210 protein-coding genes and 1 tRNA gene (2 of these 211 cut by a window edge) are annotated in these 230,686 nt (G+C 70.5%); 80 read left to right on the plus strand and 131 right to left on the minus strand.

From position 1 onward, the window contains the following. The 3 genes from C8E96_RS01610 to C8E96_RS01620 form a co-directional block, all read left to right on the plus strand. Positions 1-967 carry the 3' portion of a VWA domain-containing protein gene (locus C8E96_RS01610; RefSeq protein ID WP_091370524.1) on the plus strand. Its footprint begins 143 nt before the window's first position, so the window shows 967 of its 1,110 coding nt (coding positions 144-1,110); its start codon lies off the left edge, out of view; the stop codon is at positions 965-967. Then, positions 964-2,814 (plus strand): hypothetical protein, encoded by a 1,851-nt coding sequence (locus C8E96_RS01615; protein ID WP_091370522.1) that lies wholly within the window; start codon positions 964-966, stop codon positions 2,812-2,814. The genes C8E96_RS01610 and C8E96_RS01615 overlap by 4 nt, the downstream gene beginning before the upstream one ends. 71 nt (positions 2,815-2,885) lie before the next feature. Further along, a complete protein-coding gene (locus C8E96_RS01620) occupies positions 2,886-3,983 on the plus strand; it encodes a sulfite oxidase (protein WP_091370520.1) in 1,098 nt (365 codons plus the stop codon). A 6-nt stretch (positions 3,984-3,989) separates the two neighbouring features. Here the strand turns inward: C8E96_RS01620 and murA are convergent, their stop codons facing one another. Beyond that, positions 3,990-5,264 (minus strand): UDP-N-acetylglucosamine 1-carboxyvinyltransferase, encoded by a 1,275-nt coding sequence (murA, locus tag C8E96_RS01625; protein ID WP_091370519.1) that lies wholly within the window; start codon positions 5,262-5,264, stop codon positions 3,990-3,992. A 70-nt stretch (positions 5,265-5,334) separates the two neighbouring features. On the opposite strand from murA, the gene C8E96_RS01630 reads away from it, so the two are divergent. Both C8E96_RS01630 and C8E96_RS33035 read left to right on the plus strand, forming a co-directional pair. After that, entirely contained in the window at positions 5,335-5,907 is a 573-nt protein-coding gene (locus tag C8E96_RS01630) for a cob(I)yrinic acid a,c-diamide adenosyltransferase (protein WP_091370517.1), read from the plus strand. A gap of 304 nt (positions 5,908-6,211) precedes the next feature. Further along, positions 6,212-6,382, plus strand: a complete 171-nt coding sequence (locus tag C8E96_RS33035; RefSeq protein ID WP_166657841.1) for an SRPBCC family protein — start codon at positions 6,212-6,214, stop codon at positions 6,380-6,382. Between the two features lie 10 nt (positions 6,383-6,392). Here the strand turns inward: C8E96_RS33035 and C8E96_RS01635 are convergent, their stop codons facing one another. The 5 genes from C8E96_RS01635 to C8E96_RS01655 are packed head-to-tail and all read right to left on the minus strand — an operon-like array spanning position 6,393 to position 9,178. Beyond that, on the minus strand, positions 6,393-6,689 hold the full coding sequence (locus C8E96_RS01635) for a hypothetical protein (protein ID WP_091370515.1): 297 nt from the start codon (positions 6,687-6,689) through the stop codon (positions 6,393-6,395). Positions 6,690-6,734: 45 nt separating this feature from the next. Next, positions 6,735-7,400: a hypothetical protein gene (locus tag C8E96_RS01640; RefSeq protein ID WP_091370513.1), complete on the minus strand. Its 666-nt coding sequence runs from the start codon at positions 7,398-7,400 to the stop codon at positions 6,735-6,737. A gap of 46 nt (positions 7,401-7,446) precedes the next feature. Next, positions 7,447-8,340 carry a ribonuclease Z gene (locus tag C8E96_RS01645; RefSeq protein WP_228769677.1) on the minus strand — a complete coding sequence of 298 codons (894 nt, stop codon included), beginning with the start codon at positions 8,338-8,340 and terminating at the stop codon, positions 7,447-7,449. 1 nt (position 8,341) lies between these two features. Further along, positions 8,342-8,785, minus strand: coding sequence for a DUF2550 domain-containing protein (locus C8E96_RS01650; RefSeq protein WP_091370509.1), 444 nt, complete (start codon positions 8,783-8,785; stop codon positions 8,342-8,344). 27 nt (positions 8,786-8,812) lie between these two features. Then, a complete protein-coding gene (locus tag C8E96_RS01655) occupies positions 8,813-9,178 on the minus strand; it encodes a F0F1 ATP synthase subunit epsilon (protein WP_091370507.1) in 366 nt (121 codons plus the stop codon). A gap of 107 nt (positions 9,179-9,285) precedes the next feature. On the opposite strand from C8E96_RS01655, the gene C8E96_RS01660 reads away from it, so the two are divergent. Together C8E96_RS01660 and C8E96_RS01665 are read left to right on the plus strand one after the other, a co-directional pair. After that, the gene (locus C8E96_RS01660) at positions 9,286-9,789 is read left to right on the plus strand and encodes a SigE family RNA polymerase sigma factor (protein ID WP_091370505.1); all 504 of its coding nucleotides are present in this window, start codon (positions 9,286-9,288) and stop codon (positions 9,787-9,789) included. A gap of 2 nt (positions 9,790-9,791) precedes the next feature. Further along, positions 9,792-11,159, plus strand: coding sequence for a hypothetical protein (locus C8E96_RS01665; RefSeq protein ID WP_091370503.1), 1,368 nt, complete (start codon positions 9,792-9,794; stop codon positions 11,157-11,159). Between the two features lie 61 nt (positions 11,160-11,220). Here C8E96_RS01665 and atpD read toward each other — a convergent pair whose 3' ends face one another. The 11 genes from atpD to C8E96_RS01720 form a co-directional block, all read right to left on the minus strand. Further along, positions 11,221-12,657 carry a F0F1 ATP synthase subunit beta gene (gene atpD, locus C8E96_RS01670; RefSeq protein ID WP_091370500.1) on the minus strand — a complete coding sequence of 479 codons (1,437 nt, stop codon included), beginning with the start codon at positions 12,655-12,657 and terminating at the stop codon, positions 11,221-11,223. After that, positions 12,657-13,607 carry a F0F1 ATP synthase subunit gamma gene (locus C8E96_RS01675; protein ID WP_091370498.1) on the minus strand — a complete coding sequence of 317 codons (951 nt, stop codon included), beginning with the start codon at positions 13,605-13,607 and terminating at the stop codon, positions 12,657-12,659. Before C8E96_RS01675 ends, atpD begins: the two co-directional genes overlap by 1 nt. Positions 13,608-13,618: 11 nt before the next feature. Next, the gene (atpA, locus tag C8E96_RS01680; RefSeq protein ID WP_091370496.1) at positions 13,619-15,265 is read right to left on the minus strand and encodes a F0F1 ATP synthase subunit alpha; all 1,647 of its coding nucleotides are present in this window, start codon (positions 15,263-15,265) and stop codon (positions 13,619-13,621) included. Between the two features lie 46 nt (positions 15,266-15,311). Continuing rightward, entirely contained in the window at positions 15,312-16,136 is an 825-nt protein-coding gene (locus C8E96_RS01685; RefSeq protein WP_091370494.1) for a F0F1 ATP synthase subunit delta, read from the minus strand. Between the two features lie 12 nt (positions 16,137-16,148). After that, positions 16,149-16,682, minus strand: a complete 534-nt coding sequence (locus C8E96_RS01690; protein ID WP_091370492.1) for a F0F1 ATP synthase subunit B — start codon at positions 16,680-16,682, stop codon at positions 16,149-16,151. Between the two features lie 43 nt (positions 16,683-16,725). Further along, positions 16,726-16,971 (minus strand): ATP synthase subunit c family protein, encoded by a 246-nt coding sequence (locus C8E96_RS01695; protein ID WP_091370490.1) that lies wholly within the window; start codon positions 16,969-16,971, stop codon positions 16,726-16,728. 60 nt (positions 16,972-17,031) lie between these two features. After that, positions 17,032-17,811 (minus strand): F0F1 ATP synthase subunit A, encoded by a 780-nt coding sequence (gene atpB, locus C8E96_RS01700; RefSeq protein ID WP_091370488.1) that lies wholly within the window; start codon positions 17,809-17,811, stop codon positions 17,032-17,034. Between the two features lie 221 nt (positions 17,812-18,032). Continuing rightward, positions 18,033-18,491: a hypothetical protein gene (locus tag C8E96_RS01705; protein WP_091370486.1), complete on the minus strand. Its 459-nt coding sequence runs from the start codon at positions 18,489-18,491 to the stop codon at positions 18,033-18,035. Then, positions 18,488-19,636: a glycosyltransferase family 4 protein gene (locus tag C8E96_RS01710; protein ID WP_176926728.1), complete on the minus strand. Its 1,149-nt coding sequence runs from the start codon at positions 19,634-19,636 to the stop codon at positions 18,488-18,490. The genes C8E96_RS01705 and C8E96_RS01710 overlap by 4 nt, the downstream gene beginning before the upstream one ends. Before the next feature lie 161 nt (positions 19,637-19,797). Next, positions 19,798-20,448 (minus strand): L-threonylcarbamoyladenylate synthase, encoded by a 651-nt coding sequence (locus tag C8E96_RS01715; protein ID WP_091370481.1) that lies wholly within the window; start codon positions 20,446-20,448, stop codon positions 19,798-19,800. Positions 20,449-20,477: 29 nt separating this feature from the next. Next, a complete protein-coding gene (locus tag C8E96_RS01720) occupies positions 20,478-21,296 on the minus strand; it encodes a tetratricopeptide repeat protein (protein WP_166657843.1) in 819 nt (272 codons plus the stop codon). 220 nt (positions 21,297-21,516) lie between these two features. On the opposite strand from C8E96_RS01720, the gene C8E96_RS01725 reads away from it, so the two are divergent. The 3 genes from C8E96_RS01725 (at position 21,517) to C8E96_RS01735 (ending at position 24,362) form a co-directional block, all read left to right on the plus strand. Further along, positions 21,517-22,140, plus strand: a complete 624-nt coding sequence (locus C8E96_RS01725) for a hypothetical protein (RefSeq protein WP_091574549.1) — start codon at positions 21,517-21,519, stop codon at positions 22,138-22,140. A gap of 96 nt (positions 22,141-22,236) precedes the next feature. Then, positions 22,237-24,003, plus strand: a complete 1,767-nt coding sequence (locus C8E96_RS01730) for a hypothetical protein (protein ID WP_091370474.1) — start codon at positions 22,237-22,239, stop codon at positions 24,001-24,003. Next, positions 24,000-24,362 carry a DUF5955 family protein gene (locus C8E96_RS01735; RefSeq protein ID WP_091574552.1) on the plus strand — a complete coding sequence of 121 codons (363 nt, stop codon included), beginning with the start codon at positions 24,000-24,002 and terminating at the stop codon, positions 24,360-24,362. Before C8E96_RS01730 ends, C8E96_RS01735 begins: the two co-directional genes overlap by 4 nt. Positions 24,363-24,574: 212 nt before the next feature. Here C8E96_RS01735 and prmC read toward each other — a convergent pair whose 3' ends face one another. The 3 genes from prmC to rpmE form a co-directional block, all read right to left on the minus strand. Continuing rightward, positions 24,575-25,438 carry a peptide chain release factor N(5)-glutamine methyltransferase gene (gene prmC, locus C8E96_RS01740; RefSeq protein WP_091370470.1) on the minus strand — a complete coding sequence of 288 codons (864 nt, stop codon included), beginning with the start codon at positions 25,436-25,438 and terminating at the stop codon, positions 24,575-24,577. A 30-nt stretch (positions 25,439-25,468) separates the two neighbouring features. Next, positions 25,469-26,548 carry a peptide chain release factor 1 gene (gene prfA, locus C8E96_RS01745; RefSeq protein WP_091370468.1) on the minus strand — a complete coding sequence of 360 codons (1,080 nt, stop codon included), beginning with the start codon at positions 26,546-26,548 and terminating at the stop codon, positions 25,469-25,471. An 81-nt stretch (positions 26,549-26,629) separates the two neighbouring features. After that, positions 26,630-26,857, minus strand: a complete 228-nt coding sequence (gene rpmE, locus C8E96_RS01750) for a 50S ribosomal protein L31 (protein ID WP_091370466.1) — start codon at positions 26,855-26,857, stop codon at positions 26,630-26,632. A gap of 225 nt (positions 26,858-27,082) precedes the next feature. On the opposite strand from rpmE, the gene C8E96_RS01755 reads away from it, so the two are divergent. Next, positions 27,083-27,463, plus strand: a complete 381-nt coding sequence (locus C8E96_RS01755; RefSeq protein WP_133794109.1) for a hypothetical protein — start codon at positions 27,083-27,085, stop codon at positions 27,461-27,463. Positions 27,464-27,476: 13 nt separating this feature from the next. Here the strand turns inward: C8E96_RS01755 and C8E96_RS01760 are convergent, their stop codons facing one another. From C8E96_RS01760 to argS, 7 genes are all read right to left on the minus strand, one after another. After that, a complete protein-coding gene (locus tag C8E96_RS01760) occupies positions 27,477-29,111 on the minus strand; it encodes a hypothetical protein (protein ID WP_091574554.1) in 1,635 nt (544 codons plus the stop codon). A gap of 160 nt (positions 29,112-29,271) precedes the next feature. Further along, positions 29,272-31,365: a transcription termination factor Rho gene (gene rho, locus C8E96_RS01765; RefSeq protein ID WP_091370458.1), complete on the minus strand. Its 2,094-nt coding sequence runs from the start codon at positions 31,363-31,365 to the stop codon at positions 29,272-29,274. Between the two features lie 436 nt (positions 31,366-31,801). Next, complete coding sequence (gene thrB, locus C8E96_RS01770) at positions 31,802-32,674, minus strand: homoserine kinase (RefSeq protein WP_091370456.1); 873 nt, start codon at positions 32,672-32,674, stop codon at positions 31,802-31,804. Further along, positions 32,671-33,741 carry a threonine synthase gene (thrC, locus tag C8E96_RS01775; RefSeq protein WP_091370454.1) on the minus strand — a complete coding sequence of 357 codons (1,071 nt, stop codon included), beginning with the start codon at positions 33,739-33,741 and terminating at the stop codon, positions 32,671-32,673. Before thrC ends, thrB begins: the two co-directional genes overlap by 4 nt. Continuing rightward, a complete protein-coding gene (locus tag C8E96_RS01780; RefSeq protein WP_091370452.1) occupies positions 33,738-35,045 on the minus strand; it encodes a homoserine dehydrogenase in 1,308 nt (435 codons plus the stop codon). The genes thrC and C8E96_RS01780 overlap by 4 nt, the downstream gene beginning before the upstream one ends. Beyond that, a complete protein-coding gene (lysA, locus tag C8E96_RS01785) occupies positions 35,042-36,478 on the minus strand; it encodes a diaminopimelate decarboxylase (RefSeq protein ID WP_091370450.1) in 1,437 nt (478 codons plus the stop codon). The genes C8E96_RS01780 and lysA overlap by 4 nt, the downstream gene beginning before the upstream one ends. Positions 36,479-36,485: 7 nt before the next feature. Next, positions 36,486-38,141: an arginine--tRNA ligase gene (gene argS, locus C8E96_RS01790; RefSeq protein WP_091371344.1), complete on the minus strand. Its 1,656-nt coding sequence runs from the start codon at positions 38,139-38,141 to the stop codon at positions 36,486-36,488. A gap of 73 nt (positions 38,142-38,214) precedes the next feature. Between argS and C8E96_RS01795 the strand changes: the two genes are divergently transcribed. From C8E96_RS01795 to C8E96_RS01805, 3 genes are all read left to right on the plus strand, one after another. Continuing rightward, positions 38,215-38,922: a DUF3105 domain-containing protein gene (locus tag C8E96_RS01795; protein ID WP_228769675.1), complete on the plus strand. Its 708-nt coding sequence runs from the start codon at positions 38,215-38,217 to the stop codon at positions 38,920-38,922. A 107-nt stretch (positions 38,923-39,029) separates the two neighbouring features. After that, positions 39,030-39,860, plus strand: a complete 831-nt coding sequence (locus C8E96_RS01800; protein ID WP_091370445.1) for a DUF3105 domain-containing protein — start codon at positions 39,030-39,032, stop codon at positions 39,858-39,860. Beyond that, on the plus strand, positions 39,857-40,528 hold the full coding sequence (locus tag C8E96_RS01805) for a DUF305 domain-containing protein (protein WP_228769674.1): 672 nt from the start codon (positions 39,857-39,859) through the stop codon (positions 40,526-40,528). The genes C8E96_RS01800 and C8E96_RS01805 overlap by 4 nt, the downstream gene beginning before the upstream one ends. A gap of 1 nt (position 40,529) precedes the next feature. On the opposite strand, the gene C8E96_RS01810 is transcribed toward C8E96_RS01805, so the two are convergent. After that, positions 40,530-41,435: a cation diffusion facilitator family transporter gene (locus C8E96_RS01810; protein WP_091370443.1), complete on the minus strand. Its 906-nt coding sequence runs from the start codon at positions 41,433-41,435 to the stop codon at positions 40,530-40,532. Between the two features lie 188 nt (positions 41,436-41,623). Between C8E96_RS01810 and C8E96_RS01815 the strand changes: the two genes are divergently transcribed. The 5 genes from C8E96_RS01815 (at position 41,624) to C8E96_RS01835 (ending at position 45,647) form a co-directional block, all read left to right on the plus strand. Then, complete coding sequence (locus C8E96_RS01815; protein WP_166657844.1) at positions 41,624-42,802, plus strand: lytic transglycosylase domain-containing protein; 1,179 nt, start codon at positions 41,624-41,626, stop codon at positions 42,800-42,802. A 25-nt stretch (positions 42,803-42,827) separates the two neighbouring features. After that, positions 42,828-42,899, plus strand: a tRNA-Arg gene (locus tag C8E96_RS01820). A 960-nt stretch (positions 42,900-43,859) separates the two neighbouring features. Further along, positions 43,860-44,945, plus strand: coding sequence for a hypothetical protein (locus C8E96_RS01825; protein WP_091370441.1), 1,086 nt, complete (start codon positions 43,860-43,862; stop codon positions 44,943-44,945). Positions 44,946-44,947: 2 nt separating this feature from the next. Further along, positions 44,948-45,337 carry a hypothetical protein gene (locus tag C8E96_RS01830; protein WP_133794113.1) on the plus strand — a complete coding sequence of 130 codons (390 nt, stop codon included), beginning with the start codon at positions 44,948-44,950 and terminating at the stop codon, positions 45,335-45,337. Continuing rightward, positions 45,327-45,647 carry a hypothetical protein gene (locus C8E96_RS01835; protein ID WP_091370439.1) on the plus strand — a complete coding sequence of 107 codons (321 nt, stop codon included), beginning with the start codon at positions 45,327-45,329 and terminating at the stop codon, positions 45,645-45,647. The genes C8E96_RS01830 and C8E96_RS01835 overlap by 11 nt, the downstream gene beginning before the upstream one ends. A gap of 1,089 nt (positions 45,648-46,736) precedes the next feature. Here C8E96_RS01835 and C8E96_RS01845 read toward each other — a convergent pair. The 32 genes from C8E96_RS01845 to C8E96_RS02000 form a co-directional block, all read right to left on the minus strand. Beyond that, entirely contained in the window at positions 46,737-47,351 is a 615-nt protein-coding gene (locus C8E96_RS01845; RefSeq protein WP_091370437.1) for an HAD family hydrolase, read from the minus strand. Next, positions 47,348-48,214 (minus strand): sterol desaturase family protein, encoded by an 867-nt coding sequence (locus tag C8E96_RS01850; RefSeq protein WP_091370434.1) that lies wholly within the window; start codon positions 48,212-48,214, stop codon positions 47,348-47,350. Before C8E96_RS01850 ends, C8E96_RS01845 begins: the two co-directional genes overlap by 4 nt. Positions 48,215-48,243: 29 nt before the next feature. Further along, positions 48,244-48,510 (minus strand): acyl carrier protein, encoded by a 267-nt coding sequence (locus C8E96_RS01855; RefSeq protein ID WP_091371340.1) that lies wholly within the window; start codon positions 48,508-48,510, stop codon positions 48,244-48,246. An 8-nt stretch (positions 48,511-48,518) separates the two neighbouring features. Then, positions 48,519-49,685: an acyl-CoA dehydrogenase family protein gene (locus tag C8E96_RS01860; RefSeq protein ID WP_166657845.1), complete on the minus strand. Its 1,167-nt coding sequence runs from the start codon at positions 49,683-49,685 to the stop codon at positions 48,519-48,521. Then, complete coding sequence (locus C8E96_RS01865) at positions 49,682-51,391, minus strand: acyl-CoA dehydrogenase family protein (RefSeq protein ID WP_091370431.1); 1,710 nt, start codon at positions 51,389-51,391, stop codon at positions 49,682-49,684. Before C8E96_RS01865 ends, C8E96_RS01860 begins: the two co-directional genes overlap by 4 nt. Then, positions 51,388-52,395: an SDR family oxidoreductase gene (locus C8E96_RS01870; RefSeq protein ID WP_091370430.1), complete on the minus strand. Its 1,008-nt coding sequence runs from the start codon at positions 52,393-52,395 to the stop codon at positions 51,388-51,390. Before C8E96_RS01870 ends, C8E96_RS01865 begins: the two co-directional genes overlap by 4 nt. Further along, on the minus strand, positions 52,392-54,122 hold the full coding sequence (locus C8E96_RS01875) for a fatty acyl-AMP ligase (RefSeq protein ID WP_166657846.1): 1,731 nt from the start codon (positions 54,120-54,122) through the stop codon (positions 52,392-52,394). The genes C8E96_RS01870 and C8E96_RS01875 overlap by 4 nt, the downstream gene beginning before the upstream one ends. A 13-nt stretch (positions 54,123-54,135) precedes the next feature. After that, positions 54,136-55,392 carry a beta-ketoacyl-[acyl-carrier-protein] synthase family protein gene (locus C8E96_RS01880; protein ID WP_091370428.1) on the minus strand — a complete coding sequence of 419 codons (1,257 nt, stop codon included), beginning with the start codon at positions 55,390-55,392 and terminating at the stop codon, positions 54,136-54,138. A gap of 32 nt (positions 55,393-55,424) precedes the next feature. Beyond that, entirely contained in the window at positions 55,425-56,654 is a 1,230-nt protein-coding gene (locus tag C8E96_RS01885; protein ID WP_091370427.1) for an acyl-CoA dehydrogenase family protein, read from the minus strand. Beyond that, positions 56,651-57,913: an aspartate aminotransferase family protein gene (locus tag C8E96_RS01890; protein ID WP_091370426.1), complete on the minus strand. Its 1,263-nt coding sequence runs from the start codon at positions 57,911-57,913 to the stop codon at positions 56,651-56,653. Before C8E96_RS01890 ends, C8E96_RS01885 begins: the two co-directional genes overlap by 4 nt. Further along, positions 57,910-58,410: an NUDIX domain-containing protein gene (locus C8E96_RS01895; protein ID WP_091370424.1), complete on the minus strand. Its 501-nt coding sequence runs from the start codon at positions 58,408-58,410 to the stop codon at positions 57,910-57,912. The genes C8E96_RS01890 and C8E96_RS01895 overlap by 4 nt, the downstream gene beginning before the upstream one ends. Continuing rightward, the gene (locus C8E96_RS01900; protein WP_091370422.1) at positions 58,410-59,558 is read right to left on the minus strand and encodes a hypothetical protein; all 1,149 of its coding nucleotides are present in this window, start codon (positions 59,556-59,558) and stop codon (positions 58,410-58,412) included. The genes C8E96_RS01895 and C8E96_RS01900 overlap by 1 nt, the downstream gene beginning before the upstream one ends. Next, positions 59,555-60,472, minus strand: a complete 918-nt coding sequence (locus tag C8E96_RS01905) for a cupin-like domain-containing protein (RefSeq protein WP_166657847.1) — start codon at positions 60,470-60,472, stop codon at positions 59,555-59,557. Before C8E96_RS01905 ends, C8E96_RS01900 begins: the two co-directional genes overlap by 4 nt. A gap of 8 nt (positions 60,473-60,480) precedes the next feature. Continuing rightward, positions 60,481-61,224: a P-loop NTPase gene (locus C8E96_RS01910; RefSeq protein ID WP_091370416.1), complete on the minus strand. Its 744-nt coding sequence runs from the start codon at positions 61,222-61,224 to the stop codon at positions 60,481-60,483. Beyond that, positions 61,214-62,266: a phosphotransferase enzyme family protein gene (locus C8E96_RS01915; protein ID WP_091370414.1), complete on the minus strand. Its 1,053-nt coding sequence runs from the start codon at positions 62,264-62,266 to the stop codon at positions 61,214-61,216. Before C8E96_RS01915 ends, C8E96_RS01910 begins: the two co-directional genes overlap by 11 nt. Beyond that, positions 62,256-63,197, minus strand: coding sequence for a phosphotransferase family protein (locus C8E96_RS01920; RefSeq protein WP_091370412.1), 942 nt, complete (start codon positions 63,195-63,197; stop codon positions 62,256-62,258). Before C8E96_RS01920 ends, C8E96_RS01915 begins: the two co-directional genes overlap by 11 nt. Continuing rightward, entirely contained in the window at positions 63,194-63,646 is a 453-nt protein-coding gene (locus tag C8E96_RS01925; RefSeq protein WP_091370409.1) for a type II toxin-antitoxin system RatA family toxin, read from the minus strand. Before C8E96_RS01925 ends, C8E96_RS01920 begins: the two co-directional genes overlap by 4 nt. 12 nt (positions 63,647-63,658) lie before the next feature. Beyond that, positions 63,659-64,156 (minus strand): hypothetical protein, encoded by a 498-nt coding sequence (locus tag C8E96_RS01930; RefSeq protein ID WP_091370407.1) that lies wholly within the window; start codon positions 64,154-64,156, stop codon positions 63,659-63,661. Continuing rightward, complete coding sequence (locus C8E96_RS01935; RefSeq protein ID WP_091370405.1) at positions 64,146-65,129, minus strand: hypothetical protein; 984 nt, start codon at positions 65,127-65,129, stop codon at positions 64,146-64,148. The genes C8E96_RS01930 and C8E96_RS01935 overlap by 11 nt, the downstream gene beginning before the upstream one ends. Further along, positions 65,120-65,896, minus strand: a complete 777-nt coding sequence (locus C8E96_RS01940) for an ABC transporter permease (RefSeq protein ID WP_091370403.1) — start codon at positions 65,894-65,896, stop codon at positions 65,120-65,122. Before C8E96_RS01940 ends, C8E96_RS01935 begins: the two co-directional genes overlap by 10 nt. Beyond that, positions 65,886-66,779 carry an ABC transporter ATP-binding protein gene (locus C8E96_RS01945; protein ID WP_091574557.1) on the minus strand — a complete coding sequence of 298 codons (894 nt, stop codon included), beginning with the start codon at positions 66,777-66,779 and terminating at the stop codon, positions 65,886-65,888. The genes C8E96_RS01940 and C8E96_RS01945 overlap by 11 nt, the downstream gene beginning before the upstream one ends. Further along, positions 66,776-67,840, minus strand: coding sequence for an LD-carboxypeptidase (locus C8E96_RS01950; RefSeq protein WP_091370398.1), 1,065 nt, complete (start codon positions 67,838-67,840; stop codon positions 66,776-66,778). Before C8E96_RS01950 ends, C8E96_RS01945 begins: the two co-directional genes overlap by 4 nt. After that, positions 67,831-68,841, minus strand: a complete 1,011-nt coding sequence (locus C8E96_RS01955; protein ID WP_091370396.1) for an asparagine synthetase A — start codon at positions 68,839-68,841, stop codon at positions 67,831-67,833. The genes C8E96_RS01950 and C8E96_RS01955 overlap by 10 nt, the downstream gene beginning before the upstream one ends. A gap of 28 nt (positions 68,842-68,869) precedes the next feature. Next, positions 68,870-70,162: a diaminopimelate decarboxylase family protein gene (locus tag C8E96_RS01960; protein ID WP_166657848.1), complete on the minus strand. Its 1,293-nt coding sequence runs from the start codon at positions 70,160-70,162 to the stop codon at positions 68,870-68,872. A gap of 74 nt (positions 70,163-70,236) precedes the next feature. Continuing rightward, positions 70,237-71,241 carry a class I SAM-dependent methyltransferase gene (locus C8E96_RS01965; protein ID WP_133794116.1) on the minus strand — a complete coding sequence of 335 codons (1,005 nt, stop codon included), beginning with the start codon at positions 71,239-71,241 and terminating at the stop codon, positions 70,237-70,239. Positions 71,242-71,915: 674 nt separating this feature from the next. Beyond that, the gene (locus C8E96_RS01970; protein ID WP_091370391.1) at positions 71,916-72,938 is read right to left on the minus strand and encodes a carboxymuconolactone decarboxylase family protein; all 1,023 of its coding nucleotides are present in this window, start codon (positions 72,936-72,938) and stop codon (positions 71,916-71,918) included. 13 nt (positions 72,939-72,951) lie between these two features. Next, positions 72,952-74,157, minus strand: coding sequence for a class I SAM-dependent methyltransferase (locus tag C8E96_RS01975; protein ID WP_228769673.1), 1,206 nt, complete (start codon positions 74,155-74,157; stop codon positions 72,952-72,954). A 33-nt stretch (positions 74,158-74,190) separates the two neighbouring features. After that, entirely contained in the window at positions 74,191-75,570 is a 1,380-nt protein-coding gene (locus tag C8E96_RS01980; RefSeq protein ID WP_091370387.1) for a cytochrome P450, read from the minus strand. Further along, a complete protein-coding gene (locus C8E96_RS01985; RefSeq protein WP_091370385.1) occupies positions 75,567-76,595 on the minus strand; it encodes an enediyne biosynthesis protein in 1,029 nt (342 codons plus the stop codon). The genes C8E96_RS01980 and C8E96_RS01985 overlap by 4 nt, the downstream gene beginning before the upstream one ends. Positions 76,596-76,603: 8 nt before the next feature. Then, positions 76,604-78,574 carry a CRTAC1 family protein gene (locus C8E96_RS01990; protein WP_091370384.1) on the minus strand — a complete coding sequence of 657 codons (1,971 nt, stop codon included), beginning with the start codon at positions 78,572-78,574 and terminating at the stop codon, positions 76,604-76,606. After that, complete coding sequence (locus C8E96_RS01995; protein WP_407642664.1) at positions 78,571-79,533, minus strand: DUF1702 family protein; 963 nt, start codon at positions 79,531-79,533, stop codon at positions 78,571-78,573. The genes C8E96_RS01990 and C8E96_RS01995 overlap by 4 nt, the downstream gene beginning before the upstream one ends. Before the next feature lie 100 nt (positions 79,534-79,633). Continuing rightward, positions 79,634-80,683 carry a DUF1702 family protein gene (locus tag C8E96_RS02000; protein ID WP_091370380.1) on the minus strand — a complete coding sequence of 350 codons (1,050 nt, stop codon included), beginning with the start codon at positions 80,681-80,683 and terminating at the stop codon, positions 79,634-79,636. A 289-nt stretch (positions 80,684-80,972) separates the two neighbouring features. Between C8E96_RS02000 and C8E96_RS02005 the strand changes: the two genes are divergently transcribed. Next, entirely contained in the window at positions 80,973-86,804 is a 5,832-nt protein-coding gene (locus C8E96_RS02005) for a type I polyketide synthase (RefSeq protein ID WP_091370379.1), read from the plus strand. A 9-nt stretch (positions 86,805-86,813) separates the two neighbouring features. Next, positions 86,814-87,272: an acyl-CoA thioesterase gene (locus C8E96_RS02010; protein WP_091370377.1), complete on the plus strand. Its 459-nt coding sequence runs from the start codon at positions 86,814-86,816 to the stop codon at positions 87,270-87,272. A gap of 281 nt (positions 87,273-87,553) precedes the next feature. On the opposite strand, the gene C8E96_RS02015 is transcribed toward C8E96_RS02010, so the two are convergent. Both C8E96_RS02015 and C8E96_RS02020 read right to left on the minus strand, forming a co-directional pair. Next, entirely contained in the window at positions 87,554-87,838 is a 285-nt protein-coding gene (locus tag C8E96_RS02015; RefSeq protein WP_091370375.1) for a hypothetical protein, read from the minus strand. Between the two features lie 19 nt (positions 87,839-87,857). Next, on the minus strand, positions 87,858-88,658 hold the full coding sequence (locus tag C8E96_RS02020) for a winged helix-turn-helix transcriptional regulator (protein ID WP_091370373.1): 801 nt from the start codon (positions 88,656-88,658) through the stop codon (positions 87,858-87,860). Between the two features lie 246 nt (positions 88,659-88,904). Here C8E96_RS02020 and C8E96_RS02025 point away from each other — a divergent pair, with 246 nt between their 5' ends. Continuing rightward, the gene (locus C8E96_RS02025) at positions 88,905-89,594 is read left to right on the plus strand and encodes an Rcat domain-containing protein (RefSeq protein ID WP_091370372.1); all 690 of its coding nucleotides are present in this window, start codon (positions 88,905-88,907) and stop codon (positions 89,592-89,594) included. A 144-nt stretch (positions 89,595-89,738) separates the two neighbouring features. Here C8E96_RS02025 and C8E96_RS02030 read toward each other — a convergent pair whose 3' ends face one another. From C8E96_RS02030 to C8E96_RS02065, 8 genes are all read right to left on the minus strand, one after another. Continuing rightward, positions 89,739-91,370, minus strand: a complete 1,632-nt coding sequence (locus tag C8E96_RS02030; RefSeq protein ID WP_091370370.1) for an FAD-dependent oxidoreductase — start codon at positions 91,368-91,370, stop codon at positions 89,739-89,741. Further along, positions 91,367-91,897 (minus strand): DUF5987 family protein, encoded by a 531-nt coding sequence (locus C8E96_RS02035; protein WP_228769671.1) that lies wholly within the window; start codon positions 91,895-91,897, stop codon positions 91,367-91,369. The genes C8E96_RS02030 and C8E96_RS02035 overlap by 4 nt, the downstream gene beginning before the upstream one ends. A gap of 179 nt (positions 91,898-92,076) precedes the next feature. Beyond that, on the minus strand, positions 92,077-93,108 hold the full coding sequence (locus C8E96_RS02040) for an NAD-dependent epimerase/dehydratase family protein (RefSeq protein WP_091370368.1): 1,032 nt from the start codon (positions 93,106-93,108) through the stop codon (positions 92,077-92,079). A 36-nt stretch (positions 93,109-93,144) separates the two neighbouring features. Next, positions 93,145-93,612: a flavin reductase family protein gene (locus C8E96_RS02045; RefSeq protein WP_091371337.1), complete on the minus strand. Its 468-nt coding sequence runs from the start codon at positions 93,610-93,612 to the stop codon at positions 93,145-93,147. A 92-nt stretch (positions 93,613-93,704) separates the two neighbouring features. Continuing rightward, positions 93,705-94,175, minus strand: coding sequence for an acyl-CoA thioesterase (locus tag C8E96_RS02050; protein WP_091370366.1), 471 nt, complete (start codon positions 94,173-94,175; stop codon positions 93,705-93,707). A gap of 114 nt (positions 94,176-94,289) precedes the next feature. After that, positions 94,290-94,712 carry an SgcJ/EcaC family oxidoreductase gene (locus C8E96_RS02055; RefSeq protein WP_091370364.1) on the minus strand — a complete coding sequence of 141 codons (423 nt, stop codon included), beginning with the start codon at positions 94,710-94,712 and terminating at the stop codon, positions 94,290-94,292. Positions 94,713-94,743: 31 nt separating this feature from the next. After that, complete coding sequence (locus C8E96_RS02060) at positions 94,744-95,922, minus strand: acyl-CoA dehydrogenase family protein (RefSeq protein ID WP_407642594.1); 1,179 nt, start codon at positions 95,920-95,922, stop codon at positions 94,744-94,746. A gap of 229 nt (positions 95,923-96,151) precedes the next feature. Beyond that, on the minus strand, positions 96,152-97,630 hold the full coding sequence (locus C8E96_RS02065; RefSeq protein WP_091370362.1) for a multicopper oxidase family protein: 1,479 nt from the start codon (positions 97,628-97,630) through the stop codon (positions 96,152-96,154). A 172-nt stretch (positions 97,631-97,802) separates the two neighbouring features. Between C8E96_RS02065 and C8E96_RS02070 the strand changes: the two genes are divergently transcribed. The 4 genes from C8E96_RS02070 (at position 97,803) to C8E96_RS02085 (ending at position 102,856) form a co-directional block, all read left to right on the plus strand. Then, complete coding sequence (locus tag C8E96_RS02070) at positions 97,803-99,158, plus strand: condensation domain-containing protein (RefSeq protein ID WP_091370360.1); 1,356 nt, start codon at positions 97,803-97,805, stop codon at positions 99,156-99,158. A gap of 88 nt (positions 99,159-99,246) precedes the next feature. Then, positions 99,247-100,482 carry an acyl-CoA dehydrogenase family protein gene (locus tag C8E96_RS02075; protein WP_091370358.1) on the plus strand — a complete coding sequence of 412 codons (1,236 nt, stop codon included), beginning with the start codon at positions 99,247-99,249 and terminating at the stop codon, positions 100,480-100,482. 64 nt (positions 100,483-100,546) lie between these two features. Next, positions 100,547-102,124 (plus strand): 4-hydroxyphenylacetate 3-hydroxylase family protein, encoded by a 1,578-nt coding sequence (locus tag C8E96_RS02080; RefSeq protein ID WP_091370357.1) that lies wholly within the window; start codon positions 100,547-100,549, stop codon positions 102,122-102,124. Between the two features lie 183 nt (positions 102,125-102,307). Continuing rightward, positions 102,308-102,856 carry a dihydrofolate reductase family protein gene (locus tag C8E96_RS02085; protein ID WP_091370355.1) on the plus strand — a complete coding sequence of 183 codons (549 nt, stop codon included), beginning with the start codon at positions 102,308-102,310 and terminating at the stop codon, positions 102,854-102,856. Positions 102,857-102,957: 101 nt separating this feature from the next. Here the strand turns inward: C8E96_RS02085 and hppD are convergent, their stop codons facing one another. The 4 genes from hppD to C8E96_RS02105 form a co-directional block, all read right to left on the minus strand. Next, positions 102,958-104,040, minus strand: coding sequence for a 4-hydroxyphenylpyruvate dioxygenase (hppD, locus tag C8E96_RS02090; protein ID WP_091370353.1), 1,083 nt, complete (start codon positions 104,038-104,040; stop codon positions 102,958-102,960). Positions 104,041-104,120: 80 nt separating this feature from the next. Continuing rightward, entirely contained in the window at positions 104,121-104,330 is a 210-nt protein-coding gene (locus C8E96_RS02095) for an MbtH family protein (protein ID WP_091370352.1), read from the minus strand. A 16-nt stretch (positions 104,331-104,346) separates the two neighbouring features. Next, entirely contained in the window at positions 104,347-106,101 is a 1,755-nt protein-coding gene (locus C8E96_RS02100) for a non-ribosomal peptide synthetase (protein WP_091370350.1), read from the minus strand. Positions 106,102-106,254: 153 nt separating this feature from the next. Beyond that, positions 106,255-107,610, minus strand: coding sequence for an FAD-binding oxidoreductase (locus C8E96_RS02105; RefSeq protein ID WP_091370347.1), 1,356 nt, complete (start codon positions 107,608-107,610; stop codon positions 106,255-106,257). Between the two features lie 149 nt (positions 107,611-107,759). Between C8E96_RS02105 and C8E96_RS02110 the strand changes: the two genes are divergently transcribed. The 8 genes from C8E96_RS02110 (at position 107,760) to C8E96_RS02145 (ending at position 116,979) form a co-directional block, all read left to right on the plus strand. Beyond that, positions 107,760-109,190 carry an extracellular solute-binding protein gene (locus C8E96_RS02110; RefSeq protein ID WP_091370346.1) on the plus strand — a complete coding sequence of 477 codons (1,431 nt, stop codon included), beginning with the start codon at positions 107,760-107,762 and terminating at the stop codon, positions 109,188-109,190. A gap of 233 nt (positions 109,191-109,423) precedes the next feature. Next, positions 109,424-111,025, plus strand: coding sequence for an MFS transporter (locus tag C8E96_RS02115; RefSeq protein ID WP_091370344.1), 1,602 nt, complete (start codon positions 109,424-109,426; stop codon positions 111,023-111,025). Between the two features lie 208 nt (positions 111,026-111,233). Continuing rightward, on the plus strand, positions 111,234-111,689 hold the full coding sequence (locus C8E96_RS02120) for an SRPBCC domain-containing protein (RefSeq protein ID WP_091370341.1): 456 nt from the start codon (positions 111,234-111,236) through the stop codon (positions 111,687-111,689). Positions 111,690-111,952: 263 nt separating this feature from the next. Beyond that, positions 111,953-113,197 (plus strand): cytochrome P450 family protein, encoded by a 1,245-nt coding sequence (locus C8E96_RS02125; RefSeq protein WP_091370337.1) that lies wholly within the window; start codon positions 111,953-111,955, stop codon positions 113,195-113,197. A 457-nt stretch (positions 113,198-113,654) separates the two neighbouring features. Then, positions 113,655-115,115 (plus strand): AMP-binding protein, encoded by a 1,461-nt coding sequence (locus tag C8E96_RS02130; protein ID WP_091370335.1) that lies wholly within the window; start codon positions 113,655-113,657, stop codon positions 115,113-115,115. Next, positions 115,112-115,375, plus strand: coding sequence for a phosphopantetheine-binding protein (locus C8E96_RS02135; protein ID WP_091370333.1), 264 nt, complete (start codon positions 115,112-115,114; stop codon positions 115,373-115,375). Before C8E96_RS02130 ends, C8E96_RS02135 begins: the two co-directional genes overlap by 4 nt. Before the next feature lie 60 nt (positions 115,376-115,435). Further along, positions 115,436-115,816 carry an ectoine synthase gene (locus C8E96_RS02140; RefSeq protein WP_091370331.1) on the plus strand — a complete coding sequence of 127 codons (381 nt, stop codon included), beginning with the start codon at positions 115,436-115,438 and terminating at the stop codon, positions 115,814-115,816. Positions 115,817-115,836: 20 nt separating this feature from the next. Beyond that, positions 115,837-116,979 (plus strand): acyl-CoA dehydrogenase family protein, encoded by a 1,143-nt coding sequence (locus tag C8E96_RS02145; RefSeq protein WP_091370329.1) that lies wholly within the window; start codon positions 115,837-115,839, stop codon positions 116,977-116,979. Between the two features lie 404 nt (positions 116,980-117,383). Here C8E96_RS02145 and C8E96_RS02150 read toward each other — a convergent pair whose 3' ends face one another. The 4 genes from C8E96_RS02150 to mtnA are packed head-to-tail and all read right to left on the minus strand — an operon-like array spanning position 117,384 to position 121,809. Beyond that, positions 117,384-119,570 carry a PLP-dependent transferase gene (locus tag C8E96_RS02150; protein WP_091370326.1) on the minus strand — a complete coding sequence of 729 codons (2,187 nt, stop codon included), beginning with the start codon at positions 119,568-119,570 and terminating at the stop codon, positions 117,384-117,386. Continuing rightward, positions 119,563-120,174, minus strand: a complete 612-nt coding sequence (locus tag C8E96_RS02155; protein ID WP_091370324.1) for a 1,2-dihydroxy-3-keto-5-methylthiopentene dioxygenase — start codon at positions 120,172-120,174, stop codon at positions 119,563-119,565. The genes C8E96_RS02150 and C8E96_RS02155 overlap by 8 nt, the downstream gene beginning before the upstream one ends. Positions 120,175-120,187: 13 nt before the next feature. Beyond that, the gene (mtnB, locus tag C8E96_RS33040; protein WP_166657850.1) at positions 120,188-120,796 is read right to left on the minus strand and encodes a methylthioribulose 1-phosphate dehydratase; all 609 of its coding nucleotides are present in this window, start codon (positions 120,794-120,796) and stop codon (positions 120,188-120,190) included. Continuing rightward, positions 120,793-121,809: an S-methyl-5-thioribose-1-phosphate isomerase gene (gene mtnA, locus C8E96_RS33045; RefSeq protein ID WP_166657851.1), complete on the minus strand. Its 1,017-nt coding sequence runs from the start codon at positions 121,807-121,809 to the stop codon at positions 120,793-120,795. Before mtnA ends, mtnB begins: the two co-directional genes overlap by 4 nt. 433 nt (positions 121,810-122,242) lie before the next feature. Between mtnA and C8E96_RS02165 the strand changes: the two genes are divergently transcribed. Continuing rightward, complete coding sequence (locus tag C8E96_RS02165) at positions 122,243-123,259, plus strand: GNAT family N-acetyltransferase (protein WP_166657852.1); 1,017 nt, start codon at positions 122,243-122,245, stop codon at positions 123,257-123,259. Further along, positions 123,256-124,497, plus strand: coding sequence for an MFS transporter (locus tag C8E96_RS02170; RefSeq protein ID WP_091370319.1), 1,242 nt, complete (start codon positions 123,256-123,258; stop codon positions 124,495-124,497). The genes C8E96_RS02165 and C8E96_RS02170 overlap by 4 nt, the downstream gene beginning before the upstream one ends. A 347-nt stretch (positions 124,498-124,844) precedes the next feature. On the opposite strand, the gene C8E96_RS02175 is transcribed toward C8E96_RS02170, so the two are convergent. Together C8E96_RS02175 and C8E96_RS02180 are read right to left on the minus strand one after the other, a co-directional pair. After that, entirely contained in the window at positions 124,845-126,053 is a 1,209-nt protein-coding gene (locus tag C8E96_RS02175; protein ID WP_228769670.1) for an acyltransferase family protein, read from the minus strand. 185 nt (positions 126,054-126,238) lie between these two features. Continuing rightward, positions 126,239-126,775, minus strand: a complete 537-nt coding sequence (locus C8E96_RS02180) for a dihydrofolate reductase family protein (protein ID WP_091370316.1) — start codon at positions 126,773-126,775, stop codon at positions 126,239-126,241. 216 nt (positions 126,776-126,991) lie between these two features. Here C8E96_RS02180 and C8E96_RS02185 point away from each other — a divergent pair, with 216 nt between their 5' ends. The 8 genes from C8E96_RS02185 to C8E96_RS02220 all read left to right on the plus strand — a co-directional run bounded on the left by C8E96_RS02185 (position 126,992) and on the right by C8E96_RS02220 (position 134,719). Beyond that, complete coding sequence (locus tag C8E96_RS02185) at positions 126,992-127,747, plus strand: SDR family NAD(P)-dependent oxidoreductase (RefSeq protein ID WP_091370314.1); 756 nt, start codon at positions 126,992-126,994, stop codon at positions 127,745-127,747. 44 nt (positions 127,748-127,791) lie between these two features. After that, on the plus strand, positions 127,792-129,225 hold the full coding sequence (locus C8E96_RS02190; RefSeq protein ID WP_091371332.1) for an FAD-dependent oxidoreductase: 1,434 nt from the start codon (positions 127,792-127,794) through the stop codon (positions 129,223-129,225). A gap of 88 nt (positions 129,226-129,313) precedes the next feature. Then, a complete protein-coding gene (locus C8E96_RS02195; RefSeq protein ID WP_091371330.1) occupies positions 129,314-131,488 on the plus strand; it encodes a molybdopterin-dependent oxidoreductase in 2,175 nt (724 codons plus the stop codon). 41 nt (positions 131,489-131,529) lie between these two features. Beyond that, positions 131,530-131,757 carry a DUF6222 family protein gene (locus C8E96_RS02200; protein ID WP_091370312.1) on the plus strand — a complete coding sequence of 76 codons (228 nt, stop codon included), beginning with the start codon at positions 131,530-131,532 and terminating at the stop codon, positions 131,755-131,757. Between the two features lie 137 nt (positions 131,758-131,894). Next, entirely contained in the window at positions 131,895-132,203 is a 309-nt protein-coding gene (locus tag C8E96_RS02205) for a putative quinol monooxygenase (RefSeq protein WP_091371328.1), read from the plus strand. Next, positions 132,200-133,402 carry a helix-turn-helix domain-containing protein gene (locus tag C8E96_RS02210; protein ID WP_091370310.1) on the plus strand — a complete coding sequence of 401 codons (1,203 nt, stop codon included), beginning with the start codon at positions 132,200-132,202 and terminating at the stop codon, positions 133,400-133,402. The genes C8E96_RS02205 and C8E96_RS02210 overlap by 4 nt, the downstream gene beginning before the upstream one ends. A gap of 98 nt (positions 133,403-133,500) precedes the next feature. After that, entirely contained in the window at positions 133,501-133,779 is a 279-nt protein-coding gene (locus C8E96_RS02215) for an AMED_5909 family protein (RefSeq protein WP_091370308.1), read from the plus strand. Positions 133,780-133,927: 148 nt separating this feature from the next. Then, complete coding sequence (locus C8E96_RS02220; RefSeq protein ID WP_091370306.1) at positions 133,928-134,719, plus strand: TIGR03084 family metal-binding protein; 792 nt, start codon at positions 133,928-133,930, stop codon at positions 134,717-134,719. 8 nt (positions 134,720-134,727) lie between these two features. Here C8E96_RS02220 and C8E96_RS02225 read toward each other — a convergent pair whose 3' ends face one another. Then, the gene (locus C8E96_RS02225; protein ID WP_091370304.1) at positions 134,728-135,372 is read right to left on the minus strand and encodes a class I SAM-dependent DNA methyltransferase; all 645 of its coding nucleotides are present in this window, start codon (positions 135,370-135,372) and stop codon (positions 134,728-134,730) included. 54 nt (positions 135,373-135,426) lie between these two features. On the opposite strand from C8E96_RS02225, the gene C8E96_RS02230 reads away from it, so the two are divergent. Further along, entirely contained in the window at positions 135,427-137,682 is a 2,256-nt protein-coding gene (locus C8E96_RS02230; protein WP_091370302.1) for an ATP-binding protein, read from the plus strand. Between the two features lie 360 nt (positions 137,683-138,042). Beyond that, entirely contained in the window at positions 138,043-140,874 is a 2,832-nt protein-coding gene (locus C8E96_RS02235; protein WP_166657853.1) for an ATP-binding protein, read from the plus strand. Positions 140,875-140,927: 53 nt separating this feature from the next. Here the strand turns inward: C8E96_RS02235 and C8E96_RS02240 are convergent, their stop codons facing one another. The 3 genes from C8E96_RS02240 to C8E96_RS02250 are packed head-to-tail and all read right to left on the minus strand — an operon-like array spanning position 140,928 to position 144,381. Further along, positions 140,928-143,162, minus strand: a complete 2,235-nt coding sequence (locus C8E96_RS02240) for a heavy metal translocating P-type ATPase (RefSeq protein WP_091370299.1) — start codon at positions 143,160-143,162, stop codon at positions 140,928-140,930. Positions 143,163-143,180: 18 nt separating this feature from the next. Then, positions 143,181-144,143: a hypothetical protein gene (locus tag C8E96_RS02245; protein WP_091370298.1), complete on the minus strand. Its 963-nt coding sequence runs from the start codon at positions 144,141-144,143 to the stop codon at positions 143,181-143,183. A gap of 28 nt (positions 144,144-144,171) precedes the next feature. Then, positions 144,172-144,381: a heavy-metal-associated domain-containing protein gene (locus C8E96_RS02250; protein WP_091370296.1), complete on the minus strand. Its 210-nt coding sequence runs from the start codon at positions 144,379-144,381 to the stop codon at positions 144,172-144,174. A 162-nt stretch (positions 144,382-144,543) separates the two neighbouring features. Between C8E96_RS02250 and C8E96_RS02255 the strand changes: the two genes are divergently transcribed. After that, on the plus strand, positions 144,544-145,029 hold the full coding sequence (locus tag C8E96_RS02255; RefSeq protein ID WP_407642665.1) for a DUF4396 domain-containing protein: 486 nt from the start codon (positions 144,544-144,546) through the stop codon (positions 145,027-145,029). A 7-nt stretch (positions 145,030-145,036) separates the two neighbouring features. Here the strand turns inward: C8E96_RS02255 and C8E96_RS02260 are convergent, their stop codons facing one another. Together C8E96_RS02260 and C8E96_RS02265 are read right to left on the minus strand one after the other, a co-directional pair. Continuing rightward, positions 145,037-146,041 (minus strand): sulfite exporter TauE/SafE family protein, encoded by a 1,005-nt coding sequence (locus C8E96_RS02260; protein WP_091370291.1) that lies wholly within the window; start codon positions 146,039-146,041, stop codon positions 145,037-145,039. 70 nt (positions 146,042-146,111) lie between these two features. After that, positions 146,112-146,759, minus strand: a complete 648-nt coding sequence (locus C8E96_RS02265; protein ID WP_133794120.1) for a hypothetical protein — start codon at positions 146,757-146,759, stop codon at positions 146,112-146,114. A gap of 132 nt (positions 146,760-146,891) precedes the next feature. On the opposite strand from C8E96_RS02265, the gene C8E96_RS02270 reads away from it, so the two are divergent. Continuing rightward, entirely contained in the window at positions 146,892-147,461 is a 570-nt protein-coding gene (locus C8E96_RS02270) for a DUF305 domain-containing protein (RefSeq protein ID WP_228769669.1), read from the plus strand. Positions 147,462-148,143: 682 nt separating this feature from the next. On the opposite strand, the gene C8E96_RS02275 is transcribed toward C8E96_RS02270, so the two are convergent. Then, the gene (locus C8E96_RS02275) at positions 148,144-148,644 is read right to left on the minus strand and encodes a DUF2269 domain-containing protein (RefSeq protein ID WP_228769668.1); all 501 of its coding nucleotides are present in this window, start codon (positions 148,642-148,644) and stop codon (positions 148,144-148,146) included. After that, a complete protein-coding gene (locus tag C8E96_RS33050) occupies positions 148,641-148,811 on the minus strand; it encodes a hypothetical protein (protein WP_166657854.1) in 171 nt (56 codons plus the stop codon). Before C8E96_RS33050 ends, C8E96_RS02275 begins: the two co-directional genes overlap by 4 nt. A 75-nt stretch (positions 148,812-148,886) precedes the next feature. Between C8E96_RS33050 and C8E96_RS02280 the strand changes: the two genes are divergently transcribed. The 4 genes from C8E96_RS02280 to C8E96_RS02295 all read left to right on the plus strand — a co-directional run bounded on the left by C8E96_RS02280 (position 148,887) and on the right by C8E96_RS02295 (position 154,615). Next, complete coding sequence (locus tag C8E96_RS02280) at positions 148,887-149,477, plus strand: TetR/AcrR family transcriptional regulator (RefSeq protein ID WP_091370284.1); 591 nt, start codon at positions 148,887-148,889, stop codon at positions 149,475-149,477. 124 nt (positions 149,478-149,601) lie between these two features. Next, entirely contained in the window at positions 149,602-150,861 is a 1,260-nt protein-coding gene (locus C8E96_RS02285; protein ID WP_091370282.1) for a pyroglutamyl peptidase, read from the plus strand. A 77-nt stretch (positions 150,862-150,938) separates the two neighbouring features. Next, positions 150,939-152,054, plus strand: a complete 1,116-nt coding sequence (locus C8E96_RS02290; protein WP_091574564.1) for a hypothetical protein — start codon at positions 150,939-150,941, stop codon at positions 152,052-152,054. Positions 152,055-152,239: 185 nt separating this feature from the next. Beyond that, complete coding sequence (locus C8E96_RS02295; RefSeq protein WP_228769667.1) at positions 152,240-154,615, plus strand: immune inhibitor A domain-containing protein; 2,376 nt, start codon at positions 152,240-152,242, stop codon at positions 154,613-154,615. Positions 154,616-155,070: 455 nt separating this feature from the next. Here the strand turns inward: C8E96_RS02295 and C8E96_RS02300 are convergent, their stop codons facing one another. Then, positions 155,071-155,325, minus strand: coding sequence for a type II toxin-antitoxin system Phd/YefM family antitoxin (locus C8E96_RS02300; protein ID WP_091370275.1), 255 nt, complete (start codon positions 155,323-155,325; stop codon positions 155,071-155,073). A 32-nt stretch (positions 155,326-155,357) separates the two neighbouring features. Then, on the minus strand, positions 155,358-156,554 hold the full coding sequence (dinB, locus tag C8E96_RS02305; RefSeq protein ID WP_091370273.1) for a DNA polymerase IV: 1,197 nt from the start codon (positions 156,552-156,554) through the stop codon (positions 155,358-155,360). A gap of 73 nt (positions 156,555-156,627) precedes the next feature. Here dinB and C8E96_RS02310 point away from each other — a divergent pair, with 73 nt between their 5' ends. Further along, the gene (locus tag C8E96_RS02310; protein WP_133794123.1) at positions 156,628-157,371 is read left to right on the plus strand and encodes a hypothetical protein; all 744 of its coding nucleotides are present in this window, start codon (positions 156,628-156,630) and stop codon (positions 157,369-157,371) included. A 1-nt stretch (position 157,372) separates the two neighbouring features. Here C8E96_RS02310 and C8E96_RS02315 read toward each other — a convergent pair whose 3' ends face one another. Together C8E96_RS02315 and C8E96_RS02320 are read right to left on the minus strand one after the other, a co-directional pair. After that, positions 157,373-158,611: an RNA polymerase sigma factor gene (locus C8E96_RS02315; RefSeq protein ID WP_091370269.1), complete on the minus strand. Its 1,239-nt coding sequence runs from the start codon at positions 158,609-158,611 to the stop codon at positions 157,373-157,375. A gap of 42 nt (positions 158,612-158,653) precedes the next feature. After that, the gene (locus C8E96_RS02320; RefSeq protein ID WP_091370266.1) at positions 158,654-158,995 is read right to left on the minus strand and encodes a YciI family protein; all 342 of its coding nucleotides are present in this window, start codon (positions 158,993-158,995) and stop codon (positions 158,654-158,656) included. A gap of 279 nt (positions 158,996-159,274) precedes the next feature. Here C8E96_RS02320 and C8E96_RS02325 point away from each other — a divergent pair, with 279 nt between their 5' ends. Both C8E96_RS02325 and C8E96_RS02330 read left to right on the plus strand, forming a co-directional pair. Then, a complete protein-coding gene (locus tag C8E96_RS02325; protein ID WP_091370265.1) occupies positions 159,275-159,466 on the plus strand; it encodes a GNAT family N-acetyltransferase in 192 nt (63 codons plus the stop codon). Positions 159,467-159,492: 26 nt separating this feature from the next. Continuing rightward, positions 159,493-159,843 (plus strand): RidA family protein, encoded by a 351-nt coding sequence (locus tag C8E96_RS02330; RefSeq protein ID WP_091371324.1) that lies wholly within the window; start codon positions 159,493-159,495, stop codon positions 159,841-159,843. A gap of 22 nt (positions 159,844-159,865) precedes the next feature. Here C8E96_RS02330 and C8E96_RS02335 read toward each other — a convergent pair whose 3' ends face one another. Further along, a complete protein-coding gene (locus C8E96_RS02335; RefSeq protein WP_091371323.1) occupies positions 159,866-162,847 on the minus strand; it encodes a glycine--tRNA ligase in 2,982 nt (993 codons plus the stop codon). Between the two features lie 60 nt (positions 162,848-162,907). Here C8E96_RS02335 and C8E96_RS02340 point away from each other — a divergent pair, with 60 nt between their 5' ends. Further along, a complete protein-coding gene (locus tag C8E96_RS02340; protein WP_091370262.1) occupies positions 162,908-163,660 on the plus strand; it encodes a thioesterase II family protein in 753 nt (250 codons plus the stop codon). Positions 163,661-163,927: 267 nt separating this feature from the next. Here C8E96_RS02340 and C8E96_RS02345 read toward each other — a convergent pair whose 3' ends face one another. Next, positions 163,928-166,783 carry a helix-turn-helix transcriptional regulator gene (locus C8E96_RS02345; protein WP_133794125.1) on the minus strand — a complete coding sequence of 952 codons (2,856 nt, stop codon included), beginning with the start codon at positions 166,781-166,783 and terminating at the stop codon, positions 163,928-163,930. Between the two features lie 515 nt (positions 166,784-167,298). Between C8E96_RS02345 and C8E96_RS02350 the strand changes: the two genes are divergently transcribed. Together C8E96_RS02350 and C8E96_RS02355 are read left to right on the plus strand one after the other, a co-directional pair. Further along, entirely contained in the window at positions 167,299-169,449 is a 2,151-nt protein-coding gene (locus C8E96_RS02350) for a CHAT domain-containing protein (protein WP_166657855.1), read from the plus strand. 2 nt (positions 169,450-169,451) lie between these two features. Continuing rightward, a complete protein-coding gene (locus C8E96_RS02355) occupies positions 169,452-170,924 on the plus strand; it encodes a DUF7379 domain-containing protein (protein WP_091370256.1) in 1,473 nt (490 codons plus the stop codon). Here the strand turns inward: C8E96_RS02355 and C8E96_RS02360 are convergent. Then, a complete protein-coding gene (locus C8E96_RS02360; protein ID WP_091370254.1) occupies positions 170,921-171,661 on the minus strand; it encodes an SDR family NAD(P)-dependent oxidoreductase in 741 nt (246 codons plus the stop codon). The two genes, C8E96_RS02355 and C8E96_RS02360, sit on opposite strands and share 4 nt — an antisense overlap. A 281-nt stretch (positions 171,662-171,942) precedes the next feature. Here C8E96_RS02360 and C8E96_RS02365 point away from each other — a divergent pair, with 281 nt between their 5' ends. Genes C8E96_RS02365 through C8E96_RS02375 form a run of 3 tightly spaced genes read left to right on the plus strand, consistent with a single transcriptional unit; the run spans position 171,943 to position 175,876 of the window. Continuing rightward, entirely contained in the window at positions 171,943-173,343 is a 1,401-nt protein-coding gene (locus C8E96_RS02365) for a family 2B encapsulin nanocompartment shell protein (RefSeq protein ID WP_091370252.1), read from the plus strand. Between the two features lie 37 nt (positions 173,344-173,380). After that, complete coding sequence (locus C8E96_RS02370; protein ID WP_228769666.1) at positions 173,381-174,775, plus strand: family 2B encapsulin nanocompartment shell protein; 1,395 nt, start codon at positions 173,381-173,383, stop codon at positions 174,773-174,775. Positions 174,776-174,835: 60 nt separating this feature from the next. Beyond that, positions 174,836-175,876 carry a family 2 encapsulin nanocompartment cargo protein polyprenyl transferase gene (locus C8E96_RS02375; protein WP_091370250.1) on the plus strand — a complete coding sequence of 347 codons (1,041 nt, stop codon included), beginning with the start codon at positions 174,836-174,838 and terminating at the stop codon, positions 175,874-175,876. Between the two features lie 1,183 nt (positions 175,877-177,059). Here the strand turns inward: C8E96_RS02375 and C8E96_RS02380 are convergent. Genes C8E96_RS02380 through C8E96_RS02410 form a run of 7 tightly spaced genes read right to left on the minus strand, consistent with a single transcriptional unit; the run spans position 177,060 to position 184,438 of the window. Beyond that, positions 177,060-177,503: a carboxymuconolactone decarboxylase family protein gene (locus C8E96_RS02380; protein WP_091381983.1), complete on the minus strand. Its 444-nt coding sequence runs from the start codon at positions 177,501-177,503 to the stop codon at positions 177,060-177,062. Then, the gene (locus tag C8E96_RS02385; protein WP_091381980.1) at positions 177,500-179,080 is read right to left on the minus strand and encodes a class I adenylate-forming enzyme family protein; all 1,581 of its coding nucleotides are present in this window, start codon (positions 179,078-179,080) and stop codon (positions 177,500-177,502) included. The genes C8E96_RS02380 and C8E96_RS02385 overlap by 4 nt, the downstream gene beginning before the upstream one ends. Beyond that, positions 179,077-179,865 (minus strand): class I SAM-dependent methyltransferase, encoded by a 789-nt coding sequence (locus C8E96_RS02390; RefSeq protein WP_228770184.1) that lies wholly within the window; start codon positions 179,863-179,865, stop codon positions 179,077-179,079. The genes C8E96_RS02385 and C8E96_RS02390 overlap by 4 nt, the downstream gene beginning before the upstream one ends. Beyond that, the gene (locus tag C8E96_RS02395; RefSeq protein WP_228770183.1) at positions 179,858-181,174 is read right to left on the minus strand and encodes a protoporphyrinogen/coproporphyrinogen oxidase; all 1,317 of its coding nucleotides are present in this window, start codon (positions 181,172-181,174) and stop codon (positions 179,858-179,860) included. Before C8E96_RS02395 ends, C8E96_RS02390 begins: the two co-directional genes overlap by 8 nt. Beyond that, positions 181,171-182,109 (minus strand): UbiA family prenyltransferase, encoded by a 939-nt coding sequence (locus tag C8E96_RS02400; protein WP_091381976.1) that lies wholly within the window; start codon positions 182,107-182,109, stop codon positions 181,171-181,173. The genes C8E96_RS02395 and C8E96_RS02400 overlap by 4 nt, the downstream gene beginning before the upstream one ends. Beyond that, entirely contained in the window at positions 182,106-183,230 is a 1,125-nt protein-coding gene (locus C8E96_RS02405; protein WP_091381974.1) for a DegT/DnrJ/EryC1/StrS family aminotransferase, read from the minus strand. Before C8E96_RS02405 ends, C8E96_RS02400 begins: the two co-directional genes overlap by 4 nt. Further along, positions 183,227-184,438 carry a DegT/DnrJ/EryC1/StrS family aminotransferase gene (locus C8E96_RS02410; RefSeq protein ID WP_091381972.1) on the minus strand — a complete coding sequence of 404 codons (1,212 nt, stop codon included), beginning with the start codon at positions 184,436-184,438 and terminating at the stop codon, positions 183,227-183,229. Before C8E96_RS02410 ends, C8E96_RS02405 begins: the two co-directional genes overlap by 4 nt. Positions 184,439-184,665: 227 nt before the next feature. Between C8E96_RS02410 and C8E96_RS02415 the strand changes: the two genes are divergently transcribed. From C8E96_RS02415 to C8E96_RS02445, 7 genes are read left to right on the plus strand one after another with little or no spacing between them, the layout of a single operon-like run. Further along, positions 184,666-185,643, plus strand: coding sequence for a Gfo/Idh/MocA family oxidoreductase (locus C8E96_RS02415; protein ID WP_091381969.1), 978 nt, complete (start codon positions 184,666-184,668; stop codon positions 185,641-185,643). Then, on the plus strand, positions 185,643-186,479 hold the full coding sequence (locus C8E96_RS02420; protein WP_091381966.1) for a sugar phosphate isomerase/epimerase family protein: 837 nt from the start codon (positions 185,643-185,645) through the stop codon (positions 186,477-186,479). Before C8E96_RS02415 ends, C8E96_RS02420 begins: the two co-directional genes overlap by 1 nt. Beyond that, entirely contained in the window at positions 186,466-187,758 is a 1,293-nt protein-coding gene (locus C8E96_RS02425) for a M20/M25/M40 family metallo-hydrolase (protein ID WP_091381964.1), read from the plus strand. The genes C8E96_RS02420 and C8E96_RS02425 overlap by 14 nt, the downstream gene beginning before the upstream one ends. After that, a complete protein-coding gene (locus C8E96_RS02430; protein WP_091381961.1) occupies positions 187,745-188,857 on the plus strand; it encodes an Ldh family oxidoreductase in 1,113 nt (370 codons plus the stop codon). The genes C8E96_RS02425 and C8E96_RS02430 overlap by 14 nt, the downstream gene beginning before the upstream one ends. After that, on the plus strand, positions 188,857-189,765 hold the full coding sequence (locus tag C8E96_RS02435) for a Gfo/Idh/MocA family protein (protein ID WP_091382051.1): 909 nt from the start codon (positions 188,857-188,859) through the stop codon (positions 189,763-189,765). The genes C8E96_RS02430 and C8E96_RS02435 overlap by 1 nt, the downstream gene beginning before the upstream one ends. Beyond that, positions 189,765-190,166 (plus strand): DUF6917 domain-containing protein, encoded by a 402-nt coding sequence (locus tag C8E96_RS02440; protein WP_091381959.1) that lies wholly within the window; start codon positions 189,765-189,767, stop codon positions 190,164-190,166. Before C8E96_RS02435 ends, C8E96_RS02440 begins: the two co-directional genes overlap by 1 nt. Continuing rightward, entirely contained in the window at positions 190,163-191,503 is a 1,341-nt protein-coding gene (locus C8E96_RS02445; protein WP_176926825.1) for an NAD(P)/FAD-dependent oxidoreductase, read from the plus strand. The genes C8E96_RS02440 and C8E96_RS02445 overlap by 4 nt, the downstream gene beginning before the upstream one ends. 437 nt (positions 191,504-191,940) lie before the next feature. Here the strand turns inward: C8E96_RS02445 and C8E96_RS02455 are convergent, their stop codons facing one another. After that, positions 191,941-192,477 carry an EF-hand domain-containing protein gene (locus C8E96_RS02455; protein ID WP_091382049.1) on the minus strand — a complete coding sequence of 179 codons (537 nt, stop codon included), beginning with the start codon at positions 192,475-192,477 and terminating at the stop codon, positions 191,941-191,943. A 223-nt stretch (positions 192,478-192,700) separates the two neighbouring features. Beyond that, positions 192,701-193,507, minus strand: a complete 807-nt coding sequence (locus tag C8E96_RS02460) for a DUF3050 domain-containing protein (RefSeq protein ID WP_091381957.1) — start codon at positions 193,505-193,507, stop codon at positions 192,701-192,703. 169 nt (positions 193,508-193,676) lie between these two features. Between C8E96_RS02460 and C8E96_RS02465 the strand changes: the two genes are divergently transcribed. Together C8E96_RS02465 and C8E96_RS02470 are read left to right on the plus strand one after the other, a co-directional pair. Then, a complete protein-coding gene (locus C8E96_RS02465) occupies positions 193,677-194,015 on the plus strand; it encodes a hypothetical protein (RefSeq protein WP_091381955.1) in 339 nt (112 codons plus the stop codon). A gap of 27 nt (positions 194,016-194,042) precedes the next feature. After that, a complete protein-coding gene (locus C8E96_RS02470) occupies positions 194,043-195,299 on the plus strand; it encodes a nucleotide sugar dehydrogenase (protein ID WP_091381953.1) in 1,257 nt (418 codons plus the stop codon). 1 nt (position 195,300) lies between these two features. Here the strand turns inward: C8E96_RS02470 and C8E96_RS02475 are convergent, their stop codons facing one another. Continuing rightward, entirely contained in the window at positions 195,301-196,752 is a 1,452-nt protein-coding gene (locus tag C8E96_RS02475) for a DNA-3-methyladenine glycosylase 2 family protein (RefSeq protein WP_091382046.1), read from the minus strand. 121 nt (positions 196,753-196,873) lie between these two features. Between C8E96_RS02475 and C8E96_RS02480 the strand changes: the two genes are divergently transcribed. After that, positions 196,874-197,704 carry an isocitrate lyase/PEP mutase family protein gene (locus C8E96_RS02480; protein ID WP_091381950.1) on the plus strand — a complete coding sequence of 277 codons (831 nt, stop codon included), beginning with the start codon at positions 196,874-196,876 and terminating at the stop codon, positions 197,702-197,704. Here the strand turns inward: C8E96_RS02480 and C8E96_RS02485 are convergent. Beyond that, positions 197,685-198,407, minus strand: a complete 723-nt coding sequence (locus tag C8E96_RS02485; protein ID WP_091381948.1) for a TetR/AcrR family transcriptional regulator — start codon at positions 198,405-198,407, stop codon at positions 197,685-197,687. The genes C8E96_RS02480 and C8E96_RS02485 overlap by 20 nt on opposite strands. Positions 198,408-198,500: 93 nt before the next feature. Between C8E96_RS02485 and C8E96_RS02490 the strand changes: the two genes are divergently transcribed. Continuing rightward, entirely contained in the window at positions 198,501-198,716 is a 216-nt protein-coding gene (locus C8E96_RS02490; RefSeq protein WP_091381946.1) for an antitoxin, read from the plus strand. Positions 198,717-198,762: 46 nt separating this feature from the next. Here C8E96_RS02490 and C8E96_RS02495 read toward each other — a convergent pair whose 3' ends face one another. The 3 genes from C8E96_RS02495 to C8E96_RS02505 all read right to left on the minus strand — a co-directional run bounded on the left by C8E96_RS02495 (position 198,763) and on the right by C8E96_RS02505 (position 201,101). Continuing rightward, on the minus strand, positions 198,763-200,403 hold the full coding sequence (locus C8E96_RS02495; RefSeq protein ID WP_091381944.1) for an ABC-F family ATP-binding cassette domain-containing protein: 1,641 nt from the start codon (positions 200,401-200,403) through the stop codon (positions 198,763-198,765). 32 nt (positions 200,404-200,435) lie between these two features. Next, positions 200,436-200,666 (minus strand): hypothetical protein, encoded by a 231-nt coding sequence (locus C8E96_RS02500; protein WP_091381942.1) that lies wholly within the window; start codon positions 200,664-200,666, stop codon positions 200,436-200,438. Between the two features lie 87 nt (positions 200,667-200,753). After that, positions 200,754-201,101 (minus strand): MmcQ/YjbR family DNA-binding protein, encoded by a 348-nt coding sequence (locus C8E96_RS02505; protein ID WP_091381940.1) that lies wholly within the window; start codon positions 201,099-201,101, stop codon positions 200,754-200,756. A gap of 23 nt (positions 201,102-201,124) precedes the next feature. Between C8E96_RS02505 and C8E96_RS02510 the strand changes: the two genes are divergently transcribed. Continuing rightward, positions 201,125-201,502, plus strand: a complete 378-nt coding sequence (locus tag C8E96_RS02510; protein WP_091574570.1) for a DUF1707 SHOCT-like domain-containing protein — start codon at positions 201,125-201,127, stop codon at positions 201,500-201,502. Here the strand turns inward: C8E96_RS02510 and C8E96_RS02515 are convergent. Together C8E96_RS02515 and C8E96_RS02520 are read right to left on the minus strand one after the other, a co-directional pair. Further along, positions 201,499-203,886 (minus strand): LuxR C-terminal-related transcriptional regulator, encoded by a 2,388-nt coding sequence (locus C8E96_RS02515; protein ID WP_091381936.1) that lies wholly within the window; start codon positions 203,884-203,886, stop codon positions 201,499-201,501. The genes C8E96_RS02510 and C8E96_RS02515 overlap by 4 nt on opposite strands. Beyond that, positions 203,883-205,304, minus strand: coding sequence for an Hsp70 family protein (locus tag C8E96_RS02520; protein WP_133794127.1), 1,422 nt, complete (start codon positions 205,302-205,304; stop codon positions 203,883-203,885). Before C8E96_RS02520 ends, C8E96_RS02515 begins: the two co-directional genes overlap by 4 nt. Before the next feature lie 275 nt (positions 205,305-205,579). Here C8E96_RS02520 and C8E96_RS02525 point away from each other — a divergent pair, with 275 nt between their 5' ends. The 3 genes from C8E96_RS02525 to C8E96_RS02535 all read left to right on the plus strand — a co-directional run bounded on the left by C8E96_RS02525 (position 205,580) and on the right by C8E96_RS02535 (position 210,749). Further along, a complete protein-coding gene (locus tag C8E96_RS02525; RefSeq protein ID WP_133794129.1) occupies positions 205,580-207,676 on the plus strand; it encodes an IniB N-terminal domain-containing protein in 2,097 nt (698 codons plus the stop codon). A gap of 86 nt (positions 207,677-207,762) precedes the next feature. Further along, positions 207,763-209,577, plus strand: a complete 1,815-nt coding sequence (locus C8E96_RS02530) for a dynamin family protein (RefSeq protein ID WP_176926824.1) — start codon at positions 207,763-207,765, stop codon at positions 209,575-209,577. Beyond that, positions 209,574-210,749, plus strand: a complete 1,176-nt coding sequence (locus C8E96_RS02535; protein ID WP_091381928.1) for a hypothetical protein — start codon at positions 209,574-209,576, stop codon at positions 210,747-210,749. Before C8E96_RS02530 ends, C8E96_RS02535 begins: the two co-directional genes overlap by 4 nt. Here C8E96_RS02535 and C8E96_RS02540 read toward each other — a convergent pair. The 3 genes from C8E96_RS02540 to C8E96_RS34375 are packed head-to-tail and all read right to left on the minus strand — an operon-like array spanning position 210,730 to position 213,430. Further along, positions 210,730-211,590 (minus strand): sucrase ferredoxin, encoded by an 861-nt coding sequence (locus C8E96_RS02540; RefSeq protein WP_091381926.1) that lies wholly within the window; start codon positions 211,588-211,590, stop codon positions 210,730-210,732. The genes C8E96_RS02535 and C8E96_RS02540 overlap by 20 nt on opposite strands. Further along, the gene (locus tag C8E96_RS02545) at positions 211,587-212,843 is read right to left on the minus strand and encodes a cupin domain-containing protein (protein ID WP_228770180.1); all 1,257 of its coding nucleotides are present in this window, start codon (positions 212,841-212,843) and stop codon (positions 211,587-211,589) included. The genes C8E96_RS02540 and C8E96_RS02545 overlap by 4 nt, the downstream gene beginning before the upstream one ends. Continuing rightward, positions 212,840-213,430, minus strand: a complete 591-nt coding sequence (locus C8E96_RS34375) for a hypothetical protein (RefSeq protein ID WP_091381922.1) — start codon at positions 213,428-213,430, stop codon at positions 212,840-212,842. Before C8E96_RS34375 ends, C8E96_RS02545 begins: the two co-directional genes overlap by 4 nt. A 170-nt stretch (positions 213,431-213,600) precedes the next feature. Between C8E96_RS34375 and C8E96_RS02555 the strand changes: the two genes are divergently transcribed. Next, the gene (locus tag C8E96_RS02555) at positions 213,601-214,758 is read left to right on the plus strand and encodes a serine/threonine-protein kinase (RefSeq protein ID WP_166657857.1); all 1,158 of its coding nucleotides are present in this window, start codon (positions 213,601-213,603) and stop codon (positions 214,756-214,758) included. Here C8E96_RS02555 and C8E96_RS02560 read toward each other — a convergent pair whose 3' ends face one another. The 9 genes from C8E96_RS02560 to C8E96_RS02600 all read right to left on the minus strand — a co-directional run bounded on the left by C8E96_RS02560 (position 214,759) and on the right by C8E96_RS02600 (position 221,127). Then, positions 214,759-215,205: a hypothetical protein gene (locus C8E96_RS02560; RefSeq protein ID WP_133794131.1), complete on the minus strand. Its 447-nt coding sequence runs from the start codon at positions 215,203-215,205 to the stop codon at positions 214,759-214,761. Between the two features lie 41 nt (positions 215,206-215,246). Then, positions 215,247-215,684: an SRPBCC family protein gene (locus C8E96_RS02565; RefSeq protein ID WP_091381917.1), complete on the minus strand. Its 438-nt coding sequence runs from the start codon at positions 215,682-215,684 to the stop codon at positions 215,247-215,249. A 9-nt stretch (positions 215,685-215,693) separates the two neighbouring features. After that, on the minus strand, positions 215,694-216,377 hold the full coding sequence (locus C8E96_RS02570; protein ID WP_091381915.1) for a histidine phosphatase family protein: 684 nt from the start codon (positions 216,375-216,377) through the stop codon (positions 215,694-215,696). A gap of 36 nt (positions 216,378-216,413) precedes the next feature. Continuing rightward, entirely contained in the window at positions 216,414-216,935 is a 522-nt protein-coding gene (locus tag C8E96_RS02575) for a GNAT family N-acetyltransferase (RefSeq protein WP_091381914.1), read from the minus strand. Positions 216,936-216,945: 10 nt separating this feature from the next. Then, positions 216,946-218,031 (minus strand): MBL fold metallo-hydrolase, encoded by a 1,086-nt coding sequence (locus C8E96_RS02580; RefSeq protein WP_091381912.1) that lies wholly within the window; start codon positions 218,029-218,031, stop codon positions 216,946-216,948. A 36-nt stretch (positions 218,032-218,067) separates the two neighbouring features. Continuing rightward, on the minus strand, positions 218,068-218,538 hold the full coding sequence (locus C8E96_RS02585; RefSeq protein WP_091381910.1) for a hypothetical protein: 471 nt from the start codon (positions 218,536-218,538) through the stop codon (positions 218,068-218,070). Between the two features lie 169 nt (positions 218,539-218,707). Continuing rightward, positions 218,708-219,184 carry an Lrp/AsnC family transcriptional regulator gene (locus C8E96_RS02590; protein WP_091381908.1) on the minus strand — a complete coding sequence of 159 codons (477 nt, stop codon included), beginning with the start codon at positions 219,182-219,184 and terminating at the stop codon, positions 218,708-218,710. Positions 219,185-219,204: 20 nt separating this feature from the next. Continuing rightward, entirely contained in the window at positions 219,205-220,356 is a 1,152-nt protein-coding gene (locus C8E96_RS02595; protein WP_091381906.1) for a trans-sulfuration enzyme family protein, read from the minus strand. 153 nt (positions 220,357-220,509) lie between these two features. Then, positions 220,510-221,127, minus strand: coding sequence for a TetR/AcrR family transcriptional regulator (locus tag C8E96_RS02600; protein ID WP_166657858.1), 618 nt, complete (start codon positions 221,125-221,127; stop codon positions 220,510-220,512). Between the two features lie 43 nt (positions 221,128-221,170). Between C8E96_RS02600 and C8E96_RS02605 the strand changes: the two genes are divergently transcribed. Both C8E96_RS02605 and C8E96_RS02610 read left to right on the plus strand, forming a co-directional pair. Further along, a complete protein-coding gene (locus tag C8E96_RS02605) occupies positions 221,171-221,587 on the plus strand; it encodes an HIT family protein (RefSeq protein ID WP_091381902.1) in 417 nt (138 codons plus the stop codon). Positions 221,588-221,690: 103 nt separating this feature from the next. Beyond that, positions 221,691-222,554 (plus strand): hypothetical protein, encoded by an 864-nt coding sequence (locus tag C8E96_RS02610; RefSeq protein WP_133794133.1) that lies wholly within the window; start codon positions 221,691-221,693, stop codon positions 222,552-222,554. A 516-nt stretch (positions 222,555-223,070) separates the two neighbouring features. On the opposite strand, the gene C8E96_RS02615 is transcribed toward C8E96_RS02610, so the two are convergent. The 3 genes from C8E96_RS02615 to C8E96_RS02625 all read right to left on the minus strand — a co-directional run bounded on the left by C8E96_RS02615 (position 223,071) and on the right by C8E96_RS02625 (position 225,649). Continuing rightward, a complete protein-coding gene (locus C8E96_RS02615; protein WP_228770179.1) occupies positions 223,071-223,913 on the minus strand; it encodes a glutaminase in 843 nt (280 codons plus the stop codon). Positions 223,914-224,029: 116 nt separating this feature from the next. After that, on the minus strand, positions 224,030-225,007 hold the full coding sequence (locus C8E96_RS02620) for a LysR family transcriptional regulator (protein ID WP_166657859.1): 978 nt from the start codon (positions 225,005-225,007) through the stop codon (positions 224,030-224,032). 72 nt (positions 225,008-225,079) lie between these two features. Next, positions 225,080-225,649, minus strand: coding sequence for a carboxymuconolactone decarboxylase family protein (locus C8E96_RS02625; RefSeq protein ID WP_091381897.1), 570 nt, complete (start codon positions 225,647-225,649; stop codon positions 225,080-225,082). A gap of 40 nt (positions 225,650-225,689) precedes the next feature. Here C8E96_RS02625 and C8E96_RS02630 point away from each other — a divergent pair, with 40 nt between their 5' ends. After that, positions 225,690-226,025 (plus strand): winged helix-turn-helix transcriptional regulator, encoded by a 336-nt coding sequence (locus C8E96_RS02630; protein ID WP_228770178.1) that lies wholly within the window; start codon positions 225,690-225,692, stop codon positions 226,023-226,025. A 6-nt stretch (positions 226,026-226,031) separates the two neighbouring features. On the opposite strand, the gene C8E96_RS02635 is transcribed toward C8E96_RS02630, so the two are convergent. The 5 genes in view from C8E96_RS02635 to C8E96_RS02655 are tightly spaced (each overlapping or abutting the next) and all read right to left on the minus strand, a layout consistent with a single transcriptional unit that may run on beyond the window. Further along, positions 226,032-227,276 (minus strand): MCE family protein, encoded by a 1,245-nt coding sequence (locus C8E96_RS02635; protein ID WP_091381893.1) that lies wholly within the window; start codon positions 227,274-227,276, stop codon positions 226,032-226,034. Continuing rightward, entirely contained in the window at positions 227,276-228,424 is a 1,149-nt protein-coding gene (locus C8E96_RS02640) for an MCE family protein (RefSeq protein ID WP_228770185.1), read from the minus strand. Before C8E96_RS02640 ends, C8E96_RS02635 begins: the two co-directional genes overlap by 1 nt. Further along, positions 228,424-229,623 carry an MCE family protein gene (locus C8E96_RS02645; RefSeq protein ID WP_091381889.1) on the minus strand — a complete coding sequence of 400 codons (1,200 nt, stop codon included), beginning with the start codon at positions 229,621-229,623 and terminating at the stop codon, positions 228,424-228,426. Before C8E96_RS02645 ends, C8E96_RS02640 begins: the two co-directional genes overlap by 1 nt. Then, positions 229,620-230,639, minus strand: coding sequence for an MCE family protein (locus tag C8E96_RS02650; RefSeq protein WP_091382043.1), 1,020 nt, complete (start codon positions 230,637-230,639; stop codon positions 229,620-229,622). The genes C8E96_RS02645 and C8E96_RS02650 overlap by 4 nt, the downstream gene beginning before the upstream one ends. Further along, on the minus strand, positions 230,636-230,686 hold the 3' portion of the coding sequence (locus tag C8E96_RS02655; RefSeq protein ID WP_091381887.1) for an MCE family protein. 993 nt of this gene lie beyond the right edge of the window; 51 of the gene's 1,044 nt are visible here — the last part of the coding sequence; its start codon lies beyond the right edge, outside the window; the stop codon is at positions 230,636-230,638. Before C8E96_RS02655 ends, C8E96_RS02650 begins: the two co-directional genes overlap by 4 nt.

The following is a 230,686-nucleotide window of genomic DNA, read 5'->3' on the forward strand; positions in this document are numbered from 1 at the left end:
TGTCCGGCGCGGTGGCTCCGGCGAGTCCGAACTGACCACAGTGGACTGGTTGGACGAGGTGCACCGGCTGTTCCCGAAGGAGACGATCGAACGCCTCGAACGCGACGCGGTCGAGCGGTACCAGATCCACGAGATCGTCACCGACCCCGATGTCCTGGGCCGGGTCGAGCCGAATCCCGCGCTGTTGCGGGCCGTGCTGCGCACCAAGCACCTGATGAACCCCGACGTGCTGGCGATGGCCCGCAAGATCATCGCCTCGGTCGTACGCGAGTTGGTCGACCGGCTCGCGCTGGAGGTGCGCCGCAGCTTCTCCGGCACCCGGCAGCGCAGACGGAGCAACTTCCGGCAGGCCCGCAACTTCGACTTCCGCGCGACGATCAAGGCCAATCTCGCGCACTACCAACCGGAACAGCGCCGGGTGCGGATCACCGAACCGCGCTTCGTCTCGCGCACCCGCAGGCAGGTCGACCAGTGGCAGCTCATGCTGCTGGTCGACCAGTCCGGGTCGATGGTCGACTCGGTGATCCACTCGGCGGTCACCGCGAGCTGCCTGTGGAGCGTGCCGGGCCTGCGCACGCACCTGGTCGCGTTCGACACCGCGGTCGTGGACCTGACCTCCGATGTCACCGACCCGGTGGAACTGCTGATGAAAGTCCAACTGGGCGGCGGAACCGACATCGCGAAAGCCGTGCGCTACGGCGCCGGACTGATCGACAACCCGCGGCGGTCGATCGTGGCGGTCATCTCCGACTTCTACGAAGGCGGCGACGAGCACCAACTGGTGCGCACGGTGCGCGAACTGGTCGAGCAGGGCACCCAGGTGCTGTGCCTGGCCGCGCTGGACGGCGAGGCCAACCCGAATTATGACCGCGACCTGGGACAGCGGCTGGCCGACACCGGGGCGTCGGTCGGCGCGATGACCCCGGGCGAGCTGGCCCAGTTCGTGGCCGAGCGGTTGGGCCGATGACCCGTCCCGATCTGCTCGCCCTGAGCCACGACGACCTCGCCGCTTTGACCAACCGAGGCCTGGTCAAGCGCGCCGCCAAGGAGGTCGACGCCGCCCCGCCGTCGATCACGGTCGAGGCCGACGGCACGGTCGAGGCGACGTTCGCCGACGGCGTGCGGGCCACCCTGCCGCCCGTGGGGTTCGGGGCGTTCGGCTGCACCTGCGCGGCCCCCGGCGCCTGCAGGCACCGAGTGGGCGCCGTCCTGGCGTACCAGCGGCAGGCGGAGGACGAGCCCGTCGAGCAGGCGTCGTGGTCCCCCGGCGACGTCGACGATGGCATCCTGGCCGCGCGCTACGGCACCCGGACGATCGCCGCGGCCAAGCGGACCCTCGGGGGTGGATTCCTCGCGCGGGTGCTGCGCCCGGCGACGGTCGAGATGCCGGCCGCGACGGTGCGGTTCCTCGTGCCGGGCGAACTCGGCTACGTCGACTGCGACGCCCGCGCCGAGCGCCGCGACGAGCTGACCGTGCTCGCGGTGTGGGCGTTCCGGGAGGCCGACCGCGCGCATCCCGGTCTCCCGGACGTCACCGTCGATATCGGCCTGGCGGCCGCGACCGCGTCGGGATCGGGCATCGAGGACGCGTTCCCACTGCTCGACGACCTGCTGCGCGACGGCGTCAGCACGTCCGGCCCGGTGCTCACGGCGGCGCTGGCCCGGTGCCGGACGGTGCTCGACAGCCGCGACCTGCGCTGGCCGGTCGCCGCGCTCGACGATCTGGTCGACCAGCTCACGGCCTACCAGGAGCGCGACGCCCGCTACCAGGCCCGCGTGGTCGCCGAACTGGTCACCGAACTGCACGCGCGGCACCGCGCGTCGACCGGTGGGAGTCCGCGGACGCGGGTGCTGGGCACCGACGAACGGGCGGAGACACCGCTCAAGCGGGTGCGGCTGGTCAGTCTCGGCTGCCGCGCGCACGCGGACGGCGGCGTGCAGGTCTACCTCGCGCATCCGGCGGGCGGCGCCGTCCTCGTCCTGCGACACCGTTGGGAGACACCGGGTCCACTCGGGGCGAGACGCATCGCGGGGACGACCCTGCACGCGCTCGCCCACGCCAACATCGTCAGCGAGTCGGCCATCCGCGACGCGGGCAGGCGGGTGCGGATCGGGTCGAACCGCGTGGCGAGGACGGCCATCACCCCGGTCGGCGCCGCGTGGGACGACCTGCCCGCCCCGATCCGGCTCGACGCCGCCGCGATCCTCGCGGAGACAGCCGACCTGCCACCCCGGCTGGTCCGCCCGCGGGTGGCCGCCGAGTTCGTCCGGGTGGTGCCCATCGCCGAGGTCCGATCGGTGGCGTATGACCCTGGCGCGCAACGGCTGCACGCCGACTGCGTCGACCCGGACGGCTCGCCGGTCACCCTGTCGCTGCCCTACCGGGCGCACACCCCGGGCGCACTCGACGGGCTCGCCCGCCTGCTCGCGGACGACCCGGTGGCGGTGAGCGGCACGGTTCGCAGACACGATGGAACGGTGTGGGTCGACCCGATCGCGGTGGCGACCGCGACCGGGGTGACCGTCCTGGACTTGCTCGACGACCGGGCAGGAGCGTTGGACGCCTCGTCGGAAGCGGCGGACGACCTGATGTCCACGGCCCTGGCCGGCGCGATGGAGGTCCTGGCCGAAGCCATCCACCGCGGCCTCCGCCACCTGCCTCCCACCTACCCGGACCGCGTCACCGCGGCAGCGAGAACCCTCGACGACGTCGGCCTGCGGAAGGCGGCGAACGCGGTGCGCGCGTTCGCCGATGATCCCGGCGCCTGGCTCGACGCCCAGATCCGGCTACTCACCACAGTCGAGTTCCGCTGACGGTTCGGACCCCGCGGATTCACCCGAATGCGCACCTGTCACACCTCGCCGCGAGCGACGATGCTCAAGGCATGACTTTCTCCAGCGTCCGCGAAGGTGAGGCGTCGCGGGTCGCGGGGCCCGATGAGGGCATCTCGCTCGACGAGTTGCGGCTGGCCGCGCGCAACCACGGGATGCCGTTGGAGGCGCTGCGCTACGACCTGACGCCGCCGGGGCTGCACTACGTCCTGGTGCACTACGACATCCCCTTCGTCGACCCCGACACCTACCGGCTCACCGTGGACGGCCGGGTCGGCACCGCGCTGGAGTTCGACCTGGCGTCGCTGCGGGCGCGGCCGAAGGTGAACCTGACGGTCACCCTGGAGTGCGCGGGCAACGGGCGGGCCCGGCTGCACCCGCGGCCGGTGAGCCAGCCGTGGCTCGACGAGGCGGTCGGGACCGCGCGGTGGACCGGGACGCCGCTGGTCGACCTGCTCGCCGAGGCGGGGGTGCTGGAGGACGCGGTGGATGTCGCGTTCACCGGGCTTGATCACGGGACCGACCGGGGCGTAGAGCAGGACTACCAGCGCGGGCTGTCCCTGGCGGCCGCGGTCGGCCGGGACGTGCTGGTCGCCTACGAGATGAATGGTCAGCCGCTGCCACCGCAGCACGGCGCGCCGGTGCGGCTGATCGTGCCCGGGTGGTACGGGATGGCGAGCGTGAAGTGGCTGCGGCGGATCACCGTGCTGGACCACGAGTTCACCGGATTCCAGAACGCGACCGCGTACCGGATCAAGCACGACACCGGGGACGACGGCGAACCGGTGACGCGGATCAGGCCGCGGGCGCTGGTCGTGCCACCGGGCTTCCCGGACTTCATGACCCGGCGGCGGATCGTCGACGCCGGGCCGGTCGAGCTGTTCGGCCGGGCGTGGAGCGGGCAGGGGCCGGTGACGCGGGTCGAGGTCAGCGTCGACGGCGGGCAGACCTGGGCGAACGCGGCGCTCGGCAAGCAGGCGGGCAAGTACGCCTGGCGGCCGTGGACCTTCCGCTGGTCAGCGGTCCCGGGTGAGGTCGAGGTGCTGGTCCGGGCCGCGGACCGGCACGGGGTGCAGCCGGTCGAGCAACCGTGGAACACCCAGGGGATGGCCAACAACATGGCTCAGCGGGTGTCGGTGACCGTCCGCTGAGCCTCGCTACACCGCGCGCTCGGGTTCGATGTCGACGCGGCGCACGTCGGCGCCCAGGCGCTGCATGTTCTCCACGAACATGGGGTAGCCGCGGTCGATGTGGAAGACGTCCCACACCTCTGTGACGCCTTCCGCGCACAGGCCCGCCATGACCAGCCCCACCCCCGCGCGAATGTCCGACGCCCACACGGGCGCGCTCGACAGTCGTTCGACGCCGCGGATGACGGCGTGGTGGCCGTCGGTGCGGGCGTCCGCGCCGAGCCGGACCATTTCCTCCACGAAGCGGAAGCGGGCCTCGAAGAGGTTCTCGGTGATCATCGACGTCCCGTCCGCGACCGCGGTCAGGGCGATGGCGAAGGGCTGCAGGTCGGTGGCGAAGCCCGGGTAGGGCAGGGTCACGAAGTCGACCGCGGTGGGGCGTTCGTGCTGGACGACGCGGAAGCCGTCCTCGTAGATGGTGATTTCCGAGCCCGCGCTGCGCAGCTTCTCCAGGACCAGGTCCAGGTGGTGCGGGTTGACGCCCTTGACGGTGATGTCGCCACGGGTCATCGCGGCGGCGAAAGCCCAGGTGGCGCCCACGATCCGGTCGCCGACCACGCGGTGTTCGGTGGGCCGCAGCGACTCGACGCCGTGGACGGTCAGCGTCGACGTGCCCGCGCCCTCGACCTTGGCGCCCATCTGCTGCAGCATCAGGCACAGGTCGATGATCTCCGGCTCGCGCGCGGCGTTGTCGATGACCGTGACCCCGTCGGCCAGCACGGCGGCCATCAGGATGTTCTCGGTGGCGCCGACGCTGGGGAAGTCGAGCCAAATCTGCGCGCCGTGCAGGCCCTCGGCCTCGGCCACGACACAGCCGTGCTCGATCTCGCTGGTCGCGCCGAGCGAGCGCAGGCCGTTCTGGTGCATGTCCAGCGGCCGCGAGCCGATCGCGTCACCACCGGGCAGCGCGACGACGGCGCGCTTGCACCGGCCGACGAGCGGGCCCAGCACGCAGACCGACGCCCGCAGCTTGCCCATCGACGGCGAGTCGGCCCGGTAGTTCAGCTCCGCGGGGGTGGTGATCACCGCGCGGTCGCCCTCGAGGACCACCTCGCAGCCCAGGCTGCGCAGGACGTCGGCCATCAGGGGGACGTCGAGGATCTCCGGGCAGTTGGTCAGGGTGGTCGTGCCCTCGGCCAGCAGCGCCGCCGCCATCAGCTTGAGCACGCTGTTCTTGGCGCCGACAACCGCGACGTCGCCGACGAGCCGGGCGCCGCCGTGAACCTGGAAGTGCTCTGTCACGCGGGCAATGATGCCCCTACCGAACCCGCTCACCCCAGTCGGGTGGCCGGGCGGGTAATAGGCTGACGCCATGTCGGTTCACATCACGAGGGTCTACACCAAGGTCGGCGACAAAGGCACGACCGCGCTAGGCGACGGTTCGCGGGTGCCGAAGACGTCGGTCCGCCTCGCCGCCTACGCCGATGTGGACGAGGCCAACTCCTCCATCGGGGTGGCAATCGCCCTCGGCGGGCTGACCGACGAGGTCGCCGAGGTCCTGCGCGGCATCCAGAACGACCTGTTCGACGTCGGCGCCGACCTCTGCGCCCCGATCGTGCCGGACCCGCCGTACCCGCCGCTGCGCATCACCGAGGCGTACGTGACCCGGCTCGAAGGGTGGATCGACGACTTCAACGACCGCCTGGAGAAGCTGAACAGTTTCATTCTTCCCGGTGGAACCCCCGGCGCGGCCCTGCTGCACGTCGCCCGCACCGTCGCGCGGCGGGCGGAGCGCAACGCGTGGGCGCTCATCGAGGACGACGCCGAGCGGACGAACGTCCTGGCGGCGAAGTACCTCAACCGGCTGTCCGACCTGCTTTTCGTCCTCGCGCGCATCGCGAACCCGGACGGCGACGTGCTCTGGAAGCCCGGCGCGAACGGCTAGTCCGGTCGCGGGGGGCTGGTCCGCCTCCCCGGAATTTTAAGTGTTGGTCACCTGCCCTGTGATGGCCGGTTTGGTGCGAACCGTGGTCGGGTTTCGTCACGGTCCCCTTAGGTGCGGTCGGATGCGCGAAGGCCTGTCCCACCGACCGCATGTCCAGGAGGGTCGGCGGTTCGCGCCGCTCGAACCGGTACCTAAGGGGACCGTGACGAAACCCGACCACGGTTCGCACCAAACCGGCCCTCACAGGGCAGGTGACCAACACTTAAAATTCCGGGGAGGCGGGGCTGTCGCCGGGCCGTTCCCGATGCACGTCACCTACCGGTTCGACGAGCATCCCGAGGGGACACTCGCCAGCATCCGCATCCAGGGCGACGCGAGCGGCTACTACCGGTTCGTCGGCCCGCTCATGGCGCCGATGGTGCGCGGCAACCTCCGCAAGGACCTGCGAGACCTGGCGAGCAAGGTGTCCGGATAGCTGTCCGGGCTCAGGAGTAGCGGTGGCTCTTGGCCGCGTGCCCGCGCTCACGGGTACAGCTGCGTCCGCTGATCGCCCGATGGCCGCAGAGCGCCGCCTCCGCCACCTCGGTCACTTCGGCCGTCTCGGTCACCTTGGCCGTCTCGGCCACCTTGGCCGGTTCCACGTCGGTGGTACCTGGGGCGACCCGGGCCGGTTTGGCAGGCGGCCGCGGCGGCGTCGCGGCGACCGGCTTGGTTTCGCGGGCGGCAGTCCGCTGTGCGTAGCGCGCCTCGCGCAGGGCGCGAAGGTCGTCCGTCTTGCTCATCGTGGGCTCACCTCGCGAGCATAAGGGCCACCCACGACAAACCGGCTACAGGTGCAGGCCCGGCAGTTCGGCGAACCGGAACAAGGTGTCGACGTCGAACGTGTGATCGTCATCGGATCGGGCACCCGAGACGCCCTGGAAGCCCAGGTGGATCTCAGAGCCGTCCGGCCGCACCGCGTTCAGCTTCGCGGATCGGCTGCCGTCGGACAGCGTCACAGTGGCCTTGGTGCCATCGGGCAGGACCCGCGCCACGCAGGTCGTCTCCGGCCGCGCGCGCTCGGGCGGGGCGCAGCCGCCCACCTCCAGGCGGTCACCGGACCGCTGGAGCAACTCGTGCAGCTTCTTCCGATCCACGCGGGCCACCGAGGCCATCACGCCTGCCTGCCAGGAGCCCCCCGCGTCGATCATTGCGCCCTGCGCCGAGTACGTCTCGCCGTAGTCGACACCATGGAGCCGGTTGGGCCGCCAGCCGAACGGGCGGTCAAGCTTGATCGAGTGGGGCAGCACGGTCGACCCTTCGAGGACTCTCGTCAGGTCCCGCGAGTGCTCGGTCTCGATCGGTTCCGGGTGATCCGGGGCCGTCGTCATTCGGGGCGCGGCTGTGGACGGGCGTGGGTCGCGCACCACGCCGATCGCGAGGACGACGAGCGCGGCCGAGACCGTTGTCGCCAGGATCGCGAAGAGTAAGAGCCGTCGGCTGTATGACCGCATGTCGTCCCCCAGGGTGCGCAGTCAGATCATCGTGCCGGCTCGCGCCTTATCGGCGTCTCGGAACGCGCACTCTCGCCAGATCCGTGGCCACCACGATCTCGCCGTCGAACTCCGCCGCGGCTTCCTCGTGGAACAGGCTCAGATCGTCATAGCGCTGCGAGAAGTGGGTCAGCACCAGCGTCCGCACACCACTCTCCCGCGCGACCCGTGCGGCCTGCCGGGCCGTCAGGTGGGCGTGCTCCTCGGCCAGCGCCGCGTCCGCGTGCAGGTAGGTCGACTCGATCACCAGCAGGTCCGCGGCCTCGGCCAGGTCGTACACCGCGTCGCACAGGCGGGTGTCCATGACGAAGGCGAACCGCTGCCCGGGCTTCGGCTCGCTGACCCGCTCCAGCAGCTCCCCGCCTTCGCGTTGCAACGCGCCGACAGCGGGGCCGGTGATGCCGAACTCGGCCAGCTTCTCCGGCACCATCCGGCGGGAGTCGGGCTCACGCAGCTGGTAGCCGAAGGTCTCGATGCGATGGTCGAGCCGTCGCGCGTGCAGCTCGCCGAACGGGCCGGTCGCGATGACGCCCTCGGCCACCACGGGCTCCTCGCGGACCTGCGCGACCTCGTAGAACGAGCTGGCGCGCCGCAGGTTGGCGAAGTACTCCGCGCCCGACGCCGGGTAGTGGGCGACCACCTCGTGGGCCACGTTGTCGAGCGAGAGACGCTGCACGATGCCGGGGACGCCCAGGCAGTGGTCGCCGTGGAAGTGGGTCACGCACAGCCGGGTGATCGCGGTGACCGACACCCCGGCCAGCGCCATCTGCCGCTGCGTGCCCTCGCCGGGGTCGAACAGGAAGACGTCGTCGTCCCAGCGCAGGAAGTAGCCATTGTGGTTGCGCGCGCGGATCGGCACCTGGCTCGCGGTCCCGAGGACGACGAGTTCCCGCATGGACAAACTAGGACGCCCAGGGCAGCCGTCGGCCGGGGGGCGCGCTTTCCAGCCACGACAGGAAGCCGGTGAGCACGTCCGGCCCCATCGCGACCTCGACGCCGGGGGCCGCGCCGCCGTTGGCGTACTCGAAGCGCAGGACGCGGGAGCCGACCGGCATGTTGGGGGTCTCGCCGCGTTCGGGCTCGCGGCGGTGCACGATCTCGAGGCCGTCGCGACGCAGGACGCGGTCCGGGCCCTTGCGCAGGCTCAGCGCGCGGAACCAGGCGAACTCGTCGCCCTGGTAGCGGCCGACACCGAGGTGCCAGCCCTTGCCCGTGTCGTCGATGCGAGTGCGCAGGGCAACGTGAACGCCGCCCGCGCGAAGAAGGCGCAGGCGGCGCAGGACCAGCAGGACAAGGAAGGCGAACACGGCGGCGAGGACCAGCACGACCACATCGCTGATGTCCATCGGCCGCCCCCGCCCCCTATGCCGACATCAGGAAGACTGCTCGGCGGCGCGCACGCGGGCGGCTGCTCTCGCGCGCTCCTCGGCGTCGTCGGCGGTGAGTCCGGTGCGCGCCTTGGCCACGTCGATCTCACCCGCGAGCTCGGCGGACTCGGCCAGGATGCTCACCGAGTCACCCGTGACCGAGAGGAAGCCACCGTGCACCGCCGCCACGACCGCTTCGCCGTCGGTGGTGATGACCTTGACCACGCCACCCTCGACGAGCTGACCGAGCACGGGCTCGTGACCAGGCATGATGCCGATCTCACCCTCGGTGGTCTGCGCGCTGACGAACGAGCCGGTACCCGACCACAGGCGTCGTTCCACGGCGACCAGCTGGACGGACATCTCAGCCACGCTTATCTCCTTAGACTCACGGTTCTTGGGCAGTCTAGATGGTCGGTCGGCAACCTCCCCAGCCAGGCCGGTGTCAGTCTTTGCATGAGCCACTCCAATCACAGGCGGTGACCGACATCGAGGACACCGACTTCACCGACTTCGTGACGCACCGGTCGACGTCGCTGCTGCGCACGGCCTACCTGCTCTGCGGCGGCGACCGCGGCGCCGCGGAAGACCTGCTCCAGGACGTACTCGAACGCGTCTACGCCCGCCGCAAGCGGGTCAAGGGCAACCCGGAGCCGTACGTCCGGGCAGCGCTGGCCAACGCCTCGGCCAACCGCTGGCGACACCGGTCGCGCCGGGTGACCGAGACGACGCTGGAGCACGCCGCCGAACCGGGCGTGCGCGGCCATGAGGGCGGCGTCGCCGACCGGGACCAGATCGCCCGGGCGCTGGGGACGCTGCCGCCGCGAATGCGGGCCGTGCTGGTCTTGCGCTACTTCGACGACCTGTCCGAAGCCGACACCGCCGCCGCACTCGGGTGCGGCACCGGGACCGTCAAGAGCCAGACCTCGCGCGGCCTCGACCGCCTGCGCGCCCTGCTGGCCGAACCCGCGACGAAAGGATGAGCATGAACACCGACGACCTCACCCGCGCGTTGCGGGACGCCACCGACGACATCGAGCCCAGGAACAGCTTCACCACCGACGTGGTGCGCGGCGGCAAGCGCAGGCAGTTCCGCCGTCGAATGGCGGTCACCGGCACCCTCGCCTTCGTGATGGCCGCGGGTGTCGTGGTCTCCGTGGCGCCGTGGGCGCCGCCATCGCCCGCGATCACTGCCGCCGCCCCGAGCCCCTTGCTGACCGCGGCGACCCGCGGCGACCTGGCAGGCGACGCCGACTACCTGCGCGATGCGCGAACCGCGTTCGCCAAGGGCATGGCTGTGCTGCCGGACACCGGTCGGCCTGAAACCAGACTGATCGGCGAGCCACGCGTCTACTGGGCCGGAAACACTTCCGCGGGCAAAGTCGCCGTCGTCGTGCAGGAGCGAGAGAGGGAGCAAGGCAGCGTGATCTATCAACCCGATGGCAGCGTCATCGACGCCGGCTCGATCCAGCGGTTCACGATCGGCTTGGTCACGGGTGAATCGGCGACTTTGGTGAACAGTGCGTGGTCGTCGAGCCTCGACGACCCGGGAGCCCAAGGGTTTGCGTTCCTGTTCGGCCCGAGCGACCGGTACTCGATCGCTTTCAGCGGTGGCGCGCCGCTGCACGTGTCTCCTGAATGGAAGATCGGCGACGACGGTCGCGGCATCCGCGAGTGGACGCCGATGAAGGACCTGGACGGGATGTCGTTCAACGCGTTCCCACAGCCGGTGCGTGGCGCCGACGTCCGAGTGATTCGGGCGAAGGACCCCGCGACCGCGGGTAACGAGGAGGGCTTGAACACCCTCCCCGCCTCCCTCTACGCGGAGGGCTTCGACCGGCAGAGCAAGCCGATCCCCCGCCGCACGATGGACTGGCCGCAGAACCAGCCGCTCCGCGCGGGCGGGACCAAGGCCGCTCCGCTGACCGGCGATCTGGATGTGGGGAGCGAGCTCCAGGCGGCGGGCTACGGCGATCCATTCGCCCGGGTGGGCGTGATCGGGTTCGAGGTGATCGCCGACCTGCCAGGCGGTGGGAGCGTCGTGGGCGTGGAGTACGTGCCCAACCACACGGGCAGCAGGCTCTACCTCGGCTACCGCGACGCGACCGGCAAGGTGACGAAGTGGGCGTACGGAGGGCAGCTGCACGCGCAGGAACCACTGCCCGTCAAGGTGAAGCTGGAGAACGGCCAGGGCACGCTCGTCGCGGCACGCGGGGCGAACCTGCTCTACCGGACCACCACGGACGGCCCGTGGACCGACGCGGGCAAAGACGCCGCGCTGGTCCCCGCGAACGCCACCCAGGTCAAGGTGACCAGGGACGGCCAGGAGTCCATTTTCGAAGTCACGCTCTGAGATAGCCGAAAGGGCCGGTGTCCGCAGTGGACACCGGCCCTTTCGTCGTGCTTGACGGCAGTTACTTCTTCTTGCCGGTGAGCTCGTGGTACTTGCGCTCCAGGTCGTCCAGGCCACCGATCGAGAGGAAGGCCTGCTCCGGAACGTGGTCGTACTCGCCCTTCGCGACCTTGTCGAAGGCCTCGATGGTGTCGGCGAGCTTGACGAACGAGCCGACCTCGCCGGTGAACTTCTCCGCGACGAAGAAGTTCTGCGAGAGGAAACGCTCGATGCGACGGGCGCGGTTGACCGTCACCTTGTCCTCTTCGGACAGCTCGTCCATACCGAGGATCGCGATGATGTCCTGCAGTTCCTTGTACTTCTGCAGGATCCGCTTGACCTCCTGCGCCACCCGGTAGTGCTCGTCGCCCACGATGGACGGGTCGAGGATTCGGGAGGACGAGGTCAGCGGGTCGACCGCCGGGTAGATGCCCTTCTGGGAGATCGGACGGGAAAGCTCCGTCGTCGCGTCCAGGTGGGCGAAGGTCGTCGCCGGGGCCGGGTCGGTGTAGTCGTCGGCGGGGACGTAGATCGCCTGCAGCGAGGTGATCGAGCGACCACGCGTCGAGGTGATGCGCTCCTGCAGTTCACCCATCTCGTCGGCCAGCGTCGGCTGGTAACCCACGGCCGAAGGCATACGACCCAGCAGGGTCGAGACCTCGGAACCGGCCTGGGTGAACCGGAAGATGTTGTCGATGAACAGCAGCACGTCCTGCTTCTGCACATCGCGGAAGTACTCCGCCATGGTCAGGGCCGACAGGGCGACGCGCATACGGGTGCCCGGGGGCTCGTCCATCTGGCCGAAGACGAGCGCGGTGTCCGGGAGAACACCCATCTCTTCCATTTCCAGGAAGAGGTCGGTGCCCTCACGGGTGCGCTCACCGACACCGGCGAACACGGACGTACCACCGAAGTTGCGGGCGATACGGGTGATCATCTCCTGGATGAGCACCGTCTTGCCGACACCGGCACCACCGAACAGACCGATCTTGCCACCCTCGACGTACGGGGTGAGCAGGTCCAGGACCTTGACGCCGGTCTCCAGCATCTTGGTCTTGCCCTCGAGCTGGTCGAAGGCCGGGGGACGGCGGTGGATGCGCCAGCGCTCGGCGTCCGCGGCGTGGCCCGGCTTGTCGAGGCAGTCACCCAGGGCGTTGAACACGTGGCCCTTGACGACGTCGCCGACGGGCACCGAGATGCCCTCGCCGGTGTCGAGCACCGGGGCGCCACGCACGAGGCCGTCCTGCGGCGCCATCGAGATGCAGCGCACCAGGTTGTCGCCGAGGTGCTGGGCGACCTCGAGGGTGATGGTCTTCTTCATCGACTCGAGGGCGACCTCGACCTTGAGCGCGTTGAAGAGCTCCGGCACGGAGTCCCGGGGGAACTCCACGTCAACGACGGGGCCGATCACCCGGACGACGCGACCGGTTGCGGTCTTGGGTTCCTGAATGGCGGTCATTAGTCATCACTTCCTGCGGCAGCGGCGAGCGCTTCCACGCCACCGACGATCTCGCTGATCTCCTGGGTGATCTGCGCCTGGCGAACCTGGTTGGCCACTCGCGTGAAGCTCTTGACCAACTCGTCGGCGTTGTCTGTCGCCGCCTTCATCGCCGTGCGTCGAGCCGCGGACTCGGAGGCCGCCGACTCGAGCAGTGCCGCGTAGATCCGGGTGTTGATGTACTTCGGCAGCAGATTGCCGAGCAGCGTCTCCGCGCTCGGTTCGAAAGCGTACGCCGACTTCAGCTCGGCGCGAGCCGCGGCGGCCTCCTCCTCGGAGGAGTACTCGACCTCCAGCGGGGCGACCCGCTTGGCGACCGGACGCTGCGTGAGCATCGAGACGAACTCGGTGTAGACGACGTGCAGCTCGTCGACACCGAGGATGCCGTCGGCACCCGCGTTATCGCCCTCGTCGTCGGCGCCCGCGAGGAACGCGTCGATGAGGGTCTCGCCCGCCTCGGCCGCGTTGACGTAGCTCGGCTTCTCGGAGAAGCCGGTCCAGCTCTGCGCGACCGGGCGCTGACGGAACCGGTAGAAGTTCAGTCCCTTGCGGCCGATCACGAAGAGCACCGGGGTCTTGCCCTGCTCGCGCAGCAGCGCCTGCAGTTCCTCGGCCGCCTTGATGGCGTTGGCGTTGTAACCGCCGCACAGGCCGCGGTCGCTGGTGATCAGCAGCACGCCTGCCCGCTTCGCGGTGGACCGCTCCACGAGCAGCGGCGAGTCCAGGTTGGCCGCCGCGCCCGCGAGGGCGGTCAGCACATGCGTGATCTCGTCCGCGTACGGCTTGGACTGCGCGACCCGGGCCTGCGCCTTGCTGATGCGCGAGGTCGCGATCAGCTCCTGTGCCTTGAAGATCTTCTTGAAGGACTGGGCAGACTTGATCCGCTGTCGGATTTCCCGAAGTTGCGCCATGGCTTACCCGGTCACTTCTTCGGGGCGGTCTTGGCGACCTTGATGGTCTCCTGGCCGACCGCGGCCGCGTCCATGGCCTCGGCCTCGGCGTCCTTCACCACGACCGACGAGCCGTCGGAGGCGGTGAAGTTCTCCTTGAAGGCCTCGACCGCGTTGACCAGGCGCTCCTCGTTGTCGTCCGAGAGAACCTTGTTCACCCGGATCTCGTCGAGGATGCCCGCGTTGCGGTGGCGCAGGTTCTCCAGCAGCTCCGACTCGAAGCGGCGCACGTCGGCGACCGGCACGGAGTCGAGGTAGCCCTTGGTGCCGATGTAGATCGACACGACCTGCTCCTCGACCGGCATCGGCGAGAACTGGCCCTGCTTGAGCAGCTCCATCATCCGGGTGCCGCGGGCGAGCTGGGCCTTGGAGGTGGCGTCGAGGTCGGAGGCGAAGGCGGCGAACGCCTCCAGCTCGCGGTACTGCGCCAGCTCCAGACGCAAGGTGCCGGAGATCTTCTTCATCGCCTTGGTCTGGGCGGCGCCACCGACACGGGAGACCGAGGTACCCACGTTGATGGCCGGGCGCTGACCGGAGTTGAAGAGGTCGGACTCCAGGAAGCACTGGCCGTCGGTGATCGAGATGACGTTGGTGGGGATGTAGGCCGAGATGTCGTTGGCCTTCGTCTCGATGATCGGCAGACCGGTCATCGAGCCACCGCCGAGCTCGTCGGACAGCTTCGCGCAGCGCTCCAGCAGACGGGAGTGCAAGTAGAAGACGTCGCCCGGGTAGGCCTCACGGCCCGGCGGACGGCGCAGCAGCAGCGAGATGGCGCGGTAGGCCTCGGCCTGCTTGGTCAGGTCGTCGAAGATGATCAGGACGTGCTTGCCCTGGTACATCCAGTGCTGACCCAGCGCGGAGCCGGTGTAGGGCGCGAGCCACTTGAAGCCTGCCGAGTCGGACGCGGGAGCGGCCACGATGGTGGTGTACTCCAGCGCGCCCGCCTCCTCCAGCGCGGTCTTGACGCCCGCGATGGTGGAGCCCTTCTGGCCGATGGCGACGTAGATGCAGCGGACCTGCTGCTTCGGGTCGCCGGTCTCCCAGGCCTTCTTCTGGTTGATGATGGTGTCGACGCAGACCGTGGTCTTGCCGGTCTTGCGGTCACCGATGATCAGCTGGCGCTGGCCGCGGCCGATCGGGGTCATCGAGTCGACGGCCTTGAGGCCGGTCTGCAGCGGCTCCTCGACGGGCTGGCGCTGCACGACCGTGGCGGCCTGCAGTTCCAGTGCGCGCTGCTCCTCGGCGACGATCTCGCCGAGACCGTCGATCGGGGCGCCCAGGGGGTCGATGACGCGACCCAGGAAGGCGTCGCCGACCGGAACGGACAGCACGCGTCCGGTCCGCTTGACCTCCTGGCCTTCCTCGATCTTGTCGTACTCACCGAGGATCGCGGCACCGATCTCGCGCGCGTCCAGGTTCAGCGCGACGCCGAGTACCCCGCCCGCGAACTCCAGCAGCTCGTTGGCCATGGCCGAGGGCAGGCCCTCGACGTGGGCGATGCCGTCGCCGGTGTCGGAAACCGTTCCGACCTCTTCCCGGTTGACGTCCGGGGAGTAGCTGGAGACGTAGTTTTCGATCGCACTGCGGATCTCGTCCGACGAGATCGTCAGCTCCGCCATGTCGTTCCTGCTCTCGCTTCGTTTCTTTGTGGAAAGTTCTAGGGGTTCAGCCGGCCAGCTTGCGCCGGAGCGCTTCAAGCCGTCCAGCTGTGGAGCCGTCGATGACCTCGTCGCCGACCTTGACGACCAGTCCGCCGCCGAGCGACTCGTCGACCTCGACGTGCAGGCCGATCGGGCGGCCGTAGATCCGCTGCAGAGACGCGGTGAGGCGCTCCTGCTGCTCGGCCGACAGCGGCCCGGCGGAGATCACGTGCGCCACCGAGCGCTCGCGCCGCTTGGCCGCCTCGCTCGCGAGGTTCTCCAGACCCTCGACGACCGTGCGGCCGCGGGGCTGGCCGACCAGGTTCGCGACCAGGGTCGCGGTGGTCGGGTCGACCTTGCCGTCGATCAGCCCGTTGATCAGGCTGAGCTTGCCTTCGACAGCCGCCGTCCGGTCGGACAGCGCCTGCTCCAGCTCGGTCTGGTCGGCGATGATGCGGCCGAGGCGGAACAGCTCGTCCTCGACCGCGTCCAGGCGCCCGTCGCGCTCGGCCCGCACCAGCAGCGCGGTCGTCGCCAGCGACTCGATGCCGTCGACGAGTTCCCGCGGGCTCGACCAGCGGGCACTGACGGCCGCGACGGTCACCTGCAGGGTGTCGTCGGCGACCTTGCCGCCGAGCAGGTCCCGGACCAGCCGCTCACGGGCGGCCGGGTCGGTCGAGGAGTCGGCCAGCGTGCGACGCAGGCCGATCTCCCGGTCGAGCAACCCGGCGACCGCGAACAGCTCCTCGCCCAGGGGCCCGGCAGCGGCTGCGGCGGTTCCCTCAACGACATCGAGCAACTTCAGCTCGACGGCGGCGAGAGCTTCCCGGCTCGCGGCTTGGAATGTCATCTCAGGCGTCCCCTAGTTCTTCGCGGGCGCCGAGACGGCGTCGAGCTCGGAGAGGAAGCGGTCCACGGTGCCGCGGCGCCGCGTCTCGTCCTCAAGCGACTCGCCCACCACTCGGCTGGCCAGCTCGACGGCGTGGCGACCGAGGTCCGCACGCAGCTCGGCGACGATCTGCGCGCGCTGGGCCTCGAGCTGAGCCGTGCCCTGAGCCACGATGCGGGCGGACTCGGCCTGGGCCTGGGCGCGCAGCTCTTCCTTGATCTGCTCTGCCTCGGCACGGGCGTCGTCCCGGATCCGGGCCGACTCGGCACGGGCCTCGGCGAGCTGCGCCTTGTACTGCTGCAGCGCCTGCTCGGCCTCGGCCTGAGCCTTCTCCGCCTTCTCGATGCCGCCTTCGATCTTCGCCGTGCGCTCGGTGTAGAGCTTCTCGAACCGAGGCGCGACGAACTTCGAGATCACGAACAGCAGCAGCAGGAAAGCCACCAGACCGAGAATGACCTCGGCGATGTGCGGCATGACCGGGCTGGGCCCTTCGGCGGCCAGATACATCACAGACTTCACCACGTCGTCTCCCAAACGAAGAAAGGCTGGATCAGCCGCCGGCGATGAAGTAGACGACCAGGCCGATCAGGGCGAGCACCTCGACGAGGACGAAGGTCGTCCAGGCGATGCCCATGAGCTTGCTCTGGGCCTCCGGCTGACGGGCGGTGCCGTTGATGACGGCAGCCCAGATCAGACCGACGCCGATGCCGGGGCCGATGGCGCCAAGGCCGTAGCCGATCGCCGCGAGGCCGCTGTTGATGTTGGCGGCGTCCTGAGCGAGAACCATTGCGCTCACTTGTGTATCCCTTTCCAACTCGGTCCGCGGGTACCCGCGGATCGGGGGCTTTCGTTTCCCTTAGTGGTCTTCGGCGAGCGCGCGGCCGATGAAGCTGGCCGACAGCAGCGCGAAGATGTACGCCTGCAGAACCTGGATGAACGCCTCGAGGAAGGTCATCGCGATGGCCATCGCCCAGGAGATCAACGACACCGGCTTGAGCGGCACCGAGGCGTGCAGGAGCAGGTACTCACCACCAAGGGTGAACACCAGCAGAATGAGGTGACCGGCGAACATGGCGGCGAACACTCGGATCGCCAGCGTGATCGGGTCCATGAAGAACTTGAGGAAGAACTCGATCGGGGTGAGCAGGATGTAGACCGGCTTCGGGACACCCGCGGGAAGCAACTGGTTCTTCAGGTAGCGGCCGAGGCCGAACTTCTTGATACCCACGAAGTGGTAGACGGGAAAGACCACCAGGAGGGCGAGGGCCAGCGGGAAGCCGATCTTCGCCATCGTCGGGAACTGGATGATCGGAATGATCCCGTACAGGTTGTTCACCAGGATGAAGGTGAACAGCGTGAGAATCAGCGGGATGAACGGCTTGAACTCTTTCGAGCCGATCTGGTCCCGGGTGATGTTGTTGCGGCTGAAGTCGTAGACCGACTCGGCGGCGAACTGCCACTTGGTCGGGACGATCTTCATGTTGCGCGACGTAATGAGGAAGAAAGCGGAGACGATGACGATGGACAGAACCATCAAGACCATCGGCTTCGTGACCTCGCCGAAAATCGGCGGTAGGAAAAAGTCCTTAACACCGGGGGGCGCGAACTTGTCACCCTCGGCCAGCAGCCTGCCCAACTGTGGGCTCCTTCCGGTTCTCCCGGCCGGCGTTCACTCCGCCGGGGGAATCGTCACGATCAGGACGTAACGTACCTGACTATCTTGGCTTGTCTTCAGGCGGCTACCCGGTTCGCGCAGCGCCATGACGGCATGCGCGTAACACGGCCACCCCGCCGTCCGTGGCGAACCATATCAGGGGTGTCGGGCTCACCTGACAGGCGTACTGGGTGAGCAGTGAACTACTTCTCACCAGCGGGAATGATGGTCGGCAGCTTCGTCCGCCGGAACGCCATGGCCTCGGCTCCCGCGGCCACGAGCACCACCGCCACCATGGTCAGCGCCAACGAGATCCGATGCAGGGCCTCGACGTTGCGCAAAGCGGTCATGACCAGCAGCAATATGAACAGCTTGGCCACGAAACCGCCCAGCGAGGCGGCCATGCCGATATGCGGCCCGTGCGCGGCGGATTTGCGCATTAGGAACAACGTCAGCAGCGAAGACGCGCACGCCAGCGCGCCGCCGACAAGGGCACCAAGCGCACCCGGAGTGCCTTTGAGTATGCCGAAGATCACTACACCTACCACGACCGTGGCGATCGAAGGCCACAGCGCGTAACGGAACATCGCCTCCGCCAGCGTGCGAAGCGCCCGCGCGTGCGGATCGATTTCCGGGGTCTGCTGCTGCTCGTTGTCGCTCATCGAGACCTGAGTCTAGGGATGGCGGAGACGATCACCGCGACCAGGACGCCGATGCCCATTCCCCAGGCGACGATGAATGCGTCGAATAGGGAGACCGACACCGCGCCGAAAGCGATCACCGCGGCCCACAAATAGATGAGCAGGACCGCCCGGCGCTGGGAGTGGCCAATTTCCAGCAGGCGGTGGTGCAGGTGCATCTTGTCCGCGCTGAACGGGCTCTCCCCGCGGCGGGTGCGCCGGATGACGGCCATCAGCAGGTCGAGCAGCGGAATGAACAGCACCGCGGCGACGACCAGCAGCGGCGAGAACAGGGCGATGGAGTTCGTGGCGCCCTCGGTGGGCGTGGTCTTGCCGGACATCGTCGTGCTGGCCGTGGCCAGCATCAGACCGATGAGCATCGAACCCGAGTCGCCCATGAAGATGCGGGCGGGCTGGAAGTTGTGCGGCAGGAAGCCCAGGCAGGCGCCCGCGAGGGTGGCCGAGATCAGGATCGGCGGGTAGTTATTGACCGAGCCGCCGGACTGGTCGAGCAGGTGCAGGGAGAACGCGCAGGTGGCGACCGCGGCGATGAAGCCGATGCCGGAGGCCAGCCCGTCGAGGCCGTCGACGAAGTTCATCGCGTTGACCATGGTGACCACGAGCAGGATCGCCAGCAGGCCGCCCTGGTTCTGGTCGAGGATCAGCACGGTGCCGAAGTAGCCCCCGTCGCCGCCCCACGGCACCCACAGCACCATCCACTGGATGCCGAAGAGCACCAGGATGCCCGCGCTGGTCGTCTGCCCGGCCAGCTTGGTCAGCGAGTCGAGCTCGAACCGGTCGTCGAGGACACCGATGGCGACGATCAGGCCGCCGCCGATCAGCACGGCGATCGGGTCGAGCGCGAAGTCGAACGCGCGCCGCAGCACCGGCAGCTGGTGGGCGACCATCATGCCGCCGCAGATGCCCAGGTACATGGCCAGCCCGCCGAGGCGCGGCATGGGTACCACGTGCACATCGCGGGTGCGCGGGTAGGCGACCGCGCCGATGCGGATGGCGAAGAGCCGGACGAGTCCGGTCAGCAGGAAGGTCAGAGCCGCGGTGACCAGGGCGACCAACGCGAACTCGCGCACCGGCAGACCGGCCACGGCGTATCCCTCGGGAGGAATCACCCGTCGGCCCCTCGGTCCGGGCCCCAGAACGGAGTGGGCACGTCGGGTCGCATCTCCTAGTCAGGTCGACGTCATCGCGAGGTACATGACCATCGCGGGGCCGGGCATCGCTTCCGCGTCTTCTTCGACTTCAGTTCAGCATCTGGGATGCCGCAACGCTACCGCGCCGCGCGCACCTGGGTGCCCAAAGCCTCCGACACGGCGGCGAGGCTGACGGCGCCCTCGCGCAGCACCACGGGCTCGTCGCCGCTCAGGTCCACGATGGTCGACGGGATGGGCTCGCCGGACGGTCCGCCGTCGAGGTAGACGGCGACCGACTCGCCCAGCTGATCACGGGCGCCCTGCGCGGTCGCGGGCGCGGGGTGGCCGGTCCGGTTGGCGCTGGAGACCGCCATCGGCCCGACCTCACGCAGCAGCTCGATGGCCACCGGGTGCAGCGGCATCCGGAGCATGACCGTGCCGTGGGTCTGCCCCAGGTCCCAGGCCAGCGACGGCGCGTGCGGCAGCACGATGGACAGGTCGCCCGGCCAGAACGCCTCGATCAGCGTCCGCGCGGTCTGCGGCACGGACAGGACGAGTCCGTCGATCGTCGACCACGAGCCGACGAGGACACCGACCGGCATGTCCGGCCCGCGTCCCTTGGCCGCGAGCAGCGCCGAGACGGCGGAGCTGTTGAAGGCGTCGCACCCGATGCCGTAGACGGTGTCGGTCGGGATCACGACGACCCGCCCAGCGCGCACCGCGCCCGCCGCGGCGGCGAGGCCGTCTTCTCTGTCCTCACGGACACTGCAGTCGTAGACCGTGGTCACCCGGCGACTCTATCGGGACCGCGCGGCCGCTAATCCGCGCCCCGCTGGACGATGGATTCGGCGAGCGCGTCGGCCCGGCTCTGCCAGGTCTGCCTGCGGAACCGGACCACGATCAGGTACAGCAGCCCGCCGCCCAGCAGCACCCCGGCGATCACCAGCGAGACGTTGCCCGCGAGCCCGCCGACGGCCACCAGGATCAGCCCGAGCGACACCGCGAGCACCGCGAGGCTCACCGCGATCCCCTCCGGCTGCCACCGCCAGCGCCGCCCGGCCGTGACCTCGTCGAGCAGCAGCTCCGCACCGCGGCGCAGCTCCGCGTCCCGGACGTCGAGGTCGATGATCCGCCGGGCGGCGGCCTCGCAGACCTCCAACTGGTGTTCGCTGGTGATGACCAAAGCGTCGTCGGCCGTGCGGCTGCGCACCTGCTCCGACACCGAGCACCAGGTGCTGGCCAGGTAGTACCGCAGCACCGGGTCCGTCGACCCGCCGAAGCGGGCCTCCAGGTCCGCCGCCGCGCCCCGGGCGTCGCCGCTCGCGACGCGAGCCTGCGACATGCCGAGCACCGCGAGCACGTTGCCCGGGTCGCGCTCGGCGGCCCGGCGGTAGTGCGCCGCCGCCGCCCGCCAGCGGCCCCGGGCGAGGAACACGTCGCCGATGCCGATGTCGTCGTAGGCACTCTCCCTGGTCGCCGCGGCCCGTTCGAAATCGCCCGCCGCGTCGTCGAGCCTGCCCTTGACCAGCGCTGACAGCGCGCGATCGAAATACAGCCGAGCCTCGGTCGGCCCCTCCTGCGCCTCGGGTGGCGACAACTGCCACTTCTCGATGACGTCCTGCCATGTACGTAGCACCGGATCACCCCGGGGCCAAACGCTACCGTTCATGACGAGATCCGCGCGGAAGTTGAGATTCACCGACATACCGGGCACCATTTAGCTGTCCTCGAAGCAGATCCGGGTTCGTCGCAGCAGGGGAGTTCCCACGAGCAGCCGTCCGCAGCGTCGAGGGCACCAGCTCAGCTCACGCTGGCTGGCGTCGGCGCTTGTCGCGGGCTACACGACGGTGAGCGCGGTGGTCGGCGCCGTTCTGCTGGTCGCCCCGAAAGAGTCCGGTCCGAGCACCGCGGCTCCGTCGACGACCTACATCTTCGCGCCGCCGCCGCCCGCGTTCGGCCCGGCTGACTCCGTCACGCCCGCGCGGAGGATCGGCACCGCTGACCCCGACTCGCGGCCGCGGCCGTCCAACGTCGCACTGCCGGTGCCGGAAGGATTCCAGCGGGTCGCGGGTCCGGGCGGGCTGGTCACCACGGTCCCCAAGGGCTGGGCGATCGCCCGGTCGTCGGGTCCGGGTTCCGTGCAGGCCACCGACCCGGCCGACCCGGCCCGGCACGTGCGCTACGGCGGCGCCCCCGCGCCCGCCACCGACCTGCTCCAGTCCCATGTGGACTATGAGGCGGTGTTCGCCAAGTCGAGGTCTGGCTTCAAGCGGCTGAGCCTTGGAACCACCCAGTACCACGGGGTTCTCGCCGTCGACTGGGAGTTCGAGCACGATTCGGCCGGGGTGCGCAAGCACGTGCACTCGATGTACTGGCGAATCGACGGCATCGAGTACTTCGTCTACGCGGCCGCGAACGCCGACCGCTGGGCCGAGACCGTGCCGATCTACCACGCGTTGATCGACAATGCGTCTCCTTGATCGAAAAGGGTTGACGGTCTCGCTACGGTGAGTGTGTGATCGCTGGCGGGCAGCAATATCTCGCTGCTCCAGGCACCACACGACCGACGGGACGCCATGCCTGAGCACAGCGCAGCCGCCGAAGAGCCCACCGATGACCGGACCCCGCCGAGCGGGATTCCCGCCATTCCCCAGCCGCGGCAGCGCGCGCCGCACGGCCCGCCCGACCGCGACGACGCGACCCGCTACCTGTGCGCGGCGGCCCACCTCGACCCCGGTTACGCGACCGCGGCGATCAAGGAGTTCCTGGTCGAGCCGACCAGGGCCGTGCCCCCGTCACCCGGTGTCGACGCGGGGGCGGTGCTGACCGAGGCGCTCGCGGCCCGCACGCGGCGCAAGGTGGTCGACCTCGCGCTGCTCGTGCTGACGGTCGCGTTCCTGTTCGCCGCGCCGATGCCACTGATCCTGTTGTGGCTGGTCCTGGGCGTCACGGTGTCGATCCCCCGCTGGTCGCGGGCGGGCGAAAGCGCGTCGAATCGGCGCATGTCGACCGGAGCCGCCGTCGGGGTCGGCGTCCTGATCGTGGCGGTCGTCCTGGTCGCGCCGGAGTTCGAGCGGTTGCTGTACGAGCTGGACCTGCTCGACTCGCGGCCGTCGCGGCGCGGGTCGTCCTCGTCGGCCGACGACGAGGACGTGGTCGGTCTGGTGTTCACGATCCTGCTCCCGGTGGCGATGCTCGTCATCACGTTCGCCGACCGCTACACGGTCTGGCGGCTGGTGACCACCCGGTTCAACCGCACGGGCACGATCACGGCCACCGAACCGCGGCAGATCCTGCAGTACGCCGCCCGGCGGTTCCGGACCCTGCTCACCCGCTACGCCGCGCCGCAGTCCTACGAGGCCCGCGACGACCACCCGGAGCCAGGAGCACCCGCGGGAATCGTGGTGCACCGCGGGTACGAGCCGTTCGTCGGCGCGGGCAGGCGGCACCGGCCCTGGTCGGTGGCCGCCCCGCTGCTGCCGCACCCGAACGGCGGCGGCACCCGTCCCCTGTCGACGGCCGCGCTGTACGACGCGGTGGTCGCCGAGATCAGCGACCTGCACCGGGCCACGGCCATGACACCCGGCGGCAGGCTGAGCAGGCTGACCGTCGACGAGGAGATCGTCGTCTCCGCCAGGGAGCTGATCGACCACCTCGGCGACCACACGAAGCCGTTCCTCGAGGACACCCCGTATCCGCCGTACACCAAGCTGAGCGCCCGGCGGGTGCACGAGATCCGGGACAACCCGATCGAGTGGGCGCGGTACTACCGGTGTTTCCGGGTGGAGACCTGGGACCGGGACCTGGTCCTGTCGGTGTACCTGCACGTGGCCCTGGACGACTCGACGCTCTATGTCGAGTGGACCCCGTGCGTGCTGCTGCCGATCAGGGAGCAGTTCCAGCGAATCGATAGCGAGTCGATCTCCCCCGCGCGGCCTGCCATCCAGGCCGCGGCGGACGTGCTGGCCCTGCTGGTCGCCGCCCCGGGCAAGCTCGTCTCGACGCTGACATTCCTGCGACCGCTGCGCGCCGACCCCGGCGTGATCGACCCGGACCGGTACGGGTCGCTGCGGAGCCTGCGGGAACTGGCGGCGGACGACGGGGTGCACAACTACTTCCAGCTCGCCGACGTGGACCGGTACCTGAAGATCCTGGAAAGCAGGCTGGTGCTCGCGGTCAGCAAACTGCTCGCCGACGCGGGTTACGTCACCGCGTCGTTCGAGTCGCAGGCGGCGGCGGTCATTCAGAACAACGTGCACATCGGTGGATCTGTCACCGGGAATGTTGTTGCGGGCATCGGGAACCTGATCGGGAACGGTCCTACACCTGGGAAGCAGGCATGAGTTCTGACAATCGGATCAACGTGGGTGGCAATGTCGGCGGGCACGCGGTCGCCGGGGACGGGAACGTCGTGGGCGACGGGGTCGTCGATCCGCGGATTCCCGATCTGCTGCGTGGGCTGCGGGATCAGTTGGCGGCCAATGCATCCAAGGTGCCTGACTACGATTTGGTGGTCCATGACATCGATGCGCTGACCGCGCAGACCGAGAACGCCGAGGCGAAGCCCGAGTTCGTTAAGTCGCTTTGGGGGCGTATTCGGGGTTCGCTGGCTGGGCTTGTCGGGGCCACGGGGACGCTTGCTGCCGTGGGGACGAACGTGAACGAGATCAATGAGGCGATCACTGGGGTGTTCGGGTCTTAGCCTTCGGCTGGTGGTGCCTGCTCTTCAGCCGCTGGTGCCTGTTTGGGTGGTTCGCCTTGATTTGGGGCCCCTCCAAATGGGGCTGTGCGGGTCAAAAGGCGGGGCACGTAAAGCCCACCCGCACCGCGAGTTTAGCCCCATTTGCCCCAAATCAAGGCGAACCACCCAAACAGGCCGTTCTGTTCGGCCCCTTGCGTTTGTGGGTGCTTTATTTATCCCCGACGCGCGGTGGCGAAGCGGGGGCGACCGGCGAGGTCCTGGTGGTCTTGGACGTCCGTGAGCACTTTGCGGGTCTTCAGCAGTGCCGGTACGGAATCGCCGTGGGTGTCGTCGTGTTCTATTGCCACGCCGCCGTTGACGCGGAGGAGTCTTGCCGCTGCTGTGATGACGCTGCGGATTACGTCCAGGCCGTCTGTTCCCGAGAACACCGCGTGGGCGGGGTCGTGTTCGGCGACCTCCGGCGGGACCTGTGTCCCTGTGGGGACGTAAGGCGGGTTGCACAGGACCAGGTCGACCTGGCCGTCCAGCTCGCTGAACAGGGTCGGGTCGGTGACGTCGCCGGAGTACAGGCGTACGGGGGTGTCGCCCGCCGCTGCCCTTGCGTCCGCGTTTCGGCGGGCCCAGGCCAAGGCGGTGTGGTCGATGTCCACCGCATGCACAACCGCGTCGGGGCGGGCGTTGGCGGTGGCCAGGGCCAACACGCCTGAGCCGGTGCACAGGTCTACGACGATGGGGTTGCGCTTGCCTTCCAGGGTGGCCAGGCCCCAGGCGAACATCAGCTCGGTCTCCGGCCTCGGGACGAACACACCGGGGCCGACGCTGACGCTGATGGCGCCCATCCAGGCCGTGCCGATCAGGTGTTGCAGCGGCTCGCGGCGGGCGCGGCGGGTGACGAGTTTGCCCAACGCGTCCACGACCGGGGGGTCTACCAAGGGGACCATGGGGAGCTTTCCGCGGTCGACGCCCAAGACGTGGGCGGCCAGCAGCTCCGCGTCGTTTCGGGGGGAGGCGACGCCCGCGGCCGCGAGGATGCGCTCGGCTTCCAGGATCGCCACGCGGAGGGGTTGCCTGCTCATAAGGGTCACCCTGTCACGCCTTTCGGTGGATCACCCGGATGAGTGGGCGGCGAGTCGTTCGTTGCGGTCGGCGTCGGAGAGGGCGTCTAACACCGCGTCGAGGTCGCCGTCGAGGACCGCGTCGAGGTTGTGGGCCTTGAAGCCGACGCGGTGGTCGGAGATGCGGTTCTCCGGGAAGTTGTACGTGCGGACCCGCTCGGAGCGGTCGACGGTGCGGATCTGGCTGCGGCGCGCGTCCGAGGCGACCTTGGCGGCCTCCTCTTCGGCCGCGACGGCGAGGCGGGCGCGCAGGACCTGCATGGCGCGGGTCTTGTTCTGCAGCTGCGAGCGCTCGTTCTGGCAGGACACCACGATGCCGGTCGGCAAGTGCGTGATGCGCACGGCCGAGTCGGTCGTGTTGACGCTCTGGCCGCCCTTGCCCGAGGAGCGGTAGACGTCGATGCGGAGGTCCTTGTCCGGGATCTCCGCGACCTCGGAGGTGTCCTCGATGTCCGGGTAGACGAGCACGCCCGCGGCGGAGGTGTGGATGCGGCCCTGCGACTCGGTGGCGGGCACCCGCTGCACGCGGTGCACACCGCCCTCGAACTTCAGCCGGGCCCAGACGCCCTCGGGCTCGCTGCCCTTGCTCTTGATCGCGACGGTGGCGTCCTTGACGCCGCCCAGGTCGGACTCGGTGCTGTCGAGCACCTCGGCCTTCCAGCCGTGGCGCTCGGCGTAGCGCAGGTACATGCGCACCAGGTCGCCCGCGAACAGCGCGGACTCCTCGCCGCCCTCACCGGACTTGACCTCGAGCACGACGTCGGAGCCGTCGTGCGGGTCGCGCGGGAGCAGCAGCTCGGTCAGCTTGGTTTCCAGCTTCGGGATGCGCGCGGCGATGGCGTCGGCTTCCTCGGCGAACGTCGAGTCCTCGGTGGCCAGCTCGCGGGCGGCCTCGAGGTCGCTGCGGGCGCCCTCCAGCTCACGCAGGACCTTGACGGCCGGGGTCAGCTCGGCGTAGCGCTTGCCCAGCTTGCGGGCCCGGTCCTGGTCGGCGTGCACCGCGGGGTCGGCGAGAACCGCCTCCAACTCGGCGTGCTCACCGAGCAGTTCAGCGAGGTTCGAAGCGTCCACCGTGCACCTTCCCAAGGCCGAAAATAACCCGAACATGGCGACGGCGCCCGTCCCGCGAGCGGGAGGGCGCCGTCAGCGAAGCTACTTCGCGGCTTCGGTCTTGGTGCGCTTGCCGTAACGCGCCTCGAAGCGGGCGACTCGGCCACCGGTGTCGAGGATCTTCTGCTTGCCCGTGTAGAACGGGTGGCAAGCCGAGCAGACCTCGACGTGGATGTTGCCGGAAGACTTGGTGCTGCGGGTGGTGAACGCGTTGCCGCAACCGCAGGTCACGTTTGTGGACACGTACTCGGGGTGGATCCCGTTCTTCACAGTCGTCGCCTCTCATAGGTGGCCGCCGGGTCCCCGCCGTGTCTGGGGTGAACCGGAGCCGGACTCGACCTAACAGTGTGCCAGATGTGCTGACGGTCGGTTCAACGCGGGCCGACTCGCCGGTATTCCGCCGCTCGTCGCACGTCAGAGACCTCCGAACGCACGTATCGACCCACTCACCGAACGTAGTTTCCGCAGGCCCCGATTCCGTCGCAGACTGTCGGCGTGTTCTTCACGGTAGGCAGGCCATTGTCCGTCTCCCTGTGGTTGACGGCACCGTTGCTGTTCGCGGTCTCGGTCCTCGGACTGACCGCGATCGGCGGCATCCTGCTCGCCGCGTCCTGGCAGGTCACCCTGTCCAGCGCGCTGTGGGGAGGGGCCGCCGCCATCACGGCGGTGCTGGGCGGCGCGGTCGCCTGGCGGTCCCGGGAACAGCGGATGATGCTGGCGATCCCCTACCCGGTGACGCTGCTGCTGACCGGCTTGGCGCTCGACGACGTGACGGTGCCGACGCAGTGGGCGATCGGGCTGAGCGTGCCCGCGATGCTCACCCTGGTGTATCTGTGCGGGCGCCGACGGTCGCGACAAGCGAGCGCCACCCGATAGCCGGTGGGTTCAGTCAGAGGAGGCCGGAGAAGCCGCGGCGGAGCGTGTCCTCCAAGCCCGTGTAGCTCTTGGCGGTGGCGAGCAGCCCGTCCGCGGTGGCGGCGACCACCTCCACACCCTCCCGCAAGTCCGTCCCCACGTCGGTGACCAGGCGCGTGATCGTGGTGCTGAACTCGACGGCGGCCGGCACGTCGCCCAGCAGGTGCGGGACCAGTTGCACGCCCGCGACGATGTTGGCCGCGCCGGTGAGCGCGTCCGTCGCGTCGTCGAATGAGCCTGCCGCGGAGCGCAACGACTCCGCGTCCGTCTCGTATCCGTCGCCGCCGGCGCCGAGGTCGTCGAGGTCCGTCCTGGTCATTTCGTCCCGCGGGTCGAACAGGGCGAGGGCCGCGCCCAGGCCTGCGGCGCCGAACACGGACAGGATGGCAGGCGGAAGGTACTTGCCGGCCCCCGACTCGTACTGGGTGATGATCTGCCCGTCGACCTCGACGATCCCCTGGGACATGTTCGGCAGCTCGTAGCTGTTGACGATCTCGCCGTTCTCGCGGTTCTGGGTCAGCAGGTGGCTGTCATTCTTCCTGCCCCAGGACTGGCTGTAGATGATCTCGTCGGGACGAACGACAACGCCCTGCACCTGCCCGGGTGTCTCGACCGGGGACGGATCCGGCCGGACGATCTTGGTCCCGTTCTCGTCCACGTCGTAGGGCAGGCTGCCGCAGCTGTTGACCGGGTAGCTGTAGAGCTTGCCTGGCTCGTTCTTGTCCTCGGTGAAGTCGCCGACCCACAGCCTGCCGTCGGCGAACGTGGCATAGCTGGAGGCCTCCACCTTGAGGACCTCCCTGGCGGGCACAGATTCCCCGTTCGCGGCGGCGTCGAGGTCGCTGGCCGAGTACCGGTAGATGTAGCTGTCATCGCCAGCGGAAGAGGTCACCCAGACGTTGTCGCCATGGGTCGCGACGCCGCCGACGTGGTTGGGGGCGTCGTCGGGCGTCATTCCGCGCAGGTCGACGTACTTGTCTTCATCACCAGTGGTTTGGTTGATCATGGAGAGGCGGCTCTTCGACTCGCCTTCCTCCAGGTCATCGTCACCGTTGTAGTAGGCCGCCAGCAGCTGGTCCTTGTCCTTGCGGTAGGCCATGCCCTGCGGAATCCACGGCGAGCCCAAGCCGACGTGCGGAATCTTCGGGCCGTCAACGGTTCCGTCGCCGACCGCGCTCGCCACCCCCGTGAGCTTGGCCTCGTAGTCGGCACGCGCCCGATCCATCGACCGGTTGACGTCCGCGGCCAACTGCTGTCGGGCCGCCTCGTCGGTGGGAGCACTCGCCCGCCACCTCCGAATGGCCGCGTCCGCGGCGTCGACCAACTGCCGGTAGGCGTCGGCGGCCCCGGTCAGCGCGTCCGCGATGACACCCAGCCGCCGATGCGCCAACGTGGTGACCCCGCCGAGCCGCGTCGCCCGCGCGGCGAAGGCGTCCGCGGCCTTGCCGTGCCAGCCGGAACCAGCCACCCCCGCGCCCGTCTCGATGGTGGACGTGGACGCCTTGATCGACCGCATGGCATCGCGCAGCAGGTCACCGACCTCGGCTATCCGACCGGCGTCGCCCGAGGTGAGCCGGCCGTAGAGTGACTCGGGATCCTGAAACACCATCTGCCCCTCCAGGCCGCTGCCCCCGTTGGCGGGTTCGGGACAGGCTACGTGGCGGGCCGACGCGGGGTGGCCCATTCGCCAGATCAGTCGTTACCGCTGATTGGCTTGGCGCAAACGAAAAGGCCCCCGCCGAGGCGAGGGCCTTTCCTGCGAACCGTGACTAGTCGTCGTTGCTTGACGGGGTCGTCTTCGCTACCTGCATCAGGAACTCGATGTTGGTGCGCGACTTGCGCAGGCGGTCGAGCAGCAGCTCGATGCCTGCCTGGTTGTCGAGGGCGTGGAGCACTCGGCGGAGCTTGACCATGACCGCGTGCTCGTCCGGCGGCAGCAGGAGCTCGTCCTTACGCGTACCCGACTGGTCGATGTCGACAGCCGGGAAGGTGCGCTTGTCGGCGATCTTGCGGTCGAGCTTGAGCTCGGCGTTGCCGGTGCCCTTGAACTCCTCGAAGATCACCGTGTCGCCCGCGGAGCCGGTCTCGACCAGCGCGGTGGCGAAGATGGTGAGCGAGCCGCCACCTTCGATGTTGCGCGCGGCGCCGAGGAAGCGCTTCGGGGGGAACAGCGCCGTCGAGTCGACACCACCGGAGAGGATTCGGCCGGACGCCGGGGCCGCCAGGTTGTAGGCGCGACCCAGACGGGTGATCGAGTCCAGGAGCACGACCACGTCGTGGCCCATCTCCACCAGGCGCTTGGCGCGCTCGATGGACAGCTCCGCGACCGTGGTGTGGTCTGACGGCGGCCGGTCGAAGGTGGAGGCGATGACCTCACCCTTGACCGAGCGCTGCATGTCGGTGACCTCTTCGGGGCGCTCGTCGACGAGCACGACCATGAGGTAGACCTCGGGGTTGTTCGTGGTGATCGCGTTGGCGATCGCCTGCAGCACCGAGGTCTTACCCGCCTTCGGGGGCGAGACGATGAGCGCGCGCTGGCCCTTGCCGACGGGCATCACCAGGTCGATGACACGCGTGGTCAGGATGTGCGGCTCGGTCTCGAGGCGAAGACGCTCGTTCGGGTAGAGCGGCGTCAGCTTGGTGAACTCCGGGCGGACCTTGGCCGCGTCCGGCTCCAAGCCGTTGATCGTCTCCACCCGCACCAGCGGGTTGAACTTCTGCCGCTGCTGCTCGCCGTCACGCGGCTGGCGGACCAGGCCGGTGATGGCGTCGCCGCGCCGCAGGTTGTACTTGCGGACCAGCGAGAGCGACACGTAGACGTCGTTCGGGCCGGACAGGTAGCCGGACGTGCGGACGAACGCGTAGTTCTCCAGCACGTCGAGCACGCCCGCCACGGGCAGCAACACGTCGTCCTCGCGGACCTCCGTGTCGTTCTGGCCGCCCACGCCGTCGACTCGGCCGCCCCGGCGGCGACGGTCGCGGAAGCGACGGCCACGACGGTCGGTGCCGTCCTCGTCGTCGTCCGGACCGTTGTCGCGGTTCTGCTGGTCGCGACCCTGCTGACGGTCCTGGTCACGGCCCTGGTCGCGGCCGCGGTCGCGGCCGCCGCGCTGGCGGTCTCCGCGCTCGCCCCGGTCACCACGGTCGTTGCGGTCGCCACGGTCACCGCGCTGGCGGTCCTGGCGGTCGCCCTGCTGGCGGTCATCCCGGGCCGGACGCTCGCCCTGCTGACGCTCACCCTGCTGGCGGTCGCCCTGCTGCCGGTCCGGACGCTCGCCCTGCTGGCGGTCGTCGCGGGCCGGACGCTCGTCACGAGCCGGGCGGTCCTCACGGGCCGCGCGCTCCTCACGAGCGGGACGGTCTTCACGAGCGGGCCGGTCCTCACGGGCCGGGCGCTCGGTGACGACCGAAGCCTGCTCCCCCGCCTCGGGGCTGCCCGCGGGACGGCTGGCGCCGCGACGGCGCCGGTTCTCGCGGCCACCCTCGGCGCGCGCGGTCTCCTGCGGCGCCTCGGCGGGCTTGTCGGCACCCTCGGCTCCCGCGGTGGGCCGGACCTCGGCGGGCTGGGTGGCCTTGGGCCGCTCAGTCTTGGCCGGGGCCTGCGCGGGCGCGGCGTCGGTGCCGGTTCGGGGCGTCCGTGCGGCGGCCCCGCCCGGGCCACCACCCTGGCGCTCCTTGATGGCAGCGATCAGGTCGCCCTTGCGCATGCCCGTGGTGCCGGAGATTCCCAGCTCACCAGCGAGCGTGCGCAGCTCGGCGAGGACCATGCCGGACAGCCCGGCCCGGCGCTTGGGAGCGCCGTTCTTGTCCGCGGACGCGGTGTCGGTGGCTGTCTCGCTGCTCAAAAGTTCGGTATTGCTCACACAAGTCCTTCCTGACCGGTCCCCGCCTCCTACGTGGACCAGCGGACCGCCGTCCGTCGGAATGCGAGACGGCGTATCTCTCCGCTGCTGGGCTTTTGTCGCCAACCTGGCCACGATTCGGGCCAGCCGAGCGACTTTGTCGCCAACAGGGAGCATCTGGTCACCACGGTCGTCGGGTACCTCCGAGCCTCGGCTCGGACCTGATTAAGGACTGAGCCGACTACTCGGCAGATGATGCGACCCGGAAAGAATCCCGGGAACGACACCGGGCGCCCGTGCGCGCGGTGACTGAACGTCCCCGAGGGTAGACGGCCGTCACTGAAGGTGCAACAACCGGTCCACAGCGCGTCGCGTGGCGACGCCTCGGATCGCGAGTGATCTGAATCACGACCACCCAACTCTGGACAACAGCCTGGTCACAGTGTTTGTTCCCTGTTCAGCCAAGTGGGGTGACCTGGACACCCGTCCGGTCGACCGCCAGGGGCAGCACGGTGAACCCGCCGACGTCGACCGCGGTCGGCAGAGCACCGTCCGTGGTCAGCGCGAGCACGGTCGGCCCCGCCCCGGACACCGCCGCCGCGACACCATGGGCGCGCAGCTCGCGAACCACTCGAATGGTCGACGGCCAGGCACTTTCCCGGTAGTCCTGGTGCAGCTTGTCCGCGAGCGCGGGGAGCAGCAGGTCGGGCCGGGTGCTGACGGCGTGCACGGCCAGCGCGCTGCGACCCGCGGCGAACGCGGCGTCGGCGTGCGAGACCTTGTCCGGCAGCAGGCCGCGGGTGACGTGGGTGGCCGACGACTCGGCCGGGATGATCGCGATCGGCCGCAGGTCCGCGTGCGGCTCGACCCGCGCCGCGCCGAAGCGGTCGTCGTCGCACCAGGCCACCACGAGACCGCCCAGCAGGCTCGCGGCGACGTTGTCGGCGTGGCCCTCGAACTCGGCGGCGAGTTGCAGTGCCTCGTCATCCAGCGGACGTCCGGCCAAGCCATAGGCGCCCGCGATGCCGCCGACGATCGCCGCCGCCGAGGAGCCGAGGCCCCTGGCGTGCGGAATCACGTTGGTACAGCGCAAAGCGAGCCCGGTGGGCGCGAACCCGATCCGCTCGCAGGCGGCCCGGAACGCGCGCACCACGAGGTTGGACTCGTCGCGGGCGACGTCGTCGGCGCCCTCGCCGGTGACCGTGACCTCGAGCCCGGACCCGGTCTCCCGGAACTCCAGGACGTCGTGGAGCGCGAGCGCCATGCCGAGCGCGTCGAAGCCGGAGCCCAGGTTGGCCGTGGAAGCGGGTACCCGGACGCGGACGCTCACCTCAGGTCCAACGCGGTGGCCACCGCCGAGGCGTCGACCGGGATGGCTTCGACCTCGGGCATGGTGGACAGCGCGGTGTCGGGGTCCTTGAGGCCGTGACCGGTGACCGTGCAGACGACGACCGAGCCCGCGGGCAGCCGACCGTCGGCGTGGGTGATCAGCAGTCCGGCGACGCTCGTGGCCGACGACGGCTCGACGAAGACACCCTCGCGCACGGCCAGAAGTCGGTACGCCGCAAGGATTTGCTCATCGGTCGCGGCGTCGAACAGCCCGCCGGACTCGTCGCGCGCGGCGACCGCACCGGCCCAGGAGGCCGGGTTGCCGACGCGGATGGCGGTGGCGATGGTGTCCGGATTGGACACCGGCTCGCCGCGCACCAGCGGCGCCGAGCCGGCGGCCTGGAAGCCGAACATCTTCGGCGTGCCCTCGACGAGGCCGTCGGCGGCGTATTCGCTGTACCCGCGCCAGTAGGCGGTGATGTTGCCCGCGTTGCCGACGGGCAGGCAGTGGATGTCGGGCGCGCGGCCGAGGACGTCGCAGATCTCCCACGCGGCGCTCTTCTGGCCGATCAGCCGCACCGGGTTGACCGAGTTGACCAGGCCGACGGGGAACTCCGCGGCGGTCTTCTGGGCCAGTTCCAGGCAGTCGTCGAAGTTGCCGTCGATCTGCAGGATGCGCGCGCCGTGCACGACGGCCTGGGCCATCTTGCCGAGCGCGATCTTGCCGCGCGGCACCAGGACCGCGCAGGTCAGGCCCGCGCGGGTGGCGTACGCGGCGGCCGAGGCCGAGGTGTTGCCGGTGGACGCGCAGATCACCGCTTCGAGGCCTTGGGCCAGCGCGTGCGTCATGGCCACGGTCATGCCGCGGTCCTTGAACGAGCCGGTCGGGTTGGCGCCCTCGACCTTGAGGTAGACCGTGCAGCCGGTCAGCTCCGAGAGGTGCGGCGCGGGCAGCAACGGGGTGTTGCCCTCGCCGAGAGTGATCACCTTCGCGCCGTCGGGGACGGGGATTCTGTTGGGATAGGCCGCGATGATGCCCGGACGTCCGGGCAGCACACCGATGGTCATGATTCCTCGCCTTCGACCCGCATCACGCTGACCACCTCGTGCACGAACGGCAATCCGGCGATTTTGTCCACAGTGGACCGCAGGGCGGCGTCGGGCGCGGAGTGGGTGACGATCACCAGGCTCGCGTCCGTCGCGCGGCCTTCCTGGCGCACCGCCGAGATGCTCACTTCGTGTTCGGCGAACACGGCGGCCACGGCCGCCAGCACGCCTGCGCGGTCGGCGACGTCCAGGCTGATGTGGTACCTGGTCGACGCCTGCGCGATCGGGCGCACCGGCAGGTCGGCGTAGGCCGACTCGCGCGGTCCGCGCCCGCCGACGACCAGGTTGCGGGCCACCGCAACGAGGTCGCCCAGCACGGCGCTGGCGGTGGGTGCACCGCCGGCTCCCTGCCCGTAGAACATGAGCTGTCCGGCCGCCTCGGCCTCGACGAACACCGCGTTGAACGCGCCGTTGACGCCTGCCAGCGGGTGGGTGCGCGGGATCATCGCCGGGTGGACGCGCACCGCGACGGACTCGCCGTCGGGGGTGTCGACCCGCTCGCAGATCGCCAGCAGCTTGATCGTGCGGCCCAGGGCGCGCGCGGCCGACACATCGGCGGGCGTGACCGCGGAGATGCCCTCGCGGTAGACGTCGCCGGCGGTGACCCGGGTGTGGAAGGACAGCGACGCGAGGATCGCGGCCTTCGACGCTGCGTCGTAGCCGTCGACGTCGGCGGTCGGGTCGGCCTCGGCGTAGCCCAGCCGGGCGGCCTCTTCGAGCGTCTCGGCGTAGCCCGCGCCGGTCTCGTCCATCGCGGAGAGGATGAAGTTGGTGGTGCCGTTGACGATGCCCATCACCCGGGTGATGCGGTCGCCCGCGAGGGACTCGCGCAGCGGGCGCAGCAGCGGGATCGCGCCCGCGACCGCGGCCTCGAAGTACAGGTCGCCGCCGAAGGTGTCGGACTCGGCGAACAGGTCGCCCGCGTGCTCGGCGAGCAGCGTCTTGTTGGCGGTGACGACGGACTTCCCCGCGCGCAGGGCATCGATCAGCCACGTGCGGGTGGGTTCGATCCCGCCGATGACCTCGACGACGACGTCCACGTCGGGCCGGGTGACCAGCTCGGCGGCGTCGGTCGTCAGCAGCTCGGCGGGCACCCCCGGCCGCGCCTTGCCCAGCCTGCGCACGGCGATCCCGGCCAGCTCCACCGGCGCCCCGATCCGCGACGCGAGGTCGGGCGCCTGCTCGGTGAGCAGCCGCACGATCTCGGTGCCGACCGTGCCGCAGCCCAGTAGCGCGACCTTGATCGGCTTGGCGGGCTCACTCACGGCATCTCCAGTCTCAGCAGGTCATCGTCGGTTTCCCGGCGCAGCAGCAGCCGCGCGGCGCCGTCGAGCACGGCCACCACGGCGGGCCGCGGCAGCCGGTTGTAGTTGCTCGCCATCGAGTAGCAGTAGGCGCCGGTCGCGGCGACCGCCAGCAGGTCGCCGGGAGCAAGGTTCTCCGGTAGCCAGCAGTCTCGCACCACAACGTCACCGGACTCACAGTGTTTGCCCACTACTCGGGACAGCACGGCCTCGGTGCCCCGCTCCCCCTCGCCGCTCGAGCGCGACGCGAGGCGGGTGTCGTAGACCGCGTCGTACAGCGCGGTGCGGATGTTGTCGCTCATCCCGCCGTCGACGCTGACGTAGCGGCGGCCGGTGCCGTGGCCGAGCGAGACGTCCTTGGTGGTGCCGACCTCATAGAGGGTCACGGTGCCGGGACCGGCGATGGCGCGGCCGGGCTCGACCGCGATGCGCGGCACGGGCAGGCCCTCCTGCTCGCACTCCTTGCTCACGATGGAGCGCAGCTGGTCGGCCAGCCACATCGTCGGCGGCGGGTCGTCCTGGGCGGTGTAGGCGATGCCGAGCCCGCCGCCGAGGTCGACGACCGTCAGCGACTCCAGGGCGTCGGCCCCGTGCTCCTTGTGCAGCGCGGCCAGCAGGCCGATGACCCGGTGCGCGGCGACCTCGAAGCCGTCGGCGTCGAAGATCTGCGACCCGATGTGGCTGTGCAGGCCCAGCAGCGACAGGCCGCCGGACTTGACCACCCGGCGGGCCGCCTCGGCCGCGGCGCCGCCCGCCAGCGAGAAGCCGAACTTCTGGTCCTCGTGGGCGGTGGCGATGAACTCGTGGGTGTGCGCCTCGACGCCGACGGTGACCCGGATCAGGACCGGCGCGACCAGGTCGCGGTCGCGGGCGAGCTTGTCGAGGCGGGCGATCTCGTGGAACGAGTCGACGACGATCGCGCCGACCCCGACCTCCAGCGCGGTGGTCAGCTCGGCGATGGACTTGTTGTTGCCGTGCAACGTGATCCGCTCGGGCGGGAAGTCCGCGCGCAGCGCCACGGCCAGCTCGCCGCCGCTGGCCACGTCGAGACTCAGGCCCTCCTGGGCGACCCAGCGGGCGATCTCGACCGACAGGAAGGCCTTGGAGGCGTAGTGGACCAGCGCCGGGTCGCCGAACGCGGCGGCGTGCTCCTGGCAGCGGGCCCGGAAGTCGGCCTCGTCCACCACGAACAGCGGGGTGCCGTAGGTCTCGGCCAGCTCGCGGACGTCGACGCCCGCGATCCGGATGGCACCGTCGTCGCCGCGCTCGGCGTTGCGCGGCCACACCGACGGGTAGAGGTCGTCGAGCGCGTCGACGGTGGTGGGCCGCTCGCTCTGGGTGTTGCTCGGCGGCAGCACTTCCGCGTGCCGCGGCCCTGCCGGGTGTGCCCTCATCGCTTGCCTACATCCGTTCCGGTGCTTCGATGCCGAGGACGCCCAGCCCGTTGGCGATGACCTGGCGAGCCGCGCCGCACAGCGCCAGCCGCGCGAGGTTCACCGGGCCCGGCTCCTCGTCGCCCTGGGGGATCACCCGGCAGTTCTCGTAGAACTTGTGCAGCGCGCCCGCGAGTTCCTCGAGGTACCGCGCGACACGGTGGGGCTCCCGCAGTTCGGCGGCGGTGGCCAGCACGCGCGGGAACTCGCCGAGGGTGCGCAGCACGTCACCCTCGCGGTCGTGGGTGAGCAGACCCAGGTCCACATCGTCCAGGTCGGACAGGACCAAGCCGAGGTCGGCGGCGTTGCGCTTGATGTTGCACAGCCGCGCGTGCGCGTATTTGACGTAGTAGACCGGGTTGTCGCTGTCCTTCTTGCTCCACAGGTCCAGGTCGATGTCCAAAGTGGAGTTCGCGGACGAGCGGATCATGGCGTAGCGGGCGGCGTCCACGCCGACCGCCTCCACCAGGTCCTCCATGGTGATCACGGTTCCGGCGCGCTTGCTCATCCGCACCGGCTTGCCGCCGCTGACCAGGTTGACCATCTGTCCGATGAGGACTTCCACGGTCGCCGGGTCGTCGCCGGTCGCCGCCGCGGCGGCCTTGAGCCGTCCGATGTAGCCGTGGTGGTCGGCGCCGAGCATGTAGATGCACAGGTCGAAGCCGCGGGCGCGCTTGTCCTGGAAGTAGGCGATGTCACCGGCGATGTAGGCGGGCTGCCCGTCGCTCTTGATGACCACGCGGTCCTTGTCGTCGCCGTACTCGCTCGAGCGCAGCCACCAGGCGCCGTCCTCGAGGTAGAGCCCGCCGGACTCCTTGAGCGCGGTCACGGCCTTCTCCACGGCGCCGGACTTGTGCAGCGAGTCCTCGTGGAAGTAGACGTCGAAGTCGGTGCCGAAGTCGTGCAGGTCCTTCTTGATCTGCTCGAACATCGAACCGACGCCGATGCGGCGGAAGATCTCCGCGCTGTCGGGCTCGGTCAGCGCGCCCGGCTCCTGCTTGATGACCTCGGCGGCGATGTCGGAGATGTAGGCGCCCGCGTAGCCGTCCTCGGGGGCGGGCTCGCCCTGCGCGGCGGCGATCAGGGACCGGACGAACCGGTCGATCTGCGCGCCCGCGTCGTTGAAGTAGTACTCGCGGGTGACCTCGCCGCCCTGCGCGGACAGCACGCGGCCCAGCGCGTCGCCGACGGCGGCCCAGCGGGTGCCGCCGAGGTGGATCGGGCCGGTCGGGTTCGCCGAGACGAACTCCAGGTTGATCTTGCGGCCGGCGAGCATGGCGCCGTTGCCGTAGGCGGAGCCCGCGGTGAGCACCTCGCGGACGATCTGGCCCTGCGCGTCGGCGGCCAGGCGCAGGTTGATGAACCCGGGGCCCGCGACCTCCGCGGAAGCCACCCCGGTCGTCTCCGCGAGGGCCGCGGCCAGCGCGTCGGCCAGCTCCCGCGGCGCGAGCCCGACCCGCTTGGCGACCTGCAGCGCGAGGTTGGTCGCGTAGTCGCCGTGCTCGGGATTGCGGGGTCGCTCGACGGTCACGACGGCCGGGACGACGGAGGTGTCGAGGCCGCGCTCGCCCAAGATCGTCATGGCGGCGGAACGGACCAGGTCAGCGAGAACGTCGGGAGTCACCTGCACAAGTCTAGGTAGCGGGGTTTCACAGGGCGTCACCGCCTCGGACCGGCCGTTGCCTACACTCCCCGAGGTGAATCGGATCGCCGCGCTCGTGGCCGTCGCCTGTGTCGTCCTCACCGGCTGCACCACCGCTGAACAGGGCAAACCTGTCGCCGCCGGGACCACCACGACCAAGGCACCGACGAAAGCGCCAACAAGCAAGAAGGCGGTCTCGCGGGAGTTCGTGCCGACCGAGACGACCAAGGACCCGACGAAGAAGATCGACGGCGTGGTCGCGTTCGACTACAAGCCCGGCCTGCACATCGACCCGACCAAGCGGGTCGCCTACGACAAGGCGCCACCCTTCGGCGGAGCCCACGACCAGGCGTGGGCGGCGTGCATGGGTGTCGTCTACCCGAAGGCCGTGCGCACCGAGTCGATCGTGCACTCGCTCGAACACGGCGCGGTGTGGATCAGCTACGAGCCGGGGCTCGGCGAGGACGAGGTCAAGGCGCTGGCCAAGCGGGTCGACAACAAGCCGTACCTGCTGATGTCGCCCTACCCCGGCCAGGACACGCCGATCTCGCTGCAGTCCTGGGGCAGGCAGCTCAAGGTCGACTCCGCCGACGACGAGCGCATCGACCAGTTCATCAGCGCCACCCTCCGCAACAAATACCTGACGCCGGAGCCCGGCGCGTCGTGCGACGTGCTCGGCCCGCCGCACTTCGACCAGGACGATCCGCCACCGTTCGACCCGACGCCGCCGGGCGCCGACGCGGTGCCCGTGACCGGGGGCTGACGGGGACCGAACATCGGTTCCTTAGACTGTCCGCGCACTACCATCCCTGTGCAGGTTCGCCCCCACCCGGGTCGGACCTCCCCGTCGACGAGAAGTCCGAGGACGGCATGGCCAGCGGCACCAAGAACAAAGGCAGCAAGGGCAGCGTGAAAGCGGCCCGCGCGTCCGTCGTCGCCAAGAAGGGCGCGCCCTGGGGCACGATCGCCGCGGTGGTCGCCATCGTCCTGCTGGCGGGCGGCATCTTCGGCTACGCGTACACCCAGATCGCCGCGGCGAAGAAGTTCACCGTGTCCGAGGAGAACAAGGACCCGTCGGTCAACATCGACGGCGTCGTGCGCAAGGAGTACCCGGCGGGCCAACACGTCAAGGGCACGCAGCGGGTCGCCTACGACCAGAGCCCGCCCTTCGGCGGACCGCACGACGAGGCCTGGGCCGACTGTGAGGGTGTCGTCTACCCGACCGCCGTGCGCAGCGAGAACATGGTCCACGCGCTCGAGCACGGCTCGGTGTGGATCGCCTACAACCCGGACAAGATCCAGGGCGCGGACCTGGACAAGCTCAAGGGCCGGGTCGAGGGTCAGCCGTTCATGATGCTCTCGCCGTTCCCCGGGCTCGACAAGCCGATCTCCATGCAGTCGTGGGGCCACCAGCTCAAGCTGGACAGCGCCGACGACCCGCGGGTCGAGCAGTTCATCAAGTCGCTCAAGCGCAACAAGTACCAGAACCCGGAGCCCAACGCGGCCTGCGGTCCGCTCGGCCCCGGCGTGTTCGACCCGGCCTCGCCGCCGCCGTTCGCCGCCGAGCCGCCCGGACCGGACGCCATCCCGATGGACGGCAAGGGCACCCAGCAGACGCCGCCCGGCCAGCAGCCGGTGCCGCCGACCGGCGCCCCCACGGCGCCCGCGTCCACTCCGCAGGCCCCGCCCGCCTCGCAGTGACCGAGCACAACGAAGGCACGCCGGAGAGCACGAAGCGCAAGATCTTCGTGCTCTCCGGCGCCGCTTTGGCGGTCCTGCTGGTCGGCGCGGCGGTCGGCATGCTGATCACGCTGTCGGTGGTGCGGCAGGCGAGCACCCCGACGGCCGAGTCGGTCGATGTGGGGTTCGCGCAGGACATGCAGGTCCACCACCTGCAGGCGGTCACGATGGCCAACTGGGCGCGTGACCACACGACCGACCTGTCGGTGAAGAGCCTCGCGTTCGACATCGAGCAGACCCAGCTCGGCCAGATCGGCGCGATGAGCGGCTGGCTCGACATCTGGGGCCAGCCGGAGCAGTCGCCCGAGCCGGGGTACATGGCGTGGATGGCGGCGGGCAGCCACGGCCACACCACCGAGGCGTCCGGCGGGGTGCGGGCCATGCCCGGCATGGCCACCAGCCAGGAGATCGCGAAGCTGCGCACGCTGACCGGGCGCGAGCTGGACGTGTACTTCCTGCAGCTGATGCTGCGCCACCACGCGGGCGGCCTCGACATGGCGCGCTACGCCAGCGAGAACGCGGCGACGTCGCAGGTGCGCAACCTGTCGGAGAAGATCCTCAAGGGCCAGGCCAACGAGATCAAGGTGCTCGAGTCGATGCTCGCCGAGCGCGGCGCAAAGCCTCTCTGAGCTACCAGGACAGTTCTTGGCACCGCGCGTTCGGCGACTCCACCTGAAGCGTGGCGTGCTCTAGGCCGTAATCGGCGGTAAGCAGCTCTTGGGCCGCGCGCAGCACCACGGCCTGGTCGGCGTCGGCGGTGATCGTCAGGTGGGCGGAGGCGACCTCCATGCCCGAGGTGAGGGTCCAGACGTGCACGTCGTGCACCTCGGCCACGCCGGGGACGGCGCAGAGCCGCTTGGTCAGCTCCTCGACGTCGACCCGCTCGGGGGCGTGCTGGAACAGGATGTGCAGCGCCCGGCGGGCCAGGCCCCAGGTGCGCGGCAGCACCCACAGGCCGATGGCGACACCCACGATCGGGTCGGCGTAGCGCCACCCGAACAGGATCGTCACCAGCGCGCTGATCAGGACGCCGACGGAGCCGATGAGGTCGGCGAGGACCTCCAGGTAGGCGCCGCGGACGTTGAGGCTGTCCTTCGCGCCGTCGCGCAGCAGCAGGAACGAGACGACGTTCGCGGCCAGACCGGCCAAGGCGGCCAGCAGGACGGGCCACCCGGGGACGGCGGGCGGGTTGTCGAAGCGGTCCACGGCCTCGTAGACGACGTAGCCCGCGACGCCGAAGAGCAGCACCGCGTTGGCCAGCGCGGCGAGGACCTCGGCCCGATAAAGCCCGAAAGTCCGGTGCGACTTGGCCTTCGCCCGACGTGCGGCCATGATCGCGGCCAGCGCCAGGCCGACCCCCACGACGTCGGTCAGCATGTGCGCGGCGTCGGACACCAGGGCCAGCGACGAGGTCGCGAACCCGACGACGAACTCGAGCACCATGATCGCCGCGGCGATGCCGAAGGCGGCCCACAAGCGGCCCGCCATCCGGCCGGAAGCGCTTGCCGCGGTGCCATGTCCGTGCCCGTGCCCCATGTCCCCACCCCTTCTTCGTCGCCGTCATATTGTCACATGCGCATGAATGCACAAGCCACTCGGACGGTGCCCCTTCGCCACTCGAACGAGGGGTACCCACGCGTGGCCTGGGGATCCCCGGGTCGCGGGCTGGTAGACGGTGATGCGGGTAACACACCGACGGATCGTCACATGGAATGAGGCAGTGCGTGCGCTCTCGATCCCTTAGGCCACACCGGGTCCGTCCGACCACAGCGCTCGCCCTGATCGCCCTGTGCCTGGCGGGCGCCGCCGCCCAGGCGTCGACCCCCGCGGAGGTGGCCACCCCGCGGCGGGCGGTTCCGGAGCCGATCCCGGTCCGGGTTCCGGCCGCTGTTCCGGCGGCTGTTCCCGCTCCCGTGGCGCTGGTTCCGGCGGTAGTCCAGCCCGCGCCCGCGGTCATCCCGGCCAGCTTCACCCGGGCAGGAGTCCCGGCGAACCTCTTGGCCGCGTACCGCTCGGCGGAGGCGCTCCTGCCGTCAGGGTGCGGCCTGCGCTGGTACCACCTCGCGGGCATCGGCCACGTCGAGTCCGGCCACGCCCGCGGCGGCCAGGCGGACCCGGCGGGCGACACGTCACCGCGGATCTTCGGCCCGGTCCTCGCGGGCGGCCCCGGCATCGCGGCGATCCACGACACCGATAGGGGAACCCTCGACGGAGACGCGGTCTGGGACCGCGCGGTCGGGCCGATGCAGTTCATCCCGTCCACCTGGGCCTTCTACCGAACCGACGGAAACGGCGACGGCACCACCAGCCCCCACAACGTGTACGACGCGGCGGCGGCGGCCGGCCGCTACCTGTGCTCAGGCGGCATGAACCTGTCCAACCCCACAGACCTGAGCGCGGCGGTCTACCGCTACAACCACTCGACGGAGTACGTGTCGACGGTCCTGATGTGGATGAACCGGTACTCGGAGGGCGCCACCCCGCTACCGCCGCGCCGGTACTCGGAGGGCGCGCCCCCGCTCGCGTCCACGCCCGGCTCCGTCGTCACCGCCCACCTACCGGCCGACCCGCCCCCGCCGCCGGACATCCCCCTCCCGGAACCGATCGAACCCCCCAAACCCGCCCCGATGCCGATCCCGGCCCCTTCGCCGACCCCGGACCCCTCACCAACTCCAGAGCCCTCCCCGACTCCAGAGCCCGAGCCGACTCCCCTCCCCGAGCCAGTCCCACCCCCCGACTGCGAAACGGTCCTGGCCCCCCTCACCGTCATAGTCGACGCCCTGATCACCCCCTGCCCCGACGACGCAGCCCCCACCAACCCCCTCCCCACCCACCTGACCCGCCACCAGACTCCCGCGCCGAGTAGCCCGCCCGACTTCATCCCCCAAACCCAGATGCGCTAGGCTTCCCAAGTCGCGCGAGCGATGGGCCCCCGTAGCTCAGGGGATAGAGCACCGCCCTCCGGAGGCGGGAGCGCAGGTTCGAATCCTGCCGGGGGCACACAGCCCTGAACAGCCAAGAAAGCCCCTTGACCAGCACGTATGCGGTCGAGGGGCTTTCTCGCGTGTCCGGCTGTGTCCGGCCCAGACCGGCTGTATCCGAGTGTCTCTGCCGAATACGTGCCGAAGATCAAACCGTCTCAGCGCCGTCCCATCGCCGCAAGTCGTTCGGAGTTGGCGAGACTCGTTGCGGCAACCTCCGGTGTGAACACGGCTTCCCGCGCGCGCTGCCAGATCCTCACGATGGTCAGCTTCGGGACCTCGGCAAGGTTGCGTTCGCCATAGAAGAGGCGACCGTCGGGCGCGAACCCGAAGGTCCGAATGTGGTGGAGGATGAGTACCCCTCAACTCTGGGCAGCAGGGGACGGTCCTGGTTCCCCCTGCTCGCGTTGTTTGAGTGGCCCGGTCATCCCGGTTGTCGCCGCTGTCCGTCCACTCCCGCCCTGCATAGGGTCGCGCTTCATCAAGGTGGAGATCACCTCACCCGGATTCGCCCTCCGGGAACTCCCACTCGCCCCTCTGCTCATTCCGGCACGTATGGACTTGAGCCTCCCGGCTTGCATTCCGCCGCAAAGATGCTCCCACCGGGCCCTCGACAGCTATGCGGTTCAGGAGACCCCCCCGGCGCGGCCTGAGCTGTGTACGACGACTTGTACGACACCATCGAGGACGATGACACCCGATCGTGCGAGCAAGCGGGCGGGCGCGTGACCGCACTTACCGGTCTACCGGCAGCGAAACCGCTGGGTGGGCGGACTGCACGTGCCTTGGCCGCGGCGCGTGGTCCGTCCGATCCGATGCCACTGCCGCTCGCGACGATGGCGTGTTGCCGCCATGACTCGTCGCGCTGAGTGATAGGTCGCTGCCCGTCCGGAGTGAAGGCGACCACGCCAGGTGCTCGCTCCCGGTACTTTCTGGGCTGCACCCCGAACACGCGGGCGTGTCGCACGGGGGGTGTGGGATGACGTTCAAGGTCGATTCGTTTCAGCTGGGCATGTACGCGGGAATTGTGCGCAACCATCATGAGGATGCGGTAGCCGCGAAGGAGTTCGCCGAGAAGAACCTGCACATCGGGAGTCAGCCAGGCGTGCTTGTCTCCCTGGTCGGTAGCCACGAGGAGGCCCGGCGTGACGTCATCTCCGCACTGACGGCGCTCGTAGAGGTGTGTGGAGCCGCGGCAACCGAGTTGGATCGCACGTGGCGGATGTATGACAGTGTCGATAGGGCCGAGGCGGAGCGGTTGGACGGAACTTACCCGCAATCGGAGGGTAGGCCGGAGGTGCCTCCGCTGCCCGGTCAGTCCGGCGAGCCGATGCCAATGGCGATCACGCAGCACTACATTCCCGCCGGGCGGTTGAGCGAGCCGAAACCTCTGCATGGCTTCACCAATCCCATGCAGCCCATCAACGACATCGGCAACCTGATCAGCGTGGGATTCTGGGCGCAGAAGTTCCTTGAGGCGACTATTCGGGTCAACCCTGTGCAGGAGGCCTCCCAGTGGGTTGCCGGGGACTGGGAGCAATTCGCCAAAGCAGCGTCGACGTTGCACTCGCTGTCGTGGTTCTGCACCGATGTCGCCGAGGACCAGCGGGTCAATATCAATGCGCTGTTGGATCACTGGACTGGCAACGCAGCCAATAGCGCGTTCCAGTACTTCAACAACCTCGGTCACCGGGTCGGTGACTACAGCGCCGTCCTCGCGACGCTGCGCGACAAGTACATGGAAGCCGCGAGGGGCGCTTGGGAAGCCGCCGAGGCGCTCAGCGATATCATCCAGGGGATCTTCGACAACATCTTCTGGGCTTCTGCTGCCGCGATCGCAGGCGGCGTCCTGGCAGAGACCGTGGTTGGTCCTGCCATTCTGTGGAGTTTCGCGGCTCTGGAATGCAAGAACATGGTCGAACTCTGGCAGGACGCCACCCGGCTGATCATGGCGATCCAGAATACGATCCGAGGCATTCACGGCAGCGTTCTCGAGCTCGTCGGCACCAACGGCGCCTTCCAGACACACCCGTTGCCCGCCGGCTACGACCATCCCGGAGCTTGATGATGACCGACGACACTCCGCGCTTTTCCGAAGACCCTGTGCAGAACCGCGCCCGGACTGAACTTCTGAACCGACTGGCCGCCAACACTCGCGATCCTGCGGCGGCTGAACTCGCTCGTGAGCTACTCGCAGGCAACATCACTCCCCGCGGCGTAATCGAGTCCGGAACCTACGACGAGGTTCTCAATCGTGGCACCGGGAAGTTCGTCAACTGGTATTCCGAGCTGTCCGAAAAGGACAAGGACGAAGCCGTCGCGCGCGGCGAACAAGCCGCACGCGAGCTAGCCCAAGATCCGGAACCCTCACCGACGTCGCGTCCCGTTCGTCGTCGCGGCTCCAGCGAGGACGACGGCGAAGATTTTTCCGAACGGAGCTGGATTCGTGGTCGATAGCAAGCGAAACAACCGGCCGGACGACAGTCCGATCCCGTTGGTATGGCAGGACGGTCTCGTCAAGACTGGCAGCCTCAATGCGATGATCCTGGGGGTGTTCATCGCCGCTTTCACGGTGGTCGGACTGGTCGTCGCACCGCACTGGCTTTGGGCGGCGCCGCTCGCCTGCACCGCGGCCGCATTCGGGGTCAACCACCGAATGCGACAAGCCACTCGGTACAGCCAAGTCGCCGTCCTCGGCGCGATCACCCTCGCATTGCTGATCGGTGCAGGCACGCTTCTGGTCCTCATCGCCCAGGCGATGCGCTGACCTCCTGGCACCGACATCCCTGGCACACCGAACCCGGAGGGACGTCCGTCCGGACGATCCCTCCGGGTTCGGTGTCGTTACTGAGTGCCAGGCAATCGTGGCGGGTCAAGACGCCGTAGCTATAAGCCGATCACCGGGGCGCAAGGATCTCGTCGGTGCCGAACAAGCCCTCCGGACAGCCTCGACCAAGTAGCCTGGGCTCTGTCGTCCTCATCGGCACCCGGCCACCAGAACCCATAGCGCCACCCATGCCGGTCGCGCCCGCTCGACCGGCCCAGCGACCCGCCGAGGTCCCGCCGGCGGCCGTGCCCCAAACGGGGACGCGCCCGCGCGACCACCCGCTCCACCCGCGCCGGTTTGTCCACCGGACAGACCGGCCCCACCGCCGAGCCCTCCAGGCCCGCCCGTGCCTCCGCTGGACTGAACGCCTGATCCGCTGTTCCAGTCGGTTCCGCTGGTGTCGCGTCCATCGCCGGTTTCGCGGCGGCCGATGCCGGGGCGAACGCGGGTGCAGCCGATGCCGTCGCGGTCAGGTTTGGTCGTAGGTCCGCGCTGCCTGCCCGTCCAGGTGATCTCGCTGCTGCCGATCGCGTTGACGACCAGGTCCCCGAACCCGGCCAGCCTGTTGCCGACCTTGATCCACGCCTCACCCGCCGAGCCGACCGCACCCGGATCGACTCCGTTGTTCAGCCGAATCTGCCGGAGTCCAAAGGGGGCGTTGGGCGATGGGTGGGGAGAGACCGCCGTCTGATGTGGCGTCGGAGTACGGGATCGTGGAAACGACCTGGAACCTCCTGAGGACACGTTGACCCGGTCGGCGCCGGGCGCGCCGGGGTGCGTTACGAGGGCGTTCGCACCAGCATGGGATGCGGTGGATCAACGTCGCTGCCCGCAGCGCCAAATCACACGCCACGTCCTGGTCACCACGCAGCTCAATCGCTTGGACATCGACCCGCGACAACAACGTGACGCTGATGGACATAAAACAGCAGTTCGCGGCGGATTGGACTTCGTGTAGATGCTGTACAGCCGCGCCGGGGCACCCACAAACAGCGACAAGGCGCCGACCACCATCGGCGCCGTTGCCTCTCAGTCCACCAAGAGCGCCAGGGCATGCCTCAGGTCGGCTGGGCGTCGGTAGTGGTGGGTGGTCATGCCCAGTGACTCCGCCGCGACGACGTTTTCCAGGGTGTCGTCGATGAACAAGCAGCGGTTGACGGGTGCGCCCGCTACCTGGGCGGCGTGGCGGTAGACCTCGCGCTTGGGTTTGGCCATGCCGAGCCGCGCGCTGTTGACCAACGGGAAGCCATTGGCGAGGCCCAGTTCCGCCAAGTCCGCCTCCAGGCGGGTCGTGCCGTTGGACAGCAGGACAACCGGCACGCTCCGTCGGGCGGCGGTGAGCAGGGCATGGACGTCGGGGTCCACTCGGCCGCGCAGGGCGCTCCACTCCGCTACCAGGGCGGTGGCTCGTTCTGTGGAGCCGCACAGGTCGGTGAGGGCCTCGGCGACCGCGTTGCGCCACTGGGTGTCGGTGTGTTTGCCGAGGATGGCGGGTTCCAGTAGGGCTTGGTCGAACGCGACGGTGGCCAGCGTGTCCTCGGGTAGGCCGTAGGCGCGGGACAGGCTCGTCATTCCGTCCGCCGGCCAGTGCCGGACCACGCCGTCCACGTCGCAGATGACGGCGTCGTAAGGGGTGTCGGTCATCGGGTCGCGCCTACCTCTTCGTCTCGTGCGCGGGGTTCAGGGTGCCAGCCGGGTGGACGCACCAGGTAGGCGAACCGGTCGGACCAGCCGCGGGCGTGGCGCAGGTCGCGCGCCAGTGCCGACCACTCGTGGAATGCCACGCGGAACGGGTTGTATGTGTTGATGGGCTTCGTCAGGCCGTAGCGCGGCTTCTCCACCTCTTCGGCGAAGGAGCCGAAGAGTCGGTCCCACACCACGAAGATGCCGCCGAAGTTGCGGTCTAGGTAGCTGCCCTGCGCGGCGTGGTGGACCCGGTGGTGCGACGGAGTGATCATGAGGAACTCGATGGGGCGCGGCAGTTTCCCGATCCGCTCGGTGTGCACCCAGAACTGGTAGAGCAGGTTCACCGAGTGGCAGAACAGCACTGCGGGCGGGTGGAAGCCGAGCAGGATGAGCGGGGCATAGAAGATCCAGCCGCCGGGGCTGAACCAGGAGTGCCGCATCGCGGTCGAGAGGTTGAAGTGCTCACTGGAGTGGTGCACGACGTGCGAGGCCCAGAAGAACCGGACCACGTGGTGCGACCGGTGCTTCCAGTAATAGAAGAAGTCCTGGGCCACCAGCAGCGCCGGGAACATCCACCAGGCGAAGTCGATCTTCACCGGGGCGAGCCAGTACAACGCCGAGTACGCCAGCAGGTACTCCACGCCGAGCACGATCGCCCACACCTCGCTGCCGACGCCCATCGCCAGGCTGGTGACCGTGTCCTTGCCGGTGTAGCCGACCTTGTCCGGGTCGGGCAGCAGCCGGTAGGAGATCATCTCGATCACCATCAGCAGCAGGAACGCGGGCACCGACCAGTAGACGATGTCCGGAAACTCCTCCATGGCTCACCTCGCCTCGCGGGTTGTCGGGCTCAGACGCGCGCCAGCTCGGCGAGCAGCACCTGCGTGATGGCGTTGACCGTGCGGTGGTCCCAGGCAAGGCTTTCGTCCACCTCGAGGCCGAACTCGTCCTCGATCGTGGCCGAGAGGGTCAGCGCCCGCAGGGAGTCCATGCCGTAGGTGACCAGGTCGACGTCCGGGTCGATGTCCGCCGCGTCCCGCTCGACGTAGCGGGCGACCTGGTCGGTGATCCACTCCCGGACCGCCGTCGGGTCGGTGTTCGTCGTGCTCTCGCTCATCGTGATCCTCACCTTTGTGCCCCGAGCGGGGTTTGGTTGCTGTCGAACGAAACCCTGTCCCGGTGCGCGCTCAGCACCTCGGGCAGGACGGTGTCGGCGACGGGCTCGGGCAGCGGTGGGCGGCCCTCGTCCTCGACGCGGTCGACGCGGTCGCGCACCACGTGCGACCACGGTTGGTCGGCCAGTGCCGCCAGGTTCGCCGGGCTGTCCGCGACGGGCGCGCACCGGGTGCCGTCGCCGCACAGCACCCGCAGCACCGCCAGGTCGCGCACGGCCTTGCCGAACCAGGCGTGAGGGCCGCCGCGCAGGTAGAACCGCGCGCCCAGGACGGTCGCGAGGTCCCGCACGGCCGCACTGAGCAGCCTGGGCAGGACGAAAGCCGCGCCTGCCACCACCTGCTCGTCGGCTCGCGCGTCGACAGCGGCGGCGGCGGCGCGGGACAGCGCGTCGGCCACCCGCAGGTCGACCGCGGCACCGGCGATCAGGCCGCGCGCGTGCGGCAGGTCCAGCAGCCCGACGCCGTAGAGCCTGCGCTCCGACGCGAAGTCCAGCACCAGCCGCAGACAGGTGTCGAGCGCGCCGACCGCGGCGCCCGCGCCGACGACGGAGCTGACCAAGTAGGCCCAGTCATCCGGATCGGCACCGGATTCCTTGCTCGCACCGGGGATCGGCGTGGACGTGACGGCGACGTCCAGCGCCCGGCAGCCGGACAACGCCACAGGCCGCAGGTCGCGGCGCAGCTCGTCCAGCTCACGCCCGTCGACCAGCACGGTGCGACGCGCGCGGGTGCCGACGAGCAGCTCGGCGTCGCGGCCATGCGTCACGACGGTGCCGGTGCGGGGTGACACGTCGTCGTCGGCGAAGGCGACGAGCCGCCCGGAGAGGACCTGCGCGGCGACCTCCGCCGACGCGGCGGGCAGCAGCACGGGCCGGACCGCGCCCAGGACGAGCGACAGTCCCGCGGTCAGGTCGCGGCGGCACACCGCGCGCAGGGACCCGATCAGCTCGGCGGTGTCCTTCCAGCCGCCCCCGAGGTCGGCGGGCACGCACGCGGCGGACACGCCCAGCCCGGCGAGCACCTCGGCGCCCCAGGGAACCCGCTGCTCGTCGGCGGCGAGCACGTCCCCGACATCCGCGCCGAACGCCGCCTCCAGGTCCGCTTCACACACGCTCACAGCGACCCGCTTTCCGCCACACGGCACGACAACACCGACAGCAGCCGCCCCGAGTCCACTTGGGACAACAGCCGGTTCAGCAACAGCTCGGCGACCGCGGCATCCAACGGCGGGGGCTCCTCACCGAGTCCACTCAGGACCCGGTGCAGCACCGCCGAGGGCCAGGCCGCGCCCGCCCACGCCTCCTCGGCACCCGCGACAACGGCGCCATCGCGGGTCGCCAGCCAGGTGCCCAGCGCCGCCGCGCCCGCGAACACCAGGGCGAAGCGCTCGGCGACGGCGAAGTGCTCCACCGGCACGCGCACCCCCGCGGGCGGCAGCGCCGCCAGCTCCTCCCGCACGCGCTCGGCCGCGCAAGCCAGGCCCCGTACCAGTGGCAGCGCGTGGGCCAGGGCCGAGTCGTCGGCGGCTGCCTGCTCGAACCGGACCACCGCGTCGGCCAGCGCGCGGACCACGGAGACGCCCTTGGCGGCGATCATCCGCGACTTCCCCGGTTCGAACGGCGGGCACGGCGCACCAAGGTCGAACACCGCCCATGGGTCGGCGGGCCGCGCCCAGCTCCCGGCGAGCAGTGGGAACTGGTTGACCACCGCGTGCAGGTTCACGACGCGGTTGCCGTCGAACAGGTCCACCAAACGGTTGTCCCTGGCGACCTTCTCGAAGGTCCCGCTCGTGACCGCGGCCAAGCCGAGCGGTTCGGCCAGCGCGCGGATGAACGCGTCGGTGCGCAGCGGGACCAGATACTTGGCCACGGCGCTGACCACGCTCATCTCCCCCGGCAGGTGGTGGACGCAGCGGGCCGCGACGGTGGTCACCACCTCGTTGGCCACGTGGTCGGCGTAGGCGTCGAGCAACCGCCGACGGACCGTGGGCTCGGCGACCCGGTCGCGCAGCAACGTTGTCGCGGTGCGCAGGGCGTGCTCGCCGCCGCCGAGCGCCAGGGCCGCGCAGAGGGTCCGGGTGAGCTGCAGGCCGCGCAGGACGATCTCGGCGCCCGCGCCGGGCGCGCCGACGCGGGCGGACTCGGGGACGACCGCGTCGACGTACCGGATGCCGCTGATGTCGGCGCCCCGGATGCCCATGGTGTGTTCCTTGGGCAGGCAGGCATAGGCATCGGCGGGGAGGTACCGTTTGTCCACGAAGATCACGTCGAACCCGCGGGCCCCGCCCTCGGGCGCGGTGCGCGCCAGGACCGCGGTGATCTCGCCGCGGGTGGCGTTGTTGATGAGCCACTTCTCCCCGGTGACCCGCCAGGTGTCACCGTCGCGGACGGCGGTGACCTCGTCGGCCAGCAGATCGCTGCCGTGGGCGCGTTCGGTGAGCCCCCAGGAGATCGGGGTGCCCGCGAGCACCTCGTCGGCGACGGCGCGGGCCACCCGCGGGTCACCTCCCACCCAGGCCGACACCGCGCCGAGGAACGTCTTGCCGTGTCCTATCGCGACAGTAAGATCGCGGCGGGCGATGGCGCGCAACAGGTGCGCGGCGTGCTCGAAGGAGTGCAGCCTGCCGCCGAGGTGCTCGGGCACGTAGTGGTGGTGGACGCCCCACGCCTCCAGGTGGGCGCAGATCTCGTCCGGGAACGCCTCCGCCTCGTCCAGTTCGGCGCAGGCGGCGAAGGAGAACACCAGGTCGTCGTCACGCGGGTCGCCCAGGTGCGCTTCGAGTTCCTCCACCGCGGTGAACGGCGGGTACGCGGGCGCGGTCACGTCGCCGCCCGCCAGGGCCGCGGGGTGGTCGAGGCGGTGCGCGGGTGCCGGTCGGCCCAGTACCGGATGCTTGCCCGCAGCGTGGCCTCCACCTCGGTGACGAGGTGGTCGGGGTGCACGTGGTCGTCGAGCGCCCAGTACGGCAGATACGGGTCGAACGCGTGCAGCACCGCGCGCTGGCTGCGGCTGAGGTGCTGTTCGGCGAACGGCCGGAAGAACCGGTGCCACCGGCGCGGCTCGATGACCTTGGGCGCGTCCACCGGGTCGACGCCGTGCGCGCGGCGCCAGGCGTTCAGCTCGTCGAAGACGATGTCGAGGACTTCCTTGCCCGCGAGGGCGTCCGCGCCCGCGCCGGGAGTGATCGACCGCTTGCCGTCCGGTCGCCCGGCCAGCACCCGGTCGACGACAATCGCGGCGACGTCGTCGACGGCGACGAGTTCGACCGGGCCCCGGTCGTTGGCCACCATGACCGGCAGCGAGCCCCACAGGTAGCCCTCCAGCACCTGGTAGACGCCGTGGAAGCGGGCGATGCGGCCGTCCTCGCGGCTGCCGATGATCATCGGCGGTCGCACCGTCCAATTGGGACACACAGCGTCGATCTCGCGCTCCGCGGCGGCTTTGGACCACTCGTAGGAGTTTCGGTAGTCGTCCCGGTCCGGCGAGGAGATGTCGCCGCGCAGCCCCGTGGCGAACGCCGTCGAGACGTGCACGACGTTCGTCGCGGCGCCGATGAGGGGCAGCACGGCTCGCGCCGAGTCAACGTTCGCGGCGAGGGCCGCCTCGTCGGCGAGGTTCCAGCGGATGTCCGCCGCGGCGTGCACGATCGCGTCCCATGGTCGGTCGGTCAGCTCGTCCGGCGGCGGCTGGACACCCAGGTGCCAGGTGAGCACGCCGTCGGCCGAGCCCGACCTCGAGCAGCCGACCACGTCGGCCCCGTTCGCCCGCAGCGCGCGCAAGACCTCGGTGCCGACGATTCCGGTCGCGCCGGTGACCAGCACCCTCATGCCGGCACCTCCACCCGGCGGGCGGCCAGGCCGGACGAAAGTCGCCGCTCGATCGCCGTCAGCGCGTCGTCGAGGAACAGTTCGCGCATGCGGCGCCTGCGGACCTTGCCGCTGGTGGTGCGCTCCACCGCCCCGGCGCGCACGAGCACCACGCTCACATCCGGCAGCCTCAGCCGGTCTCCGAGCACGGCCGCGATGGCGTCGCACACCTCGGCGGGGGTGCGCTCACCCAGCTTGCCTGGCCGCACCTCCTGAATCAGCACGACCTGCTCGGTGGGACCGTCGACCGCGAACGCCGCGCCGAACCCGAGCGCGGGGTGCACCCCGGCCGCGGCCTCCTCGATGTCCTGCGGGTGCAGGTTGCGGCCGTTGAGGATGATCAGGTCCTTGAGCCTGCCGGTGACGTGCAGGGCGCCGTCGACGAGGAAGCCAAGGTCTCCGGTGCGCAGGAACGGTCCGACGCCGGTGTCGAGGTGGGCGTCGAAGGTCTCGGCCGTGGCCTCGGGGTCGTTCCAGTAGCCGCCCGCGACGCTCCCGCCGCGAACCCAGATCTCGCCGACCGCGCGCTCGGGCTGTTCCGACCGCGACCGCGGGTCGACGATCCGGACCTCCAGCGACACCGGACGCCCGCAGGAGACGAGCTCGGTGGCGTCGGTGCCCGCCGCGGGCACCACCTGGTCGCGCTCCAGCGCCACCGGGTCCACCGTCAGCACGGCCGGCTCCGGGGTGGTCGGCACCCCGGTGACGAGCAGCGTCGTCTCCGCCATCCCGTAGACCGGGCGCCAGGCCGACCGGCGGAAGCCGACCGGGCCGAAGCGGTCGGCGAACTTGTCGAGGGTGGCCACCCGGACGGGCTCGGCGCCGTTCATGGCCACCGAGAGGCTCGACAGGTCCAGCCCGGCGAGCTGCTCGTCGCGCACGTGGTCGGCGCACCACTGGTAGGCGAAGTTCGGCGCCGCCGTGTACCCGGCGCGGTGCGCGCTGATCATCTCCAGCCACAGCGCGGGCCGCTTCACGAACGCCAGCGGCGAGGTGAACACCAGGCTTCCGCCCGCGTAGAGGGGTTCGAGGAACTGACCGACCAGTCCCATGTCGTGGTAGTGCGGCAGCCAGCCCGCGCACACCCCGAACTCGGGCCCGTCGAGCATCCGGAAGATCTCGCCGGTGTTGTGCAGCAGGCTCTCGTGGGTGACGACGACACCGCGCGGCTCGCTGGTCGACCCCGAGGTGTACTGCAGGTACGCCACGTCGTCCGGTCGCAGTTCGGGCATGCGCCACCGCGCCGCGTCGGGCAGCTCCGCGGTGTCGACGGCCAGGCACCGCACACCGCCGCGCCCGCTGTCGCGCAGCCACGCCTCGAGTTCGGGCTGGTGGCGCGCGTCGGTGAGGACCAGGTCGACGCCCGCGTCCCCGATGATCCGGCCCGCCCGTTCGAGGGCCCGGTTGTCGGTGCTGGGCAGCGGCGTCGGGATGGCCACCGCCCCGGCGTAGAGGCAGCCGAGGAAGGACCAGACGAACTCCAGCCCCGCCGGGAACATCAGCAGGACCGAGCCGTCGCCGTCGCGTTCGGCGAGCGCGACGGCCAGCGCCCTGGCGCGCTCGTCGACCTCCGGGAAGGTCAGCGAGCGCTCCACGGTGTCGCGGCCCTGACGGGTGACGTAGGTGTAGGAGCAGCGGTCACCCACCTGCTCGATCTTGGCGCGCACGTGGTGCGGGAACGTGGTCACAGCAAGCTGCCTTTCAGGGGATCGCGGGGGCGGGGGTGAGCACGAGGCTCGCGTTCTGGCCGCCGAAGCCGAACGAGGTGGACACGGCGGGCCCGGGCGCGACGCGGCGGGGCGCACCGACCACGAGGTCGATGGGCTCGGCGTCGCGACCGGAGCGGAAGTTCGCCACGGGCGGGACCACGCCGTCGGCGGCGAAGACCAGCGCCATGGCGGCCTCGAACGCGCCTGCCGCGCCCACCATGTGCCCGACGACACCCTTCGGCGCGGTGACCGGTGGGCAGCGGTCGCCGAACGCCCTGGCCAGCGCGAGTGCCTCCGCCCGGTCGCCCTGGGTGGTGCTGGTGCCGTGCGCGCTGACGTGGGTGATGTCGGCGGCGGAGAGCCCGGCGTCGTGGAGCGCGGCCTGCACGCATGCGGCGGCGATGGCGCCGTCGGGCGCTGGCGCGACGATGTCGCCGGGGTCGGTGTTGGCGTGGTAGCCGGCGACCTCGCCGAAGATGTGGGCACCACGCTCGCGGGCCCGGTCGAGGCGTTCCAGCACCAGGAACACCGCGCCCTCGGCCATGACGAACCCGTCGCGGTCGTCGTCGAACGGGCGCGACGCGAGCCGCGGCGCGTCGACCCGGGTGCTGAGCGCGCGCATGGCGGCGAACGCCGAGACCACCAGCGGCGACAGCGGCGCGTCCACTCCGCCCGCCACCGCCACATCGAGGTCGCCCGACCGGATGCGGCGCGCGGCCTCGCCGATGGCGGTGGCGCCGCTGGCGCACGCGGTGGAGATGGTGGGCGATGCCCCGCGCAGCCCCAGTTTCGCGCCGATCCGCCCGGCCGGTGAGCTGTTCATCACCCGCACCACGGTCATCGCCGGGATGCGGTTGGGCCGGTGCTGGTTGCGCAGCGCGGCGTCCTCCATGGTGCTCAGCCCGCCGATGCCGGTGCCGACGAACACGCCGCCGCGGTCGGGCTCGATCGTCCACTCAGGACCCGCGTCGCGCACGGCGTCGAGCGCGGCGCACAGCGCGAGGCGCGACGGGCGGTCGAGCTGGCGGCGCTCCTTGGGCGTCAGGTGCTCGTGCTCGTCCAGCTCGGACACCGCGCAGCCGAAGGTGACGACGGCGTCGCCGTCCACCAGCTCCGGCAGCGTCGTCGCGGTCGACTCGGCGGCGAGCAGCGTGGCCGCCGCCTGCTTGACGGTGTTGCCCGCCGGGGTGCGCATGCCGATCCCGGTCACCGCCACCCGGCGCGCCGCGCCCAGGTCTTTCTCGGTCATCGAAGTCCCCCTGCCATCTGGTCCCGTTCTCGTCAGCCGTTCCGCTCAGCCGCGGTTCGCTCGATCAGCCACGGCGCCGCCTCGTCGAGGTCCAGCCGCGCGGGCACCCCGAGGGCGCGGCGGCCCAGGTACTGCCGGACCGCGGGCCCGGTGGGCGGGTGGAAGCGGATCGCCTGGGCGTCGCGCCACAGCCGCGAGAGCGCGCCGTTCGCGCCGTACGCCATGCCGCCGCACGACTCCACCAGCGCGGCGACGGCCGCGGGCACCGCGACGGCGGCGCGCTCCTTGACCGCGAGCGCGGGCTCGATCAGCGTCGCGGGATCGGCGCCCGCGTCCATCCGCGCGGCCAGCCCGGCGCAGCCCGCCTCCAGCGCGAGCAGGTCCGCACTGGCCTGGCCCACCGCGGCCTGGTAGCTGGGCAGGTCCGCGCGGCGGGCCCCCAGGTGGCTGATCCGGCCGCGGCGCAGCAGTTCCGCCGCGGCGGTGCGCGCCGCCTGGGCGACGCCGAGGTAGGCCGCGGTCACCGTGAGCGCGAACCACACCACCCCGGCGGTCAGCACGTCGTCGTCCTCCGCGCCCGCCCTGGCCTGGTAGAACACCAGCTCGTCGGGGATGGCGCAGTCCTCCAGCAGCACGGTGTCCGACGCCGATCCACGCATGCCCAGCGCGTCCCAGGTGCGCTCGACCCGCAGCCCCGGGGCCGACATCGGCAGCAGCGCCACCAGCACCCTGGGGTCGGCTTCCTCGGTCTGCGCCTGCAGGCACACCAGGTCCGCCACCCCGGCCAGCGAGCACGGCGCCTTGCGGCCCGACACCACCCAGGACGCGCCGTCGCGGCGGGCCCGCAGCGTCGAGCGGCTCACCGAACCGCCCAGGTCGGGTTCGGCGAACGCGGAGGCCAGCAGCCTGCCCTGGGTGGCGATGGCCTCCATCAGCAGCCACGACACGTCGGCGCGGCGCCGCCAGTGCTCGACCATCAGGCCGATGGAGAACAGGTGCATGTTCAGCGCGATCGCCAGGCCGGGGTCCGCGGCGGCCAGCTCGCGCTGCGTCGCGCAGCACAGCAGCAGACCCGCGCCCTGGCCGCCGAACTTCTCCGGCACCGCCAGACCCGGCCAGTTCGATTCGCGGAGCAGGGTCAGACCCCGCTCGCTGATCCGGCCCTCGCGGTCGGCGCGGGCGGCGTCGGCGGCGATGCCCGCCAACACCTCCGGCGCCAAGTAGGGCGTCGTGTCCGGCCAGAGGCCGTCGTAGTCGATCATCCGGTCACCTCCGCCGGGTTCGCGCGGCAGGCGAAGTCCGCCGCGGCCAACGCTTCCTCCACTGTGGCCAGCACGTGGTCCACCTCCTGCGCCGTGGCGACCATCGGCGGCAGCAGGCGCAACGAGGTCGGCGCGCTCAGGCACGGCGAGACGATCACCTCCCGCCTGGTCAGCTCCACCAGGACCTCACCGGCGACCGCGTCGCCGGTGAAGTCCAACGCCCACAGCAGTCCGCGGCCACGGACCTCGGCGACGACACCCGGGCGGGCCGCGGCGACGCGGCGCAGGCCGGCGCCCAGCCGCTCCCCCACCGACTCCGCGTGGTCGGCGAGCGACTCGATCGCGTCGAGGGCGGCCGGGACGGCCGCGGCGCACAGCGGCTGCCCGGAGAAGGTGGCTGTGTGCCGCGCCGGGTCCTCGATGAGCGGCCCGTACAGCTCGTCGGTGCACAGCAGCGCCGAGATCGGCATCACGCCGCCGCCCAACGGTTTGCCGACCAGCAGCGCGTCGACGGGCAGCCCCAGATCAAGCGCGACAGACCGGGGGCCGCAGCGCCGCAGTCCACATTGGATCTCGTCGGCGATCACCGTGACACCGGCCGCGCGCGCCTGGCCGCACCAGGCGCGCAGCGTGTCCTCCGGCAGCGCCCGCACACCGTTCTCCCCTTGGACCGGTTCGAAGATGAGCGCGGCCACGTCCCCCGCGGCGACCTCGCGGGCCACGGCGTCGGGGTCGTCGGCGGACAGGTGGGTCACGGCGGGCAGCACGGCGTCCAGGCCCGCGCGGAAGCGGGGGTGATGGGTCAGGGCCAGCGCGCCGAGGGACTTGCCGTGATAGGCCCCCTCCACCGCCAGCACCCTCGGTCGGCCCGTGACCAGCCGGGCCAGCTTCACCGCCGCCTCGACGACATCGGCGCCGTTGAGCCCGAAGTACAGCCGCGGCAGCAGGCCGTCGAAGTAGCCGACGAGCCGTTCGGCCGCCGCCGCGGTCACGGGGTTGACCAGCGACCGGCTGGAGACCGGCATCGCGTCCAGTTGCGCGCGGACCGCGGCGACGACCGCCGGGTGTCGGTGGCCGAGCAGCGTGACCGCGTAGGAGCCGAAGTCGAGCATCGTGCGCCCGTCGGAGAGGGTCACCGTGGCGCCGTCGGCGCTGTGCTCGACCGCGCCCTGGCCCGCGAGCTTGCCGCTGAAGGCGGTGGCGCGGGTGAAGTGGCGCGCGACGGTCTGGAAGACGGCGCGATCGGCGGCGGTGCTCATCGGTCCGCCACCACGGGTTCGGGCGTCGCGGTCAGCCAGGGGCCCTCGGGGGCCAGCGCGCGCAGCACGGCGCGGATCTCCGGCGGCTCGACCCGCTCGGGGGTCGCGAGGAGATCCGTCCAGTGCCACCACCGGCGTTCCATGAGGATCTCGCTCTCCCGCGCGGAAAGCTCCGGAGCCTGGACGCGGTCGGGATCGTCCACAAAGGCCACGAAGAACAGTTCCAAGGTCTGGTACCTCTTGCCGCACCAGAGGTAGTCACGGCGCACGGGGACCGGTGTGGGCACCAGGCGCGCGCCCACGATCCCGGTCTCCTCGGCCAGTTCCCGGCTCGCGGTGGCCGCCGGGTCCTCCCCCGGCTCCACGCGGCCGCCGGGCGGCTCCCACAGCAGGGAGCCGTCCACCGGGTCGCGCCAGTGCACCAGCAGGACACGGTGATCCGGGTCCACACACAGGACCCGCGCGGCGAGTCGGTCGGTCACGACAGGGACAGCCATCACCGCTCCCCCGTGCCGGTGCGGCCCAGCTCCGCGGCGAGCGCGGCGGTGGCTTCCGGCAGCCGACCCAGGTTCTGGTGCAGCCGCAGGAACTTGGCGGTGTCCAGCAGGTGCTCGATGGTCGCGGCCCGCACGTCCGCGGCGTCGCGCGGGTACCACTGGGCCAGGAACGGGTCGAAGTCGACCGCGCGCGGCTCGATGTGCTCGCGCAGCGCCGCCTCGGCCGCGGCGCGGTCGAGCACCTCGACCCCGACCGGCTCACCCTCGGCCACGAACCGGGGGAACACCACCGCGTGCACCCGGTGGGTGGGCACCAGCTCGGCGCCGGTGGCACGGGCCAGTTCGGCGCAGCGCACCCAGAGGCTCTCCGGGATCGCCTTGCCCTCGTCGGTGGTGCCGATGACCTCGTCGAGCTGCTTGCCCGGGTAGGAGTTGGCCGGGTGCGACACGTCGTCGAGCAGCCGCGCCAGCTCGGGCCGCGTGCCGGTCAGCGCCAGCAGGGAGTCGGTGCGGACGTTGACCGTGCGCGGGTAGCCGTAGCCGACCGTGGGCCCGTCGTCCGTCGCCGCCAGCACGAGGTCGTCGTTGGAGACGAACGCCGCGCCCGCGTGCACAAGTGAGCTGAGGATGCTGGTGGTCTTGCCCGCGCGCTTGTGCCCGAGGAACGCGATCCCGGTACCGCCCAGCGCGACCAGGCCGCCGTGCACGAACAGCTCACCGCGCGAGTACGCCTGCCAGCGGATGAGGTTGCGCGCGCAGCGCAGCGCCTGCTGGGTGCGCCAGCCCGACCGCGGCGCCACCACCGCGACCCGGCGCCGCTCGTGGTCGACCCACAGTTCGCGGTCGGGCTCGAAGTCGGAGGTGAACACCAGCCGGGTCCACGAGTCGCCATCGGGCAGGTTGTCGACCACCCACACCGACGGCGCGTCCCCGGTGGGTCGGGCGAGCGTTTCCTGGGTGAAGAACGGCGCGGTCAGCTCCGCCAGGTCCGCCACCGTCGCGGTGTCCGAGTGGACATCGACGATGCCTTGGCCGCTGCCGAACCTCATCGTGATCGGCCCAGTGGTGATCGGCCCAGTGGTGATCGGCCCAGTGGTGATCGGCCCAGTGGTGATCGGCCCAGTGCCGGTTTCGGTGTGCGCTGTCATGCCGTGTGCTCCCCATACGCGGCGGCGATCAGCCGCTCGGCCAGTTCCTCGTCGCCGGTGCTGTCGAGCCGGGCGCGCAGCCCGCCCAGCAGGGTGGCGAACGCCTTCACCGCGCGGGCGCGTCCCGCGCCGTCCGCGGCGATCCCGTGCGCGATGTCACGCCACTCGTCGGTGGTGACCAGGGCCTCCGACAGCCCCTTGGTCAGCACGGTCAGCCACATCGGGCCCTTGACGACCACGTTGAGCTGCAGGCATTCGCCGAGCGCGTGGGTCTCGTGCCACCAGTCCCGCGGCAGGAACACCAGCCCGCCGCGCTCCGCGGTGAACTCGATCGCGTCGTCGGGCATCCGCTCGGGCAGCGGCAGCGACGTGACGAAGCGGAGCTGGCCGGGATCGCGTTGCGGGCGACCGCCCCCGAACACGGTGGTGGTGATGTTGTGGGCGTGGTCGTTGGGCGCCAGCCGCCAGCGCTTCGTGCCGTGCAGCTGCATGGCGAAGTTGAGGTCGTAGTCGCTGTGCATGGCGACGCCGCTCTCGCCCCGCGAGCAGAAGACCTCGCAGATCAGGTGTTCGCGCGGCAGGGCCAGGTCGCGCGCGACGGTGTCGAGCAGGTCCGAGAGCGCGGGGAGGTGGTCCTCCAGGTTGCGCAGGTAGCAGGTGAAGCCCTGGCGCAGGAACGGAAGCGCCGCGGGTCCGTTCGGCACGGACGCGTAGAACCCGTCGCGGCCCATCAGTCCGACCTTCGCCGGATACGTGGAGAGCAGTCGTTCCGCCGAGTCGAGTTCGGGCACCGCGGCCGAGAACGCCGTGGCGCGATCGGGGTTGGTGTCCACCAGGCATGGTCGCGTGGGCCAGTACTCGCCGAGGAAGTCCTCGGGCGAATGCGGGGCGACCAGTGTCGCGAAGTCCAGCACTGATCCTCCTAGGACGCTGCTTGTGATCGGGATACGGACGTCGTCGGGCGGGCGACGTGGCGGGCGAGGTCGGCCAGCCGGGCCGCGGCGAGCGGGCTCGTCCACGGCTGCTGCCCGCCCACGACGGCGGGCACGCCGAACCGGGGGACGCCGGGGGCCAGGTCGGCCAGGGCGGTCTCGTCGACCGCGTCCGCCGCGCCGCACGACCCGCACACCGCGCCCGCCCGGTTGTGCACGACCGCCACGACCGGCAGCAGGTCGCGGAACCACCGCAGGCTGCGGCGGGTGTCGGCGACGGCCAGCGGGTCGGCGGTGGTGACCGCGACGGCCGCCCGCGGCTCGAACGCCGCCAGGACCGCCGCGTGCAGTTCCCCGCTGCCCGGCGGGGTGTCGAGGACCAGGTAGTCCAGCGACTCCCAGAGCACGTCGCGGGCGAACTGCCGGAGCACGCCCCGCAGCACCGGGCCATGCCAGCCGAACGTGGTCTCGGCGTCGCCGAAGAGCCCCGTGGACATGACGGCCACCCGCCGGTCGTCCACTTCGGCCACCGGCGGCACCATCCGCCCGTCGCGCACCTCGGGCGGACCCTGCACCCCGAGCAGGGTGGGCACGCTCGGACCGGACAGGTCGCAGTCGAGCAGCCCCACCCGGAAGCGCTCGCTCAGCGCCAGCGCCAAACCGGCGGCCACGGTCGTCTTCCCGACACCACCCTTGCCGCCGATCACCGCGATCACCTTGGTCTCATCCGGCATCGCGCACCTCCAGGGGCGGGACGGGTGGGGCGGCCTGCCACCGCGCGACGTCGGCGGCGGACTCGTCGCCGACCTCGCCGCGCAGCGCGGCCAGCGCCACGAGTTCGAGGTGGACGGCCCGCACGACGGCGGGCAGGCAGGCCCGTTCGTCGGCGGTCAGCGGGTTGCGGGTGGTCTCCAGGTAGCCGGACAGGAACGCCGCGCTGCGCCGCTCGTCCGGATCGCACCGCAGCGGGGTCGCGAAGCTGGTCGAATCGCCCCGGTAGGCCACCGCGGCGTGGGTCAGCCAGCCCTCCACCAGGTCTCGCAGCCTGGTGCCGACGTCGCAGTTGTCGTGGTCGACCACCGCCACCACGGCGTCGTCGGCGCCGAACACCAGGTTCCACGGGTTGTAGTCGCCGTGGGTGAAGGTGCGCGGCAGCCGGGACCACGCGGCGTCGGGCAGGGCCGCCAAGACCTCCGCCACCGCCGTGTCCACTGTGGACAACAGTCGCGCGGGCCCCAGCTCTCCGGTCACCTGATGGGCCAGCCGGACGTGGTCGACGACCAGGGTCCGGTAGTCCTCGGCGGGTTCGCGGTCGGTGCCGATCAAAGCATCGTGCAGGGTGGCCAGGGCCGCGCCCGCCGCGCGCACCTGCGCGGTGGAGCCGGTGAACCGGCGACCAGTGCGGTATTCGGTGACCTCGAATGCGGCCCCGTCGACGCGCACCCACCCGCTACGGTCCTGAGTGGACAATGGCCGCGGGAGGATCGCGGTGTGGGCGGACAGGTCGGCGAGCAGCGCGTGCCTGCGGGCCAGCGCGCCGTCGTCGTCGGCGTACCACGGCACCTGCTTGAGGAACCAGGTGCCGCGCTCGTCCTCGAGCAGCGCCTTGCGGCTGGTCTCCGACCGGATGTCCAACATGGACGCGTGCGTGCCGTCGAGGATGATCGGCAGCAGCGCGTCCACCCCGCGCATCCCGTAGGCGGCGGTGATCACCCCGAGGGCGTGGTCGTCGAAGCCGGACGACGGCGGCGTGCGGGGCTTCTCCTTAACGGGCATCGCCCGCCTCCTCCACCGCAGCGAGGTGACTGTCCAGCAGAGTGAGCAGCGGCGTCCGCGCTCCCCATGGCGTGGCCTCGTCCAACGGCTCGGCGGCGAAGCGCTCGACGTAGGCGAGGATCACGTAGGCGTGGAACGCCGCGTACAGGCGCAGGGCCCGCCGGGACCGCTTGGCCGTCGCGCGCTCGAACACCGCGACGCCCTCGGTGTCCGACCAGTGCAGCAGCGCTTCCCCGTAGGCCGCCAGCGGGTCGCCGCTCCAGGCAACCGGAATGTTGGTGCAGGTCAAGGAGAAACCGTCGACAACGTAGTTGCGTGAGTTGACGTCGGCGGGCATCAGCAGCGGCTCGACGTCCTCGAGCTCGGGCGTGACCGCGTCCAGCGCCGCGCGCAGCCGATCGTGGCGCAGGTCCGCGAGCGCGGGCGCCTTGCGCCGCTGCTCGTCGAGGTAGGCGCCCAGGAACGACGTCCACGAGGGGTGCTCGGCGCACAGAGTCCGCCCGTCCTCGGCGACGCGCACCTTGCCGAAACCGGTGACCGGGATGGTGCCCACGGCGTCGATCACCAGCCGCTGCCGCCGTGCCCACTCGCGGCACTGCTCGGGCGTCGCCGTCGGCAGCACGTCCGCGAGGACCTCGCCCGGCACGTATTCGCTCAGCACGAAGGACGAGCCGTCCGGCTGCTCGGCGAGCGCGCGGATGCGACGCACGGCCGCGGTCGCGGCCAGCCGCCCGAGCACGACGCTTTCCGCCTGGGGAGCGCTGGAGGTGTCGGCCAGGTGCTTGAGCGCCCACTCGCCGGACGCCGAACGCACCCGCCACACCGTGCTGTTGGACGTCGACAGCAACTCGCGCTCGGTGATGGGGCCGACCATCTCCTCGGCCCAGTCCCACACCGCCGAGCGGAGCCCGTCGGCAGCCGCCTGGGTCATGACGACGACCCCGTCGGCGACGGCGCGCGGTCACCGAGGCTGACCAGGATGCCCTTGGCGTTGTCCTCCAGTGCCCGGGCCGCCACCGGGTTGAGCATGTCGGCCATCAGCGGGATGCCGATGTCGAAGTCCACGTACAGCTCCACCAGGGTGGCGTCGCCAACGGCGCTGACCTGCCAGTAGCCGGCGAAGTAGGCCAGGTCGCCGTCGAGCTGCTGGAAGTCGATGCGCATGCGCTCGGCGTCGACCACCTCCTCCTCTTCCCACTCCAGCTCCGAGCCCTTGAGCAGGACCGACCACCGCGCCAGGCGGCGAGCGCCCTCGTCCTCGAGCAGCCGCACGTCCACCACCTCGGCCATATAGGTGGGGAACGACTCGCAGTCGAGCACCGCGGCCCAGACGTCCGCGGGCGGTCGATCAGTGGTGTGTTTCGTGTGCACGATCGGCACGGGGTCCTCCTGTCAGATGTCCCACTGGTTCCAGTCGATGGCCCCGAGACCGTGCTCGGCCCGCAGCTTCTCCAGGGACGCGGCGATGCGAACGGTGGGGAAGAAGCCGGACGAGGTGCGGATCACCGGCACGGTGACCGGCAACGCGGCGCTCAGGGCGGCCTCGTGCTCGCGCACCACCGCGCGGGCCCGCTCGGCGTCGTCTCGGGAGGCACCCGCGGGAACCGGCAGGTTCCGCAGTGCCCGCGCGGTCGCCGAGTCGTCGGTGGCGAGGTGGAGCTGGTGCTCCATGTCGCTGGGCGGGACCACATAGCCGTCGCCGACCTGCGCGCAGTAGGCGATGGCCCGCAGCGCCACCGCGCACGACTCCACGCACGCCGGGTAGTTGCCGTCGTCGAAGGCCGCATCGATGTCGGTCATCGAGGTCTGCACCGACATCGCGTACTGCCAAGCCATTCCGGCGCCGTGGGTGAGCAGCCAGGTCAGGTCGACCCCTCGGTCAACGCGCATCCGCCAACACCCTTCCCATCAGCTCGCTGTCAGCTCGCAGCACCAGTTCGCCGCGCAGCACGCCGCCCAGGACCTCGGCGGCGCCCGCGGCGTCGACCGCGTCGCCGAGCAGGCCGTCCGCCTCGACCGCCGTGCGCAGCACCCGCTGGTGCGGGGTGACGCGCAGCCGCTGCCTGCCGATGGTGATCTCCGTGCAGCGCGGGTCGGGGGCGACCCGGGTGAGCGTCAGCGGGTCCAGGCGGGCCAACCCGGTGTCGGCGGCCAGCTCGGTGATGTCCGCCGCGCACCGCGCGGTGTAGTGGGCCCGCTGGCGGTCCACGGTGATGCCGAGCCGGGTGGCCCGGTCGGGCAGCCATTTGTGTCCGGTGGTGACGTCGCCCGCCGCGCGGCAGCGCAGCTCCAGCAGCTGCCTGCCCGCGCGGGCCCACAGGTAGGCGGCGGCCTCGGCGTCGACCCGGTCGGCCACCGCCGCCGCGGCCTGGAACTGGACGAACTCGTCGAGCGCGGCCCGCACCAGCACCGGCAGGATCGCCGCGGCGTCGGCTTCGGCGAAGACGCGGTCGGTGTCGTCGAGCAGCGGCACCGCCGTCAGCCAGCGGGCCAGCCGCCTGCGCAGCGACCGGTCCGGCGGCGGGGCCAGGCTGACGCGGCCGAGCGGCACGTCCGCGGTCGGCGCCCCGTCGATCCGGCGCACGACCTTGCCGGGCAGTTCCGCCGGGTAGTGCTCGATGTCGATGGGCGTGGCGCCCGCGAACAGCAGGAACGGCGGGGTCGGCTGGTCGAGGCCGGGCACGAGCAGGTGGATGTCGACATCGCTGCCCCGGTTGCCCATGCCCGCGGCGAGGGAGCCGACCAGGAACGGGCGCCCCGCGTCGAGCACGCTGCCGCCGAGGTCGCGGACCTCGGCCACGGTGAGCCCGACGCGGGCCAGCGCCGCGCCCGCGTCGGGGGCGCGGGTTCCGGTCAGGACCACGAGACTTTCCTTTCGTTGGGTCGGAAAACCAGCACCGCCGCCACCACGAACCCGGCGGTGAACCCCAGCAGCGCCAGGGCGGGCACCGCGACCGAGCCGAGGTCCCCACCCGTGAACGCCGACTGAAGGCCGCGCACCGCCCAGTACGAGGGCACCGCGGGAGCCAGCGGCTGCAGCCACACCGGCAGCACGGACAGCGGCACCAGCGCGCCGCCGACCCCGGAGAACACCAGGGCGAGCACGTTGCCGACCGTGGTGAGCTGCATGATCGTGCGGCACAGGGTCACGCCGAGGAACGCCAAGGCCACCAGGCAAAGCAGGTAACACACGAGCACCAGCGACACCGCGAGCCAGGACCCCTCGACGCGCAGGCCGAACAGCGCCACCCCGGCGGCGAGGAGCGCCGCGGCCTGCGCGGCCAGCAGCGCGAACGGGACCAGGAGCTTGCCCAGCACCAGCGCCCACAGCGGCAGGTCCGCGCCGAGGTAGCGGTCCCAGGTGTTCCAGCCGTGGTCGCGGTAGAACACGAACCCGACGTGCGCGACCAGCATCAGCGAGAACATCACGGCTAGCCCGGAGATCGCCTGTCCCGGCCCGGTGACGCCGGGAGCGGCACCCCCGTCGAGCAGCCGCTCATAGGTGGGGGTGAGGAAAGCGGTCAGCAGCACCGGCATCAGCGTCAGCACCACGATCGGCGAGAGGTCACGCCGCTGCACCCGCAGCTCCAACGCCGCCACGGTCAGCACGGAGCGAAGGTCATCGACCATGGGCCACCTCCGACGTGGAGACGATGTGGGTGAAGGCGTCCTCCAGCGACGGGCGGCGGACCTCGACACCGACGAGCCGGTCGCCGTCGGCCCGCAGCCCGTCGAGCAGGCGTGCCAGGTCGGTGACGGCGTCGGAGGTGGGCACCACGACCGTCCGGGTCTCGCCACCGCGTTCGACCGTCATCTCGATCACCGACGTGCAGTGCCGGGAGATCAACTCGTCGGCCTGCCCGCTGGCGACCACCTTGCCCTCGCGCAGCATCACAACCACGGCGGCGCGCTTCTCCACCTCGTGGAGGTAGTGCGTCGAGTAGAGGACCGCGGTGCCCCCGTCGGCCAACTGCGTGAGGTGGTCGAGCAGGGCCGAGCGCGTCATGGGGTCCACGCCGACCGTCGGCTCGTCCAGCAGCAGCACCGGCGGCCTGGCCACCATCGCCATGGCGCAGTGCACGCGCCGCCGCTCACCGCCGGAGAGCTCCCTGACCGGGCGGTGGGCCAAGTCCTGCAGGAAAAGCAGGCGCAGCACGTCGTCGACAGCGCGCGTCCTGGCCGCTCGCGCCACCCCGGACACAGCGGCCCAGGAGGCCACGTTCTCGGTGACGGTCAGGGTCGGGAACACCGCGATCTCCTGCCCCGCGTACCCGATGCGTCGGCGGCACGCGCGGGGCGCGGTGGCGAGGTCGTCGCCGCCGACTCGCACACTCCCGCCCGCGAGCGGCACGCGACCGGTGATCGCGTCCATCAGCGTCGTCTTGCCCGCGCCGTTGGGGCCGAGCAGCGCAACGATCTGTCCCGCCGACACGTCGAGCGACACGTCGTGCAGCACCCGCCGCCCGCCGCGGTCGACCGACACGGCCTCGACGCTGAGGACCGGCGCGCTCATCCGCGCCCCCGCACGGCGGGTTCCGGCAAGCACAGGCGCACGGCGCCGTCCGCGTCGGCGTCCACCTCGGCGACGGCGCCCAACGGCAGGCACAGCATGGGGTCGGTGTGTCCGAACTCCACATCGGACACCACGGGACCGCGGCACGCGCCTGCCAGGTTCACCAGGCTTTCCCTTACCGCTGCCCGGTCCCACTCGCCGGTGACGACCTGCCGGAAGACGCCGAAGCACACGCCCGCCGCGCCGTCGAGAAGAGCCGACGCGGCGATCACAGCCAGGTGGTCCTGGAAATCGGCCCAGGACGCGGTGTCCGACTCCTCCAGGAACACCACGCGGCCCGCCCACGGGCGCGACACGAGCCCCGCCCGCAGGTCCCCGGCGAGGGTGGCCACGTTGGCCGCCACGAGCGGCCCGGTCGCGCGGCCCGGACGCAGCACCGCGCGGCCGGGGATGGGCAGGCGGGCACGGGGGACGTCGTCGGCCACGTCCCACTCGCGGAACTCGACGACCACGTGCTCGGCGGCACGCAGCACACCGGGTGCCGCGCCCGCCGACACCGCCGCCCAGAAGTGCCGCCAGGTGTACGGGTCGCACCCGTCCGGCTCACCGAACTGCGGCAGCGCGGCAGGGCCGTAGAACGTCGTCATGCCGGTCCGCTCGTGCAGCCACAGCAGCAGCGAACCGCTGTCGCTGTAACCGGAGAACACCGTGGGATGCGCGGCCAGTTCGTCCGGGTCGAGGTGGGCCACCAGGTCCCGGGCACCCGACCCGCCGATGGTGGTGATCACCGCGGCCACGTCCGGGTCGCGGAACGCGGAGGTCAACGCCGCGGCCCGGCGCGCCGCCGAGCCCGCGAACCGACCGTCGTCCTCCGTCGTGGTCTGGCACAAGCTCGGCCGCAACCCGTTGCCCGCCAACGCCGCGGCGGCCCGCCGCAGCCTGCGCGGGCACCGGGCCGCGAGTGGCCCCGACAGCGACACCAGCCGCGCACCGTCGCCCGGTCGCAGACCGGGTGGCGGGCACGCGGCGGCGCGCCGCGGGGAAGCCGAGCTCAGACCCATGTCGCGGTGCCCTTGAGCCGGGGCATCACGTGCAGGTCGCGGATGTCGTCGTGCTGGAACACCCACAGGAGGAACCGCTCCAGGCCCAGCCCGAAGCCCGCCGTGGTCATCGGCGTGTCCTCCTTCATCTGCAGGTACCACTCGTATTCCTCGGGGCGCACCCCGTGCGTGGCCAGCGCCGCCTCCGCCTGCGCCCGGGTGCCGTGCCGCTCGCCGCTGCCGACGACCTCGCCGATGCCCATGAGCAGATCCGCGCTCAGCGCGGCCCCGCTGTCGTCGACGGCCTGGTAGAACGGCACCGACAGGTGCGGCGGGTGAGTCAGCCACACCGGGCCGCCCGCGTGCGCGATCAGTTCCTGCTCGCCGGCACGGGTGATGGCGGGAGCGCCCGGGGCCTTCTCCACGACGTGGCGACCGCCCAGCACCTTGACCGCCTCGGCGAAGGTGAGCCGCGGGAACCGGGCGTCGGCGGCCATGGCCTCCAGGTGCGCCAGCGACTCGGTGACCGAGCCCAGGGCCGCGGTCGCGGGCGCCGACGCCAGCAGGGCGCCGCACAGGCCCCGCAGGTAGTCCTCCACCAGGCGCAGCACGTCCTCGTAGCCGCCGACGATCTCCGCCTCGGAGTGGAAGAACTGGTTGAGGTGCGTGGAGTCCGGGTCCTCACCGCGGAACGTGGGCATGATGTAGTACGCGCCCGGCACGTCGTGGCGGAGCATGAACTCCAGCTGGAACTGCATGGAGTCGGCCAGGAAGGTGCGCTCGCCGAAGAGCTCGATGTCCACCGGCAGGCTGTCGCTGCCAAGTCCCATCGGGCTCGACACCGAGCTGACCGTGATCGGCATCAGCACGGGGATGATGTCGCGCCCGGCGTAGAAGTCGTTGGTGGCTTTGACAAGCACGCTGTTCACCGTGGTGACGGTGCGGTACCAGGGGCTGGAGAGCGCGGAGACGAAGTGCTTCTCCGGGTTGTCCCAGACGCGTGGTGGCAGAACGGTAGTCATCCGTGATTCCTTTTCGTCTCGGCGCAGGTCACGCCGGTTCGGCGAAGGGGTCGACGCCGTGCAGCGCGGTGAACATCGCCGCCCGCTCGGCCGACCCGACGAGATGGCTGAGCTGGTTCCCGTCCCAGACCGCGATGTCCGGCAAGGGAAACGCCCAGCTTTCGGCGAACACCGTGGTGTACGCGCCGACGTTGAGCACGCCCAGGCGCAGCCCTTCCCGGCCGTCCGGCAGCCGCGCGTCGCGGCACAGGACGGTGGGCGCGCACGTGCCGTCGCCGACGTCGTAGCGCGACCACGTGCCACCGCTCGGCCAGCGCAGCGGCACGGGGTGATAGGCCAGTTCGGGCAGGGGGATCAACACGTTGGAACCGAGGTCGGTGACGCGCCACCGCCGGTCCCCGTTTTGCTTCTCGCCGGTCACCGACGTCAGCCCCACGGCGGCGTCGGCGACGAGGAAGCGGCCCGGTTCGACGACCAGTTCGAACGGGTAGCCGATGGCGGCCAGTTCCTTGGCCGCCGCGTCGGCGAAGTCCGAGATGGCGAGGCCGCGCGCGGCCAGCAGGTAGCCGGTGTCGAAACCGCCACCGATGTCCACCGTCTCGAACCTGATGCCCCGCTCGGCGAGCACGGCGCGGGCCACGTCCGCCAGCCCGCGCACGGCAGCGGTGTACCGGTCGAGATCGTGGGCGTGGGTGAGCTGGTGGGCGTGCAGGGCGACGAGGTCGCAGTGCGTCGCCCGCTTCGCCTCGTCCACCAGGGCGAGGAACCCACCGCCCGCCCAGTCGCAGCCGAGCTTGGCCGACGAGCCCACGAACCGGTCACCGCCCACGTCCGGCGTGACCCGCAGTCCCAACCGGACCCGACGCCCCACCGCGCGCGCCGCGGCATCCACCCGGCGGAGGTCGCCGACGTTGTCGACCACCACCAACGCCCCCGCCTCGACGACCCCGCGCACGTGGTCGGGCCGCATGCCCACGCCGTTGGAGACGACGGCCTCGCCCGGGCAACCCGCGCGCCGCGCGATCGCCAGTTCCAGGCCGCTCATCACCTCCAGGCCCGCGCCCGCGTCGACCAGCGCCCGCACGACGGGCCGCACATAGCAGGCTTTGAGCGCATAGGCAATGTGGACGCGGTCGAAATGGCGTCGAAAAGCCGACCGCAATTCGCCGAAGCGAGAAAGGGCGTGGGGGACGGAATAGACGATCGACGGATTGTCATCGGCGAGGTGGTCATCCAGAACGGGACCACCGATGATGCTCAGCTCACCATCGCGGTAATGCAGCCAGGGGACGAATCGGCTGATGTCGTCCGGGCTCCGCAAAGGCAAACCGCGTAAATCGTCCTCGTCCGCCCACGACCGTTCATCAGGTGAACAGATGGATGCCATGACGAAGGTCAGACGTAGAGCAGCGGCTCTGCACCCGCCGGCAACACACGGTAGGCGAAGAACGTGTAGGACAGGTATTCCATGTTCTGGTTGAACGTCAGGAAAATGTCCAGCAGGCGCTCATTCAGGGCCTCCCGCGCCGAATCGTCCCAACCCACCGCGACGTGGTCGACCATCTGCGCGCAATACCGCTCGACTTCCTCGACCGTGCGCGCGCCCGCCTCCGCGTCGTGCAGCGCCCACGGCTGCAGGCGGGGCGAGTTGTAGAGCTCGCGCCAGTGGTCGCGGGTGTAACGGGGCACCGGCACGCCGATGAGTTCGGCGACCTTGTCCAGGAGTTGCTGAGGCGGCTCGGCGTGGTACCACAGCTCCGAGTTGGCGACCAGGCCATGCGGCTTGACCAGGCGCAACCACTCCGCGACCGCCCGAGGCTGGTCGATGACGAACGCGAGCGCGCCGCCGGAGAGCACCACGTCGAAGGACGCCGCGTCGAGCCCGGTGTCGCGCATGTCCCGGTGCTCATACCGGGCCAGGTGAGCCAGTCCCTCGGACTCGGAGCGCGCGTTCGCCGCCGCGGCCATGTCCGGGGAAATGTCGATACCGAGCACCTGACAGCCGGTGCGCCGAGCCAGTTCCCGGCTCAGGAAACCCGAATTGCAGCCGGCGTGCAGCACGTTTGTGTGCGGGCCGAGCCCAAGCTCGACGGCAAAGCGCCGAACCGTGTCCAGCCCACCCGGCGGCAGATTCGACTCCCGCATCGCGGCAAGCAGCCGAACATATGGCCAACCGCGAACTTCGTCGGCCGAAGGAACAGTCATTGCTCCAGTCTCCATACCCACCCTCGCAATATCGGTGACCTCGACGTCGCACACCGGCATCAAGGCACGAATTCCCACACGAAGTCCCAAAACGGAGAGATCACCACGCAGCCGCGAACAGGCCCGATCAAGGCCATCGCAACCCTTGCGGGTCCCCCAGGTTTGTTCTCTTACGTTTAGAGACAGGTTAGCCACGCGTCCATTGACCGTGTGCCAGATTGACAAAGTGTGAGTCGCGCCACAGCTACTCGTCCGTAGGTCGAGCGGGCCGAATCTCGTCGAGCGCGGTCACCCAGATGGGCCAGGACCACTCCTGACATCACGACGTTGTCGCGTGTCCACTTCGGTCAACCTGATCAACCCGCGGATGCTCGGTGTCGGGCCTGACCTACCTGCCACGCCAGGACGGCGGCGCCAGCGACCGCATCGGCAGGTACGAGGTCCGACCGAAGCGGGCGGGCGCGGCCCGTGGACCGCCGCGGCGAGCATCGGTGTGACCGAAACATGAGGGGAGGTATTCCTCGGACGCACACGCCGTCCGATTCAGGTGGACCTACGCCACCGATGTCTCCGCGGTCCAGCCGACCGACTGCGACCGTGCCAACGCCGTGCAGACCACGGTCGGCCGGAAGCGGGTTCCGCGTATAACAACGCGAGCACGGCCAACTTCCTCGTGGACATCGTGGGTGCCCTCTACCGGTACCCGTCGAGTGCGCTCGCGAGACCGTCGGCGGAGCCCGCGGGTGAACTGGCGGCTCCGAAGGCGATGCCGGAGAACCGTTTCCACCGCGCCTGACGCACCACGCGCGAAACGCCGCACACGCATCCTTGCGTGTGCGGCGTTTCGCATTCCCGCGGGAGACGGGAGACTAGGTGGGTTTCACCGCCTGGGCGGCCAGCCGGACGCTGATCCGCCGCGCCGCGGCCATGCTCGACCACGCGGCCAGTTCGATGAGGGTGGCGTCATCCGGTGCGGTGCGGCGGAAATCGTCGACGAGGGTTTCGTCGACCTGGTAGGAAGCGTGCGCGATGAGCAAGGCAAGGCGGCCTGCTGCCCGGTCGGCTTCCGGGAGCTCGACGACCGCCTCTTCCACCCACGCCCGGCTGATACCCGGCGCCTCACCATCCCACGTGGACAGTCGACTGTGGACGAGCGCGCGCACGCTCGACGGCACCGACCGATCCCCCGCCGCCTCGACCGCCGCATAGGCGCGGGCGAACGCGTCGGCGACGGATGGGTTGGCGAGTGCCCAGGACAGGTCCTCCGGCAGCGGCGCCGGGGGCAGCAAGTCCAGCGACGCACCGGGAAGCGCGCCGCCGTCCGATGGACGCAGGACCCCGCCGAGCACGTGCCGCGCCTTCGGCTTGGCCGATTCGGGCACGTGCGACGGGAACGGCGAGTCCCGCAAGAACACGTTGACCATGCGGTTGTAGTACTGGAACGCCACGGCGACGCCGATCAGCTCCGGGCCCTGCTCCGGCGGGAACGGCGGCGCGGCCGCGGCCGCGGCGGTCGCGGACGCCTGGGCCCACGCTTCGAGCTCCGAGCGGTCCGCCGCGTCGGCCAGCGCGGCCAGCGTCATGCCGTGCACGTCAGCGCAGTACGGGCACTCGTTGGCCACCGACACCCCGGTGGCCACCGCCTCCTTGCTCGCGCGGTCGGCGACCCCTTGGGCCAGCAGGGTTTCCCGCAGGATCATCCAGGACGCGGCCAGCACCTCCGGGGCCGCGGAGTGCAGCGCCACCGGCGGTGCGAGCATGCGGAAGTCCCGCTCCACCTGCCGGTACACCTCGGCGACCACCCCGTTTGCCTTGCGCGGGGCCACAACCTTGACATGGCGGGTGTCGCGGAGTGACCGCCGCACCGCCAGCCGGACCAACATGGCGACCATGGTTGCTCCTTGATCAGTCCGTCGTGTTCGCTCGGGCCACCACGGCGCCCACCACGAAGTCCGGGTATTTCTCGGCGATCACGTCGACGTCCGGAAGCACCGTCACGTCGTCGAGGCCCGCCGCCTCGAACGTGGCGCGCCATGCCGCGGGCGTCAGGAAGCCGTGCGTGGGCCGCTTCACCGGTTCGGTGATGACATCGGTGAAGCTGTCCAGGAAGTCGAAGATGATCTCGGCGTGGATGGGCCGGGCCAGCTTCGTCGGGCGGACGCACTCGGAGACGACGACCGCCCCGCCCGGCTTGAGCGCCTTGACCGCCTCGTTGATGACGAAGTCGAGGCTGGGCGCCACATGGAAGCAGTTGACGGAGTAGACCGCGTCGAAGGTGCCGGGCTCGACACCCTGGGCCTCCCACGACGTCGTCATGTCGAGCCGCGCGGTCTCCACGACCGTCGACGGTGACGCCGCCGCCTTCGCCACCGCGTCGCCGTGGCGGGCGAAGGTCTCGGCGACCTCGGTGAACCGGTAGCGCGTGACGTCCGCGCCGAGCTGGCGCAGCGCCCGGTCGGCGGCGCTGCCGCAGCCGCCGCCGATCTCGAGGATCTCGAACGGGCCGCCATCCTTCGGCACCAGCCGGGCGAGGGCCTCCGCGCCGATCTCGTTGTTGATGGCGTAGAGCAGGTTGTCGTTGGAGAAGTACTTCAGCCACAGCGGAAGCTGCTTCGGGGCGAAGAGGATCTCGTCGCCCGTCGCCTCGCCGCTGAAGTAGCGGTCCGCCTCGTCGACCAGCGTCCGCAGGATCTCGGCGGCCACCGCGGCGCCCGGCTCCCGCTCGGCGAGTTCGGCCGCGACGGTGTCGAAGTCCTCCACCGGCACCGCCCCGGGGAAGTACCGCCCGTCCTGTCGCTCCAGGATGCCGGTGTCCGAGAGCTTCTCGTAGAGGAACTTCAGCGGAACCGTGCGGCGCCACGGGATCGAGAGTTCCTTCTTCGCCTGCTGGACCGTGATGCCCGTCGACGCGGGAAGCGCGTCGATCGAGGTGAGGATGCGGTACGCGGTCGCGTCGACGAGGCGGGCGAAGATCTCGTTCGCCTCCAGGAACCGGAACGGGAACAGCTCCCGGACCCGCTCGTCGGCGATGGCGGCGCGCAGCTCCGCCAACCTCGCCGTCCTGGCTTCAGGATCGAGGTGACCGTGCGGGTTTTCCGCGAGGTTGCTCATCGTTTTCACCCAGCTTCGTGACGTAGTGGGGATTCAGGCCGCTGAACGGCCCGCGGCCGCGGTCCACTTGTGAACAGTCAGGGGGAGTCCGCCGCCTAGGCGCAGCGACATCATCGGCTCCGGCTTGACCTCGACGCCGGGCACCTTCTCCAGCCGCAGGTCGCGCATCAGCGTGGAGATGATGAAAGCGGACTCCATCATCCCGAGGTGGTTGCCGACACAGAACCGCGGACCCGCGCCGAACGGGATGTGCGCGTACCGCGGCCGGTTCGTCTTCACGTCCGGGTCGAACCGCTCGGGGTTGAAGCGGTCCGGCTCCGGCCAATACCTCGGGTGCCGGTGCAGGGTGTAGGGGCAGATGAGCACCTCCGACCCCGCGGGCACGTGGTAGCCGCCGACCTCGTCGTCGGCGAGCGCCCGCCGCGGCAGGATCCACACCGGCGGGTACAGCCGCATGGCCTCTTCGAGCACCATGTGCGTGTACCGCAACCGGGTCAGGTCCTCATACGCCGGGCGGCGGTCGCCGTAGACCGCCACCGCCTCCTCGTGCAGCCGCTGCCGGACGTCCGGGTGTTGGCTCACCAGGTTCAGCGTCCAGCCGACCGTGCTCGCCGTCGTCTCGTGCCCGGCGAGCAGCAGCGTCACCAGCTCGTCGCGCATCCGGCGGTCGGCGACCCGCTTGTCGGGTTCCTTGGCGGTGGAGGCGATGAGCCGGGTCAGGACGTCGTCGCCCGCCTCGATCGGGTTGCCCTTGCGTTGTGCCACCAGGGTTTCCACGATCCGCTCGAGATCGGCCCTGGCCGTGCGGAGCGCCCGCTGCCCCTTGAGCGGCAGCCACTGCGGGACCATGCCGAGGGTTTCCATCTCGAACATGGCCTGGTCCTGCACGGCCTCGAAGGAGTGCCCGATCGACTCGAACGCGCCGAGGTCGGCGTCGAGCAGGGTGCTGCCGAGCACGCCGAGGGTGAGCGCGGTGACCTCGTCGAGCACGTCCACCGGGCCGGAGCCCTGGTGGACCCGCAGCCGCTCCACCAGTTCGAGCGCCTCGTCGATGATCACGTCGGCCTGCCCGGCGATCCGCTTGTGCTGGAACACCGGCTGGATGGTGCGCCGCTGTTCCTTCCACAGCGCGCCCTCGCTGGTCAGCAGCCCGTCGCCCAACGCCCGCTTGGCCTCGGTGTAGCCGATGCCCTTGTGGTAGTTGGCCGCGTTGTCCGCGAGCACGTGCTTGGCGTGGTCGGGGTGGTTGAAGATGTAGAGCGTCTTCGGGCCGATCGCCACCCGGACCGCGTCGCCGTACTCGCGGACCGCCCCGCTCATCAGGCCGAGGCGGTCCGCGCGCAGCTGGCGCAGGATCCCCGGGGCCGCCCGGCGGGGCGGCCCCGGTGGTACTCGGCGGGTCGAGGCGGTCATGCCGCGGCCGGGTGGGCGGTCTGCCCACCGTCGTCGGGCACCGCGGCGATCGGCGGCTTGGCCGACTCGGCCTCGACCTTGGCCGCCTGCTCGGCCTCGAACTGCGCCTTCGCCTTGTTCACGAAGTGCAGGCCCCACAGGAACATCCCGCGGATCAGGCAGACGATCGCGGTGGCGAAGAACAGGCCGTACGCGACGTTGGCGACCATGAAGATCCCGTAGACCATCGCGACGCCGCCGCCGAACGCGAACTGCGCCCACGGCTTGGACGGCGTCGTGCCGGGGTCGGTCACCATGTAGTTGGTGTAGAGGATGAACGCGACACCGGTCATGACCGAGAGCGCGCCGACGATCGCCGTGTCGAACAGCAGCCCGCGGACGATGGCCTGCAGCGCGAAGACGCTGAGCCAACCGAAGATCAGCCACATGCGGCCGGTCAGCTTCGCGTTCAGCATCGTGCCGGTGATGATGATGACCGCGGGCAGAATCCAGCTGCCGATGTCGTTGAGGCCCTCGGTGAAGTGGTACGGCGGCGCGATGCTGCCCCAGGGGAACAGCACGAGCACCATCAGGATCCCGAAGTTGGACGGGTTCATGTAGTGGCGCAGCTTGCCGCGCACCGGGGCCCGCAGGATCCACTTGGTGGCCACCGCGAGGGTGACCGCGAAGATCATCACCCAGATCCGGTCGTTGACGTAGATCAGCATGTTCACGGCGATGCTGGTGATGTGCGCCGGGAACAGGAACTCGATCAGACCCTTGAGGCCGCCGCCGCGGTAGCGGGGATCGCGTCCCTCGACCCGGGCGCCGATCGCCTCGAACACCAGCTCGGTGGCGTAGCCGGTGGCGATCGCCACCAACGGCCAGATCCACGGCTGCTCGAACCCGAGGAAGATGTAGCCGACGATGTTGAACACGGAGATCGAGATGGCGAACCTGCGCAGCGCCTTGATGATCTTCGGGTCGTGCCGCGGCGGGCCGCCCGCGGGCGGTTTCCCGCCGGGCTTGGCTTCCTGGATGACCATGTCCCTGCTCACCTCTCCTCAGCGGTGTCACCAAGCACGAGCGCGTGCTTGCCCTGCTCGAGCCGGAGCACCTGCTCGTGCGCCTTGCCCTGGCGGTCGCGCCACTTCAGCTGCACCTCGACCGGGCCCTTCGCGTCGCCGAGGCCGATGTGCACCTCGCTGCTGCGCTTGCCGCCGTGGCCGCTGCCGCCGTCGACTCGCTGGATGTACTTCTTGCCGTCCGCCGTGGTCACCGTGACCTGGGCACCGGTGGCGGGCGAGCCGGGCGCGGGGGCGCTGCCGGCCGACGCGGCCTGCTCGTGGGTCAGCACCAGGTTCAGGTAGCCGCCCGGAGCGCGCGCCTCGTTGTGGTAGAAGATCGGCTCGCCGTACTGGCGGGCCACCGCGAAGTCGAGCAGTCCGTCGCCGTCGGCGTCACCGGTGGCGATGCCGCGGGTCGGGATCGGCACGGCCAGGCCCAGCTCGGGGGCCACGTCGGTGTAGCGGCCGTCGGGACCCTTGACGAAGAAGCGCAGCGTCTCGCTGCCGGCGATGTCGTCGCCCGCGTTGGCGTTGGGCCAGAAGGCCGGGTTCGCCACCAGGGAGTCGTTGGCCATGGCCAGTTCCTGCAGCTGCGGCCAGCGGTTCGTCGAGCCCTTGATGAAGCCGTTGGTCTGGGCGATCTGCTGCTCACCGGTGTTGGCGAAGTCGGCGAGCTTGACGTCCCACGACCAACCCGCCCACGCGGTGCCGTCCCCGCCGCTGACATCGCGGAACGGCGCCTCTCCGTCCTGGAGCTTGGCCCGCAGGTCGGCCTGGTTCGCCGCGGTGTTGACGAAGTGGAAGTTGCTCTCCACGATGCCCCAGCCGACGGTCAGGTTGGAGACGAACGCGTCGTAGAGGCCGTCGTGGTTGGTGTCGCCGAAGTCGACGCCCATGCCCTTGAACGAGTCCTCACCGATCCGCTTCGACTTCGGGGTGCCCGGCGTGCGGGTCGTCTCCACGTTGGCGAAGCTCACCTTGTCCGGCGTGGACTTGTTGTACAGCAACCGGTCCTGGCCGAAGTCGTTGGCGATGTAGAGCTCCGGCAGCAGGTCGCCGTCGAGGTCGTTGGCGCTGACCCCCAGCGTCCAGCCGTTCCTGGCCTCCTCGGGGAGCGCGTCGGCCGGAACCGCCCCGAAGGTGGCCGTGGGGTCCTGTCCCGCGGTGGCGCCCTTGCACAGCAGGATGTGCTTCTCGCCGCCGTTCTGGGCGTGCGACAGGGAGTGGTTCATCGTCACTCCCCCGTCCTTGCTCGGGTCGATGATCGGCCCGTCGGGGAAGTAGTTGCCGATGAAGATGTCGTCGTGGCCGTCACCGTTGAGGTCGGCGACGGTCGCCGCGTTGGAGTTCCACTGTGGACCGTCGTACTCGCCGTTGGGACCGGCGTTGTCGCCGGGGACCGCCTCGGTCGGCTTGAACGCGTCGGCCGAAAGCGTGCCGTGGCTCGCCTTCTGCAGGTGGATGACCGGGGTGCGGCCCCACATGTAGATCAGCAGGTCCATCCGGCCGTCCTCGTTGAGGTCGGCGGGCACACAGCCCATCGGCGCCATCACGTCGTTGACCGGTAGCGGCGCCGCGTCGAGCTCGAAGGGCTGGTACCGCTTCTCGCCCTTGCCCGGCGTCGGGGTCACGATCACCTGGTCGGTGCGCGGGTCGACGAGGCACAGGTCGTTCGGCAGGCCGTCGCCGTCGAGGTCGTTCATCGCGACCGCCGCGCCGACCGAGGACATCCAGGCGTCGATGTGCTTGTACGCCTTGTTGACCTTCCTGATCGACTGCTGCTTGTCCGATGTGGGCAGCGCCGGTGTGTGGCCGGCGAACGCGTAGTCGCTCGCCAGGTCGCTCTTCGTCTCTGCCGAACTCTGCGGCAGGGTCACCGCGAAGAAGAAGCCGACGACGACCACGAGCGCGATGACACCGGTCAGCTGCCTGCGCAGCATGCCAAGTATCGCGGTCATGTGTTGACACCTCCAAGGGAAACGAATTCGTTGGCAAGGCGCTGTCGCCAGACCTCATAAGCGGGCGCGTCGCCGTCGACCGGCAGCGTCGGGCGCAGTGCCGTCGTCACCCGGGCCACCTCTTCCGGCGTCGCGTCCCAGAACAGCTTTGTGGCCCGCGCCGAGTGCTCGGGGACGATGCCCGCGCGCACGCGGGCGTCCGCGGCGAACGCGCTGCCCTGCGCCAGGTTGGCGCGGAACTGGCCCGCGCGGCGCAAGACGGTGCGCAGTTCCTCGTCGTCGACACCACCGGCGTAGGTGGCGGCGAGACCGACGCCCGCCCACAGGTCCGCGCGCCGCGACTCGGGGAACGCGTCGACCTTGTCGGCCACGAGGGTCGGGTCGATGCCGCCGATGAACCACAGCGCGCGTCCGATGCCCTGGTCGATGGCGTTGTTCGCGTGGGCGCCGTATTTGCCCGCGGGCCAAGGGAACTTGGGGTCCTGGTACTGGCCGTCGACGTAGCGCGCGGTCTGGAAGTAGGCCTGGTGGAAGCCGTAGCCGTCGAGCACCAGGGGCACCAGCATCGGGTCGAGGCTCGCGGGCTTCGGCCAGCGGAACCGCGGGATGCGGGCCATCGCCCAGCCGATCCCGACGTAGACCAGGTACCGGTACGCCTCGCCGCGCTCGGTCTCCAGGAACCGGTCGACGTTGTCCGAGCGGCCGAACGGGAGGCCGTCCAACACGGCCAGTCCCATGCCCGCGCCCTCGTAGGCGAACCCTCGCAACCAGTCCGGCAGCTGCTCCAGCGGCTCCACGGCGTCCGCGGGAGTACGGGCCTCCATCGCGTAGGCGTAGCCTTCGAGAAACATCTTCCCGACGGTCTCAAGTCGATCCTGAGCCTCGGGGGATTTCTTGTGGAAGCCGCGTTTGTCGAGAGTCGTCTCGACCACGTCAGGCGTCATGAGGCGACGTCGCAGCGCTCGCCATGAACCGGTCACGTCAGTCCCCTAAACGTCGTCCAAACGGCGTCTTTGTTGCACGAATTAATGGTCACACGGCATTGCGATAAGCACGTCTTCACGCTTGCTGGGCGTCGCGTCGGCGCGGCTTGCGAGCCGGTCGACCATTCCGGCCGACCGCGGAAATCGTGGCCGCGGCGAAATGCGCACGAATTCGACTGCGCCACTGCTCGTAAAGTGGCACGGTGTCCCCGGTGTCGCCGGGCTCGGACTCGGTGCGGTCGGCGATCGCCACCGCGTCCGCCACCGAGACGCCCGCCAGGTGCTCGGCGGCCAGCGCCGAGTGCTCCGGCACGTGTCCGGCGAACTCCCGCGCCTTGATCGCGAAGACCACGCCGACGCCGAGCTGCGGCCGGTGCTCGCCCGCCAGCTCGCGCAGCCGCGCCAGGCCCTCGGCCGAGCAGCCGCCCGCGAACGTCGCGGCCAGCCCGACGCCGCTCCACAGGTCCGCCCGGCGCTCCTCGGCGAACCGGTCGACGGCGGCGGCGACGGCCGCCGGGTCGGCGCCGTTGATGAACCACAGCGCCCGCCCGATGCCCTGGTCCACCGCGCGCGGGAAGTACTCGGGCGAGCCCTCCCACGGGTAGGTCGGCGGCACCCGCTGCTCGTCGACGTAGCGGCTGGTGTGGAAGTAGGCGAGGTCGAAGCCGTAGCCGTCGACGGCCAGCCAGCTCATGGTCGGGTAGTACGGCGAGCCGGTCAGGTCCGGGATGATCTTGCGCCAGAGCGGGCGCGGCAGCCGCGCCATCGCGAACCCGATGCCGATGTAGGTGAGCAGCACGTGCGGCGCGCCCGGCCCGAGCAGCAGCTCGCGGGTGCGCTTGCCGCTGCCGCCCGCCATCGCGTCGCGGATGGCGAACGCCATCGCCGCGCCCTCGTAGGCGAACCCGCGCTGCTCGGGCTCGACGAGTTCGAGCCGACGCTCGACGTCCCACAGGTCGCGGCCCGCGATCCCCCACTCGAACCCGCACACCACCGCCTGTGGGATGGCTTCGAGCCGCTCGGTCGCGGGAACGCCCGCGCCGGGGAACCCGCGCTCGGCGAACGTGACGGCGGACAGTTTGGGCGCCAGTGCGTACTGGCGCAGCGAACCGAGAAATGATGGCATCGATTCCTCCGGAGCTGGTGGCATTCTTAGAGTCGGTCCGCAAATCGCCTCAGCGCATCTCCATCGGTGCGATGTCACCGGACCCCGGCCCTATTGGAGCACTATCGGAGCGGCCCCACGGCACAGAGGGAGATGGCACGGCCCACCCCCCTGTTGCACCCTTGACTAGGAAAATAGGAACCGTTTCGAGGACTTTCGTCGAACGCGGCTTCGACGCCGCGCCGAATGGCCCATGCCTAGAGGCGCGCCGATTCGAAACGAATGGTCGTCGAGGAATGGGCGGTACAGGTTGAGCTCCGAGCGAATTGCTATCGTCGGCATCGGACTTCGTTATCCCGACGCCGCTAGCACCGAGGATCTTTGGCAGAACGTCCTATCCGGACGTCGAGCGTTCCGCAGGCTGCCCGACGGGCGGATGAACCAGGCGGACTACTACTCGCCGGATCAGAACGCGCCGGACCGGTTCTACGCCAAGAAGGCGGCCGTGCTGCGCGACTTCGAGTTCGACCGGCTGAAGTACAAGGTCGCGGGCAGCACCTTCCGGTCGACCGACATGACGCACTGGCTGGCGCTGGACGTCGCCGCGACGGCACTGGCCGACGCGGGCTTCCCCGAGGCCGCCGGTCTGCCCAAGCAGGCCACCGGTGTCGTGTTCGGCAACAGCCTCACCGGCGAGTTCGCCCGCGCCAACCTGATGCGGCTGCGCTGGCCGTACGTGCGGCGCACCCTGGCCGCCGCGTTGGAGGCCAAGGGCTGGGACGCCGACGAGACCGGCGCCTTCCTGCGCGACCTCGAACCGGTCTACAAGGCGCCATTCCCGCCGATCGATGAGGACACGCTCGCGGGCGGGCTCGCCAACACCATCGCGGGCCGCATCTGCAACTACTTCGACCTCGGCGGCGGCGGCTACACCGTCGACGGCGCCTGCTCCTCCTCGCTCATCTCCATCGCCACCGCCGCCAACGCGCTGGCCAACGGGGACCTCGACGTCTGCCTCGCGGGCGGCGTCGACCTGTCCATCGACCCGTTCGAGGTCATCGGCTTCGCCAAGACCGGCGCGCTGGCCACCGGCGAGATGAAGATCTACGACAAGGACTCCAACGGTTTCTGGCCCGGCGAGGGCTCCGGCGTCGTCGTGCTGATGCGCGAGGAAGACGCCATCGCCCGCGACTTGCGGATCTACGCGTCGATCACCGGCTGGGGCATGTCGTCGGACGGCAAGGGCGGCATCACCCGCCCGGAGGCGGCGGGCCACCGGCTCGCCATCAGCCGCGCCTACGACCGCGCCGGGTACGGCCCGGAGACCGTCGCCTACTTCGAGGGCCACGGCACCGGCACCGCGCTCGGCGACGCGACCGAGCTCGAGGCGATCGGCTCGGCCCGGCGCAACTCCGACCCAGAGGCCCGCCCGGCGGCGATCAGCTCGATCAAGGGCAACTTCGGCCACACCAAGGCCGCCGCGGGTGTCGGCGGGCTGATCAAGGCGGCGCTGGCGGTGCACCACCAGGTCATCCCGCCCGCCACCGGCCACTACGACGCGCACCCGAAGCTCACCGGCGACGACCCGGCGCTCTACGTGCCGCGCGAAGCCGAGCTGTGGCCGACCGACCAGCCGATCCGAGCCGGCGTCTCGGCCATGGGCTTCGGCGGCATGAACACGCACATCGCGCTGCAGCAGGCGCCGGGCACCACCCGGCGCGCCGAGCTGCCCAGCGACACCGCGGCGCTGACCGCGAGCAGGCAGGACGCCGAGCTGCTGCTGCTCGACGCCGCCGACCACGCCGGGCTGCGCGAGCAGCTCGCCGGCCTGGCCGAACTGGTGCCCGCGATCTCGTTCGCCGAGGTCGCCGACCTGGCCGCCACGCTGGCCGGGCAGCTCTCCGGCGGGCGGGTGCGGGCCGCGATCGTGACGACCGGCCCGGACGACGCCGCCGCCAAGATCGACCGGCTGCTCGCCGCGCTCGACGAGGACGAGCCGAAGAGCCTGTTCGGCGCCGACGGCGTGTACCTCGACCACCGGCAGAACGCGCCGAAGATCGCCTACCTGTTCCCCGGACAGGGTTCCGGGCAGGGCGCGGTCGGCGCGATCCGCCGCCGCTTCGCCGAGGCCGAAGCCGTGTTCACCGCCGCGGGCGTGCCCACCGGTGGCGACCAGGTCGCCACCGAGGTGGCGCAGCCGCGCATCGTCGCCGGGTCCGTCGCGGCCCTGCGGGTGCTGCGGTCGCTGGGCGTCGACGCCGATGTCGCGGTCGGGCACAGCCTCGGCGAGCTGAGCGCGCTGGCCTGGGCGGGCGCCATCGGCGACGACGACGTGCTGGCACTGGCCAAGGCGCGCGGCGCGGTCATGGCCAACGCCAGCCAGGGCGGCGGCGCGATGGCGAGTCTCGCCACCACGCCGAGCCGGGCCGAGCAGCTCTTCGAGGACTCCCCGGTGGTGATCGCCGGATACAACGGGCCCAAGCAGACCGTCATCGCGGGCGACGCCGCCGCGGTGGACCGAGTCGTCGAGCGGGCGCGGTCGGCGGGCATCACCGCGAACCGGATCAACGTCTCGCACGCCTTCCACTCGCCGCTGGTGCAGCCCGCCTCCGACGCGATGACCGAGAAGCTCGCCGAGTTCACCTTCACCAGGCCGACGCGCGACCTGGTGTCCACGGTGACCGGTGACCTGCTCGACCCCGACACCGACCTGCGGGTGCTGCTGCGCGACCAGGTCGTGTTCCCGGTCCGCTTCCACGAGGCGGCCGCGAAGGCCGCCGCGGGCGCCGACCTCGCGGTCGAAATCGGTCCCGGCCGGGTGCTGGCGGGGCTGCTGCGCGACATCGCGCAGGACACGCCGGTGCTGTCGGTCGACACCGACAGCCAGTCGCTGAGCTCGCTGCTGTCCATCGTCGGGGCCGCGTTCGCACTCGGCGCCGAGGTGAACACCCAGGCGCTGTTCGCCGACCGGGTCGTGCGGCCGCTGCCGCTCGACGTCGAGTTCTCCTTCCTGGAGAGCCCGTGTGAGGCCGCCCCCGACCTCTCCGCCGGGTTGGCCCAGCTCGCCGCGGCGATCACCGTCGACGCGTCCGGGTCCGCTGCCGAGTCGGCCGGGAACACCGGTTCCGGCGAGGACGGCCCGTCCACGCTCGACCTGCTCCGCACGCTCGCCGCGGAACGCGTCGAACTCCCGCTGGAGACCGTGACCGCGGGCACCCACCCGCTCGACGACCTGCACCTGAGCTCGATCACCGTGGGGCAGATCGTCAACGACGTCACCCGCCAGCTCGGGCTGCCGACGCTGGAGGCGACGACCAACTTCGCCACCGTGACGCTGGGCGAGCTCGCCGAGCTGATCGACGGGCTGGCCGACTCCGCCCAAGGCGGGGACGCCGGCGGCAGCTCCGAGGTCGGCGGTGTCGGCCAGTGGGTGCGGCCGTTCTCGGTGGACTACCAGCCCGCCCGGGAACCGAGGGTCAAGGCTGGCACCGGCCCGGTGGGCACCTGGCAGATGTTCGCGCCGTCGGGCCACCCGCTGGCCGAGCGGCTGCGGGTCGCGCTCGCCGAGGCGGGCATCGGCGACGGTGTGCTGCTGTGCCTGCCCGACAGCGGCGAGCAGCACGTCGACCTGATCCTCAAGGCGGGCCAGGCGGCGGTCGAGTCGCCCGCCGACACCCGGTTCGTCGTGGTGCAGAACAAGTTCGGGGCCTCGGGCCTGGCCAGGACCGCGTTCCTGGAGGCGAACGGCGTGCCGACCACGATCGTCTCGCTGCCCGACCTCGCGCCGTCGACCGCGGCGGACGTGGACGAGGCGGTGCGCCGCGTGATCCTCGAAGCCACCGCCACCAAGGCGTTCAGCGAGGTCCGCTACACCGCCGAGGGGCAGCGGACGGCTCCGCTGCTGCACGTGCTGCAGCCGCCGGTCGAGGCGGGCACCGGCACCCCGCTCGACGGCTCCGACGTGCTGCTGGTCACCGGCGGCGCGAAGGGCATCACCGCGGAGTGTGCGCTGGCCATGGCCAAGGACTCCGGCGCCAAGCTCGCCCTGATCGGCCGCGACGACGTGGCCCAGGACGAGGAGATCTCGACCAACATCGCCCGGATGACCGCGGCGGGCATCGACGTGCAGTACGAGCGGGCCGACGTCACCGACGCCGCCCAGATCGCCCGGGCCGTGGCCGCCTTCGAGGCCAACCTGGGCCCGGTCACCGGTGTGCTGCACGGCGCGGGCCGAAACGAGCCGTCCGCGCTGGCGGGCCTGACCGAGGAGCGGTTCCAGCAGACGATCGCGGTCAAGATCGCCGGTCTGCGCGCCGTGCTCGACGCGGTGGGCGAGAACAACATCAAGCTGCTGATGACCTTCGGCAGCATCATCGGCCGCGCCGGGCTGCGCGGCGAGGCGCACTACTCGACCGCGAACGACTGGATGTCCGAGCTGACCGCCGACTTCCAGCTGGCGCACCCGAACGCGCGGGCGCTGGCGATGGAGTGGTCGGTCTGGTCGGGCGCCGGGATGGGCGAGCGGCTCGGTGTGGTCGAGGCACTGGTGCGCGACGGCATCACCCCGATCTCCGTCGAGGACGGCCTGAAGGTGCTGCGCCAGGTGCTGGCCGACCCGTCGGCCGGTCCGCTGGTGACGATCACCGGCCGGATGGGCGGGCTGCCGACGCTGCCCCTGGACATGAGCCAGGAGCTGCCGCTGGCGCGCTTCGTCGACCGGGTGATGGTCCACTACCCGGAGGTCGAGCTGGTCACCGAGGTGGAGCTGTCCGCGGGCAGCGACCCGTACCTGTCCGACCACGAGCTGGACGGCGACCTGCTGTTCCCCGCCGTGGTGGGCATGGAGGCGATGACCCAGGTCGCCACGGCCGTGCTCGGCCGGACCGGCGCGCCGATGTTCTCCGACGTCGAGTTCCTCCGGCCGATCGTGGTCCGGCCGGGCACTGCGACGACCGTCCGGCTGGCCGCGCTGGTCCGCGACGAGGAGACGGTGTCGGTGGCCATCCGGGCCGAGGACACCGGGTTCAGCGCCGACCACTTCCGGGCGACGCTGCGGCTGCCGCAGCCGGCCCTGCCCGACGACGGCCCGTCGCGGGAGGCCATGGCGCTGCCGCCGGTGCCGGTCGACCCGATCACCGAGCTCTACGGCGGGGTCATGTTCCAGGGCAAGCGGTTCCAGCGGCTCTCCGGCTACCGCCGGGCGAGTGCGCGGCACGCGGTGGCGGAGCTGTCCACCGCCTCGCCCGCGCCGTGGTTCGCCGCTTACCTGCCGCAGGACCGGGTGCTCGCCGACCCGGGCACCCGCGACGCGGTGATGCACTCGCTGCAGTGCTGCGTGCCCGACGCGACCCTGCTGCCGCAGGGGGTCGAGAAGCTGTACCTGTCGTCTCCCGAGGACCAGGACGTCGACTTCGTCGTCATGGACGCCAGGGAGCGGTCGCAGGACGGTGACAGCTACGTCTACGACATCGACGTGCTCTCCCCGTCCGGCAAGGTGGTCGAGCGCTGGGAAGGCCTGACGCTGCGGGCGGTCCGCAAGAAGGACAGCTCCGGACCGTGGGTGCCGTCCATGCTCGGGTCCTATGTGGAGCGTTCGCTGGAGCGGGTCCTCGGTGGCAGCCGCGCGGTCGTGGTCGAGCCGGACCCGATCGGCGACGGTCCTTCCGACCGCAGGGCGCAGACCCAACTCGCCGCAAGCCGTTCCGTCGGCGGGCCGGTGACGGTGCGGTACCGGCCCGACGGCAAGCCGGAACTGGACGGCGCCGCGATCACGGCCGCGCACGGGGCGGGCCTGAGCCTCGTGGTGACCGGGTCGGGCCGACTGGGCTGCGACGTCGAGGCGGTGGTGGAGCGCACGGAGCAGGACTGGGCCGGGCTGCTCGGCGACGGCCTCAGCCGGGTCCGCGACCTGGTGATGACCGAGGCAGGCGAGGACGCCGACGTGGCGAGCACTCGGGTGTGGACGGCGCTGGAGTGCCTGCGCAAGACCGGCACGACGACGCGGGACCTCACCGTCGACCGGGTCGAGTCCGATGGCTGGATCGTGCTCGCCGCGGGCGACGCGAAGATCGCGACCTGGGTGACCACGGTCAACGACCTGCCCACCCCGGTGGCGTTCGCGGTCCTATCCGGAGAGGAGTGACGGGAAGCCATGGCTGGGTACTACGAGCTCAGGCATCGAGTCGGCTTCGAGGAGACGAACTTCGTCGGCAACGTGTACTACGTCAACTATCTTCGTTGGCAGGGACACTGCCGGGAGAACTTCCTCACCGAGGAGGCGCCCGGTGTGCTGGCCGAGATCATGGACGACGACCTGAAGTTGTTCACCCTCATGGCTGAGGCCGAGTTCTTCGCCGAGATCACCGCGTTCGACGAGCTGTCGGTGCGGATGCGGCTCGACGAGCTCACCCAGACCCAGATCCTGTTCAGCTTCGACTACGTCCACCTCAAGGACGGCAAGGAAAGCCTCGTGGCCAAGGGCAAGCAGCGGATCGCGTGCATGCGCGGCCCGAACAACGACACGGTGCCCACCCGGGTACCTGCCGAACTGCGCGAGGCCCTGGCCCCGTACGCCGTCGCCCAACCCCAACGCAAACCCACCCCCGCCTAACCCCCACCGAAAGGCGCGTTCGGGCCCCGCCCGAACGCGCCTTTCGCCATGCCCACCCCACACCGCGAGTCGCCCCTCCAGGCAAACAAGTCGCCCCTTCCAGCAAACGAGTTCCCCCTTCCTGCAAGCGAGTTCCCCCTCCAGGCAAACGAGTTCCCCCGTCACGCAAGCGAATCGCCCCTGCAACCAAGCGAGTCGCCCCGCTCGGGCTCGTGAATGTCGAATTCACTTGCCGGGCGGGGCGACTCGTTTGCCTGGAGGGGCGACTCGCGATGTGGGGGTTAGGCGGCTAGGGGGGTGGGGTGGGCTTGGGGGTGGAACAGGTGGGTGAACCAGGTGAGGAGTTCGGGTGGGCCGGTGAGGGTGAGCGGGGACTGCAGGGTGGGGCCCGCGGCGATCACGGCGTCGGCGTCGGAGGTCGGGCCCGGGTACAGGGCCAGGTCGCCGTGGTCGATGTGGGCGTGCACGACGACGCCCGCGGCGTGCACCTCGAAGCACACCTGGACGTCGAGTGCGTCGGCCTGGAAGGCCGATCGCAGCATCGCCATCACCGAGTCCTCGGTCATGAAGTCCTCCGGACCGGCATCAGATCGAGGAGCGCTGCGGCGCGTCCTGGTACGGCAGCGCGAACATCGAGGCGAACGTGTGCAGCGCGTCCGGGTCGCCGCTCAGCTTGACGGTGCCGGTGGCGATCGCGTCGTCGACGGTCATCTCCCGGGTCAGCACGTCCTTGAAGGTGGGACCGGGTTCGATCTTCGGCGCGCCGAGCAGCGGGCCGCGGCCCACCTCGAGCTGCCCGTCCTCGATGACGATGTGGATGACCACCTCGCCGAAGTGCAGCTGGAACCGGGCGGACCGGCCCGCCGCCGCCTCGGGGAGGAACGTCGTCCGCATCGACACCATCATCGAGTCCTCGGTGACGATGTCCTCGGGGCGGGGCGCGGTCAGCATCGCCGAGCCCCAGCGGCCGAACGACAGCAGGATCTCCTCCAGCCCGCGCCCGTACTCGGTCAGCTGGTACTGGTCGGCGCCTTCCCCGTCGGTGGTCTCGGACCGCTCGATGATGCCGACGAAGGCCATCTCCTTGATCCGCATGGCCAGCAGGTTCATCGGCACGCCGGGCAGTCCCTCGTGCAGTTCCGCGGTGGACTTGGGGTTCACGAGAAGGTCGCGGACCACCAGCATCCCCCACCGCTCGCCCACCGCCTCGATGGCGCGGGCCAGGCCGCAGTACTGCCCGTAAGACGCCCGGGAGACGCCCTGGAGCGCCGACACCACCGAGTCGAGCCCGCCCGGATCCGACGTGCTCGTGCTGAGCGAGAAACTGTCACCGGTGATCGTCAGACCATCCTCGTCCATGACCACTTTCCAGGCGGACTCGGTCATCGTCAGCGTCCAATCTCCTCAGCCGTACCGGGCGTTCTACCAGGCAGTGACGCCACACCAGGGCGGGGTCGCGCCTCTGGGGTCCATGGTCCGGCTGATGGGGACCGAGACGCATCTCCGGGTATGCGCAGCGGATCGCACGCCGCCGGTTCCCGACTGATCTCGCCGATCTGGGCTAAGGGGTCGACTCTCCCACTAGCCTCGGGGGGCGGACCGCCAACCGAGCACGGACTGGGAGTGATCGTCATGGTGCGACATGAGGGCCACCCGGACGACAGCGGGCACGAGGGCCAGCCGACCTGCCGCAGCAGGCGGCACGAGCCCGGCATGGCCCCCCAGCTCGCCGCTGGGCTGGGCATCTGCCCGTCCTGCCGGGATCTCACCGAGAAGACGCTGATCGAGCTCCCGGCGCTGTTCGAGCTGTGCGCCGACGCCATCGAGCCGCGGCCGAACGAGACGCCGGAGCGGGTCGGCGGGCACCGGCCGAGCGGCGTCGTGCGGGACGCGGGAGTCTCGGTGCGGTCGGACATTCTGGGCGTGCTGGCGGCCTGGAGCGGCGTGGTGACCGTCGAGCGGGGCGTGGCGGGCCCGGACGAGCTCGCGATCCGCAAGCTGGTGGGCTTCCTGGCCATCCACGTGCACTGGCTGTGCAGCCACCCGAGAGCGGCCGACTTCGCCGACGAGGTGACCGGCCTCGCCGACTCCGTGAACGAGGCGATGCGGCCCGACGCGGGGTTCCGGGTGGCCGAGGGAGCCTGCCCGCATCCCGGCTGCGACCAGACCGTCTACGCCGAGGCACAGCGGGAGGGCGCCGAGCCCTACGAGGTCAGCTGCGGGGCCGGGCACGTGTGGGCCCCCCGGCACTGGCTGGCCCTGCGCGCCGAGCAGAACGGACCCGGCGGCGGCCCGTCACCGTCCGCCGAGGGCGCCGAATAACGTTCGAGACCGACAAGGAATCGCCCACCCGGCGGTCCAACGCCGGGTGGGCGATTGAATGTCGAACTCATTCGCCTGGAGGGGCGACTCATTCGCCTGGAGGGGCGACTCGTTTGCCTGGAGGGGCGACTCGCGGGGTCTCGGTCAGGCGGCGGGGCGGGCCACGCTGGTGGAGATCGACTTGGGCAGCGGGGCGCCGTAGGTGACGTCGACGCCGCGTTCCCGCGCCGCCTTGACGATGCCCGGGATCGCCCGCTCGGCGAGCGCGGCGATGGTGAGCGCGGGGTTGACGGTGATCCCGCAGGGCACCGCCGAGCCGTCGGTCACGAAGATGCCGGGGTGCCCGCGCAGCTCGTGCCGGTCGTCCAGCGCCGAGGTGGCCGGGTCGTCACCGATGCGGCACGAGGAAAGCGGGTGCACCGTGTACGCGCCGACCACGTCGTTGGTCCACGGCATGACCTTGGCCAGCCCGTCCTTCTCCAGGATCTCCTTGACCTTGGCGTCGGCCAGTTCCCACCCGCGCCGCGTGTTGGGCGTCGGGTCGTAGCTCAGCGGTCCGCGGGCCAGCATCTGCTGGGAGATGCGGTAGGCGTTGCCGGTCGGCGGCGGCGGGCCGAACACGCCCTCGTTGTCGTCCTCGGTCATCAGGAAGATCGTGAGCCACGACTTCCACTGCTTGAGGATCTCCTTCTTCTCCTTGCCGAACCAGCTGGGGCCGGTAGCGCCCGGCGCCTGGGCCAAGATGGTGCCGAGCCCCGGCGGGAAGTAGAGCTGCTCCATCGAGAAGCGCTCGTACTCGGGCAGCGCGGAGTCGACGAAGTCCCAGCACGCCACGACCGGGCCCTTGCCGATCTGGTTGGCCTCGTACGCCTTTCCGTTGGGGCGCTGCAGACCGAGCACCTCGGCGACGCGCTCCTCGTTGATGATCGCGGTGTTGAGCCGCTCGCCGTTGCCGGAGAAGTAGCGCCCGACGGCGTGCGGCATCGCGCCGAGGGTGTCCTCGGAACGCTGCAGGATCGGCGGCGTCGCGCCCGCGCCCGCGGCCAGGATGACGATCTTGGCTTCGATCTGGCCGGAGCCGGTCGTGATCCGGTAGTCCTCTTCGTCGATGTGGTTGTAGTGCACGCGGTAGCCGCCGTCTTCGGTGCGCGAGAGCTTCTGGACCTCGTGCAGCGGACGGATCTCGGCGCCGTGCTCCATCGCGGCGGGAAGGTAGTTCATCAGCAGCGACTTCTTGGCGTCGAAGCGGCAGCCCGCCATCATCCAGTTGCAGTTGGTGCACTTCTTCGCGTCGACGCCGACCGGCACCGGGTTGGCGGTGTGTCCACTGTGGTCACACGCCGCCGCCCACAGGCCGCCCGCGTACGTGACGTCGTTCCAGTCCTGCTGGGTCACCGGCAGCACTTCCGACACCCGGTCGTACCACGGGTCGAGGGTCTTGCGGCTGATCGACGCCGGCCACATCCGGCGGCCGATCGAGCCGTGCCGCTCGAAGACGTACTTCGGCGCGCGGGGCAGGGCGGCGAAGTACACCACCGAGCCGCCGCCGACGCAGTTGCCGCCGAGCACGCTCATCCCGTCGCCCGCGACGAAGTCGAAGACCTTGGTGTAGGAGGAACCCAGGAGGTAGTCGTGGTCGAAGTCCTTGCCGGACAACCAGGGGCCGCGCTCGAGCACGGTGACCTTGGCGCCGCCCGCGGCGAGGTGGTAGGCGGCGATCGACCCGCCGAACCCGCTGCCGACGATCAGGACGTCGGTCTTCTCGATCGCGGTCATTCAGGGCTCCCGGATTCGGTCGTGTTCGGGTGACGCTTGGCCAGTTCCCGGCCGTAGCTGAAGTCGGCGAACCGCCACAGGCCGTCGGCCTCCGGTTCGGCGAACCCCATGGCGAGCAGGCCGGGGTGGCCCTCGGCGATCGCCTCCGCGGTGTGGCGGTGCGCGGCGCTGTCGTAGGCCATGTTGGAGAACATGGTGAGCAGCACCCAGCCGTCGCGCTCCGGGTTGCCCCACGCGGTCAGCTCAAGGACCAGCGCGGCGCGGTGGTCGTAGTCGAGCGCGACGAACGCGGGCAGCTCGGGGTCGAGGGTCAGCCCCACGCGCTCGGCGTAGTCGGCCGCGCGCTGGTTCAGCATCCCCGACAGCGGCACCAGGCCCGCGGTGACGCCGGTCGCGGGGTCGCCGAGCAGTTCCATCGCTCCCGCCTCGACCGCGCCCGGGTCGTCGCACACGCCCGCGATCGCGTGGTCGGTCGGGAAACGCTTGGCGCCGGGGACGATCGTGTCCGCGAATGCCTCGAGCGTCATCGTCTGAACGTCGTCCAACATGTCCGGGGTCGCCACCGAGCCTCCAAGCGCATCGCCGAAATGGGCGGTCGAACCATCGAGCCAATTGTTCACAGCTTTGCGACGGGTCGACATCTCCGCCGTTGCTTCGTTCGAAAACCCTTACCGCACAACAGTTTTACGGTTCAGAACTGTGGCGATCAAGACACCGTGGAACGCGCCGTCACGCCCGCCGCACGGTCGGAGAGGTGACCGCCGCGGTGCAGCCAGCGCACGGTGTCGGCGAACGTCTCGGCCACCGGCCGAGCCGCGATCCCGTTGGTGGCAGCATGTTCGTCGATCCGCACCGCGCAGGCGCACGTGTAGATCGCGCCGTACTCGGCCGGGATGTGCCATGGACACACGCGCTGCGCCAGGGTGGCGAGCAGGCCGACCGGCAGCATGGCGCGGGCGGGAAGATAGACCGTCGGCAGCGCCCGCCCGGTGACCGCGCGCAGCGTCCGCACGTACTCCCGAGTGCTCAGGTAGTGCCCGGGGCCGAAGTATCGGTTCGCCGCCAGGTCCGCCGGGCCGAGCAGGGCCGCGTGCAGCGCCGCGGTGTCGCGCACGTCGCCGACCGGCAGTCCGCCCAGCGGCCACATCGGCATCCGGCCACGCAAAGTGTTGCGCAGCCGGGTGGCCTGGTCCCCCAGCTTCGGGTCGTGCGGGCCGAGCAGGGCGGGCGGGTAGGTGATCACCACCGGCGCCCCCGCGGCCTGCTGCCCGCGGGCGACGACCTCGGCGGCCGCCTTGGTCGCCAGGTACGCCTCGCGGGGGCGGCCGACCGGTGAGTCCGGACCGATCACCCGTCCCCGGGCGGGCAACAGCGCGCCGAAACTCGACACGTACACGGTCCGGCCGACGCCCGCCCGACGCGCGGCGTCGAGCACCAGCTCGGTGCCCGCCACGTTGGTGGCGCGCATCGCGTCGTGCCGACGGCTGTCGAAGGAGTAGACCGAGGCCGCGTGCAGCACCACGTCGGCGCCACGCACCAGCCGGCTGACCCGCGCCCGGTCGAGCACGTCCCCCACGACGACCTCGATCCCGGCCGCGGACAGACCGAGCGGGGCCAGCCCGCGTTCCACTGTGGACTCGTCGCGGGCCAGCAGCCGGACCCGGTGGCCCGCCTCGAGGATCGCGGCGACCGTGTGGACGCCGACGAATCCGGTGCCGCCGGTGACACTCACCAACATGGGAGACCTTCGTTCGTCAGGACCACTCGGGCATGGTCAGGCGCTGCGCGACGAGGGCATCCCCTGGTGGAAACCGCCCGCAAAGAAGAGCAGCGCCTCACCTTCGCGACGGGCCGCGTCGAGCACGGTGCCGACGAAGATCGAGTGGTCGCCGCCGTGGTAGACCCCGGCCAGCTCGCATTCCAGCCAGGCAAGGGAACCGGACAGCAGCGGCGCGCCGCTGTGCCGCGCCGGGAACCAGTCGACCTGGTCGAACTGCGCCTGCCCGCGCGGCCTGCCCTTGCTGGCGAAGTACCGCGCCAGATCCTCCTGCTCCGCGCTCAGGACGCTCACCCCGAAGTGCCGGGTGCGCAGGATCGCCTCGTGCATCTGCGCGGTGCGGGCGATGCAGCACAGCACCATCGGCGGCTCCAGCGACACCGAGCTGAAGGCGTTCGCCGTCATGCCGTGCCCGTGGTCCCCCGCCGCGGTGAGCACGGTGATCCCGGTGGCGAAGCTGGACATCACCTCCCGCAGCACCTTCGGCGACGCCGTCGGCGGCAGCTCCGGTGAGGGCAGCTCCGACGACGGCAGTGGCGTCAGGTGGCGTTCAGCGGTCACATCGACCTCCCCGTCGTCTGCCTGGCGGGCTCGGCCGCGGCCGAGGTGTAGGGGGCCAGCGCCTCGAGCAGCTGGGCGGGCACCCGGGTCGGCACGGTGGCGTTGTTGGGTCCGCGCATGCACGCGATCCGCTGCTCCCCGCGCGCGACCAGGCTTTCCTGGCCGTCCTTGATCTGCACGTAGTCGAAGCTGAAGACGATCTGGGTCTGGGTCAGCTCGTCGAGCCGCATCCGCACCGACAGCTCGTCGAACGCCGTGATCTCGGCGAAGAACTCACAGCTGGCCTTGAGCGTGAACAGCTTCAGGTCGTCGTCCATGATCTCGGCCAGCACCTCCGGCGCCTCCTCGATCAGGAACCGCTCCCGGCAGTGCCCCTGCCAGCGCAGGTAGTTGACGTAGTAGACGTTCCCGACGAAGTTGGTCTCCTCGAACCCGACCTGGTGCCGCATCTCGTAGTACCCAGTCATATGTCAGTCAACTCCTCTTCCGGTGGCACGGGTGGCCCACACCACGAGACGGCCATGACCGGATGGGCCGTCGTCCGCGCGGGCGGACAACGGCCCATACCTCGACCAAGAAGGTCAGGCGGCGCGCTTGGCGGTCTCGTACACGTCGTGGCGCGGGGTGTTCTGGTACGCCGCCAGCCGCCACTCGCCCTCGCGGCGGACCACCAGCCAGGACGCGCGGATCGCACCGGCCTCGGAGACCTCGGTCTCGCCCGCCTCGAGGACCCCGCCGTGGCTCAGCAGGATCGCCGCGTCCGGGCCCAGGGGGCGGATGCTGATCGGCTTGCCGGTCACCTGGGTGCCCTTGTACTTGCCCTCGAACGCCTTCGTGAAGTAGTCGCGGACCTCCTCACGGCCGTTGCAGAACGTGCCCGCGAGGATCAGGGTGCCGTCTTCGACGAACAGGTTGGCGATGGTGTCCGCGTCCCCGTAGGCCCACCCGGCCACCATCTTCTGGGTCAGGGCGGCGATCGCGGCGGCGTCGGAATCGAAGCTCATGCTGGTCTTCCCTTCTGGTGGTCGAACCGGGTCAGATGTAGAGCGTGTTGGGCTCGAGGCCACACAGCACCCGGCCGTAGAGCTCGGTGTTGGTGTTCGGGTGCATCAGGGCGTGCTGGTTGACCGCCTGGATGTCGCGGTTGATCCGCTGAATCGGGATGCCGCTGTAGATCGACGATCCGCCGCTGGCGGTGGCGAAGATGTCCACCGCCTCCTTGGCCAGCCGGACCGTGGCGCCGACATCGGCGCGCGACTGGGCGCGCTCCTCGAGCTTCCACTCGGTGCCCTCGGCGGCCTTGGTGTCGACCAGGTTCGCCAGGCGGTGCGCGTGGAACTCGGCCTCGTCGACCTTCATCGTCGCCTCGGCCATCTGGAAGTGCGTGATCGGCGCTTCGCGCTGGCTGTCGTAGGCGGTGTAGGTGATCTTGCGGTCGGACAGCCGGTTGAGGAACGCCTGCTGCGCGCCCTTCGCCATGCCGACGATGGTCCCGACCGAGGCCGCGGACGCGATCGGCAGCAGCGGCGAGCGGTACAGCGGCGAGTTCGCGTTGCGCTGGGAGGCGATCTGGCCCTGCAGGACGGCGGGCAGCGGCAGGATCCGCTCCTGCGGGATGAACAGGTCCTTCGCCACCGTGCTGACGCTGCCGGTGCCGCGCAGACCCGAGGTGTGCCAGTCGTCGACGATCAGCAGGTCCGACATCGGCACCAGGGCCATGACCGGGTACGGCTGGCCGTCCGGCGGGACCAGGATCGCGATGACCTCCTGCCAGTGCGCGTGGTGCGCGCCGCTGATGAAGCCCCACTTGCCGTTGACGATGATGCCGCCGTCGGTCGGGGCGGCCATCGCCGACGGGCTCAGCGTCCCGCACACCCGCACGTCCGGGGTGGCGAACACCTCGTCCTGCACCTCATCCGGGAACTGGCAGGCCATCCAGGTCGGGATCCAGTACACCGACGTGACCCAGGAGGTGGATCCGCAGCCCTGGCCGAGCACGGCGCCGACGTCGGCCAGCGTCCGGCTGTCCACTTCGTATCCGCCGTAGTGCTTGGGCCGCCGGAACTTGAACACACCGGCGTCGGCGAGCGCCTCGATCGTCTCGTCGTGCAGCCTGCGGTTCTCCTCGACCCAGTTCGCGTGCTTGCGCAGCAGCGGGGTCAGTTCCGACGCCTTGCGCACGAGTTCCTCGCGCGCTGGGATCGTGGTGGCCAAGATTTCCTCCAACCAACGGAAAAACCGGACGGAACGAGCACCAAGTCGCGCGAGGCCGCCCGGATGCTCTCGTTCGAGACTGCCTGCTCGGGTGGTGCCCGCGCATCTCATGGCATGCGGGTTGCCCTGTGGCGCAGGGAATCTGGCCGAGACCGGGGCCTGGAGGTGGGCATGGCGAAGCCCCGCACCGGGATGCGGGGCTTCGCCGACGGGACACGAGCGCTGTTCGCTAAGGCACGATCTCCATCTGCGCCATCATCCCGAGCGAGGAGTGCTCCAGGAAGTGGCAGTGGAAGGCGTACTTGCCGAGGTGGCTGTCGAAGGTGGCCTTGAGCTTGATCTTGTCGCCGGAGTCGAACCAGAAGGTGTCCTTGCGGCCCTGGTAGTCGATTCCGGGCGGGGCGCCGTTGACCTCCAGCACCTGGAACTGCACCAGGTGCATGTGGAACGTGTGGAAGATGTACTGCGGGTCGGCGTTGGTGACGTTCCAGATCTCCGTGGTGCCGCGCTTCACGACGAAGTCGCTGCGCGCCGGGTCCCAAGCGCGCCCGTTGATCAGCCCGGTGGGGAACGGAACCGTGGTCAGGTCGAACGACATCGACACGTCGCGGGTGACCGTCGCCGCGGGCAGCACCGGCAGCGGGCGCAGCGTGGCGGGCACGCGGCTGTAGTCCGACGTGGTCCGCGTGACGTCGAAGCGGAGCACCGGTCCGAGCTTGGCGTCGTTGAGGACCAGCTTGGTGCCGACCGGGTAGCGGGCGAAGTCGATGACGATCTCGACCCGCTCCGCCGAAGAGACCCGCACCGACTTGCGCACCACGGGCGCGGGCAGCAGGCCGCCGTCGGTCGCGATCTGGGTCATCTCCTGGTCGGTGCCCAGGGTCAGGTTGAAGGTCCGCTCGGTGCCCGCGTTGAGCAGCCGGAAGCGGTACTTGCGCGCGTCGACCTCGAAGTACGGCGCGGGCTTTCCGTTGGCCAGCGCGACGTCGCGGTCATTCGGGTTGCCGCCGAAGAGCAGCTCGCCGTTGGCGTCGAACAGCGCGTCACGGAGCAGGATCGGCACATCGTAGGCGCCACGGGGAAGCCCGAGACGGTCCTCGCTCGGGTCATCGATGATGTAGAAGCCGTTGAGACCGCGGTAGACGTGCTCGGCCTCGGTGTGGTGGCTGTGGTCGTGGTACCAGAGCGTGCAGCCCTGCTGGGTGTTCGGGTAGTCGTACGTGCGCGACTGGCCCGGCTGGATCACGTCCATCGGGTGACCGTCCTGGCTGGCCGGGACGTGCGCGCCGTGGAGGTGCACGTTGGCCGGGCGGTCGAGCAGGTTGCGGTAGACGATCTTCGTCCGGCGGCCGACCCGCGTGCGGAACGTCGGGCCGGAGAACTTCCCGTTGTAGGTGAACGCCGGGGTGCTGACGCCGGGCAGGATCTCGACGTCGGCCGGACGGATGTCGACCTGGTAGCAGTCCGTGTCGTACGTGGACGACACCGGGCGCTGCTCGTGCAGCCGCGGCATCGGCACGGAGAACGGCTCCCCGGCGGCCAGCGGGCGCTTCACCCGGGCGCCGGGCACGGAGCCGATGTGGTGCGGCTGTTGAGCCTGCTGGTGTCCGGTCGCGTCAGCCGACAGCCCGCGGACGAGATCCGGGACCAGAATTGCCCCACCCGCGACACCGCCGCCTACCACGAGTAACTTTCGTCGGTCCAGCATGTGTTCCCCAATCAGTGCAAACGTAAGACGAGCCCGCTTCGGGGATGGTTTCACCGGGTGTCGGCCGCGGTCGCCTCCGAGAGTGCTCTCAGCACCGTGGGCGTGATCACGCGCTCCGAACTCGGCATTCTGGACGAAGCGGGATGGCGACCCGGTCATTACCGTCTCGCGTATGACTGAGCAGACGAGCCAAATCCCCTTGTCTTTCAACCAGACTTTCCTGTGTGCCTTCGACCGCGGCGCCGAGCATGGGGCCTTCGGGGACAAGCACACGCTGTCGTTCGGCTGTCGCCTCAGCGGAGAGGTCGACGTCGACGCCTTACAGGGCGCGCTGAACGACGTCGCCGAACGGCACGAGGCGCTGCGCACCGAGATCGTCCGGAGCGACCCCGAGAACCAGCACCAGCTGGTGCACGCGCCGGGTCCGGTTCCCTTGGTGGTCAGCGACTTCCCGGCCGACGACCCGCGGCCGCGCGACGAGCAGGCCGAGGCGTTCCTCAACGAGCTGGAGGCCGGTTCGTACAGCGTGGAGCAGTTCCCGCTCGTCTGGGGATTCCTCGGCAGGTTCGACGAGTCCGAATCGGTGCTCGTGGTCACCGTCCACCACACGGCCACCGACTCGTGGTCGATGGAGATCATCATGCGGGACCTGGCCGAGTTCTACACCGCGCGCCGCGGCCTGGGTGAGGCGAATCTGCCTGAGCTGCACGGGTTCCCGGAGTTCACCGCCTACCAGCTGGAGAGCGCGGGGAGCGAGCCGACCCAGCACGCGTTGGAGCACTGGAAGACCAAGCTCGCGGGGGCCCAGATCCTCGCGGTGAAGACGGACCGGCCGTTCGACGAGAACGTGACCAACGAGTACTCGGCGTACCGCTACCGGTTCGACGCGGAGCTGACCGAGACCATGCTGAAGTTCGCGACGGCCAACCGCAGCACCGCCTTCATGGTGCTGATGGCCGCGTACAACGTGTTGCTGCACAAGCGAACCGGCGCCACCGACATCGTGGTGCCGACGTTCACCTCCGGCCGCGGCGACGAGCGGTTCATGGCCACCGTCGGTCCGATCTTCAACTACCTGCTGCTGCGCACGGACCTCTCCGGCTGCGCGTCCTTCCGCGAGGTGCTGGCCAAGACCCGCACCACGTGCTTCGACGCCTACACCAACGACATCCCGTTCGCGCTGGTGGCGAACCAGTCGCCGGAGGTGCTGGCCCCGTTCCAGGACCCGACGCTGGCGGTGATCGCCTTCGAGGTGCTGCAGACCCCTGCGGACATCACCGACGACCTGATCGGCGACCTCAAGTACACCGAGATCCGGCGGCGCCTGCTGCCGCACCCGCTGAGCTCGCACATCCCCAACGGCGCGCTGTGGGCGACCGATGTGCTGCCGTCCGGGGAAATGGTCGGCAGCCTCAAGTTCGACCTCAACCGGTTCGACGAGGCCACCGTGATCGGGCTCGTCGACGGACTGCGCGAGACCCTGCGCAACGCCGTCACCAACCCGGACGCGCCGATCGCGAACCTCTAGGTCCTGTCACGCACGCCGGGAGATGTGTCCGACCGCCGCCGCGTGTGAGTCTGTACAAGCCGCCAGCCGATAATAGAAGGGCGCTGCAATGAGTGTCGTCCCAAGTGATCCTCAGAACGTCGTCCAGCTGCCTCCGGAGCCGCACCTGACTCCGCCCGAGGTGATCGCCCGCGCCAAGGCGATCGCGGCGACTCTGGTCGATCGGCAGGCCGAGACCGAGCAGCGCACGTTCTATGCCCAGGACACGCACGAGAAGTTCGCCGAGGCGGGCTTCTACCGGCTGCTGGTGCCGCAGAGCTACGGCGGCTACGAGTTCGGCCCGGACACGTTCCTGCGCGTCGCGGTCGAACTCGCCCGCGGCTGCCCGTCGACCGGCTGGATGTACCTGTTCGGTGCGGCGCACGCGCTCCCGGTCGCCTCGCTGTTCCAGGCCGAGGCCCAGGACGAGCTGTTCGCCGACGGCGACTTCATCTGTCCCGCGACGGTCGCGCCCTCGGGCAGCGCCGAGCGGGTCGACGGCGGGTGGAACATCTCCGGGGTCTGGTCCTACAGCTCCGGTTCGCCGTACTCCACGCACTTCCTGGGCCACACGCTGGTTCCGCAGGGCGAGGGCGAGCCGCCCGCGCCGCTGATGTTCATCGTCCCGCGCAGCTCCTACAAGCGGCTCAACGACTGGGGCGAGCAGCTCGGCCTGCGCGGCAGCGGCTCGCACAGCGTCCAGCTCGACAACGCCTTCGTGCCGGACCGGTTCACCATCAACGACCACCTGAGCCAGCTGTCGATCGCGGACGGGACGCCGGGACAGAAGCTGCACCGCAGCACGATGTACGGCGGCGGGCCGCTCAGCTTCATGCTGCTCGAACTCGGCGCGCTGGCCGTGGGCATCGCCCAGGGCGCGCTGGACGCCTACGAAGAGCTGATGACGAGCCGCACCACGATCTACCCGCCGATCGTGCTCCGCACCGAGGACCCGGACTACCAGCTCCACTACGGCGAGGCGACCGGGAAGATCAGCGCGGCCTCGGCGGCGTTGTTCGGCGCCGTGCAGCAGTGGAACGACCTGTGCGAGGAGGGCCCGGCCGCGTTCACCCGCGAGGAGGAGTGGCGGCTGGCCACGATCAGCCGCGAGGTGATCCGGTTGTGCTGGGACGCCGTCGAAGGCGAGCTCTTCCCGACCGCGGGCTCGTCGGCGATTCGGCACGGCGCGCGGATCGAGCGCGTGTGGCGGGACCTATCCATGCTGCACGGCCACGCGGGCTATGCGATCGCCCTCAAGACCATGGCCAACCGCGAACTCGCCAAGGCTCACTTCGGCATCGGCTGACCGGTCCACCGCGGTTCCCACGGCCAGGAGGGGGTGGGCTGAGCCCCATGGAGGGAAAAGTCCTATGACCGAGCGCCCGGACAACGCCACCAACACCGAAGCGCCCCGGAAAAGCAAGCCGCTCACCGGTGACGAGTACATCGAGAGCCTGCGCGACGATCGCGAGATCTTCATCTACGGGGACCGGGTCAAGGATCTGACCACGCACCCGGCGTTCCGCAATCCGGCACGGATGACCGCGCGGCTCTACGACTCGCTGCACGACCCGGCGCAGCGCGGCATCATCACCAAGCCGACCGACACCGGCAGCGACGGCTACACGCACAGCTTCTACACCACGCCGAAGTCGGTCGAGGATCTCGTCGACGACCAGCGCGCGATCGCCGCGTGGGCGCGGATGAGCTACGGCTGGATGGGCCGCAGCCCCGACTACAAGGCCTCCTTCCTCGGCACGCTCGGCGCGAACGCGGACTTCTACGAGCCGTTCGCGGACAACGCGCGCCGCTGGTACCGCGAGTCCCAGGAGAAGGTCCTCTACTGGAACCACGCCATCGTGCATCCCCCGGTGGACCGCAGCCGACCGCCGGACGAGGTGTCGGACGTCTTCATCCACGTGGAGAAGGAGACCGACTCCGGGCTGATCGTCAGCGGCGCCAAGGTGGTCGCCACCGGCTCCGCGCTCACCCACTACAACTTCATCGCCCACTATGGACTGCCGATCAAGAAGCGCGAGTTCGCTCTGGTCGCGACGGTGCCGATGAACGCCAAGGGCATGAAGCTGATCTGCAGGCCGTCGTACACGGCCACCGCCGCGGTGATGGGCAGTCCGTTCGACTACCCGCTGTCGTCCCGGTTGGACGAGAACGACACCATCCTGGTGCTGGACAAGGTGCTCATCCCGTGGGAGAACGTCTTCATCTACGGCGACACCCGCAAGGTCCAGCTGTTCAGCGGCCGCTCCGGGTTCGTCGAGCGGTTCACCTTCCACGGCTGCACCCGGCTCGCGGTGAAGCTGGAGTTCATCGCGGGCCTGCTGGCGAAGGCGCTGGAGACCACCGGCACCATCGACTTCCGCGGCGTGCAGAGCAGGCTGGGTGAGGTTCTGGCCTGGCGCAACCTGTTCTGGGCGTTCTCCGACGCGGCCGCGCGCAATCCGGTCGTCTGGGAGAACGGTGCGCTGCTCCCCAATCCCGCGTACGGCATGGCCTACCGCTGGTTCATGCAGATCGGCTACCCGCGGATCAGGGAAATCGTGATGCAGGACGTGGCCAGCGGGCTGATCTACATCAACTCCAGCGCCGAGGACTTCAAGAACCCGGACGTCCGCCAGTACCTGGACAAGTACCTCCGCGGCTCGGACGGCGTCACCGCCGTCGAGCGCTCCAAGGTGATGAAGCTGCTGTGGGACGCGGTCGGCACCGAGTTCGGCGGCAGGCACGAGCTCTACGAGCGCAACTACGCGGGCAGCCACGAGAACACCCGCGTGGAGCTGCTCTCCGCGCAGGTCGCGAACGGCGAGATGGACGGGTACAAGGCCTTCGTCGACCAGTGCCTGAGCGAGTACGACCTGGACGGCTGGACGGTGCCGGACCTGTCGTCCTTCGAGGACCTCAAGCATCTGCGGAACAACATCAATGGGTGAGTAAGGCAGTAACGCGGGGTCCACGAGACGTCGGCCGGTCAAGACACCGGCCGACGTCTCGTGGTCGGTGCCTGCTCACGCGACGCCGGCGGGGCTGCCAGGTGAGCACGTTCGAATACGCCACGCTCTGGGGTGGTGTTGGTACGGTGAGTCATCAACCGTCATACGCCCAGGGGAGCAGAGTTGCGGAAGATCACCTCAAGCTTGTTCGTGTCGCTGGACGGCGTCGCCGAAGCGCCGGAGAAGTGGCACCTCGAGTACTTCAATGACGAGATGGGTGCCGTGGTCGGGGCGCACTCGGCGGCCGCAGACACCATGTTGCTCGGCCGGGTCACCTACGAGGAGTTCGAGGCGTACTGGTCGGACAAGGCGGGCGACGGTGGCCTCGGCGACTACTTCCGCGATGTCCCCAAGCTGGTCGCCTCGCGCACGCTCGACTCCGTGGGCTGGGAGAACTCCACGCTGATCAAGGGCAATGTCGCCGAGGAGCTGACCCGGCTCAAGGAGACCGACGGCAAGAACATCGCCGTCACCGGGAGCATGGGGCTGATCCGCTCGCTGCTCAGCGACGGCGTGCTCGACGAGCTGGAGCTGCTGGTGCACCCGGTCGTCGTGGGCAACGGCGCGAAGAAGCTGTTCCCGGACGGCGGCGCCGACCAGTTCACGCTCAACCTGGTGAAGTCGACGACGTTCTCGACCGGCGTCGTGCACCTCGTCTACCAGCCCGCCTGACCGGGAGTCTCGCCGGTTGAGGGGCTGTCACCGCCCCGGTCACGAGGGCAGGCCGTCGGCCCCACCCTCGTGACCGGAAGCGATGATCCGGTCGGCCTGCCTCAGGCAGCGGCCGATTCGCCCGCGGCTTCGGGCCCGCCCCGCTGGCGTTCCAGCTCGACGGCCTCATACAGGGAGGCGATGTTGCCGCTGCCGAACGTGCGCGCGCCGAGCCGCTCGATCAACTCCATGAAGATGGTGTTCCGGGGATGCACGGACTTGGCGAAGATCTGGTAGAGCTGCCCGTCGTGGTCTTCGTCGACGAGCACGCTGAACTGCTTCAACTCGTCGACGGTGTAGCGGACCAGCTCGACTCGCTCGGGTAGCAGCCGGTAGTACATGTCCGGCGCCCCGAGGAACTCAACACCGTTGTTCTGCACGGCTTCGACGGCCGCGACGACGTTGTCCGTGGTGAACGCGATGTGCTGCACGCCCGCGCCGTCGTGGTCCTTCAGGAAACCGTCGATGTGCCCGGGATCGCGCGACACATCGGGCTCGATCAGCGTGAACGTCACCGATCCCGACTGGCTCTGCACGACCTTCGTGGTCATCGCCTGGGTGCCGACCTCGACCCGCTCGACGAAGATCAGCTCGAAGTCCAGCACCCGCTGGTAGAACTCGACCGTCGCGTCGAGCGTGCCCGCCTCGACGCAGACGGCGAAGTGGTCCACCTCGCCCAGGCTGTACGTGCTCGGCCCGGTGCCGACCGGAACGGGGCGCAGGCCCGGCAGCGCGTCGTCGGCGGCAGCCGCGGCACGCTGCACGAACGTGTGGTTGACGTCGCCGAAGCCCTGAACCGTGGCGGTGATCAGGTCACCGTCCCGGGTGGGCGGTGCGATCGAGGTCGCCCCGCGCGCGACCGCCTCCTCGTAGGCCGCGGTCGCGTCGGCGGTGCGCAGCGCGATGTCGAAGACGCCGTCGCCGTGCTTGGCCAGGTAGGCGTTGCCGGGGTGGTCCTCGCCCGGCTCGGTCAGCACCAGGTGGATCTGGTTGCTGCCCAGGGCCACCGTGGCATCGCCCTTCGCGTACACCGAGAAGCCGAAACTGTCGGTCCACCAACGCCCGGTCTCGGCAAGGTCGCTGACATAGAACCCGACGTGGTCGAGCACGACGTCATCGAAGGTCCTGTTTGCTGGGGTGGCCATAGAGCATCTCCGTTGGTAGGCGGCGCGCGGTGCGATACGAAGCTAATGGGGTCCAGCGGGTGCCAGGGAACTCGGCGGACTCACGAGTCCACTCGGGCCGCGACGCTGCGCGGACGCAGATCAGTCCAGTTCGCGTTGACGTACTCGACGCAGGCGTCCCGGGCGGCCGGGCCGTGCACGGCGCTCCAGCCCGCGGGCACCTCGGCGAAGTCGGGCCAGAGCGAATGCTGGCCCTCATCGTTGACCAGCACCGAATACGTGCCGTCCTGCGCGTCAAAGGGACTCGTCATCACCGATCTCCGATTCTCAGGCCGCCTGCGCCCGTTCTTCCAGATAGCCGGCCAGCCCGGCCACTGTGGGAAGGTCGAACAGCACCGCGATCGTCAGCTCCTCGCCGATCGCCGACCGGATGCGGCTGATCAGCCGCATCGCCAGCAGCGACTGGCCGCCCAGGTCGAAGAAGCTGTCGTCGACACCGACCTGGGACACCCCGAGCACGTCGGCGAACGCCTTGCAGAGCGCCTCCTGCCGGGCGCCGACCGGCGCGCGGTAGGTCGATACGTTCTCGAAGTTCGGCTCCGGCAGCGCGCGCCGGTCCACCTTTCCGTTGGGGGTCAGCGGAAGCGCGTCCAGTGCGACGAACGCGGCGGGCACCATGTACTCCGGCAGCGCCGTGCCCGCGTAGGCCTTCAGCGCGGCCTGGTCGACCTCGCCCGTCTCCGGCACGACGTAGGCCACGAGCCGCTTCTCGCCGGTGCTGCTTTCCTTGGCCACCACCGCGATGTGCGCGATTCCGGCGTGCTTGGCCAGCACCGCCTCGATCTCGCCGAGTTCGACCCGGAAGCCCATGATCTTCACCTGGTCGCCCGCCCGGCTGACGAACTCCAGCAGCCCGTCGGCGTTGCGCCGCATCAGGTCGCCGGTGCGGTACATCCGCTCACCGGGGCCACCGAAGGGGTTCGCGACGAATCGCTCCGCGGTGAGGTCGGGCCTGCCGAAGTAGCCGCGGGCCAGGCCGCGGCCGGTGATGTACAGCTCGCCGACCGCGCCGGGGGCCACGGGGGTGAGCCGCTCGTCGAGGATGTGCAGTTCCACGTTGTCCATCGGGCCGCCCAGCGGCACCACACCCGCGGCCTCGTAGCCCGCGGACATGGGGCTGTGGGTGGAGAACAGGGTCAGCTCCGTGGCCCCGTACATGGCCCGGATCACCAGGTCCGGGTTGACTTCCAGCACCCGGGCCACCGCGCCGGGCGCGATCACGTCGCCGCCGGTGAGCACCTCCTGGACCCCGGCCAGGCTCTCCGGGGCCTCCTCGGCCACCACCCGGAACAGGCCCGCGGTCAGGTGCACGCCGGTGATCTGTTCGCTGCTGATCAGCTTGCCCAGGACGGACACATCCAGGTCCCCGGGCGGCCCGACGACGATCTGGCCGCCGTGCAGCAGCGGCACCCAGAACTCGTAGGTGGAGACGTTGAACGCGTACGGCGCGATCATCAGGCTCTTGGCGTGCCTGCCACTGTCCCAGATGGAGTCGAAGACCAGGCCGATGACGTCGCGGTTGGCGACCGCCACACCCTTCGGGTGCCCGGTCGAGCCGGAGGTGTAGATCACGTACGCGAGCTGGCCGGGGTCGACCACGACAGTCGGGCTCTCCGGCGACTCGCCTGTCAGGCCATTCTCGCCGTCGACCAGCACGACCTCGGCGCCCGTCGGCAGCCCGCGGGACCGGGTGACCTCGTCGGCCAGCAGGACGGGCGCGGCGGACTGGTCCATGATCCACTGCATTCGGTCCAGCGGGTAGGAGTCGTGCAGCGGCAGGTAGAAACCGCCGGACTTCACCACGGCGAGCAGGGCCACCACCAGGTCGACCGAGCGCTCCATCAGCACCGCGACCGGCACCTCGGGGCCGACTCCCAAGCGGCGCAACCGATGCGCGAGCCGGTTGGCCCGCTCATCGAGCTCCCGGTAGGAAAGCCGCACCTCGCCGCGCGACACCGCGATCGCGTCCGGCGTCAAGCCGACCTGCTCGGCGAACCGCTCCTGGATGGTAGAGGACCCCATCACATACTCCGTTCATTGAGGACAACCACACCCGCGGTCACAGCCGGTGAATCCAGGGTCACACCGACGCGCACGCCAAGCGCCTCCCGAATTGCCCTACCGGCGGATCGCGCTCGACTGCGGCCGGCAGGCACCGTCCTGTAAGGACAGTGCCTAGTACAGCCCGCTGGCGTTGGGGGCGATGTCCCCCCGGAACAGGCCGTCTGGGTCGACCTTGACTCGAACGTCGTCGACGGCGGCGATGGCGGCGGCGTCGAGATGCCGTTGGGGGCGTTCGACATCCTCGACGAAGCCCGGCACGGTGCGTCCGGTGTCCCACGGGGCCAACGCTTCGCGAACCTTCGTGCAGTGGCCGCGCAACAGGTCGGGGGTGACCGGGTCGAACAGCACGCCGGAGCCCGCGTAGGAGTAGCGGGCGGCAAGGTGCGACAGCGCTCCCCCGGCCGGGTCCGGCTCCGCGAACGCCCCGCCCAGCTGCCGGAGTCCCGCGACCACCAAGGGCGAGTCGGACTCAGGACCGAGCACCCGCAGCATTTCCGCGGCGCCATCCTCGCCGAGGGCGCCCAGCAGCATGTGGTCGCCGACGAACGGCACCGGGTCGGTGGGGTCCATGTGGGCGTGCAGCACGGCGGCGGGCCCGGTGGTCGCCCAGGTGTCCATCACCGGCTCGGCCACCGCGCGCAGCGGGCCGAGCAGGTCGTCGGCGATCCGTTGGGCCTCGGTGACATCCTCGGTCGTGCTCATCACCGCACCGTCCACAGAGAACGTCGGACCCGCGAGCTGCGGCGGAACACCGTCCACCGCGGGCAGGTTGAGCATTCGCACCGACGTGGTCGCCTCCCGCGGCGCGTCGTCGGTCCACCGCAGCCAGATGTTCAGCAGCCGCTCGGCGTGCTCGGCGCGCCAGTACGCGCCACCGGTGATCACTGCGGCAACCGGGAACAGCTCCACCTCGATGGCCGTGACCACACCGAGTCCACCGCCGCCGCCACGCAGGGCCCAGAACAGTTCGGGGTCGTTCTGCGCGTCCACCCGCAGCTCGTCGCCGTTCGCGGTGACCAGCTCGATCGCGCGCACGCTGTTCGCCGCGAGCCCGACCTTGCGGCCGTAGAAGCTCATCCCGCCGCGCAGCAGGTACCCGACGGCGCCGACGCTGGGCGAGGACCCGTGCGGCGCGGTCAGCCCGTGCGGCGCGGTCGCCTCGACCACCGCGCCCCACCGGGTGCCCGCCGGGATGCGCGCGATCCGGCGCGCGGCATCCACCTCGACGCCGCCCCCCAGCTCGGTGCGGATCAGCACGGAGCCGTCCATCGGTCGCGTCCCCGCCGCCGCGTGCCCCGTTGTGTGCATCCGGACCGGAAGTCCGTTGGCCCGGGCGAAATCGAGCGCCGCGCGGATGTCCACAATGGATCGCGCGGTGACAGCTGCGGCGGGCCGGGCGGGGGCGGACAGATTGAAGACCTGCGTCGCGGCGTCGTAGGCCGCCTCTCCCAGTCGCGAGATGTTCATGATGGACCATCATCCTTTCCGGCTTCGCGCGGTCGCATCTCCGCGCTTGCGAAGGCCCCTCGAAGGACGGCACGCGCGGAGATGCGACCGCCACCGGCGGCCAGCGATCCTGAATCGCGATGCATGTCCGGACAGCAGGAGGAGATCGAATGAGTAAGACCGTCGTCGACGTCTGGGTCGCCGATCTGACCTTCCCGGGCTACATGGATCGGTGGCTCAAGCTGGGCGAGGAGTTCAACGCCAAACACCCCGACTACCAGGTGAACGTCGTAGGCAAGGACTTCCGGCTGTTCCCGGTGGACATCGCCGACGCCGCGCGGGCGGGCAACCCGCCCGCCGTCGCCGAGTACTACTTCTACCTGGTCCACCAGGCCCGTGACTCGGTCAAGCCGGACGGCAGCCCGCTGTTCGTCCCGATCGAGCGCGCCGTCGCCGGTCGCGACGAGATCCTCGGCGAGCCCAACGTGCTGCCCGACCTGATCGCCGCGGGCCGTGAGTACTACTCGATCAACGGTGAGCTGACCGCGATCCCGTCGGTGGGCACGACCAGCCTGATCTACGCCAACCTCGACATGCTCGAGCAGGCGGGGATCACCAAGATGCCGGTCACCTGGGACGAGGTCACCGCCGCGTGCGAGGCCGTCGCCGCTGGCCCGAACCCGCCGGAGAAGCCGATCACCTGGTCCAACCACGGCACGTTCTTCCAGCAGGCGGTCGCCTCCCAGGGCGGGCAGCTGGTGAACAACGACAACGGCCGCTCGGGCCGCGCGACGAAGGCCGACCTGTCGTCGAAGGAGATCCTGGCCTTCGTCAAGTGGTGGCAGCGGCTGCACGCCGACGGCCACTACCTGTGGACCGGCAAGATCCCGGACTGGGAGAACACCTACAAGGCGTTCGACGAGCAGCGGGTCGCGATGCGGATCTCGTCGTCCAACGACGTCAACTACATGGTCGCGGCGGCCAAGGCCTCCGGCGTCCGGCTCGGCGTCGGCATCATGCCGTACAACAGTCACGTCCCCTACCACGGCAACGCGATCGCGGGCACCTCGCTGTCGGTGACCGCCGGGCTGGACAAGGCCGTCGAGGACGGCGCGCTGGCCTTCCTGATGTTCGCGCACAACCCGCGCAACGACGCGAACCGGCACAAGTTCAACAGCTTCTTCCCCGTCACCCACGCGGGCTACAACCTGCTGGAAGAGGAAGGCTGGTTCGACGAGCACCCGTACCACCGGGTCGCCAGCGACCACGTGATGAAGTTCCCGCCGAACGCGATCGTCGACGAGACCGCGAAGGCCAACATCGTCCCGCCGTCGACCGGCGCGATGATGGGCGACTTCGCGGGCAACCAGGACGTCATGACCAACGCCATGGGCGATGTCCTCAACGGCGCCGACGCCGAAGAGCGGTTCGCCGAGGCCACCATCGAGGCCCAGACCGTGCTGGAGACCTACGAGCGCAACATCCAGGGCACCGGTCCCGTGACCGAGGAGACGCTGCGGGTCGAGTACTTCCGCGACGCCGAGTGGTACTCGGGCCTGGTCATGGAGAAGGTCCAGCAGCTCGACTACGACGGCAAGTAGCCGACGGCACTCCGCAGCACTCAGGCTGCGGCACCCCGTGCCGCCCACCGACGACGGGAAGGAGCTCCTCAGCTTGTCCGGATGTCGTTTGGTTACTCAGCGCGCACGACATAGCACTCTGGGAGATGCGGCCGGGGTTCTACCGGAACCATGATGGCGTCGAAAGACCTTTGGCGCACAGCGGCACACGGAGTTGAACCGTGGTGTGCGCAAACAACGAAAGGACCAGTACTGTGACTGGCCAAATTCCAATCAAGGCGGGACGACGGGAGTGGCTGGGGCTGCTGGTCATCGCCCTGCCCACCTTCGTCGTGGCCATCGACCTGTTCGTGCTGCTGCTCGCGGTCCCCCAGCTGTCCGCGGATCTCAAGGCGGACAGCAACCAGCAGCTGTGGATCATGGACATGTACGGGTTCCTGCTTGCCGGGTTCCTGGTCACGATGGGGACGCTCGGCGACCGGATCGGTCGTCGCAAACTGCTCATCATCGGCTCCGCGGCGTTCGCGGTCGCCTCATTGCTCTGTGCGTACTCGCAGACCCCCGAGATGCTGATCGCGGCCCGCGCGCTGCTGGGTATCGCGGGCGCGACGCTCGGCCCGTGCGCCCTGGGCCTGATCCATTTCATGTTCAAGGACCCCAAGCAGCTGATGGTCGCCTTCGGCGTGTGGGGTGGCACGTTCACGGTCGGCGCGCTGCTCGGCCCGATCCTGGGCGGGTTCCTGCTCGCCAACTACTGGTGGGGCTCGGTGTTCGTGCTCGGCGTTCCGCTCATGGTCGCCGTGCTGATCTTCGCCCCGATCATCCTGCCCGAGTTCAAGAACCCGAACGCGGGCAAGCTCGACCCGACGAGCGTGGTCCTGTCGCTGGCCGCGATGCTGCCGATCATCTACGGCATCAAGGAGTTGGCCCGCAACGGCTGGGAGTTCGTGCCGACGGCCTCGCTGGTCTTCGGCCTCGTCTGCGCCGTGGTGTTCGTGAAGCGCCAGCGCAAGCTGGCGGACCCGCTGATGGACCTGTCGCTGTTCGGCAACGCGAAGGTGACATCACCGCTGTCGATGGCCTTGTCCTACAGCAGCGTCGGCGGCGCCGTCATGCTCTTCATGGTGCTGTACTTCCAGCTCGTCGAGGGCATGTCCGCGGTCGGGGCGGCCGTGGCGATGATCCCGGGTATGGCCACCGCGACCATCGGCTTCAACGTGGCCCCGAAGCTCGCCGCGAAGTTCAAGCCGGGCTATGTCATCGCGGCGGGCGGCATCGGCGTCGCGATCGTGATGCTGAGCTTCGTCGCGATCGGGACGACCGGTGGCACGTGGCACTTCATCATCGGGTTCGCCATCCTGTCGTTCGTTGGCGCGCCGATCATCGGTCTGGCCACGCCGCTCGTGCTCGGTGCGGCCCCGCCGGAGAAGGCGGGCGCGGCAGGCTCGCTGGTGCAGCTGTCCAGTGAGTTCGGCGGCACGCTGGGCATCGCCGTGCTCGGCACGGTCGGCACCGCCGTCTACCGCGCGCAGATCGCTGACGACGTTCCGGCCGACATCCCGGCAGGCGCGGCGACGGCGGCCGGTGACAGCCTCGCCGGTGCCTACGACGCGGCGGCGACGCTGCCCGCGGCACAGTCGGGCTCGCTCATCGAACCGGCGAATGTCGCGTTCGCCAGCGGACTGCACACCGTCGCCCTCATCGGCGGGCTGCTCATCGGCACCGTCGCGGTCATCACCGCGGTGCGGTTGCGGCACGTCCCCCCGATGGGCGGTGGCGCGACCTCCGACACGCCGGAGGAGCAGGCCGACTCGGCTGACGAAATCGGGAAAGAATCCGTGAAGCCGGTGGCTTGATCTCGGATCAGCCACCGAAAGAATAGTGAACCTTTATTGCCGGTAGCCGCGTGACGGCTCCCGGCAACAAAGGCGTCCGGGGCTATTTTCAGTATTGTTCAAACCTCCCCGGACGCTCGTTGTTCAAGTTGACAAGCCACAACGTCGTCAATAGCATCGAACATGCAATTCGGCACTATTGACATTAATTAACGAAGGATGGCCAGTTATGGCAGAGCGTGCGTTCACCGCAGAGCCAGGCAGCACGGAAATCAAAACCACCTACGTCTTCGACGCCCCGCGCGAACGCGTTTTCGAGGCCTACAACGACCCCAAGCTCACCGCCGAATGGTGGGGTCCGGCCGGGCACCCGCTGACCGTCGACAAGCTGGAAGCCGAGACCGGCGGCTCGTGGCGATTCGTGGTGGACCTCGGCGACGACTTCTGCTTCCGCGGCGTCTACCACGAGGTGACCGCCAATGAGCAGCTGGTCTTCACGTGGCAGTACGAGGGCGCGCCCATCGTCATCCTGCAGACGGTCACCTTCGAGGAACTGCCCGACGGCAAGACCAAGGTGACCGACCAGGGCATCTTCCAGTCGGTCGAAGCCCGCGACGCCATGGTCGGCAACGGCATGGGCGAGGGTTCGATGCCCGCGTTCGACCGCCTGGCCAAGTTGCTCTAAGGCTTCAGCCACCGCACCATCATCGCCGGCAGCGGCGTGCACCCCACGCGGTCTTTCCAATCGCGGTGGCGGTCGCGCTGCTGCGGGCGATTTGGTCTTCATAACGCCCCCCGTCTCGCGGATTGCTGACAATTATCGGTGACGTTCGGAATCCTTCTCAATCGCCTGTGCCCCAGTATTATTCATTCAAGTGCTAATGGGTGCCCTTCTGCTCGGCGCTGACAGTCCTGGGCGGAGCCATTGAGAGATCTCGGGAGACAGCTATGGAGACAAGCCGTCCAGTTCCGTTAGACAACACCGGTCGATACCTGCACTCCCAAGCCGACGAGCTGCGCGCGCAGGGGCCCGCCACCCGGGTGGAACTCCCCGGCGGTGTCGTGTGCTGGTCGGTGAACAGCTACGAGGTCAGCAAGAAATTGCTGAGCGACCCGAACGTCACCAAGAGCGCCCGGAACCACTGGCCCGCCTTCATCAACAACGAGGTCCCGGCCGACTGGGAGATGATCAGCTGGGTCGCGATGGACAACGTGTCCACCACCTTCGGCCAGGACCACCGCCGCCTGCGCAGGCTGATCGGCAAGGCCTTCAGCTCACGTCGGCCCGAGGCGGTCCGCCCGCTGGCGTTGGAGCTGACCAACATGTTGCTCGACCGCATGGAGGCCGCCGCGGCCGCGGGCGAGGTGATCGACCTGAAGGCGGCGTTCGCCTATCCGCTGCCCGGCATGCTGGTGGCCGAACTGATCGGCATGTCCGAGGAAGCCCGGATCGCCGCCGCGAAGGTCATGGACCTGATGGCGCGGACCGATGTGACTTCCGAGCAGGCCCAGGGCATCCTGCTCGGCTGGCGCGGCGCCATCGAGGACCTCATCGCGCTCAAGCGCGCCCAGCCCGGCGAGGACATCACCAGCGACCTGATCGCCGCCCGGGACGAGGACGGCTCGGTGCTGACCGAGCAGGAGCTGGTGGACACCACCTTCGCCATTCTCGGCGCGGGCTCGGAGACCACGATCAACTTCTTCGACAACGCGGTCACCGCGTTGCTCGCCCACCCCGAGCAGCTCGAGTTGGTCAAGTCGGGCCAGGTCTCCTGGGACGCCGTCATCGAAGAGGTGCTGCGAGTGGAGTCGCCCCTGGCGAGCCTGCCGCTGCGCTACGCGGTCGAGGACATCGTGCTCGACGGCGTGACCATCCCCAAGGGCGAGCCGATTCTGATCAACTACGCGGCCATCGGCCGGGATCCCCAGCTGCACGGCGACTCCGCCGCCACCTTCGACATCACCCGCCAGGACAAGGAACACCTGTCCTTCGGCCACGGCCCCCACTACTGCCTCGGCGCGGGCATCGCCAGGATGGTGGCCAAGACCGGTCTCTCGGCCCTGTTCGAGCGGTTCCCCAACCTGACCCTCGCCACGCCCGCCACGGAGCTCGTGCCCATTCCGACCTTCATCATGAACGGGCACCTCGCCCTCCCCGTGCACCTCAACGGGGTCGCCGCCGCCGCGGCCTGACGTCGACCCACCGCTTCACTTCAGCCTCCCGGCGCACCGCCGGGGGGCTGAAGTGCTTTGCGGGGTCCATTTCCCGGGAACGGCGCTCGGTGGTTCCGCCACATGATTCGAGCATGCTCGACACAGGGCGTGCGCAATCGCGGAGATGACGAGTTCACGGTCCGGAAAGGACGCTTCAAGGGGGACCGCGCGGAGTCCGCACCGCACTGGCCGATGTGGACGGTCCCGCCGGAGTCGGGCCCGCCCGCGGTCATCGCGGGCGGGTCGACTTCCCTTGTGCGCAAGTATGTTCGGCCGGTCCACACCCGACTCGCACGGGCCGCGAATATGTGGCAGTCATGAGGAAGGTCGTGACGAAATCATCGTCTACCGTTTCATTAAGCACCATTAGCCGCAGTACCAGTCCCCTTCCGCCACGGCGGCTCCCCCGGGTTTTGGGTTGCTTCTGGAGAATCTTATGGAAACGCGATCGCTGCTCGACCGTATCGCCGAGCAAGCCACGACCCGACCGGACGCTGTCGCGCTCGTGTCGGGGTCCCGGCAGGTCGACTACGCCGAACTCGACGCCATGGCCGACGCCGCGCTGGCTCGGATCGACGCGCTCGACCTCGCCGAGGGCGCGCCCGTCGCGGTGCACGCCGCCAAGTCGCCGGAGACGGTCGCGCTGATCCTGGCCTGCCTGCGCGGACGGCGGCCCGTGCTCGTCGCGGCGGCGGACCTGGGTGAGCGGACCTACGCCGAACTGGTGGCACGGACAGGATGCGCGGCCGTGCTCACCGCGGACCCGGCCGGTCCGGTGGTGCGCCGGACGGACGGGGCCCCGGCCGCGAAGCCTGACCTCGCTGAGGAAACGGCGCTGCTGCTGACGACGTCGGGCTCGACGGGCACGCCGAAGATCGTCCCGCTCACCCACGGCGCGATCGCCCGGTTCGCGCGGTGGGCGGCGGACCAGTTCGACCTCGGGCCCGACACCGACGTGCTCAACTACGCGCCGCTGAACTTCGACCTCGCGCTGCTGGACGTCTGGTCGACGCTGGCCGCGGGCGGCACCGTCGTGCTCGTCGGCACCGACCGGGCCACCGACGGCAGGCACCTGGCCGAAGTCGTGCGCCGCAGTGCCGTGGTGCAGGCGGTGCCGATGCTGTTCCGGCTGCTCGCCGACGCCTGGGACGGCACGGCATTCACCGCCGTGCGCCACGTCATCCTGACCGGCGACCGCACCCCCGCGCCGCTGCTGGCCAGGCTGCCCGCGATGTTCCCGAACGCCCGGCTGCACAACATCTACGGCTGCACCGAGACCAACGACAGCTTCCGGCACGAGCTCACCACCGCGGCGGGCGACGGCGAAATGCCCATCGGGTTCCCGCTGCCCGGGGTAGACGCCCTGGTGCTCGACGCCGACGGCGCCATCCTCACCGGCGAGTGCACCGGCGAGCTGGTGGTCCACACGCCCTTCCAGACCACGGGCTACCTGGCCTCCAACGGCGCCGAGTTCGTCCGCCTCGGGACCGACGAGCGCCCCTACTTCCGCTCGGGGGACCTGGTCCGGCGCGACCGCGACGGCCTGCACACGTTGGTGGGCCGCACCGACTTCCGGGTCAAGGTGCGCGGCACCCGGGTCAACCTGGAAGAGGTCGAGCAGGTGCTGCTCGACCACGCGCAGGTCCGCGAGGCCGCCGTCATCGGGGTGCCGGACGAGGTCGCCGGGATCCGGCTGCACGCCGTGGTTCGGGGCGGGGACAGCGAAACCGGAGCGCTCAACAGTCTGGCCCTGCGTGAGCACTGCCGCCTGCGGCTGCCGCGCGCGGCGATCCCCACCTCCATCCAGGTGGTCGGCATCGCGTTGCCGACCACCTCGACGGGCAAAGTCGACCGGCGCGCGATCGGCGCCCGGCTGCTGAACAGGAGTCAATCGTGACCACATCCGATGTGATCAGGAATTTCCTCGTCGCCGAGTTCCTCCCGGACCTGCGGCCCGCGGACCTCGCCGACGACTACGACCTCATCGGCAACGGCGTCATCGACAGCCTCGCGCTGATTCGGGTCATCACCTGGCTGGGCAACGAGTTCGACATCGACCTCGACCAGGTGGAGTTCGCCGAGGAGAACTTCACGTCGGTGTCGGCGATCCGCGCGTTCACCGAGTCGGCACTGGACGAGCAGTACCGCGCCGCCTGATCCCGCTCTACCCGACCCTGCTCTGCCTGACCCCCACACCTCTACTGAAGGGCCGCAGCCATGATCGTTCGCAAGTTCTCCGACATCGCCCCTGTCGAGTGGGGCAACGGCACCAGCACGCGCTTCCTCGTCGCCGCGGACGGCATGGGGTACACCCTCACCGACACCCTGGTCCGCGCGGGCACGCGGTCGCCGCTGCACTACCGCAACCACCTTGAGGCGTGCTACTGCATCGCGGGCAGCGGCATGGTCGTCGACTCGGAAGGCAACGAACACGCCATCGAGGTCGGAACCATGTACGCGCTGAACAACCACGACGCGCACTACCTCATCGCGTCCCCGTGGGAGGACTTACGCCTGGTGTGCATGTTCACCCCGGCGCTCAAGGGTACGGAGGTGCACGACTTCAGCGAGGAGGCACGCAGATTCTCCAACTACTGACCTGAGAGGAGACATCTTCGATGTCAGCACGGATGGAAGGCGGGCAGGCCCTGCGCGCCCGTTTCGCGCCCGAGTTCGCCGCCTGGGGCGAGGGTCACCTGGAGCGCGACACGGCCGCTGAGTTCCCCGCCGACCAGTGGAAGCTGATCGGCGACTCCGGCCTGCTCGGCCTGCCGTTCGACAAGGAGTTCGGTGGCCTCGACCAAGACCTGGTCACCACCATGACGGTGCTCGAGGAACTGGGCCACGGCTGCCGGGACGCCGGGCTCAACTTCTCGGTGTCGACCCACATGGTCAGCACCGGGGTTCCCATCCACCGCTTCGGTTCCCGGCAGCTGCGGGAGCGGTACATGCCCAAGGTGTGCGACGGCTCGGTGATCGGCGCCCACGCCATCACCGAGCCGCAGGGTGGCTCGGACGCCACCGCGATGCGCACCACCGGGCGCAAGGTCGATGGCGGCTGGGTCGTCAACGGCGAGAAGTGCTTCATCAGCAGCGGGCCGGTCGCCGACCTGATCCTCGTCTACGTCCGCACGGGCGGCGACAAGGGTCCGTTCGGGCTCTCCGCGCTGTTGGTGGACAAGGACAATCCCGGTCTGCACGTGGGGCCGGCGGTGGACAAGATGGGGCTGCGCACCTCGCCGCTGGGTTCGCTGACCTTCACCGAGTGCTTCGTGCCGGACCGCGATGTCGTCGGCAAACCGGGTTCCGGATTCCTTATCCTCGACCACGTGATGAAGTGGGAGATCCTCTGCTCCTTCGTGATCACGCTGGGCTCGATGCGCCACCGCATCGACCGGTGCGTCGAGTTCGCCAGGTCGCGCAAGCAGTTCGGCAAGGCCATCGGGGAGTTCCAGCAGATCTCCGGTCGCATCGTCGACATGCGGATCGCGTTCGAAACCGCGCGGCGCTGGCTGTTCGACACCGCCATCCGCAGCCTGGCGGGCGACGACGTCCGAGCCGACGTCGCGATCGGCAAGCTGCTCGCCAGCGAGGCGAACCTGAAGTCGGCACTGGACGCGGTGCAGATCTTCGGCGGCCGCGGGTACCTGCACGAGTACGGCATCGAGAAGGACCTTCGCGACGCCACCGCGGGCACCATCTACTCCGGAACGTCGGAGGTGCAGCGGGACAAGGTCGCCCGCTTCCTCGGGCTCTACTGAGGACCCTCTACTGAGGACAGAAAACCCATGGCCGCGGCTCCCCATCGGGGGCCGCGGCCATCGGCGTGCGTCGGGCAACACGGCCACCGGGCCAGGCACTGTCTTGCAAGTCCGCCGTCACCACGAACGCCAAGCAGGCCGCGGCTTCCGTTTCCGGTAGCCGCGGCCTGTGGGTCGCGCGGGTCAGGCGGCCAGTTCGCCCTGGCTGTCCGACATCCTGGCGTGCGCCTCCGCCAGCCCGTCGGCCATGGCCCCAGCTCCCCACCGGGGCCCGCGGCCATCGGCGTGCGTCCGGCAAACATTGCCACCGGGCCTAGGCACTGAACTGTAAGTCCACCGTCACTACGAACGCCGACAGGCCGCGGCTTCCGTTTCCGGTAGCCGCGGCCTGTGGGTCGCGCGGGTCAGGCGGCCAGTTCGCCCTGGCTGTCCGACATCCTGGCGTGCGCCTCCGCCAGCCCGTCGGCTATGGCCGCGGCGAGGACGTCGATCTGGTCGCCGCGGTCACCGGCGAAGATGCGGACGAACCACGGGTCGTCGTCGGTGATGTCCTGGACCCAGAGGCGGGGCACCGCGTAGCCGAAGCTGACGCCCTTGGTCAGCTGCACGCCGCGTCGGCGGGCGTTGGCCAGGATCAGCTCGATGACGCCGTGCAACTCGGGCTTGTTGTTGCGGCCGTCCTCGTGCAGCAGGAACGTCACCACGCCGCCCGCGTACGGCAGCGCCGCCGCGATCTCCGCGTCCGGGTGGTGCGGCAGCTTGGGGTAGACGACCACCCCGGCGTCGCGAACCCGGGGGTCGGCGTGCAGTGCGGTGGCGAGGTCCTCCGCGTTGGTGCAGATCCGTTCCATCCGACGCTTGAGGAAAGCCCGGTCGTAGCGCGGGAACAGCTCGGCGTTGTGTCGGTAGAGGACGGTGCCGGTGTTGCGGCGCAACTGGTCGAGGCGGGGCCGCAGTTCGATCGGGAAGGCGATCAGGCCCGCCAGGGTGGCATCCATCCCCAGCTGCATGTACTTCGTGCAGCTCTCGTAGTAGAAGATCTCCAGCTTGTCGTCGCTGCGCAGCAGGTCGGCGGGCAGCGCCGCGGCGAGCATGGTGCCGTCGACGATGACCGTGGTGCGGTGGGTGACCACGTCGCGCAGGCGGGCCAGCAGCTGGGGGATGTCGACCATGCGCTGCCGGGCGCTGTTGGCCACCGGGTCGGCGAAGACCACCTTGGGCTGGTGCCGGACGACCTCGGCGATGATGTCCTCGACCGAATAGCTCGCCGAGCGCACCAGGTTGACGAACGTCAGCCCGTCGAGCTGCTCGGTGGCCTCGTAGTAGGTGTAGGGCGCCTGCAGGACGGTGTCGCCCGGCTTGAGCCGGTCCCGGATGAGGAACGCCTCGATCGCGGTGAACGCCGCCATCCCCGAGGACGCCACCAGCAGGCCGAACTCGTCGGCCGGGAACTCCAGGACCTCCTGCAGTTGGCGCTCCACACGCAACACGGCGCTGTGCGTGCCGTTGCGGTCGTAGTTCATCTCGGGGGACTCCTGCGAGCGGGTGTCGAAGAACTGCACGACCTTCGACTGCCCGTAGGACTGCGCCGACCACTCCGCGGCGTTGCGCACGTAGGCGATGGTCGCCAGCGCGAAGCGCAGCACCGACTCCCCCGCGGTCAGCACGTCGGAGTCCACGGCGGGATGCGAGCTCACCAGCGCCCGCTGCACTCCAACCCGTTCCTCCGCGTGCAGTGCGTCCGCGGCGAGCCGGTCGAGCACTGTCGGGTCGAGCATCAACCCGTTCTCGGCACAGAATGCGGCGTGGTCGGCCAGCTCGGTGCGCGCGGCGCGCAGTTCGCGCGCGGCGCGGTCGAACTGCTCGATCAGGTCGGCGGCCTGCGGGGACAGCTCGGCCCGAACGGGCTCCACGCCCGCGGGCGCCGCCGCCTCAGCCGCGAGTGAGCCCTCGGTCAGCTCGAACTGGCTGGCGAACAGTTTCGGGTGCGCGGCCCGGATGCCCTCGGTGACCAGCAGGAACGGGAAGTCGTCGAACTCGCCGTACTCGTGGAGGAACTCCATGTACCGCTGCCCACCCTTGTCGTACGGGTGGTAGACGCTGTCCTCGGTGCCGTCGAACTCCAGCGGCGTGATGCCGTAGACCTTGCACAGCAGCTTGTTGAACACCGGCGTCGCCCTGACCCACTTGCCTTCCAGGTACACCGACGTCAACGCGTGGAACCGGAAGACGTCGCCGCCGACCAGCCTGCGCAGCCGGGGCGACGCCAGGTGGTTGCGCACATCGGTCATCACCAGCCGGGCCGGGATGCCCGCGGCGCGGCAGGCCGCGACGAACACGATGGACTTGTGCACGCAGAAACCGCGCCCGGTGTCCAGAATGGAACTGGCCTGCAGTCCCTCCCGGCTCAGGTTCGCGCCGTACACCTCGTAGAGGATGTCGTCGCGCACGGCGTAATAGAGCGCGACGGCCTTCTCGGTCGGGGATTCCCCCACACCCCGCAGCGCGCGGTCGACGAACGCCCGCACGGTCGGGCTCTCGTGATCGAGGAACTCCGTGGCCGCCAGCAGCCTGGTGGTCTCGTCAACCATTCCGTTCACCTTCCAGAGACAACAAATCGGACGCCGCCGGGGCAAGCAGCTCGTCGAGGGTGGGCATGGTGGCGGCGATCGCGGACCCGGTGAACCCGGCCACCCAGCCGTCCTCGGCCTGAAAGAACCGGATGGCGCAGAAACCGGGTCGGATCCCCATGTCGAACCAGTGCGTGGTGCCCGCGGGCACCGACATGAGGTCGCCCGCGGTGCACACCACCGCGTAGACCTTGTCTCCCAGGTGCAGGTAGAAGCACCCGGCTCCCTCGACGAAGAACCGCACCTCGTCCTCGTCGTGGGTGTGCTCCTCAAGGAACTTCAGCCGCGCCGCCCGCGCGCGTTCGACCCCCGCGTCGGTGTCGTCGGGCACCATGCGCACGACGTCGACCAGCGGGTACGGACCCTCCGCCGACAGTGTGTCCACTTCGGACCGATACGCGGCGAGCACGTCGTCCTGCGCGGCGTCGGCGGGCAGCGGCACGGTGGCCCAGCGCCGCAGGGTGATGCCGAACGGCGCCAGGTTCTCGGCGATCCGGTCGAGGTCGTCGGTGCGCAGCAGCACGGTGGCGGCGTCGTCGTCAGCCATGATCTGCAGCAGAGTCATCGCACGCCTCCTCTCAGCTCGCCGCTCGGTCGATCAGCAGCCGCAGCCTGCACAGCGTTTCCAGGCACTCCATCCGGTCGCGTGCCACGCGCAGGGAGGGGCCCCAGCTCGTCGCGCCGTGCGCGCCGATCAGGAACACCGGCGGCGTGCGCATGGCCACCCGCGCCTCGACTTCCTCGGCGATGCGCGGCACTTCGGCGTGGTTGGGGAAGACCGGGACCGTGACCGAGGCCGGGTCGCCCCCGCGGAGTCCTTTGATGATCTCCAGCCCGGAGAACGTGACCGAGTTCTCGCCGCGAGCCGTGGCGATCGCCGCCACCGCGGTCGCGTATGGCGGGTGCGCGTGCACGACCGCCTGGCAGCCGGCGAACCGGCGGTACAAGGCGGTGTGGATGGTCGTCTCCGCCGACGGCTGCCTCCGGCCGGGCTCGACCGGGCGCGAGTCGGCGATGCTCACCCGCACGGTGTCCGCCGCCGTCAGCTCGCCCTTGCTGACCCCACTCGCGGTGATCAGGGCGGCCCCGTCGGGCAGGCGGAGCGAGATGTTGCCCGCCGTGCCTTCCATCCAGCCCCGCCGGTACAGCTTGGCGGTGAACTCGGCCAGTTCCTCCGCGGGGGTCATGACGCCACCTCGCGGCGGGCGCCGACCGGGCGGTACGTGCCGTTCTCGGTGACCACGGCGGTCACCAACTCGGCGGGAGTGACGTCGAACGCGGGATTGAACACCCGAGTGCCCGCAGGGGCGATGGTCACGCCTGCCAGCGTGGTCACCTCGTCTGGCTCGCGCTGCTCGATCACGATGGCGCTGCCGTCGGCCAATGTCTCGTCCACAGTGGACATCGGGGCGGCCACGATGAAGGGCACCCCCGCCTGGTGCGCGGCCAGGGCGAGCGAGTACGTCCCGATCTTGTTCGCGACGTCTCCGTTGGCGCACACCCGGTCCGCGCCGACGAGCACGCAGTCGGCCATGCCCGCGGCCAGCGCGGCGGGCAGTGCCGAGTCGACGCACAGCCGGTGCGGGATGTTCGCCTCGGCCAGCTCCCACGCGGTCAGCCTCGCGCCCTGCAGCAGCGGGCGGGTCTCACCGAACAGCACCTCCTCGACGTGGCCCGCCTCGGCCAGCAACCCGATCGCACCAAGGGCGGTGCCCCGTGCCACGGTGGCGAGCCGCCCGGTGTTGCAGTGCGTCACCAGCCGCAGCGGGCGATGGCCGCACAGGCGCAGCACCAGATCGGCGGTGTGCTCGGAGACGGCGAGGTTGAGCCGCTCGTCCTCGGCCAGGATCACCAGCGCCTCGTCGAGCACGGCGCCCGCGCCCTGCGGGATGCGCTCGGCGACCCGGCGCACCGCCCAGGTCAGGTTCACCGCGGTCGGCCGGGCGTCGGCGATGCGGCGGGCGTCGGCGCGCACCGCGAGTTCGTCGCACTGCCCGTTCCTGGTGTGCTGGGCCGCGGAGATCGCGACGGCCAGCGCACCCGCGACCCCGATGGCGGGGGCACCCCGGATCGCCAGCCGGTTGATCGCGTCGATCACCTCATCCACCGTGCGCAGGTGGAGAAGCCGGTACTCGTGCGGAAGTGCGCACTGGTCGACCGCGACCAGCGCGGCGTCCTCCCAGGCCAGCGAACGTGTCATGGCTCCGTCCAGGGTCGTGGTCGGTTCAGGCGGCCAGCCGGTCGGCGACCGGGTATGCCGTGGGCCGCGCATCCGCCGTGACCGTGGCGGGCGGCGCCATCTCGAGTCGGTCGCGCGCCACCACGATTTCCACCGGATCGAATGAGTGAACGATGAAATTCCGCATACATATCGGTGGCCGCGATGGGGACGACGAACGGGAACGACCACAACAATCCGCGTGCGGTGCTCGACATTCTCGTCTCCGATGATTCGCGCTGGCAGATGCCGGTGTGGGGCATCGGGTTCCAGCATCGCCACCGCCTCGGGCCGGGGCATCCTCTGGATTGCCGCTCGACTTCTCCGAAAATGCGCATTCCATTTACTGGCCTGCCCACGGGTCGGCGGCGGCGTTATCGTCGAAGTCGAGTCCAGGCCAACCCAGGGAGTCCCGATGACCCTCGCCCCGGACATCCGCCGTCACACCGTCTTCGACACCGACGAATGGCTGGATGCGTGGAGCAAGTCGACCATCGAACAACAGCGGGTCCTGCACCCTGGCGCCCCGGGGCGCTATCTGCTGGAGTCCTCGCCGTTCTGGCTTGGCTATGAGGTCGAGGCCGGGTTACCGCCCACGTGGGATCGGCCGTTGCTCACCGTCGGCTCGGTCTACTCGGTGTACGGGCCGACGTTCCTCACGCCCGATCCCGCCGCGGTCGCCGACCTCGTCGACGACGCCCGGGCCCAGGCGGCCGAACTCGACACCGCGGGCGCCATGGTGTTCAACCTGCCCGACGCCGACGCCCGCAAGTGGGCCGCGGTGCGCGAACCGGACGCGGTGATCCGCCTGGACATGTCGTACTACCGGGTGCCCGGTGTCGGCAAGGACCCGGTGATGGGCGACACCAAGCAGCACCCGCGCAGCGAGTGGCGCAGGCGGTGGCGGCGGGCGACCGAGAAGGGCGTCAAGCTCGTCGAGGAGTTCGCGCCGACCGCCGCGGACATCGACCGCGTCGTGGAGCTGACCAACGGTTCCGCGGTCAAGCACGGCTGGCCCGCGCTCTACGACCACGCCACCATCGCCGCCGTGCTCACCGTGCCCGGGGCCCGGCTGATCCAGGCCGAGTGGGAGGGCGTCGTCATCGGCGCGTTCGTGGCCATCGAGCACGACAGCTTGCTGTACCTGTGGGCGGGCGGCACCGACCACACCGTCTACCACCTGGTCAGCCCGTACCCGTTCATGCTCTACGAGCTGTTGGCCCAGGGGGTCGAGCGCGGCTGGCAGAAGCTGGAGTTCGGCCGGGGCAACGACGACTTCAAGGTCCGCCACGGTTTCGACGGGGTCGGGCTGTGGTCGCTGTGGTACGCGGCCCGGCCGGAGCAGGTGGCCCTCTACCGGCCGCGGCTGGACGCCCTGCACCGTTCCTGCGTCACCGCGCAGGGTCACCCCGACCAGGAGCCGATCTTGTGACGACGGGCATCCGCGCGAAGGTCGCCGCGCTGCTGCTGAGCGCGGCGATGATGAACGTCGCCTACACCGTGCTGATCCCGCTCGTCCCGACCCTCAGCGAGCGGTTCCACCTCTCGCCGTTCGAGATCGCGGCGGCGTTCGGCGGCTTCGCGCTCGCCAAGGCGCTCGCGCAGCCGCTGGGCGGCATCCTGGTCGACCGCGTGGCCAACCCGGCACTGCTGGGCTTCCTCGGTCTCGGGATCACCGCGGGCAGCATCGCGGGCCTCGCCTTCGCGGGCGCGGGCTGGCAGATCCTGGCCTGGCGGCTGGCCTGGGGCGTCGCCGAAGGCCTCACGATGCCCGCGCTCTACCGCCTGGCCAGCGCCCTCGGCAGCGAATCCGAGTACGGCACGTCCAAGGTCATGGGCTGGTTCGGCGCGGCGTGCGCGGGCGGCATGGTCGTCGGGCCGCTGCTCGTCGGCGCGCTGTACCCGTTCCTCGGCTTCACCGGCGTGTTCCTGACCGGTGCCGCGGTCACCGCCGGGGGCGGGGTGCTGCTGCTGAGCATGCGCCACTCGCTGAACACGCTGCAGGAGTCCGAAAGCGACACTGGGCACGACAAGGCGGCCACCGGCGCGACGATGCGACTGGTCGCGGTCCTGGTCGGTCTGTTCGCTGTGGTCGACCTGGTGAACAACGCGGTGTTCGCCGCGATGGAGCCGGTGCTCCCGCTGCACCTCGACCAGGTGACCGGCGACGGTGTCGCGTTCACCTCGGTGATCTTCAGCATCGGCCTGGCGGTGTTCATGGTGGGCACCATGGCGTCGTCGCGGATCGTCGAACGCAAGCCGCTCCTGGTGGTCGCGGGCTTGTCGTTCGGCGTGGAGACCGTCGGGCTGGCCGTTCTCGGTCTCACCGACGGAATTGTCGCGCTGTGCGCCGGGTTCCTGCTGTTCATGGCCGCCCAGCCGGTGCTGTACATGGTGGCGCGACAAGGGGTCAACCTGGTCCCGCGCCACCAGCTGGGTCGCGCGTTCGGCGCGTTCGGGCTGGTATCGGACATCGGCTTCATCGTCGGGCCGCTGATCGGGGCACTGGTCTACGGCTGGACCGGGTCCGGGGTGTTCCTCGCGCTGGCCGCGGTGACGGCGGTGACCGGTGTGGCGCTCTTCGCCGCCCGCGCCATGCCCGACCGGCTCGTGGCAGGCATCTACCAGCCCGCGCCGGTCGAACCGCGCGACGCCACACCCGCGCCCTGAGGCGTTTCGGGTTCGTTCGCTACCCCAGCACTTGACACAGGCCCGTCGGCGACCCGCCAGGGACACCGCGATCGGCGCCTCGACAGCGTGCGTCTGGCCCACACCGTCGGCACACCGAGTTCCTCCCCGAGCAGGGCACGCGCATCCATTCGCCGTAGCCCACAGTCCGCAGTCCATTGTCGACTGTCCACTGCGGGGCTCGCCTTCCTCAACGGACGCAGACCATCCCTATCACCCACAGGACTTCCGTCGCACCAGCCGCACCGACACTGCCCCTGACCACACACGTACGCACACAAAACCGCGCGGGCCAGACAGTGTGTCTGGCCCGCGCGGTCGGTGGGTGTTCAGGAGGCGAGGCGGTCACCGCTGGGCGGATCGGCCGAAATGGACGCGGCGGGCACTGAGGCCAGCCGTGGTGCGCGACGCGAACTGGCGAAGCGGCGCATGATCGGGCGTTCGACGCACGTGTACAGCACCGTCGCGGCCAGGAGCGCGCCCGCGAACAGCAGCGCGAGCACGGCCAGCGCGACCGGTGTGCTCCAGGTGTTGGTCTGCCCGAGCAGCCGGTGACCGTAGTCCAGGACCAGCTGGTGGACCATGTAGAAGGCGAACGAGATGTCGCCGAGCCAGACCATGAACCGGCTCGACAGCCAGCTGCCTTCCTTCGCCGCGTCCACCTTCGCGCCCGCGACGATGATCAGGCCGAGCGGCACGACCATCGTGGCCGCGACCCGGTACGGGCCGGAGAACAGCGGCGTGAGCGCGTAGGCGGCCACCGCGAGCGCCACCGCGCCGCCGAAGCTGAGCGGGATCGTCCGGCCGGTGATGACGATCCGGGCGATGAAGATGCCGAACACGAACTCCAGCATCCGCACCGGCGGGAACGAGGCGACGAACCACTGCTCGAACAGGGTCAGGCCGGTCGGCATCATCGTGCCACCGGCAAGCGCCTGCGCCTCGGGCAGCACGGTGGCCAGCGACGGGACGAGGAAGATCGCCAGCACGACCACGCCGGTCCAGGCCCAGAGCCGCTCGGGGCGGATCCGCTTGATGCCGAAGTACAGCGCCGGGAACGCGAGGTAGAACAGCAGCTCGCAGGACAGCGACCAGGACACCACGTTGCCGCTGTAGAGCACCGACAGATCAGGGAACCATGCCTGGATCAGCAGCAGGTTGTACCACCAGGTGCCCTTGGCGGCGGCGCCCGTGACCGCGATCAGCAGGACGAAGGCGATGACGGCGGTCACCAGGTGGTTGGGGAAGATCTTGAACAGCCGACGCCGGTAGAACTTCCGCACCGTGTCCGCGGAACGCACCGACCAGGTCAGGACAAATCCACTGAGGATGAAGAAGAACGAGACGCCGGTCCAGCCGCCCCCGCCCACGACCGCGCCGAGCGTCTCCGTCGCACCGGGCGAGGCGAACAGCCCGGCGTACAGGACCCCGTGGAACAGGAAGACCATCAGCGCGGCGATGAACCGCAGTCCCGTCAGTGATGGCAGGCGAGACCCCGTGATGTCCGCCCGCGCGGGTAACTCTGTTGAATGAGGCATAGGTCGCCCTCCGCTTTGGTCGGCCCCACAGTGTCGAACACGACCATGGCCGTTCCCGGTAGCACCCGCATCCTCGTCCTTGCGGAAGTCCGTCCGGCCCAAAAGGACAGTCGTCGAAGGACGCACAAAGCAGCGGCGCCTCCCGGGTTCTCCGGGAGGCGCCGCTGCTTGTCGTGTGCGACTGGCTACTCGTCAACCGACAGCGGCTCGTACTTCTGCAGGATGACGCCGGTGTGCAGCACGTGGGCGGCCTTGAGCTTCATCCGCACGTGGCCGAGGCCGTGGAACGGCCGCACCGGCTCGCTCCAGACGATCGGGTGCACCCAGAAGTGGATCTCGTCCGCGAGACCGTGCTTGACCAGGTTGAAGGCCAGTTCACCGCAGCCGTAGCTCAGCAGGTTGCCGGTGTGCTCGGCCTTGAGCCTGCGCACCTCGTCGACGAAGTCGCCCTTGATGAGCGACGCGTTCCAGTCGAGCGGCTCGGTCAGCGTCGTCGAGGCGATGTACTTCGGCATGCTGTTCACCCGCTCGGAGAACGGGTCGGTGAGCGGCTTCCAATACGGGGCGATGGTCTCGAACGTCTTGCGCCCGAGCAGCATCGCGTCCCCGAGCACGAGATCGTCGGCGTCGGCGCCGTCCTGGCCGCCTCCTTGATGCCATCCCATCTCCGGACCGATGCTGCCATCGGCCGTCGTCTGAAACGTGATGATTACCTTGCCCATCAGACTTGCCTCTTCCCTTTCGTCGGGCACTGTTCGTGCGTAAGACTCGGGCCCGGTGTCGACGCGCGGTGTCACCCGCACGATGGTCCACCGGTCGATTGTCCTCGCCCCGAACGGATTCGACATCTTCCAAAGTGCGCACCGCGGTGCGGCGGCCTCTGATCCGCCGCAACGCCGGAGATGCCGCGTGCCGGGCACGGATGTCAGGCTTGCCGCATGTCTGAATTCGACGGCAAAACCGTTCTCATTACCGGCGGTGGGAGCGGAATCGGCTTTGCCACCGCGCGACGATTAGTGGACGCGGGCTGCAATGTCGTGATCGCCGGCCGCCGCGTCGATCGGATCGACGCCGCGGCGAAGGAGCTCGATCCCGACGGTGACCGGGTCCTCGCCGTGGCCACCGACGTGGCCCGCACGGAAGACCTCGACGAATTGATCGACCGGATCCGACAGCGATACGGCAGGCTGGACGGCGTTTTCGCCAATGCCGGTATTTCGTTCAACTCACTGAGCGCCGATGTCAGCGAAGCCGATTTCGACCGGGTCGTCGGCACCAATTTCAAGGGCGCGTTCTTCACCATCCAGAAAGCGGTGACCCTGTTCGACGAGGGCGGCGCCATCGTGGTCAACGGCACCTGCCTGGCGCACCGCGGCATGGGCCCGGCGTCGGTGTACGCCGCGACGAAGGCCGCCGTGACCAACCTGACCCGTTCGCTCGCCGCCGACCTGGCGGGCCGAGGCATCCGGGTCAACGCGGTCAGCCCCGGGTTCATCGAGACGGACATGCTCGACGAGGTCGCCCCCAACGAGCAGGCACGCGCGGGGATCAGCGGCCTGGTCCCGCTCGGCAGGCTCGGCAAGCCCGAGGAAGTCGCCGACGCGGTGGCGTTCCTGCTGTCCCGACGCGCTTCCTTCATCACCGGTCAGGACCTCGGTGTCGACGGCGGCATCGTCAGCTCATTCCCGATGTGAGGACGTCCAGGAATGCCAACCACGGATTCAAGGAGGTGACCGCGATGGGCCAGCAGGATGGGACTCGCGCGGTGGTGCTCGGCGGCAGCATTGCCGGGTTGTTCGCGGCCAGGGTGCTCGCGGACGCCTACGACGAGGTGCACATCGTGGACCGCGACAAGCTCGTCGGCGTCAAGGGGGTGCGGCGGTTCTGCCCGCAGAGCCACCAGGCCAACGGCCTGCTCGCCCGTGGCGTGCAGGTGATGGAGGAGCTCTTCCCCGGGCTCACCCAGGAGATGCTCGACTACGGCGTCCCGACCGGTGACCTGTCCGGCAGCTGCCGCTGGTACGCCCGGGGCAACCGGCTCAAGCAGCAGCACGCCGGACTGCAGACCCTCGGCGTGGTGCGGCCCCTGTTCGAGTGGTTCATCCGCGAGCGGGTGCAGCAGCTCCCCAACGTGGTCTTCATCGAGGAGCACGACATCCTCGGCCTCACCACGACGGCCGACAAGAGCCGGGTCACCGGGGCACGGGTGCAGAAGCGCGGCACCGACACCGCCACGGTCATCGATGCCGACCTGGTCATCGACGCCACCGGTCGCGGCTCGCGAACCCCGGTCTGGCTTGAGGAACTCGGCTACGAGAAGCCGTTCGAGGAGCGCAAGAAGATCGACCTGGGCTACGTGACGCAGCACTTCCGCCTGCGCCCCGGCGCCAACGGGTTCGTCAACGACGTGGCGATCAACCAGATCGCGAACGCCGACGTGCCCCGCGGCAACGTCTTCTTCCTCGTCGAGGACGGCAAGGTGGAGCTGACCACCTACGGCATCCTCGGCGACCACCCGCCCACCGACTACGACGGACTCATGGCGTGGCTGAAGTCGCTGCCCGCCAAGGACGTCTACGAGACGCTGAGCTACGCGGACCCGGTCGACAAGGCGATGCCGTTCAAGTTCCCGACGACGCTTCGCCGCCACTACCACAAGCTGCGCCGCTTCCCCGAGGGCCTGCTCGTCACCGGCGACGCCGTCACCACGTTCAACCCCGTGTACGCACAGGGAATGAGCGTCGCGGCGCTGTGCGCGCTGGTCCTGCGCCAGCACCTGCACAGCGGTGCCGCGCCGGTGCCGCAGGACTACTTCCGCGACCAGGCGCTCGACGCCATCGACCAGGCGTGGGAGATGACCAACCAGATCGACCTGAGCCTGCCGGGGGTCAAGGGCGAGCGCACCTTCAAGATCCGCATGGGCAACTGGTTCCTGAAGCGGGTCCAGATCGCCGCGACCCGTGACGCCGACATCACCGCCGCGTACTTCAAGGTCGCGGGCCTCATCGAGAAGCCCGAGTCGATGATGAAGCCGGGCTTCGCACTGAAGGTGCTGTGGAAGTCGCTGTTCGGCCCGTCGAAGGAAAGCCGGGAGCCGTTCGTGTTCGAGGTGGCTCCAGGCGTCCAGCCCGCCTACGGCGAGTCCGCCGAGCAGCTGCCCAAGGCAGCGTGACGGCACCCACTGTCCACATCGGCCACGGGAGTTCCGCCGGGACTCCCGTGGCCGTGCCCTTATGGGCGATCCCACCACAGGAGTGTCGATGACCACCGCGCACCGGACGTGTCCCATCTGTGACGCCGTCTGCGGCCTGAAGATCGATCTTGACCCCGCGGGCCGCGTCACGAAGGTGCGTGGTGACGCCGACGACCCGTTCTCGAAGGGCTACATCTGCCCGAAGGGCGCGAGCCTGGGCCGCCTCGACGAGGACCCGGATCGCCTGCGGCATCCCATGATCCGCGAGGGCGACCAGTGGCGCGAAGCCAGCTGGGACGAGGCGTTCGAAGCCGTCGACCGCGGGCTGACGGGTGTCATCGAGAAGCACGGCCGCGACGCTGTCGCCGTGTTCTTCGGCAACCCGACCTATCACACGATGGCCGGGTTCATGTACCGGATGCCGTTGACCCAGTCGCTGAACACCCGCAACACCTACTCTTCCGGCACCATCGACCACATGCCCAAGCACGTGGCCTGCGGCCACCTGTACGGCGACCCGTTCGCGATCGCGGTGCCCGATGTCGACCGCACCGACTTCCTGTTGGTCATCGGCGCGAACCCCATGGAGTCACACGGTTCCCTGTGCGCCGCGCCCGACTTCCCCCGCAGGCTGCGGGAATTGCGTGAGCGTGGCGGCAAGCTGGTCGTGATCGACCCGCGGCGCACCAGGACCGCGGCGATCGCCGACGAACACCTGCCGGTCCGGCCGGGCACCGACCCGTTCCTGCTGCTCGCCGTCGTCAACACGCTGCTGACGGAGAACCTGGCCAAGGTCACGCTCGACGTCAACGGCCTCGACGAACTGCGCGAGCTGGCTGCGGAGTTCACCCCCGCGGTGGCCGAAAGCGTTTGCGGCGTGCCCGCCGAGGACATCGCCCGGCTGGCCCGCGAGCTCGCGGCGGCGCCGACAGCGGCTGTCTACTCGCGCATGGGCGGGTCGGTGGTGGAGTTCGGCACGCTGACCCAGTGGCTGGTCGACGTGGTCAACATCCTGACCGGCAACCTGGACCGCCCCGGCGGGACCATGTTCACCAAGACGGCCGCGCTCGAGGTGTTCCGCTCCGGCGAGCCGTTCCAGGCCGGCCGGTGGAAGAGCCGGGTCCGCGGCCTGCCGGAGGCGCTCGGCGAGCTGCCCACGGCCACGCTGGCCGACGAGATCGAGACCCCCGGCGAGGGCCAGGTGCGGGCGCTGGTGGCGATCGCGGCCAACCCGGTGCTCGCCGCGCCCAACGGGCCCCGGCTCGAGCGCGCGTTCGAGGACCTGGAATTCATGGTCTGCGTCGACCCGTACCTCAACGAGACGACCCGGCGGGCGCACGTCATCCTGCCGCCGCCGCGCATGCTGCAGATGCCGCACTACGACTTCCTGCTGCAGATCGTGACGGTGCGCAACTACACGAGGTTCTCCCCCGCGATCCTGCCCCTGGAGCCGGACCAGCGGTCCGAGGCCGAGATCCTGGCCCGGCTGACCCTGATCGCGGCGGGCGCGGGCGCGTCGGCCGACCCCGCCGGGCTGGACGAGACGGTCCTCGGGCAGCTCGTCGGCGCGGCCACCCAGATCCCCGGTTCCCCGTACCAGGGCAGGGATCCGGCCGAGGTGCGCGCCGAACTCGACGGCGACAGCGGGCCCGAGCTGATGCTGGACATCATGCTCAAGCTCGGTCCGTACGGCCTGTCGCTGGCGCGGCTGCGGGAGAACCCGCACGGCATCGACCTCGGGCCGCTCGAGCCGCGGCTGAAGGAACTGCTGTGCACGCCGTCCGGGCGGGTCGAGCTCACCCCGCCGCCGATCGTCGAGGACCTCGGCAGGCTGCGCGCCAAGCTGTCCGCCCCGACCCCGGAGCTGGTGCTGATCGGGCGGCGGCAGCTGCGCTCCAACAACAGCTGGCTGCACAACGTCCCGTCCCTGCTCGGCGGGAGCAACCGCTGCACGCTGCACGTCAACCCGGCCGACGTCGCCAAGTACGGGCTCGGTGAGCAAGCGATCGTGCGGTCGGCCACCGGCGAGGTGATCGTCGCCGTCGAGCCGACCGACTCGATCAGGCCGGGTGTGGTGAGCATCCCGCACGGGTGGGGCCACAAGGGCAGCGAGCAGCGGGTGGCGGCGCAGAACCCCGGCGTCAACGCGAACGCGCTGACCGACGAGCTGGTCGTGGACGTCCCGTCCGGCAACGCCGTGTTCAACGGTGTGCCGGTCACCGTCAGCCCTTATGAGCCGTAGCAAGGAACTGTCCGGAACCCGACAAGGAACGGAGCACCGCCGTGTCACTATCCGACGCAACACCGCGCCGCGAACAGCAGGAAGAGCCGCCCGCCAACCCGGTCACCCTGGTCAGCCTCGTCGACGAGATGGTGGACATCAACCCGCACGCCCCGCACAACCCGAACCTCGCCGCGGGGATCGTCTGGGCCGACATCCTGGCCGACATCGCCGCCGACGAGGAGGAACGCCAACTCCGCGCCGCCGAACGCCTGAGCGACGCCGCTTAGCCCGCACGCTCGTCAGTCAGCAACACCGAAGGCGCCCCAGCCCATCCGGCTGCGGCGCCTGTTGCTGTCGGCACAGCTCACGTACGAGCTAGTACTAAAAGTGCTAGCCTGGCGGCTCCGTACGAATGGAGCTGCGCATGTGGGCTTTGGTGGTCCGATTCGACCTTCGCGACGAGAACGCGGCGACGGGTTTCGACGGGCTTGTCGCCGAACTGGTCCCGCGGATCGCCGAGCATGAGCCGGGAACCCTGGTCTACGCGGTGCATTCCGTCGAAGGTGAGCCACTGTCCCGGGTGTTCTACGAGCTTTACGCGAGCCGGGAGGCTTTCGACGACCACGAGCGTCAGGAGCATACGAAGGCGTTCCTGGCCGCGCGGGAGCAGTATGTGGCCGATCTCCGGGTGGAGTTCCTGACTTCGCCGACAGGCAAAGGGCTCCAGCCGTGAAACCCGCCGACGCCAAGGCGTTGGGGCGGCAGGTCGCGTTTCACCGAAGCCGACTGGGACTCTCGCAACGGGAACTCGCCGCGCGGCTCTCGCGCTCCGAGAGCTGGGTCAGCCAGGTCGAGCGTGGCGTGCGGCACGTGGATCGCATGTCGGTTCTCGAGAAGGTCGCCGAAGTTCTCGATGTCCCGCTGTCCGAGCTCGCCACGGAGAGTGTCATCGCCGCCCCGGAACCACCGCGGGCCGCTACCGCGCTCAGCCTCGCGCTGTGTTCCAGCGACGCGCTTCACGCGGTGCTTTCCGAGGTCTCGCCGGTCGATGTGGAACGGCTCAGCCTTCGCGCGGACCAGGCGTGGGAGTTCGCGCACGACTCCCGGCACGAGGATCTGAGCCGGCTTCTGGGCACGCTGATCCCCGAACTCGAATACGCGTCGAGAAAGACCACGGGGGCGAACCGGCGGCACCTCTGCGCGGCCAAGGCCAAGGCCTACCACGCAGCTGCGGGCGTGTTGTCGAAGCTGGGCGAGACGGCCGCGGCCTGGGTGGCCGTCGACCGCTCGATCGCGGCGGCCGAGGACGCCGATGACCCCTTGCTGATGGGCGCGGGCGCCTTCCGCCTCGCCATCGTCTTTCAGCAGGCACGCCGGTTCGATCTGGTGAAGCGCACGGCGACCACCGCCATCAGCGCTCTCAGCCGGTTGGCCGAGAAAGGCGACCTTGGCGCTGTCGCGCTGACTGGCGCGCTGTTCCTTCAGCTGTCGGTGGCGTCAGCCAGATCGAACGAAGGTGACGATGCCTATTCGTACCTGGCGAAGGCCGGCCGAGCGGCCAAGAGGATCCGCACGGACACCAACAGCCACAACACCGAGTTCGGGCCGACGAATGTCGCGCTCCACGAGATCAGCATCGCGGTCGAACTGGGCGACGCCGGCCGCGCTCTGCGCGTGGCGGAGAAAGCGGATGTGTCATCGCTTTCCCCCGAGCGCCAGGCCCAGATGCTGATCGACGTGGCGCGGGCACATGCGCAGCGCAGGCAGACAACCGCACTGTTGGAAACCCTGCGCAAGGCCTATGACATCGCTCCCGAGCAGGTGAGCGCACATCCAGGGGTCCACGATCTCGTGCGGGACGCGCTTCGCGATGGCGAGATCAACACGCCTCACTTGCGGAAGCTCGCCGCCGATCTCAACATCGCCACCTAGCCGCACATTTTGTACTAGCTCACATTTCTAGTCTTGCCCGGAACTCGCGGCGTAGCTACCTTCCGTTGTGCTGGAGGACAACGGAAGGACGTCTCACCATGAACTCGCGAAGCAAGTCTGGCCGCGAGATACGGACCCTGGCCCAGGCGAACGAACTGCTCGGCAGCCAACGGCCACGACAAAGCGCGCCGTTGACCGAGTGGTTGACCTTCTACCGACACAGCGCGGCTGTCTACGCGGAGGTCGCGGAAATCGACCGCGGACATCACCACGAGGCTCTGTACTGGGCCAGTCGCGAGCGAGCTCGAGCCGAGGAGATCGTTTCCGAGATCGACCGCGCGAAGCGGAACCAAGCAGCGGACCTCACTCAACGCTAGGCGAGGCAAGACCGCCTTGGCCTGTCCGGCGACCCCCTCTCCGGCAAACCCCTTGGTGGGCAAGCAAAGGGCACGCGCGGATAAGACAGTGGAGCCTGGCCCCGCCATCCTTGGATGGAGGCAAGCGACGGTCGAGAGGACAAAGCACGTGACGCAGCGAGACGTGATCGCCGACCTGACCGCGGAGGGCGAGGAGATCGAGGCGATGCTCGCCGGGCTCGCCGACGACGCCTGGGACCAGCCGTCTCCGGCACCCGGTTGGACGGTCGCCCACCAGGTCGCCCACCTGGCTTTCATCTTCCGCCTCGCGGGCACCGCGGCCGCCGAGCCGGAGGTCTTCAAGGCGATGGCGGCGCAGGCTGCGGGGGACTTCGAGGGCGCGGTCAACGCAGCCCTCGGCCTGTACCTCGGCACCCCGCCGAACGTGCTGCTGTCGCGCTGGCGCGAGGAACGCGACACCGCGATCAAGGCCCTGGCCGCCGTGCCGGCCGACCAGGTCGTGCCGTGGCTCGTCCGGCCGCTGCCGCCCGCCGTGCTCGCCTGCGCGGGCATGATGGAGTTGTTCGCCCACGGTCAGGACGTCGCCGACGCGGTCGGCGTCACCCGGGAGTACACCGACCGGCTGTGGCACGTCGCCTGGTTCGCCACCCTCGTCTGGGACTTCGGCTACCAGTCGCGCGCGTTGCCCACGCCCGACGTGCAGTACCGCTACGAGCTCACCGCGCCGTCGGGCGCCACCTGGGAGTTCGGACCCGCCGACGCCGAGCAGCGGATCACCGGCCCGGCCGAGGACTTCTGCCTGCTGGTCACCCGCCGCAGGCACCGCGACGACCTCGCGCTCAAGGCGGTCGGCCGCGACGCCGAGTACTGGCTCGAGATCGCCCAGGCCTACCGCGGTCCGGCGGGCGAGGGCAGGCGGCCGGGCCAGTTCAAGGCCTGACCAAGCCCTCAGCGCGGCGACCGCCGCACGAGCAGGTAGCAGCGGTCGCTCGCGTGTTCGGGTCCGTGCGGAGCCCGGTCGAGCCGGGCCACGACGGCCAACCCCGCCGCGGTGAGCGCCTCCGTTTCGGCGGCGGGGTCGAGGAAGTGGAAGGTGAGGTCCACCTCGTGACCCCACCAGCCGTCGAGGTGCCGCGCGCCGCCGGTGGGGAGGTCGGCGTCGCTGGTGTGGAAGGCGATCAGCGCGTGCCCGCCCGGCCGCAGGACCCGCGCGAACTCGGCGTAGGCCGCGGCGCGCTGGTCGGTCTCGAGGTGGATGACGGCGTAGAGGCAGACGAGGCCGTTCAGCGCGTCCGACCGGATGGGGAGCGCGGCCAGGTCGGCGGCGGCGGCCGGGATGCCCGACCTCAGGGCGGCGGTGCACATCGCCGGTGAGAGGTCCATGCCGACGACGGGGACACCGCGCTCGGCGAGGTGGCGGGCGACGTGCCCGGGACCGCAGCCGAGGTCGGCGACGGGACCGTCAGCCAGCTCCACGAAGGCGTCGAGCAGGGCGCGGTCGAGCGGCTTGTGGCGCAACTCGTCCCCCAGTTCGGCGGCGTACCGCTCGGCGACGAGGTCGTAGCTGCGGCGAGTGCGCGCGGCGTCGGTCATGTGGACCAACCTAGGCGCTAGATTGGGTCGTTCCGGAATCCCGCGTCTGGTGAGGTGTGGACACTGCCCAGCGAACTGACCAGCTACATCGGCAGGCGGCGCGAAGGCACGCGGGCCAGGCAGTTGCTTGCCGCGGGCGCGCTGCTCACGCTGACCGGCCCCGGCGGCGTCGGCAAGACCCGGCTGGGGACCCGGGTCATGCGGGACGCGGCTCGCGGCTTCGCCGACGGCGTCGTGTTCGTCGGGCTCGCCGAGTTGCGGGACCCGGCGCTGGTGGCGAACGTGGTCGCCGACCGGCTGGGGCTGGGCGACCGGTCCACCAGGCTGGTCACGTCGACCGTGGTCGAACACCTGCGGGAGCGCTCGCTGCTGCTCGTGCTGGACAACTGCGAGCACCTGGTCGACGGGTGCGCGGAGTTCGTCCGTGAGGTGCTGACCGGGTGCCCCGGCGTCGCTGTGCTGGCCACCAGCAGGCAGTCGCTGGGCATCGCGGGCGAGCGGCTGTTCCCGGTGCCCCCGCTGTCCGTGCCCGACGACACCGGGCCGTGTGCGCCGGAGGAGTTGGCGCGCTACGACAGCGTGTGCCTCTTCGTCGACCGGGCGGTCGCAGTGTGGCCGACATTCGGGCTGACGGTGGAGAACTGCGCCGACGTGGTGTCCCTGTGCCGTTCGCTTGAGGGGCTGCCGCTGGCGATCGAGTTGGCGGCGGCGCGGATTCGGTCGCTGTCGCCGGGGCAGATCGTCGAGCGGCTGGCCCGGCGGCTGCCGCTGCTGACCGCGGGCCCGCGCACGGCGCCGCAGCGGCAGCAGACGCTGCGGGCCACCATCGACTGGAGCCACGAGCTGTGCACCGAGGCCGAGCAGGCCCTGTGGGCCCGTGCGTCGGTGTTCGCCGGTTCGTTCGACGTGTCCGCCGCCGAGTTCGTCTGCGCCGGAGCGGGTGTGGACAGCGCCGAGGTGCTGAACCTCGTCGACGCACTGTTGGACAAGTCCGTGCTGGTGCGCGACACGACGGACACCGACGCGCGCTACCGGATGCTGGAGACGCTGCGCGAGTACGGGCAGGAGCGGCTGGCCGAGTCCGGTGACCATGCCCGGGTTTCGCGACTGCACCGCGACTGGTTCGACCGGTTGACCGCCACCGCGGACGCCGAGTGGGCGAGCCCTGACCAGCTCGCGTGGGTCACGAGACTCAAGCACGACCACGCGAACCTGCGAGCCGCCCTCGACTGGTGCCTCACCGAGCCCGGCGAGGCCGGGGTCGCACTGCGCATGGCGTCGCGGCTCGACGAGTACTGGAGCCTGCGCGGATTCACCACCGAGGCGCGGATGTGGCTGGACCGGGCCCTGGCGGCGACACCCGAAGACCACCCCGACCGCCCGTTCGCCCTGGGCGTGGCCGCGCTGCACGCGCTGTGGCAGTCCGATATGGACAGTGCAGCCGGCCAGCTGGCGCAGGCCGAGAACCTGGGTGGCGACAACGCGTTCCTGGTGACCTACCTGGGATACGTGCGCAGCCTGGCAGCGTTGATCTCACTGGACTTGCGCACCGCCGAACTCGCCACCGCCGCCGCCGCGGGCTTCCGCGAACTCGGCGAGGTCCGCCGGGAACTGCACCCCCTGTTCATCCAAGGCGTGGCACTCGCCTACGGCGGCGACATCGAAGGCGCCCGCGCCGCGCTCGACCGAATGATCGAACTCTGCGAGTCACACGGCGAGAAGTACCACCGGGCCATGGCGATGTTCGGCGTGACCATGGTCGAAGTCGACTTCGGCGACGTCGACCGGGCGGCCGAAGCGGCACGGAAAGGACTGCTGGCCGACCTGGCCATGGACAACTCGTTCGGCGAGACCTTCCACTTGGAGAGCATGGCCTGGGTCGCCGACCGCCAGGGCGACCACCCGCGCGCCGCGACCCTCTTCGGCGTGGCGGCGCCCCTGTGGGCCGACCTCGGCACGACCCCGGAAGCCGCCGTCTCGATGCCCCACCTGTTTCATCGCGACAACACCCGAAAAGCCCTGGGAGACTTGGCTTTCGACCAGGCCCACGCGGCGGGCCGGGCCATGTCCGCCGCCGAACGACGGCAGTACGCGTTGGGGACCGAACCAGCGGAACCGGAAAGCCCGCTGACCCAGCGCGAAGCGGAGATCGCGGAGTTGGTGGCCGAGGGGATGACCAACGCGGACATCGCGGCGAAACTCGTCATCGCCCGGCGGACCGCGGACACCCATGTCGGGAACATCCTGACGAAACTCGGCTTCTCGAGTCGGGCACAGATCGCCGCCTGGGCCGTACGACGGCGCCGCTGACGTCGGCCGTTCGCCGGCCGGCTTTGGGGGGCCTGTTTGGGTGGTTCGCCTTGATTTGGGGACCCCGGAAATGGGCCTGCGCGGGTAAAGCGGGCAGGATGAAGAAACTGCCCCGCGCTGCGAAAGTTTAGGCCCATTTCACCCCAAATCAAGGCGAACCACCCAAACAGGCCGTTCTGCCGGGCCCCTTGCGGGCACAATTTCCCACGGCCATCCGGCATTCATAGAATGCGGCCCCATTCACGCTTTTATGACTCCTCTTTATGGGTGCCAATACGGGAAAACGCTTGGATACCGGATTCACGATGTCCCACGTAATGTGCGTTCATGGCCGGAAGGAGAATTCCCACGATTCGGCACGTGGCCGCCCTGGTGGGCCGCTCGGCCGAGTTGGCCGAAGTCGCGCTCACCGTCCGCAGACCGCCCTCGGTCGTGTTGGTGGAGGGTGAGGCCGGGGTGGGCAAGACCCGGCTGGTCCGCGAACTCGCCCGGGGCATCGACCCCAAGGGGCGGGCCGTGCTGTTCGGGACCTGCCAGCCGATGCGGGCGCCGCTGCCGTACGGCCCCGTGGTCGACATCCTCCGCGACACCCGGACGCTGCTCGAAGGGGTCGCCTCGAAGCTGAGCCCGCTGGCGGGCGCGTTGCGTCGGCTGTTGCCCGAGCTCGCGCCGCTGCTGCCCCCCGAGCCCGCGCGCGGCGACGTGGCCACCGAGCGGCACCAGGTGTTCCGCGCGGTGCGCGAGGTGCTCGCCGCCTACGGGCCCACGCTGCTGGTCGTCGAAGACGTGCACTGGGCCGACGAGGGCACCCAGGACCTGCTCCGGTTCCTGACCTGCCCGCCGACCCCGGACCTGTCGGTGGTCCTGACCTACCGCAGGGAGACCCAGCCCGGCAGGCACGGGTCGCTGCTCCCCGGCGGGGCGCACGTGCTGCTCGCCGAGGGCCGCAACACCCTGGTCCGGCTGCGCCCGTTGGAACCAGGGCACGTCGGCCAACTCGCCGCGGACCTGCTCGGCACCGAGCGGGTGGCCGACGACTTCGCGCGGGAGCTGCATCGGCGGACCGCGGGCATCCCGTTCGTGGTGGAGGAACTGCTGCGTGAGGTCCGCGAGGGCGGGTTGGTGCCGCGGCCGCGGGCGCTCGACGAGGTCGACATCCCGATCCTGCTGCGCGACACCCTGGCCGACCGCCTCGCCCGCCTCGGCCCGTCGGTCACCGTCGTCGTCCAAGCCGCCGCGGTGCTGGACACCGCCGCCACCGAAGCCGATCTGGCCGCGGTCGCGGGGCTGACCGAGGACGGCGTCGAGTCCGCGCTGACCCACGCGCTGGACGGCGCGGTGCTGCACGAGGTCGGCGCCGAACGCTACGCGCTGCGCCATCCGCTGGCGACGCAGGCGGTGTACGTGTCGATCCCGGGCCCGCTGCGCCGCCGCATGCACGCGCGGGCCGCCGAGCTGCTCGCCGCCGCCCCTGGGCCCGCGGTGGTCCGCCTCGCCCACCACTACCGGCAGGCCGGTGACCTGCCGACCTGGGTGCGCCGCACCCTGGCCGCGGTCGACCACGCCACCCAGGTCGGCGACACGGCGCTCGCCCTGCAGGTGCTCGAGGCCGCGCTCGCCGACGACGCGCTGCCCGTGCGGGACCGCAACACCCTCGCGGTGCGGCTGAGCCGGGTGGTGATCAACGGGATCGCGGGCAACAGCACCGTCGAGCGGCTGCGCAGCGTGCTGCGGGAGGAGACGCTCGGCCCCCGCGCGCGCGGGGAGGTGCGGCTCAACCTGGGCCTGTTGCTGATGAACCAGGTCGGCCGGATCGAGGACGCCCAAGGCGAGATCGAGATGGCTCTGCACGACCTGGACAGCCAGCCTGCCCTGGCCGCCCGCGGCTACGCGGCGCTCACCCTGCCGTTCACCGGGACCAGGCCGGTGCGCGACCACCAGCGCTGGCTCGCCGAGGCACTGCGGATCGCGGACTCGGCCACGGTCGACGACGAGCGGCTCATGGCCGTGCGGTCCAACGAGGTGACCGTGCTGGCGCAGTTGGGCGATCCCGCCGCGTGGGCCGCGGCCGAGCGGCTGCCCCGGCCCGGCCGCTCGGTCAAGATCGGCAGGCAGCTCGCCCGCGCCCACATCAACCTCGCCGACGCCGCCGCGTGGCTCGGGCACCACGACCGCGCCCGGGATTCCCTCGTCACCGGCCGCGAGTTGCTCTCCGACACCGGCGTGCCATTCCTGTCGATGCTGGCCACCGGCACCGAGCTGCGGCTGGACGCGGCGGGCGGCCGATGGGCGAGCCTGGAGCAGGACGCGGCGCAGCTCATCGACCAGGCCGGGGACATGGCCTACCTGGCCGCCGACGCGTGGGTCGCCCTGGGCTGGCTGGCCATCGCCCGCGGCGACCGCGACACCGCGATCCGACACCTCGACCACGCCCACGCCGCGGCCCCCGAGCACGCACCCATCTGCGCGGCGATCGCGGCGGGCCGGGTCACCATGGCGCTGACCCGCGGCGACGTGGCCGCGGCGGCGGTCGGGGCGGAGCGGGCGCTGAACGCCATCCGGCACAAAGACAACTGGCTGTGGGCGGCCGACCTCCTCCCACCCGCCACCCGCGCGCTGCTGCGGACGGGGCGGGTCGCCCACGCGGAGGCCATCGTCGCCGAGTTCGACCAAGGGGTGTCGGGCCGGGACGCGCCGCTGGCGGCCGCCGCGCTCGACCTGTGCCGGGGGCTGCTCGCCACCGGGAGCGCGGCGGTGGACCGCTACACCCGCGCCGCCAAGCAGTACCAGGCCCTGCCGCAGCCGCACGCGGCCGCCGCGGCCTACGAACTCGCGGGCACCGCCGCGGTCGACCTGGGCGACATCCAGACCGCGCTGCCGCTGCTCGACGCCGCCGCGACCGTCTTCACCGAACTGGGCCTGGCCAAGGACGCCGCCCGGTGCGTCCGGCTGAGCCGCCGGTTCCGCCTGGGAACACCGCGCGGCCGCAAGAGCTACGGCGGCAACCTCTCACCCCGGGAACGCGAGGTCGTGCACCTGGTCGCGGCGGGCAGCACCAACCGCCAGGTCGCCGAAGCCCTCTACCTCTCGACCCGGACGGTGGAGAAACACGTCGCCCAGGCGATGCGCAAACTCGGTCTGAGCTCGCGGGCCGAGTTCGCGGCGGTGCCGCTCTCCGAACCGTGCGAATAAGGCGATACCGCCCCCGCTGGTTCGGGGGCGGTATCGCCGGTGGGCCGATCCCGTCAGACCGCGCTCGACCGGAATCGGCGCAGCCGCAGGCTGTTCGCGACCACGAAGGCCGAACTCACCGCCATCGCCGCGCCCGCCAGCATCGGGTTCAACAGTCCGGCCGCCGCCAACGGCAGTGCCGCCACGTTGTAGGCGAACGCCCAGAACAGGTTGCCCTTGATCGTCGCCAAAGTGCTGCGGGACAAGCGGATCGCGTCTGCCGCCGCGCGCAGGTCACCCCGGACCAGCGTCAGGTCGGCCGCCTCGATGGCCACATCGGTGCCGGTGCCCATGGCCAGTCCCAGGTCCGCCTTGGCCAGCGCGGCCGCGTCGTTCACGCCGTCGCCGACCATGGCGACGACCTTGCCTTCCTTCTGCAGCCGGGCGACCACGTCGACCTTGTCCTGCGGGAGGACCTCCGCGATGACCTCGTCGATGCCGACCTCGCGGGCGACCGACTCGGCCACGGCCGCGTTGTCGCCGGTCAGCAGCACCGGCGTCAAACCCAGGCCGCGCAGCATGCGGATGGCGTCCGCCGAGGTCGGCTTGACGGTGTCCGCGACCACGAGCACGGCCCGGGGCTCGCCGTCCCAAGCGACGGCGACGGCGGTTCGGCCCTGAGCCTCAGCCGCCGCCTTGGCCTCGGCCAGATCGGCGGGCAGCTCCAGGCTCCACGCCCGCAACAACTCGGTGCGGCCGACCAGGACCGCGTGCCCGTCGACGACGCCGTGCACGCCCAAGCCCTCGGTCGCGCTGAAGTCCTCGACCGGCGGCAGGTCGCCCAAGTCCTGGGCGGCCACCGCGATGGCCTGCGCGATCGGGTGTTCCGACGCGTGCTCCACCGCGCCCGCCAGCCGAAGCGCCTCGTCGCGGTCGACGCCCTCGGCGGTGACAACGTCCACAAGGGACATCCGGCCGGTGGTCACCGTGCCCGTCTTGTCGAGCACGATCGTGTCGATCCGGCGGGTGGACTCCAGGACTTCCGGGCCCTTGATCAGGATTCCGAGCTGCGCTCCCCGGCCCGTGCCCACCAGCAGCGCGGTCGGCGTCGCCAGGCCCAAGGCGCACGGGCAGGCGATGATCAGCACGGCGACCGCCGCGGTGAAGGCCGCCGTGGTGCCGACCCCGGCGCCGAGCCAGAAGAACAGCGTGCCCAGGGCCAGCGCGATCACGATCGGCACGAACACGCCGGACACCCGGTCGGCGAGCCGCTGCACCGCGGCCTTGCCGGTCTGCGCGTCCTCGACGAGCTTCGCCATCTGCGCCAGCTGGGTGTCGGAACCGACCCGGGTGGCCCGCACGAGCAGCCTGCCGCCCGCGTTCACCGTCGCGCCGACCACGGCGTCACCCGGGCCGACCTCGACCGGGACCGACTCGCCGGTCAGCATGGCGGCGTCCACAGCGGACTTGCCGTCCTCGATGACGCCGTCGGTGGCGATCTTCTCCCCCGGCCGCACGACGAACCGGTCGCCCACGGCCAGTTGCCCGATCGGCACCCGGACCTCGACGCCGTCGCGCAGAACGGCGACCTCCTTCGCGCCCAGTTCCAGCAGCGCCCGCAACGCCGAGCCCGCGCGACGCTTCGACCTGGCCTCGAAGTAGCGGCCGGCGAGGATGAACGTGGTGACGCCCGCCGCGACCTCGAGGTAGATGCTCGCCTCCCCGCCCATGCGGCGGATAGTGAGCTCGAACGGGTGGGTCATGCCGGGCACACCCGCCGAACCGAACAGCAGCGCGTACAGGGACCAGCCGAACGCGGCCAGCGTCCCCATCGAGATCAAGGTGTCCATGGTCGCGGCGCCGTGCCGCAGGTTCGCCCACGCCGCCTGGTGGAACGGCCATGCCGCCCACCCGACGACGGGCGCGGCCAGCATCAGTGAGATCCACTGCCAGTAGGTGAACTGCAGCGCCGGGACCATCGCCATCGCGATGACCGGAACCGACAGCAGCACCGAGCCGATCAGCCGCTGCCGCAACGGGTCCGCGGGCGGCGCCGAGTCCGGCTCCGGCTCCGCGCGGGGCACGGTCGCGGTGTATCCCGCGGCCTCGACCTGCGCGACGAGCTCGGCCGGGTCGACCCCGTCCGGGTAGACGATCTTTGCTTTCTCGGTGGCGTAGTTGACGGTCGCGGTCACCCCGTCGAGCTTGTTGAGCCTGCGCTCGATCCGGTTGGCGCACGAGGCACACGTCATGCCGCCGATGGCGAGTTCGATCTCAGCCGGGCGAGCCGTGACGACGTTGGTGGTCATGTCCGCTCCTCTCGTGCGTCAGTTGTGGCCGTGGCCGGGCGCGTCCGAATGGGACGCACTGGGCACAGTGGACGGTGTGGATGGCACGGCGCCTTGGGATTTGTCCGCTGTGGACACGGTGAACTCCGCCGTGCGCACCTTGCCCTCGTGCTGGAAGTCGAGGAACAGCCGGTAGGTCGCGGTGGTCGGCACCTCGGCGAAGAACACGACTTCCGGTCCCGGCTGGGTCTTGCCGTCGCCGGGCGTGCCTTCCGGGTGCACGTGCAGGTACGCGAGGTCGCCTTCGCGGAGCGCGACCAGGTGCCCGTACGACCCGAGATAGGGCTGCAAGTCGGTGACCGGCTTGCCATCCTTGGCGACGGACAGGGTCACCTTCGAGGACGAGCCCGCCACCAGATCTCCGGTTAGGCGCACCTCGTAGCCGTCCACTGTGGCCACTCGCGACTCGGGGTGCGTCACCGGTTCGACAGCGCCGGGCACCGCGAGGTCCACGCCGAGGGTCATCCCCTCGCCGCCGGACGGGGTGAAGTCGGCGAACGCCCGGTAGCTGCCCGGCTTGGCCAGGTTCAGCCGGACGGCCCAGGTTCCATCGGGAGCCATTTCCGGGTGGACGTGCTGGAAGCCCGCGGTGTCGCGGCGCACCACGATGAGGTGCAGCCGCTTCTCGTGCTCGATGTCGAACGCGGTGACCGCTTGTCCGCCTGCTTTGGTGATCCGGAAGGAGAAAGGCTGGCCAGGGCCCGCGGGCAGCGTCGCGTGGGTGGGCGTGAAGGTGTATCCGCCCCTGGACGACGACAGCCCTTCGGGCAGGTCGTGCGGCGTGCTCGCCGGGACAGTGTCGCCGTGGGTCTCCCCGTGCGCCTGAGCCCGCGCGGCGGGCTCGGCGGAGAAGGGACCGACAGCGGTGCCGATCGCCCAGGCGCCGGTGGCGACCAGGACGAGCGCCGCACCGTAGGCGGTGAGCTTCGCTGGAGTCTTCATGTCTCTGCTTTCTGGCTTTGCCGCCGGTCTAGGCGGTCAGTTCGTAACCGGCTTCCGCTACTGCGGCGCGCACCTCGGCTTCGGCGAGGTCGCGGGTGCTCTCCACGGTGACCGCGCCGGTCGGGAGGTCGACTTTGACCGACGTGACACCGTCGATGCGGCCGACTTCGTCCCGAACGGACTGGACACAGTGGCCACAGGTCATCCCGGTGACGGTGTAGGTGGTGGACTCGGACATCGCGGCACTCTCCTTCGGTTGAACTGGTCGCAACCATACCCCCAGGGGGTATCAAAAACAAGCTTGCCCACGACTCATCGCGGTGTTAGGTTCGAGATACCCCCTCAGGGTATGCACAACCAAGTTCAGGAGGCTCCGGTGTCCAGCGAAGAACATCAGCACATGGGTGCGCACGACCACGGCGCCATGGACCACAGCGCGATGGGGCACGGCCCCGTGAGCTGGCGGATGGCCGCGTCCGCCACGCTGCACTGCCTCACCGGCTGCGCCATCGGCGAGGTGCTCGGCATGGTGATCGGCACCGCGCTGGGCTGGGGGAATGTGGCCACGATCGTGCTCGCCGTCGTCCTCGCCTTCTTCTTCGGCTACGCACTGACGATGCGCGGCGTGCTGCGGGCGGGAGTCGGCTTCAAGCAGGCAGTCAAGGTCGCGCTCGCCGCCGACACCCTGTCCATCGCGGTGATGGAGGTCGTCGACAACGCCATCATGGTGGCCGTGCCGGGCGCCATGGAGGCAGGCGTGAACAGCCTGCTGTTCTGGGGCGCCCTCGCGTTCGCCCTGGGTGTGGCCTTCGTCGTCACCTGGCCGATCAACCGGTGGATGATCGGCCGCGGCCTGGGCCACGCCGTGGTCCACGCCTACCACTGAGAGTCGCTCAGGTGACGGTGATGACCCCGGTGTACATCCCCATCGAGCACGAGTACTCGAGGGTGCCGGGTTCGAGCACACCGAGGTCGATGCGGGTCTCGCCGCTCACCGGCAGCGTCTGCTCGATGCCGCGGGAGGGCACCACCAGCGCCCGCACGCAGCCCTTCGCGTTCTCCGAGCGCACCAGCAGGGTCGTCGGAACGCCCGCCCGCGCACCGACGTTGGGCGGGCGGTACGCGCCCGTGACGGCGACGATCTCGACGACCTGGGCGCCGTCGGTGATGGTGGCCGCTGTCTGGTCGACCGGCTCTTCGGAACTCATCAGCCTGCTCACGGCCAGCTCCAGGCCGCCGTTGACCGTGTACAGGCCGGTCAGCAGCAGAACCACGCCGGTGGCGATGGCCAGCCTGCCGCGCCAGGCGGTGGCGGCCTTGCGGGCGGCGTAGCCGAGGACGGCGAACAGCGGGCCGGTGCCGAGGACGAAGACCGCCATGGTCGCCGCACCGGCGAGGGCTGACCCGGACGCCAGGGCCAACGCCTCGACCGAGAGCGTCACCCCGCACGGGATGACCACCGTGGCGAACCCGAGGACAGCGGGCGCCAACGCGGCCTGCGAGCGCGACTGGTTGCGGACCATGCGCATCCAGGGCAGGGGCGGCATGACGACGATCCGCCGGAATCCGGGCACCCCGAGCTGCGAGAGCCCGAAAACGATGATCAGCGCCCCGGCGACGAACTGCAGCGTGGTCCGCGCACCGAGCGAGAGCTGGACGGCGCCGCCGATCGCGCCCAGCAGGGCGCCGAGCAGGGTGTGCGAGAGCAGTTTGCCCGCCATGAAGCCGCCGACGGGCGCGAGGTCGTCACCAAGGCGGGCGAGCGCGGTCTGCCCAGCGGGTGCCGCGTCATCGGGCCGCTGCCGGGCGATGAGACCCGCGAGCAGGCCGCCTTGCACTGCGGCGCAGGAGATCCCACCGGCCAGCAGGCCGGTGAGGAGTACGGCGAGAAGGTCCACGGAAATGCCTTTCGGGGTTTGCGTGTCGAGTCGAGGTCGGCGGTCCGAACAGGTGTCGGACGGACCTCTCCTACGTACGCAGCACGCAGAGGCGAACCGGATCCGGACTAGGCCAGGCCAGACTCGCGACGGCGGTGGGGACCCTGCCCATCAACGCCCGAACCTCCACGGCGCGCGGCTGCCCGAGCCGCACCAGCGCCAGCAGGACGGCCACCGCCACGGACACGCAGAGGGCGACAAGCCCGGTCGAACCGGACTCCGCGGGCGAACCGCTGTGCGCGGCCGGATCGACCACCGGCCGGTGCTCCACCGACCGGTGCCTTATCGAATCGGTGCCGCCGAGGTGAGCGCCCTGATCGGCGACCGACCGGAACACTCTCCCAGCAGCACCGCCGTAATGCCCCGCCTGACCGGCAACCAACTCGCTCCCCGACCCGGCCCCACCATGGCCGGCGGCCTGAGCGACAACCGGCCGGAGCGCCACCAGAGCGGCCGCGGCGCGGTGGGTGGGCTGCTCGGCGGTTGGTCGGTGTCCCGTTCGGGCGGTCCCGCCGTGGTGCGCGCCGTGGCTGTCGGCGTCTGTCGTCGCGAGGGGGAAGGTGGTCTCGGCGGCGGCTGCGCAGTGCGAGCCCAGCGTCGCCGCCGCGGCGAGTAGGAGGGTGACCATCAGCCCGGCGAGGGACGCTCGCCGGGGTCGATTGATCTTCGCCGCGGACACCCCGCCAGGGTACGGGCGCCGGGGTCGCGCGCGGAACCGCGCATCCTTCCCACTTGCTTCCCGGAGCGCCGGGTGCGGTGAGCGGGGATAATTCGAGCAGCGTCGCCGACAGCGCGGTCTTGGAGTGCGGACATGAGCAGAATCGGGATGGCATTCGCCGCGATCGCCCTCGCCGCCCTGGTCAGCGGCTGCGGTGACACTCCGCACGAGCCCACAGGCCCCCACTCGGCCCCCTCCGACGCGCGGAGCACCCACAACGAGCAGGACCTCACCTTCGCCACCGACATGATCGCCCACCACACCCAGGCGATCGACATGGCGAAACTGGTGCCGTCGCGGTCCACGGACCCCAAGATGCTGAAACTGGCAGGCAGCGTCGAGCAGGCGCAGACCCCGGAGATCGAGAAGATGCGGGAGTGGCTCAGCGAGTGGGGCGCACCCACCGCGGGCCACGGAGAGGCCCATCCATCCATGCCGGGGATGATGACGTCCGAGGAACTGGACGCGCTCCGAGCACTGACCGGCGCTGACTTCGACCGTCGGTGGCTGGAAATGATGATCCGGCACCACCAGGGAGCCATCGATATGGCCGAGGTGGAGTTGGAGATGGGGCACAGCGACGTCGCCAAGGCGCTGGCCCAGCAGATCATCGACAGCCAACGCGCTGAGATGACACAGATGCAGGAGCTGCTCCAGGCCTGATCGAGCCGTCAAGACCTGGGCACCAGTCACCTACAGAAGAACAGCAGGGCACTAATCAGCCTGGACCGAAGCGGATCGGAGCCGTCACGACCCGGGCACCGATCACCTCAAGGACAGCGGGGCGCCAGTCACCCAGGGCCGCAGCGGGCCGGAGACATCGAGCCGTCACGACCCGGGCACCGATCACCTACGCGAGGACAACAGGGCGCCAGTCAGCCTGAGCCGAGGCTAGCCGGAGACATCGAGCCGCCTAGACCGGGCACCATTCACCCACGGAAGAACAGCGGAGCACCAATAAGCCAGGGCCGCAGCGGACCGGAGACATCGAGCCGCCAAGACCCAGGCACCAATCACCCACGCAAGAACAGCAGAGTGCCGGTCAGCCTGAGCAGCGGGTCGGAGACGGCGAACTCAGCCCAGGCCCCGGCCGCTCGAAGCCACCGGTCGCCGAGGCGCCGACCAAGGCCGTCGCGCCCGCCGGGCACACCACTTTCTCGCAGCCCACCACGGCGGCGCGCGGTCGGGGCGAGCCCAGTAGCGCCGTGCGCAGTGCCTGTCGCCACGGACCCGAAGGCCGCGGCCAGCGGTGTGCTCGCGTTGCGGCCACCATCGGCAAGAACGTATGGACCCAGCACCAACGGCCGCCGCGCGATCGAGTTCCTGTTTCTGCCGCGGCAACGACCTATGGCACCGCCCGACGCGCGCGCCCGAAACCGGTCACTCCGCGAGGTTTGAACACCGCCAACACCGTCGCCGCGAGCAGCACCATCAACGCCAGAGCCGAATGTAAGACGTGGGTCGAATCCCGCAGGACAGCCACGTCCGACACCGTCGGCGCGAGGTCGGCGAAGTGGCCGATCGACCTGGTGTAAAGCAAAAGCAAGGTGGTCGCGACTAAGTTCAGCACCAGTTTGAACAACACCCAGTAGTGCCGCACCAACCCCCAAGGCCCGCCCAACGCCGAGATCACCCCCGTGAGCAGTGACCCGAGGCTCAACGGCACCACCGCCGCCCACATCACCTGCTCCATCAGCGGATACGCCCCGCGCACCAGGGCGACATCCGTGCTCCGAAGAGCCGCGATGGCGAGCACCAGGTATGCCGCGACCGCCCCCAGCCACCCGACCGAGGCCACGACGTGCAGGGTGAGCGCGGCCTTCCGCGTCCGCGGGCCCATCGTCATGCGAGCACCGCCACGGCGGAGAGGTGCCTGCCTGGTCCGTGGTCGCCGCCGAGGACGCCCGTCGCCATGAGGATCACCAGCAGGGCGATGAGGGCGGCCACCGCGATGAGCGAGACCTTCACCCAGCGCGGGACGCCAGGTGGGTGGTCTTCCGGGTCGTGCGCCATGGGTCCAGTTTTGCGAGACACTGTGTCGCTGTCAAGTCATCTTGTATCGCCATCGGCGAAACGTATGCTGGGCCCGTGCCCAAACTGTGGAGCGAGACGATCGAGGAGCACCGTCGCTCGGTGCGCGACGCGACGCTGGACACCACGGCCGCGCTGGTGGCCCGGCACGGCTTGGCGGGCGTGACGATGTCGCAGGTCGCCAAGGAGACCGGGATCGGCCGGGCCACGCTGTACAAGTACTTCCCGAGCGTCGAGTCGATCCTGCTCGCCTGGCACGAACGGCAGGTCACCGACCACCTGGCGCACCTGGCGGTCATCCGCGACCGGGCGGGCGAGGACCCGGGCAAACGGCTCGCCGCGGTCCTCGAGGCCTACGCCGTGATCAACCACCACCGGTCGCTGCACGGCAGGCAGCCCCACGGCGCCGAATTCGCGGAGTTCCTGCACGCGGGCTCGCGGGTCGCGAGCGGCCACGCCCGGCTGCGGACCATGATCGCCGACCTGCTGCGCGCCGCCGCGGACAGCGGGGACGTGCGCGCCGACGTCTCCCCGGACGAACTGGCGTCGTTCTGCCTGCACGCTCTCAACGCCGCGACCGAGGCCCCGGCCAAGGCGGCGGCCCGCAGGCTGGTCACGGTCACGCTCGACGCGCTGCGACCACGCTGACCCCTATTCTCGGTATAGCGGCGATTGATACCCATGTCGCTATAGGGGGCGACCCCGACCTCTCCACCAGGATGGTCTTGACTCGGCGCGCGGCGCCGACTCCTCGACCTGCTTGGGAGACGATGTGATCAGCAAGGTGTTGGCCGGGGCCGTCGTGATCGCGGCGCTGGTGGCGGGCGCGCCACTGGCGGCCGCCGAGGACCGGCGCGACTGCTACGACCCGACCGTCCCGCTGACCGTCGAGGAGAACCGGCTGAGCCGGCCGATCCCCCAGGACATCTTGCGCCGCAGCGGTTTCGACCGGTACGCGACCACCTTCAGCGCCGCGCTGTGCGCGGTTGCGGGCGGGCCGTCGGCGGACGCGCTGGTGTCGGCGACCGGCAAGACGCTGTGGACCGCGGCCGTGGCCCGCGCGCAGTCCCCCGTGCCGACCGACGGTCTCTCCGTCACCGACGACCGCCCGCTCTACTGGGCGCGGCTGCGGTTCACCAGCCTGCTGCGCCAGTGGACGCCGGCGCGCGGACTGGACGCGCGGGAACGCGAAGCGCTGATCCTGACGTTCGACCGCGCCTCCCGCGGGCAGGACTCCCTGCGGCTGCCGACCGGCGGCGGGATGCGGCGGATCGTGGTCAGCGGGTTCGACCCGTTCATCCTCGACGCCGACATCCGGCGCAGCAACCCCTCCGGTGCCGCCGCGCTGGCGCTGGACGGCGCGATCGTGCGCACGCCGAACGGGCCCGCCCGGATCGAGACGGCGATCTTCCCGGTGCTGTGGCGGCCGTTCGAGCAGGGCACGGTGGAGGACACGTTCCTGCCGCACCTGCGGGAAGGCCGGGCCCGGGCGGACATGTTCGTGACCGTGAGCCAGGGCAGGCCGGGCCGGTTCGACGTCGAGGGCTACAACGGCCGCTGGCGGGGCGGGTTCCCCGACAACGACAACATCTCCTACACCGGCGTCGCCCCGATCCCCGCGCACGTGCCGACCGTGACGCCCGCGCCCGAGTTCGTGCGCAGCACGCTGCCCGCCGCCGAGATGGCCGCGGCGCCGTCCGGGCGGTTCCCGGTGCACATCAACCCGAGCGTGACCGAGATCCCGGCGGGCGCGACCGCCCCGGTGTTCCAGCCGAACGGCCCGACCCCGGGTTCGGTCGCCCGAGCGGGCAGCGGCGGCAACTACCTGTCCAACGAGATCGCGTACCGCACGACACTGCTGCGTGACGCCCTCGGCGCGCCGATGCCGGGCGGGCACCTGCACACGCCGGTGCTCGTGTTCGGCCCCGGGAACACCACGGAGATCAGCGACCCGGTATTCGAGCAGAACCGCCTGGACATCATCGACCAGACCCGCGCACTCGTGACCGCGGCGGCGGCGACACTCAGCTGAGGGCGGTACCGCCGGGAGCACGGTCCGCCTGCTCATGATCGCTTGATTCACCGGCGGAAAACGGAATACTGCCGGACATGGGCGGACGCGCGGCACGACTCGTGGTGATCTCGGCTCTGCTCCTGGGGGGATGCTCGTCCCCCGCGCAGGCGAAGACAGTCGTGTTCACGAAGGTCGACCTGCCCGCCGCGCCGGTGGCGCTCGCCGTGGACGGCGACGCCCTGGTGATCGGCGTGCGGCGGGACGGGCAGGCGACCAAGCCCGGCCTGCTGCGCCGCGCCGGCGACGGCACGCTCACCGAGATCCCCGTGCGCGGAGCCAGCCCCTACGGCCTGCTCGCGACGTGGAAGTCGATCGACGTCGACGGCGGGCGGATCGTGGCGGTCGGCGGCGAGCGCGGCGGCGCGCACGGCAACGTGCGGTGGAGCGTGTGGGACGGGTCCGCGTCCGGGGTGATCGAGAAGCCGCAGGGTTTCAGCACTTTCGGCGGCTACGGCGCGGGCGACCTGACCGCGGCGGTGATCACGCCGGGCGGGCCCGCGCTGGTCGGCTCGTGGAACAGCGAGCAGGTCGGGCTCGACGTCGCGACGTGGACGGCCGAGGGTGACACGTGGACGCGCCGGAGTTCGGCCGGGACGGCCCTGGAGAGCACCCAGGCCGCGCTGGGCTTCCCCATGGCGGCATCCGCGCTCGACCAGGGTGTGCTGGTCGCGGGCTGGCAGCTCGCCGACGACCGGTTGACGCCGGTGGTGTGGCGCTCGGCCTCGGGCGTCGACGGGTGGACGAAGACCGCGCTGCCCGACACCGGAGCCGCGGCGAGCGCGATCTCCTTGGCGTGTAAGGCAAGCACGTGCGCGGTGGCGGGCCAGGTCGACGGGAAGCTCGCGGTCTGGCGACTGGTCGACGGGAAATGGACGCGACTGCCGGGCGCTCCTCCGATCGCGGTCGGCGACAAGGACCCGCTGGCCGCGCCGGTGGAGATCGGACTGCGCGTGGTCCAGGTGGTGTCCGACGGCGGACAGGTCAAGATCGCCCGAGCGGACAGCGGCGACTGGACCGTGCTGAGCGCGGCGGGCCCGACCGGCATGGTGACGGCCGCGGCGACCATCGGCGGCACCCTGTTCGTGCTGGCGGGCCCGGACGCCGAGCACCAGAGCCTGTGGCGGGTCGACGGCGGCGAGATCATCCGCTAGTCATCCGATTCCCGACAAATTCATTCCGACATTCGTCCTACGCTATTCGGCCTATCAGCTCGCACTATAGCCAATTGATATGGCCGAAACGTCGGCCTGTATTCAATTCGTGATAACCGACTCATGCGTTCTCGCCTACGTTGCGGCTTCTACCTATCTCCACCGAAGTCACCACAGGAGGACGCGTGCGTCGCAGAATGGTCGTCGCGATCGCGGCGGTCGCGGGTATCAGCTTCTTACCGGGGATGTCGGCGAACGCGGCTCCCGCGCCCGCCGCCGCACCGCAGGGAGGCGTCGAGAACGCACCCGACGAGCTGGTCTCGCCCGCCGAGAACAAGCGCAGGCAAATGCGCCAGGACGGACTCTCCAAGGTCCTCAAGGGCGAAGCCAAGGCGGAGAAGCGCGGCGCCAGCACCGTCGTGAAGCTCAGCGACGGCTCGGGGGCGCGGACCGCCAACGCCACGCCCGCCCAGTATGTCGAGCTGGCCCGCGAGAAGACCGACAAGATCTTCGTCGTGCTCGCCGAATTCGGCGACGAGCGGCACCCCGATTTCCCGGACAAGGACACCGACCCGGCCACCCCGGGTCCCACGCGGTTCGACGGTCCCCGGCACAACCAGATCGCGCAGCCCAACCGGGCCGTGGACAACAAGACGATCTGGCAGCCGGACTACGGCCGCGAGCACTACCAGGACCTGTACTTCTCCGACGCCCCCGGCGTCGAATCGGTGAAGACGTTCTACGAGCGGCAGTCCTCGGGCCGCTACTCGGTCGAGGGCACCGTCACCGACTGGGTCAAGGTCAAGTACAACGAGGCCCGCTACGGCCGGTCCAACGGATACCCGTGCCCGGGCCGGATCTGCGGCAACAGCTGGAACCTGGTCTCCGACGCGGTGACCCAGTGGGTCGCCGACCGCCAGGCCGCGGGCGCGACCACCGAGCAGATCCGCACGGAGCTCGCCGAGTTCGACACGTGGGACCGCTACGACCACGACCACGACGGCGACTTCAACGAGCGCGACGGCTACATCGACCACTTCCAGATCGTGCACGCGGGCGGCGACCAGTCCGACGCGGACCCCGCACAGGGCGAGGACGCGCTCTGGGCGCACCGCTGGTACGCCTTCTTCAGCACCACCAACGGTCCCGCGGGCAACCCGATGGGCGGCACGCAGATCGGTGACACCGGCCTGTGGGTCGGCGACTACACGATGCAGCCGGAGAACGGCGGCCTCGGCGTGTTCGCGCACGAGTACGGCCACGACCTCGGTCTGCCGGACCACTACGACACGGTCGGACCCGGTGGCGGCAAGGAGAACGGCGTCAACTGGTGGTCGCTGATGGGGCAGAGCCGCGTTTCCGCGGGCAACGAGCCCATCGGCCTGCGCGCCAACGACCTCTCGGCCTGGGACAAGCTGCAGCTGGGCTGGCTGGACTACGAGACCGTCGTGGCGGGCCAGGACACCAAGCTCAAGCTCGGCCCGCACGCGTACAACACCGCTGACGCGCAGGGTCTGGTCGTCGTGCTGCCGGACAAGGAGAAGACCACCCTGCTGGGCACCCCGGTCGAGGGCACCAACATGTGGTGGAGCGAGCGCGGCGACAACCTGTCGAACACGCTGACCCGCACGGTCGACCTGACCGGCAAGTCGGCCGCCGAGCTCAAGCTCAAGGCGCTCTACGACATCGAGGACTGCGACTGCGACTTCCTCTACGTCGAGGGATCGGTCGACGGCGGCGCCACCTGGACGGCACTTGACGGTGTGGCCGACGGCAAGCCGTTCACCCGCAGCGCGGTCGGCCAGCCGGCCATCACCAACGTCACCGGCGGCCGCTGGGTCGACGTGTCGGTGCCGCTGGACTCCCTGGCGGGCAAGAACGCCCAGCTGCGGTTCCGCTACCAGACCGACGGCGGCCTGATCATGGACGGCTTCCGCGCCGACCAGATCTCCATCACCGCCGACGGCGCGCCGATCTTCACCGACGGCGCGGAAGCGGGCGACAACGGCTGGACCGCCAAGGGTTTCCGGGTCACCACCGGCAAGGAGTCGAAGTTCTACGACAACTTCTACATCGCGAGCTACCGGTCGTACACGTCGTATGACCGCTACCTGCAGGTCGGCCCGTACGACTACGGCCACACCGACAAACCCAACTGGGCGACCCGGTTCCCGTACCAGAACGGGCTGCTCGTGTCCTACTGGGACACTTCGCAGGTGGACAACAACACCAGCGCCCACCCCGGTGAGGGCCTGATGATGGTCGTCGACGCCAACCCGGACCCGATCTACAACCTGCAGGGCACCGCATGGCGCCCCCGGGTCGCCGGGTACGACGCGCCGTTCTCGCTGCAGAAGTCGGACTCGTTCACCCTGTACGCGCAGGGCAAGCCGAGCTACGTGCGCGGCAAGGCGGCCCAGCCGCTGTTCGACGACCGCAGGCCGTTCTGGTCGCCGCAGCAGCCGACCGCGGGCGTGAAGCTTCCCGCGGTGGGTGTGGGTATTCGGGTGCTTTCGCAGCAGGACAGCACGATGACTGTTCGGGTGTTCCCGACGAAGTAGGTTGCTTCGCTTGATTCCGGGGTCCGCCTTCGTGGCGGGCCCCGGTCTCGTTTGGGGCCCGGTTGGACGCTTGGGTTATCCACAGCCCGCCCACCTGTCCACAGATCGCTCAGCTCACCCCTTCGTCGAGCCATACCCCGATAAACTGGACAAGGGCAGCCCCCCAGGGCGGGTGGGGGTTTGCGCGGGTGGGGGTTTGCGCGGGTGGGGGTTTGCGCGGGTGGGGGTTTGCGCGGGTGGGGGTTTGCGCGGGTGGGGGTTTGCGCGGGTGGGGGTTTGCGCGGGTGGGGGTTTGCGCGGGTGGGGGTTTGCGCGGGTGGGGGTTTGCGCGGGTGATTCGGCGGGATTCGTTGCTGGGGTGCGCTGCGCCCCTTGCGTTTCGGGCGAAGGTCCCGAACCTGCGGCGCCACCCGCCGCTTGGCTCGACGATCGGCCAGGGATGACTCGAAAGCCGATCAACGGCGCTGTTCAGCGACCAGGTCACTCACGAGACCGTCTGCTCGCACCGGCGTCGGAGCCGAACGCTTCGGACGCTTCGTGAGGCGGTCTTGTCGTTCGGCGACGAGTTGCTCCGGCACGGTCGGAGCCCGAGCAGGCACGATCCGGGCAATCACCTGACCGCGATCGATCACCGTCACCGTGCCACCGCGCCGCACCAAAGCCAGGTATCGACTCAACCCGGATCTCAGCATGCTCACATCTACCCGCATCCCAACCTCCCAGGACAACACACTTAGACAGATCAATCAGGCAGCAAAGGCACCGAGATCCCCGGGTCCCGGCCCAACAGCACCGCCCGCGTCACCGCCACCGAGCCGAAGCGGTCGCGTAAGCCGTCGATCGTCACATCCAGTTCCGAGGTGTCCGATGCCTCGAAGGAGAACGCCAGCTGCACCGCGCTGTCCCGGCTCAGGTTGGCCAGGGTCAAGCCGACCAGGGTGATTCCCTGGTCGTGGATCATCGGCATCGCCGTGCGCAGCAGGGTTCTCGCCGCCGCCATGATCTGGGCGGTGTCGTCCGTCGCCTGGGCGAGGGTGTGTGAGCGGGTGGCTCGGGTGTAGTCGTCGAAACGCAGGCGCAGGGTGACCGTCCGGCAGACGCGTTTGCCGTCGCGGAGGCGTTTGCCCAGGCGGTCGGCGATGGACACCACGGTGGCGTCGAGGTCGGCGTGGGTCCTCGGTCTGCGGCCGAGGGCGCGCTGGGAGCCGATCGAGCGGCGGCGGACGCCGACCCGGATGCGGCGGGGGTCGCGGTTGTGCGCCAAGGCATGCAGGTGTCTGCCGGAGGCGCGGCCGAGCATGGACATCAGCGCCGACTCCGACAAGTCGGCCACCTCGCCGACCGTGGTCAGGCCCAGTTCGTGCAGCTTGCGCGCGGTCACCTTGCCCACGCCCCACAGCCGCTCGACCGGCAGCGGGTGCAGGAACGCCAACTCACCCTCCGGTTCGACGACGAGCAGTCCGTCCGGCTTGGCCACCGCGCTCGCCACCTTGGCGAGGAACTTGGTGCGGGCGACGCCCACGGTGATCGGCAGGCCGACTCGGCGCAGGACCTCCGCGCGCAAGCGGGTGGCGATCTCGGTGGGAGTGCCCGCGATCCGCCAGAGCCCCGCGACATCGAGGAAGGCCTCATCGATGGAGATGCCCTCGACCAGCGGCGTGGTGTCCCGGAAGACCTCGAACACCGCCTTGCTCGCCTCCGAGTACGCCGACATCCGCGGCGGGACCACGATCGCCCGCGGACAGAGCCGCCGCGCTTCGGCACCGCCCATGGCGGTGCGGATACCGAAGGCCTTCGCCTCGTAGCTGGCCGCCAGCACCACCCCGCCCCCGACGATCACCGGCCTGCCGCGCAGCCACGGCTTGTCACGCTGCTCGACCGACGCGTAGAACGCGTCCAGGTCGGCATGCAGGATCGTCGCGCGGCTCGACACGAACATATGTTCGCATGCCCGGCCGACAATCTCGAATAGATCACAGTCCACACACACCTATTGCCGATAGGTTGGGGCGGTGTCATTCCCCGAATCCTCATCCGGGCGCCGGGCGACGCCGACGTTCCCGCCCCGGCCCCTCGATGACTCACGCACCCCTTCGCTGATCCTGAGCGCACTGCCCGACGTGCTGCCGGAATCGCTGCGCCGGGAGGAGCCGACGCCCCCACCGCGCCGCACCGGTCCGAGTCGTCCCGCGATCATCAAGATCGTCGCCGCTGTCGTCCTCGTGGCCACCCTGGTCGGACTGGGTGTCTGGGCGCTGACCGACTCCGAGCCCGCGCCGCCCGCTCCCGTCGCCCAGCACGAGTTCACCTTCACCCGCGCAGCCGAGCCCGCGGCCGCCGTCCTCGACAGCGACTGCGCGGACCACGCCTACGGCCAGACCAAGCGCTTCCTGGCCACGACCGCCTGCCAGCAGCTGACCCGCGCCCTGTTCACCACGACGCTGAGCGACGGCCGCGTGGCCTACAGCTCCGTCGCCGTCGTGCGCATGCGGTCCGACGCCGACGCCACGGCCCTGTTCGAGCTGGTGCGCAAGGACAACACCGGCAGCATCGCCGACATCGTGCGTGATCGCGCCGCCACGGCCCCTGGGCTCGACCGGCTCAGCAAGGGCGGGTTCGCCGCCGACAAGCACGGGAACGACGTCGTGATCGTCGAGAGCGACACCGCCACGAAGGACTCGGATCCCGAGGCGCACCGCAACGAGCTGAAGCGGGTCAGCCGGGACGCGCTCCGGTTGGGCCGCGATCTGAAGTAGGTCAGCTGACTTCCGCCAGGCGCGCGGCGAGGAAGGCGCGTTCGGCGTCGTTGTCGGCCAGGGCGATGGCGACCTGGTAGGCCTCCGCCGCTTCCCCGTTGCGCCCGAGCCTGCGCAGGAGGTCCGCCTTGGTGGCGGGGAGGTAGCGGTAGCCCGCCAGCCTGCCGTCGCTTTCCAGGGCTTCGATCTCGGACAGCCCCACGGCCGGGCCGAGCACCATGGTGAGGGCGATCGCGCGGTTGAGGGCGACCACCGGTGACGGCCACACCTCCATCAGGGCGTCGTAGAGGGTGATGATCTGCGGCCAGTCCGTGTCCTCATACCGCTGGGCGGTCGCGTGCAGAGCGGCGATGGCCGCCTGCAGGGCGAAGCGGCCCGGGTGACCACCGCGCAGCGCGTCGAGGACCAGGCCGTGGCCTTCCTCGATGGCGTCCTGGTCCCAGGCGGTGCGGTCCTGTTCCTCCAGGAGCAACAGGCGGCCCTCGGCGTCGGTCCGGGTGGCCTTGCGAGCGTCGGTGACCAGCAACAACGCGAGCAGGCCCCACACCTCACGTTCGTCGGGCATCAAGTCGCGGAGCATCTTGGTGAGGTCCAAGGCGCGCTCGACCAAGTCGGCGCGGACCAGCTGGTCACCCGAGGGCGCGGTGTATCCGGTGGTGAAAAGCAGGTGGATGACGGTGAGGACGGCGTCCAGGCGGTCGGGGAGTTCCCCGGCCGCGGGAACCCGGTATGCGATGCGGGCGGCGGAGATCTTCTTCTTGGCCCGGGTAATCCGCGCGGCCATCGTGGCCTCGGAGACCAGGAACGCCTGGGCGATGTCGGCCGTGCTGACCCCGCACACCAGGCGCAGGGTCAGCGCGACCTGGGCCTCACCCGCCAGCGCCGGGTGACAGCAGGTGAAGATCAGCCGGAGCCGGTCGTCGGGGATGGCGTCCCCGGTCGACTCAGCGGAAAGGTTCACGTCGGCCTCGTCCGGTTCCACGAGCAGGGGAAGCTTCGAGCGGAACACGTTCTGCCTGCGCAGCGCGTCGAGGGCGGTGCGCTTGGCGACGGTCGTCAGCCAGGCGCCGGGGTTTTCGGGCACGCCGTCACGCGCCCAGACCCGCAGCGCGGTGGCGTACGCCTCCTGCACGCATTCCTCGGCCAGGTCCATGTCCCGGGCGACACGCGCCGTCGCGGCGAGCACGAAGGCCCACTCACGACGATGCGCGTCCGCCACCGCGCGCTCGATCTGGGTCATGCGGCGGAGGCTACCGGCTTGATCACGCCCCGTGGGGAACGATCATTCCGCGGGCGGCTCGAAGATCGGCCGCACCTCGACGCCGCCACCCGGTGCGGTCGGGACCAGCTTGGCGATCTCCAGGGCCTCGTCCAAGTCGTTGGCCTCCAACAGGAAGAAGCCCGCCAGCACCTCCTTGGCCTCGATGAACGGCCCGTCGGTGATCGCGCCGCCGCGAACCGCCGTGGCCGTGGTGCTCGCCTGCAATGCCTGCGAGTTGAGGATCCGAGTCCCGCGCTTCTCGATCTCCTTGCTGAAGACGTCGATCGCCGCCAACTCGGCCTCGGTGATCTCCATCGGGTCGGCGGGCGCGGGCGAGTAGAGCAGGATCGCGTACTGAGCCATGGCGGGCTCCCCTTCCAGTTCTCTTGTTCTCATACGGACGACGAACGGGCGAGGCGAGAATCGACAACTTCCCCACCAAGATTCTTACCCGAACCACCTGCCGCTCCCGGTCGGAGACCACCGCGAAGCGTCCCCGCAACCGTTACGCCAGGCTGGGAACGACCCCGCCTCAAGCGACAATGGTGCCGTGCCACCTCTCCTTGACCCCGTGGCCGAGTCCCTCACCTGGATCCGCCACTGGCCCGACCGGTGGCGGCAGGAGACCGGAGCGGGCTGGGCGTGCTCACCACCTGGGTCTTCGACGAGGCGGGGTTCCACCGCGTGGAGGTGCACCATTCCGCTGCCAACCCGCCGTCATGCCGGGTGGCGGAGCGCGCGGGGTTTCCGCTGGAGGGCGTCATGCGCAGGCAGGCTCTGCACACCGACGGCCGGCATGACATGCACCTGCACGCCCGCGTCAAGGACGACTGAGGCCCGGATCGAGTTGAATGGACCGCATGAGCGATGCCGTGTACTCGATGAGCCGGGTGGCCACCGGACCGACGCTGTACGTCGCGGGCCAGGTGCCGTCCACCGCGGATGGTTCGGTACCCGAGTCGGCGGCGGAGCAGACCGGGGTGGTGCTGGGCAAGATCCACGCCATCCTCGCCGAGCACGGGGTGGAGTGGGGTGCGGTCGTCAAGCTCACGTACTTCCTGCGCGACCTTGGCGATCTCGCCGCGGTTCGTGAGGTTCTCCGCGAGGTCATCCCGCATCCGCGGCCCGCGGCGACGCTCGTCGAGGTCAGCGGGCTGATCGACCCCCGGTACCGGGTCGAGATCGACGCGGTGGCCGATCTCGGGGCCTGATCAGCCTCGTGCCCCCTTGGGGCTAGCCCTCCAGGCTCGTGGTCAGCGCCTGCCAGTCCAGGACGGGTGCGGCCAGGTCGCGGATCGAGGCGAGCAGGCCGAGACGGGCGGCGCGGATGGCCGGGTCTTCCGCCATCACCAGGATCTCGTCGAAGAACGTGTTCACCGGGGCCGTGAGCACCGACGCCGACTCCACGAACGCGGCCAGGTCCGATCCCGCCGAGCGCGCCTTCACGAACGCCTCGTGCAGCGCCAACTCCGCGGGCTCGACCAACGCGGCCGGGTCGTAGGACGACGCGGTGTCGGCCGGGACGATCCGGCGGACCCGCTGCAGGGCCGCGGCCAGTGCGGCGAAGTCCGGGTCGGTGACGCGGGCCGACAGCTCGGTCAGGGTCTCGTCGGCGGCGGCCGGGGCATGGGCCAGCGGGATTACCGCGGCCACCAGGTCATGGGCGTTGCCCGCGTCGAGCAGGTGCTGCTCGTAGCGCTTCACCACGAACTCGGCGACGTCGGCGAGGACCGCGTCGGAGACCTCGATGCCCTGGGCGCGGACCCGGTCCGCGGCGGCGGCGAGACCAGCCGGAATGCTGATCGGACGCAGCACCGGGTGGGCCCGCAGGATCGCCACGACACCGGCGGCCGCGCGGCGCAGGCCGAACGGGTCGGAGCTGCCGGTGGGCTTGGCGCCGATGGCGAACAGGCCCGCCAGCAGGTCGAAGCGGTCGGCGAGGGCCAGCAGCGCACCCGGCACCGTGGACGGGACCGCCCCGCCACCGCCGCGCGGGAGCTCCATGTCGAACAGTGCCTGGGCGACAGCTTCGGTCTCGCCGGAGCGGCGGGCGTACTCGCGGGCCATGGTGCCCGCCAGGCTGGTCAGCTCGATGACCATCTGCGAGCCGAGGTCGAACTTCGCCAGCGCCGCCGCGCGGGCCAGTGTCTCGGTGTCCTTTTCGGACAGATCAACACCGCGGGCCAGTTCCTGGGCCACGGCACCGATCCGCGAAGCGCGCTCGGCGACCGAGCCGAGCTTCTCCTCGAAGGCCAGCTTCGCGATCCCGGCCTTCATCTTGTCGAGCGGGGTCTCCAGGTCGGCGCGCCAGAAGAAGGCCGCGTCCTCGTAGCGGGCCCGCAGGACCGCCTCGTTGCCCGCGCGCACCTTGTCGTGGTCGCACGATCCGTTGGCCACGGCCACGAAGTGCGGCAGCAGCTCACCTGACGCGGCGCGCACCGGGAGGTAGCGCTGGTGCTTGCGCATGACCGTCGTGAGGATCTCGGCGGGCAGGTCGAGGTAGCGCTCCTCGAACGAGCCGAGCAGCGGGTTGGGCTCCTCGACCAGGTTGGTGATCTCGTCCAGCAGCGCCGACTCGCCGTCGACGTCGATGGTGCCGCCGACCGTCGCGGCAAGTTCCCGCGCGGCGGCGATGATCTGGGCGCGACGCTCCGCCTGGTCGACCACGATGCCGTGGGAGGCAAGGAAAGCCGGGTAGTCCGCGGCGGAGGCGACAGCGACCTCGGACTGCGCGGCGGTGCGGTGCACCCGCGTGGTCGAACCCGCGACGAGCGCGGATGCGACCACGGGGACGGGCGTGTCGCCGAGGAGCGCGACCAGCCAGCGGACCGGGCGGGTGAACGACAGCTTCGGGTCGTTCCAGCGCATGTTCTTGTCCGAGCGCAGCTCGGAGACGACCTCGCCGAGGATGCCGCTGAGCACCTCGACCGCGCCGCGGCCGATGTCGGTCTTGGTGATGCCCACGTAGGTCACACCGTCGACGTCGACGCGCTGCAGCGTGGCCGGGTCGACGCCCTGGCCGCGGGCGAACCCGGCGGCGGCCTTGGTCGGGTTGCCGTCGGCGTCGAACGCCGCGGACTCGCGCGGGCCGCGCACGGTGCGCTCGGCGTCGGGCTCACGGTCGGACACGCCGTCGACGACCGCGACGACGCGGCGCGGGGTGGCGTAGGTGGTGATGTCGCCGTGCACGAGTCGGGTCGCGGCCAGCTTCTCGGTCAGCGCGCGGCGCACGGACTCGGCGGTGCGGGTGACCTCGTGCGGCGGCAGTTCCTCGGTGCCGATCTCGAACAGCAGTGTGTGCTCACCGCTGACCTCGGCGAACTCGGTCGGCGCGGGCGCCGCGGCGGGCACCTCGGCGGTGCCGAGCGGGTGGCCCAGTTCGGTGCGGCGCTCGGCCCACAGGGCGGCGACCTCGCGGGCCAGGCCACGCATCCGGGCGAAGGCCTTCGCGCGCTCGGTGGTGCTGACCGCGCCGCGCGCGTCGAGGATGTTGAACGTGTGCGAGCACTTGAGGACGTGCAGGTGCGCGGGCACCGGCAGGCGGGCGTCGAGCAGCCTGCGGGCCTCGGCGGCGTACTCCTCGAACAGCGTGCGCTGGCTGTCGACGTCGGCGTCGTCGAGGTAGAACCGGCTCATCTCGTACTCGGCCTGGCCGAACGCCTCGCCGTAGGAGATGCCCGGCGCGTAGGCGAGGTTCGCGAAGTGGTCGACGCCCTGCAGCGCCATCATGATCCGCTCGACACCGTAGGTGATCTCCACCGACACCGGGTCCAGCGTCATGCCGCCGGCCTGCTGGAAGTAGGTGAACTGGGTGATCTCCAGACCGTCGAGCCAGACCTCCCAGCCCAGACCCCAGGAACCGGTCGCCGGGTTGGCCCAGTTGTCCTCGACGAACCGGATGTCGTGGGCATGGATGTCGATCCCGAGCGCGGTCAGGCTTTCCAGGAACAGCTCCTGCGGGTTGCCCGGGTCCGGCTTGAGCACCACCTGGAACTGGGTGTGGGTCTGCAGGCGGTTCGGGTTCTCGCCGTACCGGCTGTCGTCGGGCCGGACACTCGGCTCGACGTACGCGACCCGCCACGGCTCGGGACCGAGGACCCGCAGGATGGTCGCCGGGTTCAGCGTCCCCGCACCGACCTCGGTGTTGAACGGCTGCACCACCATGGCGCCGCGCTCGGTCCAGTACTTGGTCAAGGCGAGCAACGCGTCCTGCATGGTCAGCACAGTGGGTACCTCATCTACAAGCCTGGCGGGGATGCGGGCAGTCTAGTTGGTATGCCGTTACCGACTGACGACCTGTGGGTCCGCGGATTCCATCCGGCCCCCGCCGCGGCCCACCGACTGGTCTGCCTGCCGCACGCGGGTGGCGCCGCGAGCTACTACTTTCCGCTGTCCAAAGCCCTCTCACCGGACGTCGACGTGCTGGCGGTGCAGTACCCGGGACGGCAGGACCGAGCCGCGGAACCCCTGGTCGACTCGGTGCACGAGCTGGCCGACCGGCTGGCCGACGTGATCGCGCCCCGGGTGGACCGGCCGCTGTCGCTGTTCGGGCACAGCATGGGGGCGGCGGTGGCGTTCGAGCTGGCGTCGCGGCTTCAGGAACGGGGAATCACCGCTCACCGGTTGTTCGCCTCCGGCAGGCGCGCTCCCTCTCTGGTGCGTGAGGGCGAGCGGGTTCATGAGGCCGATGACGCGGGGGTGATCTCGGCGATGAAGCGGCTCGGTGGGGTCGATACCGCGTTGTTTGACGTGCCTGAGCTGGTGGAGTTGATTCTGCCTTCGGTTCGGAATGACTTTCGGGCGGTGGAGACTTATCGGGCGCGTTCTGGCCCGCCGCTCGATACGCCGATTGTGGCTTTGACTGGGGATGATGATCCGACTACGTCGGTTGAGGAGGCTCGGGGGTGGGCTTCTCATACGAGTGTTGGGTTTTCTTTGGAGGTTTATTCTGGGGGGCATTTCTTTCTCAATGAGCATATGGGGGCTGTTGTGGGGCGGATTCGGGTTGAGCTGGGGGTTTCTCCCTAGCCTGGTCCTGGGCTCGCCGGCCGACTTCTGACTGGGGGCCTGTTTGGGTGGTTCGCCTTGATTTGGGGACCCCGGAAATGGGCCTGCGCGGGTAAAGCGGGCAGGATAGGGAAACTGCCCCGCGCGCGAAAGTTTAGGCCCATTTCACCCCAAATCAAGGCGAACCACCCAAACAGGCCGTTTTGTTCAGCCTGTTGCGTTTTGGGATTATTGGCGGGCCGAGTAGGAGCTGAACCCGCCCTGTCGGGCGGGGGTTTGCGAGACCTTCTATCGGTCGTCCTGGGTTTGCAGTTGCCGTGGCAGGCCTGTCGGAAGGTCTGTTCTGCGGGTGACCTTCAGCTTCTTGTAGACCCTGGTCAGGTGCTGTTCCACGGTGCTCACCGTGATGTACAGCTTTCCGCCGATCTCCCGGTTGGTGTGGCCCAACGCGGCCAGTACCGCCACCCGACGCTCGGCTTCGCTCAGGACGTCGAGGCTGGGGCGGTCCGGTTCCGGCATTCGGTGCTCGTCGTTCGCGCGGCCCGGTAGGAGAGTGCGGCTCAACGGTTCTGCCTGGCAGCGCTTGGCCATCTGTAAGGCGCGGCGGGCCACTGCCCTGGCTTTCTCGGCCGCTCCGACCTCACTGTGGGCGTGGCTCAGGTCGGTGAGGGCCCGGGCCAGCTCGAAGCGGTCGCCGCTGAGGTGGAGGGAGTCCACGGCTTCGGCCAGGACCGACACGCGGTGGGTGGGGTCGACCGTGGCGGCCAGCACCCGCAGGGCGATGCCCCTGGTGCGGGGGCCACGGCAGCCCGGGAGCGCGAGGTGTTCGGACATGAGGCCGCGTGCCGCCTCCCGGTTGCCGAGGGCGACCAGAGCCTGGGCCGCGCCTGCGCGCCACGGGACGAGGGTGGGGAGGTCGATCGACCAGGCCCGCAGCAGCTCACCGGCGCGCTGGAACTCGCCGAGGGCGGCGTGGGGGCGGTCGGTGGCCAGATAGTGCAGTCCCCGGGCGTAGAGGTATTGGACGCCGAACTGGGTTTCGAAGACCGGTTCCGGCACCGGCTGCCGCAGCAGGTCGGCGGCTTGCTGGTGGTCGCCCATGGCGGTGGCGGCGCTGACCCGGGTCGCCAGGAGCGAGCCGATGGCGACGCCCCAGCTCTGGGCCGACAGACCCTCGGTGGCGATCCGGCCGTACCTCGCGGCGGCGGGGAGGTCACCTTGACGCAGCGCGATCTCGCCGCGCACGCCGTTGAGCACGGCCTGCCAGGTGACCGACCTGCGCTTGGTCGCCTCCGTCAGCAGGGACGCGCACCAGGTGGCGGCGCGGTCGACGCGGTCGGCGTGGATCAGGGCGGCCAGGGCCGACACCTGGGCGCCGAAGGCCTGCTCGCCGAGCCGGCAGCTGCGCAGGATGTGCTCCGCGTCGGTCGCGGTGCGCGCGTCGGACTCCCCCGCCCTGATCCGGTCGAGCAGGGCGCCCGCGCGGCTCCACGGGTCGTTGCGGCCGGACGGCTTGGGGAGCACCTTGATCCGGGCGCTCGCCACCGGGTTGACGAACGACAGCCAGCCGACGACGAGGCCGATGTGGCCGGACTTGGGCTTCTCACCCGCCGCCACCGACGCGGCCAGGCCCGCGAGTGTGCCCGCCAGATCCTCGGTGTGGCCGGACCAGAACAGGTGCTTGGCCAAATGCACGGCGTTGTGGTCGGCCAGGGTGCCCCGGGCCCGGGCGTCGAGCAGCGGGGTGAGGTGGCGCAGCGCGGCGGTCGGGTTGGACCGCCACTCGACGCGCAGCAGCTGGGTGACGATGTCGGCATGCTCGGTCTCGTCGGCGCAGCAGCGGGCGGCGAGGTCGAGCCGGGCGACGGCCAGGTCGAGCCGGTCGGCGGCGAGGGCCTCGCGGGCCGCGTGCCGCAGGACGCTGACGGCCCAGGTCCCGTCGGGTTGGTCGGCGGCGACGAGGTGGTCGGCCACCTGGGTCTCCGAAGCGCCCTCGCGGTGCAGCAGTCGGGCCACCCGCAGGTGCCGAGCGGCGCGGTCGGCGGGGGCCAGCCCACGCAAGACCGCGGCGCGGGCCACCGGGTGGCGGAACCGGCCGCCGTCGAGCAGCCCGGCGGTCTCGAGCACCTCGAGTACCTGGGCGGCGGCGTCCGCGCCCATGTCCAGCAGCTTGCCGACCATGGCGGGCGTGCCCGCGTCGCCGAGCAGCGCCAGCCCGCGCGCGACTTCGAGCATCGCCGGTTCCCAGCGGTGCAGGCAGGCGATGACGGCCTGGTCGTAGGCCTGGCCGACGGCCATCTCCTTCTCCCGGCCCGCCCCGGACCGCACCTCGGCGCGGTAGTCCTCGATCAGGGCGTGCGCGAGCAGCGGGTTGCCGCCGCTCAGCGCGTGGTGCACGGGGGCCAGCGCCCGGGCGGTGACCGGGTCGAGCTCGGCGCGGATCAGTTCCTCGACACCGCGCTTCGACAGCGCCGCGAGCCGCAGGTGCGTGGTGTTGGGCTGGCGGGTCACCTCGGCGCGGAACACCGCGCGGGCGGGCCGGGGCAGCGCCCACTCGGTCAGGACGATCATGACTCGGGCGAAGCGCATCCGGCGCAGCACATAAAGCAGGGCCTGCAGGGACGGCGCGTCGGCGAACTGGACGTCGTCGACGGCGACGACGACGGGCTGCCGCCTGCCCGCCTCCGTCAACGCCGCGCAAAGGCCCTCCAGGACCACCGCGCGTGACCGGCCGACCGACACCTGGTCGGGCCGCACCGCGGAAGGATCAGCCATGGCCGCCGCGAGGTCGTCGCCCGCGAGCAGGCAGGCGATCGTCTCGGCCACGGCCTCGGGTAAAGCGGGGCCGCTGAACAACTGCTTCAGGACGCCGAACGGCAGGCTGTGCTCGGCTCGGGAAGCGGTGGCGGTCAGCACGGTCGCGCCCTTGCCCCTGGCGTGTTCGGCGAAGGTGTGCAGAAGTTCGGTCTTGCCGCTGGCGACTCCGCCGCTGACCAGCGCGACCTGCCCCCGATCGCGTGCGCACTCGGCGAACAGCCGATTCAGCGTTTTCAGTTCCTCATTGCGTTCGACCAGCGCCATCCCGTCGCCCTCCCCTGCGAGGGACGCGGCCGGGCAGCCCGCGCAAGAGCCCAGTCGCGTCACTCATCGTGACCATATTTTGCCGTTGCCCCACGGTCGACCCTGAATCTAACGGCATTTCCGCGCATTGTGGAAGGTTCGCCAAGTGAAGGCTGGAACAATGCGAGGTCCAGCGCCCGCGCCAGGGCCAGGGTGACCCATTCGGCCCATCACACTGGCCCCGAAGCGGGACAACACCAGTCAGGTTTGCGGGTCCGCAAGGGCTTTCGCCGACAGATCGACACCCGATGACGCGACCAGGGACCGGTTACTCCACATGGGAACGACCGTTGGCCAGTTTCCAACAGCAAACCTCAAGAAGAGATCAAGTCCGGTGTGGACAGGGTTGCTGCATCCGGCTCAATGGGACACCGAGTGGCCTATCGCGCACCATGGTTGCGCCTTTTAGTGGCCGGACTTTGCTCACTGTGTGTAAGTGGTGCCGGATCGCGATTCGTCACTTTGGGGGGCACACCCGAGGGCCCACGAAGGTCACGCGACTGACTACGTTGACGACTAACGGTGTGGAAGGGTTCGTGATGCGGCATTCGGAGCGGGAGCAGCTGATCAACGCGCTGGCCACGCCTGCACGGCACGCCGACGCGGCCGCGATGCTCCGCTCGCTGCCCAAACTCGGCTGGCTGTCCGCGCGGCGGGCCAAACGGCTGCGCCAAGCCGTCCTCGACGCACTGGCCCGCGACGTCCCGGCTTGGTCGATCGTGGCGATGCTCGGCGGCCACGACACGGAGGTGGTCGTGGCCGCGATGGCGCCGCTGGTCACCGACGGCCCCGATCCGGGCATGGCCGCGCATCTGCTGCTCACGGCGCTGCGAACGCGACCATCCGACAGCGTCTCCACCCAGCCCCGGCCCGATGGCGGCCACTGGGGCCAGGTCGATCCGCCGGTCCGGAAGCGTCCCCGGATTCCGCCGCGGGAGCACATCCCGCCATTCGTGACCGAGCGGCCGAACCGAGACCTCACATCGGGCGACCCGCCATCCGGCGGGTGGGGAACGGGCGCGTGGCGGCCACCGTGGCTCGAGCAACCGTCTAAGCACGACCCCACGCGCCCGGTCACGCCCGCCAATCCCCCCGACGACGTCGAGCCCTTCGAGGACTTCTCCCCAGGCCCGCCGAGCGCACGCGAGGTGTGGCCGACTCTGGAGTGTCCGGCGTCGGTCGATATCGACGCGCAGTTCGATCTCACCGTCGGCATCGGCCCGAAACAGGACATGGCCCTGCTCGGCACCGGCCCGATCACGCTGCCGAACAACATGGTGCGGCTGGAGATCGTGCTGATGTACGACCCGACCGCGTTCGCCCCGGTCGGGTGGTCGAACCCGGTCGTCCTGACCGTCGACGCCGAGAACCCGTATCCGGTGGCGACCCTGCGGATGACCGCGCTGCGCGGGGAGAGCCTGCGCTCCCGCCGCGACATCGGCGCGTCGTTCTACGTCGACGGCGGGCTGCGCGGATACGCCTCCCGCGCCATCGAGGTCACGGGCACGCCGTCGGGCACCGTGCCGCTCTTCGGCGGCGCGATGCTCGACATCGGACCCCTGCTCAAGCACGAGGCGCCGGACCTGGTCGTCGTGGTGGAGCGCGGCGAGGACCTGCGCGGCCAGACCCTGCTGTGGAGCACCAGAAGCTCGGTTCCCGGCGTCGCCTCCGCGCCGGGTCCGTACCGCAGCGAGATCGGCGAGGACCCGGCGGCCTTCGCCCGCCGCGTGCGGCTCGACGTCGGCGCGTTCGGCGGCGACGCGCGCGGCAGCACCCTCAAGCTGATCGGCGTCGGCCGGACCATCGCCGACCACATCCCCGACGAGGTCTGCGCCGCGCTGACCGCGGTGAGCACGGCCCGCGCCCCGGCTCCCGCCACCGTGCTGCTGCTCAGCTCCGAGCCGCACGTGCCCTGGGAACTGGCGGTTCTCGACCCGCCGCCCGCTGAGGGCAGCCCGTTCCTCGGCGCGCGCATGGCGATCGGGCGCTGGGTGCTGGCCCGGAAACGGCCGCGGCCGACCCCGCCGACCGAGGTCCGCGCCGACCGGCACATCGTGGTCACCGCCCGGTACGAAGGCGTGCCCGGGTGGGCGCGGCTGCCGTTCGCCGAAGCCGAGGCCGAGCGGCTGCGTCTCACCTACCCGCCCGCCGTGGAGGTCCAGCCGCTGCACTCGGCGGTGCTCGACTGCCTGGAGGCGGGGCCGGACGGCGGTGTCCTGCATTTCGCGCTGCACGGCAAGTACGACCCCGAGAACGCCCAGGACGGCCTGGTCCTGCTGGCGCCGTCGGAGGCCAACCCGGACCGGCTGGTCCCCCGGTTCCTGCAGCCGGACCAGGTGTCCGCGATGGCGTTCAGCTCCGCGCCCTTCGTCTTCCTCAACGCCTGCCAGGTCGGCGCCGCGGGCGAGGTGCTCGGCGACTATTCGGGGCTGGCGAAGGCTTTCCTCGCGGCCGGCGCGGCGGGCGTCGTCGCTCCACTGTGGAATGTCAACGACGAGGCGGCCAGCGCGCTCGCCGACGCCTTCTACCAGGACGCCTATGGGCCGCAGGCGTTGGCGCCCGCGGAGATCCTGCGCCGGGCCCGCGCCGAGGTCTCCCGTGACCACTACCCGACCTGGCCCGCGACCACGCTGGCCTACCAGTTCTTCGGACACCCGCGGCTGCGGCTGCGGCGCGATCAAGGGGCATGACCATGGCTGAACCGCTGCGGCCGGACGGAACCGAGGTGCGGGTGGGCGACGTCGTCGTCGTCTCGCCAGGGCTCACGGGGCAGGTCGAGGTGCTGCTGCCGGGCACCGACGGCATGCGCGGCGCGGAGGACGCGCGGCTGGCGCTGCTGCGCGCGTTGGCGCGCTGCGACTTCACCGAGCAGCTCTCGGTGCGGGTGATCGACCCGGTGGAGGTCCCGGAACTCGCCTCCGGCGCGAGCCGGTCGACCAGCCTCGGCGAGCCCGCGATCAGCGTCGAGGTCCCCGGGCCCGGGTCCGGCCTCGGGCAGGTCGTGCTCGCCGCGGACGAGGAAGGCGCGCTGAGCTGGCACCTGCCCGACGACGTGCCGCCCGACGAGGTGCCCAGCCGCGGCGGCGACCGGCGCACGTACACCTTCCGCCGGGCCGTCGCACCGCCCGCGGAGCCCGGTGGCTCCCGCGGGCTGATCGGGGCGGTCGGGTCGAAGTTGTTGAAGGTCCTGGTGTTCCCGCTCATCGACCCGGTGCTGGGCAAGGTCGGCGATCACTTCGCCGGGCGGTGGGAGCAGAAGAACCGGAATGTGCGGCTGCGTGACTTCGTCGACCACCGGGTCGCGGAAGCGGGTCCGGTCGACTGGCAGGCCCTCGGCGCCGGTCCCGCGCTGCTGTTCGTGCACGGGACCGCCAGCCAGAGCCACACCGGATTCCACGGCGTGGCACCGGAGACGCTGGGCACGATCTCGGCCCGGTACGGCGGGCGGGTGTTCGCCTTCGACCACCACACGCTCTCGGTCGACCCGGTGGCGAACGCGCGCTGGCTGGTCGAGCAGATACCGGCGGGGGCCGGGCTGACCGTCGACATCGTGGCGCACTCCCGCGGTGGGCTGGTCGCGCGTGCGCTGTGCGAATTGGCCGACGAGGTCGGCCTGACCGCGGACCGGATGACCGTGCGCACGCTGGTCATGGTCGCCACGCCCAACGCGGGCACGCCGCTGTGCTCGCCGACGAACATCACTGCCTGGCTCGACCGGATGACCAACCTGCTGCAATGGGTGCCGGACAACGGTCTCACCGACGCTCTGGACATTGTCCTGACGGTCGCCAAGCAGGTCGCTGTCGGCGCGTTGCGTGGTCTGGACGGGCTGATGGCGATGGACCCGAAGGGGCAGTTCCTGGTGGAACGCCTCAACAAGCCCGCTGAGCACACGGTGACCTACCGGGCGGTGGCGTCGAACTACGACCCGGTCAAGGGCTCCGGGCTGCTGCGCAGCGCGCGCAACGCCTCGACCGACGTGGTGTTCGGGCTGGTGCCCAACGACCTGGTGGTGCCCACCGAGGGCGTGTTCGCGGCCAACGGCGCGAGCGCGTTCCCAATCGCGGAGCCACAGGTGTTCGAGGCGGCCGACGGCATCGACCACAGCGGCTTCTGGCCGGACGCACGACTCGTCGCCGCACTCGACCGCTGGCTGGTGGGCTAACGCGGCATCTTGCGCCACAGTGCGCGCGGCAGCACTCGCATGATCCCGAAGATCGGCCGTAGGACGGCGGGAACCCACACCTCACCGCGCTTGCCGCCGAGCGCGCGCACGGTGGCGGCGGCGACCTGGTCGGGAGTGCTGGAGAACGGCGCGGGCGACATGCCGTCGGTCATCCGGCCCACGACGAAACCGGGGCGGACCAGCAGCAGCCGCACGCCACTGCCATGCAGCGCGTCGGCCAGCCCGGAGGCGAATCCGTCCAGGCCCGCTTTCGCGGAGCCGTAGACATAATTGGCCCGCCGGACCCGCACACCCGCCACCGACGAGAACACCACGACAATGCCATTCCCCTGTTGTCGCAAAAGGTTTGCGATATGGGTCAGCACGCTGACGTGCGCCACATAGTCGGTATGCACCACGCGGACCGCGTGCGCGGAATCCCGCTCGGCGACTTTCTGGTCGCCGAGGATGCCGAAAGCCACCACGATCGTGTCGATCGGGCCGTGCGCGCGGGTGATCTCCGCGAGCAGCGGTTCGTGCGAGGCGAGATCGTCAGCGTCGAACTCCACCCGCTCGACTGTCGTCGCGCCGGCCGCACGCAGGGTCGACTCCTCGACGTCGAGATCGTCGCTGCGGCGGGCGGCCAGCACGACCGTGCGCGTGCCGCGCTCGACCAGCCGCCGGGCGACGGCGACGCCTATCTCACTGCGGCCACCCAAGATCACCAACGGTCCCATTCCGCCAGTCTGCCTGGGTGCCCGCGGGCGCGACACGCCGGGCGGACCGGACGCGCCGACATGATCGAGTGAAAGATCGACTTTCGACTACTCCAAGTCGATGATGAATACCGCATCGAGTGGACTTCATCGGGTTATCACCATCCCATTCGGGGACTGTCGGGTGACTACGCCCCGGTGCTAACTTCGAAAACGTCGGCAGCCCAACAATTCGGACCGACGTCCCCCCGCACACCTCATTCCATTTCCCATGCCCTGAACAAGGATTGGCGGTACCAGTCGTGACCGAGACAGTGCATCCCCTCAACCCTGCCCGGCCGGAGGCCGCACAGCAGAGCTTGAGCACTGCGGCGGCGCGCAACCTCGCGACCACAACGAAATCCGCGCCGCAGATGCAGGAGATCACCTCGCGGTGGCTGCTGCGCAAACTGCCGTGGGTGCAGGTCACCGGTGGTACGTACCGCGTCAACCAGCGGCGCAGCTACACCGTGGGCGACGGCCGCATCGCCGTCGACCGGTCCGGCGCCACGGCCCGCGTCGTCGCGGGCGACCTTCGCGAGCTGGCCTGCCTGCGCGACTTCGAGGACGAGGACGTGCTCGGCGCGCTCGCGGGCCTGTTCACGCAGGAGGAGTACGCCGCGGGCGACACCATCGTGGAGTGGGGCCACGCCGAGGACCGCTTCCTCGTCCTCGCGCACGGGCGGGCCGAGCAGCGGGCCGCGGGCGAGTACGACGACGAGGCCGTGGTGGGCGTCCTCGCCGACGGCGAGTACTTCGACCAGTGGGGCCTGGTCGACGAGCGAATCTGGGACTACAGCGTCCGTGCGGTCACCACGTGCACCGTGCTGGCCCTGCGCCGGTCGGACTTCCAGGCGCTGGCCGACCGCGCACCCGCCCTGCGGGCGCACCTCGACGCGTTCGCGGCCGACGACGCGCAGGGCCGCGACGGCGAGGTGCCGATCAACCTCGCGGCGGGCCACACCGGCGAGGTCGAACTGCCCGGCACCTACGTCGACTACCAGGACGCCCCGCGCGAATACGACCTCAGCGTCGCCCAGACCGTGCTCAAGGTCCACACCCGCGTCGCCGATCTCTACAACCAGCCGATGGACCAGGTCGGCGAACAGCTCCGCCTGACCATCGAGGCGCTGCGCGAGCGTCAGGAACACGAGCTGATCAACAACTCCGACTTCGGCCTGCTGCACAACGCCGACGCCAAGCAGCGCATCCACTCCCGCACCGGGGCGCCGACTCCCGACGACATGGACGAGCTGCTCGCCAAGGTGTGGAAGGACCCGGAGTTCATCCTCGCCCACCCGCGCGCGATCGCCGCGTTCGGCCGCGAGTGCAGCAAGCGCGGGATCTACCCGGCCAGTGTCGACATGAACGGCCACCAGGTGCCGTCCTGGCGCGGCATCCCCGTGTTGCCCTGCAACAAGATCCCGGTCAGCGACACCCGCACCACGTCGATCCTGTTGATGCGCACGGGCGAGCAGAACCAGGGCGTCGTCGGCCTGCACCAGACCGGCATCCCCGACGAGTACGAGCCGAGCCTGTCGGTCCGCTTCATGGGCATCGACGAGAAGGCGATCATCTCCTACCTCGTCAGCGCCTACTACTCCGCCGCCGTCCTCGTCCCCGACGCGCTCGGCGTACTCGACAACGTCCAAATCGGCCTCTGACGACTCTCGACCCGAACCACGATTGGCGGATCACCACGTGACCGGCGTACTCGACCCTGCGGCTACAGCACAGCAGAGCCTGAGCACCAACGCGGCCAGGCAACTGGCCACGACCACCAAGTCCGTCCCGCAGATGCAGGAGATCACCTCGCGGTGGCTGCTGCGAATGCTCCCGTGGGTGAACGCCGCGGGCGCCGCCTACCGGGTCAACCGGCGCCTGAGCTACACCGTGGGCGACGGGCGGCTCACCTTCACCAACGTCGGCGCCACGATCAGCGTCATCCCCGCCGAACTGCGCGAACTGCCGCTGCTGCGCGGCCTCGGCGACGACGCCACCCTCGACGCCCTCGCGGGCCGGTTCGTCCAGCGGGAGTACGCCGCGGGCGAGAACATCGTCACCCAGGGCACCCCGGCCGACGCGGTCCACCTGATCGCGCACGGCAAGGTCACCAAGAGCGGCACCGGCCACTACGGCGACCGGACCGTGCTGGCCGTGATGGCCGACGGCGAGCACTTCGGCGACGACGCCCTGCTCGATTCGAGCGCGGCGTGGGAGTTCACCGTCACGACGGACACCGCGTGCACGATGCTTTCCCTGCCCCGCCAGGAGTTCCTGGCGATGCTCGAACGCTCCGAGCCGCTGCGCGAACACATCGACGCGGTCCGCGCCAGCCCGACGGCCGCGCAGAACAAGTACGGCGAAGCCGAGATCGCGATGTCCTCGGGCCACACCGGTGAGCCGGACCTTCCCGGCACGTTCGTCGACTACGACGGCGCGCCGCGCGAGTACGAACTCAGCGTCGCCCAGACCGTCCTGCGCGTGCACTCGCGCGTCGCGGATCTCTACAACGACCCGATGAACCAGGTCGAGCACCAGCTCCGGCTGACCATCGAGGCGCTGCGCGAACGCCAGGAATACGAGCTCGTCAACAACCGCGACTTCGGCCTGCTGCACAACGCCGACCTGCGTCAGCGCATCCACACCCGCGCGGGCGCCCCGGGTCCCGACGACCTCGACGAGCTGCTGTCGCGCAGGCGGCGGTCCAACTTCTTCCTCGCCCACCCGCGCGCGATCGCCGCGTTCGGGCGGGAATGCACCAAGCTCGGGCTCTACCCGTCCACAGTGGAGGTCCAGGGCAGGCAGCTGCAGGCCTGGCGCGGCGTCCCGCTGCTGCCGTGCGACAAGATCCCGATCAGCCCCACCAACACGACGTCGATCCTGGTCATGCGCACCGGCGAGTCCGACCAGGGCGTCATCGGCCTGCACCAGACCGGCATCCCCGATGAATACCAGCCCGGCCTGTCGGTCCGGTTCGCGGGCATCAACGAGAAGGCGATCATCTCCTACCTCGTCAGCGCCTACTACTCCGCCGCCGTCCTCGTCCCCGACGCGCTCGGCGTACTCGAGAACGTCCAGATCGGCCTGGGCTGACCGGGCACGACCCAACATAGCGTCCACAGTGGACCATTAACGAGGAGATCCGCCACCACAATGTCCACCACCGAGGTGATCACCGGCTTCCGCTCCGCACGCGAGGTGCTCGCCCAAAGCCGAAGCCTGTTAGACCCCGCTCTGCGCGCCGCCGTGGACACGCTCCCCAAGTCCATGCGGCGGATCGCCGGCTATCACTTCGGGTGGTGGGACGAGCACGGCTGGGCGACGACCGCGGACGCGGGCAAAGCGGTCCGCCCGGCACTGGTGATGACCGCGGCGGAGGCGGTCGGCGGGTCGGCGGCCACGGCCGTCCCCGCCGCCGTCGCGGTCGAACTGGTGCACAACTTCACCCTGCTGCACGACGACGTCATGGACGGCGACCGGACCCGCCGCCACCGCCCCACCGCGTGGAGCGTCTTCGGCTTGGGCCCGGCCATCCTGGCGGGCGACGCCCTGCTGACGTTGGCCTACGACGTCTTGGCGGCCAGTGAGCACCCCCGGGCCCAGGAGGGTTCCCGCCTGATGTCGGCGGCCGTCCTCGCCGTCCAGGAGGGCCAGGCCACCGACCTGGCCTTCGAGAAGCGCGCCGACGTCGACCTGGCGGAGTGCGTCCACATGGCCGAAGGCAAGACCGGCGCCCTCCTCGGCTGCTCCACGGCGTTGGGCGCCTTGTTCGGCGGCGGCACCCCCGCCCAGGTCGACAACCTCCGCATCTACGGCGTACGCCTGGGCCTGGCTTTCCAGTTGGTGGACGACCTGCTAGGTATCTGGGGTGACCCAGCGGCCACCGGAAAGCCGGTCTACTCGGACCTCGAGAACCGCAAGAAGTCCCTCCCCGTGGTCGCCGCCCTGGCCTCAGGCACCCAGGCCGCCCGCGAACTGGCAGCCCTCTACCACCGCCGAACCCCCTTGTCCCCCACCGACTTGGCACGCGCCGCGGACCTCATCGACCAGTCAGGCGCCCGAACCTGGACCCAAACCCACGCCGACGACGTCCTCGCCGAAGCCTTGGACCACGTCCGCAGCGCAGGTGTCACCCCCCGCTCCACCGCCGAACTAGATGCGATGGCCCACCTCATCGGTCGCCGAGACCACTGAACCGTGGAGAGGTTGGAGCGGTTGGAGCGGGAAGATCCGGCAAGAGCGCACCGGCGAGAACTTGACTGACTTTGGGACGGCAAACGTTGGCACCCAAAGGTGATCGAGGTCGACCGACGGTGGGACCAGCCAATTCCGGCGCAGAACCAACTGCCCCACCCACAGCATCACTCGCAGGTCACCCACAGCCCCACCCGCAAGTCACCCGCAACCCCACCCGCAGATCACCCACATCCCCACCCGCAAGTCACCCACAGCCCCACCCGCAAGTCACCCGCAACCCCACCCGCAGATCACCCACATCCCCACCCGCAAGTCACCCACAGCCCCACCCGCAGATCACCCGCAACCCCACCCGCAGATCACCCACATCCCCACCCGCAAGTCACCCACAGCCCCACCCGCAAGTCACCCACAGCCCCACCCGCAAGTCACCCACAGCCCCACTCACTGCACCACCGACAGCCCCCACCCCGGACGGGGTTGCCTATGCGGTCTTTGGCTTTTAATCCCTGCTCTATCCCCTGCCCCCTCGTCCTGGCCATCTTTAACTCTCGATCATCGGTGTCAAGGGTCGCGCAGCGATCGCGCAGCGACGGCCGTTTACGGCCGCCCTTGACGCCGATGATCGAGAGTTAAACAATTGTGGCCGAGGGGGACTTTCCCTTGGGAGCCAACAAGAACTCGGGGATCAACGCGGTGGGCCCCTCTGGCTCGATTGTTTAATTCTCGATCATCGGCGTCAAGGGCGGCGCAAGCGCCGTCGCTGCGCGATCGGCAAGCCGACCCTTGACAGCGATGATCGAGAATTAAAAGCGGCCAGGACGAGGGGCAAGGGGGAAGTGCAGGGGCGAAGAGCCGTCCCCGACGGTGACCACGTCCGGAGGTCAAGGGCGAGGGCGGCCCCTGGGGCAGGGCAAAGAGCTGTCCCCGAGGGATAATCGTTCGGGACTACACGGCAAGGGCTGTCCCTGACGGCCTACTCGGTCGGGGGTGCAGCGCAATGAGCCGTCCCTGATCGGCTACGCACCAAGGGTGCAGGCCCGGTTCGCTCGCTCGAGGCTGGGCCGAGGAATGCGGTCGTATGGGTGCCGGGAGTCGTTCGGGTGACTGGGGTGGCCGGGTCTTAGGGAATGTTGCGGAACACAAGTGATGCAGCAGGGCGGTGACCTTCGCCGTTGTGTTACTGCGGTTGCAGTTCCGCAGTCACCGCGAGCCGGTTGAAAGCGTTCACCACCGTGATCGCCCAGATCAGGTGTGCCAGCTGGTCCTTGTCGAACTCCTCCTCAGCCCGCTGGTACACCTCCTCCGACACCCGCCTCTCCGACAGCAGTGTCACCGACTCCGCCAAGGCCAGTGCGGCTCGTTCCCGGTCGGAGAAGAAGGGCGTTCCGGCCCAGACGCTCAACGCGTGCAGCCGTCGAGGGGTTTCCCCGGCCTCCACTGCGGCCGTGGTGTGCATGTCCACACAGAAGGCGCAGCCGTTCAGTTGGGAGGCGCGGATTCTGACCAGTTCCAGCAGTGACCGCTCCACCCCGGCCTCGACCGCCTGCTTGTCGACCGCCATATGCAGCTCCACCAGCCTGCGGTACAGGTCCGGGGCGAGTGTCGTCGGTTGGATTCTCATGTCCAGCGGCCCGTTCCGAAGGTGTCGTTGCCTCGTCTGATCAGCGTGCGCAGTTCCATCCGGCGAACCTTTCCCGTGCCGGTGCGAGGAACGTCGTCCCACGCCAGGACCACGGGGTCGGCCAGGGCCGGGAGGTCCCGTACCGCGTGGTTCCACTCGCCCTGGTTGATTCCGTTGGTGACCAACACCGGCACCGGCAGCTGCCCGGGCGTGCCGAGGACCACGCATTCGGTCACAGCGGGCAGGCGGTCCTCGATGACGTCTTCCAATTCCACGCAGCTCTGGCCGGGGATGACGTCGACTTCCCTGTCCAGCAACAGGTACGCCCCGGTCCGGGTGCGCACACCGATGTCGCCGGTGTTCCACCAACCGTCGCTTACCTTGTCCTGCCAGCGTTCCTGTTCGCCCACATACCCAAGGCACCGCACCGCCGTGCGTGCCAGGACCAAGCCGGGGCGGCCGGGGGGCACCGGTCGGAACGTCCGCGGATCGACCACGCGCAAACGGACGCGGCCCGGCGCGGGCCTGCCGAGGTTGCGGGTGCCGGGGTGGCGGGCTTCGCGGTGGGCGACTGATCGTCGGGTGAGGAAGCGGAAGGTGAGCGGGCCTGTCTCCGTCTGACCCCAGACCTGCACCCACAGCGGCCTGCGGGCGGTCGCGTCGAGGAAGGTGCGGATCGTGGGCGGGTGCACCGCGTCGAAGGTGCTGACGTAGAGACGCACGTTCCTGAACGGGTTGTCCGGGCGTCGGGCGAGGGGCTGCCAGCGGACGAAGGTCGACGGCAGCGCTTCAAGGGTGGTCGGTGGGTGCGCGCGCAAGGTGTGTTCGGCGTCGGAAGCGTCGGGGATGATGACGACTTTGCGCGGGGCCAACCACAACACGCTCGCGGTCCAGGGGATGGCCCGGCCGTGGCAGAAGGCGATCGACGTGCACACCGTGTCAGTCGGGCGGCTCGACACCACCGGCAGTCGGGTCGCCTCGGTGGCGGACAGGCCGTGGATGAGGGTGCGCGTGCTGTGGATGACCAGCTTCGGCGTGCCGGTCGTGCCGGACGTGTGGTTGACCACCAGCGGTTCGTCGATGTCCCGCAGCACCGGCGGCGGGGGCTCCTTGCCGCGCAGGTTCTCCAGGTCCAGGGCGCCGGGGTGCGGTCCGTCGAGGGTGAGGGTGCGCCGGGCGAAGCCCAGCAGGTCGGTCTCGTGGTCGCGGGCGCGGTCGAGCACGGCGCACGTCGTGACCAGCAGCACCGGGTCGAGCCGCTTCAGCAGCAACTGCAACGCCGGCGGCGGCACGTGGTCGGACAGCAGGGCGGGCACCGCGCCGATCCGCGCGGCGGCGCAGGCGAGCAGTACGTAGTCCCAGTGGTTCTCCTTGACCACCGCCACCCGGTCGCCCGGACGCACCCCCGCCGCGTGCAGCCAGCCCGCCGCGCCCCGCACCAAAGCGGCCAGTTGCGCGACGGTGTACTGGGTTCCGTGGTTGGGCGCGATGTCCAGCGGCCTGCTCAGCTCGACGATCGTGCGGACGCCGCGGTCGACCAGGTCGTCGAACAGGGTGCCGAGGTCCGTGGGCTTCATCGGTCGTCCTTCCTGCCGGTGACCGTGACCATGACCTGGGACAGCCAGCGATGCCTCGGGTCGGCGAGGTCGGACACCGCGAAGTCGATGTCCACATCGGACACCGTGCCGCGCGCGACCATCGCGGGCCGCAAATGCTCCAGCCACAACGCGAACCACCGGGCGCCGTCGCTGCCGCCGCGCACCACCTCCGCGCGCCCGTCTGCGTGCACGCTCGACAGTCCCGCCGCCTCCACGAGTTCGACGTCGAGCAGCCCGCACCGAGGGTGGTAACCGGCGTCGATCATGACCTCGTACGCCGCACGCTTCACCAGTGCGTGGAACTCGCCGTCGACGTGACTGAACAGCGACGTCGTGTCCGTGTCCTCCAGGACCAGGTAGCCGCCGGGCCGCAACGCCCGGCACATCCCGCGCACGGCCGCCGCGCGGTCGCCGACGTGCTGCATGACCAGCCGCGCGTGGATGAGGTCGTAGGCGCCCTCGGGCAGCGGGTCGCGGCTGATGTCGAGTTCCCAAAGGGCGACGCCCAGCGCACCGAGCCTGCCCAGCCGGGAGATGTCGAGGTCGACCGCGGTGACCTCGGCCCCGCGCGCGGCCAGCCAGGCCGCGACGGACCCGCGGCCCGCGCCGACCTCCAGGCAGTGCCAGGTCTCGTCGACGCCCAGGTGGCTGAGCTTCTCGATCGTTCCCTTGTCCCACAACGCCTCGCCGTGGGCGAGCCGCTCCTCCTCACGGTCGAACGCCGTGCCGAAGACGTACCGGGTGGGAGCCGCCGCGTCAGCCACGGAGCACCGCCAACGGGTTGTCGGCCATGATCCGGCGCGCCACCAGTTCGGCGGACCGCACCGCACCCTCACTGCTGGGCCGCTGAACACACCAGTCGCCCGCGTAGTCGATGGACGACACCGGCCTGCGGACGAAGGCCGCGCGCGCGGCCAGCGAGGCGGCGGTCGGCATCGGCAGCCCGTGCCGGAAGCGCACGACGACCGACACCCGGCACGCGGCGGCGAGGTCGGGCAGGTAGCGCCCCGCCTGCCGGACCAGCGTGTCGACGACCTGGTCGTTGGACAGGTCGAGCAGCCTGCTCGCGTCCGCCCCGGCGAAGAGCGTCACCATGCCGCGCCCGGGCGGCACGCGGTCCGGGTGCTTGCGGTCGTCGAGGATGAACCCCGCGAACGCCGGGTTCTCGACCGCGGGCACCTCCACCGCCCACGACGCGCCGCCCACGCCGATGGGCCGGTCGAGCAGGCACACCACCTTGACCATCGGCTGGAACTCGCACGCGCGCACGAAGTCCGGCGCCCCCGAGTGCAGGTCGACCGCGACCGGCGCGGGCACACACAGCACGACCTGCCGCGCGGTCAGGGCCGCTCCGTCGACGGTGACCCGTGCCCCTTCGGGTGTCTGCGTGACCTCCTGAACCGCGACACCCGTGCTCACCTCGACCCGCGAGGCGAGCGTCCGGGCGAGGGTGTCCATGCCGTCGCGCCACGTGCGGAACGACTTGGTCGGGCCGACGGCGAGCAGGTGGCTCAGCAGCGGCCCGGCGGCGGCGCGATCGGTGTCCCAGCCGAAGAATCCGCCGCACAGCGGCTGCAACAGGTAGTCGTGGACATCGGGATGGTACCGCCGCGCGAACTCCCGAACCGTCGTCACGCCCAGCGGTGTGTGCTCCGGCCGGTCGACGTCGAAAGAGCGCTTGCGCACCGCCGCCGACGCCATCAGCTTGGCCAGACTCACCCGGCCCGCCGCGGTCAGCCCGGCGCCACTGACCATGCCGCGCGGGTCGCCGACATAAGGATGCGCCTGACCTTCCCGCCACATCGCGAGGTCGCCGCCGATCAGCGGTGTGTCCTCTTCGGACATCCCGAGGTCGCGCATCAGCCGCCAGGTGGCCGGGTAGCCGTGGGTGCCGATCATCTCGGCGCCGGTGTCGATGAGGTAGCCCTCGCGGCGCACGCTGCGCATCCGGCCGCCGACATGCGCGGTGGACTCGAACACGTGCACCGACCGGCCAGCTTGCCGCAGCCGGAACGCCAGGGACAGCCCGGCGACGCCGGCGCCGACGATGGCGACGTCGAGGTCGGCGGTCACGACCAGGCTCCGACCAGGTTGACCGCGATGAGCAGAGCCGTCGTCAGCCGGTGCACGCGCAGGCCGAGCGTGCGCGCCCCGAGCAGGTCGCCCAACCCGATGCCGCGGTGCAGCTGGGCCACCCGCAGGATGATCGCGGGCAGCATCACCAGGGAGAACCACCATGGGGCCGCGCCGAGCCCGGCCGCGGCCACGATCAGCGCGGTCTCGGCGACCGTGAGGCCCGCGATGAACAGCCGGTTCCCGTTCTCCGTGGCCAAAGCGGCCACTGTGGGCCGACCCACCGCCGCGTCACCGGCCGCGTCGCGGGTGTTGGAGTAGACACCGAACATGAGCGGCCCGAATCCGAAGAGGACCGCCTGCACGATGCCGAAGACGCTGACCGTCCCGGTGGCGAACCCGACCGCGCAGAGCACCAGGCCGATGCCGAACGCGGCGAGGAACACCTCCTGCCAGCCGCGGTAGCTGATCTTCAGCCCCCACGAGTACTGCACCGCGGTCACCAGGCACAGCGTGGCCAGTCCGACCGTCCACATTAGACTGAATGGTGCGACAAGCGCCGCCAACGCCCAGAACACCGCGCCCAAAGCCGCCGCGCACCACCCGAAGCGCACCGCTTCGACCACGGTGATCTCGCCGGTCAGCAGCGGCTTGCGCGCGAGCTTGCGAGCGGGCGCGTCCGGCCCGTAGTTGGCGTTGTCGCTGCCGTCGACGAACCCGGTCACGTCGTCGAACGTGACCGCCGAGGCCACCACGAACACCGTGCCGATGCCGAACAGCGCGAGCATCCCGAGCACGCTCGGCTGAAACCACGCCGCGGGCCCGATGATCGACCAGGCGAGCGGCAGAGCGAGGTAGTAGTCCCAGACGTCGAGCTTGGCCAGCCGGGCGTAGACCCCGGCCCGACCCGGCATGACGTCGGTGATCGCCGTCATGGTCGTCCTCCCGGGAAGGCGCAGACCGCGTCGGCGACGTGTTCCACCTGGGCGTCGGTCAGGTGCGGGTAGATGGGCAGCGCCAGGATCCGGGAGCTGGCCAGCTCGGCGTGCGGCCAGAACCGCCCGGGCGGCGCGTACTCGGCGAACGCGGGCTGCGCGGGCAGCGGCGACGGGTAGTAGACGTGCGTGCCGACGCCGTGCTCGGTGAGGTGGCGCTTGAGTTCGTCGCGGCGGTCGGCGAGCAGCGAGTAGACGTAGAAGCAGCGGCCCTCGCGGCCGGTGGGCGGCGGCTGGATCCCGCGCTCGACCAGTCCGCTGAACCGCTCGGTGTAGTAGTCGGCGATCTGCGCGCGGCGTTCGAGCCTGGCCGCCAGACCGGCCAGCCGGTGCAGCTGGAACTCGGCCATGATCTCGTCGAACCGGCTGTTGAAGCCGACGAAGTGGTGCACGAACCGCTGTTTGCCGTCCTGGCCGTGGTTGCGCAGCATCCGCACCCGCTGCCCGATCTCCTCGTCGTCGGTGACGACCGCGCCGCCCTCGCCGATCGAGCCGAAGGTCTTGACCTGCACGAACGAGAACACGCCCGCCTCGCCCCAGCGGCCTGCGGGGATTCCGTCCAGGACACCGCCCTGGGCGACCGCCGAGTCCTCGATCAGCCGCACGTCGTGTCGCTCGGCCAGCGAGCGCATGGTCGGCATGTCGGCCATCACCGAGAACATGTGCGCGGGCATGATCGCCGCGGTCCGGCCGGTGATCGCCTGCTCGACCTCGTAGGGCTCGACCACCATCGTCCACGGGTGCACGTCGGCGAACACCGGTGTCGCGCCGACGTTGACCACCGACGCGGCCAGCGGCGCGCAGCCGAACGCGGGCACGACGACCTCGTCGCCCGGCCCGATGTCCATCGAGCGCAGCACCAGCATCAGCGCGGTCGTGCCGCTGCCGCAGGCCACCACGTCGGCCGCGCCGATCTGCTCGCGCAGCGCCTCCTCGAACCGGGCGGTGCGCTCGCCGAGGATGAACTTCTGCTCCTCAGCCAGCCCGACCCGGCGCACGGTGTCGAGCAGCAGCTCGCGGTCGTCGTCGAACAGGTCGGGCGGGAAGAAGGGAAGGGTCACGGCCTGCTCCCGCTGTAGAAGGCCCGGATCAGCTCGCACACCCGGTCGACCTGGCGCTCGGCCAGGTCCGGGTAGAGCGGCAGCGCGACGGCGTGGGCGCAGGCGGCTTCGGCGTTGGGGAACTCGCCCGCCCGGTGGCCCAACTCGGCGAAGCACGGCTGGCGGTGCAGCGGGACGGGGTAGTACGTCTCGGTGGTGACACCGTTCGCGGCGAGGTGCGCGACCAGCTCGTCGCGCCGCTCGACCTCGATCAGGTAGACGTAGAACACCGCGTCGGTCTTGACCTCGCGCTCGACCACGGTCGGCAGCCTGCGCACGCCGGGGCAGCCGGTGAGCCGCTCGGTGTAGGCCGCGGCGAGTTCGGCGCGGCGGGCGATGTCGGCGTCGAGCCGGGTCAGCTTGGCGAGCAGGATGGCGGCCTGGAAGTCGTCCATCTTGCTGTTGAGGCCGGGCAGCACGGTCTCGTTGCTGATGCCGGGGAAGTGATCGATCGTGCGGCCGTACCGCCCGTGGTGGCGCAGCGCGGCGGCGGTCTCGGCGATCCGGTCGTCGTTGGTGATGACCGCGCCCGCGTCGCCCAGCGCGCCGAGGGTCTTGGTCGGGAAGAAGGACAGCACACCGCCGATGCCGAGCAGCCCCGCGTGCACGCCGTCCCAGCGCATGCCGATCGCCTCGGCGCTGTCCTCGACGACGGTCAGCGCGTACTGCTCGGCGACCTCCGTGATCGCGGCCATGTCGGCGAGCTGGCTGAACAGGTGCACCGGCATGATCATCCGGGTGCGGTCGGTGATGGCGTCGGCCGCCGAGGCCGGATCGATGCCGTAGGTCACCGGGTCGATGTCGGCGAAGGCGGGCCGCCCGTGGGCGAGTGCCACCGAGGACGCCGACGCGACGAAGCTGAACGCGGGGACGACGACCTCGTCGCCCGGGCCGAGGCCCGCGGCGCGCAGGAGCAGGACGAGGGCGTCGGTGCCGGAGTTGACTCCGATGACGTGCGCGGCGCCGATGCGCTCGGCGAGCACCGACTCGAACTCGGCGACGAGGTGGCCGTGGGAGTACTTGCCCCGGTCGATGACCGCGTTGAGGTTGGCCTCGGTGAGCGGCCACAGGTCCGCGAACGACGCGGCCTGGGTGAAGAACGGGACGGTGCCGCCTGCGCCGGGGGCCTGCGCGGCGGCGGGATCCGCGAAGGTCGCGGCGTGCTCCATGCGTGTCCTTTCCGGACTGCGTGTTCTTCGCAGACGCGGCTCAGTGGTGAAACTTCCTCGGCTGCGGCGCGACCCCATTCCAACCTAGCCAGACGGCATTCGTTGAACCGCAACGGAATCCAAAGATCACACGGACGTGTGGCGCGGTCGGGTCCGCGTTGACACCGCCGGTGGCCGCCACCAGTGTTGACGGGCGTCACCCGATCCCGCGCAGGAGGCAGCAACCGATGCTGGGCACGCTCGTCGTGGGACTCGGTCGAGCGGGGACGGAGCTGCACCTGCCGGTGCTGCGCCGGCTGCGCCCCGACGCTCCCGTGGTCGTCTTCGACCCCCACCGGACGGCACGGACCGACGGTGTCACCGTCGCCGACTCGCTGCCGCACGCCGCCCGGCTCATCGACCCCGCGAACACGGTCGTGCACCTGTGCACCCCGCCGTCGGCCCGGGTCGCCCCGCTGACCGCGCTCGCCGAGTTGGGCTTCCGCCGGGTGCTGGTCGAGAAGCCGCTCGCCGCCGACGACCGCGACCTGCGTGAGGTGCTGGCGCTGCGCGAGGCCGCGCGCCTGGACCTGCTGCCGGTCGGCCAGTGGCGGGCCAGCGAACTGACCAGGCGGCTGGCCTCGATCCTGCGCGAGCGCAGGCTGGGCAGGCCTCGGTCGATCACCATCGTGCAGAGCAAGCCCCGGTTCGCCCGCACCGCGCTGGGCGACGAGCACCCCAGCGCGTTCGACGTCGAAGTGCCGCACTCGGTGCTGCTGGCGCTGCTGCTCGCCGGTCCGGCCGAGGTCCTCGGCGCGCACTGCTCGGACATGCTCCTCGGGGATGAGGTGTACCCCGCGCTCGGCGGGGCCGTGCTGCGGCTGAGCCACGCCAGTGGCGTGCGCACCGAGATCCGCACCGACCTCACGTCCCCGATCCGCGAGCGGAAGGTCACCATCGACCTCGACGGCGGCACGGTGGTCGGCCACTTCGCGGTGAGCGCCGCCGACGACCACGCGCAGCTGCGGGTCAGCACCCAGGGCCAGCAGCTGCGCTCGGTGTTCCGCGACGACTCACTCGGCGCGTTCCTCGCCCACGCCTACCGGCACTTCGCCGGCGAGGACCGCATCACCGACGAACCCGACACCGGCGCCGCGGTCGTGGAGCTGATCAGCGCCGCGAAACGGCTCTCCGGAGTGGCCGTGCCGGAAGGGGCGAGCCGGTGATGTCGCTGCCGGTCCTCGCGGGGATCGGCGACGAAGCCGGACCCGAACTCGCCGACCAGGTGGCCGCCATCGCCGCACTGGAGTGGGACGCCATCGAACTGCGCACGGTCGGCGGCACCGCGATCGCCGACCTCGACGACCGCGCGTTCGACCTGGTGGCGGCCACGCTCGCCGAGCGCGGCCTGCACACCGTGTGCGTCGACTCCCGCATCGGCGACTGGTCGAGCACGATCACCGGCGACTTCGGCCGCGACCTGGAGGAACTGCGCACCCTCGGCCCCCGCTGCGCCGCGCTAGGCACCCGGTACGTGCGGATCATGTCGTACCCGAACGGCGGACTGGCCGACGCGGAGTGGGAGCGCCGGGTGCTGCGCCGCGTCCGCGAACTGGCCGCGCGGGCCGAACAGCACGGACTGGTCCTGCTGCACGAGAACTGCGCGGGCTGGGCGGGCGCGAACGCGAAGCACGCGCTGGACCTGCTGGCCGAGGCGGACAGCCCGGCGCTGCGGCTGCTGTTCGACACCGGCAACGGCGTGGCCTACGGGTATTCGGGTCTCGCGATGCTCACCGAGCTGGTCGAGCACGTCGCGCACGTCCACATCAAGGACGGCGCCGACGGACTCTTCGGCCCGGCCTGGACCATCCCGGGCCAGGGCGACGCGCAGGTGGCCGCGTGCCTGGAGCTGTTGGCCGCCAACGGATACCAGGGGGCGCTGTCGATCGAGCCGCACCTGAACCTGGTCCCGCACTCCGACGGCGGCGGCACGGGCTCGGCCGACGGCTTCATCGCGGCCGGGCTGGCGCTGGAGTCGCTCCTCTTCGATGCGGACCGCTGACGTGGCCGAGTTGACCGACGCCGACCACAAGCTGTTGGTGCGGCTGCTGGAGCTGCCCACGGCCGGTCCGCTGGAGACCGCCGAGCCCGCCCGGCTGTGGGACGCCCAGTTCGCCTACGCCGAGTCCGCGCCCGAGTTCGAGGTCCTGCACCACGCGCCGGCGGATCTGTCAGAGCTGCGCAAGCCGGACGTCCCGGCCACAGTGCGCGAGGCCGCGCGGCACGCCGGGTTCCTCGACGGGCAGCCGAACCTGGTTCTGCGGCTGGGCCGTGAGCGACCACGCGCGCGAACGGTGATGTTCAACGTGCACCTCGACACCGTCTCCGGCATGGAGCCGGTGTCGTTCGACGGCGAGGTGTTCCGCGGCCGCGGCGCGATCGACGCGAAGGGGCCCGCGGTGGCGCTGCTCGCGGGCATCCGCGACGCCGCCGCGCGCGACCCGCGCATCGGCGGCGACGTGTCGGTTCTGGTCCAGGCCGTGTCGGGCGAGGAGGGCGGCGCGATGGGCACCTTTGGCACCCGGCCGCTCGTCGAGCGCGGCTACTTCGGCGCCCTCAACGTGTTCTGCGAGCCGACCGGCCTGCGCTACCTGCCGCGCGCCACCGCGTCGGCCACCGCCCGGGTCCGGGTCGAGGGGTTCGGCGCGATCGACGACCGACCGGGCGACGGGCACAACGCGACCGTGTTGCTCGGGTTCCTGGCCCAGCACCTCGCCGCCGAGCTGCGCGGCGACGAGGACGGGCACGCCTGCATCGCGGGCCTGCACACCGGCACGGCGCACAACCGCGTCTACGGCTCGGGCGAGCTGCTGGTGAACCTGGCCTACGCCACCGAGTCCGCGGGCGCCCGGCTCACCGGCACACTCGACCACGCGGTCGCGGGCGGGGTGGAGCGGTTCGGCGCCCTGTTCGCCGACCAGCCGGAGTTCGCCCGCACGGCCGCCGAAGCCCGTTCGGTGACCACAGTGGACTGGATCAAGCGCGGGCTGCCGACGCTGTCGGGCGCCGCGCCCGGTCTCGACGCGATCATGGCCGCCGCAGGCGTGCCGCGTTGGCCGGACCACGAGCCCGCGTTCACGTGTGACGCCATCTGGATGTCCGGGGTGCCCGGCACCGCCACCGCGGTGCTCGGCCCCGGCGACCTGGCCGCCAACAACGCGCACGCCGAAGGCGAATTCGCCGCGCTGGCCGACCTGTCGGCGTTCGCCGCGCAGGTATCGCGGGTGCTGCTCGCCTTCGCCGATGCCCCGACCGGAACGGAACCCGATGACCGACCTTGACCTCGCGCCTCCCTCGACCCGGGTCAGGGTGCCGAAGGAAGACCTGCTGGCGTTCACGGCGGCGGTCTTCACCGCCAACGGCGTCCCCAGCGGACGCGCGAGAGCGGCGGCGACGGCGCTGTGTCATGGCGACCTCACGGGCGCGGCGTCGCACGGGCTGGCCAACCTGACCCGGATCTACCTGCCGCTGCTGTCGTCGGGCCGGTCGCGGCCCGACGCCGAGCCGCGGGTGCTCACCGACCTCGGCGCCACGGTTCTGCTCGACGCCCAAGGCGCGCTCGGCCTGTGGCTCGCGGGCGAGGCGATGGACCTCGCGGCCGAGCGGGCGGCGCGACACGGCATCGGGATGGTGTCCGTGCGCGGCGCGACGCACTTCGGCTGCGCGGGTCCGCACGCGCTGCGCGCGGTCGAGCGCGGGATGATCGGCGTGGTCGCCGCCAACTGCGGCCACCAGCGCATCGCCCGCCCACCGGGTGGCCGGGTCCCGATGCTGGGCACCAATCCGCTCAGCGTCGCGGCCCCCGCGGGTGATCACCCGCCGTTCCTGCTGGACATGAGCACGACCACCGCGCCGACCGGCAAGGTGCGGGCGGCGGCGCGCGCGGGCGAGCCGATCCCGGCGGGCTGGCTCGCCGACGACACCGGCGCCCCCGTCACCGACCCGGCCCGGTTCGACACCGGCGAGGCCCACCTGACGTGGCTGGGCGGGACGGGATCGGCCGAGTACAAGGGTTTCGGGCTCGGGCTGATGGTGGAGGTGCTCGCCGCGCTGGTGCCCGGCGCGGGCGTGGGGCCCTCGCCCGCGGCGCTGGCCGCGGACCGCGCGCCGGACGACGACATCGGCCTGCTGCTGCTGGCCATCGCGCCCGGCGCGCTGCGCGAGCCCGGCGGGTTCCAGCGCGACGCCGGTTCGCTGTTCGGGTCCATCCTGGGCTGCCCGCCGCTGCGCCCCGGCGACTCCGTCTCCTACCCGGGCTGCCCCGAGGCTCAGCACGCCGCCGAGGCCGCCGAACTGGGTGTCCCGCTCGACCACGACGTCTACGCCGAGCTGCGATCGGTCGCCGACCGCTTCGGCCTGCGCCTGCCGGAGGAGTGCTGATGCGGATCGGTGTCGTGGGAATCGGGGTGATCTCCCGGTTCTACCTGGCGGTGCTGCGCGAGAGCGGGCCGTTGAGCCTGGGCGCGGTGTGCGACGTGCGGCCGGAGGCGCTGGCGCCCTACCGCGACGAGGTGCCGTGCTGGTCCGACCACCGCGCCATGATGGCCGCGGGCGGGCTGGACGCCGTCGTGGTCACCGTGCCCAACGACCGGCACGCCCCGGTGTGCCACGACCTGCTCGACGCGGGACTGCCGGTGTGCGTGGAGAAACCCCTCGCCATCACCCTCGACGACGGCCGCGCGTTGGCTGAGCTCGCCGCCGCCCGCGCGGCCGTGCTGTTCACGGCGTTCCACCGGCGCTACAACGCGCGGGTGCGGGCGCTGCTCGACGGACTCCCCGGCGACGTCCCGATCGAGTCCGTGCGGGTGCGGTACCTCGAACGCATCGAGGACCATGTGGGAGACGACCGCTGGTACCTCGACCCGGCACGCTGCGGCGGCGGGTGCGTGGCCGACAACGGGCCCAACGCCTTCGACCTCGCCCGCCTGTTCCTCGGCCCGCTCAGCCTGTCCGACGTCGATGTCCGGCGCGACGAGGCCGGGGTGGACCGGCAGGCGGAGATCCGGCTCACCGCGGCGTCCGGGGCCGAGGCGGTCGTGGAACTCGACTGGAGCCACGAGGGCGAGACGAAGGACATCGAGGTGCGGCTCGCCGACGGCACCGTGCGCCGGGCGGACATGCTCACCGGGTTCCCCGGGTTAAAGCAGTCGCTGTGGCACGAGTACTCCGGGGTGCTTAAGGACTTCGCCCGCGCGGTGCACGTCGGCGGCGAGGACGACGCGGGCCTGTCCGCCCTGGAACTGGTCGACGCCGTGTACCGCGCCGAGCTGAGTGTGAGGGGCCGTTGATGGTCGAGGACGGCGACAAGCGTTCCGTGGCGGGCGTGCTGGTCAAGGTGCTGGTGCACAGCCGCGACGACCGGGGCATGCGGCTGGAGGAGTTCGCCAGCCGCTGCGTGCGCCAGGGTGAGGTGCACGAACTGGTGACCACCGACCACGGCGTCGACGACCCCAGCATCGACCGGGTGGGCTTCCTCGGGTTCACCGAGATCTCCCACGGCGGCGTCATCGACCGGGGCGACGAGGTGCGCATCGGCGGGAAGCTCGTCGGCACGGTCCTCGGGTTCGACGCCTGCCATTTCCCCAACCACTACAACATCCTGATCCACCGCGAGACGCCCGTGACCGGCCAGGACATCGCGTTGCGGCCGGAGTCGGCCGTCCACTTCGTCCAGTCCGCGGGCAAATGAGGCGGGTGATCGTCGCGGGCGGCAGCCTCGCCGGTCTGCTCGCCGCGCGGGTGCTGCACGACGTCGCCGACGAGGTCGTGGTCGTCGAACCGGACGACCTGCCCGACAGTGCGGCCAACCGGGCGGGCACGCCGCACGGCGACCAGTTCCACGTGCTGCTCGGCCTGGCGCAACAGCTGTTCGCGCACTGGTTCCCGACGCTGTTCGACCGGCTCGCGCTGGACGGCGCGGTGGGGTACTCCCACGCCGAGACCCGGATGTTCGTCGACGGCCGGATGCGGCTGCCGGTGCCTGGTGACCCGCTGATGCCGATCATGCGGCCGCTGCTGGAATGGCATGTGCGCGGCGACGTGCTCAAGCTGCCGAAGGTGCGGCTGGTCCGCGACCGGGTGGTCGGCCTGACAGCCGGACTGGGCCGGGTGGACGGTGTCCGCCTCGCATCAAGGGCAAGCGTCGGCACCGCCGACCTCGTCATCGACGCCACCGGGCGGTCGTCCCGCCTGGGCGACTGGCTGCTGCGGCTGGACTTCGCCCCACCGCCGAAGCGGCGGATGGACCTCGACCTCGGCTACGCGACCACGCTGTACCGCCGATTCCCGGAACAGCGCCTCGACGACCTGGTGGCCGTCCACTCGCTGCGGTCGGCGGGGTCAGCTGAGCCTGGGGTGAGCGTGGTCGCCCCGGCGGGCCCCGACCGGTGGATCTGCACGGTGTCCGCCTACGGCGCGCAGCGGCCGGGCCGGTCGGCGGAGGAGTTCCGGGCCCGCTGCGAACGCGAGCCCGCGGCCGGGTTCGCCGCGCTGGCAAGGGAATGCGAGCCTGCGGGGCCGGTGTCGGTCTACCGGTACCCGCACAGCGTGCGGCGGGACTTCCATGAGCTGCGCCGGTTCCCCGAGGGTCTGGTGCCGGTGGGTGACGCGGTGGCGTCGTTCAACCCGGTGTACGGGCAGGGAATGCCGTCGGCGGCCTTGCACGCCTCGGCTCTGGGCGCGTGGCTGGCTTCCGGTGAGGACGTCCACGGCTACTTCCGCAGGCTGCGGGTGCTGGTGGACGCCGCTTGGCAGACCTCCGTGGTCGCCGATCTCGCCCTCCCCCACCTGCGCGCCGACCGCCCACGCGGCCACCGACTGATGCGTGCGGTGAGCGAGGCCATCGACCGCGCCACCCTGACCGACCCGATCGTGGCCCGCCGCTTCCTCGACGTGGTCAACCTGCGCGCCCACCCCCGCACCCTCCTCCACCCCACCCTCCTAGCCCGCGCCTTCCTAGCCCCCACCCCCACCCGAGCCCCGCGAGTCCAACACCCAGAACCGCGAGTCGCCCCTTCCCGACACTGAGTTCCCCGTTCAGGACACTGAGTTCCCCCTTCCCGACGCCGAGTTCCCCCTTCCCGACACCGAGTTCCCCCTTCCCGACACCGAGTTCCCCTTTCAGGACAGTGAGTTCCCCCTTCCCAACAACGAGTTCCCCGTTCCCGACAACGAGTTCACCGTTCCGGGCAACGAGTTCACCGTTCCGGGCACTGAGCTCGCCGTTCAGGACAGTGAGGTCGCTTTTCGCAGCAGTCGGGGTCCGTCGTCGGCATGGTCGAAGCAGGCCCGGCGGGTTCGCGAAGTGCGAACTCACTGTCGGGAACGGGGAACTCAGTTGCCTGAACGGGGAACTCGCTGTCGGGAAGGGGCGACTCGCGGTTTTGGGTGTTGGACTCGCGGGGTGGGGTGGGGATGGGGCAGCCCCCGGGGAGGTTGTCCCCGGGGGCTGTGAGCGGTCGGTGTCAGCGGCCCAGCAGCGGAATGTCGTTCACGCCCTGGTGATAGTCGCGGACAGCGGTGACCAGCTCCTCGACGGTCAACTGACCGTTGCCACTGGAGTCGATCTGCCGGAACGCCGAGTCGGCCTGGCGCTCGTCCACGCCGACGGCCTTCATCCAGCGCTTGAACTCGGCCGGGTTGACCTCGCCGTCGCCGTCGGTGTCGCACATGTTGACGATGGCCTCGATGGTCGGGCGCAGGTTGCGGTCGAAGCCCGCGTCGCCGCCCTCGACGATCTCGCGCTCCGAGACATCGGTGAACTGCTGCAGGGTGACCTTCCCCTGGGCGCCGACCTTGGCCTGGGTGGCGAGCTTGTCCCACATACCGAGGTATGCCGACAGCAGCGCGCGCCCCTTGGGTGAGGTCTCCTGCTCACCGAAGGCCTTGAGGATTCGACGCGCTTCGGTCTCATAGTCCGACCTGTCGATCGTGCCGTCTCCGTTGCTGTCCCACAGCTCGAAACGACGCTTCAGGCGGGTGTCCTGGACGCTAGCGGTCACGACCATGCTCCTTTGAATTCTTGACGGATTCCGCGGTGGGAGCCCCGGCGTTGTTCGCGCCCATTCGGCGGCTCCGTGATTCGACATTAGCAAGCTCGCCGACTCGGCGCCGGTTCTCGTCGACCCTTTTCGGGTGGACTATTCGTCAACCATTCGGGATCACCGTGACCGGCGGCGGAGGGGTACGCTTTTCCGTCACACGAATGTTCACATCAATACTTGTTCACGCAATTGTCGCGGCACTCGTCTGCTGTCGGTCAAGCGCCGCGCAGATCCCGTCCCAAAGCCGGACCCGGGCCCGCAGCACCCCGACAAGCGTGCGCGCGCACTCGCTCCATTTCGCGCCGTCGGGGCCGCACAGGTCGGCGACCATCTGCATCGCCATCGGCGTGTGCTGCTCGCCGTCGACCTCGATGTGGCGCACCAGGTACTCGCCGAACAGGTCCAGCCGACCACCCCCGGCGGCGACCACCTGGTCGAACATCTCGGGGATCAGGTCCTCCCGGCCGAACGCGAACGCGGCCGCCTGGCAGTGCACCGGGGCCTCGGTGATCACCTGCCAGGTCGACCGGACGAAGTCGGCCGCGGGCTCCGGCACACCCGCCTTGACCAGCGACGTCGCCACGTCGACACCGGCGCGCAGCTGGTCGAGGAAGGCGTCGATCGGCCCCGTGTCGGCACCCGCCCGCGCCATCGCGTGCCGGTAGAGCTCGAAGTGGCTGACATACCCCTCGCCGAACTCGTCGCTCTCCTCGACCAGCACGATGTCGTTGATGAGCCGCCTGCTGATCGGCTGCGTCGTCGGCACCCACGGCACCTCGACGCACGTGAGTTCGCGCTGCAGGCTCTTGAGCAGCGACATGAAATCCCACACCGCGAACACGTGGTGAGCCATGAACACTGCGACGTCCCCCGTCGTGGACATCCGACGGTAAATCGGGTGACGGGCCACTTCGGTGCGTATCGGCTCGATCGTCGCGCGAATACGGTCGATCCCCGGATGCGACAGTGCCCAGTCGTAACGACTCATCTGCGGTCCACCCTTTCCCGACAGGAAGATGACGATGCGGACGTTAAGGAAAATGGGGCGATACGCGCCACCTATCAATAGGGTGAAAAATACGTACCCGAATCGGCGACTGCGGTGGCGGCGGAATAGGTCGAGCATGGAGTCATCGGACTCGAACCAAGGAGGAACCATGCGGCTCGTCCAGTCGACCTTGATCGCCGCGGCGGTCGGAGCGTCACTCGCGTCGCTCACCACGGTCGCCACCGCGTCGACAGTGTCGATGTCGGAGACCACGAGCCTGCCCGGCCAAGTCGTGGCGTTCACCCACGAGTTCACCGAGCTGAAGGTCTGGAACAACCCCAAGGGCTGCCAGCCACTGCCCGCGGGCACCCACCTGATCTTCAACCAGACCGACAAGACGATCACGATCTACGCCGACCCGCTGTGCGTCGTGCCGATCGACCCGTTCTCCCGGGTGAAACCCGGCTATGGAACGCACGTCAGCGCAGTCGGCAGCTTCTCGGCCTGAGTGCGATCCACCGGAGAAAGGATTTCCTTGTTCTCAGTGGATCTCGTGGTCGTGGGTCTGGGCTACGTAGGGCTGCCGCTCGCCCGTAGGGCCTGCGCGGCGGGGCTTCGCGTCACCGGCGTGGACACCGACACCGGCGTCGTCGACGGGCTGATGGCAGGCCGATCACACGTGCAGGACGCGGCCGCCGCGGACATAGCCACCATGCTGCGCCAGGGGTTCACCGCGACCACAGACTTCACCACGGTGTCCACAGCGGACACCGTGGTGATCTGTGTCCCGACCGGTCTTGTCGACGGCGAGCCCGACTTGCGCGCGGTCATGGCCGCGGGCAACGAGGTAGCGGCCCGGCTGCGGCCGGGCACGCTCGTGGTGTTGGAGTCCACCAGCTACCCGGGCACCACCGAGGAGGTCCTGCTGCCCATTCTCGAGAGCACCGGCCTGGTCGCGGGCGTCGACTTCAACCTGGCGTACTCCCCTGAGCGCATCGACCCCGGCAACGGCGAGCACGCGCTGGAGAACACCCCAAAAGTGGTGAGCGGCCTGACCCCGCTGTGCGCCAAGCGATGCGAGGCGTTCTACGCGGAGCTGGTCGACTCCGTCGTGGTCGCGGCGGGCCTGCGCGAGGCGGAGACGGCGAAGCTGCTGGAGAACAGCTACCGCCTGGTCAACATCGCGCTGGTCAACGAACTCGCCGTCCTGTGCGCCCGGCTCGACGTCGACGTGTGGGACGTCCTGCGCTGCGCGGCGACGAAACCGTTCGGCTACCAGGCTTTCTCACCCGGCCCCGGCGTCGGCGGACACTGCATCCCGGTCGATCCGCGCTACCTGGCCAACCGGGCCCGCGCCGAGGGGCTGCCGTGCTCGATGATCACCGCCGCGCAGGAGGTGAACGCCGGCATGCCCGGCTACGTGGTCCGCCGAGCGCGGGACATCCTCGCCCGCGACGGCGGCACGGTGTATGGCTCTCGCGTGCTTCTCCTTGGGGTCACGTACAAACCGGACGTCGGCGACACCCGGCAGACCCCCGCCACCGGCGTGGTACGCCAACTGCGCTCCCTAGGCGTCCGGGTCGGCTTCCACGACCCGTACGTGTCGGGATTCCTGGTGGACGGCGAACCGGTGTGCGCCGAGTCCAATGTGGACGCGGCGGTGCGGGCGGCGGATCTGGTGGTGTTGCTGCAGGATCACCGCTCACTGGACCTGGCGAGGATCGGTCGCCAGGCGCGGGCGGTGCTGGACACCCGCGGCCGGATGGACGGGGAACACGTGGAACGCCTCTAGCTCAGCGTGCGAGGCGTTCACTGATGGCCCAGAGATGTTGCATCGCGTAGGCACGCCAGGGGCGCCATGCCTCCGCCCGGACCGCCAAGCTGTTGGTGTTGCTGGTCAACCCGAGTTCCCGGGCCGCCGCGCGCAGTCCAGGATCGCTGGGGATGAACGCGTCCGGGTCGCCCAGGGCTCGCATGGCGATGGTCTCGACCGTCCACGGCCCGAAGCCGGGCAGCGCCGCCAGCCTGGCCCTGGCCCGGTCGCGGTCGGCGCCGACACCGACGTCGATCGTGCCCGACGCCAGCGCGGTCACCAGCCCGATCAGCGTGTCGCGGCGGGTCCGGGGCAGGGCGATGAGTTCGGGGTCGAGGGCGGCGATGGTCTGTGGTGACGGGAAAAGGTGGGTCAATCCGCCGATCGGGTCGCGCACCGACTCGCCGTGTGCGGCGATCAGCCGGGTCGCGTGGGCGCGGGCGGCGGCGGTCGTGAGCTGTTGGCCCAGCACGGCTCGCATGGCGAATTCGGCGCCGTCGACGGTGCGGGGTACGCGGCGGCCCGGGTTCTTCCGGACCGATGGCGCGAGAATCGGGTCGGCGGCGAGGGTGTCGTCGACGGTGACCGGGTCGGCGTCGAGGTCGAGCAGCCGCCTGCACCGGCTGATCGCCCGGGACAGGTCGCGCAGGTCGGTGAGGGTGAGCTGGCACTGCACGTGGCCCGCGGCGGGGCGCAGGCTGGCGATGCCGTGCCCGTGCGGCAGGCGCAGGGTGCGGCGGTAGGCGCCGTCGCGCCATTCCTCCACCCCGGGTACCACGGTGGCGGCGAGCTGGGCGAAGAGCTGGTCGGCGGAAAGCGGTTCCCGGTAGGGCAACCGCACCGTCAGCACACCCGAGCCCGCCGCGGGTCTGCCCGCGCGCTGCCGCAGGGCGGTGGGCGGCAGCGCGAACACCTCCCGCACGGTGTCGTTGAAGGTGCGGATGCTGCCGAACCCGGCCGCGGTGGCCACCTCGCTCATCGGGAGCTCGGTGGTCTCGATCAGCAGGCGCGCGGTCTGGGCCCGTTGAGCGCGGGCGAGCGCGAGCGGGCCCGCGCCGAACTCGGCGAGCAGTTGTCGCTCCACTTGGCGGACGCTGTAGCCCAGATGGGCGGCGAGGCCGGGGACGCCGGAGCGGTCCACCACCCCGTCGGCGATGAGCCGCATGGCGCGGGCGGCGAGGTCGGCGCGGGCGTTCCACTGTGGCGAACCGGGACTCGCGTCGGGACGACACCTCTTGCACGCGCGGAAGCCCGCTTGCTGGGCCGCGGCGGCGCTGGGGAAGAACGCCATGTTCTCGGCTTTGGGCGGCATTCCGGGGCAGCTGGGTCGGCAGTAGACGCGAGTGGTGCGGACCGCGGTGTAGAACCATCCGTCGAACCTGGAATCTTTGGCGTTAACGGCGCGCATACAGCGGTCGAAGTCGTCATGCACCCGCACAGGATGGAGGTCCGGCAGGTGGCGGGGCTAGCCAAAAATCGACTTGACCTGCCACTTGCCAGTACTGTCGCATTCTCGCTACTCCATGTCGGTGGCTGCTGGTTGACTTTCCGGCATGAAGACATCCCAGCAAGATCACGCAGCGCGGTTCCATGAGTTGCACACAGCGACACCCGTCCTGGCCTTGGCGAACGCCTGGGATGTGGCCAGCGCGTGTGTCAGCGTCGCGGCGGGCTGTTCCGCCGTGGCGACCACCAGCGCCGGTGTCGCGTGGAGTCTGGGCGCCGCCGACGGCGACGCGCTCGACCGTTCGCTCGCCCTCGACCTGATCGCCCGGGTGGTGGCGGCGGTCGACGTGCCGGTCACCGCCGACATCGAGACCGGTTTCGGCGCCACCGCCGCCGAGGTCGCCGAGACGGTCCGCGGCGTGCTCGCGGCGGGCGCGGTCGGGGTGAACATCGAGGACTCGTTCCGGACGGACGCGAGCCCCCTGCGCGACACCGCGGCGCAGGCCGAGCGGCTCGCCGCCGCGCGCGCGGCCGCGGACGAGGCGGGCATCGCGCTCTACATCAACGCGCGGACAGACGTGTACCTGCGCGGGGTCGGCGACGAGGACTTCCGTCTCGACGAGACACTGCGCCGGGCACGGGCCTATCTGGACGCGGGCGCCTCAGGCATCTTCGTGCCGGGCTTGGCCGACCTGGCCACGATCAAGGCGCTGGTGGCGGAGATCCCGGCGCCGGTCAACATCATGGTCGGTCCGGGGGCGCCGAGCATCGCCGAACTCGGCGGCGTCGGTGTGGCGCGGGCGAGTCTGGGCGCGGCTGTCGCGGAGGCGGCCTACGGGCTGGCGCGCCGGGCGACCGAGGAGCTGCTCGGGTCGGGCACCTACGAGTCCGTGGCGGGCGGCATGACGTGGTCGGAGCTCAACGCCCTGTTCCACTGAGGACGGTGAGCCGGGCGGCGACACCGTCGATGATGCGGGCGATGGCGAAGGTGAAGAACTCGTCGTAGTACGCCTCGACGCCGCCCGGCCGCTGGGTCATCTCGTAGACGAACCGGCCGGTCGCGGCGAGCCCCGGCAGGTCCTCGCGGTCGCGGTAGGAGCTGAAGACCGCCGCGGCCTCGGCGCGCAGCCGGGGGCTGTGCTCGCGGTCGTCCTCCAGGGCCACGAACTGGCAGGCCTGGGTGAGCAGCACGTTGCACACGAGGACGCTCTCCTCGCCGAACCCGGCCGCGTCGAGCACCCGGACGCCGCGGTCGATGACACGCCGCGCCGAGGCGACGATCGGGCCGTACAGCGCCAGTCGCCTGGCCACTCCCGGCGCGGCCCGCAGCACGGGCCGCATGCCCAGGAGCAGTTCCTCGAACCAGGTGCGCCACTCCCGCGGCTCGGGGACCGCGAACTCGGCGACGACCCGCTCGATCACCCCGGCGACCACCGCCTCGCGGTCGCCGACGTGGTGGTAGACGACGGCCGGGTAGGCGCTGACGGCGCCCGCGAGCTGGCGCAGCGTCCAGTTCTCCAGGCCCTGCTCCCTGGTCAGTGCCAGCGCCTCGTCGACGATCCGCTCCGCGGTGACCGCGGGCAGCCCCGCGGCGTCCCGTGATCTGGGCCGGGATTTGTCCACGGATGCGTAAGTCGGCATACATCGAACACTATCGGTGCTGGAACAGGCGCATGGAGCGGAACCTTCTTGGGTACTTGCAACGTTGAACGGCCGAGCCGAAAAGGAGTACCGATGCCGAAGCTACGCAAGCTCGCCGCCCTCGCCGGGGCGGCGGCGGCCGCGAGGAAGTACGCGAACAAGCACCCGGAGAAGGTCGACCGGGCGGCGACCAAGGCAGGCCGGATGATCGACCAGCGCACCAAGGGCAAGTACCACACGCAGATCGATGGTGCGCTGCGCAAGCTGCGCGCCAAGCTGCCCGCGCACCCGACGACGCCGGCGGCCTGACCGGCTGACCACGGACTTCCCTCGTGCCGCCGGGGGGAGTCTGTGGTCAGTCTTTTTCTGAGACGGACCCCTCGTCCACCACGAACCGACGATTGACCGCGACCGCGTCGAGCATGCGGCGGTCGTGGGTGACCAGCAACAATGTGCCCGGGTAGTCCGCCATGGCCGACTCGAGCTGCTCGATGGCAGGCAGGTCCAGGTGGTTCGTCGGCTCGTCGAGCACCAGCAGGTTGACGCCGCGGGCCTGCAGCAGCGCCAGCGCGGCGCGGGTGCGTTCACCCGGTGAGAGAGTCGCGGCGCGGCGCAGGACGTGGTGGGCCTTGAGCCCGAACTTCGCCAGCAGGGTCCGCACGTCGGCGGTCGGCCAGTCCGGGATCTCGCGGCTGAACGCGTCGAAGAGCTGCTCGTCGCCGAGGAACAGGCCGCGGGCCTGGTCGACCTCGCCGACCGAGACGCCAGGCCCGAGGTACGTCTCACCCGAGGTGAGTTCGGTCCGGCCGAGCAGGGCCGCCAGCAGGGTCGACTTCCCGGCGCCATTGGCCCCGGTGATCGCGACCCGGTCGGCCCAGCCGATTTCGAGCGACACCGGCCCGAGCGTGAAGTCGCCGCGCTGGACGACGGCGTCGCGCAGGGCGGCGACGACCGCGCCGGTGCGCGGGGCGGCGGCGATCTCCATCCGCAGCTCCCACTCCTTGCGCGGCTCCTCGACCACATCGAGACGCTCGATCATGCGCTGGGTCTGGCGGGCCTTGGCGGCCTGCTTCTCCGAGGACTCCGAGCGCAGCTTGCGGCCGATCTTGTCGTTGTCGCTCGCCTTGCGGCGGGCGTTGCGGGTGCCCTTGTCCATCCAGCCGCGCTGCATGCGGGCCCGGTCCTCCAGCGAGGACTTGGTGGAGGCGAACTCCTCGTACTCCTCACGGGCGTGCCTGCGCGCGACCTCGCGTTCCTCGAGGTAGGCCGCGTAGCCGCCGCCGTACTCGCGGATCTGCTGCTGGGCGAGGTCGAGTTCGAGGACACCGGTGACCGTGCGGGTGAGGAACTCGCGGTCGTGGCTGACCACGACGGTGCCCGCGCGCAGCCCCGAGACGAAGTCCTCCAGCCGGGCCAGGCCGTCGAGGTCGAGGTCGTTGGTGGGCTCGTCGAGCAGGAAGATGTCGTAGCGGCTCAACAGCAGGGAGGCCATCCCGGCCCGCGCGGCCTGCCCACCGGAGAGCGACACCATCTCCTGGTCGAGGCGCACCCCGAGCCCGAGATCGGCCACCGCCGCCTCGGCCCGCTCGTCGAGGTCGGCCCCGCCGAGCGCCAGCCAGCGCTCCAAGGCGTGGGAGTACTCGTCCTCGGCACCCGCGGTGCCCGCGCCGAGCGCCTCGGCGGCGGCGTCCATGGCCTCCTGCGCGTCGGCGACCCCGGTGCGCCGGGCGAGGAACGCGCGCACCGACTCGCCGGGGCGACGGTCGGGCTCCTGCGGCAGGTAGCCCACGATGGCACTCGACGGGCTGAGCCGGACCTCGCCCTGCTCGGCGGGCAGCAGCCCGGCCAGCGTGCGCAGCAGGGTGGACTTGCCCGCGCCGTTGACGCCGACCAGGCCGATCACGTCACCGGGGGCGACGACCAGGTCGAGCCCGGAGAACAGGGCACGGTCGCCGTGCCCCGCGGCCAGGGCCTTGGCCACCAGGGTCGCGCTCATCGACACACACTCCGTTTCGTGGCCCGCCGGTTCTAGCGCGGCACGACGTCAATGATGTCCGACTCGTTAATCCATTCGGGGACGGCCCTCTCATCACCCGGCCGGGGCATGATCGGGAACCGGTAGAGGTCGAGGTACGGATGCTGCTGCGCGGGCCCGGCGACGACCCCGATCCCGATGAACCGGGCCTTCCCCGCGTCGAAGTCCCACTGCGCGAAGGTGACGGTCCGGCCGCGTTCGGGCCAGTCCTGCCTGACGTCCATGTTTCCCCGAACTTAGTTGGATCAGCGCGCTTCATGATCACACAGGAATCACTCGAATGTCGTAACACTCTTGGGTGGATCCCGTGGTCACCCTTCGCGAGCGAGATAGGCCGCGGCCACGCCTTTGGGCACGACCATGCACCAGGCTTCGATGACGAGTTCGCGCATGCGTTCGTGGGTCAGCTTCGACAGGTGGGCGCGGACCCAGTTGAAGCGCTCGTCCGACGGGATCGGCATGAAGTAGACGTCCGGCTCGGCCTCGATGAGCGCGGCTCGCTCGGCTTTCGGGTAGGCGAAGCCGAGTTCGGTCTCGTCGCGGGAGAAGGCCAGGTAGACCAAGCCGCGGACCCGGAACTTCACCCGGTCATGGACCAGCGCCTCCTCGGTGCGCGGCAGCGAAAGCGCCAGCGCCCGGATCTCCCCGACAGTCACCATGCCATCACCGTAGAGTGAGCGTCATGGCTCGGGACGGGAACATCCGCGTCGGCACCGCTGAGCGTGAGCGGGCGATCGACGAGCTCGGCGAGCACTTCTCCGAGGGACGCATCGACGTCGCGGAGTACGAGTTGAGGTGTGGGGCCGCCGCGGCGGCGCGTACCCAGGCTGAGCTCGCGGCACTGTTCGACGACCTTCCCGTGCGGGTGTCGGCCAAGCCGCTGACGCCCGCGCCGAAGGATCCACTGGTCGACCGGTCCGGCCCCAAAGACCGCACGATCATCACCGTCTTCGCCATCGTCGCCGCCGTGGTCACGGTCGTCGTGGTGGCCATCACCCAGTTCTGGCTGGCGCTGATCCCCGCGCTGATCATCGGCATCGTCATCTTCATGATGTCCTAGGCCCGGTTGCCCAGCAGCGCCCGCAGCTGGGCGAGCAGGTCGCTGCGGCTGGTCGCGCCGAGCCGGGAGCGCATCCGGGCCATGTGGTGCTCGACGGTCTTTCCCGAGATGAACAGCCGGTCGCCCACCTGCTTGTAGGTCAACCCGTCAAGCACCAGCCCGGCCACCTGCAGTTCCCGCTCGCTGAGCCGGGCCGCGCCCGAGCTGTCCTCGACGACCGGGGCCGCGGCGCCCGGGCCCTGCAGGACGCGGGCGCAGTCGAGGAGGCCGACCATCGCCTTGCGGTCGGCGGTGCGGATCGCCGCCTGGCCCGCGAGGCGGGCGGCGTCCCAGCCGAGGCCCGCGGCGTGCAGGCCGCGGGCGGCGGACTCGACGTGTTCGGCGTCCACCGTGCCCGCGAGGACGAGCCGCCAGCTCTGCGCGGCGTGCGCCATCGTGGTGTGGAACGGGCTCGCTGCCGCGGTGTCGGCCAGTGCCGCCGCGTGCGCCTCGGCGGCGTCGGGCCGTTCGGCGATGATCTCCGCGTGCAGGCACGACCAGTGCAGCATGGCCGACCACAGCGGCGGGTTTCCCAAGCGGCGCAACAGGTCCCACGCCTGGTCGAGCTGCGGGACGAGCCGGTCGCGGTCGCCGAGACGGGCCGCGGCGACGGCGAACTCGCCCAGCGGCAGCAGGGTGAACAGGTCGACGGGAGTGCGCACGAGTGTCGCGCAGGCGCGGTCCCACGACCGGCGCAGCGCCCCGAGATCGCTGCCACGGCGGGCGATGCCGAGTTCCATGCCGAGCGCGAACTGCGCGTCGCGCGGGGTCAGGTCGGTGCGGCCCGCCACGACCGCGGCCGCCGCGGGTCCGTCGCCGCGGGTCATCGCGATCCACGCGCGCAGCAGCTGATGCCGGTTGACCAGCACCTTTCCGCCGGTCTCGGCGGCGATGGCGCGGTCGAGCAGCGGTTCGGCAAGGGCGGCGGCGCCGCTGTGCGAGGCCATGATCGCGGCCACGGCGGCCGGGCTGTCGGGCAGCAGCGCCGTGCCGCCGACCGGTTCCAGCATCTCCGCCGCACGGGCCACAGTGGACAGTGCGGTGGGCCACGACTCGTCGAGGGAGGACAGGATTCCCTGGGCCAGGGCGGTGATCGCACCGGCGAGCAGGGTCGGCCGCTCGCCGCTGTCGGCTTGTTTGAGCGCGGTTCGCGCGTCGTCGACCCGGCCCGTACCCGCAAGGCCGATGGCCGCGAGCGCCGAACCCGACCACTGGTACAGCTCCGCACTGCGCGCGAGTTGGCCGCGGTGGGCCAGTGCGGCGGCGGCGATCCTTGCGGCGTCGGGGTTCCCGGTCGCGGAGACGACGGCGTCGGCGCGGCGCAGCGCCGAATCGATGTCACCGGACATGGCCTCGGCCTCGGCGTGGCGGACCGCGTCGACCGGATGACCCGCCTCCGCCGCGGCGGCGTAGAGGCGCACGGCGACCCCCGGGGCGGCCTGCGCGGCGGCGGCCTCGAAGACCGCGGCCACCGACGGACCGCCTGCACCCGCGCCCAGCAGCGCGAGGGCCGCGTCGCCGAGTGGGCCACCGCGGGCGAGCCGCAGGTCGGCGAGCCCGCCGAAGACCGCGTCCCGCTGGTCGGCCGGGACGAGTTCACGCAAAACCTTGGCGCCCAAGGGAAGCAGCTCACCGGTGAGATCGAGCAGGCCGGTGCCACGCACCTCGTCGAGGATGTCGGCCACCTCGGCGGGCGAGCGGGCCAGCAGCCCGGCGAGCAGGTCGACCTCGCCCATCCCGACTTCGGCGGCGACCAGCACCCGCAGCGCGTCCGGGCTGAGCCGGTCGAGTTCGAACCGGAACTCCTCGACGGCGGCGCGGGGCACTGTCCCGGAGCCGACGTGCGGGGCGAGCCGGTGGACCAGGCCGGGCACGCCACCGGTCTGCGCGGCCACCAGGTCGATCACCGCGGGCGACGGCGCCGCGCCCGTGATCGCGCGCAGGCACTCGGCCACCCGGTCGCGGTCGAACGGGCGCAGCACGATCTGGCCGCGCAGTCGCCCGAGCAGCGCGGTCAGCCCATCGGGTCGTGGGCGCGGCCGGGCGGCGACGACCAGCCCGGTCGCGCTGTCCGCCGCGTGGGCGGCGAGCTCGGTGAAATCCTGCTCCCCCAACAGATGCGCGTCGTCGACGAGGAGCAGCGGCGCGCCGTCGGCCCCGCGCCGCCAGCGCTTGGCGCCCTCGGCGGTGGCCAGCAGGTCGAGCAGGGCGGTCTTGCCATAGCCGCCGGGGGCGATCACCGCGAGCCGGACGGGCGCGAGCCCACCGGAGACGATCGCCGCGCACAGCCGCCGGGTCGGGTCGTCGAGGACGAGTTCACTCGGGAGCGGGTAGCCGGGGATCAACGGTCGTCCTCACCGCGCCGGGACCGCTTGGGGATGACGAAACGCTTCGCGGGCGGCTCCAACGGGATGATCTCGACCGGGGGCCGCGGCGGCGGTGGCTCGTCACGTCCGCGCTTGCGTGACACGGGCTCGGTAAGGCGCACACCCGCACGCTCCTTCACATCTGCCGCGGGTTCCACCGACTGCGCCCTGGCCGGTGGAAACCCTGGATCGCTGGCTTGTCCTGTCACCGGCCGGAAGCTCGGATGGCTCCCGTCGACGGCGAGGGGTGACGAATCACCCGCGGGCACTATCCCACCCGCGGGGCCCGTCGGTCGAAACCCGGGGTGGCTGGCGTCGGCGGTGAGGTGACCGCCGCCCGCGAACCGCGCGGAACCCAGCCGCGGGCGGGCGGCCAGCGCGGCGCCCCGGCTCGCGGCCGACGCCGGGTCTTCCTCGACCGCGACGGGGCAGTCCAGCCGCGCGGTGGCCAGCGACGCGAGCAGCGGGACGCGGGCGGTGCCGCCCGCCAAGACCACCGCGGTGAGCTGGTCGGCGGGGACGCCCGCGGTGACCAGGCTGAGGTCGTCGACCACCGAGGTGAGCGCGGGTCGGGCGAGTTCGTCGAAGAACGCCCTGGTCACCGTGAGGTCGCCGGGGGCGTAGGGCAGCGGGACGCGGACCTCGGCGGCGACCGAGAGCCGTTCCTTCGCCGCGACGCAGGCCTGCCGGAACTCGATCATCGCGGCCGGGTCGGCGGCGTGCTCCGGGCTGACCGCGAGCACGTGGCTGGCCAGCAGGTCGTCGAGATGGTCCCCGGCGTCGGGTTCCACCATCGGCACGTGGGTGACCAGGTCGAACGCGGCCTGGCCCCGGTAGAGGACGGCGTGCTCGCAGTGCCTGCCGCCGATGAGGGTCAGCGCGATCGCCGTGCCCGCGGGCACCGGCTCGCGCAGGTGGGCGGCCTCCGCGGCGGCGACCACGGTGGGCAGCAGCAACACCCCCGGCAGACCGGCGGCGGCGAGCGCCTCCCGCAGAAGCCCACGACGGTATGACCCCCAATCGGGTGGGTGCGTGACCGCGACCCGCTCCGGCTGGGCGCCCTCGGCCTGGGCGACGACGTCGGCGATCCAGGCCACCACGGCGGCGGCGAGGGTCTCCGCGGGGTAGAGCTCGCCGCCGAGCAGGACCGGCACGCCGTCGCCGACCCTGGCCATGAAGTCGCGGGCGACGCGGTCCGGCTCGGTCGCCGCCCGATGCTCCGCGGCCTGCCCGACCAGCACTTCACCTGCGGTGGAGATGGCGATCATGGACCGGGCCCAGCGGTTGCCACCGTCGACCGGGACCACCTCGGGAGGCCCGAACGCGCCGCCCACGCGCCGACAGACCGCCGCCGTGCCGCGGGTGCGACCGACGTCGATGCCGAGCACATAGGGCATGGGCGTTCCTCCGGATGGCGGCGACTCAGGCCCCAGTTCGTACCAGGCGCGCGATCCCGCACGGCAACCCAGGGTGTTCGTTTCGTGACCCCCTAATCCCCTAACGGGCATCCCCGTATCACCCGTTCGAGTGAGCCCCCGAGACTCGGAGTGATCCCCGATGTAGGTCCCGGCCTTGATCCATAAGTTGATCGTCGACAGCCCAGGTCGATGCCCCCGGCCTCGGGCGACAGACCTCCCCGCACGTCAGCAAGTCCCCCGAAATGGAGAAGTCGTTGAGCGTCACCCCTGAGCCCGCCACCGCCCCCGCCGAGGCGTCCGCCTCCGGCAGCGCGACCGCCACCGCCACGACCAGCACGCAGGTCGAGCCGCAGGAGCAGACCCTGCACGAGTTCGTGCTGACCCTGCTCACCGACGAGTCCGCGCGCGCCGACTTCGCGCAGGACCCGGCCGCGGCCCTCGCGGGCGCCGGCCTCGGTGACGTCACCGCCCAGGACGTCCAGGACGTCATCCCGCTGGTCGTCGACACCCCGGGCCTCGGTGGCCTGGACCTGCCGACCTGCGACAGCGCGATCGAGCAGCTCACCGCCGTCGCCGACGTCGCGGGCAGCAGGTCCGAGACCGATGGCCACTGCGAGACCGATGGCTCGCTGACCAGCGGCCTGACCGGGCTCGCCGACCTCGGCGGCCTCGCGGGCACCGGCGACGTCGCCGGCTCCCTTGACGGCATCACCGGCTCCCTCGTCGCGGGGACCGACAACGCCCTGCTGTCCGCGGTCTTCGACGGCGGCCTGACCGAGGGTGTCGGCGCGGGCTCGCTCGACACCGTCGTCGGCGGCGGCGCCGGCGAGCTGGCCTACGGCCTCGACGGCCTCACGGGCGCCGTGTCCGCCGGTTCGGCGCAGTTCGCGGGCGAGGGCGTGGTCGACGCGACCCTGGACGGCGTGACCGGCAGCCTGGGCCTCGACACCGACTTCTTCAGCACCGCCAACGTCGTCACCGCGACGACCGATGGCGTCGAGTCCGCGTTCGGCGGCACCTCGGCCCTGGGCGCCGTGACCGGCAGCTCGAACCTCGGCCTCGACGGCGGCGCGGGCATCCTCAACATCGAGACCGACCAGTTCGCGCTGGGCGGCCTCGTCGAGGGCTCGACCCAGGGCGTGGAGACCGCCGCGGCGTTCGACTCGGCCGTGGCCGCCGTCTCCGGTGGCTCGTCGGTCGGTGTCGACGGTGCCAGCGGTGCCTTCGGCGTCGAGACCGACCAGGCCGCGGTGTCCGGTGGCATCACCGGCTCCACCGGCGGCGTCGAGACGGTCTTCGGCGGCGACGTCGCGGGCCTCGGCAACCTCGGTGGCGGCCTGACCGCGAGCACCGACGGTGTCGGCGTCGCGTTCGGCAGCGAGTCGGCCCTCGGCGCCAACGGTGGCGCCCTGACCCTGGGCACCGACGGCGCCGCGGGCGGAGTCGACCTGGGTGTCGGTTCCGCCGACCTGGCGCTGGCCGCCTCGGGCGAGCTCGCGGGCACCGTGTCGGTCGGCGGCCAGGAGCTGTCCCTGCCGGAGCTGTCGGCTCCGTCGCTGGGTGGCCTCCCGGCGCTCGACGGCCTCCCCGTCGGCATCCCGTCGCTGGACGGCCTGCCGGTCGAGGTCCCCTCGCTGGACAGCCTGCCCCTCGAGGTCCCGTCGCTCGACGCCCTCCCGGGTCTCCCGTCGCTCGACGGCCTGCCCGTCGACGTCCCCTCGCTGGACAGCCTGCCCCTCGAGGTCCCGTCCCTCGACGCCCTCCCGGCCCTCCCGGCGGTCCCCGCCCTCCCGGCCCTTGAGGTCCCGTCGCTGGGCGACCTGCCCTCGGCCGGTCTGCCCGAGCTGGGCACCGACCCGTCGGACCTGCTCGACTCGGACCTGCTGCGCGGCGACGACACCGCGGGCACGACCGTGGCGAACTACGTCTCCGCGGGCGGCAGCCTGGTCGCGGGCGCGGTCGCGTCCGGTTCGGCCAACCTCGGTGGCATCCTGACCACCACGGGCGCCGACGTCGCCGACCAGATCGAGTCCGGCTCGGCGACCGTCGCCGACCAGATCGCCAACCTGCCCGCGGTGCCGGTCTCCATCCCGGCGGACCTGCCGACCGACCTCCCGGTCGACCTGCCGACGGACCTGCCGACCGAGCTCCCGGTCGACCTGCCGACGGACCTGCCGGTCAGCCTGCCGGGTCTGCCGGACCTGCCGGTCGCCAACCCGCTGCCCGACCTCGGCGCGGCGCTGCCGGACGTGGGTGGCCTGGTCAACGACAGCCCGCTGGGCGCCGTGACCGGCGACGCCGGCCTGCCTGACGTGGGCGGACTCGTCAACGACCTCAACCTCGGTCTCTAAGCACCGGGTGCGGTGAAGGCGGGGTCCTGGTCACAACGGACCCCGCCTTCTTCACCTTGATGGCCGAACACGGCACACTCGACCGGGTGATGGCACCGCCCTGGCTCGCAACCCTGGACGACACCATCCGTGCCTGCGCGGCGCACGACCGCTCGGATCTCGCCGAGAGACTGCTGCTGCGCCGGGCCCGGCTGCTGGAACCGGGTAGACGCGTGGTCATGTTCGGCCGCGCGGGCCAAGGCAAAAGCCAGCTGGTCAACGCCCTGATCAACGCCCCGGTGTGCGCGGTCGGCGACGACGTCACCACCGTGGTCCCCGCCGTGGTGCGCCATGCCGAGACCCCGACCGCCTCGGTCGTGACCGGATCGGTCCGACCCGCGCTCGGCGGCTCCATCGAACGCTCCGGCGCCCCCGTCGAATCGGTGAGCGCCCGGGCCAACAAGCTCGCGAAGGTCCGCGACGACGTCCTTCGCTCCGAGATCGGCCTGCCCCGCACGCTGCTCAGCGCGGGCCTGGTCCTGGTCGACTCCCCCGCCGTCGGCGACGCGCGGTGCCCCCGGACCATCCGGGCGATGGGCGCGCTGGCCGAAGCCGACGCCGCTGTGCTGGTCACCGACGCCACCGGCGAGCTGACCGCGCTGGAACTGGACGTGCTGAGCCAGATCGTGCGGCTGTGCCCGACCGTCGTGGTCGTCCTCACCAAGATCGACATCGTGCCGGACTGGCGGGACGTCGCCGAGGCCGACCGGCGCGCCCTGGAAGAGGCCGGACTGCCCTCGACGGTGATCCCCGTGTCCTCGGCGCTGCGATTGGCCGCCGTGCGGGCCGATGACCGCGGGCTCAACGCCGAGTCCGGCTTCGGCGACCTGATCACGCACTTCCAGAAGTCGATCCTGGCCGACCCGGGCGCCGTGGTCGCCAAGGCGGCCGCCGCGACGAGCAAGCTGGCGCTCGACCAGCTGATCGCGCCGCTGCGTCAGGAATTCGAGGCCGCCACCCCGACCACCGACGCCGCGGCGCTCGCCGACTGGCACGCCGCGGGCCGCCGGGTCGAGGAACTGCAGCGGGAGGCGAGCCGCTGGCAGACCCAGCTCAGCGACGACGTCGCCGACCTGATGTCGGACGTGGAGTACGACCTGCGCGACCGCACCCGCAAGATCCTGCGCGAGGTCGACGACTACTTCGAGGTCGCCGACCCGGCGAAGGTGTGGGACGAGTTCGAGGAGTGGATGACCGAGAACCTCACCGCGCTGGCCGAGGTCAACTCCGACTGGCTGCTGGAGCGGTTCGAGTGGATCGCCAACCGGATCGCCCGCGAAGTCGTCCCCGACGCCGACCGGCTGCCCGCGTCGGTGCTGCGCGCGCTCACCGGCGAGCACACCGAGGGACTCCGCAAGCCGCACATCGAGAAGTTCACGCCGGTGCAGAAGCTGTTCGTCGGCCTGCGCGGGTCTTACAGCGGCCTGCTCATGTCCGGTCTCGCGACCACGCTCGCCGGTCTGCCGCTGATCAACCCGATCTCGATCGGCGCCGGCGCGGCCTTCGGCGCACGCAGCGTGTTCGAGGAGCGCGGCGCCCGGCTCAAGCGCAGGCAGGCGATCGCGAAGACCACCGCGCAGCGCCATGTCGACGACTTCTTCCTGTCCTACGGCAAGGAGACGAAGGACTCGATGCGGGTGATCCACCGCGCGCTGCGGGACCGGTTCGCCGAGGTCGCCCAGCGGCTGCGGGAGGAGGCCACCGCGTCCGCCCGCGAGATCAAACGCGACCTGGAGGCGACGGCGGCCCGGCGCAGCGGCCGCGCCGCCGAGGTCCGCCGCGGCCTGGAGAGCCTGACGGCGCTGAGCGGCCGGATCGACGCCGCGCAGTCGCTGCCCGCGCCGCGAGGACTGACCGCGTGACTCTCGACGAGTCGGCCTGGGGCTTGCTTGACCGCGCGCTCGCGGTCTACCGGGACAGCCCGCGCGCCGACGGTTTCCTGCGGGCGCACCAGGCGCGGCTGCGCGGACCGCTGCGGCTGGCCATCGTCGGGCCCGCCGACTCCGGCCGCACCACGATGCTCAGCGCGATCGTCGGCGACGTCATCGGCACCGACCGGCTCGTCGTCGACTGGCCCGGCGAGGTCGAGCTGATCGACCCGAGCACCGACCACCACGTCGACGCCGACGCGACCGTGTACCTGTTGCCGCAGCCCGGATCCGACCTCGCCAAACTGCGTCCCGACCACCCGATCGCCCGGGCGACCCCGATCTCGACCATCGTGGTCCTCTCCCGGGCCGACGAACTCGGCGCTGGCCGCATCGACGCACTCGTCTCGGCGCGGCAGGTGGCCCGCCGCAACGCCAAGTCACCGGAGCTGACCGGGCTGTGCCAGGACGTCGTGGCTGTCGCGGGCCTGCTCGCGGTGGGCGGGTCGACGCTCTCGGTCGACGAGTTCGCGGTGCTCGACCGGATCGGCCAGCTGCCCCGCCCGGAGGCGGACGCGGCCCTGCTGTCGGTGGACCGGTTCATCGCGATGGACCCGATGATCCACACAGCGCTGCTGCGTCGGCTCGGACTGTTCGGCGTCCGAATCGGGATCAGCTTGGTACGCCGGGGAATCCGCGACCGCGACGGCGTCGCGACCGGGCTGATCCGGGCCAGCGGCATCACCGACCTGCGCGAGTCGATCGGCGCCTGCTTCGTCGACCGGGCCCCGGCCCTGCGCGCCCGCTCGGCGATGATGGCGCTGGACATGGTGCTGCGCATGGAACCCCGCCCCGACGCGGCGACGATCGCGGCGGACTTGGAGCGGGTCCTGGCGGGCGCGCACGACTTCCGCGAACTGCGCCTGCTCGCGGCCCTGCGCACCGGCAGGGTGTCCTTCGGCGAAGCGGCGGAGGAAGCCACCGCGCTGCTGGGCGGCCGCGGAACCGACCCGTCGAGCAGGCTGTCGATGTCCGGCGACGCCTACGACGCCCTGCTGCGCTGGCGCGGCCACGCGGAGGACCCCCGACTGGCCGACCGGGAACGCCGGGCGGCGGCGGTGATCGCCCGCAGCTGCGAGGCCCTGGTCAGCGCCTACGCACACTGACCGGTTCGAAATGCCGGATCGCCGCGGGGACCCTGGCCCGGCAGGTCAGCGGGGTGTCGCTGCGTTCGAAGACCGCGCGCACCCGGACGAGCCAGCCGTCCGCCAGTTCGACGTCCCACTCCTCGTGCGCGACCCGCTCGACCGACACCGGGGTGTACGAATCGAGGTCGCGCACACCAGTGCGCTCCCGCACGAACTGCTGCGCCGCCTGCGCCGCGGGCGGAAACGTCGACCGTCCACGCAACCGTGGCAGGTCAAGCCTTCCGGCCTCGAACTCGTCGGCGATCCCCGCCGCCGCGCGGGCTTCGACCTGCCCGAAGTAGAAGCCGTGCGGCAGCACCAACAGGTTCGCGGCGTATCGGTCGCCGCCGACATGTGAGCACTCCCAGGCTCGGCCGGGCCTGGTCGCCGCGAGCGCCGCCGCCACCGGCCTTCCCCGGACCGCGCAGCACGTGTCGTGCCTGCCGTGGGTGCACACGAGGTAGACCGGTTCCTCCGACGGTTCCCCGCGCGGGTCGGCGAGACCGAGGTCGAGCAGTTCGTCGTGGTCGTCGAACTCGTTCCACCACAACCGTTCCCGCCGCGCGTCGACCAACGCCCACTGACGCGGGCCCGGACCCGATCTGCCCGGGCGGCGGATCAGCAGCACCCGCGCCCCGATCTCGGCGGCCTGTTCCGTCACGGATCTGGCGACCTTCGGCGTCAGCGCCGACTCCCACAGCGCGTCCGGACCCCACGGCCCGGGTTGTTCGATCAGCACCCAGTGGTGGACCGGCGGCGCGCTCGCGCCGATCAGGTCGCCGCGGCGCAGGCAGCCGTCCGAGCACCGCTCCCGCGTCACACTGGATCACCCATGGCGACCAGCATTCCCTCCCGGAGCAACCTGCGCACCAGGACGATCTGGTCGGCCACGGGCAATCCGGGGATTTCCCCCACCACACAAGGCTCTCCGCCGAGCAACCCGGCCAGCGCGGGGGCCGTGGAGACCGGCAGCGAAAGCTGATCATCGGGTAGTTCGACCCGCACCCGGTCGCCCTCGGTCTCGAGCCGGTACCGCAGGCCCGGGCGGACGCGCACCCGCATGCCCTCGGCGACCGACTGAGCGGCGGCGACCTGGGCCAGCGGGCTGATCGGGGCGGGCCGGTTGCCCTGCCACACCCGGCCGCGCACCCGCCTTGCCACGTCGGCCGGGTCCGCCTTGGCGAGCACATCGGCCAAGGCGGCGACGGTCTGGGCGAGGTGGGGAGCGAGTTGGGCGGGGTCCGCGGCGTCGATGCCGAGCGGCAGGGACGACCGGAGTTCGACGTCGTCGCCCGCGAGGGCGAGCAGGGCCTCGGCCAGCGCGTACCTGGTCAGGACGTGGATGCCGACGGTCAGGTGGGCGGAGACCCCGCCGAGCGCGGTCGCCGAGTGCAGGTAACCGCGCGGGAGGTAGAGGGCGTCGCCGGGGGAGAGCACCGTGTCGATCAGCGGCGGCTGCCCGGCCCGCGCCGCGACCGCGTCGGCGCGGCGGTCCCATGGCTGGTCGCGCAGCGGGTCGCGGTGGACGGGTTCGTGGATGTGCCAGCGCTTGGTGCCGTCGAGTTGCAGGACGAACACGTCGTGCACGTCGTAGTGGGCGGCGAATCCGCGCGACGATGCGGGCGTGATGTAGGCGTTGACCTGCACGGGATGACCGAGGTCGACACCGAGCTGCCCGGCGAAGTCGATCAGCGGCGGCCAGAGCCGGTGCAGGCCTTGCAGGACCAGGGTGTGACCGTCGGCGAAGAGCCGGGTCACCTGGTCGTCGGCGACCTGGTCGGCGATCTCCGCGCCCACCCCGCCGCCGCGGGTGAACTGGTTCGAGCCGACGACGGCGCCGTTCTTGGCGACCCGCAGGAAGGGTGCGCGCAGGCCGCGTCGGGACAGCAGGTCGTCGACACCGGCCAGGGTCAGCAGGTCGTCGAATCCCTTCGGCAGCTCGGCCGCGGGACTGAGCAGCGGGGACCGGCCCCAGTGGGCCGAGGCGAAGTGGTCGGGATCGGTCGCCACGCAGCGGCGTAGGGCCGGGCGGTCAGTGGACCGCCCGGCCCGCCCGCCGGGGACAGTGGTCACCTGGAGCCGAAGCCGCCGGAGTCTTCCTCGCCACGGCCGCGGCCGGATTCGTCGTCGAGTCCGCTGCCCGCCCGGCCGCCCGATTCGGTGTCGCCGTAGGCGCCGCCACCGGAGCCGCCGGTCGCCGAACCATCGGCACCGCCGTCAGCGCCGCCGTCCGACCCGCCGAATCCGCCGCCACCGGAACCGCTTTCCGAGCCGCCGCCGCCGAAGCCGCCCCCACCGGAGCCACCGCCGCCGCCCGCGCCGCCGTCGGCACCGCCATCAGCACCGCCATCGGAACCGCCGCCGCCGAACCCGCCGCCGCCACCACCGCCGGCACCACCACCGCCGGAGCCACCGCCGAAGCCGCCGCCACCGGCCCCACCGCCATCGGCGCCGCCGTCGTGTCCGCCGGGCGTTCCCTCAGCGCCGCCATCGGCCACGCCATGGCTGCCTCCGCCGCCGAATCCGCCGCCGCCCGCGCCACCGTCCGCGCCGCCGTCGGCGCCACCGTCATGACCTCCGGGCGAACCTTGCGCGCCCCCGTCCGCTACCCCGTGATTGCCCGCCTCGCCGCTGCGGATGTCGTCGTCGTCCAGGGACATGGTGTCCTCCGTGTTGTCGGCGTTGAGCTTCTACGCGGAACTGGTACCCCCATTCGGGGGTTTCCATGCCACCTTTTCACCAGGACCACCCGTTCCGGACCAGCGTTTATGCGCCATCTACTCCGGGTAGTTCAAAGTCGGCTGGGAGACGATCGAGCGGAGGGTGGGCCATGCGACCGGGCGACTTGCTCGACGGGCGCTACCGACTCGGCCGGCTGGTCGGCACGGGCGGTATGGCCGATGTACACGAGGCCACCGATGTCCGCCTCGGCCGCGAGGTCGCCGTGAAGCTGTTCCGGCGCCGCGCCGAGGGCGAAACCGCCGCACGACTGGACTCCGAGGCCCGGCTGCTCGGTGGCCTGTCCCACCCGGGCCTGCTGCGCGTCTTCGACGTCGCGCCCGACAACGACCGCCCGTACCTGGTCATGCAACTGGTGCGCGGGCGCACGCTGCGCCGGGAGATCGACGGTGGTCCGCTGGACCCGCAACGAGCGGCCCGGCTTGGCGCGCGGCTCGCCGACACCCTCGCCTACGTGCACTCCCAGGGCATCATGCACCGCGATGTGAAGCCATCCAACGTGCTGCTCTCCGAGACGGTGGGCTGCTACCTCGCCGATTTCGGCATCGCCCGCGCCGAAGGTGACGAGCGGGTCACGCTGAGCGGACACTGCGTGGGAACAGCCGCTTACCTTGCGCCCGAACAAGTCCAGGGCGAGCCGTGCGGCCCGCCCGCCGACATCTACGCGCTCGGCCTGATGCTGATCGAGTGCCTGACCGGCAAGCCGGAGTACGACGGCACCGACATCGAGGCGGCCGTCGCCCGACTGCGCCGCGACCCCAGGATTCCCGACGGCCTGCCCGATCCGTGGCCGGAGACGCTGGCGGCCATGACCGCCCGCGACCCGGCTGACCGGCCGGACGCCGCGGACTGCGCCCAGCGGCTCGCCGCGGCGGCGCTGACGGGCGGGCGCCCGCTGCCCCCGGCGCGCCCGTCCACCCCGCCGGTGTCGCGGCAGGCGACCGCCGAACTCCCCCCGCTCGCCCGGCCCAGGACGCGGGCGACGGCAGTGCGCGTGGCCGCCGCGAGTGCCGCGGTCCTGCTTGGCGGGGCCGCGGTCGCGATGTCCACTCAGGAGCCGGGGCGGACCGCCGTCAGCCCGCCGCCCGCGACCACGCAGGTGCGGGATCCGAAGCCGGTGCCGGTCGTGGCGGTGCCGCCGCCCCCGACGACGAAGGCCGAGCCCGCGCCGGCGGAGCCGGCGGCGGAACCGCCCGACAAGTCGTCGAAGTCCGGCAAGGGCAAGAAGAAAGGCAAGTCGGACCGCTGATCACTCGACCGAACGGCGGTAGCGGACCTCGCGCCGCGGTCCCGGTGCGGCGAACCGGCGAATGAGGTAGGTGAGCGCCGCGCCGATCAGCAGCCACACGATCGCGGCCATGCCGTAGTTGAGCAGCACCCCGATCTTCTCCGACGCCGGGGTGAAGAGGCCGTCGAAGCCGAGCGAGACGGCGGACGAGAACTTGTCCACAAAGGACGCGAAGCCGTTCGACGGGTTGGCGTCGGCCAAGGTCAGGATAATCTTGGCGACCAGCACGACCGCGAACAGTCCACAAAGGAACGTGATGAGGCTGCAGACCATGCCGACGGCGCGATTGCGGCTCGCGTCGGTGTCGGTGACCCGTTCATGGACGACTTCCTCGTCGGCAGGAATCCCCGGCACGACGGGCTCGCGCCGAGGGTCGGGATAGCGAGGGTCATTATCGGGATACGTCATAGATCCATGGTCGCACCGGCGACGACCCCCCGCTGGACGAATCAGCCCGCGAAGCGCTGCTGGAGCCGGTCGAGCGTGGCCCGGATGGCCTTGAGGTTCTTGCCGGGGAACTTGACCAGTTCCAGCAGCAGGCCCAGGCGGGTGGTGGACCAGTCGAAGGTCTCGGTGACCTCGGTGCGACCGTCGCCGAGGTCGCGCAGCTGCCAGCGCCACCGGTGGCCGTAGAAGTGCCGCCACGCGATCAGCCGGTTCTCCTCGAACTCGACGACCGTGTTGAGGATCTTGTACCGCCGACCCATCTTCATGTCCATGCCGAACTTCTCGCCCAGCTTGAGCCTGCGCGGCCCGGTGCCGCGCGCCGCCAAGACGGTGCCGGACCCGTCGATCAGCGGGTGGTTCGCGGGATCCACCAACAGGTCGAAGATCTCGGCGGCGGGCGCGTCGACGATGCGGGTGTCGGAGACCTGACGTGGTGCCATTGCAGCACCCTAGGTCAGCCCGACGGTCCTGCCGTGGTCCAAGTGAGCTGTGTCATTGAATCGGCGGACATGCCAGACCGGGCCGTCGACCACGAGCTGGGAGATCGACCCGTTGTCCGACCCGAGGAACGCGAACGGCGCGGATCCGCTGGCCAGGGCGATCGCCTGGCCGATCACGCCGCCGTGGGTGAACACCGCGACCCGCTGGTCGGGATGGCGCGCGGCCAGCCGCTCGATGGCGCCGCGGACCCGCTTCGCGAACGCCTCATTCGGCTCGCCGCCGGGGATCGCGTCCCACCGCTGCTCCTCACGCATGCGCACCGCGATCGGGTCGTTCTGGGCCACCTTCTGCCGGAAGAGCCCGCCCTCCCACTCGCCGAGGAACACCTCACGAAGGTCGGCCTCCACCTGCGGCGTCAGGTCCACCGCGCGGGCCAGCGGGGCGGCGGTCATGGCGGTGCGCTGGAGAGTGGTCACGTAGATCGCGTCGATCCCGAGGCTCGACAGCCGGGCGGCGACCCGCTCGGCCTGGTGCTCACCCTCGGGCGCGAGCGGCGGGTCGCCCTGGCCGCCGACCAGGTCGAACCTGCGGTCCGGGTCGGCGGCGGCGGACTCGCCGTGCCGGATCAGGAGGAACTCGGTGGAACCGGCGGGGGCGACGAAGCGGAGCTGGCGGTACGAGGGTGTGGACACACCGACAGCAGACCGTGTCCCCAGGCCGCGCGTCAACTAGGCAAGTGGCTTGACCAGGAGTTCGAAGGCGAGGTCGTCGCGCAGCGGGACCCCGAACCGCTCGTCGCCGTAGGGGAACGGGGTCAGCTCGCCGGTTCGCGTGTACCCGCGCCGGACGTACCAGGCGATCAGGTCCTCGCGGGCGTTGATGACCTTCATCCGCATCTCGCCCAGGCCCCACTCGTCCCGGGCGAAGCGCTCAGCCTCGGCCAGGGTGTCGCGGCCGATGCCGCCGCCCTGCAGGCCCGGGACCACGGCGAACATGCCGAAATAGCCCGCGCCGTCCTCCTCGGCGACGTGGCAGCACGCCACCAGGTCGTCATCGCGCCACGCCATGAGCAGCGCGCTCTTGGGCGCGGTGATCACCTCGGCGACGCCGTCGGGGTCGGTGCGCTGGCCGTCGAGCAGGTCCGCCTCGGTCGTCCACCCCGTGCGGCTGGAGTCGCCGCGGTAGGCGGACTCGATCAGCGGGACGAGGACGGGCACGTCAGCGAGGGTCGCTCGGCGAAAAGTCAGCACGGTCCCGAGCCTAAGCCAGGGTCTGCCACCACGGGTCGACGGTCGGCGGGGCGTCGACGTCGACCCGCTCACCCGGGCGCGGGATCGCCAACGCCACGTCACGGGCCTTCGCCTCGGCCCACACGCGGTCCGCGGGCTCGGTCCAGGCGTGCAGCGCGAGCTTGAACGTCGCCCAGTGCACCGGGATCATCAGCCCGCCTTGGAGGTCGACGTGGGCGGCGACGCCGTGTTCCGGGGTCATGTGGATGTCGGGCCAGCCGTCGGCGTAGGCACCCACCTGGATGAGCGTCGCGTCGAACGGACCGTGCGCCTCGCCGATCTCGCGGTAGCCGTCGAAGTAGCCGGAATCGCCGGTGTAGAAGACTTTCCGCGTCGGCCCGGCGATGACCCAGGACGTCCACAGTGTCTCGTCGCGGGTGAAGCCCCGCCCGGAGAAGTGCTGGGCGGCGGTCGCGATGAGCCGCACACCCGCGACCTCGGCGCTCTCCTCCCAGTCGAGCTCGATGATCCGGTCGGCGGGCACCTTCCACCGCTCCAGGTGGGCGCCGACACCCAGCGGCACCACGAACGGCGCGGTCTGGGTGCGGACGAGTTCCCGCACGGTCGGCAGGTCGAGGTGGTCGTAGTGGTCGTGCGAGATCACGATGGCGTCGACGTCGGGCACCTCGGAGAGCGGCTGCGGCATCGGGTGCAGCCTGCGCGGACCGACCAGCTGCGACGGCGAGACGCGCTCGCTCCACACCGGATCGAACAGCACCCGCGCGCCGTCGATCTCGACGAGCGTGGTGGCGTGGCCGTACCAGGTGAGGAACAGCCCGTCGTCGGTCGGCGGCTCGGGCGTGACCACGGGGATCTCGCCCACCGGGGTCCGCTGCTGCTTGCCGAAGAGCAGCTCGCGGACGAGTCCGCCGCCCGCTTCCTGGTCGAACTGGACCGTGCGCGCGCGGTTGTGGAACCGGCCGTCGCGGAACTGGGGCGAGCGGCTCACGCGGTCGGCGCGGTCGCCTCGGGCCTTGGCACCCATGGCGACGGGCACGTCGCGCACGGCCCAAGCCGCGGCGGCCAACCCGCTCAGGCCGAGAAGAAGGCGTCTCATGCCCTCGATGGTGCCACCGCGCGCCTGTGAGCGCCCTCAGCCGATGCGGCAGCCGTAGGTCGCGGTGCGCAACCGCATCGCCCGCCGCGCGACGAGACCCGGCCGCGGCGACCGGACCGACACCTTGCGCAGGTAGGACTCGTCGACCTGCAGGCTCGCGGGCGCCGGGTATTCGTCGTCCGGGGCCTGCGGGTGGTCCGGGGGCAGCAGGTCGAGGATCGCGCGCAGCGCCCAGCGGGCGTGGCCGTGGTAGGACCAGACGACCGATTCGGCGGTGAACACGTCCCAGTCGCGGACCTGCCGGGATCTGGCGGCCGTCACGTCGTGCGCGTCCTTGATCACCACGTAGTCGACGTGGTTCTCCCAGGCGTAGGTGGCCACGATGGCCTCCGGGCTGTCGCTGCCGCCGCAGAGGTACACGGTGAATCCATCGGCCACGACAGCGCGCAGGAGGTCATCGATCTCGCCCAGGTCGCCGGGCAGTAACTCTTCGCAGGGTTGGCTCATCGTCATCACCCGACTGGCCGAGTGCCACTGCCGCTCAGAGCTGCGATCTGGTGACACGGTGTATTCGACCTAGCCTGTTTACCGCACCTGACCAGCAGTTGGCTACCCAATCGCGCCATCGACACCAATGCGTCATTCACAGTTGGCATATCACCCATGTGAGTGACAGCTATGACCCGATCGGCCCTTGCACCGGTTGGCCCACCGCTTCGAACACGAGCATGGTGTTCACCGACACCACCTCGGGCCTGCTGAGCAGGCGATTGATCAGCAGCTGCTGCAGATGGGTGGTGTCCGGCACGGCGACCTGGATCAGATAGTCGTCCGGCCCGGCGACGTGCAGCAGCGACACGGTCTCGGGCTGCTCCAGGACGAACGTCTTGAACGCGGCCACGATCTGCTGCCGGTGCGGGCGGACCCGCACCGACAGCAGCGCGCTGACCGGCCTCCCCAGCGCGGCCAGGTTCACCGTCGCGTGAAATCCGGTGAACACCCCACGTCTGCGCAGCGACCGCACCCGCTCCAGCGCGGTGGAGGGGGCGACCCCGACGATCGCGGCGAGTTCCTTGTTCTGCAGCCGGGCGTCCTTTTGCAGCTCGCGCAAGATCGCCACATCGACCGCGTCCAGGTCACTCGGTTGGCCCATTGGCCGAATGTACCGGCCGGTCAGCGGTGTGCCTCCTTGATCGCGTACGCGAGGTCGTCCCGCAGGTCCTCCAGGTGCTCCAAGCCGACCGACATCCGCACCACGGCCGCGTCAGGCTTGGCGTGCGCCTCCACCGGCCGGTGGGTCAGCGACGCCGGGTGCTGGATCAGCGAGTCGACGCCGCCGAGCGAGACGGCGTGGGTGATCAGCTGCACCGCCTCGACCAGGCGCGCCGCGCTGTCGTAGCCGCCCGCCACGGAGAACGCGACCATCGCGCCCGGGCCTGCCATCTGCCTGCCCACCAACGCGCCGGACGGGAAGTACACGCGCTCGACGTGCTGCTGCTCACCCAGCCACCCGGCCAGCTCCACGGCGGTCGCCTGCTGGGCGTTCACCCGCACCGGCAGCGTCTGCAGCCCGCGGTGCAGCAGGTACGCGGCCAGCGGATGCATCAGCCCGCCGGTGACGGCGCGGACCCGGCGCAGCTTCGCCGCCCAGTCCGCCGACGTCGCCACGACACCGCCGATGACGTCGCCGTGCCCACCCAGGTACTTGGTCGCCGAGTGCAGCACGAGCGTCGCGCCGTGCTCGATCGGCCACTGCAGCACCGGCGTGGCGAAGGTGTTGTCGACGATGACCGGGACGTCCCCGGCGGCCTCGCACACGGCGTTCAGGTCGAGCAGTTCCAGGGTCGGGTTGGCCGGGGTCTCCACCAGGACCAGCCCGGTGTCGGGCCGCAGCGCCGCGGCGATCCCGTCCGGCTCGACCCAGGTGACCTCGGTGCCGAGCAGGCCGGTCGCGAGCAGGTGGTCGGACCCGCCGTAGATCGGCCGCACCGCCACGACGTGCGGCTTGCCCTCCCCGACCGTCGCGATGAGACAGGCGGTCAGCGCGGCCATGCCCGAGCCGAACGCCACTGCCTGCTCCGCCATCTCGAGGGAGGCGAGGGCGTCCTCGAACCGCGCGACGGTCGGGTTCCACAGGCGCTGGTAGACCAGTCCGCCCTCGGCCGGAGGGAGACCGCCGGTGGCGAGGGCCTCGTAGGCCGCGCCACCGGACGCCACGCTGGGCACCGGGTTGGTGGTCGACAGGTCGATGGGCGGCACGTGCACACCAAGACCGGCGAGATCCTCGCGGCCTGCGTGCACGGCGAGCGTGGCGAGACGGCTCATCGGCACTCCAATTTTCGGGGGTGCGCACAGGATGACCGTCCCGTGAGGACTACCGCGGGGTCACGAAACCGGGCGGCCGTTTTGGCCGCGGACGGCGACCGGAATTCGACGGCCCGATCTCCGGGCCGGGCGCCGCCGAACTAAATTCGGCGGTCAGTGCGGCGCGTGCGCGCCGATGAGATCGCGGAGGATGCGCCCGCCCTGCCGCAGGGTCTCCGGATGTCCGTCACCGCGCAGCCGGAACGCGAGCCGGGCCATCACCTCGCCGACCGTGACCGACTGCAGCATCGACACGCGCAGCGCGGCGGTCGAGGCGAAGCCGTAGCGGGCGACCAGGACGGTCGAGAGGGCGTCGGCGAGGGGGACGTCGAGTTCGCCGGACTCCTGCAGGTCGCCGAGCGCGAGCCCGGCTCCCCCGACCGCGCGGAAACCCGCGTCGGTGCGGCACATATCGATGTAGATGTCATAGGCGTGCTCGACCGCGGCGGCCCAGTGCGTGTGCCGGTCGGACTCGGCCTGCACGCGGTGCAGGTAGCGCAGGATGTTGCGTTCGACGACGGCCTTCATCACCGCGGGCTTGTCGGGGAAGTACCGGTACACCGAGCCGATCGACACCTTCGCCGACCGCGCGATGTCCGCCGTCGTGGCCGCGGCGTAGCCCTTGTCCAGGACCACCCGGGACGCGGCGTCGAGGATGCGTTCGATCTGGCGGCTGGCGCGGTACTGGGTCGGGGCTCGGCGGACCTGATAGGGCGTGTCGGGCGCGGTCACGAGAGCATTGTGCCCAGGAAACCCCCGCAAACACGGAGGTCAGGTGTCCAAGCCGTGCACGTTCTGTCGGATTGTCGCCGGTGAGCTGCCCGCCACGGTGATCCATGAGGACGACGACACGCTCGCGTTCCTGGACCACCGTCCACTTTTCCACGGTCACACCCTCGTCGTGCCCAAGGTCCACATGGGGATCCTCAGCGACCTGCCGGGCGAGAAGGTCCCGGCGTTCTTCACCCTCGCGCAGCGGCTGGAGCGGGCGGTCGAGGACGGGCTGGGGGCCGACGGCTCGATGATCCTGATCAACAACGTCATCAGCCAGTCGGTGCCGCACCTGCACCTGCACGTCATCCCGCGCCGGGTCAAGGACGGGCTGCGGTTCTGGCTGGGCCCGCGGCACCCGTACGACGACGAGCACCGGGCCGAGGACTTCGCCGAGCGGATCCGTGCCGCGTTGCGGTGACCCAGGATCGATTCAGCCGCTTGGCCCAGGGACGTTCGTATGTTCGAGCGAATCCCCGTCGATGGGCTGTCGCGTGGGCGCCCGCACACGGTACGTAGTCCGTGTGGAGATTTCCGCGCGATGGCGGGCGCCCATCCTCGTGATGGGCGCCGCCCTGCTGCTGCCGCTGATGCTGACCTTCGCGTTCGACTTGCCGCGCTGGCTGACGGTGATCTTGCTGGTGCTGTCCCTCGCGGCGGGCGCGATGGGGGTCCGGCAGGTCATGTTCCAGCGCGAGCAGGCGGCGCTCCTGGCCGACGTCGCCCGGTCGCGGCCCAAGCCCGTCGTCGAGCCCGTGCCGGACGAGCACCACGTCCCCGCCATCCCGATCGACAGCGCGGAGCCCTATTACCGGTTCATCCTGTCCTGCAAGGTGTGCTGGACCGGCGGCGAGGGCAGCGAGCACGGCAACCCGCGCGGCCTGGCGGTGCACGCGATCCTGGAGCGGGCCCGGCAGCTCACGATCACCTGCTCCCCCGCCGACGCCGAGGCCGCACTGCCCCGCCTGGCCGCCGAACTGGGCGCGAAACTGCCGGACCGGTCCGGCCAGATCGTCGCGTGGGCGCACGAGGTGGGCCTGACGGTGCCGGAGACCGACGCCGCCCGGATCGCCCGGCTGGCGGAGCTGCGCAAGGAGAAGCAGGTCCTGCACCAGGAGCGCGAACTGGAGCAGAGCACCCGGGCCTACTTGGCGGAGAACGTCTTCACCGACCCCGGCAGCGCCGCGGTCTGGTGGCTGGCGCGGCACCCGGAGCAGGTCCGGGAAGCCGCCGCGCTGCTGCCGACGTTCGCCGAACTGACCGACGCCCTGCGCGACCCGCCGCCGCACTACGCCCAAGCGGAGCGGGACAACGGCGCTCGGTTGAGCGGCAACGACGACGACCGCAGGCTGCTACCCCGCACCAGCGAGTCCACTCCCGACGACTGAACGGTTGAACCGACTCGCCCACCACCACCCGCGCCGGCTCGGGTGCGGGGTGCCTGTTCGGGTGGTTCGCCTTGATTCGGGGACCCTCGAAATGGGGCTGTGCGGGTCAAAAGGCGGGGCACGTAAAGCCCACCCGCACCGCGAGTTTAGCCCCATTTCCCCCGAATCAAGGCGAACCACCCAAACAGGCCGTTCTGTTGGGCCCCTTGCGTTTCCGGTTGGTGGCCGCGGGTCGGTCGAGCCGGGTGTCGGGATCGGGCTCATGCGTTCAGAAGGTGGAGGCCACGACGCCGACGGCGTGCCGACGGCGCCGGGCCTCCGGCCTCGCCGTGCGAGGGCGTGCCACCCGGTGTCCCGGCCGAGTGGAACGTTGGCGGCGAGGCAGGATGGCCGACCGCAGTCGACCCTGCACGACTGCGGCGCGCCATCCAGCAACATGGTGGCGGTTTCACGTCCGCAAGGCAATGGCGTCGCGGACTTTGCCCGGCAAGCTGTGTTTCAGTGCGAAATCGCGACTCAGAAAACCGACCAGCCGGTCACGGTCGAAAACGCTTCGAGCGCGGCGACCCCGGCGACGGAATTGCCGCAGGCGTCGAGTCCCGGGCTCCACACGCACACCACGCACCGGTTGGGCACCACGGCGATGATGCCGCCGCCGGATCCGCTCTTGGCCGGGAGGCCGACACGGTAGGCGAACTCGCCCGCGCCGTCGTACATGCCGCAGACCAGCATGATCGCGTTGAGCCGCCGGGTCGCCTCGCGGGCCAGCAGCCGGGTGCCGTCCGCGCCGACCCCGCCGCGGGCGAGGAACAGCGCGGCGGTCGCCAGGTCCGCGCAGGTCATGGCGATCGCGCCCTGGCGGTTGAAGTGGTCGACGACGGTCGACACCGGGTTGTCGAGGACGTCGGAGCCGGCGATGATCTGCGCCAGCGCGGAGTTCGCCGAGGTTCCAGCGGGCTCGTCGGCGATGGAATGGTTGCCGGACTGGGCGGCCAGGAAGGCACGCAGCGCGCCCGCGGCGTCGCCGGTGCGGCTCAGCAGGCGGTCGGTGGTGACCAGTGCGCCCAGCGGGTCGAACGGGTTCTGCGGGCCGGGCCTGCTGTCCACGGCGTGGGCGAGAGCGAAGCCGAAGACCTTGGCGAGGCTGCGCAGCGGGAACGGGACCTGGTAGTCGCCGACACCGCACAGCTCACCGTCCACTGTGGCCACAGCCATGCCGAAACCGTGACTCTCCACTGTGGACTGACCGAGGTCGACCAGCGGCTGGACCTGCTCGCACACCTCGTCGAGCGCAGTGCGCAGAAACGGGCGCGGCGCGGGTTCGAGCACCGCCGTCGCTTCGCCTCCGGGATAACCCACGACGCCAGAATGACCCACAACTTCCACCCGCACAACGCATTCGGCGACTTAACAGTTAACTGCGCCATTCGGTCGGCGAAGTTGAGCGTTGGAAAACAAATATCGTGGGCCGGATGCTACGAAATCAGGACACCGTGCTGGGCCCACCACTTCGTGTAGCTCGGGTTGCGGTCGATCAGCCCGGCGTAGGTCGCCGCGACGGCCGCGCGCATCATCTCCGGGTCGACCGGGCACGGGTCCTTCCAGGCCAGCTCGACCCGGCCGACGATGGGGTCGCCGACCAGCGGGCGGACCACCAGGCCCATGCCCTCGTTCGAGGTGGGCTGGGCCAGGCTCACGCACTGACCGCTGGTGACGAACTCGCGGGCCGACACCGCGTCGCCCGCCTCGTGGGTGATCCGCGGGTCGAACCCGGCCTTGCGGCACGCCCAGCGAAGGGCGGCGATCCCGCCGTGGTCCTCCTGCGGGTCGACGACCCAGTTCTCCTCGGCCAGCGCCGAGAGTTCGACGGCCGCCTGGGCGGCCAGCGGGTGCCACTCGGCCAGGGCGACGAACTGCGGCTCGACCGGCACGATCACCTCCCGGCGCACCCCGTCGCCGCCGCTGCCCTCGAACCCGATGCCTTCCCACAGCAGCGCCGCGTGGATCCGCCCGGCCCGCACCTTCGCGAGCAGCGCGGCCACCGACGGGTCGGTGTGCACCGCCACCTTCAGCGGCGGCGCCTCGGGCGTCGCCTTGGCCTGCCCCGCGATCAGCCGGGGAACCAGCAGGGCGAGCAGCGCCCCCGGGATTCCGCCGATCCGCAACTCCACCTGCTGGTTCGGCGCCGCGGCCACCTTGGGCGCGTCGCCGCGCAGGTCGGCCATCTCGTTGACCACCGACCGCGCCTTGGCCAACACGGACCGCCCGAACGACGTGGGGACGACACCGGTCCGAACCCGCTCGAACAACGGCGCCCCCAGCGCCCGCTCGATCCGCTGCAACTGCGACGTCAGCGACGGCTGGGACAACCCCAGCGCCGCGGCCGCCTTGGTGATACTGCCTTCGTCGGCCACCACGATCACGATTCGCAGGTGGCGGAACTCCAGTTCCATGCCAACCATGTTATGGGTAGCGATTATGGTCGAGATAGCGCATCCGAAATGGATCACGACGGATCTTTCGTGCTACTCGCGCGGGTGTGCGTCGAGGCCGCGCGTGCCCTTCTCCAAGGGAAGTCGGAGCGCGCGGGCGGTGAATGCGATCGCGTGGTACCAACCCGCCAGCAGAAGCAAGTCCATCACCCCGTCCTCGCCGAGGTGCTCGACGAGCGTGGCCCACGAGAGGTCGCCGAGGTCGTGGCTTTCGTGGAGTTCGTCGACACCGGCGATCACCGCGCGGTCGGCCGCGTCCCAGCATTCGTCGGCAGGACTCCCATGGGCCAGCGAATCCGACTGGGCAGCGGTGAGGCCGACTTTGTCGGCGTAGGCGGCGATATGGACGCCCCACTCGTAGTCCGCCCCGCACAGCGCGACCGTCCGGTCGATGACGAGTTCTCGGTGGCGCAGCGTCAGCGACAGCTTGCGCGACAAGTAGTAGTGCCCCCACCCGGCCAGGCCGCGGGCGCGTGCCGGGTTCCGGGCGAAGACGCGGAAGAGGCTGATCGGTGGCCCGAGGAGCTCCAGGACGGCTTGGGTCTCGTCGTCGAACGGCGGTTCGGCGGGCAGGATGCGCGGCTGCTTCTCTTTTAGAGGCATGCCGCCAGGCTACGATGATTGCTTCGGAAAGGAAAGCATGATGAGCGCCACACCACTGCCGGGCACGCCAGTGCGCGGATCGTCGACCGGGCGGCCGGTCATGGCCCTGCTCGACCTTCTCGGCCGCCGCTGGGCGCTACGGGTCATCTGGGAACTGCGAGACCCCGCCGGATTCACCTTCCGCGACCTTCAGTCCCGGTGCGACGACCTGTCATCGAGCGTTCTGGCCAAGCGCCTCAAGGAACTGACTGAGGCGGGAATCGTCGAGAACGAGGCCGGATACCGACTGACGGCGCAGGGATCGGATTTGCTCAAGCGCTTGGAGCCGGTCGACCAGTGGGCACGGACCTGGCAGCCCAGAGGCCCGATGAAATAGGCCGTGTCAGCCGGACATGAGACCGAGCAGGGACGCGAGTGTGGGCGGCCGGTCCGATCCGGGGAGGCCGAGCGTTCCCGGCAGCGGCAATGCGGGCACCGGCTGCCCGGGCGCCGAGGCGGGGGCGGCGGGGACCTCGCGGGGTTTGCCGCCGTAAGGGGCGTTCTGCGATCCGCGGACGCCGACCGGGCTGCCCGGCGGCTCGGCGCAGTAGGCCTGGGTGTTCGCCGGGATGTCCGTGACCTGGTTGGCGGGCCGCTGTTTCGTCGTCTCGTATCCCTTGGTGCACGACAGCGGATCGGCGAAGGTCAGGACCAGGCCCAGGTGTCCGGTGCCGTCGGGGTTGGCGCTGGGGGCGGCGGCGACCATGATCGGGTAGGCGACGAGGAGTTCCTCGATGCCGTCGACGCGGGTCGAGGTGATCTGGGCGGTCGTGAGCAGGTTCGCGAGGACCACGCCGAGGCTTGGGCCGGAGTCCCGCAGCACCTCATAGACCTGCGCCGACACCGCGGGCCCGGCCTTGAGCAGCGACCGCAGGTCCGGGTCGGACGCCTTGAGTTGGGCCGCGATGGTGCGAAGATCCGCACTGTAGGAACGGATCAGGTCCGACTGGGCCGCCTGGGTCTGCAGGACCACGCGCCCGTCCGACAGCAGTGCGGTGGTCTGCGGGAGGTGCTCGGTCGCCGCGGCGGTCAGGGCGCCGGTGTCATCGAGCAGGGTGCGCAGGGCGGGGCCCGTGTCGCGGAATGCCTGGTCCAGTTCGTCGACGACGGTACGCAGCGAGTCCACGGGGACGCTGCTCACCAAGCGGTCCACTGTGGACAGGAGTTCGTCCGGTCCGGTGGGGATCTCGGTGCGGTCGCGGGCGATCACCGAGCCGTCGGCCAGGAAGGGCGCGCCGTCGCGGGCGGGGACCAGGTCGACGAACTGCTCGCCCACCGCCGACCGGTTGGCCACCACCGCCTGGGTGTCCGCCGGGATGGGCGGGGCGTCGTCGCTGATGGTCAGGTCGACGTCGACGCCGCCCGCGGCCTGGCGCAGCGCGCCGACCCGGCCCACCGGCACGCCCCGGTAGGTGACCTCGGCGTTGGTGAAGATCCCGCCGGAGTCGGCGAACTGGGCCGTCACGACATAGCCCCGCAGGCCGAAGAGTCGGTCCAACCCGGCGTAGGTGCCGCCGACGTAGGCGATTCCGAGCACGGCGATCAGCGAGAACAGGAACAGCCGGACCTTGACGGGCAGCGCGAGCATCAGCCACCACCACCGATCAGGCCGCCGAGCAGCGGGCCGAGTCCACCGGCCGAAGCGGGCGCCTGCGGTACCGACAGACCAGGCAGACCGGGAAGGCCGGGCTGCTGGGGAATCGCGGGCGGTACCCCACCAACGCCGGGAAGGGTCAGGAACGGCGAACTGGAGCTGTTGATGTTGTCCAGCAACACACTCAGGTCAAGGTCGAACACGACGTCGACGTTGGTGAAGTCGCCCTTGATCGCGTTGACGGTGTAGTCGGTGAACGGATACGTCAGCAGCAACTGCAGCGCGTTAGGGAGGTTCGCCCCTGAATCAGCCAGCTTCTGCAGGGTCGGCGCGAGCAGCTTCAGGTCCTCGACGAGGTCGGCGCGGCTGCGGTTGACCGTGTCGACCGCGGTGGCGGACAGCCGATCGAGCGCCCCGAGCATCGTCACCAGCTGATCGCGCTGCTCCGTCACGACCTTCAGACCAGGCGTCAGGTGGTCCAGCGCCGTGGTGATCTGCGAGGTCTGCGTGGACAGCGTGCCGGACAGTCGGTTGAGCGAGTCGATGGCGCGGGTGATGTCACCCTTCTGCCCGTCCAGATCACGGACCACCGAGTCCACATTGGACAGGAAGGACCGGATCTCGGCCTCGTTGCCCGACATGGCAGCGTTGACCTCGCGCACGATGTTCTGCAGTTGGCCGACGCCGCCGCCGTTGAGCAGCAGGGACAGCGCGCCGAGGACCTCTTCGATCTCCGGGTTCCGGTTGGTGCGGTCGATCGGGATCACCGCGCCGTCGTCGAGCGTTCCCTGCCCGGCGGCGGGCGCCCGCAGCGAGATGTACTTCTCGCCGAGCAGACTGGATTGCCGCAGGTCGGCCGCCGCGTTGGCGGGCAGCCGGATATCGCCGTTGACCAGCAGCTCCACGACCGCCGTGGTGTTGTCGTCCGCCAGCGAGATGCGGTCCACCCGGCCGACGGCGACATCGTTGACCTTCACCGAGGCCTGCGGCACCAGGTCGAGCACATCGCCGAAGTGCGCGGTGACCCGGTAAGGATCGTCGCCAAGGTCGGCGCCGCCGGGCAGCGGCACGTCATAGAGCCCGCCCGACCCACAGCCGGACACCGCGAACACGATCGCGCCGAAGAGAGCGAGCCGCCTGATCACCTGCCACCCCCGGGCGCGTTCTGGCCGGGCAGGTCGAGCATGGGCAGCGCGATCGGCGGGATCTGGCCGCTCTGCAACGCGGCCAACGCCTCGATCGGCGACGGCAGCTTCACCACACCGTCGAGGACCGGTGCCAGCTTCGCACACGCGTCGCCGAGAGCGGGCGGGAGCTGCGTCGGGGTGCCCGACTGGATCGTCCGGCACAGCAACGCCATCGGCGGGTAGGTCAGCTCGTTGAGGTTGCCGCGGATGGAGAACGACGCCGACGCGGCGTCGTAGGTGTTGAGGAAGTTCGTCGCCCCCAGCGGGCCGACGTCGAGCAGTTCGGCGAGCGCGCCCCGTTCGTCGACCAGCGCCTGGGTGATGCCGACCAGCCGGTCCACATTGGACTTGAGCAGATCCTTGTTCTCCGCGATGAACCCCTGCACCTCGCCCAGCGAGTTGGCCAGCGAGGTGAGCGCGATGCCGAGGTCGTCGCTGTCGGCGGCCAGGTAGTCGGTCACCCCGGCCAGCTTCGTGTTGAACCCCCGGACCTGCGCGTCGCTCTCGGCCAGCGTTCGGGTGAACTTCTGCAGGTTGTCCACTGTGGAGAAGAGGTCGCCGCGCGACTCGCTGAGGGTGTGCGCCGCGGTGGACAGCTGCTTGATGGTGTCGTTGAGCAGGCGGCCGTTCCCGTCGAGACTGGCGGCGGCCGAGTCGAGCACGCCCGACAGCGCGCCATCCGCGTTCGCGCCGTCCGGCCCCAACGCGGTCGCCAGTTCCCGCACGCTCGCGGTCAGGTCGTCGATCTCCACCGGCGTCGCGGTGCGGGCCAACGGGATCAGCGCGCGGTCCGCGAGCCGTGGGCCGGTCTCGTAGGCCGGGGTGAGCTGCACGAACCGGTCGCTCACCAGGCTGGGCGCGACCGACACCGCGGACACCTCGGCGGGCAGGTCCACGCCTTCGTCCACGGTCATCGTGACCTCGACGAAGTCGCCGCGCGGGACCACCGTGTCGACCTGTCCGACGGCGATGCCCAGCACCCGCACCTCGGAGCCCGGGTAGATGCCGATCGACTTGGCGAAGTGCGCGGTGAGTCTCGTTCCCGCCATCGGAACCGCGATCCACCACAGCGCGACCGCGACGATCAGGCCGAGCACGGCCAGCAGTGTCACGGCGACCGTGGCGTCGCGTTGGAACCGGGAGCGCAGGATCACTTGCCACCTCCCGGGGTCAGCGGCGTGTAGCAGCCCTCCGGGTTGATGTCGATCAGCGCGGTCTTCGAGGAAGGCGGGAACAGGCCGCAGATGTAGCCCTCGAACCAGCGGCCGTTGCCGACCGTGTTGTTGAAGACCCGCACGAACGGCGCCAACGCGGCCACCCCCTTGCTGAGGTTGTCCTGGTTGCGGGCCAACACCGTCGTCACCTTGTCCAGCTGGGTGAGCATCGGCTTGAGCTGCGCGGTGTTGTCGGCCACCAGCCCGTGCAGCTCGTCGGCGAGTGCCTTGGTGCCGCTCAGGAGTTTGCTCACCGCGGATCGGCGCAGCTGAAGTTCTTCCAGCAGCAGGCCCGCGTCGGCGAACAGCTTCTGCAGCTGCTTGTCCCGGTCGGCCACGGTTTTGGACAGGGACGAGGTATTCGACAGCAGCCGGGCGAGTTCCTCGTCGCGTGTGGACAGTGTCGCGGAGAGGCGGGACATTCCAGTGAGCGCGTCGCGCAGGTGCGCGGGGCTGCCGGACATGGCCTCGGAGACCACGCGGAAGCTCTCGGCGAGCTGGTCAGTATCGATCTTCTGCACGGTCTTGGTGAGCTGGTCGAACACCGGGACGATGTCGAATGGGGTCAGCGTCCGGGTCTTCGGGATGACTTCGTTTGGGTCCTGCGGCCGGCTGCCGTCGGCGGCGATGGCGAGGAACTTGTCGCCGAGCAGCGTACGGATCTGGATCGACAGCGTGCTTCGGTCGCCAACCCGGGCGTCGCGAACGGTGAAGTCTACCCGCACCTTGTTGCCCGCCAACGCGACCGCGTCGACCGCGCCCACCTTGACCCCGGCGACGCGGACCTCGTTGCCCGGCCGCAGCCCGGCGGACTCGGTGAACTCCGCGGAGTACGTCGTGCCGCCCCCGATGATCGGCAGGTCGTCGGAGAAGAACGTCGCCAGCACAACCAGGACGACGAGAACCAGGGTGACCGCGCCGACCCCGGCCTGGTTGCGTTCGCGCAGCGACTTCATGGCCCGCACCTCTCCGGTCGCTGCGTTCCCGGCAGCGGCAGGGCGGG

It is taken from the genome of Actinokineospora alba (assembly GCF_004362515.1).
GTDB lineage: Bacteria > Actinomycetota > Actinomycetes > Mycobacteriales > Pseudonocardiaceae > Actinokineospora > Actinokineospora alba.

Coding starts and splice junctions, on each gene's coding strand:
- C8E96_RS02460 (WP_091381957.1), bottom strand. CDS start 193,507: ATGAGTCGTTACGACTGGGCACTGTCGCATCCGGGGATCGACCGTATT.
- C8E96_RS01705 (WP_091370486.1), bottom strand. CDS start 18,491: ATGAGCGACAACGAGCAGCAGCAGACCCCGGAAATCGATCCGCACGCG.
- C8E96_RS02650 (WP_091382043.1), bottom strand. CDS start 230,639: ATGAAGTCGCTGCGCGAACGCAACCAGGCCGGGGTCGGCGCGGTCACC.
- C8E96_RS02240 (WP_091370299.1), bottom strand. CDS start 143,162: ATGACCACCAACGTCGTCACGGCTCGCCCGGCTGAGATCGAACTCGCC.
- C8E96_RS01975 (WP_228769673.1), bottom strand. CDS start 74,157: ATGAGCAACCTCGCGGAAAACCCGCACGGTCACCTCGATCCTGAAGCC.
- C8E96_RS02195 (WP_091371330.1), top strand. CDS start 129,314: ATGACCACCGCGCACCGGACGTGTCCCATCTGTGACGCCGTCTGCGGC.
- C8E96_RS02040 (WP_091370368.1), bottom strand. CDS start 93,108: ATGTTGGTGAGTGTCACCGGCGGCACCGGATTCGTCGGCGTCCACACG.
- C8E96_RS02480 (WP_091381950.1), top strand. CDS start 196,874: ATGAAGACATCCCAGCAAGATCACGCAGCGCGGTTCCATGAGTTGCAC.
- C8E96_RS02080 (WP_091370357.1), top strand. CDS start 100,547: ATGACCGAGCGCCCGGACAACGCCACCAACACCGAAGCGCCCCGGAAA.
- mtnA (WP_166657851.1), bottom strand. CDS start 121,809: ATGACACGTTCGCTGGCCTGGGAGGACGCCGCGCTGGTCGCGGTCGAC.
- C8E96_RS02385 (WP_091381980.1), bottom strand. CDS start 179,080: ATGAAGCCCACGGACCTCGGCACCCTGTTCGACGACCTGGTCGACCGC.
- C8E96_RS02185 (WP_091370314.1), top strand. CDS start 126,992: ATGTCTGAATTCGACGGCAAAACCGTTCTCATTACCGGCGGTGGGAGC.
- C8E96_RS01845 (WP_091370437.1), bottom strand. CDS start 47,351: ATGACCGACACCCCTTACGACGCCGTCATCTGCGACGTGGACGGCGTG.
- C8E96_RS02620 (WP_166657859.1), bottom strand. CDS start 225,007: ATGGAACTGGAGTTCCGCCACCTGCGAATCGTGATCGTGGTGGCCGAC.
- C8E96_RS01930 (WP_091370407.1), bottom strand. CDS start 64,156: ATGCGCGTTGACCGAGGGGTCGACCTGACCTGGCTGCTCACCCACGGC.
- C8E96_RS02125 (WP_091370337.1), top strand. CDS start 111,953: ATGGAGACAAGCCGTCCAGTTCCGTTAGACAACACCGGTCGATACCTG.
- C8E96_RS02420 (WP_091381966.1), top strand. CDS start 185,643: ATGTCGCTGCCGGTCCTCGCGGGGATCGGCGACGAAGCCGGACCCGAA.
- C8E96_RS02065 (WP_091370362.1), bottom strand. CDS start 97,630: ATGCTGGACCGACGAAAGTTACTCGTGGTAGGCGGCGGTGTCGCGGGT.
- C8E96_RS02410 (WP_091381972.1), bottom strand. CDS start 184,438: ATGGAGCACGCCGCGACCTTCGCGGATCCCGCCGCCGCGCAGGCCCCC.
- C8E96_RS02560 (WP_133794131.1), bottom strand. CDS start 215,205: ATGACGTATCCCGATAATGACCCTCGCTATCCCGACCCTCGGCGCGAG.
- C8E96_RS01800 (WP_091370445.1), top strand. CDS start 39,030: ATGGCCAGCGGCACCAAGAACAAAGGCAGCAAGGGCAGCGTGAAAGCG.
- C8E96_RS02130 (WP_091370335.1), top strand. CDS start 113,655: ATGGAAACGCGATCGCTGCTCGACCGTATCGCCGAGCAAGCCACGACC.
- C8E96_RS01950 (WP_091370398.1), bottom strand. CDS start 67,840: ATGGGTCTGAGCTCGGCTTCCCCGCGGCGCGCCGCCGCGTGCCCGCCA.
- C8E96_RS02045 (WP_091371337.1), bottom strand. CDS start 93,612: ATGTCCAGCTTCGCCACCGGGATCACCGTGCTCACCGCGGCGGGGGAC.
- C8E96_RS01735 (WP_091574552.1), top strand. CDS start 24,000: ATGAGTTCTGACAATCGGATCAACGTGGGTGGCAATGTCGGCGGGCAC.
- C8E96_RS01870 (WP_091370430.1), bottom strand. CDS start 52,395: ATGAGGGTGCTGGTCACCGGCGCGACCGGAATCGTCGGCACCGAGGTC.
- C8E96_RS01990 (WP_091370384.1), bottom strand. CDS start 78,574: ATGACCGCGATACTTGGCATGCTGCGCAGGCAGCTGACCGGTGTCATC.
- C8E96_RS02380 (WP_091381983.1), bottom strand. CDS start 177,503: ATGAGAATCCAACCGACGACACTCGCCCCGGACCTGTACCGCAGGCTG.
- C8E96_RS02415 (WP_091381969.1), top strand. CDS start 184,666: ATGCTGGGCACGCTCGTCGTGGGACTCGGTCGAGCGGGGACGGAGCTG.
- C8E96_RS02445 (WP_176926825.1), top strand. CDS start 190,163: ATGAGGCGGGTGATCGTCGCGGGCGGCAGCCTCGCCGGTCTGCTCGCC.
- C8E96_RS01900 (WP_091370422.1), bottom strand. CDS start 59,558: ATGACAGCGCACACCGAAACCGGCACTGGGCCGATCACCACTGGGCCG.
- C8E96_RS01650 (WP_091370509.1), bottom strand. CDS start 8,785: ATGGACATCAGCGATGTGGTCGTGCTGGTCCTCGCCGCCGTGTTCGCC.
- dinB (WP_091370273.1), bottom strand. CDS start 156,554: ATGTTCGTGTCGAGCCGCGCGACGATCCTGCATGCCGACCTGGACGCG.
- C8E96_RS01620 (WP_091370520.1), top strand. CDS start 2,886: ATGACTTTCTCCAGCGTCCGCGAAGGTGAGGCGTCGCGGGTCGCGGGG.
- C8E96_RS02425 (WP_091381964.1), top strand. CDS start 186,466: ATGCGGACCGCTGACGTGGCCGAGTTGACCGACGCCGACCACAAGCTG.
- C8E96_RS01895 (WP_091370424.1), bottom strand. CDS start 58,410: ATGGCTGTCCCTGTCGTGACCGACCGACTCGCCGCGCGGGTCCTGTGT.
- C8E96_RS02070 (WP_091370360.1), top strand. CDS start 97,803: ATGACTGAGCAGACGAGCCAAATCCCCTTGTCTTTCAACCAGACTTTC.
- C8E96_RS02270 (WP_228769669.1), top strand. CDS start 146,892: ATGAGCAGAATCGGGATGGCATTCGCCGCGATCGCCCTCGCCGCCCTG.
- C8E96_RS02510 (WP_091574570.1), top strand. CDS start 201,125: ATGGCTCGGGACGGGAACATCCGCGTCGGCACCGCTGAGCGTGAGCGG.
- C8E96_RS01890 (WP_091370426.1), bottom strand. CDS start 57,913: ATGAGCACCGCCGCCGATCGCGCCGTCTTCCAGACCGTCGCGCGCCAC.
- C8E96_RS01855 (WP_091371340.1), bottom strand. CDS start 48,510: ATGAGCGAGAGCACGACGAACACCGACCCGACGGCGGTCCGGGAGTGG.
- C8E96_RS02335 (WP_091371323.1), bottom strand. CDS start 162,847: ATGCAGGACGCGTTGCTCGCCTTGACCAAGTACTGGACCGAGCGCGGC.
- C8E96_RS02000 (WP_091370380.1), bottom strand. CDS start 80,683: ATGCCATCATTTCTCGGTTCGCTGCGCCAGTACGCACTGGCGCCCAAA.
- C8E96_RS02225 (WP_091370304.1), bottom strand. CDS start 135,372: ATGACCGACGCCGCGCGCACTCGCCGCAGCTACGACCTCGTCGCCGAG.
- C8E96_RS01980 (WP_091370387.1), bottom strand. CDS start 75,570: ATGACCGCCTCGACCCGCCGAGTACCACCGGGGCCGCCCCGCCGGGCG.
- C8E96_RS01665 (WP_091370503.1), top strand. CDS start 9,792: ATGAACACCGACGACCTCACCCGCGCGTTGCGGGACGCCACCGACGAC.
- thrC (WP_091370454.1), bottom strand. CDS start 33,741: ATGACCATCGGTGTGCTGCCCGGACGTCCGGGCATCATCGCGGCCTAT.
- C8E96_RS02375 (WP_091370250.1), top strand. CDS start 174,836: ATGTCCACCACCGAGGTGATCACCGGCTTCCGCTCCGCACGCGAGGTG.
- C8E96_RS01635 (WP_091370515.1), bottom strand. CDS start 6,689: ATGAGCAAGACGGACGACCTTCGCGCCCTGCGCGAGGCGCGCTACGCA.
- C8E96_RS02245 (WP_091370298.1), bottom strand. CDS start 144,143: ATGAAGACTCCAGCGAAGCTCACCGCCTACGGTGCGGCGCTCGTCCTG.
- C8E96_RS01880 (WP_091370428.1), bottom strand. CDS start 55,392: ATGACCGAGAAAGACCTGGGCGCGGCGCGCCGGGTGGCGGTGACCGGG.
- lysA (WP_091370450.1), bottom strand. CDS start 36,478: ATGAGGGCACACCCGGCAGGGCCGCGGCACGCGGAAGTGCTGCCGCCG.
- prmC (WP_091370470.1), bottom strand. CDS start 25,438: ATGAGCAGGCAACCCCTCCGCGTGGCGATCCTGGAAGCCGAGCGCATC.
- C8E96_RS02340 (WP_091370262.1), top strand. CDS start 162,908: ATGCCGTTACCGACTGACGACCTGTGGGTCCGCGGATTCCATCCGGCC.
- C8E96_RS02035 (WP_228769671.1), bottom strand. CDS start 91,897: ATGACGCTCGAGGCATTCGCGGACACGATCGTCCCCGGCGCCAAGCGT.
- C8E96_RS02500 (WP_091381942.1), bottom strand. CDS start 200,666: ATGGACGTCAGGCAGGACTGGCCCGAACGCGGCCGGACCGTCACCTTC.
- C8E96_RS02025 (WP_091370372.1), top strand. CDS start 88,905: ATGGTGCGACATGAGGGCCACCCGGACGACAGCGGGCACGAGGGCCAG.
- C8E96_RS02215 (WP_091370308.1), top strand. CDS start 133,501: ATGAACTCGCGAAGCAAGTCTGGCCGCGAGATACGGACCCTGGCCCAG.
- C8E96_RS02635 (WP_091381893.1), bottom strand. CDS start 227,276: ATGCTCGCGCTGCCCGTCAAGGTCCGGCTGTTCCTGTTCTCGCTGATC.
- C8E96_RS01675 (WP_091370498.1), bottom strand. CDS start 13,607: ATGGCGCAACTTCGGGAAATCCGACAGCGGATCAAGTCTGCCCAGTCC.
- C8E96_RS02275 (WP_228769668.1), bottom strand. CDS start 148,644: ATGACGATGGGCCCGCGGACGCGGAAGGCCGCGCTCACCCTGCACGTC.
- C8E96_RS01920 (WP_091370412.1), bottom strand. CDS start 63,197: ATGACCCAGGCGGCTGCCGACGGGCTCCGCTCGGCGGTGTGGGACTGG.
- C8E96_RS33050 (WP_166657854.1), bottom strand. CDS start 148,811: ATGGCGCACGACCCGGAAGACCACCCACCTGGCGTCCCGCGCTGGGTG.
- C8E96_RS34375 (WP_091381922.1), bottom strand. CDS start 213,430: ATGTCCCTGGACGACGACGACATCCGCAGCGGCGAGGCGGGCAATCAC.
- C8E96_RS01885 (WP_091370427.1), bottom strand. CDS start 56,654: ATGATCGACTACGACGGCCTCTGGCCGGACACGACGCCCTACTTGGCG.
- C8E96_RS02205 (WP_091371328.1), top strand. CDS start 131,895: ATGTGGGCTTTGGTGGTCCGATTCGACCTTCGCGACGAGAACGCGGCG.
- hppD (WP_091370353.1), bottom strand. CDS start 104,040: ATGGCCACCCCAGCAAACAGGACCTTCGATGACGTCGTGCTCGACCAC.
- C8E96_RS01630 (WP_091370517.1), top strand. CDS start 5,335: ATGTCGGTTCACATCACGAGGGTCTACACCAAGGTCGGCGACAAAGGC.
- mtnB (WP_166657850.1), bottom strand. CDS start 120,796: ATGACCCCCGCGGAGGAACTGGCCGAGTTCACCGCCAAGCTGTACCGG.
- C8E96_RS01945 (WP_091574557.1), bottom strand. CDS start 66,779: ATGAGCGCGCCGGTCCTCAGCGTCGAGGCCGTGTCGGTCGACCGCGGC.
- C8E96_RS02255 (WP_407642665.1), top strand. CDS start 144,544: ATGGGTGCGCACGACCACGGCGCCATGGACCACAGCGCGATGGGGCAC.
- C8E96_RS02190 (WP_091371332.1), top strand. CDS start 127,792: ATGGGCCAGCAGGATGGGACTCGCGCGGTGGTGCTCGGCGGCAGCATT.
- C8E96_RS02350 (WP_166657855.1), top strand. CDS start 167,299: ATGCGGCATTCGGAGCGGGAGCAGCTGATCAACGCGCTGGCCACGCCT.
- C8E96_RS02555 (WP_166657857.1), top strand. CDS start 213,601: ATGCGACCGGGCGACTTGCTCGACGGGCGCTACCGACTCGGCCGGCTG.
- C8E96_RS02020 (WP_091370373.1), bottom strand. CDS start 88,658: ATGACCGAGTCCGCCTGGAAAGTGGTCATGGACGAGGATGGTCTGACG.
- C8E96_RS02580 (WP_091381912.1), bottom strand. CDS start 218,031: ATGAGACGCCTTCTTCTCGGCCTGAGCGGGTTGGCCGCCGCGGCTTGG.
- C8E96_RS02505 (WP_091381940.1), bottom strand. CDS start 201,101: ATGGTGACTGTCGGGGAGATCCGGGCGCTGGCGCTTTCGCTGCCGCGC.
- C8E96_RS02465 (WP_091381955.1), top strand. CDS start 193,677: ATGCGGCTCGTCCAGTCGACCTTGATCGCCGCGGCGGTCGGAGCGTCA.
- C8E96_RS02520 (WP_133794127.1), bottom strand. CDS start 205,304: ATGCCCTATGTGCTCGGCATCGACGTCGGTCGCACCCGCGGCACGGCG.
- C8E96_RS02330 (WP_091371324.1), top strand. CDS start 159,493: ATGAGCGATGCCGTGTACTCGATGAGCCGGGTGGCCACCGGACCGACG.
- C8E96_RS02100 (WP_091370350.1), bottom strand. CDS start 106,101: ATGGGGTCCTCTACCATCCAGGAGCGGTTCGCCGAGCAGGTCGGCTTG.
- C8E96_RS02490 (WP_091381946.1), top strand. CDS start 198,501: ATGCCGAAGCTACGCAAGCTCGCCGCCCTCGCCGGGGCGGCGGCGGCC.
- C8E96_RS02095 (WP_091370352.1), bottom strand. CDS start 104,330: ATGACGAGTCCCTTTGACGCGCAGGACGGCACGTATTCGGTGCTGGTC.
- C8E96_RS01825 (WP_091370441.1), top strand. CDS start 43,860: ATGACGTTCAAGGTCGATTCGTTTCAGCTGGGCATGTACGCGGGAATT.
- C8E96_RS02595 (WP_091381906.1), bottom strand. CDS start 220,356: ATGAGCCGTCTCGCCACGCTCGCCGTGCACGCAGGCCGCGAGGATCTC.
- C8E96_RS02300 (WP_091370275.1), bottom strand. CDS start 155,325: ATGCGGGTAGATGTGAGCATGCTGAGATCCGGGTTGAGTCGATACCTG.
- C8E96_RS02440 (WP_091381959.1), top strand. CDS start 189,765: ATGGTCGAGGACGGCGACAAGCGTTCCGTGGCGGGCGTGCTGGTCAAG.
- C8E96_RS01690 (WP_091370492.1), bottom strand. CDS start 16,682: ATGTATCTGGCCGCCGAAGGGCCCAGCCCGGTCATGCCGCACATCGCC.
- C8E96_RS02055 (WP_091370364.1), bottom strand. CDS start 94,712: ATGAGCTTCGATTCCGACGCCGCCGCGATCGCCGCCCTGACCCAGAAG.
- C8E96_RS01910 (WP_091370416.1), bottom strand. CDS start 61,224: ATGCCGGATGAGACCAAGGTGATCGCGGTGATCGGCGGCAAGGGTGGT.
- C8E96_RS02110 (WP_091370346.1), top strand. CDS start 107,760: ATGAGTAAGACCGTCGTCGACGTCTGGGTCGCCGATCTGACCTTCCCG.
- C8E96_RS01955 (WP_091370396.1), bottom strand. CDS start 68,841: ATGACTACCGTTCTGCCACCACGCGTCTGGGACAACCCGGAGAAGCAC.
- C8E96_RS02105 (WP_091370347.1), bottom strand. CDS start 107,610: ATGAACATCTCGCGACTGGGAGAGGCGGCCTACGACGCCGCGACGCAG.
- C8E96_RS02015 (WP_091370375.1), bottom strand. CDS start 87,838: ATGACCGAGGACTCGGTGATGGCGATGCTGCGATCGGCCTTCCAGGCC.
- C8E96_RS01850 (WP_091370434.1), bottom strand. CDS start 48,214: ATGGAGGAGTTTCCGGACATCGTCTACTGGTCGGTGCCCGCGTTCCTG.
- C8E96_RS01810 (WP_091370443.1), bottom strand. CDS start 41,435: ATGGGGCACGGGCACGGACATGGCACCGCGGCAAGCGCTTCCGGCCGG.
- atpA (WP_091370496.1), bottom strand. CDS start 15,265: ATGGCGGAGCTGACGATCTCGTCGGACGAGATCCGCAGTGCGATCGAA.
- C8E96_RS02290 (WP_091574564.1), top strand. CDS start 150,939: ATGGGCGGACGCGCGGCACGACTCGTGGTGATCTCGGCTCTGCTCCTG.
- C8E96_RS02315 (WP_091370269.1), bottom strand. CDS start 158,611: ATGACCCAGATCGAGCGCGCGGTGGCGGACGCGCATCGTCGTGAGTGG.
- C8E96_RS02175 (WP_228769670.1), bottom strand. CDS start 126,053: ATGCCTCATTCAACAGAGTTACCCGCGCGGGCGGACATCACGGGGTCT.
- C8E96_RS01640 (WP_091370513.1), bottom strand. CDS start 7,400: ATGCGGTCATACAGCCGACGGCTCTTACTCTTCGCGATCCTGGCGACA.
- C8E96_RS02155 (WP_091370324.1), bottom strand. CDS start 120,174: ATGACTCTGCTGCAGATCATGGCTGACGACGACGCCGCCACCGTGCTG.
- C8E96_RS02165 (WP_166657852.1), top strand. CDS start 122,243: ATGACCCTCGCCCCGGACATCCGCCGTCACACCGTCTTCGACACCGAC.
- C8E96_RS02400 (WP_091381976.1), bottom strand. CDS start 182,109: ATGACGGCGATCACCGACGTCATGCCGGGTCGGGCCGGGGTCTACGCC.
- C8E96_RS02250 (WP_091370296.1), bottom strand. CDS start 144,381: ATGTCCGAGTCCACCACCTACACCGTCACCGGGATGACCTGTGGCCAC.
- C8E96_RS02010 (WP_091370377.1), top strand. CDS start 86,814: ATGGCTGGGTACTACGAGCTCAGGCATCGAGTCGGCTTCGAGGAGACG.
- C8E96_RS02120 (WP_091370341.1), top strand. CDS start 111,234: ATGGCAGAGCGTGCGTTCACCGCAGAGCCAGGCAGCACGGAAATCAAA.
- C8E96_RS02355 (WP_091370256.1), top strand. CDS start 169,452: ATGGCTGAACCGCTGCGGCCGGACGGAACCGAGGTGCGGGTGGGCGAC.
- C8E96_RS02050 (WP_091370366.1), bottom strand. CDS start 94,175: ATGACTGGGTACTACGAGATGCGGCACCAGGTCGGGTTCGAGGAGACC.
- C8E96_RS01915 (WP_091370414.1), bottom strand. CDS start 62,266: ATGCCCGTTAAGGAGAAGCCCCGCACGCCGCCGTCGTCCGGCTTCGAC.
- C8E96_RS02590 (WP_091381908.1), bottom strand. CDS start 219,184: ATGGGCCAACCGAGTGACCTGGACGCGGTCGATGTGGCGATCTTGCGC.
- C8E96_RS02585 (WP_091381910.1), bottom strand. CDS start 218,538: ATGAGCCAACCCTGCGAAGAGTTACTGCCCGGCGACCTGGGCGAGATC.
- C8E96_RS02430 (WP_091381961.1), top strand. CDS start 187,745: ATGACCGACCTTGACCTCGCGCCTCCCTCGACCCGGGTCAGGGTGCCG.
- C8E96_RS02150 (WP_091370326.1), bottom strand. CDS start 119,570: ATGGTTGACGAGACCACCAGGCTGCTGGCGGCCACGGAGTTCCTCGAT.
- C8E96_RS02625 (WP_091381897.1), bottom strand. CDS start 225,649: ATGCCTCTAAAAGAGAAGCAGCCGCGCATCCTGCCCGCCGAACCGCCG.
- C8E96_RS01615 (WP_091370522.1), top strand. CDS start 964: ATGACCCGTCCCGATCTGCTCGCCCTGAGCCACGACGACCTCGCCGCT.
- C8E96_RS01730 (WP_091370474.1), top strand. CDS start 22,237: ATGCCTGAGCACAGCGCAGCCGCCGAAGAGCCCACCGATGACCGGACC.
- C8E96_RS02075 (WP_091370358.1), top strand. CDS start 99,247: ATGAGTGTCGTCCCAAGTGATCCTCAGAACGTCGTCCAGCTGCCTCCG.
- C8E96_RS02360 (WP_091370254.1), bottom strand. CDS start 171,661: ATGGGACCGTTGGTGATCTTGGGTGGCCGCAGTGAGATAGGCGTCGCC.
- C8E96_RS01985 (WP_091370385.1), bottom strand. CDS start 76,595: ATGGTCATCCAGGAAGCCAAGCCCGGCGGGAAACCGCCCGCGGGCGGC.
- C8E96_RS01685 (WP_091370494.1), bottom strand. CDS start 16,136: ATGACATTCCAAGCCGCGAGCCGGGAAGCTCTCGCCGCCGTCGAGCTG.
- C8E96_RS01830 (WP_133794113.1), top strand. CDS start 44,948: ATGACCGACGACACTCCGCGCTTTTCCGAAGACCCTGTGCAGAACCGC.
- C8E96_RS02030 (WP_091370370.1), bottom strand. CDS start 91,370: ATGACCGCGATCGAGAAGACCGACGTCCTGATCGTCGGCAGCGGGTTC.
- atpD (WP_091370500.1), bottom strand. CDS start 12,657: ATGACCGCCATTCAGGAACCCAAGACCGCAACCGGTCGCGTCGTCCGG.
- C8E96_RS01760 (WP_091574554.1), bottom strand. CDS start 29,111: ATGGTGTTTCAGGATCCCGAGTCACTCTACGGCCGGCTCACCTCGGGC.
- C8E96_RS02485 (WP_091381948.1), bottom strand. CDS start 198,407: ATGCCGACTTACGCATCCGTGGACAAATCCCGGCCCAGATCACGGGAC.
- C8E96_RS02180 (WP_091370316.1), bottom strand. CDS start 126,775: ATGGGCAAGGTAATCATCACGTTTCAGACGACGGCCGATGGCAGCATC.
- C8E96_RS33035 (WP_166657841.1), top strand. CDS start 6,212: ATGCACGTCACCTACCGGTTCGACGAGCATCCCGAGGGGACACTCGCC.
- C8E96_RS01970 (WP_091370391.1), bottom strand. CDS start 72,938: ATGGTCGCCATGTTGGTCCGGCTGGCGGTGCGGCGGTCACTCCGCGAC.
- C8E96_RS02565 (WP_091381917.1), bottom strand. CDS start 215,684: ATGGCACCACGTCAGGTCTCCGACACCCGCATCGTCGACGCGCCCGCC.
- C8E96_RS02145 (WP_091370329.1), top strand. CDS start 115,837: ATGTCAGCACGGATGGAAGGCGGGCAGGCCCTGCGCGCCCGTTTCGCG.
- C8E96_RS02630 (WP_228770178.1), top strand. CDS start 225,690: ATGAGCGCCACACCACTGCCGGGCACGCCAGTGCGCGGATCGTCGACC.
- C8E96_RS02320 (WP_091370266.1), bottom strand. CDS start 158,995: ATGGCTCAGTACGCGATCCTGCTCTACTCGCCCGCGCCCGCCGACCCG.
- C8E96_RS02140 (WP_091370331.1), top strand. CDS start 115,436: ATGATCGTTCGCAAGTTCTCCGACATCGCCCCTGTCGAGTGGGGCAAC.
- C8E96_RS02435 (WP_091382051.1), top strand. CDS start 188,857: ATGCGGATCGGTGTCGTGGGAATCGGGGTGATCTCCCGGTTCTACCTG.
- C8E96_RS02495 (WP_091381944.1), bottom strand. CDS start 200,403: ATGAGCGCGACCCTGGTGGCCAAGGCCCTGGCCGCGGGGCACGGCGAC.
- C8E96_RS01940 (WP_091370403.1), bottom strand. CDS start 65,896: ATGGTCGATGACCTTCGCTCCGTGCTGACCGTGGCGGCGTTGGAGCTG.